We start from the raw sequence: 230,686 nt of genomic DNA, 5'->3' as shown, positions 1-230,686 counted from the left end.
ATATCAACCTGACCGAACCGCACACGGCGTATACATCCTAGAAAAGCCAGCCCCCATACAACCACCGTCATCACGATGCGCATCATCGCAACAAACATATGCTCAGAGTTTCCCTGAATATGAGAGGTCACGTTCGTTGAGACCGCACTACTGACCTGGCCCACGTTTCCTACAACCATTGACGAATGCCCGGACAAAAAGGTCTTCGTCATAAAGAAAATCCAGGCCCCGGCCATCACCGCCATGATGAGCGGTAACCAGCGTGGCGAACAACGATTGAAAAGTAACAAGATAAACATGCTCGTCAGCACAAAAAAAGGTGTTAATGGATGGCTACAGACCACAAACCCAAATACCAGCAATAGGATTACCACCAGAGCTCCTTTCTGGATAGGGCGCACCGGGCCAGAAGCGATCAATGGCGTTGTCAGCCAGCTATACGCCTTTTGCACAGGAGCACTAGATTGGTAGATCTTTTGGGCAAGAAAACCCGGTCTGAGTCTGGCAGGTGGCTGTAACCAGCGTAGTACAATCGCCATAATCACAAGATAGAGAAAAAAATTCAGCCCCTGCGGAGAAAAGTAATCCTGGCCAATCCAGTTGGTCAGAAAAAAGAGCCACATCGCAAGCCAGATCAGCCGCTTATCGACGCTCAACGTCCGCAAAATCATATAAAGTGGACCCATATAGATAAGGTTGTAGACCACTGGCGCCCAACCAGCATACCCTAAAATATCATGATATCCTGCCAACTGCGTCAACATCGCGCTGAACACAAAAAAGCCAGGCCAGCTAAAATAAGCATCCAGATCAGGATTGACCGAACCGTTACGCATAATATAATCGGTATACCCGGCATGGCGATAGACAACAGCAAAACGCGGGGCCTCCTCAACGATAGACTGAGTAGCAAACAGCATTAAGATTAACAAGATAAGATGAAAAAACAGCACTCGTTCAGAGATCCGAGGGCGAAGAAGCGTAAAACCAAAACTGAAGATGAGCACAGCTAGAGCCACAAAGATCAATGGCGGAAATGTGGAGACCATCCCCAGATCATTCATCTTACGTACATCTTCATGCTGTAGCGAGAGCGACCAGAGCAGAAAGGCTACGACGGGAAGCACCAGTGAAATAAGCTCAGGCCATTTGAACCCTTTCAGGCCGACCGATGACGCCGAATGGACAGACATCTCCCGATCTAAATGCACTGAAGAAAGCTGTTGCTGATAGTTCAAATCTTTCAACGGACCAATCCTCCATAAGAGAGACTTTTTTTACACAATCTTTTTTTCTGATGGCATCGGCTGAAAATGAATCTTCCCTAAACGTGGAGAGGTGACCTCTATCTCTTGAGGGCGTTTAGGAATGGCCGCAATCTTGACCGATGGACGGCTGCGTGGAATAATCGGTAATACTACTGTGTCAATAAGCCAGATTGACTCCTGACCGATATACACTTCATCATTGAGCGGTTGAAGAATAGCCGCAGACGGACGAATAACCTTATAAACCCCAGGAAACATAAACAGCGATTCTACAGCGATCGCAATCACCCAACCCAGACTTAAGCCTGTTAGACCACCGAGATACGCCCCGATGGCCGCTCCAGCCATCTCAATCACTCCACCAGGGATCATACCAACCATAGCTGAGATAATACGATCTTGAATCCGGCAGATCGAAATGTAATGGTTCTTGATAATAAGCGGAAAGGCTGCCAGCACCAGAATACGTAAACACCAGCTGGCTTGATTGGCATACATGCCCCCAAAGAGCCCTAAAATCTGCCTGGTTCCAAAAAACAAAACAAGGCCAGCCATTGCACTGCTTGCTGTAGCGAGAGCAATCGTCATGCGAGACTTATGCGAGAGCGTCGTCTGTTGGGCAGAGTTCGTTGCATGTAGGACCGTTGTCAATGCCGTAGGGATTAAGAAAACAAAATTGGCCAGCATCCACGAGACATAAAACCAGGCATTCATTTTAGCCGAGAGCAGGGCCGTCACAAGAATAGGCAGCAATAAGGTTGGAGCTTGCAAAGTAAGATTTAATAAATGATGTTGTATCGCTGCAAAACCCAGGCTCTGTACAAGCTTCCATTGAAAAAGGTGTTGTGGCCGAAAATGTTTCCTTTTCTGAAACAGAACGGGAAGAAACACGAGGAACGAGAGCGCATTTGACCATGTCCAGGATGCATAGATTGACATACCACTCGAATGAGCAAACCATAAACTGACAAAAAAAAGGACGAGAAGCTTTGCAGCAGCAAAAAGCGTATTCCTCCAGAGCTGCAATCCGCCTCGAAGAATACCGATACAAGCCTGATCCACAACAAGCGTCACTGTTGTGAGACTTACTCCAGCCGCAAAAGTGCAGACATTCGCAAGTGTTGCATGGAGCGGAGCGAACCCTGGCACCAGATAAGGTGCAATCACTGCAAACAGAAAACCTATGAGAAAACCTGCACCAGTTACTACGATACAGGCAGTACCAATTAATGGCAGTTCATTACCAGGTTGACGCGGCAGCTCTGTAATGAGAAGAGTGCCAAATCCCAACATACAGAAACTTCCCAGTAACATCATCGCAGAAATGGCTGCGGAAGCCACACCAACGTCTTCCGGCAGGAAATGACGTGCAGCTAGCCACCAGAATACAAAACCAAGGAGAGAGGTGACAGCTGTTGCTCCAATTAATGAACCTGCATTCAATAGAATTGTTGTATTATTTTTTATCCACTGAAAAAGCCAAGTTTTCACCTTTCACATGTTCCTCTCGTGATCAACGGCTTAAGAAATGAACAACTCTTGACACCATCACAGCTAGTATTTGCCAGTACATTACTTTTTAGCCTGTTGGAGACTTTTCACATATGCAAAAGGACCGGCAAGCAATCCTTTTAGTTCGATAGTTGTAAGTTCCTGAGGATACCCCTGACCCTGCTTGTGACGCTGAAAACGAGCGTTCTGCTTCAATTTTGCCAGCACCATGCACAGGAGACCATAAGGAATCCTGGGCAAAAGGTCCATTAAAAGCAGGGGATCATCTATAATACATTTCGTTAGATATCCACTTAAAGACATGCCATATCCACGAATTTGTTTACACAACGCTGCATAATCGGTGCGGTGAAGATGATACGCCATTGCAGCAGGCTCATAAACCAGTATATGGCCCTGCTTAATGACCTGAAAGAAAACTTCCATATCCTCCCCACTCCGAATGGCCCCATTTCCACCCAGAACGGTATCAAAGCCACCCTTACCCAACAGAAACTGTGCAGTGAAAGCCATACTTCCGCCGCCTGCGCCTAATGCTCCAGCATGGTAAGGATAGACAAAAGAAGGGTCACGGTGATCTTTGAGGTCGAAGAGTTTTCGTACAAAGCCTCGATTAAAGCCACCGTAAGCCTCAAACCAGAGCTGGGCTGGCGTATCCAACTTAAGCGGCAGCACCAGCCCACTTACACAGGCGACATCCTTAAACAGCGTAAATGGGCGTACCATCTCTACTAACCAGTACTGATCCACTACGACGTCATCGTCAACAAAAGCGAGAATGCTGCCACGAGCCATCCACATTCCACAATTCCGAGCCCAGGATACCCCTTGTTGTTCCTCTCTGACATAGCGTATGAGCGGATGGGATGCAAATTCTTGCTGGACCAGATCAGCGGTCGCGTTATCACTTGGAGCATTATCGACCACAATAATTTCAAAATGGGGATAGTGTAACCCCACCAGGGCACGTAAACAATTGGCCAGACGCGTTGGGCGATCATGCGTTGGCACAATCACACTCACAAAAGGGGTATCTGGATGATCCACAAAATGCTCACGCGCCTCGATGCAGGGGGCCGTACCTTCAATGGTTGGCCCACAGAGAGGAAGCGTTTCAATCATGGGGAAACCATCTTGCTGAAGATGGCTATTAATACGCTCCTTTAACGCTTGCCAGATAATCGGTAGATACTGAGATGGTTCCAGGCCCCCTGGGGGTAAGGCTACTTCAACTATCCCTACAGGATAGGTATGGAGTCGTACAACACAGAGCGCCTGTCGATAGTCGCGCTGACTCTGCTCATCAATGGCAGCGATAACTGGAAGATCGGTTTGAGCAAGCTCTATCTCTATGATACGAACGGGCGTAAATGATCCTGTTGGCAGTTTTCTTTCTGTTCTGTCCTGTAGTTGTATAGCCATTCCCACTCCACCTTTTCCCATCAACCCGGGGACACGCGTCAATCTCCATTGTTGTGTCCACAAACAAAGAATGTATAGTTTTTATGAAATTTTTTCTGGCTGTGAATGTTCCTGGGTGTTGCTCTTTGCCTTTTCGTACGCTCTTTGAACTTCATTCATCATACGCCGACTCTGGAAATAGGCGAGAGGACCATAGATAACGCCCTCCAGCTCAGTTTTTTTAAGCGCCTTTGGATAAGACGTCGAACGTTTTGTATTCTTTGGCGAGCTCCCACTCAAAAGAAAAAACAGTCCATAAGGAATTCTCATCAAGAAATCAATCAATAAGCGAGGATGATCCACAATATTTTTGGTAAGATACGCTGTCAGACCAATGCCATAATTATGCATCTGCTTGTATAAACCAGCATAATCGGTACGATGAAGATGATAGAGGAGCGACGCTGGCTCATACACCAGCTTATATCCATGGTGAATCACTTGAAAAAAGATCGCTAGATCTTCTCCTCCCCTTGCCGGTCCCGTCCCCCCCAATGCAGGATCAAATCCACCAACTTGCCGTAAAAACTGCGCTGTAAAAGCCATACTGGCCCCTGCACCAAAAGAGCCCGCGTTATACGGATACAGAGGATTTGCAGGCTTATACTCTCGTTGATCATAGACCTGACGAACAAAGCCCTTACAGAAACCGCCATACTCCTCAAACCACCGCTGCGCCGCTGTATCCAATTTCAATGGCAAAATAAGACTGGTCACACATGCCACATCCGGAAAGAGTGCAAAGCCTCGTGCCAACTCGGCTAGCCAGGAAGGGTCAACAATCACATCATCGTCAACAAATGCCAGAATACCACCTTTTGCTGCTTGCATGCCACAGTTACGAGCCCATGAAGGCCCTTGTCGATCCTCACGCAGATAGCGTATAGACGCGTTGAAGGCAAATTCTTTCTGCAAAAGTTCTGCCGTAGCATCGGTGCTGGGGGCATTATCTACGACCAGGATCTCAAAACGAGGATAATGAGTCGCTAAAATGGAGTGTAGACAGAGCGCCAGACGATCAGGACGATCATGCGTTGGAATAATAACGCTCACAAACGGAGCATCTGTAAGGAACTGCTTACGTGCTCTCTGACACTTTGGTTCACCGAAGCCTGGCACCCCTGAAGGGAGGAGCTCATCTACCGTTGGAAGCTCATCCTCTTTAAGATGCTGATTAATCTGTTGACCAAATCGCTCCCAAAACAAAGGGAGATATGTATGGAGCGAAAGCCCTTCTGAAGGTAGTGGCAAGGTCACCACCCCCAGTGGCAGCCCATGCAATCGTACCAGACAGAGTACCTGTTGATAGAAATCCGGCTCTCCTTCATAGGCAGCCGAGATCAACGAAAAAATTGGGTGCCCCAGTTCTATTTCGACTATACGAATAGGGCCTTCGCTCACCTCATACTTACTCTTACGAAACATCGACCGTTGCTGAATAACCATCCCACCTATCCCCTCAGCTCTTTTGCTCGTTTATTTTAATGAGTCACGCGTGATAACGGATCCAATTGGGTAGCTTCCACGCGTACCGGCCTGCGAACCACATCCTTGCTCTGCCGCAAGGTACCAACCACATAACCAGTTGTTGTCACTGCCAGACCAGCAATAATTGCTCCTGCCCGCAATATTCCGGACAGATCCCAACGCAGCAGCGTATCAGTGCAGCCATTCAGCACCCCTAGAGGCAACGTCTTTAATGTATAGGCCCGCTCAGAGGCCAGACTATCCTTTGAACCAACAACGTGCGCAATAGTCGCCTTAGAAAGCCCTTCCGAATAACAACGTGAGCAGAAATACGACCATTTTCCCCGTTTGGCAGGAATATGATGATGAATTCTGGCATGAGGATCATACAAAAAATGGCGCTGTGGCCAGTGCTGTTTCGCTCGAATGCATAGCTCTGTCTCTTCTCCTCCCATCGGACGAGCCCCCACGCGCCCAATGCCATCCGTAAACCCGCCTACTGTTTCAAATACTTCGCGTCTTATGCAGGTACATCCTCCATATGGATTGCGCACAGCAACGGGGAACCTGGGTGGCTTCTCATAGGTACAACCTACAACCCAGTAGAACTCCTTAGGAAACCATGCCGGGCGCTGCTCCAGCCAGAGTGGCTCTACAACGCCTCCTGCTCCCAACACCTGGGGATCTTCACAACACCGCTGTAAACGCTCTAACCAATCGGGCTCAGCGGTGGCATCGTCATCCAGAAAGGCGATTAACGCGCCATGTGAGACCGCAATGCCACTATTACGAGCACCAGATAAGCCTTTCCGCTCACTATTTTCAATCACGATAATCTCATGCGGAAGCTGAGATTGTGCGCAAGCAAGTAACTCTACGTTATGGTCAATGACCAGAATAATTTCACATGGTGGCACCGTCTGTTGCTGAACCGACCGAATAGCGGCAACTGTTTCTGTCCACCGCTCCTGCGTATAGGCGCAGATAATTACAGAAACCTCGAGTGTTCTATCTACCATCTTATGGCCTCCCTCCATGAAAAAACATGTGCGCGAGAGAAACAGTACTCCGACGAGCACACTGCCACAACGGTGTTCGTGTGCGAAGATACAACTTTTGCATGGCCATAGCCGCCGACAGATTACGATCAACAAGCAAGGCTGCAAATACATCGCTGTGGGATTGAGAATCAACTTTAAATCGTTCTAATGCAAAAAGATCGCTCTCCAATGTGCTCATTTTATGCTTCACTGCACAGGCCGATGTATATCCAGCCTCCTGTACTATCTGACGCGTTTCTGCCGTTTGATATCCAAATGGATATGCAAAGCTGACAACCTCTTTTCTCAGTTGTTGCTCAAGAATCTGCTTACTCTGAACTATCTCCTCCCGAGCACGTGCAGGAGAGATGACATCTAATTGTGGATGAGTATGAGTATGAGCTCCACACTCAATTCCCCAGGCACTCATTTCAATCAGTTGATCCCAGGTAACCATAAGACGATTGGCCTCTCCTTCGCTCCGGAGCCAGCGGCTCGTCCCATTCACATAAGCAGTCGTTACATACAGCGTTGCCACAAAAGCATATTTCTGTAAAATGGGAAAAGCATGGGTGTAAAAGTCTGCAAACCCATCGTCAAACGTAAGTACGACTGGCTTTGCGGGGAGCATCGATCCTCCTTGAGCCCGAGCCTGGATCATCTGAGTCACCGTCATTGGCGTATAATTCTGTTGCTTCAAGTACTCGAGCTGCTCTGTAAAAAGAGCAGGAGCGACAGCAAATGATTGAAATTTTTTACTCGCATGCTCTGAAATACTATGGTACATAAGAATAGGAATTTTTTTACTACTAATCATTACCATCCTCAAAAAGCGTGAGATACTCCCCGAACTTACTTCTCTCCAGTCCTGCAACTATACATTCATGAGCGAAGATAATGGATTTTTTCGTCGCAGCGTGGTTTTATCAAACGGGCGTTTCTTCGGTGCATTATTTCTACTCTGCGTCAAAAGACCAACACAATAGCCAGCGGTGGTTACCACCAGGCCCACCACAATGACCCCGGCACGTGCAAAACCCGTCAGATCTCGATGGAAGAGGGCATCTTTGATCCCCCTTATCACCCCTGCTGGCAAAATACGCGACATATATAAACGCTCTACCGCCAGACTATCTTTCACTCCCACAAAACGGGTCACCTGCGCCTTTGAAAGGCCCTCTGAATAACAGCGCGAGCAAAAATAAGCCCAGGTCGCTCGCTTCTTTGTAACACGATGAAATACAACAGCAGCAGGAAGATAAAGAAAACGCCCTTCAGGCCAATGTTGCTTGGCTCGAATACATAACTCGGTCTCTTCACAGCCAATGGGGCGAGAACCAATCCGACCAATATCACTACGGAAACTCCCCACAAAATCAAATATATCTCGCCGTAGAGACATATTTGCACCAATGGGATTACGAATGACCGTATCGGTCTGCGGCATTCCACGGTAGGTACAGCCTACAACCCAATAAAACTCTTCTGGGAACCACACTGGCTTATCTTCAGCCCATAGTGGGATAATAGTACCACCTGTTCCTAAGACATCCGCTTCGGTATAGCGCTGGCTCACCATCTTCAGCCAATCCGGGGTAGCCAGAGCATCATCATCCAGAAAGGCGATAACATTCCCCTGGGCTGCGGCAATACCACAATTACGCGCACCAGATAACCCACGCATCTCTGTATTCTCAATAACTGATACCCCTATCACATGCTCTTGCGCCCGCTTCAGCAACTGCTCATTATGGTCAATAACTACAATGATCTCTTTGGGTTGGAACGTCTGCTGCTTCACAGACGCGACTGCTTCAATGAGATTACTCCATCGTTCCTCTGAATGCGCACAAATGACTACGGAAATATCGCTTACCATATTACTTGCCCTACCCACTTCACTGAAAAGAGACAAAGTCAAAAGTGATTCCTTGTTGAATCAGCCATGTCACAGCAAAAATGCTCCTCTCACAGTCTTAATCTGGAGGCAATAGCGATGAGGACTTCAAATGGTATGTCGGGGATTTGGAAGAGAATAGTCCTTTTCTTCTCTCCTTCACGATCGTCTGCAAGACGCGCCAACCATCGCGAAAGGTGTTTAAATTACTTTCACCATGGATTCGAGGGTGCTCAAAACTAGGAATTTCGATGACTTTTAATTTGGCCTGGTACATTCGCAAATTCAACAGGGTCTCAACCTCGAAACCATCGCAGTCTACCTCTACCTGGTCAAGGCAACGCCGCCAAAAGGCATTATAACCATAACATAGGTCACTATAATTCGTCCAGAATAAGAGGTTTACACACTGACTTAAGGCGTAATTCCCTACACGGCGCAGGGCGGTAATGTCATAACTCCCTCCCCCATTCAGGAACCGTGAACCCTTCGCAAAATCATAGCCTTTCAGAAGCGCATCAACAAATAAAGGAATCTCTTGAGGATCGGCAGAACCATCCGCGTCAAGCATGACGATAATATCGCCCGTACACGCCGCAAATCCAGCCCGCAATGCATCCCCTTTCCCTTTTCCGCTCTGCTTGAGAATACGAATTGAAGGGAGCAGACGCTGGGCGACTGCTATGGTCTCATCTTGCGAATGCCCATCAACAAGAATAACTTCACTTACAATCGAGGGTATATAGGGTAAGACATGATAAAGATTCTGTGCCTCGTTACGTGCGGGAATGACAACACTGACCTGTGGATAACGCTGCCCTTCCACCACACTAACACGGCTACTCAAGTTCCACTTCTTCTCTTCCACAACAGTCTACCTTAAATTTATGAATTTGCACAAACACACTACACGTAAAAAAGAGACAGCTTCTATCTACCAATACATCATACATTCGCGCTCCCCTCCCCAACTTCTCTAAACACTCTCTCCTCCAGGGTCCTCTGAAAGAACTGGCCCATCTTCTGTTTGCCCTGCATCGCAAGGATTCGACTAGAGAAATAAGGCGATGCAGGTGCTCTACCGTGAGAATGCCAGAATTTGATCTTGCTCTGAGCTTTTACTCTTTGGAAGCGCACCCATAAAATACAAAATATTGTTTTAATTGTAAATACTCATTTTTGAGTAAAGGCCAGTACGTACTGGTCTGGCTTCGCTCCTCCTCCCAGCGTCATCGACGAGGCCAAGCAGCGATTTCAAGCTCGATTTTTATGAGATCATCCTCACTACTAACGCTTATCAGGATTCTCAACTCTGTCTCTGTATGGGTAGAATTATGAAAGAAACATCCTCTTCACAAAAATTTAATTCACTTTCCTTCTTCACATTCTTTTTACAGATTTTTTACAAGGGTGTTGTGATGTCGCTCATACTAGGTTATAATATCTTCACTATAATGAAGTAGCAAGATCCTCATCTCAGTTCTGATGAGCCGTTTCATTGAATGCTGTCACTTCACCTATAGAGGGCGGATAGGCTTAAGGATGAACAGTAAAGTTACCTATCGCCAGCAGTTTACACGCTGCGGAAAACAACGCTGTCGCAAATGCCAGGAAGGGTCGGGGCATGGGCCTTACTGGTATGCGTATTGGAGCGAAAAAGGGCGAACCGTTAGTAAATATATTGGAGCTCATCTTCCCCCAGAGATTGCTATCGAACGGCTTCAGAGCCCCGTTGATGAAGAGAAAGCCGCTGGTCCGCTCCAACCACAGCCTTCCCTTCCTCTCTTGCGCATCTATCTCCTTGGCCAGTTTCGGATCGAGCGTCTACAAGATGGAGATTGGCGCACTATCGATAGCCGTACCTGGCATCGACGACGCGCACGCGCTCTTTTAGGCTGCCTCCTCAGCAATTCTGGCCGACGACTGGGCCGCGAACAGGTTATGGAGCTTCTCTGGCCTGATCTCGATATCGATCTGGCCTCAAACCGCCTGAATGGGGCGGTCCATGAGTTACGCCAGATTCTTGAACCTGATATCGCTCGCCCCGCCGCTTCTCGCCTCCTCCGACTCGAACGCGATATTTTAGAACTCGCGAATAGCTCGCAGATCTGGGTCGATGCAGAGGAGTTTGAGAATCTTCTCAAAGAGGCCGATACTTCTAATGACTCAAAACAAATGACCACTCTCCTGGAAAAGGCGGGGAATCTCTATCGCGGCAATTATCTGCTAGAGGAGCTCTATTCTGAATGGGCTGCTCCACGCCGCGATGCTTTACAACGGGCATGGGTCGGACTGCTTCTCAAACTGGCAAATCTCTATATCGAGCAGGAAGCTTTCGCCAGCGCTCTGGAGACACTGGACCGTCTACGCACTGCTGATCCTACAAATGAGACGGCTTTACAACGGTTGATGATTCTTCTGACACAATTAGATCGTCGAGGCGAGGCTCTTCAAGTGTATCGACAACATGCTCAGATGCTCCAACGCGAATACGAAGGAGAGCCATTGCCTGAAACGGTTGAGCTGTATGAAACGCTCTGTAAAGGTCGGCTCCCGGAACATCTTCATGGCATTGCTCTGTTTCCTGCCAAAAAAGGTCCTTCAACTCCTCTTTCACAACCATCATTACAATCTACCGATCAACGACCGGGTACGCTAACGTTTGAACGCCCACTGTTCCAACCTGGTCGCCATAATCAAAGCCCTCTTATCGGGCGCGAACGAGAATTAGAGAGCTTTCGCCAGATTTTGCTCGCTCTGGATGGCTCTTCTTCCAGTGCTCAGTCCTCTCTCTCTCTGCAACGCGACAAAACTCTCCCTCCCATTCAGAGCTCTTCTTATTCACGGCCACTCCATACCCATTTTATTCTTTTAAAAGGTGATGCAGGGATCGGCAAAACACGTCTGGCTGAAGAGTTTAGTCTTGAGGCCTATGTCCGTGGGTGGACTGTGGCCTGGAGCCGCTCGTATGAGCAAGAAGGCACTATCCCTTATCGACCCTGGACTGAGCTGCTACGTACGCTGCTTCCTTCCCCAACGTTCTTTTCCGAACTTATCCAAATGGCCATGTTACCCGGACAGGTGAATTCCGATACCTCCTCTCCTCTTCGCTTAGATCGATTGATCGCTCTTCTTCCAGAACTCGCCCATTATATCCATACGCTTACGCCTTCTCTTAACCGATCACATACACCTCTGCCTCATGAACAGGAACGGTTACACCTCTGGGAGGCCGCTTTAGGGCTGCTTGGACTACTTGGCAAGATCCATCCACTTCTTCTGGTCCTCGATGATCTCCATTGGGCCGATGAGAGTAGTATGGAGCTCCTGACGTATCTGATTCATCATCTGCGCGGTCGCCGCGTTCTCCTGGTCGGCACTTGCCGTGAAGGCGAGCTCCCTCCCCATCATAAATTACGCACGCTGATTGCCGATCTCCAGCGCGAACAGGTGATCTCGGTGCTCTCTGTCCCTCCATTGACAAACGCTCAGATTGGCTCGCTCGTCTCGTATATGCCTAAAAGTATTGTGCAAAGCATCCAGACACAGGCGTCAGGAAATCCTTTTTTTGCTGAAGAGCTCGCTCGCTACGTGACTGCTCTCTATGGTGATGAATCATCTCTGGAGCCCGCTGAATCGCTTGAGTCGACGCAAAAACTTCGCTCGCCTCTTTCTGGAACGCTCAAAAAGGCTGAAACGGAGCTGGCCGAGCCCCATCATTCCCTCCCAGAAGCCATTGCCTCTGTGCTCGAACGCCGCTTAAGCCGCCTGAGCACTGGCTGCCAGCTTCTACTTGGAAAGGCGGCTGTATTGGGTGGATCGTTTGCGTTGAACCAGCTTCTTCCAATGGCAACGGAGCACGATGAAGATACTATTCTTGATCTATTAGAAGAGGCTCTCCACGCTGGTCTGCTTACCGAAGAAGGAAATGGTCTGGCTATTACGTACCACTTCTGGCATCCACTGATTATTGGCCATCTCTATGGTCGCCTCTCAGCTGCTCGCCGCGCACAGCTCCACCGCAGAGCGGCTGAAACAATCAAGGCTGCATCGCTCAATCAACCTGAAAAAGCTGCGGATGCCATTGTTTATCACCTGACACGGGGTGGTGGTGATCCTATCGAGGTCGCGTATTATGCTGAATTGACCGGCAATCAGGCCTACTCTCTGGCTGCCTATTCAGAGGCACTTCAATATTTTCTGCAGGCTATCAATGCCCTCGCTGACAATGAGCTTATCAGCGATTCTACCGATGTCCATGCTCAGATTCAGCGTATTACGACACAGGAGTTGGCTCATTTCCCCCTTGCCGATCCCGTTCGCGTAAGCCGCCTTCTCGAACATGTCGCCGCTTGTAGTACGGTCCTGGGTAATTATACGGAAGCTCGAACCCTTCTGGAGAGCATTCTTGATCTGCGCAGCAATGAACGCTTTCAACGTCAGGCCTATCCTGCTACATTCTCAGAAGCGGAAAAACAGCAGCAAGAGGCTCAGATCCAGGCGCTTCTCTGGCGCGATATCAGTAATATCTGGGCACAGATAGGCGAGTACAAACGGGCTTATGAGTGTAATCGACGTGGCATAGATGTCATGTCATTAGCAGGTGTGACCAGCGGGGCCGCCTGGGCCTGTCTCCATCTCCAACATGGGGCTATTCTCCGCTTCGAAGGAAGCTATCACGAAGCCCGCCGCTATTTGCAGGAAGCGCTCACTATGCTTGAACAGGTTATGCAACAGAAGTCTCTTGCAGAGGAGTCATCTCAGGTTGGGGCAAAAAGATCGTTACCACAAAACACTTCTCAATTAGATCAGGCTCATCCCTCTCCGATTAATCTACCAACACGCACCGAACGAGCTCTCCATGGCGATCCCTGGGAGATTGGCTATGCCCATGAACGTCTAGGGATCGTTGCCGCCAGCCAGGGGCAGATGAACGATGGGCTCTCGCACCTCCATATTGCGCTGGCTATCTATGAACAGAGCGAACGTGTCTCAGAAATGGCTCGTCTCTGTAGTAATCTGGGAGCAACCTATATCACGAAAGGGGAATATAAAGCCGCCCGTAGCTATATGCAACGCTCTTTAGCTCTGGCTGAACGCGCTGGCGATCTTCCCAATATGGCACTGGTGACGCTCAATCTTGGCGATGTTGCTCAACGGACGGGCGATCTTCTTGAGTCTGAACGCTGGATTAAACAGAGTATCTCTCTCTCTGAGCAGATTAATGATCGAGAAGGGGTAAGTTGGAGTTACTCGATACTTGCGATAGTGCAACAAGATCTCGGACAGGCTCAGGAGGCTGTGCAAAGTATTCTACAGGCCATTCATATCGGACGCGCTATCCAGAGTCCACGCTGCATACGACTGGCACAGGTAAAATTAGCTGAGCTGCGCCTGTCTCAAGCTCTCTCGCTTCAGCTCTCCTCTTCCTCACTCAGGCACTCCAGCACGACGACCAGGCGCTATAAACGTTTGCTCCTGCGTGCACAATCAACCCTACAACGTGCAATCAGGCCTGAAGGGAGCGAGACTGAGAATATTATTGATGGACGTGCACTGCTTGCTAAAGCCGCCTATCAGCTAGGACAGTTGGAGAGCGCTTTTGCGATTGCACAGCAGACACTTCTCGAGACACAAGAGTATGAAATGACCCGCACAAGTGCTCAACTCTACCACCTTCTTGGCCTGATTCATCTTAAACAGGTCCATTATGATGAGTCAACACATTATTTTCAGCAGGCGCTTCACATCTGTGTTGAGCGAGATCTAAAACTTGATTATGCTCGCGTTCTCCATAGCTATGGCTTGTTAGTTCTGCAAAGGCCCGTCTCTCCAGCCAGACCGACTGTGCCGAATCGACATTCTTCGCAGCCACTCACGTATGATAATCATAAAGAAGGGGTAAGTATACTCAAGGAGGCGCAGGATATCTTTAGTACCTGTCAGGCTACTCTGGATTTGAGGCTGATTGAAAATGACCTCAAATCGCTCTGATACTTCCACAACAGGATTAAGCTCCCGATAGTCCTAGTTTAGCCCAACCGACTAATTGCAGGTTCGTCTGGCTCGCTGGATGAAAAAGGGCTTGAACCTGTCTCGTCGCAAGATCAATAAACCAGACCGTATGGCTCCCATCCGCATACCCGGCTTCTATCACCAGGGACTCGCCACCAGGTGCAAGGGCTATACTGCTATCACAGATCGCATGCCCGGCTGCACCTGTTGACAGATCACAAAGCGTTCTAATTCCAGGTAAAAGTGTGCTGAGCGTTACTACTTCGCTGGATTGAGAGGGTGAGCTTACCTTAAAAAGGTGGAAGCTATTATCATGTCCCTGTCGCACGACCATCAAGGCATAATCTGACGCATAACCGATCGGGAATCCATCAGGAAAGAAAAATTGTGGATTCTCAATCGTTGAGCCATCGCTAGCGGTCTGATAGATGTCCCAAAATCCATTTTCAGTGACTTGATAATAGAGCGTATCGCCCGCAGGATTCAGCCAGAAGGTCCGGGATGCGGCTCTGGCAACGACCTTCTTCTCTTCGCCACTTGCAATCTCAACCCGATAAAATGCGTCATCGTTTGGACGCGTAAAGTAGAGGAAACCATTTCGATAAAATGACAACTTATCGGCTTTTAGACTATACACAAAGATCTTTTTCTCGTTGGTCGCAAGCTGATACTCAATCAATCCCTGGGCTGTATCAACAAAGAGCATCTGGTCATTTGTCGCCCAAACAGCATTACTTCCTTGACCATTGATGCGATAGGTCTTGCCACTCAAGAGACGGTATTCTGTCTGGGTCCCGTCAAAATGTTGCGTGACGATATCCTGACCAGTATGAGCAATACCATCCACGGCAGTCTGTAGCACACAACATGTTGAGAACAACGATGTCTGCTTCTTACTCGCTACATCATAGCTCTCAATCTGTATTCCCTTGCTCTGGTTATCGTAATGCTGCATAATAACCGAAGACCATGTAGAAGTTCTGGTCAGGGTTTCTGTTGTAGGAGTGGCTCCCCCCACTCCATGCAACCCGGAGTGCGTAGCTGTGGATGCTGCGGTGTTGGTATTATGCAGAAATGCTAATTGACGCGTAAAGATGCCAATTGTGGTCAGGATAAGGATTGCAGCAACCAGAAAAGAGAATTGCCAGCGGCGATCAGGGCGCTTTAGATGCGAGGCAGGCGCAACAGGCGTATTCTCTATGAAAGACGCTTGTTTCTGATACGTTTCAGGCAAAGGCGTCGAACGCGTCTCTTCTCTGAGAGCGGCGAGAATCTGATTGGTCGTTGACGGCACAATAGATGCGCCATCATCCATCCAGCGGCTCAATAAGATCCTCTGCTGCCGTTGGCGCATCTGCGAAGCCTCGTGAACCGCGACAGTACATATTGCGCAGCCCTTCATATGTCGGACCAATCGCTTCTGCTGGCGCTGATCTGCGCGGCTCAAGCCCTCTAAAGAAAGACTGTCAATCTCTTCTCCATCCAATACATCGATCATTTGCACACATTGTGCCGTCCAGGGACAGAATGACTGCATGGCTGGGAGCTCAGGGGGTATATTGTTCATCTTCTTCCTTCCTGATCAAGACTGACATAGATACGTTGGAAGGCCTGGCGAGCCCGCGACAGCCTGCTGCGAATAGCCGATAACGATTCTTGATGAATCTCTGCAATTTCCGTATACGAGAAGCCTTCAGCATCTAATAATAAGCAGGAGACCGATGCTTCGGGCAATTGTTCCAGCACCAACCGTAACAGATCACGTTGAGCTATACGCTCCTCAAACTCCTCTGTACCTATGAGCGTCTCTTCAGTAGATTCATCCGCCCCCAGATACGATGCGGTAAAAGGAACCAGCATCACGTGTTTTCGTTTCCGCCATTCGCTACGTACGAGATTAAGGGCAATGCGATAGAGCCAGGACGAAAAACGAAGCTCGATTCCATTCATCCTTGGTAAAGCTCGATACGCAGCCAGAAAGGTCTCTTGACAAAGGTCCTGCGTCAATTGAGGATCTTGCGTCATACCATAGAGAAGGCGCCTGATGCGTGGCTCATAATATATCATCAATGACTCAAATGCGGGTACTGAACCCTGACACGCATCAATCACGAGCTGCGTCTCATTTTCTACTGCATTCATCTAGACCTGGATTCTTTTTTGGTAGAGCTGAGATCTCTCTTATCATAGAAATGGAATTGCGATGAAGTTTGTCTCGTTAAAAAGGAGAAATAATATACTCTCATCTTATGATTATGACGAAATTAATTGAAAATGACAATGAACCAGGTCACAAATGAGAAACATCTCCTGCTACACTACGTGCTTCTCCTCATTTTACCCACTTAATGGGTATTCGAAACATTCTTTGAAACCATTGCGAATCAATGATATTGTTTGATTATCTTTGCGGTCTTTGCCAGAGTATCGTGGTGCCACGTTCCAGCAACACGCAATCCTTGGGACGAGCGTTCGCAGGCTCCCCCTTCTTACGGGAAAAGGCGAGATATCCCGTCGAATAAATCGAGTTGATCTGTTTGATCCATGTTCCTTTGACTCGGACGACATCCCCTTTGCGAAAGCCCTCCAGTTCCGTGTTGAGTTGATAGCGCACCCGCCCTTGCCCCTTGCGCGGCAAATCGTGGTACTGCCGTCGTGTTTGACGAGGGCGGAACCCAATGCGATAAAATCGCTCTCGTTGCCAGGGAACCAGTTCTCCGGTGTCGTAGGTCGCGATGCACAGGGCGTCACTGTCGTGTTCCTTCGGCAATTCCTGCTGCTTTCTCCAGGTGGCCGTTTGATACCCAAAGAGCGTTGAGAGCGGAAGCGCGCTTCCAAGTGTGGTATACAGATACGTTTTGCCTTGCATGGACCGTTGCGCGATGTGATCAAGATGGCCGCTCACACCTGAAACTTCGAGCGTGATTTTCCCCGCATGCACCCCATGATGACACGACTCGCACAGGGTCAACAGATTGCTCAGTGTGTCTTTTCCCCCATGCTGACGATACTGCACATGATGGGCTTCCAGACGCACCTCCCGTTTGCCGCAGTGTTGGCACTGGTAGCAATCTCGCAGCAAGCACGCGATGCGCAGGTTCTCATCCAGGCGTTTGGGATCTTGATAGCGACTGCCTTGTACCGTCGGATCATTGAGCCGGGCAATATCCACCTGGACATCCTCAATGACGATCCGAGTGATGGGCAAGGGCAGCCGTCGTACCACCCGGATCACCTCTTCCACGTTGGTCTTGATGGAAGGCGGCAGCCTGCCACTGCGCTTGCTGGATGCCCGGTTCAATATTCGACAGGGACGATACCAGCGGCGGTTCCGGCGACTGCGCCGATGCGCACGTCGTGCGTCGAGCTTTTCTTTGACATCCTTGCGATGCAGGATCTCTCCTGACAGCAGGATTTCTCCTCGGCCCACACAGGCAAAGCCCGTCGTTGAACTGCCCTTATCAATGCCAACCACCACGTCCTGGACCTGCTCTTCGCAGTCCCAGCGCAGTTGAATGGTAAAGGGCGCACGGTGCTTCACTTTGGCTCGACCATCCCGCAACAGCTTGCGTGCCTTTGATGGCTTGCAAGGCATCAAGGGGTGTCCATTTTGATTGATGACATACACCAACTGGGTCATGCTGTAAGCGCTCCTTTCGGAGTAAATGCTCCTCGCGGCGTTCAAGAGGGTTGTCACGTGCAGCACACGTCTGCTTTCGCTTCTCCTTAATGCAGCACCACAGAGCCTGGAGCTGGAACAAACACCCCAGGGTGTGATACACCTCTCGAACTCCTGTTCCACCGAAGTGAAGCCCGCTGGTAGCTCCATAACCGAACAAATCAAGGATTCGCTAGATTTTAGGAACTATCGTTTTTCTTCAAGAGAGAGGTTGCCAACGGTCAGGCACTGAAAACTCTTTTCGAGCCAGGAGAGCCTGAGAAACAAACAAAAGACACCCGACGATAGGGTGTCTTTTGCATTCTCTGCGAAACAAACATCCTTAGTGCGCAAAAATAAATTGCAGACCAAGGGCGAATGCAACGGAAAGGATTAGAGAGAGCAGCATATACAAACGATAACGAGCCAGAGACATACGTGGGTCAAGCGCGACCGCTTTGGCTCCACTGGTTTGACGAGAGCGTTGTTGTTGTTGCATTGCCCTTCCCCCATAGTGTATTGAGTAGGAGAGTGACCTACCTTTGCCGACAGTTAATCACAACATATTGCTTACCATATATACGCGTAGCTCAGAGAGTTAGTTGTACATAGAGAAAAGTGTACAAGATATATGCGTAAAAAGCTATAAAAATAGCCACAAAATTCCGCTCTTTTGGCTCACAAGAACACTTTTCTTTCGTTTTCCGAATCGGCAGCATCCCGACTAGAGAGGAGGCTCAATCACTTCGTTGTCGATAGGACGGCGCTGCTTTACCAGTTCATCCGCAGAGGGGAGGGGACGTGGCGCATGCAACGGCTTTAGTTCGCTAGAGGTATAGGTCCATTCATAGTTTATTTCTAGCAGACGCCGTACCTTCACAAACTCTTTTTCGACACAAACACGAAAAACCTGCTCACAGAGGGCAATTGCTTCAGCCGCAGATGCACGAGCCACGGCTGTAAAAGAGCCCAACATATCGTGTCGCCGCGCATTACGAAAGAGCACATGTACTTTTTCCAGGACTTCCGCAAATTCTGCCTGCACCAGTTCATTCCACTCTTTAGTCTCGGTCAATCCCATCGCCTTCGTGAGAAAGGTGGCACAGACTTTAATCACGCTATTATAATCTGCATTTCGATTATCTAATAACGCTTGCAGGATACGGATCTCATCGGCACAATCGAGAGCCACAACTGAAAAAATGCTCGCTTCTCCCCCCATCTCATGAATCTCATGCGCAAGTTCACGAAAATGCCTCTCTACTTCATCAGAATATGGCAAGAGATATACAGAGTTTTGCAGCGCATAAGCTCCTAAATTCTGCACACGACGCCAGACCCACACACGCTTCTGCGAGGGTTCACTGGGAACTTTATAGGTTAACTGTAACCAACGCATAGTACCACGCTCATGCATAGATGCTCCCCCCAAACTCAAAAAGTAACGGCTGTTACGCTGCGTGAGTATCGTACTCCAAAGCTCGAAACAAAGTCAAGCCAGCCTGACCGCCCTCTTTCGCTCTCTTTTCAGGCCCTTTTGCACAGACTCTTCCATTGTATTCTAAACGTTCTTTCGTTGTCTTTTGATGGACAATTTTGCCTGCACAATGGTTCTCAGATGGATAAATCATCTATAGTAAAAGGACCATCGATGGAGCATGCATAACTTGTCTATAGAACTTTGGCATTCGTATTTATAAGTTCCTACATTTTGCCATTGAAAACGAAAGGAACCTGTTCTACAATGAGATAATTCTACGGAAGATAATTCTACGGAGATAATTTTAGGATTGGTCCTTTATAGTAGCGTCAGTATAGTTCTTAGGTATTGAGGAGGATACTCCGCATGAGTGGCAATCTTTTCGAGGATACCGATTCGATTCTCTCAGAAGAGCGCATTTTTCCACCAACCAGTGAGATGGTGGCACAGGCCAATATCACCGCTTATATGGAGTCAAAGGGGTTCTCTGACTATGATTCTTTCTACAAATGGTCACTGGAGAACCGTTTTGAGTTCTGGGATGATATGGCAAAGAAGCTCCACTGGTTCGAGCCGTGGACCAATACGTTTGAATGGACAAATAAACCATTCTTCAAGTGGTTTACTGGTGGCAAACTCAACATTGTTTATAACTGCCTGGATCGTCACATTCAGACTCCAACGCGCCATAAGGTCGCTTTCCACTGGGAAGGCGATGATGGACAGACACGTTCCCTCACCTATGAGCAGCTCTATATCTTGACGAATCGCTTTGCCAGGGGCCTGCAGCAATTAGGGGTTAAGAAAGGTGATCGCGTCGCTATCTATATGCCAGCCATTCTCGAGCAGATTGTGGCGGTGCTGGCGGTCGCTCGTCTGGGTGCAGTCCATACGGTGGTCTTTGGTGGTTTCGCAGCGAACTCCTTACGCGATCGCATTATCGATGCCGAAGCGAAGGTGGTGATTACTGCTGATGGCAATTATCGCGGCGGCAAGCTCATTCAGTTGAAAAAAATCACTGACGAGGCGGTTCTTGAGACCCCAACCATCGAAAAAGTGCTGGTTGTGAAGCATCTCGGCCTCGATATTTCATTACAAGAGGGTCGCGACGTCTACTGGCATGATCTGGCTGCCGATATCCCCGAGGATACGTTTGTTCCCTGTGAGCCCATGGATAGCGAGGATCTTCTCTTTATCCTCTATACAAGTGGAAGTACAGGGAAACCCAAGGGTGTGGTCCATGTTCATGGCGGCTATGCCGTTGGGGCTGCCACGACGACAAACTTTGTCTTTGATCTAAAAGATGAGGATATCTACTGGTGTACGGCTGATGTGGGCTGGGTTACAGGCCATAGCTATATCATTTATGGTCCATTAATGAATGGCGCGACAAGCGTTCTCTTCGAGGGCGTGCCATCTTATCCCAATCCCGATCGCTGGTGGAGCGTCATTGAGAAATTTAAGGTCACGGTACTGTATACCTCACCGACTGGAATCCGCGGTCTGATGCGCTTTGGCGAGGAATGGCCTGCAAAACATGATCTCTCCAGTCTCCGCTTGCTCGGATCGGTCGGCGAACCTATCAATCCAGAGGCCTGGATCTGGTATCGTCACAATATTGGACGCGATGAGCTTCCTATTATGGATACCTGGTGGCAGACTGAGACGGGCTCGATTCTCATTAGCCCGACGATTATTCAGCCGCTTAAACCTGGGAGCGCGACCCGTCCTCTGCCTACCATTGAGGCTGATGTGGTCGATAAAAATGGCCAATCCGTTGGCCTTGGCAAAGGTGGTTTCTTGATTGTTCGCCACCCCTGGCCCAGCCAGATGCGCACGATCTATGGTGATCCCGCTCGCTATATTACCTATTGGGAGACGCTGCCCGATGTCTACTTTGCAGGCGATGCGGCAACAATCGATCAGGAAGGCTTTATACGCGTGCAGGGTCGCGTTGACGATGTGATTAAGGTGAGCGGCCATCGCCTGGGTTCAATGGAGATTGAGTCCAGTCTGGTTAGCCATCCAGCCGTAGCTGAAGTGGCTGCTATCGGCAAACCCGATCCTGTGAAGGGTGAACATGTGAAGGTCTTTGTCATCCTGAAAAATGGCTTTGAACCTTCTCCCGAACTTGAAAAAGAGCTCAAACTTCATGTTCGCACTTCGGTTGGTGCCCTGGCTGTTCCTGATGAACTGGAGTTTACGCCCAGTCTGCCAAAGACACGCTCCGGCAAGATTATGCGCCGAGTCATCCGCGCCAAAGAGTTGGGTGAACCAATTGGCGATACCAGTACCCTTGACGGCTAATATCTCAGCATAGACTTCGTCTGAGCAATCCGCTAGATGATTGCCCAGACGAATTTCTTTCTGATCCAGTTCAGCTCTGCTTATCTACTAAAGATGCGGTTGTGACCAGCGACACCTGATAGGGCTGCAATGTGACAAGATAGCCATTGATCGCGACATGCTGGATCTGCCCAAGTCGATTGACGAGCATCGTGGCTGTAGCTGAGGCCAGCACACTGATAGTGTGTGTGGAGACTGTGGCTGGATAGATCTGAGTCCCGGGCGCAAAATAGGTTTTAAAGGCCAGGGCTGTTCCAAAATAAGGCGTGGCCTGACCCCCACCCGATCTTCGTGTATCTGTCCACATTCCTTCCGGCGTACTCAGCCCCTGCATGTCTCCCTGCGGGTCCCAGAGGAAGAGCACGTTGACACCACTCTGTAGTGTATAGATTTCGTTGGATGCAGTCAGTGCGTTATAGTATGCAAGGGATTGTACTGTTGAGGAAGGATCGCCAGCATACCATTCAGCCCACCAGATCGGTAATGTTGCTCCACCAGAGCCTTGTTGGCGAATCCAGTTCGCTACGTCAATAAATTTTTGCCCTGCATCAAACTCATTGGATCGCCATACTTTATCTCTATTGGCGCTACTGCCATCAATGGCAATAAAATCTGCGCCGTGTTTATGCTCTAACCAGTACCGGATCACATCTAATGGTCGTTGATCAAGCGTTCCCCATGCATAATCTGGGCCAGGGTTACTCATCTGGCTCCGATTCCCATCACTATCCATGACCACATATGGCCCTCCTACCTGAGCATCTGGCCGCACGCTTTTAATCACATCATAGACAGCATTGTAGAGTGTGGTATATCGCTCATAATCCCAACGATTCTCATTAGCCAGGGCAGGATCTGATCCTGGCGATCCTGCATACATACCTTTCAATTCATTCCAGACCTGGAAATAATGAATGTCCGCATAACGCAAGACGACCTGCTTGACGAGCGCGACAAAATCCTGCAGATGGGAAGGATCAGGCGCTACTTCTAGATTTGACCAATCATTCTGATATCCTGCGGGTCTCATCCAACCTGGAGCACAACATAAAGTCAGAACTTTTGTCCCCTGAGTCTGCTGCATGAGTTGGACACGTTCATCCAGACTCCCCCAATTATATTTTCCTGGCGAGGGCTCCGGGTCGTCTGCTCCCCATCCCATGATGTGCTGATTCTGAATAGGAGCTGCACGTTGAATAAGCTGACGCGCCCTGGAGACCGCTGTACTATCGTTCCCGTTGTCCGCACTATACTGAGTATGGGTAATCCCGACGGTCAGGTCGCTCTGCAAGGATGGTGCAGCCGTGGAAATGGTAACGGTCGCGTCAATAGCTGGCAGAGAGGGCCCGACAGTCGCAGTCCCGTTCGATACGGCAGTAGCAGCAACTGAGGGGGGAATTTTTATGAGAGGCCGTTCTGGTAGAAGAATCCCTTCATTGGGCAATCCTCTTTCTGGTAACGACAGCCCCGAAGAGCCCTGCCAGGGAATTGGCTCAGAACTTATAAAACATCCTCCGCAGAGGAGAATGAGTCCACTATATATCAGCCATCGACACCAAGTGGGAAGGTTTCTGCCCACCATGCTTTTTCTGTTCCCTTCTTTGTGTTCCGTTTCTGTGTGTCTATTCTGTTCGCTCTACTCCAACCTTTTCTCACGTTCCCCGTCAAATAATAGCATATTTCTCTCTACTCATCTACAAACAGAAGATTATGTAGGAGCATTCTATGTAGCGGTATTATTCTTTCTCACAGGTTCATCATCCATTTCGACAAAGAGCCAGTGCTTGACCATCGTCACAAGCTACGTTATAGTAGTTGGCGATTCTATCTGGTTGAAGAGAGGGACTGATGTCAGTAACTAATGAGGCACATCATATGGCTGAAGCAACACCAAAGGATCTCTATGAGTATCTTACAGAGATCATTCATCAAGCGGTCGTGACCTATCTTGCACAAGAAGAGATAGCGTTTGACGTCGCTCAATTACCCATTGATCTACGCATCTCTGCACAAGCCAGCTTTGGGGATTATTCAATTCCCGTGATGGCCTGGTCCGGCAAGCTCAAACGCCCACCTTTAAAAATTGCCGAAAGCCTCCAGGCCATTCTCAGCAGTTTTCAACTGCCAACGATTCAAGAAATTACCGCCACAAAACCCGGCTTCTTGAATATCCGTCTGAACCGCGCTGGCCTCGGAAAACGTATTGTAGAACGGATTCTAGAGTCGGGACCAGACTTTGGACAAAACACCATTGGTATTGGTACCAAGGTGATTGTAGAACATACCAATATTAATAGTAACAAAGCGGCCCACGTCGGCCACTTGCGCAATTCGTGCCTGGGGGATACCATTGTCCGCATGCTTCGTGCACAGGGCTATCAGGTAGAGACCAACAATTATATCGACGACTCTGGCGTCCAGGTTGCCGATGTGGTGGCAGGCTTTACATTGCTCCAACAAGGCTTGCTCCAACTCCCTGACGGCAATGAGCAGCTTCCTGGCGAATCATTCGACTATTTCTGTTCACGTGTCTATGTAGGAGTCGCAAAACTAAAAGAAGAGAAAACGTCCGAAGCAGGACAGCTGGCTCAGACATTGAGTAACGAGGTGCTCCATGCCATCGAACACGGTGATGAATCAGCATCAGGTCCAGATTACGCTCTGCTGGCCTCGGATCTCTCACATCAGATTGTGCAGGCACACCTGAAGACGATGTCACGCCTTAATATCTTCTATGATCTTCTGCCCTGGGAGTCGGCTATGCTTCATGCTGGCCTCTGGAAAAAAACCTTTGAGCTGCTCAAAAGCCGGGGACTCCTTGAGCAACCAGAGAGTGGCCCCGCTGCTGGCTGTTGGATTCTCCCGTTTGGCGATGGGGAATCACAGACAAAAGACGGGGATCGAACCAGCGATAAGATCCTTGTCAAAAGTAATGGGGTGACAACCTATACGGCTAAAGATATCGCGTATCAGCTCTGGAAATTTGGTCTTTCCGATGATCTAGACGTCCAGCTCCAGTTTGTACCATGGGGCATTCAGCACGATGGACGCAAACTCTGGACCATGCGTACTCCGAAAGTCTCCGATACCGTGACAGAAGAGGCCCCCTCAAGTCGCTTTGGACATGCGAAACGCGTTATTAATGTGATCGATGTGCGCCAGTCCTATCTCCAACAGGTCGTCTATGAAAGCCTGCGCCGACTGGGCCATACTGAACAGGCCGATAACTCAAAGCATCTGTCCTATGAAGTTGTGACGCTCTCCGCTGCTACGGCAGCCCGTCTGGGGGTTGATACCTCCGATGGTCGAGAATACTATGCGATGTCTGGTCGCAAAGGGATTGAGATTAAAGCGGATGATCTGATCGATGCCGCCATTGAACGTATGCGCGAGGTTCGTCAACAGGATAACAAAGCTGCTCTCTCCGACGAATCGACCGCTGCGCTGGCTGCTTCTGCGATCCGCTACTTTATGATCCGTTTTAATCTCCAGCAGATTATTACATTGGATATGGACGAAGTTCTGCGCCCCAATGGTGATACAGGCGTCTATCTCCAGTATGCCTACGCACGCGCCAACAGTATTCTGCGCCGTCTCCAGGAAGCAGGCTATGAGGTCTCATCCAGATTGGATCAGTTGCCTACCGAACTGGAACAGAGTGAATGGGAGCTGCTACGCCATCTCGACGTCTATCCACGTCGCCTGGCCGAAGCAACTGAGCAGCTATCTCCTGCCTCGCTGGCAACCTATATCTACGATCTGGCTGCCCATTTCAGCGATTTCTATGAACACACAACGCCTATTCTCAAAGAGACAAATGAGCAGGTGAAGTCGTTCCGCGCGGCACTTGTTCAAGCTACCGCTCAAACGATGAACAATGCACTGCGCGTCCTCGGTTTTGAGCCACTCGAACGCATCTAGCACAGTACAACACGAGGCAAAAGCAGTAAGAAAGAGTTGAAAAGAAGAATTTTCAACTCTTTCTTACTGCTTTTATTCATATATAATTCCAAATGCATACTTTTCTATTTAATAGTACATTACACTATATCTGTGTATTCCATCTAAAGGTCTGGCTGATTGGTGAAATATACTTTTTTGAGCTGTGCCAGTCATGCCACAAATGGCAGGATGGTCTCTTATGAGGGTAAGTGTCGAAGTGGGAAGGAATAAAGTTATGCATTCAGAGTTTCTAAAGTTAAGGGCAGGACTGCTGCTGCTCGTGGTTTATGGTTTATTGGCCGGGCTATTACCAACTGCAACGGCTGCTTCTGAAGATGTGCCGTCAACAATTACGGTCTCAGGAACACAATGGGGACAGAGTACCTGTTATATTGGAGCGGTCGAGGGTTCAAGCCGCTTTACTATTGCTGATCTTAAGGATCTTGGTATCAATACTTTCCATATGTATGGAGGGATGACCCGCTGGGAGCCACAGGATGATAGTCCCGTGTATGGCTCTCCATCAATTAATCAGATTAAGGCCAATCCTAATGTGATTAATTGGGCTTATTGGGATAACATCATGACCAATCCACCTGCAGGTAGCGATTACTGGTGGACGGGGAACGGGCCACTATGGCAGGGAAATGCGCGTACAATCTTTCGCGAATTAAAGGCCGCTGGCATTCGCCCTGTGGTAACGCTTCGCAATCATAATACGGTCACTAATCCCGCATGGGCCCCCAATCCACCAACAACACAGGCCGATTGGAATGTCTGGTGGGAACATGTCTTTGCAACCGTCTACTGGCTCAATGTTCGTAATGACTACAATGTGAATGACTTTGAAATTCACAATGAACCCAATCTTCCAGATCACGGTTGGGGAGGAACGTTCCAACAGTATATTGCTTTTGCCCGTGCAACTCATGATGCCATTGACTATGTGTATAAAACATATCTCCCAGGCCGTACGTATCACCTGTTTGCCCCCTCAGCCAATACCAGTAGTAGCTGGACTGCCGCGCTACTCCAGCAAGCTCCAGATGCGTTCGATAATCTATCCATCCATGACTATGCTCAGAATAACTTTATTCACGTGGTCGAACAAGCGCATCAGGCTCAAAATCAACTGGGAAAGACGAACTATCCGCTCTGGGTCACCGAGTGGGGAAGCTACTCTATTACCGATAAATATAGCTCTATCAGCATGGGCATCAAGATGATACAGAACCTCATCCAGGGCTCACAGCCAGGAAACGATTACGTGTATGGAAGCCAGATCTTCGCTCTCTACGATTATGCCACACGCCCCCTCGGCTTGATTGCGTCAGATGGAACACGTCGAGTTGATTACTATGCCTTACGCATGGCAATCCGGGCACTCCAGGGCTGTCGCCCAACATTTCAAAGTATGACCACTAATCCTAATCTCCTGGCACTCACAACCCGCGATGCTCAAGGGCATCTCTATCTCCTCGTTACCAATCAGGACACAACACAAACTGCCAATGTCAGTGCTGATCTCTCGGCATTGACATCCGGTGGAAATGGCACCATCTGGCAGTTTGATTATTATCACTCTGATCAACAGACCAGCACATTCTCCTTTACTGGCGGTCATTTAGCCTTTTCGGTACCAGCAAATGGAGCCTTGTTGCTCAAAATTGCCTGAACTCGATTGGCAACAGAGAGATCATACCCGGCCCGCTCATCTTCACAGGAAACCAATGAGTGCAAAAATCTGATCAGTTGCACCGCCTATCCTGATTCTATGTTCGGCTATTTACATAAAAAATAACGGGATAATTTGCCGCAAAGCGATCAGGGCAGTCCACACAAGGAGAGAAAACACAACAATAAAGACGAGAACGGCCTTCCTTCGCAGTATCAAACATTGGAAGAGCAAGATCCCTTCTTTCTGCATATCTACAATCCCTTTGAGTAAATCTGTTGTGTAGACAAGGAAGAGAAAACCAGCACCCTGAAGGGCGAAGAACAGATAGAACCTTGCGGCACTTTGCCGAAAAGAGAGAAGATTAAACCAGCATGCTCCTACCGCAAGGCCGACGAGAAGAAAGTAATTGGCATAAACATCCAGTGAAAATGGAGCATGCTGGCCCTTCTGGACCCCTTTTGGTGTGATCATATAGGGCTTTTGAACACGCACTACTACCTGAACAAATGCACTTAACACAACTGGCCATCTTGCTATATGCAAGACGATCCCTCGCCAACTTAAATGAAGCTGCCTGGGAAAATGCCAGGGATAACTCCAGATCCAGAGCGCTGTCGCAATACCCCCTAGTGGAAGACTATGCAAGAGGAATTGCCAATAACTCATTCTGGTGATAACTTGATTCGTTAACAAGGAGATGATTGGCAGGGCAAACAGAATCAACATTGACAGGGACCAGAAGGTGTACCACGTCTGTACAAACAGAAATTGCACGCCCTGGCGCCAGCTATACTTCCGCAAACATTTAGGCGTGTAATGAAAGAGGACTTGAATCATTGAGAACGCCCAGGCAAACTGTTGTGCAAGGTATGTCTCAAAATTCTCAGGACCATCCCCAACCGCTATTACCTCTGGTAGATAGACCCCTTCATATCCCTGCGCTGCCAGAAGAACGGTATCTAGATGATCTTCCGCGCGTGTTGGCTGAAAACCACCTATCTGGCGAATAGCCTGCATATCATAGGTACAGTGGCTTCCAATAATAAAGGGGGTCCGACTAAACCCATAAAAACCCATCTGCAATGGCCCCTGCAAGACAAACTCTTGCTCAGCAGACCCTCTTGCAGTCCAATGATCAAAATTGCCATAGATACTGGGAGCTTGAACCCACTTCACATGAGGGTCAAGAAAAAAGCCAAGAACTTTGTCTAGATACTCACGACAAGGAATATGATCGATATCGAGCTGGGTAAAGTGACTATAGTGTTCTCCATATTCATCTAACCAGCTATTCACGTTTCCCGCTTTTGTTTTCGCTTTAAATGGCGGATGAGGAAGATTCCACTGCCTCACTTGCTCCTCGCCCCAGCGCTCAACCTGATGCCGCGAAAAATACTGGACTCCATATGCATGTGCCAGTGACTCAATCTCTGGCGAGTGCTCTTTATCTACTAAGATCCAACTATCATGCGGATAGTGAATCGAGGCCATCGCTTTCAATTGCCGCTTTACAATATCAAGACTTTCCGCTCCTGGAACAGTTAAGGTAATCACTGCAACCCTCTTTACTACGCCAGCATTATATGCCTGTTGAGCGGCTATTGGCTCTGGGCGGCGCATATATCCAAGAAAGAAGGTAAAGAAGGAAGGCATAAGAGTACTTGTGTAAAAAAAAGCGCACGACATCAGTATATACAGGCAAATATTCCCGCTGGTACCAAAATGAAACCACCAGAACCAGAAATTGAGATTAACGATGATCCACAACACTACCAGACAGAGATAGACTCCTTTTTGTTTGATAGTCATCACACTCAACTGCTTCACCCTGGAAGCAACGATGGTTCGCCCCTCAATGACCGGAGCAGGGACAACCTGCTCCGCCTGTTGAGCACAAGCGGGAACATTTACGGGAACCTTGTCCAACAGAGAGGCAGAATCAATCTGTGAAAATCCTGTATCTTTTGATCTTTTCCTGGGGAGGCTTCTCTTCTGTGATAAAATAGATAGATAGGGGCTTCTTGCAATCTTCTTCACACCACACCAACACTTTCCAATCTAGCACAGCACGCATCTGAATAATTATTTTATGGTAAAGCAAGAAATTGTACTTATCTTGCTGCTACATTACTAATATAGCACAAATAATGAATAGACATCTATTCATTATAAAAGATTGAAAAACAAAAATGGGGAAGAAATGCAGTGAAAATTCATGGCTATAGATGGCTACAACTATGCCTATGCCTCTTCCTCCTGTCTGCATGTGACTTTTCGAAGGTCTCAGATGCTCAGGCCCATGTGACGGTGGACGCTCGGCAATGGGGAAAAAGCACATGCATGATTGGGGCCGTTGAAGGGAGTAGCGGGTTCAAGCTTGCCGATCTACAAGATCTTGGTATTAACACCTATCGCATCTATGGGGGAATGTCTCGCTGGATGATCTTTGATCAGCACAGCTCCATCCCATCTATTGAACAAGTTCAGACCAATCCTGCTGTGATTGATTGGTCGAAATGGGATGCTGTGATGAGCTCTCCTCCCGAGGGAAGTGACTACTGGTGGGTCCCTGGCACGCATCGCTGGCAGGGCAATGCGCGAACGCTCTTCGGAAGTTTACAATCCGCTCGTATCCTCCCAGTTCTGGTCTTACGCAACCGGGATGATAATAATAATCCCTCATGGACGCCAGATCCACCCCAGACTGAGGCTGATTGGAAGCTCTGGTGGGACTATACCTTCTCACTCGTGTACTGGTTGAATGTACGAAATTCTTATAATGTCAATGATTTTGAGATTCACAACGAACCTGATAATCCTGCGCAAGGCTGGCATGGCACACACTCTGACTACCTGACCTTTGCCTGGTATACGGCCAATGCCATTGATTATGTGTATAAAACCTTTTTGCCTGGCCGCTCTTACCATCTCTATGGGCCAGTAACCGCATCTGGGAGCCAATGGCCCAGAGATCTTGCCACGCCCTCTCCTTTTGATCAGGTCGATATCCACGACTATACTATCTCTAGCAATCAGTATATTCGTCAAGTGCACCAATGGATGAACCTGAGCAGGTATGCAACGACTCCCCTCTGGCTGACGGAATGGGGAAGCTATACGACGCCTACGCCCTATTCGACCGTTCCCTTTGGCATTCTGCTTCTGAACAGACTTATCAGTGGCTCTCAACCTGGCGATGACTATATCTATGGAAGCCATCTCTTCTCTCTCTATGATTTCAATACACAGCCACTTGGCCTGATCGATTATATGGGAAAAAGGCGAGCCGACTATTATGCTTTACGGATGGGCATTCGGGCCTTACAGGGCTGCCGCCCAACGTATCAGAGTCATACTGATCGTCCCGATCTCCATGCGATAACGACAAAAGATACGCAGGGCCATATCTTTGTCCTGCTCACTAATCAGAGCCCCTCCCAATCCTATTCCGTCACGATTGATCTCTCTCAGCTCTGCACTCAGGCTCCAGGAACCCTCTGGCAATTTTCAGCTCATGCCCTGGATACTATTATCGGCCATCCTAAACTGCAAAATGGAATTGTTCATCTTCAGCTTCCAGCCCAATCCGCTTCACTGCTCAGAGTTGTATGATCATCAAAAGATCCGAGACCCTTCTTTATTTCCAGGCCAGACGCTTCCATATCGAGCGTTTGTCTAGGATTTTTAAAATTTTTGTATCTGGGCAGATTCCGGGCCGGTCCTCTGATGAAAGGATTGCCTCTTCTGCGAGAACTGGAATGCCCGGATATCCACCTCTCCCACCTTGCATCTCCCACTATCATGCGATAGACTGAAGCGTCGATCTTACCGTCGCGTTGTTTATGCTCCATGCTGGAAAGCGAGTAATCTGTCATGACAAAGCTCAGTTTTGGGATCAAAACAGCTCCTCAAAATACGACTTATGAAGCTATGCAAGAGATCTGGTTAGCAGCTGATGCCGAACCAACAATCGAACATGCCTGGCTGTTTGATCATTTCTATTCACTTACAGGCGACCCCTCCGGTCCCTGCCTGGAAGGTTGGACAGTCCTGGCTGCCCTGGCCGCTGTAACAAAGCGCATTCGTCTGGGCCTGATGGTCACTAGCAATACCTATCGCTTCCCTCCTGTACTGGCAAAGATTGGGGCCACGGTCGATGTGATCTCTAAAGGACGGCTCGATTTTGGCATTGGAGCAGGATGGCACGAACAGGAACATGCAGCATATGGGATTCCACTCTACAAAACTGGAGAACGCCTGCGCCGCCTGGAAGAGGCCTGTGAATTAATTACGCGGATGTGGACCGAACCATCCGCAACGTTTGAGGGCCGCTATTATCAGATTAAAGATGCCTATTGCGAGCCAAAACCAATCCAGAAACCCGTCCCTCCATTTGTCATCGGTGGCGGTGGCGAACAGCTTACGTTACGCATCGCGGCCCGCTATGCCTCCATCTGGAACCTTCCCGGAAGTCCCGTAGAGGTCTTTCAACATAAAAGTAAGGTCCTGGATGAACATTGTGCCGCCATTGGTCGCGATCCCTCAACAATTGTACGCTCAACTCAGCTGGTCGTTAATCCCGACAATCTGGCTGAAACCCGCTCAACTGTACAGGAGTTTATTGCCGTGGGAGCCACACACTTTATTCTCAATATTCGCACCCCTTATCCCACACAGATCATTAAACGCATCGTGGCTGAGATTATTGAGCCATTACTCTCACAATATGCAGTAGAAGAGTAACGCTTATTTTCAGAGCTTGAAAGCGCTATTTCTCAAGCCTCTCACAGTTCAAGACGAACTTCTGGCTCTCCCGTTTGACTTATTAGTTGAAAACCGCGATAATATCCCTAGAGGTGAGATGTAGAGCTATGAGCCAAACGGGACAGTCCTATACATTTGCTGGTCAACTTTTGACCTGTCCAATCTGTAAACAATCATCATTTGAGCAAGAGAGTACGCTCTTGCACCATGAGGAAGATGCACAGACGCCAACCGATACGTATCTCTGTACGATCTGTGGCTATATGCTCTGGTTCTCTCCCGCTGAGGTAGATGCTCCCGGTCAGGCCTATCTTCTGTTGAACCGCCCGCTTCAGTGTGCGATGTGCGCCCATACCCTCTTTCACTCCAGTGAGATTCTCCTTAATACCCGCACTGCTATATTCATGCAATTCAATTGGGCAACCCATCATGCCCTGAATTATATCTGTGCACATTGTGGCTTTATCAAATGGTTCTTCACTGAAGAGGTTGCCCGACCCGGTAAGACGTATCATGTCGCTCATCGCCAATTAACGTGTCAAAGCTGTACAAGAATAGCTTTTCGTGAACGCGAAACGCTCCTGAGTAGCAAAAGTCCAACGTTCCCAGAGGCAGATTGGACCGATCAGTCCACAAAAAATTATATCTGTACAACCTGTGGCTCGATTCACTGGTTTGTCTCCTGAGACAACAACATATTCTCTACCATCGAAGATGGATAATGCTCTGGCTCTTACATTGACAAACACCACTCTCTGCCCTACAGTGGGAAAAGATGGAAATGTTCGGCTCTAAATTGAGCGCTCATTGCGTTTTTTCCACACAGGAAACGTTTTGTATAGACAAGGGAGATGATCTTCCTTGAGAGGATGTACATGGCAATTAATTTACTCACGAAAAAACTTCAGATGAAAAGTGGACAACGTGTCCTTCTCCTGAATGCTCCATTAGGCTATCTCAAAAATCTTGAACCCCTCCCAGAAGGTGTCGACCCTGTCTCCACTCCAGATGGCGAATTCGATTTCGTGCAACTCTTTGTCAAAAATCTTGAGGAGCTTGCTGAGGCTCTCCCTATCGCTCTGCAAGCCATAAAATATGATGCTCTCTTCTGGATTGCCTATCCCAAAGGCGGCTCGAAAGCTGGAACCGATCTTCACCGCGATACACTTTCTCAGGCCGTTTCAGAACATAATTTTAGTAGCGTGACCCTTGTCTCTCTGGATGAAACCTGGTCCGCAATGCGCTTCCGCCCCACCGAACAGGTTGGCCAGTAACAGAATCTCTGGTGTGGGGAAGGTAACAGCGACACCACTCCACACCTGATCGATCAAGAAAAGATACCTCAGCGGTTCTTTATGCGTTTACTCTGGGACGGATTCGATAGGTATTGATCTCTACATTCAGTTCTTCAGTCGCTCTACGCGCAGCCTGCGCAAAATCTGCTCCGGTAGAGGCATAAAGAATGGCGCGTGAGGAGCTTAGCAGGATGCCCCAGCCACGACTGTCCTGGCCCGCCAGAACAACGGATCTCACATCACCTGCCTGAGCACCAATACCAGGGATAAGAATAGGCATATCACCAATCAAAGAACGCACCTGTCTTAACTCATCAGGATAGGTAGCACCTACGACAAGCGCACAATTTCCATTGGTATTCCATTCCTGAGCAACACTACGAGCCACGACTTGGTACAGAGGCATATCCCCAATTAACAGATCTTGAAATTCGCCTGCACCGGGATTGGAGGTCCTGGTCAGGACAATAATCCCTTTCTCTTTCCTGTTCAGAAAAGGTGTAAGGGCCTCTTTACCGAGATAGGGGTGAACGGTAACGGCGTCAGCTTCAATCAGATCAAAGGCAGAGGTCACATAACCACGATTGGTGTTCCCGATATCTGCCCGCTTGGCATCTAGAATAATCGGAACCTGAGGATACTGACGTTTGCTATACTGCACAACGCGCTTTAAAGCTTTCAAGCCAGCCTCTCCCTGAGCCTCAAAAAAGGCGCTATTGGGCTTATAGGCACAGACGAGGTCATGTGTGGCGTCAATGATCCCACGACAAAAGGTAAAGAAGGCCTCTTCAATGGAGACATTGCGCGTTACGCTCTCTGGCAAACGTTCATACTCGGGGTCCAGGCCCACACAGACGAAGTTCTCTCGCTGCCAACATGCTTCTACAAGCTCATTAAAGGTAACTGTAGACATCTTTATCTCCTCTTTTCTCTCCTGTGGACTGAGAGAGATCTTCCCCGACAGAAGCGACACATCTCTCTCTACAGGCACAATTATGGCTGAATCGCTGCCTTTTGACGAGCTAAAAAGGCTTTCCCTTTGCCCAGACGCGTATTAATCGGCACTCCTTGCGCACAGAAAGGGCACTCTTCTTCCGTATAGGTCTGAAGGGGCAGTTCAATAAGGGCATGAAGGGGAACATTCCCTACATCGGCAGGCTGAACATTGCCTCGATTGCAGAGCACTGTAAGCCCTACGACATTTCCACCTTGCTGGCGAACTGCCTCAATCGCTTGCTTGGCCGAGCCACCGGTCGTTAAGATATCTTCGACGATCAGGATATTCTTGCCTGGGAGATAGGCATCATACCCACGGGTAAAGATAAAATGTTTGTCAACTCCGTCGCTTCCCTTTTCAGCAAAGACGGCCAGGGTTTCGCCAGAGGTGCGGCGAGCATTGAGATGATGGGCTACCCACTGCGATAGAACAATGCCCCCCAACACAGGGCCAACCACCACATCGATCTGCTCGGCTTCGTATGGGCGAGCCATCTCCTGACAAAGAGCCGAAATAACGCCCGGGTGCACATACAAAGCATCCTTATTCACATAGACCGAGCTATGTCGACCAGAGGTATAGACAAAATGGCTCTCAGTCACAATGGCGTTCACATCGGCAAACTTTTGCATGATACGCGGATCATTCATAAGACACTCTATCCTCCTACTCTTGGATAGGAAAGAGCGTGCCGTCTCCTTCCTTCTGGCTCTTCTCGCTGAACTTCACCAGTAGGAAGGAGGCGGGCACTCTTTCTTATTTGTACTCGTCCCAGGATTTCACTGGAATAGTCTGGAGATCCTTCTGCGTGATGGCCTTTGCAAACAGACGAGCCTGCTTGATCTTTGTAAACAGGTGAACGTTATGGTCAACGGCATACCGGCGCATGGCGTAATCGTCGTCCAGTTCTTTCTTAATATGGCCCTCGACAATATTAATGGCAAGGTCAATCTTCCCATCAGCGAAGTAGGTTAAGACGTTGGGCGACTTTTCTTCATGGATCTTATAGAGCATCGTGGTCTCAATCCCATGCTCGCGCAAGAAGGCGCTGGTCTTCTCGGTGGCATAGAGAGGAACATTCAAGGTGCTTAGCAACTGAACGCTCTCCAGGAATCTGGCTTTCTTTTCATCACCACCCAGGCTGATAAAGATCCCTTTCTTCGGCACTGTCCCACCTGTTGCAATAATGGCCTTGAGGTAGGCTTCTTCAATATCGTCACCAAAGCAGGCAACCTCGCCAGTAGAGGCCATCTCAACGCGCAGGACTGGATCGGCTCCGGTCAGGCGCGAGAAGGAGAACTGCGGCGCTTTGATGGCGATAAAGTTGAGCTCTGGAATGCTGACGGCTGGAATATGCTCCTGGAAGAGGGCATCTACAAAGGTCTCAATGAAGTTGATGCCTGTAACTTTGGAGATGAAGGGGAAGGTGCGTGAGGCGCGGAGATTGACCTCGATCACATAGACCTGATTCTCTTTGGCCAGGAACTGCATATTGAAAGGGCCGGTGATATTGAGGGCCCTGGCAACAGCTCGCCCAACCGCTTCAATGCGCGCCTTCGTCTGGTCATTGAGTGTCTGGGGAGGCAGGACGATGGTCGCATCACCTGAGTGCACCCCTGCATTCTCAACATGCTCTGAGATGACAAAGACCTTCACTTCGCCTCGCTGCGCCACTGCATCCAGTTCAACTTCACGCACCTGACGCATAAATTTAGAGACTGTGACGGGATGTTCTGGTGAGACGGCTGCCGCCTCTTTCACATACTGCTCTAACTCTTCCTGGGTGTAGCAGATGTTCATTGCGCTTCCAGAGAGCACATAGGATGGCCGCACCAGGACCGGAAAGCCAACGCGATCCGCAAATTGCTTGAGCTCGGTAAGATCGATAAAGCTGTTCCATTCCGGTTGACGAATCTCCAATGAGTCCAGTAGGGCAGAGAACTTATTACGATCTTCAGCGCGATCAATATCGCTCGCATCTGTTCCCAATAGTCGGAACCCATATTTCTGTAGGGCTTTGGCGCGGTTATTGGGTGTCTGACCTCCAACTGAGACAATCACGCCCGTTGGTGACTCAAATTCACAGATATCCGCAATACGCTCAAAGGTGAGCTCGTCAAAATAGAGCCGGTCGGAGATATCGTAGTCGGTTGAGACGGTCTCTGGATTACAGTTAATCACAATCGAACGCTTCTGATATTTCTTCAAGGCCTCGACGGTATTGACGGAACACCAGTCAAATTCTACTGACGAGCCAATCCGGTAGGGGCCTGAGCCCAGGACGACGACGCTACTCTCGCCCATCGGCTTCACATCATGATGCTGACCATTGTAGGTTGTGTAGAGATAGTTGGTCTCGGAGGGGAATTCTGCTCCCAGGGTATCGATCTGGAAGACGAAAGGCGTAACGCCCAGCTGTTTACGGATGGCTCTGACTTCGAGGCCACTCTTGCCGATAAGTTCGCCTATGCGTTTGTCGGAGAGGCCCATCTGCTTTAATGTGCGCATACGGGATTCGGTTAACTCAGGATTGGTGCGCAGCGACTGCTCACTCTCCACAATATGCTTAATACGCTGTAAGAACCAGAGATCAATCCCGGTAATCTCGTGGATCTCTTCAATGCTATGACCATGACGCATTGCGAGAGGGAGTGCAAACATTCGCTTTGGCGTGGGAGTATACAGATATTTGGCAATATTATCAACGACACGCTCACCATTAGCAAAGACCTTCTCGGAGGTTGCACCCTCAAAGTCAAGGTCCAGCATCCGAATACCCTTTTGATACGCTTCCTCAAAGGTACGGCCAATCCCCATGATCTCGCCAACGGATTTCATGCCTGTACCAATGGTCTCATCAACACCTTTGAATTTGTCCAGATCCCACCGCGGAATCTTGACGACGACGTAGTCCAGGCTGGGCTCAAAACAGGCTTTTGTTACTCCTGTCACACGATTGGTAAGTTCGGTCAGTGCATACCCGAGAGCCAGTTTCGCGGCCACATAGGCGAGAGGATAGCCCGTGGCTTTACTGGCAAGCGCTGAGCTACGCGAGAGGCGAGCATTGACCTCGATCACATAGAACTGCGAGGTCCGCGGATCAAGCGCATATTGAACGTTGCATTCTCCGACGATGCCCAGACTGCGCACAATCTCAATGGCGGCACTTCTCAACATATGATATTCATGATTGGTGAGCGTCTGGCTGGGCGCGATGACTATCGACTCGCCTGTATGAATGCCCAGCGGGTCCATGTTCTCCATATTACAGACGGTAATGCAGTTATCAAACGCATCGCGCACCACTTCATATTCAACTTCTTTGAAGTGGTGAAGGTACTGTTCGATCAGCACCTGAGGCGCAAAGGCCAGGGCGCCATTGACAATATGCTCTAACTCCTGGACATCTTTGGCGATGCCCGATCCCTGACCACCCAGTGCAAAACCCGCGCGAACCATGACCGGGTAGCCAATCCCTTCAGCAATTTTGAGCGCATCCACCAGGGTCTCAGCACTGTGGCTCTTTGGAGTGGGAATCGAGATCTTTCCAAGATGCTCGGCAAATTCCTGCCGATCCTCAGTAAGGATGATCGCAGAGACAGGTGTCCCCAGAATGGTCACACCATATTTCTCCAGGATGCCATGTTTATGCAGCTCAAGACCACAATTAAGAGCCGTCTGCCCACCAAACGAGAGCAGAATCGCGTCTGGCCGCTCTTTGGCAATAACTTTTTCGACAAAGAAAGGCGTCACTGGCAAGAAATAGACTTTGTCTGCCAATGTCTTTGAGGTCTGGATGGTTGCAATGTTGGGATTAATCAGTACGCTTTGAATACCTTCTTCTTGAAGGGCTTTTAAAGCCTGTGAACCCGAATAGTCAAACTCGCCAGATTGGCCAATTTTGAGAGCGCCCGCACCTAAAACGAGGACTTTACCTGGTTTATTCATACTAGCCATTCACCTTTGCTACGTTGATCTGTTCAATAAAGTAATCAAAAATCCATTCAGTATCCATCGGACCAGGGGCGGCCTCAGGATGGAATTGAACCGAGAAGAAGGGCTGCGACAGATGGCGAATGCCTTCATTGCTCCCGTCGTTGGCGTTAATGAACCAGGACACGAAGTTCTCTGGTATGGTTCCTACGGCAAAACCGTGGTTCTGCGTGGTGATGTAACAGCGTTTGCTGCCTTCCAGCAGGGCCGGCTGATTCTGACTGCGATGACCAAACTTTAATTTATAGGTATCGCCACCTGCCGCCAGCGCCAGCAACTGATGCCCAAGGCAGATGCCCATTGTTGGAATGGTACGCTCCATTGCGGTCCGAATGGTCTCAATTGTCTTCTGGGCCATTTTAGGATTGCCAGGTCCGTTTGAGATCAATATACCATCAAACGAAAAGTCACAGGACTCGCTAAACAGCTCATAATCCCAGGGAACGGTGATCAGGCTCACGTCGCGTGTCAGAAGGCTCCGCTCAATGTTGCGCTTGGCCCCGCAGTCAATCAGGACAATGGTGGTCTGACCAGTACCTGCACGTTTCACCTCTGTGGTTGAGACCTGAGCAACCAGATTCTCCAGGTTGGGATCGCGAAAATCGATATCCTCTTCAAACACGATCTTGCCTAACATCGCGCCATGGGTACGAATATGCTGCGTTAAAAGCCGCGTATCTTTAATCTCTAAGGCTGGAATCTGCTCGCGCTGTAACCATTCACCCAGACTCATCGTACTCTGCGCATGCGAAGGCGTATCAATATATTGAGAAACAATCAGACCGGCTGCATGGATCTTATAATCTTCCCAGAGGGAAGGTTCAGGGACGCCATAATTCCCCACAATAGGATAGGTCATCACCAGCACCTGTCCCGAAAAAGAGGCATCGGTCAGGGCTTCTGGATATCCAACCATGCCAGTGCAGAAGACAACCTCACCCGAGGTTGGACCATGGTAGCCAAAGGAGATCCCTTCGAAGCGGCTCCCATCCTCTAATACCAGGGTCCCCATGAGAACTTGAGCTGGTTTCACCAGATCGTGTTGCGGAACAGAACGCTCATCGACCGGAACAGTTGTATCTATAAAAGTCATTGTTTTCTCCTCGTCTTATGTATCTTTTCAAGCATTCAGAGAGGCCTTTCCCTATCGAACCAGCGACATTCTGTGGGAAAGGCTACAGTCAGGTGCCAGAGTAATCCTATGCTCGACCCAGAACCAGGGCTAAGAGAGCCATACGTGTATACAGACCATTGCGAATCTGGGAGCGCAAGAAGACTGCGCGCTCATCGCTATCAACGGCCGGATCAACTGAATCGACACGTGGCAAGGGGTCCATTAAGATCATCTCACTTTTGGCATAGGTGCGCAGTAGCTCAGGGGTTACTACGACGGTCTCTTTCAATCCCTGCAGATACTCTTCTCGTGAAGCAAAACGCTCTTTCTGGACACGGGTCCAATACCAGAAATCAGCTTGCTGCGGAATCTCTTTCTCGCTCCGAATCTCAACAAGCTTGATTCCCCGAGCACTCAACGAGACCAGATCATCGCCTGCCAGACGCAGCTGCTGAGGGGAGAGCAGGTAAATAGTGTTATTAGGAAAGAGTGAGAGGCCACGAATCAACGAATGAATCGCACGACTATTTAAACAATCTCCAGCCAGCAGACCAGTCAGATTATCCAGACGACCAAACTTTTCGTAGAGTGTGTAGAGATCCAGCAAGGTCTGGGTTGGGTGCTCATTATTTCCATCGCCAGCATTGATCACTGGCGAAAATTCCGCCGCATCTGCCGCTTGCTGAGCCGAACCAACGATGCGATGACGGAGCACTATCGCGTTTGAGTAGGCCTCAAGGACGCGAATAGTATCCTCAAAGCTCTCACCTTTATTGACTGAAGAGACAATCTCAGGATTTTGCATCTCTAATGTCTGACCACCCAGGCGCTTGACGGCAGCCGCAAACGATGTAAAGGTACGGCTGGAAGGCTCAAAGAACAGTAAGGACACGAGCATGCCTTCTAACAGATGTGAGGTCTTATTATTCACCACTATCTGCTTCATATGCTGCGCCAGGTCAAAGAGGATATGGAGATCTTCAGCGGCAAACTGATCAAAAGAAATGATGTCTTTACCACGAAAATTTCCATTGATCATCCCAGACTGTTTATGTGATCGCAATGGTGTATGTTGCATTCTTTTCTTCCCTCCCGTAACCAGCATTAAACACAACCGGTTGACAGGTCATCCTTTTCCTCTGCCCCAGTGAGTAAACGCTTGACCGACTGTGAAAAAAGCTTACATTCCTATGCTCTGCTGGATGCAGAGGCCCCGCAGCTCAAAAAAAAACCCCACCCCCGAAAAATAATGGGGTGAGGAAGAACCATTCTTCCAAAACAAAGCACCTGGCCCGCATTGCGAATGCTTGAGATGAGGACCTTCTACTCTCTTCTTCATTCTCATTAAAATGTGTGCGAAAACCATGCGGATGCCATGCCTTTACTACTCGGATAGGTAATTCAAATTGTTAGGAGTATACACATGAACGAGACATTTGTCAAGGGCTATTTTTGGACGGTTTGGACGATCTGTACTGACCAACGCAATAACATTCTGGGGGCAAACTACGACCATTCTTTGGCCGTTCTGAGTGATCACATAGAGCATAGACCAGTTGGTGCTATCACCTTTTTTCCGTATCTATATGCCCTTCAGTAGGGTCCATCCCTACAGCTGCATCCGCAAAGACTGCCTCATCAGGTTGAGGATTGCGCTCTTTCAAAATTTGGTGAAGAATGATGGCGGCAAAGGTTGCCAGTCCGATACCATCGATAGCAATCGTGCCAAAATGGACAGCCAGCCCACCCGTCATGCCAGCGCCGATAATCAAGGCCACACCGGCTGGGATAAGATTGCTACTCTTTGAGAAGTCCACCTTATTCTCAATCCAGATACGCCCTCCTGTGACGGCGATAAGGCCAAAGAGCACAAGAGAAAGTCCTCCAAATACGCCAGCCGGAATAGTGCTCACAATAGCCCCAAACTTCGGACAAAAACTGAAGAGAATCGCTATACAGCTGGCGATCACAAAAATAAGCGTAGAATAGACGCGATTAACAGCCATGACGCCAATATTTTCAGCATACGTCGTAACACCGGTTCCCCCAAAAGAGCCCGCCAGGATCGTAGCGACAGAGTCACCCATGAAGGCACGTCCCAGGTATTTGTCTAGATTAGATCCAGTCATTGCGCCAACCGCTTTGATATGCCCAATATTTTCAGCTGCTAGAATGATAGCGACGGGAGTAATAATGCTCATCGCATTCGCTTGAAAGACGGGAGTCGTAAATTGCGGCACACCTATCCATGCCGCCTTATTCACCTGAGTAAAATCAATTTTTGAGCCAATCCCAGCCAATCCCAGGAGGCCATACACCACATACCCCACAATGCCACCTAGAAGAATAGGCAACCGGCGCAACAGGCCAGGAGCATAGACGGAAAACAGAGCAACCGCTATGATCGTAACTAGCGCCATCCAGGCATCAAAAGGAGTAGTTGCTACCTGCTTGATAGCAGACGTGGAGAGGTTCAGGCCGATGACCATGACAACCGTCCCTGTGACAATTCCAGGCATAAGATAATTTAACCAGCTATATCCGACAATTAATACAATGATAGAGATGATAGCATATGCCACACCTGCCCCAATAATACCACCCAGGGCCACTGCAATAGCAGGATTCGGCCCTGTCCCAAGTTGATGCCCCGTCGCAGTAGCAACCACTCCCAGGAAAGCAAAACTCGAGCCAAGATAGCTGGGCACACGCCCCCCAACGAAGAGAAAAAAGATGAGGGTGCCAATACCAGAAAAGAGGATCGCTGTATTGGGAGGAAAACCCATCAAGATAGGAGCAACGACGGTCGAGCCAAACATCGCCAGCACATGCTGAAAACCCAGCAATAAACTTGGCCACCATGGCAGGCGCTCATCAGGAGCAACCACTCCACCGCTTGTATTCACCTTCCATCGAAGGAAGTAGCCAGATTTATCACTCATGGTCATTCCTTTGATCTCCCCTTTGTCTCACTCATAGATGCCTCTTCCAGAACTGTTATCACATTGAAACGGTTTGAAATCGCTGGAAGTATACGAGCCACTCAGAATCTTGTCAAAGTCAGCAAACAGGTTACTAAAACTCATGCGCTGGCTCTTGCGCTCCCCATAGGTTTTCCATACCAAAAGAACCTCTACACTTCTTGACCACAAAAAGTGTAGAGGTTCTCTGAAGCATCTTTGAGAGCATGCTCGCTCTGTCCAGGCAGGGCGCAAGAGGCCGCCCTCTTATTTGTTAATCGCCACGACAGTGACATCAAAGATAAGCGTAGCATTGGGTGGAATTGGGCCCTGACCCTGTGCCCCATAGGCCAGACTGGCCGGGATAATTAAACGGCGCGTCCCACCAGATTTCATACCAATCAGCCCTTCGTTCCAACCTGGTATGATCTGTGCCTGACCAAGCGGCGAAACATTGAATGGCTTGCCACCATCATCATATGAGCTGTCGAATTTCTTCCCGGTGCTCTGGACCCAGCCTGTGTAGAGCACGTCAACTGAATCACCAGCCTTGGCTGCTGGACCGACTCCTACTTTGGTATCAATATACTCAAGTCCATCTGCTTGCTTAACTGGTGTTCCTGACACCTGTGGCGGGGTATCTGCCGGTGGGGTCGGGGCTCCCACAACAGGGGTAGGCGTGATTGAAGCATGTGCGGTCGCGGTTGCATGCACATAGCCAGCCGCAACCTGATCGCTACTATACCGCTGATATTGCAAAATTCCGAGAATGGCAACTGCTATTAGCAATAAAGCAGCTATGATGGAACCTGCAATCTGCCAGCGCCGCCGCCGCCGCGCCTGACGCTGTAAGCGCTCTTGCTGTCGCTGTCCCGGCCGATATTTTCTCGGAGTTGGGGGGGGATCTTTCATCGTTTGCGCCATGGGATCATTCTCTCCTCTGCATCTTTGGCATACTGTAAACAGGATGAGGTTACCACTCTTTTCCCTTTCTGGCAAGTAGCCATTCACCCATGCAGGAACAGCATTTTTCTTATCCTTGACACTCTGGATACAATAATTATAAGTAAAAGCATTACTCGTCTGAACAGGTGAAGTAGGGGTAGGGATGATGCAAACAGAGAGAATAGATAATCGGTTAGAGAAAACCAGAAAACATTTTCTGCATACGGTAAAGCGTATCTTACGAGCTTCTCCACTCCTCTCTCAGTGCTCAATGTCCCCCAAAGAGCATTCGCTGTTTTTGCATACCCTGCTTACGCGCCTCTTTGTGCTGTTTTTTTTAGAAGATTCTGGCTGGTTAACAGAACTGTGCGATTCAGCGCTTATGGTAAGGCAAATGAGCCAGAAGTACCAGGGTGATGGTTCTCTCTATCGAGCTATTTTTTTACCGCTCTGCCATTCTCTTCAATCTCATCTTTGCTCACGTATACCAGAAGCTCCTTTTCATTCGCTTCTGGTGCTCTTCCGGCCTAACTCAATTGAGGATCAGTGTATTGTGACGGATGCATTGCTTCTTCAGTTGCACCAACTCTGCACTGCCTATCGCTGGAAGCTGACTGTTGGCCACGATGTTCAGGTAGATGAATTAGATACGCAGATTCTGTCTGCCCTGTTTGAGCAGCAAAGCGATCAAAAGGCTCAGGGAACCTATTACACGCCCGATGACGTTAGCGGCTATCTGGTCCATAAGACGCTTCTTCCTCATCTACTTCAGCTTTTTTTGCAGTCAGCGTCACAGTTCCATATCCTCTGTGGCCGTCTGTTAACCCAACAGCCCGAGCGCTATATCCCGGCTGCCCTTCAATCACCTCAACGCTTGCCAGAAGAGAGTGAACATGAATATCAGGCCCGCCAACAACGGTGCCATCGCCTCATTACTCTGCTCCAGGCTCAAAAGCTCGCTCACATTGATGAGTTAGTCACCTGTAATCTCGATCTTCTTCAGATGACGCTGGATCTTTTGCAAAGGCTCACCGATCCAGCAGAGCTCCTCTGCTTTTATGCACTTCTTGAGCAATTAAGCATTCTTGATCCAACCTGTGGCTGTGGAGCTTTCTTGTTGAGCGCTTTAAACACGCTTGAAGTTCTCTATACAGCATGCCTTGAACGGTTGTTTTCGTTGCCCCAGCCCGAGGATCTGACGGTTCTCAACCACTATATGACGCTCTGTGCTCTGCTTGAACAGGCTCCTAATCAGACCTATTTTATTCGTTCACAGATCATCGCTCACAACCTCTATGGAGTCGATCTCGATTCCGAAGCTGTGCAGCTCTGCCGTTTGCGACTCTCTCTGCTCCTTTTGGCCGGTCTTCCCCCATGTACTACGATAACGCGCTCTGATGTATGTCTGGAACGGATTCTGGTGGGCAATATGCTTATGAGCAAGACTACTACGAACCCGCCATGGGAGCAGATCTTTGCACCTGTCATTGCACAGGGTGGCTTCTCTCTTATCGTCGGCAATCCACCCTACATCGAATGTCACAATGCCGGGCAGCCTGTTGAAGCGATGAACTATGGCAATCTCTATGCAGCTATCATTGAAAGAGCTGTGCAGTTCAGTCGAGCTGACAATGGCTATATAGGGTTTATTGTCCCGCTTAGTCTGTGTGGAAGTGGCCGCTTTGAAAAATTACGTACCCTGCTTCTGCAACAGGCTCAACAGCTCTGGCTGGCAAACTTTGAGATCTTCCCCAATCGCCTCTTTGAAGGGGCCTTTCAACGCATCTCAATCTGCTTACTTCACCGCAGTAGATCCGTGACCACCAGCCGTTTGACCGTCACCAAGGTTCATCACTGGTACAGTGCAGAGCGCCCCTTCCTCTTCTCTCTTCTCAACTATGTTCCTGTACAGGACTATAGTCCACCAGCAGCGTTTCCTAAATATGCATCCTCGATCCATCAGACCATTATCTCTAAGATCAGTAAGCTGAATACGCATCGCACTATCGCAAGCGCTCTGTATCCACACCGCACTCCTTACTTTGTGTATTATCAAGAAGCGACCAATTACTGGCTAAAGGCCATCTGCCATATCCCCTTCTATAAAAAGAATGGGCAGGAGATGATGCCGCCTCATGGACGCATACTCTTTTTTGAGTGTGCACAGCAGGCTCTGACGGTAATGGCATTGATGAATAGCTCGCTCTTCTATAGCTGGTTCGCCGCTTTTTCGGATGGCTTTCACCTTGCCCATCAGCTCGTGACCTCTTTCCCGTTCCCGCTTGCTCTCTTCTCCAGTGGCGAGCTGGCCCATCAGGCCTGCCAGTTGGAAGAACAGATTCAGCTGTACGCACAACGCAGTACACGCAATCCCCGCGTTCCGCGCACATCCACAACAATCGAACTCACGGAATATCATATGGCTCCCACCAAGCCTCTCCTCGATGAAATTGATTGCACGCTCGCTCGGTATTACCACTTTACACAGGAAGAGCTTCTTTTCCTTCTTTCCTATGAGCTCAAATATCGAATGGGCCGAGGCTCTCTTATACATCATTCTATCGGAAAATAATTAATATTACCACTTTACAAATGATGCGCCAGAATTTATGATAGACACATGAAATTCTCTTTTAGGTAGACAAAAAATAATGGTACATAATCTTATTCGGGTGTCTATTCTACTTTTAGGGACAAATATATCGTGCCTATTCATGCTAAAAATGTGCATTCTACCACAGAAAAGATTACAAAGCAGTTCTATAATTCATTTAAAGATGAACGAACGCGCTTTCTCTCCTTTATACATGATCATGCTCCTCTCTCGACATCTGAAACTATTGAGAGCTACGCTCAACTGCTCTTCAATCGTTTGATGTTTCTTTACTTTTTGCAGCGGAAGGGTTTTCTGAATGGTGAGAGGGACTATCTTTCGGCACGGCTGGCGCTTTCACAACGTCTTCTGGGGAAAGATGCATTCTATCGCTCGTTCCTGCTGCGTTTCTTCGCCGAAGGGTTACATACCTCTGAACGTTCAGATGAACTGTTGACGTTGTTTGGCAAGCTTCCCTCTCTCGACTGTCGCCTTTTTACTCTCCGTAGCTGGGAGCTCCAGGGAGAGCTACGCTTTTGCATTCCCGATCAGGCTTTCGAGCACTTATTTCGCTTTTTTGATGGCTATGAGTGGCGTCTGACGGAAAGCCCGCATCTCCATTCACACGAGCTTAACCCGGCTATTCTGGGGGCAATCTTTGAACAATTCGTCAATCAGCGCCATATGGGCGCTTATTATACACAGCGAGATATAACCACCTATATTGTTATGAATACGGTTATCCCTGCTCTCTTTGACCAGCTTGAGCAGAGCTGTCCTGTTCTGCTTTTACCAGCGTCTCCGTTCTGGCGTTGCTTACAAGTACAGCCTGAGAGATATCTCGCTTCTGTCCTTCATACACCCACCGCACTCGCAGATGAGTCTATTGAGGAAGGCTTCCAACGGCGTGCTCATTATGATGAACTGGTAAAAAAATTACAGGCTGGAGTGATTACCTCGATCGATCAGTGCGTTACTTATAATCTCGATCTCTGCCAGCTAGCACTTGATGGGATACTCCACATTAGCAATCCCCTTCACCTGATGGCTTTTTATCGCTGCCTCCAGAAACTTACGATTCTTGACCCGGCCTGCGGCTCTGGTGCGTTCCTTGTGGCAGCGCTGCACCTGCTGGCCCCTCTCTATCGGACATGCATCAATCGTCTACAAGAAGCTTTTACTACCCATGAGCTCGCTGGAGCAGATCAGCCATTACCAGGCTCTGACTATGAAATACACGTATGGATTCTCACCCATAATCTGTATGGGATCGATATTATGCCTGATGCAATCGAGCTCTGCCAGTTTCATCTCTATCTCCATTTACTGGCCTGTGTCCAATCTACCAACGATCTTACCGCTCTCCCTTCCCTTGATTCACAACTTCAGGTTGGTAATGTTTTGCAGACGCTCACACCCTCTTTGCCTCTGCCTTTATGGTATCGTTCGTTTCTCCCTCTTCTTGACGATGGAGGTTTCCAGGCAGTCATTGGAAACCCTCCCTATGTAGAATATACAGGACAGAATTTTCCCTATACACTCCAGGATTTTTCAACGCTTGCATGCTCCAATCTCTACCCATGTATGATTGAGCGGGGATATCGCTTATTTGCACCTAACGGTCGCCATGGGATGATCGTTCCATTGGCAGCTTTTGCAACACGCAATATGCAGCCTTTTCTCGAAGGTTTTAAGCAGTGGTTTCCTACAAGCTGGGTCTCGTTTTATCACTTTCGACCTGCAATGCTGTTCTCAGGACAAAAGGTCGCCAGTATTCCCACAGCGATCTTTCTCGCTAAAACACAGGGCGAAACACAGCGCTTTAGCACACAGCTCCATAAATGGTCCCATGAACATCGTCATCTGCTCTTCGCGCGCTTGCGCTACTGTCCAGTTACGGCTCCCACCGATCCGGCCAATCAACATTATTATCCAAAGATATCACATGCTCTAGAGAATACGTTGCTCCAAAAAGTATTTCAGCATGTCTGTGTCAAACACTATCTCTCGGCTGTCGCTAATGAGAATCGCATGTTTTATCGCACAGCTGGCGGTCTGTATTGGAAGGTTTTTCTTAACTTTCCGTGGCCGTACAGTACCACTTCAAACAAGGTCTGCTCGTTTCAAGAAGCATACGACCGCGATATCTTTGTCGCCCTTTTTAATAGCTCGCTGTTCTGGTGGTATTACACGGTAACATTTGATACGTTCAATCTCAAAGATTATATGTTGTTTGGTTTTCACTTTACCTATCCCGAAGCAGGTCCAATCCGCCAGAGGCTCAAGGACTTATGCTCACTCTTAATGAAAGATTTCGCACGTCATGCTCAGCATCGTACCCGTGGCTCTACTGGCAGTTATACGATCTATGCCAGAAAGTCCAAGCCAATCATCGATGCAATCGATAAAACGCTTGGACAATACTATGGCTTTTCCGAAGCGGAACAGGCATTTATTCTTCGGTATGATCTCAAATATCGGTTGGGAGGCTATGACCTTCCTTCGTTTAATGATGAGATTACACTCTGATCGCTTTCTGCTACCTGTCTAAACTGTCTACTTTCGATTGTGAGAAAGCTATCAAAAAGAAAGAGCCAGGTGCCTTGCAGCAGGATGCCCAGGCCCATCCCCTGGCGGTCCTTACGTTCCTGATAGCGTCGCACTAACCAGAGACCACTTCCCATGTACAGTAGATCAAGTATGGCATTGAGAAAGACAATCCTCAAGAAGCTCTGGCTGCTGCGCTGCTGTTGCAGGGCTGATATCTCTCCTGTCTGTACCTTCTGGGCATTCTGCTGTGCGCTACGGCTGCCGAATAACGCAATAGCCGCATCGATCGCGCCCCATAACAGAAACTGGAGACCGAACTGCTTCCAAAAGACGTTCTTCTTCGTGCTTAATAACAGGCCTCCACTCAGGATGCTGCCAATTCCCCAGGCCGCGAGCACTGTCATACGCCTGTGCTGGTAGTGGTAAAAGGTTGTCTTCATTTGACGTCCTTCTTTCGTTTTGGGTACTAGACAAATGCTTTCCAAAAATTTAGTATTACTATGGGTGAAAAAATTGTATGTCTTCTCATCAATACATGACTTGTTCCTCTCTTACACAAAATGTCATTGTCTATCAGATGCTCTTTTTTTAAAGCGGATCTGTTAAACACGAACTATGGTGTGTTTTTGTCCATCTCCTGAAGCGGTTTTACCACAAGGAAAGGCTGTTGAACATGCAAAAAAGCCATTCACCCTGGCTTTTCTCTCGCCGTATTCGCACGCTGGTGATAGGATGCTCGTTTATCGTCGCTTTTGGGCTGGCCTTAGCTGCTCTGTGTGGGCCCCTCTTATTCATTCATTCTATCCCTCGCCCAACAAAGACATCCCCTACTCTTCAGGTTCACATGGGCTTTAATTCCAGTTATCGCACAAATTATTGGACACCCATTCTTGTGACTTTAACGAATACGGGTCCAACGTTTGAAGGGACGCTCTCCGTAAAAACCTATTCAGGCAGTTCAGAGGCATCTCTGATCGATATGGTCTCGCCCTGGAATTTTACGCAAGTGGTCTCTTTGCCACAAAATTCAAATAAACGCTTGACCCTTAATGTGCCGCACGCGATGGGTTTCTCAATCGCACGTGGCTTTCTTGCCTCTCTTCTCGATAGACAGGGCCATGTCGTTGCGTCCCAGGTAAGTGAAGACGGAAGCGAAATTAAATCCGGCGATCTGTTTGTTGGTATTCTTGCTGATGCAAATGCTGACTTTTCTCCTCTAGAGGCTATAAGCCTGCCAAATCAGACTACTATGCCTGCTCGCACGCTGTTGAATGCGAATACGTTCCCATCACAAGAGAGTCTTCTTGAAAATTTTGACGTGCTGCTGCTCGATGATTTTCCTACGGCCACTCTCAATAATCGGCAGATTGACGCATTGCGCAGTTGGGTCAATCGTGGAGGACTGTTGATTGAGGTCGGTGGGATTAATTGGCGACAGACGCTTGAGCCACTGCCACCTGATCTGCTGCCAATGGCGATCAATGGCCTTGGTCTTCTTCCCGACAGGACGCATCTGCTGCCTCTGACGGGACCGCCAATGCTCAATACCTCAACGGCCCCAGATACGACGCCCGATTCGGTGATTGCCAGCACTGCGACGATCAAAACACAATCCACCTTCTCAATGACGGAAACACTCCTTACAGCTCAGACCACAGCTCAGACCACACCTTTGATTGTGCAGTCACACCAGGGCTCGGGAAGCATCTATTATCTGGCGTTTGATCCAGCTTTACCCCCTCTCGATACATGGCCTCACACAAAAGATCTCTGGCAGATACTTTTCACTCATGGTCTGGGCAATGCTTTGATTATCTCTAATACAGCAGAAAATTATCCGACGGGACCGGGTGAGATCTTACGCAATGGTGGCCTGCTTCGCTTAATTCAACCTGAGACCTCTTTTCTCCCCTGGACCCTCGGGCTACTACTTCTGGCCTACATTCTGATCCTTGGGCCAGGGCGCATCTTTTTACAGAGACGCTGGAAACTCCCAACCTGGAGCACATGGCGTATTCTTATCAGTGGCATTGTTCTCTTTACGCTTCTTTCGTATGGCCTCGCCTTCTATCAGAAGGAGGCTTCGATTACTGCTAACAGTATTTCTCTGTTCGAGTTGGATCAGAATGGCACTTCTGCCCATATTACTTCTTACCATGGGCTCTATCTGCCCGATCAGGGAGATTTTACGATCCAGGTTCCTGGCGTAAACCTTTCCCAACCGCTCTCAGCACCTTTCTTTACGAAGAATCCAGCAATTACATATAAGGATGATACGCCAACAACCATTGTCACAACCAGGAATCAGACGACTCTACAGCTTCATAGCTCAGGGGCCTGGTCGCTTCACCCACTGATCTCAGAGCAGGACCGCCAGTTCTCCGGCTCGCTCTCAACCCATCTCTCACTCGTCAATAATCGGTTAAAGGGGACGATCTCTAATACGCTCGGAACAGCGCTGAACGATCTCTATCTCCTGTTCCCTCATACATTTGTAGCGCTTGGTGATCTTCAGAGTAATGAGACGCGCACTGTAGATCTTCCACTTCATAGTGCCCTTCCCGATAGCGGAGAGACCATTGCAGATCAGATTGCCCATCAAAATCATGTTACGCCCTCATATCCCACCGATGTCTTGCATCCACAGACTCAGTCGCAGTTACAGCGTCACAGTACTCTTTTATCGGCTCTGAGTGGGGGTGGATACAATTACCCTGCCTGCAATGGCTCCTGCCTCACCCATTCAATTCCTCGTCGCGGCAGCCTCTACATTACTGGTGGACAGGTGCCTAATCCCAAATTACGGATGGACTATGATCCTCTCTTGATTGTAGGAGCTCCCGCAACGCTCATTGGCTGGGCCGATCAGGCACCCGGTGGATCGCTTGCAGTCTCTGTCAATGGCTCATATCCAATGGGCACACAGACAAATTTTCTCCGCATGCCGGTCAATCTCCAGCTCTCAGGGCTCCTGCAGACCCCACTCAATTTTTTTACCGGGCACATTGTCAATATCCAAAGTTATGATGCTGCTATGATCTTACCAGGCATCTATACGATGTCGATGGGCTCGATGACGTTTGAATTGCCTCTGCCCAATCTTACACAAACGTATATCAACCATATCACAGTAACAGTACCGGATCTCATCGTGAATCCTTCAGGGGTTCCATCGGATCAGTCTACACGTACAAGCGCAATCCGCACGCAATTCTATAATTGGCAGACCAATACCTGGGAGGATATCCATCTTTCACAGAGCGTTTTTACTACGGATAATCTGGCCGCCTATGCTGGCAGCCAGGGGCGCATTCTGCTCCAACTCTCCAGTCGTAGCACCACCCAGATATTTTTTAGCAAACCCAGTCTGACGCTTAGTGGGGTCTCAGATCGCTAAAACATCCCTATGTCATGAACCACATTGTCCTCTGTTCATGATTAGCGTTTCGACTACAAATTCATCGGCTCTTGTCCTGGCCAGCATGCTCAGGAGCTAACCCAAAGAAAAAAGAATCTGTCGCCCGCTGTTTTGATCGCGAATCCCTCCTGATTCATTCATCAAAATGAAAGCACAGGCACAGAAAAAGCCGGGGTGAATGGTTCTAAAAGGGCTCCCTATGGTCAAAAAGCTCCATTTGTAGTACAGTACCGAATAGCTCAGCATTTAGAACGAAACGAGCGCAAAGAAGAGCACAGCAACAACTCCGTTTCGCCCAAAAGCCGGAAGGATACACAGGCCCGATAAGCGCTTCGCTCGTGCGTTTATATCTAGAGAAAAATAGTTCTGCCGGGCAGAGAGGATTGAACTGTTATGCGCGTCTGTGAATTTTGTGGAGCATCTTTACCAAACCATGCTGCTTTCTGTCGAGATTGTGGGCGCCCTCCGCGTCGCACATCCCCTCACTCTACGCAAAAAGCTGGAACAGGCAAATTGCAAGCCCAGTCCTCAGTACACAGTTCCAGCAACGATGATCAGGCTACCAAACTCAGCAATGATGATGAATTACAAACAATTCTTCACCAGGAGACTGGTTCGCTCCATAATACTGTCCAGGAGGATTCATTAGAGGATGATATGGACGATCATCCTATTCACTATGAAACCGTTCTCGATCTTGATAATGATTATCTCGACCACCCTACTCTCCATGCACCTGATGACTATCTTGACCGGCCAACACAACAAACATTTCCATCTTCTAACACGGATGAGGATCAACCTACCCTTCTTACAGATCAGCCCACTCTTCTTACAGATCAGTCCACCCTTCTTATGGATCAGCCTACTCTTCTTACAGATCAACCCACCCTTCTTAAGGAGCGTGCAGCCTTTGATTCTCTCACTGATGAGGAAGATGAGGAGGAAGAGCGCAAAGGCTTGATCGGCATTCCATTGTTTGATGGCTCTGGTCCTGCTCAGCGTGGAGCTCCAGTTGTCTCTCGTGCACCACGCTTGCAGGGGGCTCCCACCGTAACGCCCTCGCCTCTTTATCCTCCAGCAGCACCGCCCATCTACCTACCAAGAGGGCTCTCCACGCAGGGAGGAACGCTGCCTGGCGCATCCACTCCACCGGCACCATACCAGCCGGGAACGGGTAGCGGCCCCAAAAAACCACCCAGGCCAGCCCCAGGTGGCTGCTCACTCTGGATGATCCTGGTCTTTATCCCTCTTTTGATTCTTGCGGGCCTGTTTGGAGTTGGCTTTACCATCCTTGCACCTGCCCTTTCCCTGAGTGGAGGAACCAGTGTCGCCCAGGGTGGAAAATTTCATCTTCATGGCACAAATTTTGTCCCTCATCTCAACATTACACTGACACGCGATGATGGGATCTCACTACAGGTCGTTCAAGCTCCCTCGCCAATCAGACGTGTGCATCAGGCTGCTGTACAGACCTCTATACTGGAAGAACAACTGGTCAACGCACAGACTGACACAGCCTCATTAACAGCGTCGGATCGTGGAACCTTCGATGCCACGATCATTGTTGGATCGGATTGGCGACCAGGGCTCCATCGGATTCAGGCTAATGAAGGTCTCACCCCGCGCAGCGCGTCACTCTCTATCACGGTTACCGGAGATGGCACTACCCCAACCCCAACGGCCACTCCAACGGTGACCCCAACTGCCAGTGCAACAGCAACCCCAACGCCAACGCCGCAGCCAACAAGCACGCCAACACCTATCCCAGATGCACTCAGTGGCGTTACACCTAATATTGTTAATCTGGGCCCCATTGGTGAAGGGAGTAGCCAGACTGTCTCCTCGCAGGTTACCCTCACAACAACGGGCACAAATCTCATTCAGTGGACCGCCTCCTGGGACCAACAGAAGTCTCCCTGGCTGCAACTCGATCAAACATCCGGGCAGATACAAGCTCCAAATTCACAACAGGTAACGGTAAGTGCCCAGGGCTCAACACTGGCAGCCGGCAAATATCAGACAGTGGTCACATTTACAAATACAGCCAATCAACAGAGTGTCACGCTCTCTATCTCGCTCACCGTCCAGCAGGGATGCATTGGCGTCTCCCCTAATATGCTGCAATTCACTGGAGTAGAGAACACGCGTGATGATAGCCCACAATCTCTGCTCATTACCAATTGTGGTCAACAAATGAATACCTGGAATGTTTCCAGCAGTGATGCAACGGTCAACTGGCTTGATGTCAATCCACGCTCAGGAACGCTCAATGCAGGCGCAACACAGAATGTGATCGTTACTGCAACCAATATCAAGGCAAAGTTAAAGGCTGGCTCTTATCAGGTGCAACTGACCTTTGCCAATGGCTCCAGTCAGGTGACGGTGACCGTGAAACTGACGGTACAGCCCGCCCCACAATTACAGGTCTCTCCCACTGCACTCTCAAATGGCAGCACCCAGTGCGCGATCGACCGCCAGCAAAATTGGATCTGTAGTGTGACACTGACAAATCTATCGCGAATAGCCAGTCTGCCCTGGACCGCCAGTAGCAATGGGATCGCAGGTATCAAGTTTACCGATACGGCAGGAAATACACTCTCAAATGGCACTATCCCTCCAGGAACATCTCTGGTCATTAAGATCTCCATTCCTTCGACGGTGAATTCTTGCCAGGTCGCAACAACGTTCATTTTCACCGGGCCAGCCAACACCGTCACGGTTCCCTGGACCTGCACCATTATTGGGTGACATAATAATCTATCAGGCAAAGGATGAGACAAGCAATTATGGCAGAGCTACAAGATCCATTGCTCGGAAAAAAATTAGGGCCCTATCGCATTGAGGGGAAACTCGGTCAGGGTGGCATGGCCAGCGTCTATAAAGGTTCTCATACACGGCTCCAGCGCGATGTGGCCATTAAGGTGATCTCTTCACAGATCGCCGATCAGGCGGACTTCCAGGCTCGTTTTGAGCTGGAGGCCCGCGTGATCGCGAAGCTGGATCATCCAAATATTGTCTCGGTCTATGATTTTGGAGAAGAGCAGCATATTACCTATCTGGCTATGCAGTATATCGGAGGAGGGACGCTTCGCGATCGCTTACATGGTCAGAACCTTTCCTATCAACAGGCTATTACCTATACCTTACAGATGGCTCGCGCCCTCCACCATGCCCATCAACATGGCATTGTTCATCGGGATGTCAAACCACAGAATATGCTGGTGGATGCGAATAATGCTGATCATCTTCTGCTCTCTGATTTTGGCATCGCCAAGCTGTTTGATACACCAACAGATACGTCTCATTGGAATCCACAAGTGCCTCGACAGACACCTGCTGCGCCAGAATTGACCAGCATCGATCAAATTGTGGGCACCGCAGAATACATGGCTCCTGAACAGGCGCTACGACAGACGGTTGATGCTCGTACAGATGTCTATGCGCTAGGAGTGGTCCTCTTCTTGATGCTCACGGGACGCCCTCCGTTTCGCGCCAATACGGCAGTTGGCATTATACTCCAGCATATCCAGACCCCTCCGCCAGCAGTCCAACAGCTCAATCCACTCGTTCCTTCTGCCCTGGCTCAGATTACAGCCAGGGCTCTGGCAAAAGATCCAGCTGCTCGCTTCCAATCAGCTGAAGAGATGGCTCAGGCCTTAGAAATGACACAATCTGCACTTTCTAGCAGCTCTCTTGCTCCTGTTCCTCAAGTTGATAAACCAGTCTTTCTTCCCCCTGGTTCGGCACAGTCACAACCATCGGCCCGCAACTCAATCGCCCCATTTTATGCTCATCCTTTTGTGTCCGATAAACAGGCCGGACCAACAACGCTAACGGCTCCTCCAGTCGCGGCAGTGCCAGGTCTACGGCGCATTCCAACGAAACAAAGATCCCGTCCATGGCAATCGCTCATACCCCTTGTGATCCTGATCGCGCTAGGGGTGGCCAGCTGGCAACTCTTCCCTCTGCTTCACCTCTCCTTCTCACTTCCTGGAGGGAGCAATCAGACCATAACCTCGGCAAACTTTACAGAAAATTTCCAGGATAATCGACGCAATTGGAGCATGACAAATAATGGTCTGGAGGCTCAGATCTCCAATCATACCTATGAGATCACCGTTGATGATGATCAGAGCCATTTCCCTTATCCCCAGGACCAAAACGATCTTCCTCCAATCTTTACACTGAGTTCACAACTAACGCTGAATCATGGCAACACAGCTGCTCTCTATGGCATAAGCTTTAACCTGAATATTGATGATCAGAATCATCTGACAAGCTATTACGCGTTTGTCCTTGGCGGCGACGGTAAGACCTATGGCCTGTTAAAGTACAATACAGATACACAACAATCGGAAGCTATCAGTACTGGGAGCTCAACAGCTATTCACAATGCGACCAAAAATACGCTTAAAGTGAGCGCCAATCATGGCCATTTTCAATTTTTTATTAATGATCAGCTTATCGCTATCAACGGTCAGACAACGACAACTGATACCTCATATTCAGGTGGCAAAGTAGGTTTATTTTTCGCAGGCAAAGATGCAAACTTTTCCGTTGGTACGACTCAATTGAGCATTCTCTCCAAATAACCTTCCTGATAACCTCTCTTCGCTAGAAACGATATATTCGGGCTCCAGAGGCCGCTATGATTGTGGATAGACAATCATAGCGGCCTCTGACGACCTTCTCTCAGTACAGACTCTTCAGAAAATGGCTCAGATGCTCGATATCTCATTGATAGTGCAGTGTTTTCAATCCACTGTCTATCTATAGACATTTGAACATCCAATGTCATCTCTAGCCTTTCGTTTTCCACTGAGAAAATGAAAGTGCGTCAAAGGAGAGAAGTGTGGTAAAGCTCAACGAGAGACGAACATGTGACGTCTCCATTATTGTTCCACTCTACAATGAAGAGGAAAATGTTCCCCTGCTCCATGAACGCCTTCATGCGGTGCTGGTCCAGCAAGCATTTTCTTATGAGATTCTCTATATTGATGATGGGAGCCGTGATACCACTTTTGCGCAGTTGCAACGTGTGGCTCAGGCAGATCCACATGTGCAGGTCCTCCGCTTCCGCCGCAATTTCGGTCAGACGGCTGCGATGGCTGCCGGGGTCGAACACAGCTCAGGCCAGATTCTCATCTTTATGGATGGCGATCTACAAAATGATCCCTGTGATATTCCACGCCTGCTCGCAAAACTTGCAGAAGGGTTTGATGTCGTAAGTGGCTGGCGCAAAGATCGGCAGGATGCAGAGATGAGCCGTAAACTGCCATCACGGATCGCCAATCGGCTCATCTCGAAGGTTACTCATGTCCAGCTTCATGACTATGGGTGCTCACTGAAAGCCTATCGCTATGAGGTGTTCAAGCATATCCGGCTCTATGGAGAGATGCATCGCTTTATTCCTGCTTATGCAGCACTGGTAGGAGCCTCTATTACCGAGATTGAGGTCACTCATCATGCCCGGCAATTTGGTACATCAAAATACGGCATCTCGCGCGTCTTTCGTGTGATTCTTGATCTTTGCACCGTCAAATTCCTGGGAAGCTTTGCGACTAAGCCTCTCTATGCCTTTGGCATGTTTGGATTAAGCTCGCTCTCATTAGGGCTCTGCTTCTCCATTTATGCACTGGGACGCACGCTCCTCCCCATTCGCCAGGGACACAGTCGCCCAACCATCTTCCCTCTCTCGCTCTTGCTCTCCGGCTTTGGAATTCTCACACTCCTCCAGGGCTTACTGGCAGAGCTCCTCATGCGCACCTATTATGAATCACAACAGAAATCCATCTATGTCTTAAAAGAGCATCTTCATGGCAGAGCCGTCTCAGAGCGTAAAGAGACTGATAATCAGGAGAAAACGCGACAGAATGGAAAAGAGAGTAGCTTGATCCATCCCTAATCTTTCTTCTTTCGCCTCCGATGATAGCTCATAGTAGAGCTATCATCGGCTCCTCTAACAATTGCCTTTTTCCTCTCAAAATACACAATGTGTTGGTAAGAACAATTCATGAAAGGAATTTTCGCGTGAAGATACTTATGTTAGCCCCACAGCCCTTCCTGGAAGAAAGGGGGGCTCCATTTGCTGTCTATCATCATATTAAGGCGCTGATAAGCATGGGCTTTGAGATTGATCTCGTGACCTATCATCTGGGAAAACCTGTCAATCTACCAGGCCTGCGAATTATTCGTATCCCTTCTCTGCCCGGGATCAAAAGTGTGAAGGTTGGCCCCTCTCTGGCAAAAATACCGCTGGATCTTTTGCTCTGCATTGTCGCTCTCTGGTGCTTATGTAGCAAACGATATTCGTACATTCATACCCATGAGGAGGCGGGTGTTTTAGGAATGATTCTGGGCTCGCTCTTTGGTTTGAAACATCTTTACTATATGCATTCCGATCTATCACAGCAGATTGTCAGTAGCGAATTTACGACTAACCCCCTGCTCATCCAATTGGTGAAGTTTGTTCAAAAACTGATGGTTCGCCATGCTGATGCCGTCATTGCCATCTGTCCTGATATAGAGACAAGTGCTCGCCAGATGTCGCCATCAACGCCCATCTACATGATCGAGAACTCTGCTGTCGACGAGAACTTGCCTGTTCCTCATCCACGTGAAGTGGCACAGTTACGCTATGAGCTAAATCTTGGCTCAGGGCCAGTGCTGCTCTATACGGGGACACTCGAAAGTTATCAAGGCATTGATATGCTTCTACACAGCATCCCAACGGTGCTTTCAACGCAGCCTGATGCACAGTATCTGCTGGTTGGTGGTCAACCAGAACAGGTTGAAAAATTTACAAGAATGGCTCAGGAGTTAGGGATCAGTCATGCTGTTACCTTTACGGGACAGCGACCACTTGCAGAGATGCCACTCTATATGGCGGTGGCGGATATTCTGCTCAGTCCACGCAGTAAGGGCACCAATACCCCTTTAAAACTCTATACCTACTTGCGTGCAGGGAAGCCCATTCTGGCGACCGCCATCTTTTCTCAGACGCAAGTATTGAGCCTCGAAACTGCTATGCTTGTTCCTCCCACTGCCGAGGGAATCGCTCAAGGAACGTTAAAGCTCTTACAGCACCCCCAATGGGCGGCAACACTGGGAGTACATGCCCAACACTTTGCCGAGTCTCATTATAGCTGGCCTGTTTTCCTGGAGAAGAGTACACAGGTGCAACGGGAGTTCGCTGCTGAAGCTTTAACGCGAGAGACGACTGAGGAACGTGCGAAAGATCTCTCCTGTGTCGCCTGACCTCTTTTTACTCTTCTGAAAATAAAGGTTTCATACAGGGTGGTGAAACCTTTTCATGAATGTCGACTCATTCGAACAGATCCTAAAGGAGGACTGTATGCGCTGTATCGTCACTGGTGTTGCTGGCTTTGTTGGTTCTCATCTTGCAGAACGCCTGCTCCATGAGGGGCATGAGGTCTGTGGCATTGATGCGTTTATCGACTACTATGATCGGAGTCTGAAAGAGCGTAATCTCGAGGGGCCACGCTCCTGGCGACGTTTCTCTTTTGTCGAAGGGAATCTTGTTGATCTGTTTCTACGCCCTCTGGTCGAGGGAGCAGATTGGATCTTTCATCAGGCGGCTCAGGCAGGGGTTCGCGCCAGTTGGGGTGCCGAATTTACACGGTACACTGAGTGCAATGTTCTGGCGACTCAGCGCCTGTTAGAGGCAGCTCACACTGTCGGTGGCGTCAAACGGATCGTCTATGCATCCTCCTCTTCCATTTATGGTGATACAACCACTATGCCAATTAGCGAGGATGCACCCCATCATCCCTACTCACCCTATGGGGTAACCAAGCTAGCAGCCGAGCATCTCTGTTCGCTTTATCATCATAACTTTGGTGTACCAACTGTCTCTCTACGCTACTTTACTGTCTATGGGCCACGTCAACGCCCCGATATGGCCTTTCATTGCTTCTGTAAGGCGATTCTGACCCGCGAGCCGCTCCATGTTTTCGATGACGGCCTCCAGACGCGAGATTTCACCTATGTCACGGACATCGTCGAGGCCAATCTGCTGGCCGCTACCCAGGAGGCCGCAATTGGTCAGGTTATGAATATCGCTGGTGGCTCACGCGTCTCTGTGCAAGATGTCTTACATCTACTCCGTGAGATCAGCGGCAGCCCCTTTCAGGTAGTTTTTGAGAATAAACAACATGGCGATGTACGCCACACCTTTGCCAGTACCGAACGAGCACAGACGCTCCTTGGCTATCAACCACAGGTCCCGCTTCGCAAAGGACTGGCGCACGAGTTTGAGTTTGCACGCTCACTGTATCAGTCATCACACAAACAATTGCAGATTGCGTGACGATTACTTGTCATCATAGGGTCGCTGTCCTGGCAGCTCTCTCAGGCTACTGGAGCAGCGCCCTTCATTTGCACGCTATAGATTATTAAAGGAGCTGTAAAAACTGATGGGTACACCATTTCTCACTCAGGAATCTCCACCTGACTATCAATCACCTCTACCGCTTCATGCGGCTGAACGATCACATATACGTCCACCAGCTACCCCTCCTCAACATCCCGAACGTAGCCGCTGGCTCAAATTTGCGCTCCGGCTGAGCTGTACTGTTCTCCTGTTTGTGTTTTTATTACGTTCCGTCTCCTGGACGGCGGTCGTACAAAATATCCTTCATCTAGATACTGGATTGCTCTTGATTGGATTGGTCCTGGGTATGTTCGGAGTGATCGTGAGCGCCTACCAATGGCAATCGCTATTGGATACTGAACAGATTCATTGGGATCTGCGCCGTTTAGTCAATCTCTACCTGGTTGGCCACGCATTCAACCATTTTCTCCCTACAGGCATGGGAGGAGATATCGTCAAGGCCTATTACGTGGGAAAAGAGAGCAAAAATGCTGCTGGTTCGGCAAGTGCGGTTCTACTCAGCCGTGGGACGGGTTTTATTGGGATGCTCGCCGTTTCTATCCCTTCTGTCATCATCTGGCATGGGATCTTCTCGCGCGAGATCATCTGGCTTTTTCTGCTCTCAAGCATCTTACTCTGTGCCATCCTGGGAGCAGCTTACGGAAGCGTCCTGCTCCTCCCTCGCTTTCTGAAGATCCACTGGCTGGAACATAAGATGATCTCATCATTACTTCGTGTGGGTCAGGCGATTCGTGGAAGTCTCTCGCATCCGCGTTCGATGGCTATCGCGGTGGGCTATGGGCTCATTTTCCATCTGATCTCAGCCCTCAATTATTATGCCTACGCAACTGCCTTGCACCTTCAGGTACCATTTGCCTTCTACCTCGTCGCTATACCCTTTGTGTCATTGATTGCATTCTTGCCCTTTGCCATCAATGGCTATGGGCTACGCGAAACTGCCTTCGTCTCCATTTTTGCGACTATGCATGTCCCAGTTACTACCGCATTGGTCCTGGTTCTGCTGGCTGATGCCCAGGGACTGCTCCTGGGAGCTTTAGGTGGATGCATTTACCTCTTGATGGGAGCCCGCAAAAAAGAGATTTCTGACTCTTCTTTAACTTTGACATCAAAAGAACTCACAGCCTGAACAATTTTGCCGATGGAGAGAAAGTGAGCAGGTTCTCCTACTCACGACACACCTTTCTACTACCGACAAGATATGAGCTGCACATTCTCTGTCCTGGCAGCTTATACCAACGGAGGGAGCACAACAACAATGAGCGATCGGAATACCCAAACATTCGATGATCCCATACAATCTGATGCAGAGACCTCACCCCAGTCGAATTTTGAGGAGACTGCTATCATCTCTGCTGTCACCCATAAACGCGCCAGACATGAACCGACAAGTCCGACAAGTCCGACCAATCCAGGATTGTCTCGCCGTAAACCGTCGAAAAAGTTGCTACTGACAGGGGCAGTCGTTGCTGCCTTGCTGATTATCGCTTCCCTGAGTCTAACTGTTGCTTATAAGTACTGGGCCATTCAGCGTGATGTCACCGCCTTCCGCATTAACAAACAGCAGTTGGCCACCCAGTTCATCGGTGGAGGCGGCGTGGTCTACCCTCTCCAACAGGTGAATATTACGTATCCTGTGGCCCAACGCGCTGTCTCTATCCTGGTAAAAGCTGGCGATCAGGTGAAGTCCGGACAGGCTCTGATCAAGTTAGATACCGTTCAATTGGATGCAGAGCTCAATCAAGCTTCAAGTAATGTCAGTGCCGCACAAAGCTACTTAAATTCTGTAGCAGGGGCCTTTCCTTACAATGCCGTAACAGTTGCCGCAGCGCAGCACGATCTCCAGGTAGCTCAGAACCACTATAATGCGTTGATAGCTCAGACTTCTGCCCGGGATGGCAATCTGATTGCCCCTATCCAGGGCACGATTACCGCGATTAATGTGAACTCTGGACAGGCCTTTGCCGCAAATACCATCCTTCTCACACTCATGGATCAATCAAGCGTGGTCGTACGTGCGAAGATCCCTCTGAACAACCTCAATTCTATCCATGTGGGGATGCCTGCTCAGGTGAGCCCATCAGCTCTCCCGGACCTCACGTTGACCGGAAAAGTAGCTCAGATTATTCCACAGGCTGATCCGCAGACCGATACTTTTGGTGTCTGGATTCAGGTACCTAATACACAACAGGCGCTTCTCGCAGGTATGAACGCCTTTGTCACCGTCCAGGGCCAGGTCAATGCCTTTGTTGTTCCTCGCCTGGCTGTGCTTAATCCTGATCATGAGTCATCGGTCTTCGTTATTCGCGATAATCATGCCTATATGCAGCCCGTTCATGTGGTGGGTCGATCCGACAATACCGTGTTTATTGATTCAGGATTGACGCCCAATGAGCTGATTGTGCTCCTTCCTTTAAATAAAATTCTTACCAATGCACAAGAGATCCATATTGTTGCAACAGAACAGTAAACACACGACTGGAAAGTGAGAGTCATGATGATCCCACAACACTCCTGGCGCTTGCTGATGCGCCAGGCTCCTTACCAGATTGTGATCCCTTCTCTGGCTGGCCTTGTGATGCTTACAGCAAGCTTCTTACCCTGGCTCGATGATCCTTTACATAGTTTAATGCTCGCCTGGCAAGTTCCTATCGACCTGGCATGGCCTATCCATCTGGGCAATTATGGCCTGCTCTGCCTCTGCTGTTCCCTCCTGGCCGGTTGGATCGTCTGGCGGCGCTGGCAACAGCCTCAGTTACACGGTCGTGAAGCTCGAATCTGTCAGGGAGCAGGACTGTTTAGCCTGCTTCCAGCTACCTTATTCGCGCTTCAGTACCTCTACAACGATATGGAGGGTGTGGCACTGTTGAATCGGAATGAGCGACAGGCGATGCTTATTCGTGGCCACTTTGGCTATGGCAGCTCGGCTCAGTTCTTTCCAATCCAGTTAAGCTCACTTGATCCATTGGATCTCTCCAGTCGGGTGCTGTTGTTTTGTAATCAGGTTGGACCAGGTTTTTTCACTTCTCTGGTTGGCGCTCTGCTATTCTTCATCGCTGCCAGACAGTTTCCACGCTCCACAATGCAGCAACGGCGCTCACGGTGGACGCCCTGGATTGTCAGTGGCATGGCGATGGGCTTTCTGCTTCTATTGGGACGGGGACCTGCCGCGCTCATATGCAATTATGAAGCTCAGCATCTGCTCTCCATTGGAAACTATGAGAACGCGCTTACCTGGCTGGACTATGCTCAAAATCTCAACCCATCCCTGGCCCAACTTCCATCCTATCAATTGGAACGTGGGCAGGCCTGGTACTATGTGTATCCCAATCAGCCTGTTCTGTCTAGCCGGGCTTACCTCGCCTCTTTCTATCGCCAACAAAACGATTTTCTCTCTGCTTATCAAGAGTTACGCGAAGGATTGATGGCAACACATAATCAGGTACCGGATTGGTTTACAGATGAAGTCGATCTTACGCTACAGAATCTGTCGGAACAACCACATCCACTCAATGGAGCCGCTAATCTGCGCGTTCCAGGAGAAGAGCCATCCATAACCTGGTTGAACGCTATGCTTCAGGCCGATCCCAACAACGTCTATGCCCATTATATGCTGGGAAGATTATATTATGATCTGCATGATTATACTACCTGCGATACACAGATGAATGTTGTGCTTGCCTTAAGTGCCAATAGCGATATCCAGTCCTCTGCCTATACGTACCTTGGATTAAGCAAAATAGGCGAAGGAAAATACGTTGAAGCTCATGATGATATGTTTAAAGCTCAGGATTTAGATCCTGAATTTCGCAATAACACGGCTCGTGAGGAGATCTCGGGGCTGCGCTAGGCATCTTTGCCTGGCCCAGTCCACCGATCTCCGCAGCGTATGCATTGGATTGAAAGGTGGCTGTGTGTGATTTCTTCTACATTACGTCCAGGTGAACAATCTCCACCCCATCCAGTTGTGCAACGACGCAAACCGAAACAACAGCGTCTCTTGTTTCAGCTCCTTAGCTGGTTCTGCCTCTTGTTAGCCTGCTGCGGAGCCAGTTGGTTTGCCTTTCAAACATTTCTCGTTCCACAACCCAAAACGTTTACTCCAGATTGGCAGAATGCTCGCTGGATTCAGACAAATGATCCTAAAGCAGTGGTAAGCTACTTCAGGACGACGATGGTTTTTGATGCTCCACCTGAGAATGCCTTTATTACGATCGCTGCAAGTCAGGTCTTTCGGCTCTATGTCAATGGGGTGTTCGTTGGCTCTAATACGCTCGACTTTGTTCAAGGCCAGACTCAGCAGACCTATATGTTTGATCTCAGCGCCAGTGTCACTGTTGGCAAAAATGTGATTGGGATACGCGTTGCTAACGTTGATAATGGCCATCCCCAGCTCCGCGCAACGATTGGGACAATGTGGGGAAACAAAACCAAATATTATCCCAGCGATAATACATGGCAGATGACGAGCGATTCAGCGCTGGCACAGCCAAGAGGAGCTGCCAGCATCTATTCCTGGTCTGTACCAGCCTTTGATGCCAGCCGCTGGCCCAATGCTCAATATGCGACGACTGCTCCTGCTCCTGCTCCACTTCTGATGAATCCTCTCGTCTATACTCAACCGATGCCTACGCATTGGATCAGCGATGGAGCCCGGCTGGAAAGCTTCTATGTCCGACAGTTCTCGGTGACAAATAGCTTTGATAACGCGCTCTTACGCATTGTTGCAACGGGTGAGGCGCAGGTGTTTATCAATGATCACCTGTATGCGCAGTGGAATGGGCTGGTCAATATTCCTCAGGTGAATGCTGTTACCTACCTGAGCACAAACGGGCAACCAGCTCCCTATCGCAACGGCCTGTTGATGGGGGTCTATGATGTCACTCCGTACATTCATACAGGTACGAATACGATAGCAATTCATGTGCTGGCTCCTGGCTCTGCGATTGCAAAAGTCGGCCTGGATTCGCTGCGTAGTGCGCTATCAGCCGATATGCTTGTTGGCTCAGGCACCAACTACACGAACTATACGAATCCTCTTGCCAATGACAATGGCTGGCATGCCTCTTCACACTCCGTAGCTGGCTGGACCAATGCCAGCAATGCCGTCTTTTCATGGCATATTCCCGCGACAATCGGTCGTCCAGGTTCTAGCCATGCTTTCTACTTGCCCGATAGCAATACCCCTCGCAATGTTCAGGTTATCCCGGCCTCTCAGATTGCTGAGGTCTGTGGGTGGAGTAGTCTGGGCGTCCTTGTTTTCTGGTTGGCATTCTCACTCCTGATGCTTCGGCGTTACTATCCAACCAGAAAAGCGGCACTTGCTGCCGGAAGCCTGATCTGGTTACCCGCTCTGGCATTAGAGATAACGCTCGTGGTGCTTGGACGCCAGAGCTCGCTCCCACAGCCCTTTCCCTATGACTGGCAATGGACAACTCTGCTTCTGGCGACGGTGGTGATAAGTGCCTCTGGCTTCTGGTATTCACTACGTCAACAATCACGCCAGCAACCTGTTACCTACCAGGCACCTCCACGTCGGGTACGAGCGCCACAGACGCGCAATCAGCAGGTCCGCTACTGGCTCCAGCACAATTGGGCAATCTTGCCTGTCTTCCTGCTGGGCCTGGTCATGGTCTGTTATCAACCCGATTACGAACCCTATTGGCAGGACGAGCTTTCGAGCTTCTATGCAGCCCGTTTCATTATGGCTCATGGGTATCCCGCCTTCATTTCGGGGTTTGTCTATGCCAAAGGAGAGCTCTTCTCCTACCTGTTAGCACTGTTTTTGAGCATTGGAGGGACGACAAATCCTATCGTTCCACGCCTGATTAGCATTCTCGCCTATATTGCAGGGCTTCCAATTCTGTATGTTACGGTCAGCCGTCTCTTCAATCGCAGAATAGCGTGGCTGGCGACGGCTATGTTGGCGTTCTCTCCCTATGCTATGACATGGGCGCGCCAGGTACGTATGTATGAGCTGGCTCAGTTGATGGTGATTATTGTCGTGGCGACGCTCTACTGGGCCTTGCAGTATCGAGAGAAGATTAAACCGGTCTTTATCGCGGTCGGGACGATGTTAATTGCTTACTTCAGCCATGAAGAGGTGTTTATCATTCTCCCTGCGATTATTCTCAGTGCTCTGGGTGCAAGCCGCGAGGGACGCTACGGCATGCCATCCATTATGCGCAAAAAACATTGGTGGCTGGCTCTCTTGCTCGGAGCGACGGTGATTATTATCCAGCTCTCAATTGTGTTTCTGAGTCATCCACCAAAATTTGGCTCGGATCAGAGTCAGCGCCCACAGATTGCGCCGACGCTCAATAATATATCCTACTACTATCATCTGCTCTTTGCACCATTCCCACCGAAGGATGGTCCCACTCCCTGGGTCGTCTCAACACCCTTCATTGCGATCAATGCTTACCTGGCTCTCTTAGGGTGTGTGGTGGCTTTTATACGCAAAGATCGTCGCCCACAATATGTTGCCACCTTTTTGATCGTTTCCAGTCTCACGCTGGCCTGCATCTTTACTATGGAGGCTGATCGCTACTATTATCCTTTGCTTCCACTGCTCTATACTATGGCGGCTTATGGTTTCTGGCAGGTCTTACAGTTTCTCTGGCATATCATGCGCCCTCTGCTCGCTCTGATGAACAGGCAACGGCAGCCAGGGTCGTCTCTTCCCTTGATGGTACGTATAGGGACTGGCATGACGGCTGGACTGCTCTGTGCCAGTGTGCTTTTGATTCCAATGTTACCGCTTAGCAACTCTAACCTCTTTCTGAATCGCATCATGGGGACACCTTATCACCATCATTTTGCTGACTATGATAATGCAACCCAATATATCAAAGATCATGAGCAGCCTGGAGATTTCGTGATTGCCGCCTCACCTGCGGTCATTGCGACCTATTACCTTGGACATGTTGATGCCTACTTCTCGGTGGATCGAGCCCTCTTCCTGTTTGAAAAAGGCGATGGCAAGATTATTGAGACCACAACTGGCTCTCATGCTCTTCTCAATCAAGCAGATTTCCAGACTGAGCTTGCCATGCATAAACGCATCTGGTTGATATCAGACAATGGGGGATATCAAGGGGGCGTTACCAAAAATGCGCGCTTCAATTTTCCTCCTCCTGACTTCCGGACGGTCTATGAAGGCTATGGCAGTGCCGTCTACTTCCGTAGCACTGGAAACTAATGTTTGGATCAGCTAGACCGATACCTTTCTATAGGCTCAGTTGCTTATGCTGAAAAGAAATGTAGGAGAAGGATGATGATAATAAAACCAGGAGCTCATGTGGCCATCTATGGCTTCTTTGCGCTCGTTCTACTGACGGTGGTCAGTTGTGGCGAGTCACCTCACGCGGTGAAGGTGGCTCCCAAACCACCACCTACAACCTCGCCACAACAGGCATCACTTCCTGGCACTCCCATTCCAACGCCACAGGTGAGCCAGCTCTCTCCTGTTATCGATCAGCTAACCCAACAAGTGCTCCTGAATATTCGGGAGCACGGTTGGAATGCCTCTGCGATGGATCATGGGCAAACAACTGGCGGCCTCTACATCAACTGGAAGATGGATGATCCATCCCAGACCAATGCCCTGAAAACTGGTTCCGATGGTGAGACCTCGGGGAGCCATGATCCACAGGTTGAGCTGTATTACTTAAATGCTCTGGCCGAATATAAGACGCTCCATCCTCAGGATCAAAGTTTCAATGGCGATATCCAGAAGGCTCTCCCCTATATTCGAGCAGATTTTGCAAATTATAATGTTCCCAAAGGGTGGATCTACTTTTACCTGTTGCGCGATGGATCGCTCTTACATGATGATCAATTGGTGAATGAAGCTCATCTCGCGGCAACCAATTTCTATACCCATTGGTATGATCCTAATGCTGGCCTGGTCTACAACCGCGCCCATAGTCCCGGCGTCTATAATACCGAACATGCTCTTAATTGCGCCGCCGCTCTGATCGATGCGGGCAAACGTTGGAATGAACCAACCTGGGTGACTGCCGGTGAGGAGGGGATCGATCATGTCATCTCGGTCGCTCTTGATCCTCAGACCCATCTCTTCTATAACAATGTCAATGTCCTGGCTGATGGATCTCAGCAGGTCCTCAATCATCAGGCCAAACCCAGTACACAGGGCAATGGGGTTGAGGCGCTGCTGACGGCATATAATCTCACGCACAATCAGCACTATCTGGATGTGGCAGGGCAGGTGCTCCAGAGTATGTTTTCCAGTCGGCTCTGGGATGATGTCAATGGTGGCCTCTTCTTCGCTCTTGATCTGGATACCAATGTGCTTGAACAAAGCTATAAAGAGACACGAGCGCAGACGCTCTCGCTGATTGCACTCCATCGCTACAATCTCTTGATGCATCAACTGGGTCAGCCACAGATCCAGATGGAGAAAGAGACAAAGCTGATTGATGTGCTCTCCCATAACTTTTATCAATCGACGTATCATGGCTTTTTTTATCGAATGACGCCCACCTTCCAGGTGTATCGCAGCCATGCTGGCACTGGTATCGGCTATGAAGATTACTTCACAACCGAGGCTATGGGGACGGCTCTCGATGCACTCCAACAGACGGAATTTGCCTCATTGAGCATTTAATTGCACGCTCAATGGAGAGAAAGTAGGCAGATCGATGCAACAACTCTCATCAAAACCTGATTATTCAGCCCCTTTGGAACCGGAGCAATCTGTCCTGTCAGATAGAAGACCTCCCCGTAGTCTGGTCTGGTCATATCGGCTCCTCTGGCTCACATTTTTCATCTTTTTTGCCTCGACCGGCGCAGGCAAACTCTGGGATCGCTATTGGCATGCCACTCATCGCTTTGACAACTTCTGGTCTCCACCCCATTTCTTTGTCTTTATTATGACGATGATTACTGGCCTGCTGGTAGCGACAATTGCCTTTACTCCACGCCTGAATGCGTGTTTTGGGCCCTCGATTCGGATGCCGGTCCTACGAATGAAAGTGGCGGGGCCGCTGGTCATTCTTGGTGGTGGGCTGGTCGCTCTAACTATTACGATTATGCTCGATAACTTCTGGCATTCGGCCTTTGGATTGGATGAGACGCAGTGGTCGGTGCCGCACGCAATGCTGGGCTGGTCCTGGTTTACGATTATCATGGGCTTTGTGGCGGCTCGTATCGCATTTCGTGCCTATCGGCCCATCAATTGGCTGACAACACTGATCATCTCGCTACTGTTTCTGGAGTTTGTCTGCCCCGCTATCCTGGGACCGTTCTACCTGAATTACTCGCCGCATCTGGTCCAGGCGCTCAAGAATATTCCGATTGTACGTACTGAGCCGTCGGCTCAACATATGTATCACATCTACCTGCAATTCTCGTTGACGCGCCAGACAAGTCCGCTCTATATTCCACAGGTTGCGTTCTTTGCGGGCCTTGCGATGGCCTTTCTACGTGCTTTAGAGAAGCGCGCTCGCATCTACTTGCTCGCTCCATTTCTCTGGTCGCTGCTGCTGATGGGGCGCGATCTCTATACACTGTACTTTTTACACTATCGTGGCATTGTCCATGTCAATCAGATTCTACCTGTAGCGCTTCAGGAGCCCTCGCTCTGGCTGCCGATTCCACTCTTTGCAGCCGTTCTGACCTTTACGCTGCTGCACCGTACCAGCTTTACGGAGACACGCTGCTATCTGCTCAGTGGCATCGTCTTTGGAGTGTGCACATTTGGCATCTGGCACGATACGCCCTGGAAGGTCCTGCTGGCCCTACCAGCTGCCCTGACGGTTCTAGGCGGGAGCTACGTTGGTAAATGGCTCTACAGATTGATGGAGAAGCCAACGCTGGAGGATCTGATGCGCTTCCTGTTGATTACCTGCGCCCAGATTCCTGCTCTGCTGGGCGTGGTCGATCTGTTTTTGCGACGCTCAACCCCTTTTCCCTAAAGGTGTATCAAGCGCCTGGCCTCTTTCATAAAAGTGCCTGAGATTGGCATTGAAGGTCTGTCTTCTTCAAGATACGTATAGCTTTCTTTGAAGAAGACAGACCTTCAATGCTATGAAAGGTTACAAGATACCTATGTATAATTATCATGCCAAGATATTGCTATCATTCACTGTATGAATTTCAGCTGAATCTCGTCACTTCGCTGGTCGCGGCGTCAGAGCATCCTGAGACACAAAGACATCGTACGTCTTCCCATCAGCCTTGAGGAACGTTCCACTGCCATAGGCGGCCTGCACAAAGGGATTGGTCCAGGATTGATTCTGCACCGTTGTAAAGAAATTATCATCCCCCCCATTCAGTTCGACCACCGTTCGCTCGGCACTCCGCTCCAGATTTGGATCATCGTAACGACCTTCCAGACGCGTAATTTTAAAGCCAGAGTGGACGCCAATGATATTCATCCAATCAGGGAACTTCACAATGTCACCCTGGAGCATCCACTCGTCGCCATAGACACCGTATGTCTTCGTGGTCGTCGTGCCATCGCTGTTATAGAGAGTCAGATCAAGGCTCATCTGATGCTTAAAATTCGCAATTGGCGTCGCACGAACGGTCGCGACCTTAATATTATTGGTCAGGCCAAGATAGGTCTGGACAGCAAATGTCAGCCAGAGCAAAGAGATCGCGAATAAAAGAGCAATAATGCCGCCAATGCTATGTTTCCAACGAAAACGCCTCCGGTGCTTCCATCGTCCGTAGATACGCCCCCGCTCATCCTCATACTCTTCCCACTGTTTGTGCAAAACAAACAGCCCCATGACCGACCAGATTAGCAGACCAATCCCTGCAATTGCAATCAATAATAAAACTACTTGCTGCCAACCCAGCTGTAGTGGTACGTTCATTCTGGTCCCTCAACCTTTCGAGATCGATTCCTCTCAAACATTACCCTCAAACATTACCAATGATAGCTCCCATATACTATACGCACAAAAAAGAAGTTTCAGCTCACGAATTCTTCCGCGAAAGATGTAAGACCGGGCGACAGGGTCAATTTCTAAACGTGCGGCACAGAGCTCTTCTCTTCCTAATTTTAAACAAAAGCTCATCAATTACTCTAGAGAAAACCTCCCTCTTCCCATCGATCATAAGATGAGTTTATGCTGGGGTTTGCCCGAATGTACCCCTATCCCCATTTCGTTCGTTCATACATTAGGGATCTTTTTTCTAGATCCTGCTCTATGCGAATCAATCTTTCATCTCAACATTTGGAGAGATTTAATTATGCAACAACCACAGGCTATTATCTTTGACCTGGATGGGGTTCTGACCGATACGTCCGAATATCATTATCAGGCATGGAAGCATCTCGCCGATGACGAGGGTATTCCATTCACCCATGAAGAGAATGATGCCCACCTTCGGGGAGTAGGACGTCGCGATTCTTTAATGTACCTGATTCGCGGTCGCCAGTACTCTGAAGAACAGATACAGGAAATGATGAACCGCAAAAATCAGTATTACAACGAGCTTATCAAAAAGATGTCACCTGGTGAGGTTGTCCCTGGTGGCCAGGCCCTGCTCGAAGAGATTCGGAAAGCTGGCATCAAAACCGCAATTGCATCTGCAAGCAAAAATGCAGATATTGTCCTTGATCGCTTAAAGATTACGTCTCTCTTCGATGGAATTGCCGATGGCTATAGCGTTGTCAATGGCAAGCCAGCCGCCGATATCTTTGTCTATGCAGCGGGTCTCGTACACGTACCAACGCATAACTGTCTTGGTGTAGAAGACGCAGATGCCGGGATCGAAGCCATTAAAAACGCTGGCATGCGAGCTCTGGCGATCGGGCCCAGCGAACGCTTCAAGCGCCCGGATAAGGTCATTCCAACACTCGCTAATGTTCGTTTACAAACGCTTCTTGAGGTCTAAAGATGCTCACCAGCAAAACAGAAAACATTCATACGTCTGAAGGAGAGACAGCACCTCTCTGGACGGTTTATGAGGATAGCTTTGATCCAACGCTCAAAAAACTTCATAGTCAGGAGACCGTCTATACGATTGGCAATGGCTATTTCTGCACACGTGGTACCTTTGAAGAAGGCTACCCACGCGCCGATACAGCCACTCTTCTCTATGGTGTCTTCGATCAGGTACCCATTGCCAAAGAAGAGCTTGCCAATATTCCCGATTGGACTGAGATCAAGCTCTTTGTTAACGATGAACGCTTCCGTCTGGATCGTGGCACGATTCTAGACTATCATCGCTCTCTAGATCTTACACAAGGGCTACTCAGTCGCTCAGTCTCATGGGAGAGCCCCAATGGTGTTCGGATCAGCATCAACTCCCAACGCTTTGCCAGCCTTGCCGATGAACATGTAGGGATCATCCGCTTCAGTATCACTGTTGACAGTACTCCTGATGATCAGCCGGCGGAAATCTTGATTCGTTCGTCCTTCAATACGGCTCAGGGCAATTATAACCTGATGCATGTGGAGACGGTCGATCAGGCTCATACAGATGATCTGCTCTGGCTCCATACGGAGACAAAGCGCTCGCTCGTGCAACTGGCTCAGACGATGAGCTTTACCTCCGATAGAACCGATTTCCGCAAGGAGATCCTGGATTCGGATATCTCGCCCAGCATTCGGCTCTATGGCAGTCTGAAGCCCGGAGAATCCCTGACCACCGAGAAAGTGGTAGTGATGTATACATCGCGCGATGGGACAGATGATGTTATTCGGACTGCGCTTGAACATCATCGAGCACTCCTGAGCGCTGACAATGTCTCTCAGTCGTACAATGGGCAGTTCTTGTTTGAGTCCTTACTCACCACACAGCGCGAGGCCTGGGCACACTTCTGGCAAGAGGCGGATATTCTGGTAGAAGGCGATGATAAGGCCCAGGTCGGGCTCCGCTATAGTCTCTACCAGCTGCGCATCAATACCTCCTCTCATGATACGCGCTATAGTATCGCTGCTAAAGGGCTGACGGGATTTGGCTATCGCGGCCACGTTTTCCACGATACAGAGATCTTTATGCTTCCTTTCTTTACCTATGTCCTCCCAGATATAGCGCGCAATCTCTTGCTTTATCGCTATCATCTCTTGCCAGCAGCACGCAAAAAGGCTGCCAGCAATGGCTATGAGGGCGCACAGTATCCCTGGGAGAGCACTCTGAGCGGAGATGAGACGACGCCTCCTTCCATCATCCATCCAGAAACGGGCGAACTGATTCCTGTTCTCAATGGCTTTATTGAACTGCACATCACCTCAAGCATCGCTCATGCCACCTGGGAGTACTGGCGCGTTAGCGGCGATGATGATTTTCTACAGGAGTATGGCGCTGAGGTTCTGCTCAGTACAGCTCAATATTGGGCCAGTCGCGTCGAGAAAAATCCTGAACGTACAGAGTATGAGATTACCAATGTGATCGGACCCGATGAGTGGCATGAGCATGTCAACAATAATGCCTATACCAACTATATGGCCCGTAACAATATTCAGTGCGCTTTACAAGCTCTGGATTGGCTAAAAACCAATTCCCCCACGAAGGCTCGCCAGCTCGTTCAGCAACTCAACTTGACCGACGAACGCCTGGCCTACTGGCAGGATATCATTGAACATATCCGCATCCCACAAAATCCAGAGACTGGTCTGTTCGAACAGTTTGAGGGCTTCTTTGATCTCCCAAAACTTGATCAGAGTAAGTTTGAAGGTCGTAAAGATTCCTATCAAGGTATTCTCGGTGTCGAGGTGGTCCAGCGCTATCAGATCGTGAAGCAGGCCGATGTGCTGATGCTCTTGACGGTGCTGGAGCGCGAGTTTGATCTTAAAACAAAAGAGGTCAACTGGGATTATTATTATCCCATTACCGATCATGCCTACGGGTCATCGCTCACACCAGCCCTCCATGTTATTCTGGCCTCTCAATTAGGGCGAACAGCAGATGTGGTAAAGCTGTTCTTAGCCGGTGCGCTGGTGGATCTGGAGAATCTCCGCGGTAATACGCCCGAGGGTGTTCATGCCGCCTGTGCTGGCGCCGTCTGGCAGGCTGCAATTCTAGGAATTGCAGGCTTACGCGTAGACGAGCATGGCTACACAACAAATCCGCACTGGCCTGATGGCTGGAAACGGCTCGCATTTAGCTTTAAGCATAAAGGGGAGGCCATTCACGTTGATCTCCATCGCTAATCCACAGTAGATCACTGAGACAGGAGAGGTCGAGTTCTTTAAGGACCCGACCTCTCTTTCCAATTGCAGAAAATTTCTCTACAACACCCCTTGACAAGATCGTCAGGTCGCGATATTATATACCCCGTGATGAGCCTACCGGAAATAACTGGGAAGCACACATCTCACAAGGCGCATTCGTCTAGCGGTTTAGGACATCGCCCTCTCAAGGCGGAGATCACGGGTTCGAATCCCGTATGCGCTATCTCACTTTTATGAGGCTTACCTCCTCTACCAAAAGTTCCAGCAATGGATTGAGAACACACCTATCTGGCGCATTCGTCTAGCGGTTCAGGACATCGCCCTCTCAAGGCGGAGATCACGGGTTCAAATCCCGTATGCGCTACCAATTGAAAGCAGTTCAGAGCATACATTGACGCTCTGGCCTGCTTTTTTCTTCTCTCATAACTGTCTCGCTCTTATCCCGATTAGAGAAAAGTACTCGCTCTCTTCTCTTTGCTATATTCGAGACATTTTGCTATAGTAGGACTAACCCATCTGGATGTTCTGCCTAGAGCTGGATCCGGGAGGGGAAGTAAAAGAACTCTAATACTAGGGAGGACTCCAAGACACACTTATGTATAAAAAGCTCTTATTCGGTCTGCTCACTCTTGCACTGGTCTCTGTTCTTTTTTCAGCCTGTCGAGTCATTGACACTTCCACAATCCCACAAAATCCTAAAGCGGAAATGGGTGCCACGACCTTTATCACATCAACGGTGACGATTAAAAAAGGTCAGTATCTGGATCTGGTGGATACCGTCGCAGCCCCCCACGTCATTGCCAATGGCACATGGGCGAATGGACAACAGCAAAAAACCAAAGAAACAGGTGCACCAGATGTCGCCGCCGATTTCAAAGGCAATGATGTTACTACCATCGGACCCTTTAATACGGCTGGAACCTTTAACATTCTTTGCACCATCCACCCCGGCATGAATTTAACCATTACGGTTACTCCATAGCTGTAAACCAGCATGTTTCAATGGTAAAGCATGAAGCCGAACATGCTTTACCATTTCTTCTTTCCAGTGATCCACTGCCATTCCACCTATAGCGTACAAAAACACTACCCAAATGATCTAATTTGATTCTCTATCGCCAAAAAGATGGTATACTCTGCTCTAGCGAGATTGATAATTCTGTGCAATACTCCTCGCACTATCTTTTCATAACAAAAGGATATGACTTCTATGCAACCACAAGAAGAAAAACAGATAAAAAAGGGCGTCTCTCTCTACGTTAAAAGCGGTGCTATCCTCCTTCTTTTTGTACTGAGCATTATCGTTGTGGCTTGTGGTGCAACAAACACGACCACTACTGCCAGCAATGGCCCTGTCCCTACTGTGACGATTCAGTTGGGCAAAAAACAGTCTCCAACTCCTCCGCCACCACCTTTTTCTTGCGCCGCCTGGGTCACGGAAACAACCCCCCGCGCTGGCGTCAGCACTATTGTGGTGAACGCCAAATATACTCGCATCACCAATGGTAATCCAGAGGGCATCAGTGGCGCCACAGCTCTGGCTACGGTCCATTGGGCCGATAAACGCGCCGATACGACGGTGAGTGCGACAACAACTCCTGATGGCCTGGCAACCTTTCCTATCTCCGTTCCCCAGGACACAAATCCTGCCCTCGTTAATCATGTGACCCTTATCGATGTGACATTTAACGGTGGAGGCAATACCTGCACAGCCAGTCAGGCCCGCGCCGCCTATTTTGTGCTTCTTCCTGCTACGGTCACGCCTACCCCTTCTCCCGATGCATCAGCAACCCCAACAGGTGCTCCAGGGGCAGATATGACGCCAACCCCTCCTGGAAAAAAGAAAAATTAGCCCTGTTCAATCAGATCTATTTATCTGGAGTGGCCAATCTCATCAGGCCGCTCCAGACCTTCTATCATTGACAACCTGACCTCGCGTGTGCTACCCTCTTTTTCGTAGAGATCTGTCCTCGCTTGTGTGAACGATTTCATCGGGTCTATCAGGTAACGGAGGCTGAGAAGTCCTTCTCGCTTTATCTCCCTCCATAGCAACCATGCAGGCCTTCACCTTTGTGTTTTCTATCACTCAACGCCCAATAGAAACAGCAAAACGTGATGAGGGCGTCAGGAACCCGGCGTCTCTACGTTTTGACAACAGACACATACGTCTCGCATCATCTGGGCGGGTTACATTTCTAAAAGATGGAGAACCATCATGAGTACAAAGCATGCAATTACTGTCACTGTCAATGGACAACGCCATCGTTCTGAAGTTGAGCCACGTCTCCTCTTAGTCCATTATCTCCGCGATGTGCTTGATCTCACTGGCACACATGTGGGCTGCAATACCTCTCAATGTGGTGCCTGTGTGGTCCTGCTCAATGGAGAGGCCGTCAAAGCGTGTACTCTTCTAGCCGTTCAGGCGGATGGCTGCGAGGTGACTACGATTGAAGGGCTCGCTCCTGAAGGAAGTCTGCACCCCATTCAAGAGGGCTTCTGGGAACAGCATGGTCTTCAATGCGGTTTCTGTACTCCAGGCATGATTATGGCTTCTTATCAGATCCTGAAGCACAATCCTCACCCAACTGAGGCCGAGATCCGCAAAGGGCTGGAAGGGAATATCTGTCGCTGCACTGGTTATCAGAATATTGTACGAGCCGTTCAGGCCGCCGCAGAGCAGATGCATGCCTCGACAGCAGCCCAACCCGTCGCCTCCAGCGACTGATTCGCTACGTTCCCTTCTCACGTCGTTGTCCCATAGTTCACCGCCTTTTATCTCAACCTGTGCGCGACAAACAAGAAAGCAGGGATGTTACGTTTTTCATACTTTGAGAAAGAACATGAGAAAGGGCATCCATCGTTATGGGCATTGCTGCTATGCTTGGGACGCCGATCAAACGGCGCGAAGATCCTCGTTTAATTACTGGTCAAGCAACGTATGTTGATGATTTAAAGCTGCTAGGACTCCTCCATATGGTGGTCCTCCGTAGCCCTTATGGACATGCTCGCATTCTTCATATTGATACGACTGAAGCTCGCCAATATCCTGGCGTGGTGGCGGTCTATACGGCCCAGGATCTACAAGGGAAGGTGGGCAATGTGGCCGTTGCAGTTCCACTTGGGTATATCAGTGAAGGGATGGGTTGTCGGGGCCCCCTGGCAAGCGGTAAGGTCCGCTTCTATGGCGATCCCGTCGCAGTCGTACTGGCGGAAGATCCTTATAGTGCTCGCGATGCGATCGATCTGATCGATATAGATTATGAGCCTCTCCCAGCAGCGGTCGATGTGGAACAAGCAATGCAAGATGATGCGCCCATTCTTTATGAGGAGTTTGGGACCAATATCGCCTATGGGATGCACCCTCCTTCCAAAGAGATTGATCGCATTTTTGCGGAAACTCAAGCCGCGGGAGGCGTTATCGTCAAAACACGCCTGATCAATCAGCGTGTAGCTCCTGTCTCTATGGAGACACGAGGGGTGGTGGCAGACTATCGCAAAGCAGATCAGAGTCTCACTATCTGGAGCTCGTCTCAGATTCCTCATCTGTTGCGCAATATCCTTGCAGTACAGATTGGATTGCCGCAGCATAAGGTGCGCGTGATTGTACCTGAGGTCGGGGGAGGGTTCGGCTCGAAACTGAATGTTTATCCCGAAGAGATGCTGGCAGCCTTTGCATCTATGCAGACAGGTCATCCCGTCAAATGGATTGAGGATCGTAGCGAGAATCTTGCGGTGACCGTTCATGGCCGAGATCAGATCGATTATGTTGAGGCAGCTGCGACCCCAGAAGGGAAGATTACCGGCTTAAAAGTGTATGGGATCTCTGATCTTGGTGCTTATTCGCAGCTCTTTACTGATGTCATCATGATTGCCTTTGGCTTCCCGGTCTCTTGTGGAGCTTATGATATCCCTGCGGTCCATCTGAGCGCGGATATTGTTTTTACCAATAAAGCCCCGACCGATGCTTATCGCGGTGCAGGCCGCCCAGAGGCCACGTATGCCATCGAGCGCGCTATTGATCTGGTTGCCCATCGTTTGGGAAAAGATCCTGCGGCTGTCCGTTTCCTCAATTTTATTCGGCCCGAACAGTTTCCCTACAAGTCTGCGGCTGGCGCCACATATGATACTGGTAATTATCACGCGGCACTCCAAAAGGCAATGGATCTGATTGATTACCCACAGCTACGCCTTCAACAGGCACAACAACGTGCTGAAGGACGCCTGGTTGGCCTGGGAATCTCTTCTTATATTGAGATCTGCGGATTCGGCCCCAAGGGTACGGCTCCGGTCGGACTCTATGAGAGCGCTCGCATCCGCGTCGAACAATCTGGAACGGTGATGGTCTATACGGGAGCTTCTCCCCATGGTCAGGGGGAAGAGACAACCTTCGCACAGATTGTCGCGGATGAGTTTAGTATTCCAGTGGAACAGGTGCTGATCTTACATGGCGATACGGATTCAACTCCCGAGGGACGGGGAACCTATGGGAGCCGCACGACGGCAGTTGGAGGCGCCGCTGTCTATAATGCTGTCCAGAAACTCAAAGAGAAGATGAAGCTGATCGCCTCGCATCTGCTGGAGGCCAGTCCTGAGGATATTCTTCTTGCTGACGGGAAGTTCTCAGTTGCTGGCTCACCACAGAAAGCTATTCCCTTTAGTGATGTCGCCACTACGGCGAATCTCTCCAATACCCTGGCGCCCGGGATTGAACCAGGTCTGGAGATAACGGTCTTCTTTGAACCTGATGCCTGTGTTTTCCCCTTTGGTACGCATATCTGTGCGGTGGAGATTGATAAGACCACTGGCGAGCCACATATCACGCGCTTCGTCGCAGTCGATGATTGTGGCCGACAGCTTAATCCCATGATTGTACAGGGCCAGATCCATGGAGGCATTGCTCAGGGGATTGGACAGGCAATGTACGAGGGCGTGGTCTATAATGAGGATGGTCAGTTGCTGACAGCCACGCTGATGGATTATGCGCTTCCCACAGCTCCCGAGCTCCCATTCTTTGAGCTTGCTCATACTGTTACTCCGACTCCGGTCAATCCTCTGGGAGTCAAAGGGATCGGCGAGGCTGGCACCATTGGCTCAACACCAGCTGTAGTAGCTGCAATTGCGGATGCCCTGGGCGTACCCCATATCGATATGCCTCTAACATCCGAAAAGTTATGGCGGCTGATTCAGCAACGATAATGTATCGTGGGGAGAGCCACAACACTCTCTCCACTGTACAACAAGCAACAAGCAGCGATAGAAAAACGATAAAATGAGGAGAATATAACCCATGTCTGTCCCAGCAGCATTCGATTATCATTCTGCGACATCGGTTGCAGAGGCCATTGCCCTTCTTCAGCAATATGGGGATGAAGCCAAAATCCTGGCTGGCGGTCATAGTCTGATCCCTGCAATGAAGCTGCGCCTCTCTCAGCCTGAACACTTGATTGATATCGGCAGAATTACCGAGCTCTCTTATATTCGGCAAGAGGGCCAGAGCATCCTGCTTGGTGCAATGACTACCTATGCACAGATTGAGCGGGCTGAACTGATCAAACAGCACTTTCCACTGCTTATCGATGGGGTATCAGTGATTGGAGATCAGCAGGTTCGCAATCGTGGCACCGTTGCCGGCAGTATCGCCCACTCTGATCCCGCTGCTGATATGCCTGGTATTATTCTGGCTCTGAAAGCTGAGATTATTCTTCAAGGTCCAGATGGCATCAGGACTGTGGCTGCGGACGATTTTTTCCTCGGTACCTTTACAACTGCTCTGGAGCCAGATGAGCTGATCACTGCAATCAAGCTTCCTCTCCTTCCTGCTCAGACAGGCTCTGCATATACGAAACTCGAGAATAAGGCCTCTCACTACGCTATTGCGGGCAGCGCTGCGATCGTTACGCTGGATAACACTCGGACGTGCACTGCTGCCAGTCTTACGATCACCGGTGCAGCACTTCAAACCAGCCGCGCAACTTCCGTTGAGGCCGCGCTCATTGGAAAAAAACTCGATCCAACACTCATCCAGCAGGCTGCAGAGAAAGCTCCTGACGGGCTTGAGTTTCTCTCGGATATTCATGGGTCTCAAGAGTATCGCCGCCAGATGACGATTGTGATGGTCCGAAGGGCCATTCAACAGGCCTATGAGCGAGCATAAGCTCAAGCTATTTCAATGGAAAGGCAGCGTCATAACCCACATGACGCTGCCTTTCCATTGGAGATGCTGACGTATAATAGAAAAGTTCCATTCAGCCATAGCTAATGGTCACCTTAACAAGAAGGATTTGTTGAACTATGCATGACATTCGTATTGAGCGCTGGGCTCATACTCTCGTACATTATTGTCTCTATCTCAAGACGGGCGATATTCTTGCAATTTATGGATCTCCTGTGGCGAGTCCGCTCATCGAGGCTGTCTGCCGCGAAGCTCTCCATGTAGGGGCACAGCCCGTTCCAATTCTCACCCTTGAAAATTATGAGGAGATTCTGCTTCGCGAGGGCAGCGAAGAACAGCTTATTCAGTCCTCGCCAATCGCACAAGTAATGGCTGAAAAAGCCACTGCCCGCCTCAGTATTCAATCTGCAAGCAATCCGAAAGCTCTTACCTCTATCGATCCCGCTCGCGTTGCCAGACGTCGGCAGTCTTCTCATGCGCTTTCTCAAGTGCTCCGCAGGCGTGAGCAGGCTGGCGAGTTCCGCTGGTGTGGCACGCTCTACCCCACAACCGGCTATGCTCAGGAAGCCAGTATGTCTCTCCACGAGTTTGAAGAATTTGTCTTTAATGTCTGTTTCCTGAATGATCCCGATCCGATTGCACGCTGGAAAGAGCTTGGTGCTCAACAGCAGAAATATGTTGACTGGCTCGTTGGACATGATGAGGTCCATGTCATCGGCGAGGGGACCGATCTCAGGCTCTCAATCAAAGACCGTATTTTTATCAATAGCGATGGCAAGCGCAATTTCCCTAGTGGCGAGTTCTTTACTGGCCCGGTTGAGAAAAGCGTGAATGGGGTCGTCGAGTTTGCAATCCCTGCCACGTACGATGGCCGCTCAGTCGAAGGGGTAAGGCTGGTCTTTCAGGATGGAAAGGTCGTTGAGGCAACTGCTCGCCAGGGCCAGGCCTTCCTGGAGCAGATGCTGAATCTCGATGAAGGGGCCCGGTATCTAGGTGAGTTTGCCTTTGGCACCAACATGAATATCACTCATGGCATTAAAAATATTCTGTTCGATGAGAAGATTGGCGGCACTATCCACATGGCGCTTGGCTCAAGCTATCCCGAGACTGGTGGCTTGAATCATTCTGCCCTCCATTGGGATATGATCTGCGATCTCCGTACCAATGGCGAGGTCTGGATCGATAATACCCTATTCCTTAAAGATGGCAAGATCTTAATCTAGCTTTCGCTAAAAATAGCGAGATCTTGATTGAGCTTTTACACACAAAGCCTGCCATAGCTGCCGCTTTATCAAGTCGCTCTTTTGAAATGACCATCGATGGGCGGAATGCAAGATTCCAATGTCTCTGGCCCCTTCTCCTCGCTCGAGTGAGGAGAAGGGGCTCTTCTCTCCATCTGTTCTACTATCTGGTTCTACAAAGCAGCCAAAAGAAGCATATACGCTTCTGCGCTAGAAAAAACTCTCTTATTGAGCAAATATTGACCTGGCTGCATAAATTACCTGCTGGTAATAAGACTGACTATGTGGGCAAAAATCGTCTCTCTTCAGGATCTCCTGCTGCCAGCATCGCTCCCCATCCACATGAAACTCATATCGATACCCGATAATGTGCTGACACTCCTGATCAATCAACCGTTCAAAATCTTGTATTTCAACTTTAATAATGCCAGCAACTTCCTCCTCTTGCAACACAAGATTCTCAATCGGGGACTGCAAATAATAGAGAAAAACATGACAGAACTCGCGATCATCTATGATGATGCGAGAACTCGCATCTCTGATAATGTTCATCCCTTTAATAATGCCGATTTCGGTAAGATCTTGAAAGCGCAGCTTGATACCCAACTCTTCTTCGAGCTCACGTACACCATCCGCTACTGTCTCGGTAGCCAGCAAATGACCAGCAGCGGTAATATCCAATTGATTGGGATACTCCTTCTTCTGTGCAGACCGGCGTTGAAAGAGAAGATAGAGCTTCCCATACTCTACTGATACGAACCAGCAGTGAAAGGTCTCATGCCAGTATCCCTTTGCATGTACCTCTGCACGTGTTCCCACGCCAATTCGTTGCCGCTGCTCATCAAAAATAGTTATTAGCTCGTTCTCCATCACCTATCTCGCCTTCACTCAACAGACTGCTCTTTGAGAGACTTGTTTGATTTACAATGTTCACACACAGATCATACAACGCTGAGCTCTTCGTCCTCCAGGACGCCTGAGCCTGGACTGAACCCATACGTACAGACAGAAGCAAGATAAGCTCAATTTTCCGCACAGTTTGGGAAGGTTGCAGATCGCCTTCATGATAGCTTAGAATAAAGCATAATCTCTTTCTCTGTAAGGATCACCACTAGTTCATGTCTGGAGGCTTCTATTGGAGCAGGATCTGTCAACCAAATTTTCTTCTATCGATGATATACAGCGTGCTATGTTTGCTCACTCATATATTGCTGATCGCAGTCTCGCTACTGCTATCTATCTGGCTCTCAAACAGCGAAAACCCCTCTTACTTGAGGGGGAGCCTGGAGTAGGCAAGACAGAGATCGCCAAAGTGCTCTCATCCTTGCTTAATACACGCCTGCTACGCCTCCAATGCTATGAAGGGATCGATATTAGCACAGCAGTCTACGAATGGAACTATACGCGACAGATGCTCCATATTCGCATGCTTGAAGGGCGTGGCCTGAACACACAGATGGAGACAAAAGAGATCTTTGGCCCTGATTTTCTTATGCAACGCCCTCTTCTGCAAGCCATTGATCCCTCCAATCTCACTCCACCTGTGCTCTTAATCGATGAGCTCGACCGCAGCGATGAGGAGTTTGAAGCCTACTTGCTTGAACTGCTCTCAGATTTCCAGATTACGATCCCCGAGATTGGAACGATTCAGGCCAAAGAGCCTCCCATTGTGATTATAACCTCCAATCGAACGCGTGAGATCCATGATGCTTTACGTCGCCGCTGCCTCTACTATTGGATCGACTTTCCCTCTCTTGAGAAGGAATATCAGATTGTCCTGGCACGCTTACCCGAGGCACCAGAGCAGCTGGCCAGACAGGTCTGTCAGTTTGTCCATACACTCCGCAGTATCGAGCTCTATAAAGCTCCTGGCGTCTCTGAGACACTTGACTGGTTGAGCTCTTTGCTGGCACTAAAACAGAGTGAATTGGTCGATGAGACGGTTCGCGATACATTGGGTTCCCTGCTCAAATATCAGGACGATATCCTTAAGGTTGGCGGAGTCGATCTGCATAAACTGCTGCAAAAAACACGAGGGATCTGAGTTATGGCAACCTATCCAGATCCATCTGAACCCTCCAATGATCCACAGCAAGCCTTCGAGCCATTGCAGCCCTTTGAGATTGAGCGTGGTGATCGGCTCCTCTATCGGTTGACTGAATTTGGACGCTTGCTCTGGGAGAGCGGTATCAACGTTGGACCTCATCAAGTGATTGATCTCGCTGCGACGCTCGACCATATTGATATGACCAATAAAGAAGACTTTTATGCGACGCTAAAATGCTGCCTGCTTACACGCCATGAGCAAGAGACCATCTTTAACCAGCTCTTCAACTATTTCTGGTTTATGCGCGAGGAGTTAAGCCACCAGACGGGGAAAGGGAATGCAAAGGGCGAAAAAAGCGAGAAACATCCACTCCGTCTCCCACCCTCTGAACGCAGACGAATGGCTGAACATATGACAATGAGCGAGCCCCATAAAGAGCTCAAAGGTGAGATGAAAAATAGCCCGGCACTTCAGCGAGAAGAACCCGGAACAGAGCGAGATGAAGATGAGGGGAGGCCCCAGGGATCGGCCTACAGCGCCTTAGAGCAGCTACGCCAGAAAGATTTTGAGAACTTTAGCTGGGAAGAGATACAGGAAGCGAAGAAGCTCATGGCTGCAATGCGCTGGCATTTAGGCATGCGGATGACTCATCGCAAAACATCTGCACGTCAGGGTCGTTATACAGATATGCGCCGCATGGTGCGCAAAAATCTAAAATATGGCTCAGAGATGATTGAATTGACCTGGCGCGAAATTAAGCAGAAGCCACGTCCACTGGTCATTGTCTGCGATATTAGTGGCTCAATGAGTCTATACTCGCGGCTATTGCTGCATTTTATTCATACCATCTCAAATGGTCTGTTCAATGTCGAGGCTTTTGTCTTTGGCACGCGCCTGACCAGAGTCACCCGTCAACTCAAAAAACGCGATGTGGATGATGCCGTACGCGATGTCTCAAAATCAGTACAGGATTGGTCTGGCGGCACACGGATTGGCGATGCGCTACACTACTTCAACTATACCTGGGCCAAACGGGTATTGGGACATGGTGCTGTTGTGCTCCTGATCAGCGATGGCTGGGATCGTGGTGACGCTGGCACACTACGCATTGAGATGGATCGCCTCCAGCATAGCTGCCATCGCCTGATCTGGCTTAACCCATTGCTGGGCTCGCCCGAATATCGCCCCTTAACGATTGGCATGAAGACCGCACTTCCTTTTGTAGATGATTTTCTACCTGCTCACAATCTCGATAGTCTCATAAGTCTGGGGAAGCTCCTCTCGACCATCGACGATAGCCGGCCCGACCGCAGCGCAGGTGCTCGTCGCAAGGCAGTTGCAGCCTGGAGTAAACGCAAACTTTAACGTCATCATAAGCCCACCCGGGCAGAAATGAGGAAGCCAACAATGAGAGAGATCCTATCAGAGATTGCACAATGGCAAGCTCGTGGCGAACAGGTCGCAATCGCCACCGTTATCAGTCTGTCTGGCTCCGCACCACGGCGTCCCGGTGCTCGTCTAGCGGTCAGTGAACATGGCGAGCTTGCGGGCTCAGTCAGCAACGGCTGCGTCGAACCAGCCGTCGTTGAAGCGGCTCTCCAGGTGATCAAGAAGGGACAGCCTCAATTGCTGGAGTTTGGCATCACAGAAGAACAGAACATTGAGCAGATCGGGCTGGCCTGCGGAGGTACCATCCAGGTCTTTGTCGAACGTTTAGACTGGTAATAATCGTAGCCCAACGTAACAATAAGAACAACAACACAACGAAGGATTAAAGATAACAGTCATGAGCGGACTATTTTCAGAGCTCCAAACACATCTTCTTCAGGAACAGGGTATTGCTCTGGCAACACTCGTCCGTGGACCTCACCACGTAGGAGCAAAACTGCTGCTATTTCCAGATGCTAGCTCTCGCGGGACCCTCGGAGATGCAACGCTCGATGCGCAAGTCAAGGCAGATGCACAACTGGCACTCTGGAGTGGTTCGGCTCAACTTCATCATTATCAACTGGCCAATGAGGCATTTGAGATTTTTATTGAGGGCTTTCCTCCACCACCTGAATTAATTATTGTAGGTGCTGGCCATATCGCTATCCCTTTAACGACTATCGCGAAAACCTTACACTATCGCGTGACCATCATCGATGCCCGCGCCGCCTTTGCAACCACAGAACGCTTTCCTCATGCCGATGAAGTCATCGTTGCCTGGCCTGATGAGGTGTTAGCCCAACGCAGACTCTCCCCCTCGACAGCCATCGCCGTCCTTACCCATGATCCTAAATTTGATGAGCCTACGCTCAAAGTTGTGTTAGAACGCCAGGTAGGCTATATTGGGGCCATCGGGAGCCGCAAAACTAGCCAGGAGCGCGCTAAACGTCTACAGAGTCAGGGCCTCACCCCAGAACAACTGGCACGCATTCATGGTCCCATTGGGCTTCCAATCGGAGCCGCTAACCCCGAAGAGATTGCACTTGCTATTATGGCTGAGATTATAGCTTTCCGCCATCAACAAGCACAATAACGCTATTTTCAGGGCTCATACAGAGAGTTATCTGACAGATCATACTGAAGAGGAGCACTATGAATAATTACGTCATCAGGTGCGCCGGAATGTGAATTTTTTCACAAAAGAGCGGCCCAATGAAACTTCCTGTATCTCCATTCGTCTTTATGATTAGACGAAACTGCTTAGCTCACACACATCATATCTCTTTGGATGTTCTCAAGTAGCAAAAAGTAGTATGGCTAACTTACTAATATGCAATTTTTCTTTTTTATAGAGCAAAGGATAGGACATGCCGAATTCTCGTTTTTCAGAGGATGAGCCAACACAGCCCGATTCATCTCACTCACATGGTCAACCACATCGCAAACAAGAAAAGTTGATCTTAGGGGGCTTTCAAGATGCACCTAAGCAGGAGCCACGTCGCCCCTACCAGTATCAGCCAGATGCCACACCTTCCAGTGGTCCTCAACCCTATCAGGCACCACGACAGAACCGGCAACACGCACAGAATGAGTCATATCAACCATATATGCCTGCCGGGCAAAATCAGCCCTCCTATCCACATACACCCGCTGCTCCACCACAACGTGGTCACCAAAGTACGCACCGCCCTCCTACTGAGGCACCAACCGTCTATCCACAACGTCCTAACCAGAACCCATCACAAGGGCAGATCGGAAACAAGCCATCGAGCTCACGGACAGCTCGCCCACGCAAAAAAAGAAATGCTGGCAAGATTGGTTGTCTTGCCACACTGGCCATTGTGGTCGTTCTCGTGATCGTTGCCTTTAATCTCTTGCAACATGTCCTGGCTTTTGGTTCCGCCATCTCAACGCAGTCTCCTTTAAGCTCACAGACCGGGTATATGGGCGGCAGCGAGCGCACCAATCTGCTGGTACTTGGCTACGGTGGAGGATCCCATGAAGGTGGAACTCTGACGGATTCTATCCTGAATGTAAGCGTTCTACCACAGAGCCACCATACCTCTCTGGTCTCGATTCCCCGCGACCTGTGGGTACAGGTTCCCTCTAACTCTGGCAATTATGGCAAAATGAATGCAGTGTTTGCATATTCGTATAATAAAGCGTATGACGAAGAATTGCAGAAGCAAAAAGCAAGTGGCAGCAACCAGGATGATGCCCAGAAAGCAGCTAATATCGCCGGACAGAAAGCCGGTGGAGATGCTGCGCTGGAAAAGATTAATTATATTACAGGGATGAACACAAAATACTGGATGACTATTGACTTCACCGGCTTCCGCGATCTGATCGATTCCATTGGCGGAGTCGATGTCTATGTTCCTGATTCATTTACCTCACTCTATCCAAAAAATGATGATCCTAATGTCGATGCCAGCTGGATCACGGTCAGTTTTACCAAGGGTCAGCAGCATATGAATGGAGAGCGAGCCATTGAGTATGCCCGCGCCCGCCACTCTGAAGATAATCCAGCTGAGGGAACAGACTTTGCACGTTCAGCTCGTCAGCAGATCATTGTGAAAGCAACCCTGGCTAAAGTGAAACAGTGGTCCACATGGCCAAGCCTCTTTAATGCCATGGATGCCTTACAGAAGACCATATATACCAATATGTCGCTGGCCGATCTGGCTGAGTTCTCCACAAAAATGGATCTCAATGATCCTCATACAGCCCATATTGGTCTGACCAATGATAATGTGCTCGTCGACTCCTATGCAGGCGGAGGACAGGCCATTCTCACGGCTAAAGATGGCAACTGGGATGCCATTAAAACCTACGTCCAGCAGAATCTCTACAACTAAACAGCCTGACTTTGTCATTGAGTGTCGCAGGTGTTGCCTGTACAGTATTTGCTAACAAATACTGTACAGGCAACACCTGCGACACTGTATTTCTTTCTGTATCTTCCCTATGTTCATTATTGCATGAACAGTTAAAGATGTATATACTGGAGAAACACATAGGCAGGTCAGGAAATGCCATTTTCAAAAATAGAGAGAATGCGACGAACGGTATCAGAGGCTTCTAGCACACATTGAGCAGCCTTCAATACCTGCACACAGGGGGATCGACATGTCAGCGCATGATGCTCGCCTTATTGGAGATGTCTATCGTATTGGACAGGTGCTCAAAACGATTGGCACTATCACCAACTATACAGCCTATAATCGCAATACTAATGATGTGGTCGGGCTAATCGTGATTGAGCTACCCCCCACTATCTCAACGTTTGCTGTACAACCATTTTTTCAGAGTCTGGAGCAACGACGATCCCTGGAATCTCCCCATGTTCTGCGCATCCATCAAGGAGGCATTGATGGTAACCGTATCTATATCGCGACTGATCCTCCACGCGGTACGACCCTCCAGCATGTCATTGATACCGAAGATATTACGGTTACACGAGCCATTCAGTTAGTACAACAGGTCGCTCGCGGTCTTCAGGTCTTCCATGCCCGAGGCTTAACTGGACTTGACCTCCGCCCCCACAACCTCACCATAGATACTATTGGCATCACTGATCGCATGCAGATTGATGATATTGGCCTGCGCCCTCTGTTGCTCTATCTCAGTTCGGCCAGTGGTCAGGAACCTCCTGCATCTATCGCTATCGATCTCCGCTATACTTCTCCAGAATATATGAAAGATGGCATCCCGAGAGCCAGCAGTGATATCTATCAACTTGGGCTGCTCCTCTTTTATCTGGTGACTGGACGACTTCCCTTTGTTGGTAGGACGGCGGCTGAGACGGGCATTCTTCAAAGTGCCAGTCCGATACCAGTCATGAACCAGTATACCTATAATACTCCTCCGCGCCTGCAAGAGATTGTCGAACGTTTGCTATCGAAAGACCCCGCACAGCGCTATAATGATCTCAAACTACTCAATACCGACCTGGAAATGGTTGCTCAGGCTCTGCATCAGCCCTCTCAGGCGCTTCCTCAAAGTAAAGAGCCTACACGTCCTACACAACCTGGTGCAAACCTGACAACCGAGATATCCGTTGCCGAGCTGGATATCGCGCTCCAGCAAACCATTCCCCCTGGATCTATCACAACGCTAACGGGCGCGCTCTCTTCTATCATTCCAACACCAGATGGTATCTATGCCTATCTCTCTTTCGAATCTGAGAATGCCCCGCCCCAAAAGTTTGCGATTACCCAGAAAAGCACGATCATTGGCCGGCTCGACCCCAAACGTGGAGTCAGCCCCGACCTTGATCTCAGCACACTGGATCCCACTATGACTATCTCTCGCCAGCACGCTCGCATTCGCTTTGAAGAGACTTTTTTCTATATCGAGGATCTCAAAAGTAGAAATAAGACGCGTCTGGGCCAGCTTGTGCTTCCCCCCCTGAAGGCTGAACTCCTTCACCATGGCGATCTCCTCTCGTTCGGCAGTGTCCGTCTGCGCTTCGAGATTCCTGGTCATTGAAGCGAACAGAAAATCTTTGACGTATTCTCCCTTGAAGAGCGTGCCGCCACAGGTTATCTTTCAATGAATACAAGAAAGGTTTTATGATACGATGGGATTTGATCAATATCACGAGCCCCCGACAGAGCTTAGCGCGGAAACACGTACATTTGCTCGCATGATTGCCTCACTACAAGAGGAGTGCGAAGCGATCAACTGGTATCAGCAGAGGATCTCAGTCGAGCAGGACCCGGAAGCGAAAAAGATTATGGAACACGCGCAAGAAGAAGAGTTCCTGCACTTCTCTATGGATTTAGAATTTCTGCTACGGCGCACTCCTAAGTGGCGTGTGGGGGCAAAAAATATCCTTTTCCAGGACGGCGATATTATCGCAAATGCCGAAAAAGGAGAGGAGGCTGAAGAGAAGCAATAACAGATCTCGTAAGTGACCGTTCTCTATTCAATGCATAAGGATTGTCATTTTTCAGAGAGCGGGACACAAGATCCCGCTCTCTCAATTAGCTTTCAACACTAGCTTTCAACACGCTGCGATCGAGCGATGGCAATCAGATCAGCCAGGAGACCCTGTCCGGTCTCCAATCGTCCGGCTCCAGGTCCAATGACCGTTACAGCAGGCAATGTATCTGTTTGAAAGGTGATAGCATTCATTGCACCGTCCACACCTGCCAACGCATCGCTGGCCGGCAAAGCCATGGGCCCAACACTGGCACGCAAAGGGCCCTGCTCGTTCTCGCGCTGCAAAGAGGCCACCAGTTTGATACGCTTCCCCTCAGCAGCAGCTTGAGCAATCTGAGCCTGTGTGACCCCGGTAATCCCCTGACGAGCCACATCAGAGGGCTTCAGTGTCTCCCCAAAGACCAGCGCCGCAAGAATCAGTGTCTTTGCTACTGCATCATATCCTTCAACATCGGCGGTAGGATCGGCCTCCGCGTAGCCCTGACTCTGTGCTTCAGCCAGCACCTCACGATACTCACGCCCGGCAGCCATCGCACTTAAAATATAATTTGTCGTCCCGTTGAGAATACCACGTAGCGCCTGGACCTGCGCGCCAGCCAGACCTTCCAGGACGGTACTCACTACTGGTGTGCCCGCCATCACAGTCGACTCCAGCCGCAACTGTACTCCCTGTTCTCGCGCCAGCTCCAACAGTTCAAGCCCCGCCAGAGCAGCAGGTCCTTTATTCGCACTAATCACATGCATACCCAGCGAGAGAGCGGCTCGGATATGGCTCATTCCTGGCTCAGCATCCTGCAAGTTGGTCCCCGTTGCCTCAGCCAATACATCTCCGCCAGTGGCCTCAAGACCATCAAGAGGTCTGGCCCAGTGGCGAATATCGGGATATTCCGTTAAAGCTTTCCGTTGAGCCGCCAGGCGCAATAGGAGCTCAGGATCTAAGCCTTCTTCGCGATAAATAAAACCATGTCGCCCATTGGCCACGCTCACTAATAGCACATCGAGATCATACTTTTGCTGTAATAACTCGCGCTTAGAGCGTAATAGCTCGACAAACCCCTGACCAACCACTCCAAACCCAAGCAATGAAAGACGAATCTGTTTCATACGACAACCCTAAATCCATGATAATTTGAGACGATCAAGAACACGCTTCAACGGCGCTACTTCTTCAAGACCCAGGAAGCGTGCGCTCCGCACGTAGACAAAAATGCCTACAAACAGTTCTAAGGCCAATTTTATCACGGCCATAATAGTACCACCCACACCCAACGTCTTATCATGGGTTGTGACAAGGATCAGATCCAATAGAAACCGTGTCACAAACAGTACCAGACCCATCGCCAGAGCCGCCAGGAACACACGAAGCGCAAACTGACCCAGCTCCCGTATGCGCAGGTCCCCAACACGCTGCTGCAACAACCAGAACATGACGCCTGCTTCCAACAGGCCCGCCAGCGCGGTCGAAAATGCCAGCGCCCCCATTCCCCACTGCGGACCCCAGACGGCCAGATTTACCAATAAGAGACTGAGTGCAATCTTAAACACAAATTGCCCAACGCTAATGATGACCGGCGTCTTACTATCACTCATGGCATAAAATGAGCGCGTTAAAATCTCTACTGCCGCCAGCCCTACCAGACCAAACGCAAAACACCCCAAGGGGACAGCAGTATTCTGAGCACTCTGCAACGTGTAGGAGCCATGCTGTAAAAGTACTTGAATAATTGGAAAGCCCAGGATTATTAAGCCAATACTCGAAGGAATAGACATAAAGAGGATATTGCGCAACGTCTCTAAAATGGTGCCTCGCACACGATCAAAACGGCTCTTTGCTACGTTTTCAGCCAGAGTCGGGAAAGCAGCCGTAGAGACAGCCATACCAAAAATGCCCAGCGGAAGTAAGACAAGCTGCAAGGCCTGATAATATTGTGTAATGAGTCCATTCACATTCCCAATACCAGGAATCCCCACCATCAACAAAATCAGGCCACGATCGACAAACGTCGAGACATAGAGCATAGCTGCATTGATGATACGAGGGACCATCTGCCGCCCAATCTGATGGACTCCTGGGTGACGCCAGTCAAATGATTTTGGTGTATACTGCATCCCGACTTGCAAGAGACCCGGAAGCTGAATACCGACCTGCAAAACCGCGCCAATGACAACGCCCCAGGTAGCAGCATACACTGCAAACTGGTAGTTGCGCTGACCATGAAATGCCAGATAGATTCCCGGCAAGAGACCAAGAATCAATCCTACATTGTACAGCACCGTCCCTGCGGCGGGCAGCTTAAAATCCTGCCTTGCATTGAGTACCGCAGTCACAATAACGCCGCCACCAAGCACAACAGATTGCAACAGCATGATGCGCGTCAAAGATGCGATAAGATCAAGCTGCCTGGGATCATGAATTCCAGGATTGTACAGTGGAACGAGCTGACGCGCAAAAAGGATAGCAATCAATGCAAGCCCGGCCATAATCGCTAACGCGAGATTCAAAGCCGAGCTAGCAATATGCCAGGCACTCTTCTCATCTTTCGCTCCAACCATATAATTCGTAAAGACGGGAATAAAAGCCGAGCTCAGCGCACCGCCAGCCACAATATTAAAGATAAGATCAGGAATGAGAAACGCTTGTAAATAAGCATCTGAGAAGCCGCTGGTTCCAAACACGAAGGCAAACATTGAGGTACGCAACAGACCCAGAACACGGCTGGCCACAAAGGCCATGGTAAGAGCCATGGTCGCACGCCTGATGCGCAAACGTTGCATCATTCCAGTATCTTGTCCAGCCGCACCAGCTGACGGCTGGGCTCCCCCTCTTGACTCATTACCGATGAGCGAATTAGCAGGTGGATTGGTAGAGACGCGCACAGCCTCTAATGGACGTGAAGGCAGAGAGAGATGCGGCGATAATTGCGGCGCGTTCGAGACAGTAGGCCGCGGTGAAGCAGGTGGGCTGGGCGGCCACGATGGAAGTTTGGGAGTGGGAGGAACTTCTGGTCGATCGTGCTGACGCTGTGGCTGCATCCATGGAAATAACGAGGTTGGGGCCCCGGCCCCAGGGCTCATTCGCAACTGCTGGCGACGCATACGCTCTTCACGTAACTGCTGTAAGCGCTCCTGCCGCAACTGAGCCATGGGCTGCGAGGGCTGGGGGACATCATAATATTGATACTCCATCCCCTGCCCATACCCCAGCGAGCTCCCCATATCAGTAATAGGCCCTTGCCGGATAGAGCGGCCGGGTGGCGGAGGTTCTACAGGCCCTGGAGCAGGCCGTTGAAATAATCGTGGTGGCACAGGAGAAGGCGAACGAGGCGCGATCTCTGTCTCATCTGGATCATATTGCCACTCATAATACTGTTGTGACCCCTGCTCTGGACGGGGGAATTGCTGTCCTTCGTTTCCCACAATGATCTCTTACTGCTGTGTCTCTTTTCAAGACAAAATGCTTTCAATCATCCAATGAAAAAGCATGAGCCGATCCATGGCTCTTACGTCTGTAGGTCGTGGTACTATTCTTTGCATCTCATCGCTGTACGATCTTCTACTGACCCTACTACAAACAATCGCCACAGCCCCGTCTGCTCAGCATATCATACCATCGCAATTCTGACTAGTAGTGCATCAGAAGGTCCTTTTTTTTCTTTCTTCATGCATAAAACAGGATATTGTTGCCTTTTTTTCCAGACAAAAAAATTCATGAAACAAAATCCACTGACTTCTGCTCTTACTTAGTACAATCGGAAATTTTGAAATGTAGTGACAATCTCTTTTCACAGATCGTCACCCTGGAGGTTAGATGAAACCCACGCCTTTGTATAAAGCCATCGTTCTTGTCGCCGTCGTTGGTCCATTGCTCGCTACTGTTTACGCAATCTACTCACTGTGGGGGCGTGCTATTCATGCAGTCGATCTTGCGCTGCTCCTAAGCATGTATACAATTACTGCTCTGGGTGTGACTGTGGGTTTCCATCGTATGTTAACTCATCGCAGCTTTAAGCCTAATCCCGTCATTAAGTTTCTTTTCCTGGTCATGGGCTCGATGTCGCTCGAAGGTATGGCCATTGAATGGGCCGCAACTCATACCAAACATCATGCCAAATCTGATCGCGAGGGTGATCCACATAGCCCGGTCGAGGGGTTCTTCCATTCACACGTCGGCTGGCTCTTTAAAGACAGTATGGCCGATCCAAAAGTCTACACTCCACATCTGTTAAAAGATCCCATTGTCATGTTTGTGAGCCGTACATTCTTTGTCTGGGTTCTGCTCTCCCTGGCCATTCCGTTTGCAATCGGCGGCTGGTGGGGCTTGCTCTGGGGCGGACTGGTCCGCATCTTCCTGGCTCATCATGTGACCTGGAGCGTCAATTCAATCTGCCATACCTTTGGCAAACGCGAATTTGAAACATCCGATCAGAGCCGCAACGAATGGGTTGTTGGCCTGCTGGCCTTTGGTGAGGGCTGGCATAATAACCACCATGCCTTCCCCCGCTCAGCCTTCCATGGCCTGCACTGGTGGCAGTTCGATCTCTCCGGCTATATTATCTGGACCATGGAGCGCCTCGGCCTCGTCAAAGACGTGTATCGCATCCCCGCCGAACTCCTGAAGAAACGCTACCAAAAAGATGCGGTGGCCACAGCCACTGGCAAGGTGCTTGTCTCTAGCAAGTAAACTTGCCCATCCCACCAAAAGTGCTCAGAAGACGATTCTTGACTGAGCACTTTTTCTTTGGGTTTTGTACAGTAAAAATAGGGCTAATCCTCCTGGATCCCCTCTCTGCGAGAAAACAGTATCTTTGTTCATACATTTGACAGTGCAGACAAACACTTATACAATTCAAGGTATGACATGGAGTGATGGGTCCTTTTCTGCTCCATGGACATTAAAGACGTACGATGCTGTTAGGAGCGTACTTTTTCATGAAACATCTCAACGCCGTGATTCTTGCCGGTGGTAGTGGCACGCGCTTGTGGCCCTTGAGCACACCCAGTTTCCCCAAACAATTCTTGCCCCTCCCAAGTGGGCATAGTATGATTCAGGAGACACTGGCTCGCGTCGCTGACCTGGCCTCTCCCGCCCAATCCTGGGTGGTAACCGGTCGCAGTATGGCTGATCTTGTGCAGGAACATCTGCCCAGCATCTCGGCGACCCATATCCTGCGGGAACCCATGGGACGCAATTCCGCCCCGGCTATCGCCTGGGCAGCTGCGACTGTGGCTCGACAGGATCCCGATGCCATTATGGCTATCTTTAGCGCTGATGCTGTGATTACAGAGGTCGATGCACTTCATCAAACGCTTAAGCTCGGGTATCAATTAGCGGAACAAGGAAAATTGGTAACGATTGGCATCAACCCTACCTCGCCTGAAACGGGCTATGGGTATATCCGCTATGCCCAGAAGATCAGTGAAGGCTTTGGCTATCAGGCCTATCAAGTCGAACGCTTTGTTGAAAAACCCAATCTCGCTACCGCACAAAGTTATTTAGATGATGGCCATTATGTCTGGAATGCCGGTATCTTTATCTGGAGCGTCAAAACCATTCTGGCTGAACTCAATGAACATCTGCCAGAGATGGCCCATACCCTGCATCAGATTGTCAATTCTAATGACCCTAATACGCTCGAAGCTCTCTGGCCTACCCTTCAGTCTATCTCTATCGACTATGGAATCCTCGAAAAATCTCATAATCTTACTGTAATACCTGCACATCTTGGGTGGAATGATGTTGGCAATTGGGAACAATATGGAGCACTCTTCCCTTCCGATGAACAAGGAATTCGCGCAGTTGGCGAACATACCGGCTTTGGTAGTCAGAATGTGATTATTTATAATAATACTTCTCGCCGCGTCTATACTGTCGGTCTCGAAGATGTCGTTGTCGTTGAAATGGAAGATATGACGGTAATCTGCCACAAAACACAGGTCCAACGTGTAAAAGAGTTATCTGAACATCACCATAAACAACCCAAACAAATATAAGTCTCTTTTTTCAATTGCTCACCAGATCAACGTAAAAATGTGTGTCGCCGCTGGCTCCACAACGATTGCACCTCCAGTGAAAAACTGCGGTGCTCTCTTTGTGAAAGCTCGCGGCGATCCATTTTTGGAAAAAAACTGTCCCACCAGACTCACCCCACACAAGTTATTGATTCTATGTTATACTACGCTACAACTATTGACTGCTTGCTATAAAGGCTAGCCATTTACCAGGTAGAACCAAAATTATCCGCTTTCACTGTGATAGTTCGCCTTAAAATGGACGTATATAAAGACATAAGTGAATCTTTTGTCTTATCCTTACAAAGGACTCTTCTGTCTCTTGCTTGAAGGTTTTTTAGCGAGGCTCTGCGACCAGTGCGGGTCTGCATGATAATAACGATGAAGTACTCTGACTATCTTTTGTCTCGCAAGGGTCATTCGGCGTCATTACCTTTTTTGGTAAGCAATACTCACTCTTATCTTATCACTATTTCTCTCGAGGAGGTTCCCGCTTTGATGCATACTTCCACCCGCACTGTTCGCCGCCTGCCTGCTCTCTATTTCCTGGTAGCCGCCCTTTTCTCTCTTATCCTGGCTGCCTGTGGCTCGGATAATAGCTCGACAGGCTCTACTCCTTCCACTGTTGCTACGATTGCTCCTCCCACAACGCTGTTACAATCTGGGCAATTATTGGTCGGTAGCGACACAACCTATACTCCGATGGAGTATCTGGATGCGAAAACCAATAATTTTGCTGGCTTTGATGTCGATCTGGCAGCAGCGCTCGCTCAACGTATGGGCATTAAATCGACGATTCAGAAGACAAGTTTTGATACGATCTTCGATGATCTTAATAATAAGCGCTTTGATATCGTGATGTCTTCCGTCACGGTGAATGATAAGCGTTCCAAGAAATTCGATTTTGTCCCCTATTTCAGCGCGGGCGAGTCTCTTCTGGTAAAGACAGGCAATCCAAAAAATTTGAAGTCGACCGCTGATCTCTGTGGACTCAATGTCGGGGTACAGACTGGTACCGTTGAGCAGCAAGATCTGGACGCCGCCAGTAAAGATTGTCAACAAAAAGGGAAAGGCGAGATCAAACAGACGATTCTGGATGATCAGACTGCGGTCATCGACCTGCTGGCAACTGGCCGCGTCGATGCCACTTATCAGGACTCCCCGGTGACCGATTACTACAATAAAATCAATCCTGGACGCTTTGTAGTCGGTGGCTCAGTGGTCAACTCGGCTCCTTATGGAATCACTATCCGCAAAGGTGATACAGCGATGCTCGATGCTGTGAAGGCGGCCTTCAAATCGTTGAAAGACGATGGAAGCTACGATAAGCTCTTCACAAAGTGGGGCTTTACGCCTTCACAAAAAATCTAATGCGCTAAATAGTGGCTCTCTGCCAGGAAATTGAAGAGTGGGCGAATGCGCTCGACACTGCTTCTACCCGCTCTTCAATTTCATTCGATCAGCTCTCATACGCTCGCTCCCTGCTCCTCTGGATAGAGACAGGGAATCTCTATTTCAAGGAGGAATATTGCGTTGTTTAATTGGAACATCGTATGGCAATATCTGTTTCAGGACCCCTTTCTCCTCTTCCCTAAGGCTGCCTGGACAACTCTCTGGATTGCAGTTGTAGCTCAGACGATTGGCGTTATCCTTGGGCTCTTTATTGCGCTAATGCAGATCTCTCGCATCCCCTGGCTGGTTGGACCGGCCCGTGTCTATCTCTGGTTCTTCCGTGGCAGCCCTTTACTGGTACAGGTCCTTCTGTTATGGAATGGCTTACCCCAGATTGTCCCCGGCCTCTTATTACCTGATTACGCCTGCATTCTTGTTGCGTTCTCGCTCAATGAGGCTGCCTATATGTCAGAGATCATTCGAGCCGCCATTGGCTCAGTTGATAGTGGTCAGATGGAGGCTGCCAGGGCTCTGGGCATGCGTTATCCGCTGGCGATGCGCCGGATTATTATTCCACAGGCCGCTCGTGTGGTCATCCCTCCTCTCGGCAACGAGTTCAATAATATGCTGAAGACCACTTCAATTGCTTCAGTGATTGGTCTCCTTGAATTGACAGGAACAGCTCGCGTTTATGGAGCACAAACCTTTATTGTCTTTGAGCTCCTGATCGTTGCCACCGTCTACTATCTCATTATGACCACAATCTGGGATGTGATTCAACGTTGGATTGAGAATCGTTTGAATCCCGACCGCGTGCGCAGCGCAGCCATAGATAAGGCAACTTCAAAAAGTCTGGTGCAGCGTGTAGCTGGCTTTGGCCGTTAGTGGAATCAGAGAGGAAAACGACGTACTTATGATAAACGAAGGTGCTCTTGTCGAAACTACTGACACCCCTATGGTAAATGCCCAGCAACTGGTCAAAAGCTTTGGCTCTCAGATCGTGCTCAATGGTGTAGATTTCTCTGTTGACCGTGGCCAGACAGTCGTGGTGATTGGCCCCAGTGGTTCCGGCAAAACGACGCTCTTACGCTGCCTCAATCATCTTGAGAAGATTGATAGTGGCCGCATTTATGTTGATGGGCAACTTATTGGGTATCGAGAGCGAAATGGCCGCCTGGTGGAAGATAGCGATGCCAATATTGCGCGCCAGCGGGCTCAGATCGGGTTTGTCTTTCAACGCTTTAATCTCTTCGCTCACATGACTGCGCTAGAGAATATCATCGAAGCCCCTATTCACGTGCTGCGTCAGCCAAAACATGAGGTCATTGAACGCGCTCAGATACTTCTGGAAAAGGTCGGGCTCTCTGCAAAAGCCAGCGCCTACCCCCATAAGCTCTCTGGAGGCCAACAGCAGCGTGTCGCCATTGCCCGCGCCCTGGCGATGCAGCCCAAGTTGATGCTCTTTGATGAGGCCACCTCTGCACTCGATCCCGAACTGGTAGGTGAAGTGCTGAAGGTGATGCGGGATCTGGCTGAGGAGGGGATGACGATGGTCGTAGTCACCCATGAGATGGGCTTTGCTCGCGATGTCGCTGATCATGTGGTCTTTATGGAAAAAGCTCAGATCGCTGAACAGGGTCCTCCAGAACAGATCTTTGGCGATTGCCTCAACGATCGCACCCGTGAATTTCTCGGCAAGGTTCTTTAATACCTTTCAAGCCCTTATTGAGACACGACTTCTGCCCTGCGTACTACCATAGGCAAGGGGATGCTACGTTCTCCTCAGTCAGGAAGAAGAGCGCTCCCTCATAGCGAGATCTCGCTATGAGGGAGCGCTCTTCTTCCTGACCAGCATAATGCACACATATAGAGACTGTTCGCAGCTCCAGATCACCTGGCTAGAATGATGGCAACGACTCTCTTCTATACAAACTGTGACTCGTGAAAGCAAGCAAGGTGTGCTATAATTGACCAACATTAATCACCGGTCAATTGCTATCCACCAGGTTTACATAATCCAATGGCCCTGATGGCAGAGGAAGATAGGTAATGAGGGGTTGCAGGGAGTGCCACATCTGTTCGTCGAACAGACAGATACCTCTAGTCGTTCCAGAAGGCAAGATGCTTCCTGATTCTCTGTGCAAGACACGATTAGCCTAGAGGAGGTCTTTATTCTGTGTTCTCAATTCGCTCCATCCCATACAAACAGCGGCCTGCGTTGCTCCTCCTGTTTGTCACAACGCTCTTACTGACCATCAGTGCCTGTGGTAGTACCTCGGGAGACAATACGCCCAAAGCAGTTGCAACGGTTGCTGCACCATCAAATCTGGTTACACCGGGAAAATTGACCGTTGGCCTGGAGCCATCGTATACTCCGATGGAGTTTCTTGACCCCAATACCAATGACTACAACGGGTTTGATGTCGACCTCGCCAGGTCCTTAGCACAGCATATGAATCTTCAGTTGGAGATTAAACGCACAAGCTTTGATACGATCTTCGATGATCTCAATAACAAACGCTTCGATGTGGTTATCTCAGGGGTAACGGTGAATGCTGAGCGCGAAGCCAAATTTGACTTTGTCCCCTACTTTAATGCTGGCGAATCGCTTCTGGTCCATAAAGGCAATCCTAAACATCTGAAATCTGTCGCGGATCTGTGTGGCCTCCAGGTTGGCGTCCAGATTGGGACCGTCGAACAGGCTGATCTAGAAGCAGCCAGTGCAGCCTGTAAGCAGCAGGGCAAAGCTGAGATTAAACAATCCGTCCTTTCCTCACAGACTGAAGTTATTCAGCTTCTGGTTGAGAATCGTGTGGATGCCACCTACCAGGACTCACCAGTAACTGACTATTACAATACCATTAATCCAGGGCAGTTTGAGATTGGCGGCCCGGTTGTCCATGCCCAACCTTACGGTATTGTCGTACGCAAGGGCGATAGTTCGATGCTGGATGCTGTAAAAAATTCGTTTAAGGCTCTCCAGAGCGATGGAAGCTATGAAGGCCTGTTTAAAAAATGGAACTTTACGGATAGTCAGAAGGTTGCTCTGTCCCCTGAACAGCCACGTCACGCATAAAGACTGTAAACAGCTTCGTGGTCTCTCTCTGCGATAAGCAGTAACGCATCACGAAGCGCCCGATGCCTTTAGACTTCTTTTTATCTTTGTACCTGCTAGAATTTCGATGATAGAAAGGAGGGCCATGGCTATGTTTCATTGGGACGTTGTCTGGCACTTTCTCTTTCAAGATCCACATCTCCTGTTTTTAAAGGCAGCCTGGACCACATTGTGGATATCTGTGGTAGCACAATTAATTGGCGTCATTTTGGGATTATTTCTGGCCTTGATGCAGATCTCTCGCTTCCCCTGGCTGGTCTGGCCCGCTCGTGCCTATCTCTGGTTCTTCCGTGGTAGTCCATTGCTGGTACAGGTGCTGCTGCTCTGGGTTGGACTTCCCCAGCTCGTTCCTGGCCTCTTGCTGCCCGATTACGCCTGTATCCTCATTGCGTTCTCGCTCAACGAGGGGGCCTACATGTCAGAGATCATTCGCGCCGCCATTGGCTCAGTTGAAGCTGGCCAGATGGAGGCTGCCAAAGCTCTGGGCATGCGCTATCCCCTGGCCATGCGCCGGATCATTATTCCACAGGCCGCTCGTGTGATTGTTCCGCCGCTCGGCAACGAGTTCAACAATATGTTGAAGACCACCTCGATCGCTTCGGTCATTGGACTGCTTGAGCTAACGGGAACAGCTCGCGTCTATGGAGCACAGACCTTTATTATCTTTGAACTCTTGATTGTTGCTACCGTCTATTATCTGGCCTTAACAACGATCTGGGAGATCATTCAACGCTGGATTGAAAATCGCTTAAATCCTGACCGCGCACGAAATGTTGCAATCGATCAGGCTACCGAAAAGAGTCTGGCGCAGCGTGTCGTGGGCTTTGGTGCTGGTTCTGGACAGGCCCATTAGCAGAACGAGGAGAGAGGATAGTATATGGTACAGGACATGGTTGGACAGAAGCGTCCCATGGTACAGACAGAGCAATTAATTAAACGCTTTGGACAGAATATGGTCCTCAATGGCGTAGATTTTCGCGTTGAACGCGGCCAGACAGTCGTGGTGATTGGCCCCAGTGGTTCCGGCAAAACGACGCTCTTACGCTGCCTCAATCATCTTGAGAAGATCGATGGTGGTCGCATCTATATCGATGGAGAGCTCATTGGCTATCGTGAACACAATGGCAGGTTGATCGAAGATAGTGATGCCAATATTGCTCGTCAGCGAGCACAGATTGGGTTTGTTTTTCAGCGCTTTAATCTCTTCGCTCATATGACTGCGCTGGAGAATATCATTGAAGCCCCTATTCATGTGCTTCGCCAGCCTAAAGATGAGGTCGTTGCTCGTGCAAGAAAGCTCTTAGCGAAGGTTGGGCTCTCGGAAAAAGAACATGCCTATCCCCATAAGCTCTCTGGGGGGCAGCAACAGCGTGTCGCCATTGCACGCGCCCTGGCGATGCAGCCCAAGTTAATGCTCTTTGATGAGGCCACCTCTGCACTCGATCCTGAACTGGTAGGTGAAGTGCTGAAGGTGATGCGGGACCTGGCTGAGGAAGGGATGACGATGGTCGTAGTTACCCATGAGATGGGCTTTGCTCGCGATGTCGCTGATCATGTGGTCTTTATGGAAAAAGCTCAGATCGCTGAACAGGGTCCTCCAGAACAGATCTTTGGCGATTGCCTCAATGATCGCACCCGTGAATTCTTAGGTAAGGTTCTCTAAAGCCATCCTGGATGATCTGAGAGCCACGTCCTGGTAGTACGGGACGTGGCTCTCAGATCATCCTCAGATCATCCAGGATATAAAAACACGCATCTTTCCATGCCCCTCTCACCTGTGCACCGCCAGTCAATATGTTATAATTGCATTGAATTGTCAGTGCCTTGATTAGAAGGGAGTCGCCTATTATGCTCTCTACATCTTCAGTGCTTGGCACATATCATGGTCGCCACAGCTTGTTACCTCATACTGTTTTCAGTGCTCCCATATTGCGCTGTCAGCTACAGGGCTACCAGCCACTGTCCTGGCACAACGTCTGTTTCTTTGCCGCTGGCAATCAATTACGCCTCTGAATAGAGGGCTTCTATTCAGAGGGTAGAAAGAAAGAAGATTTGCACCCGCAAATACATATACAATTACGTGTTGCTATGTTACACTTTGGGCTCATTGCTCAACGATAAGCATAGCTCATCACACACCACAACCACCTGATAGATCTTGCTAATGCCTCGTGTTCACGGCTGCTAACGATCGGCATACACCGAATACGTTTTTATGTACTGGCGATGGGGGGATAGTATGGACCAGGGACGAATAGAGATTACTCAGCGCACTTCTCAGTTGGCCATGTCCACGGTCAATGAGAACCACGTCATGGTTACTTATGCATAAAGTGGGTATTTGTGGTTAGATTTTAACGTAGCAGGAAGGATTTTAGAGTATGTCTACCCATCCATATCGTCATAGTAGTATTCCAGAGGAGATTCTCGCACTATCACATGAGCGAGATATTTTGCGCCGCCGTGGTCAGTATGATCGCGCAGACCTCTTAAAGCGACAGCTCGAAGAGGCTGGCTACCTCGTTAAAGATAATCCCCATGGGGCTCATCTCGTGATTCTTCCTAGCATCAATGTCGATGGGAAATTGTATCGCACTACACGCCAGCTCCCTTCTATGCTTGAAGAGCCTGATCTGAATACCTTTTCAGTGATCATTGTGGTACAGAATAACGCGATGGCCGCCCGCCGCTGCTGCGAGAGTATTCTGAAGTATGCAGGCGGCGCAAATCTGGAAGTGCTACTGGTCGATAATGCTTCGCAGGATGGCTTTGATCTCTGGGCTGAGACCCAACGCCATCGCGATTCACGCGTCCATCTCTTGCGCACTTCACGCACAATGCCTCTAGGCGAGGCCCGCAATGTGGGGCTCAAACAGAGTCACGGTCGTTATATCGTTTTGCTGGATGCCGCTGTCGAGCTCACGGGCGATATCTTTACCCCTCTGGCCGAGGCACTGGCCGATGAGACCATTGGTCTAACGGGCGCCTGCGGTCTGCACACCGATGATCTGCGCCACTTTGAGGAGAGCACCGAGTCCGAAGTAGAGGTCATTGATGGCACCTGTATGGCCTTCAAACGCTCGCTCTTACATGAGACCGGGCTCTTTGATGAACACTACCGCTTCCCATTGTATATGGATATCGATTTTAGCTTCTCCATCCGCGATGAAGAGCTTCAAACGATCCGTCTGGACAATCTCCCTCTGGTAAGACATCTGGAAGAACAGAGCTCTGCGCTCAGCGATTCTGAACGTACGCGTATCACGAAACGCAATTTCTATCACTTCTTAGAGAAGTGGGGCGATCGCGATGATCTGCTTCTGTACAGCGAGAGCGAGGAAGATGAGGAGTACGTGGATGAAGATGAGGACAGCGATGAGTAAAAACAGCTAGGGAAAGCCAGAAAGCGAGGATGGCCAGAGGTTGGATCATCCTCGCTTTCTGGCTTTCTTCTGGTCTTGAGGTCGCATCTTTTTAAGACCTCTGTCCCAACATTCTTTGAATAACGTCTCCAGCCAGGATACAAAACAGACTTTCTCTCGTACGATCACCATCTTTACAGACAGATATGATATTATGTGAGTACCATCCTAAAACGGCCACATATCACAAACCTTATTTTTGGAAAGGTAGTATCTGCATTGCAAACTTTTAAAAAACGCGAAGAAATTCCTGCTGAATTTACATGGGATCTTGCCAGTATTTTTGCTCAAGATGAGGATTGGGAACGCGATTTCCAGGCTCTCCAAAAGCGCTTGCCCGAACTCGAAGCCCTTAAGGGGACACTGGCTCAGAGCGGTGAGTCTCTCTTCGCCCTCCTCCAAAAACGTGACGAGATCTACGAGAGTCTAGAACGTCTCTATACCTATGCCTCTATGCGGAAAGATGAGGATACAACTCGTGGTGCCTCCCTTGCGATGGCCGACCGCGCGATGCAGCTGTATGTGCGCACTTCTACCGTCTCTTCATTTATTGAACCAGAGATCCTTGCGCTCCCTCAGGAGACCCTGCAACAATTTTTAGTGCAGACACCTGAGCTGACTCTCTATCGCCATCAGTTAGAGGATCTGAATCTCAAACGTCCCCATGTCCGCTCGGCTGAGGTCGAGGCTGTTCTGGCTGCCGCTGGCGAAGTCACAGAAGCCCCTGATGCGATCTTCTCGATGATCGATAACGCCGATCTCAAACTCCCAACTATCACAAACGAAGAGGGAGAAGAGGTTGAACTGACGCAAGGGAATTATCTCACCTTCATCCGCAGCAAAGATCGCTCTGTGCGCAAGACCGCTTTTGAGGCCCTCCATGGCACGTTCCTCAAGCAGCGCAATACCATTGCTGCTACCCTCTCGGCTCAGGTGAAAACAGATATTTTCTATACACGTCAGCGCAACTACGCTACAAGCCGCGAGCGGGCGCTCTCGCGCTATAACATTCCCGTCAGCGTCTATGACAATCTGATCGAGACCGTTGGTGAACATATTCCATTACTCAATCGCTATCTGGCTCTACGCAAACGCATCCTTAAGCTCGATGAGCTCCATATGTATGATCTCTATACTCCAATCGTCGAAGAGACGACCGATGGTGTCACGTATCTCCAGGCTCGCGATACGATCCTCGAAGCGCTCGCACCTCTCGGAGCTGAGTATGGACAGACGCTACGAGATGCCTTTACCCAGCGCTGGATCGATGTGTATGAGACGCCAGGCAAACGCGGCGGGGCCTATAGCGGCGGGGCCTATAGCACACGTCCCTTTATCCTTCTCAATTTCCAGAACAAACGCGAGAGCATGTATACCCTGGCCCACGAGCTTGGTCATTCGATGCATTCTCACTATACACGCACCCATCAACCCTATCAGTATGGCGACTATACCATTTTTGTTGCAGAGGTCGCTTCTACCCTCAATGAGGGCCTGCTGACCGAATACTTGCTCAAAACAACCTCTGATCCTGCCGTACGGATTGCTATTCTCAATCATTCGTTGGAAGACATTCGCGCTACTCTCTTCCGCCAGACGATGTTTGCAGAATTTGAGCATCAGATCCATAGCCAGGCGGAAGAGGGGACCTCACTCACCGCCGATAAACTGACGGAGCTCTATAGCGCTCTCAATCAGAAATATTATGGTGGCGAGACCGTCATCGATGACCTCATCGGCATCGAGTGGGCCCGCATCCCGCATTTCTACTATAATTTCTACGTCTATCAGTATGCTACGGGCATCTCGGCAGCCTCCGCTCTGGTTCACAAGATCCAGACCGAAGGACAGCCAGCCGTTGACCGTTATCTGAAGTTCTTAAGCTCTGGCTCTTCAGACTATAGCATTGAGCTGCTCAAAAAAGCTGGCGTGGATATGACTACCCCCCAACCGGTCCGCGAAGCTTTCCAGCTCTTTGAGTCTCATCTCAATCAATTGGAAGAGCTCCTGGGCAAATAAGCTGGAGACTTTCATGAAAGGGCTTCGCCACCCGGAATGAAAACTTCATTTGCAGAAGAGTACACAGAAAGCGGGTCATCCTTCATGGAGGATGATCCGCTTTCTGTGTACTCCAGCTTATTCTGTCTTCTTTTCTCTATTGCTGACGCTTTTTGTATCTTTTTGGGATCTCCAACAGTGTACTATGAGAGGGCCTACACCGAAAACAGGTCTGCCTGACGGAAAAGCCCGTCAACAGAAATATGCTACCATCGCCCTCTCCAGTAGTGTATTTCATATGAAACGACCAGATAATCAAAGGAGAACTATACCATGGGCGAAGAATATGAAAAGAAAGATCTCGGCACAAAGGGCGAAGAGAATACCTTAAAAGGAAAACTCAAACAAGCCGCCGGTAAGGTGCAGAACAAAATGGGTGAGATGACTGGAAATACTGAAGAGGAGATGAAAGGCAGAGCGAAAGAGGCTGAAGGGACTGGTCAGTCAACGATCGGCAATGTCGAAAAAAAGATCGATGACAAATTAGATCGATAGGCCGATCGATAGGCTGATCGGTAAGTCTCCTGTGTTTGCATTAGAATAGCCAAAAGAGCGGCTACACCCACGTATAGCTGGTGTAGCCGCTCTTTTTTGCTCTTTTCAACGCCTATCGCACTAGGGGTTATCCCAGTGACGACCATCTTCCTCAATCAAGGTATCAGCTTCCTGTGGTCCCCAGGAACCCGCCGCATAGGGACGCACTGTCTCGGGTGGCAGATCTGCCCAGACCTTTGTAATACTATCGATAATACTCCACGATGCCTCGATCTCATCGCGACGAATAAAGAGGGTTGAGTCGCCCAACATACAATCGGCAATCAGACGCTCATAGGCCTCAGGAGACTGAACTCCAAATGCGCTATTATATGAAAATCCCATGTCCACTGTCGCCAGTTGTTGCGCTGCACCTGGAACCTTTGCACCAATCTTCAGCGTAATCCCTTCATCTGGCTGAATACGGATTGTCAAGCGATTCGGCTCCAGACCTCTGGTCTCACCCACTTTATACAATTGGTGAGGCACACGCTTAAACTGGATTGTCACTTCAGTGCTGCGCTTAGGAAGATGTTTGCCTGTGCGCACATAAAAGGGAACATCGGCCCAGCGCCAGTTCTCAATGCTCAACTTCAGGGCCACATAGGTCTCAGTGGTGGATGTAGGGCTCACCCCCTGCTCCTCTTTGTAGCCAACCACAGGCTTACCATCTGCCGTTCCGGCGATATATTGACCACGCACAACATTCTCTTTCACCTGCTCAGTTGTAAAGATGGGAATGGCTCGAATCAGCTTTAGCTTCTCATCTCGAATAGCCTCAGCGTCAAAGGCGGCTGGAGGCTCCATGGCCACAAGGCTGAGGAGCTGCATCACATGGTTCTGTACAATATCACGAATAGCCCCCGCGTGCTCATAAAATTCGGCCCGCGACTCTACTCCAAGGCTCTCCGCGACGACAATCTGGACGTGATCAATATATTTCTGGTTCCACAGAGGCTCAAAGATCCCATTGGCAAAACGAAAGGCAATAATATTTTGTACCGTCTCTTTGCCCATATAGTGATCAATCCGAAAAATCTGGTTCTCTCGAAAGACGCGGCCAAGGTCGCGATTCAGCTTCTGAGCCGATGCCAGATCATGCCCAAATGGCTTCTCAATGATGATACGCGTCCAGGAAGTATCTCCATTCCCATTATCACGCGAGGGGCGAGCCAGGCCAGCACCGCCTAGATGATAGATGATCTCAGAGTCCGTATCTGGCGGGGTTGCCAGATAGAAGAGCCGGTTCCCACTGGTATTCTGCTCACTATCCAGCTTATCAAGCAGATCAGAGAGCTTCTGGTATCCTTCACGATCGTCAAAGTTTGATTGACAATAAAATAGACGGCTTGCAAAGGTCTTCTTTTCTGCATCATCTAGCTTATCGTCCTCAGGCATATATTTCTCAATGGAGGTTAACACCTGCGCTCGCCACTTCTCGTCATCAAAGGGGCGACGAGCAAATGCCACAATGCAGAACCCTTCAGGGGTGGGATGATTGAGCATAAGATGGGCAAGAGTAGGATAGATCTTACGCTGTGCAAGATCGCCAGTTGCACCAAAGATGACGACTGTGCATGGCTCTGGTAAGTGTCCATCCTGCCAGATGGTATGCTGCTTAAGATGTTCTGGAACTTGAACGTTCTGTGTCAAAGCAAACCTCTCTTTGTCAAAAGCAATGTAACATGGATGTCTGATATCTACACGTTGACCACGCGCCCTTTGGATTAGAGGAACGTGCTGCTGAGATATGTCTGAGATCTTTTCCACCACCACCACTATACCTCAAAAGAAAGCCATTCACAAAATCAGTGACCAGAACGTAAATGCTCCACGACACATACCCTTTGTGTATGTACCGTGGAACAGAGATTCAAATGAGGAGCACTTAAGAAGCTGTTCTATTTCTTTGTACGCACACCACTCGCTTCCATCAGGTGACGAAGCAGTTTCAATGGGCCGCTCTCAATGATGAGGAAGATCAGGGTACACAGGAGAAGAGGGGCAAGAATTGCCAGCGAGAGAGCTGCAACCATTCGTACATGAAAGAGAGCCAATGCAATAAATTGCAGGATAACCAGCAAGGCGAGCAGACCCAATGAGGTCAGGATCGACGCGAAGCGCCAGCGCAGACGCAGACGATCATGGAGGACCTGATAACGAAGCGTCGCCTGCTGGCGCAGATTGTACTGCCAGGCGAACAGCTGCTGGCGCTCTTCAGCGATCTGCTGACGCTCCTGCTCTAGCTGGTCAGCGATCTTTTGCAGCTCACGTTTAAAGTAGAGCGTCTCCGCCAGGTACTTATCTTCTTCTTGCCTCACCTGTAGTTCCACGGTTTTTACGACATCGTGCAATAGATAGGTGGTCTGCTCAGAATCGCTTAAGACCGCATTGGTGGCATCTTCAACAAATTGACGCGTTCGAGATTCCAATTGCTCTGCAAAGGCATCTGCCAGCTCATGATAATGCTGCTCTAATTCAAGATACTGGGTATGAATACGATTACGCTCTTCCATGATCTCTTGCAGGTGCGATTGATATTGAGCAATCTCTTGCCCATGCCCACTATGAATAACTGCAATCTCTTCCTGGAGCTCTGCTTTCAATGCGTCATATTCAACCTGAAGTTGCTGAAGCTCCTTCTGCTGATAGTCGAGTTCTGTACGCAGATGACGGTTCTCTTCGCGCAATTGGATGACCTGACGCCAGGCTAATCTGACACCAGGCGACTCCGGTGATACTGTGGGCAAGATATCTGTGTGCTTGTGCTGGAGAAGATTCTGCCTGCGTTCACTTGCGCTTACACGACGATCTAATGGACGCGATACTTTCTCTAAAGCTTCTGTCATCGACTCTAAAGCTTCTGTGGTCTGCGCAATCTCATCGGGAGAGAACATCCTGCCTCCTTGTCTGCTTCCCTCTTTACTCAGAAGCAGAAACGCTTCATAGCGTGGTCAATTATGCTATAGCATGCATGCAGTATTTCCGTTTGTTAAAAGCACAAGCATTGCTTACTACCAATTATGCAGAAAAGTATGCAAAGATGCAAGGCTTTTTATGATGAAGCGGCGAGAAAACCACGAGATCTTTAGCCTCGTTGATGAACGCCGCGCTTCACCCCTGGCTTTCAATGTACTGGCGAATGGTCTTCTGGCTTGCGTTGCCGATGGTACAACAGAAGTATGCATCGCCCCAGAATGCCCTCTCTTTCCAAAACTGTTTTCTCAATTCCCGTTCGTGTCTCTGCCAACGTTGCACTGTCGATTCCTGCTTTCACCTGCGTACAATTGCCAGTGGTGCTATCCCAGCCTCACTTTTCACAAGACAATGAATATGATCTTGATCCGCTTCCATTGTCTCAAAAGAGAAGTCTGATCTGATTGCAATGTCCTCAAAGCGGTGTTTCACTTCGTCTCCGTAAGGAATAAAGAACTTTTTCCAGTATTTGAAGACAACGATCAAATGGGAGAGTATGAGGACCTTCCCATGATTCTTTGTTGCATAATCCATGAGGATCGGGCGCTCACTCTCTTCATCTTCTCAAACTTTGGGATGGGCTTTAAATCGACCTTTTCCCCATCTATCCCCATTAAGATCACATATCCTGTGGACATACGCCCTTTGATAAAGTACTCCTGTTTCCTATGGCGCACCTTGTCAAACTTGCGGAACCCCTTGATTTTACCTGTGGGGATACGCCGCTCGCTTCTCACTCCTTTGGTTTGTTGGTAATCTCCATCAGAGACACATTTCTTGGCAAGCACCGTTTTAACCTGGAAAAGAGGCTGATTTCCACGTGTGGCAATCATGGCTGCATCGTTGGTGTGCGTTTTGGGTAAGCCTGCCAGGAAGCGGTGTTCTTTCGTCACAAAACCAAACGTTTCCTCGGCTCCCTCGACCTGTTGCAATAATTGCACACGGATACTATTCATCTGCGTGGCATGTGCGAGGTTCCCCTTCCTCTTGCCTGGCTTCTTGAGTATCACCGTCCCGGCATGGAGACCATCATGGCAGGTCTTACAAAGTGTCAAGAGATTGCGCTCCTCATCACTTCCGTTCTGGGACCGAAAAACGATGTGATGCACCTCCAGGTGCTGGTCTTTGCTTTCCCCCTGGCAGTGCTGGCACTGGTATCCATCGCGGGTGAGTACATAGGCTTTGGTGTTCGCAAACCCATAGTTGATGCCTCGTTGATAGAGCCACTTCTTTTGTAACACCTCCGGGTTTTTGAGCGCATGGAGGTCAAAGGTTCCCGTTTCTAGCACGATGGCGCTGATGGGCAAGAGTGCCTGCACAAAGCGAATTTCCCGTAGATGAGCCTCGATCTTACTTCTCATGGTTGGGGAGAAGCGACCAGTCTTGATCGAGTTTCTGCGATTGAGCCAGCGAGCCTTGCGGTAGCGCGTTTTCCTATTGCGTCGATTGCGCCGAGCTTTGGCACGTGCTTTCATCGTGGTAGCAATATCGTTGCGTATCTTGACTTCAGAAAGATAGGAGATATGGCCCTGTTCATTCGCGACCGCCGAACCAATCATCGTACTTCCGGTATCTACTCCGAGTGTTAAGGGTTGGGTGTAGCTCTTCTCTGGCATGGTAAAGAGCTTGAGTGTGAAAGGCGTGCGGCGGATCACTTTGGCCTTGCCCTCCTTGAGCAACAAACGGGCAACCACCGCAGAACAGGGCATGAGTGGCGTCCTATCTGGTGCCAGAATATACACGAGTGTCATCACCAGTATTCCTTTCGGAAAAAAGCTCCGGCATATGCCGGGTCATGCGTATCCCTGCACTGTGACCATGGAGGGAGTTCGACCTCATCTCGACAATGTTCAAGAGGCTTTTTGCACCTGGATCACCGGGCCTTTCCTCAACCCTCCTTAAACCCAGGCGACAGAGCAGCGGTCTGATGCGTCAACCGCAGGTGTCATGACCTCTCGAACGAAGCTCCCATTTCTGGGGCTGAGTCTGGTAAACTTGAGCTTCCGAAAAAGCGACCAAGCCTGAGACTCGACGACTTCCGAAGAAGCCGCTGAGTCTTTAGCTCAGTGGTAGTTCACCCACTTTGCCTGTAAAAAACGCGCAATTCTGATCTTTTTGGAGTCACTGCTGTTTCTCACTTGTGTTCTGGCTGTATTGCTCGCCTGCAAGCCGATGCTGATCAGGAAGAGCTTCACGAAGGTGACGGGCAAGAAACCCCTGAAGGACGCGCTGGTATGTATAGGGATCAGCGTCATATGCGCCACAATGGGTGCTCGATTCCACAAAGTATGTCTCGAGAGCAACCCCCTGAGCTCGCGCTTCAGCAGCAATCTGTCTGGCATGATGAATAGGGATCAGCGTGTCCCCATCCGAATGAATAAGCAGAATAGGGATCGACCAGCGCTGCATGGCATGCTTTGCTCTCATCTTCCAACGCCGAAAACTTGTATCGGGGCGAGCTACTACATCAAAACCAAAACGCAGACGAAAGACCACTGTGCTCAATGCGACAATCCACCAGGTTACTAGCGTCAGGAACGATGGAGGACAGACCAGATGCGGCACCAGTCGTCCCCATTCTTCTACCAACCGATATCGAACCAGCCGGCGCATGACATCATCCGAACGCGCATAGGGGCTATCAGCCACAATCGCAACGACCGATGGATGAGGAGGAATTAAGAGCGAGACGGCTGCCCCCATTGAGAAGCCATGCAGGATGATCTTCCCTGCCAGCGTCTCTGGCTGCTGGGAAGCCACAAAGAGCGCCGCCTCCAGATCGCGCACCTCTGCATTGCCTGCACTCGTCATCACGCTCTCGCTATCGCCATGACCACGAAAATCAAAACAGAAGATATTATACCCACAGGCATATTCTAAGGCAGCGGCAGATCGCATATGGGCACGGGTAATACGATAACCATGACAGAGGACAATCGTCGGGGCGGGCTGAGGCTGGGCCCAGAAATCACCACAGAGCAGTGTACCATCACTGGCCTTGAACAGAATGGTCCGCTGCTGTGCAACTGCTGGCTCTTCAAGTGTCGATTCTACATTCCAACTGAGCTCCATCCCTGGAACAATGATATGAGGACGAGAAAACTCTTGCACGAAAAGATGCGCTAAAAAAGTGAGGCCACTGGCAAGGGTCAGACTAAAAAGACCTGTACCAGTTGCAAGACCAATCGCCCAACGGTTTTGCACAGTCATATGTGCATCTCCTTCTTGCTACTGACCACTAGCTGTGGTCAGAAGGACAAAAAGTTGTGTCTGGAAGGGACGGAGGAACTATCTGCTCCTCTGAACGCCTATTCGCGCACAAATAACTGAGCAAACCGTTATGTTGTATTGATAACCTCTCCTTGACCTCTCTACCTACCAACTACTTACCAACTATCGATAGTTCCTGCTCTGCCTTTGCTGATCCCTCAGTTCCAATCATATCTGCTACTATTTTACCTGAACTCATGACTCCTGGCAATCCTGCGCCGGGATGTGTCCCCGCACCCGCAAAATACAGATTTGCAATATCCTCACTCACATTGTGCGGTCGAAACCAGGCCGATTGTGTGAGAATTGGCTCAACTGAGAAAGCACTTCCCAGATGGCTGTTCAATGTATCACGGAAATGGAGAGGGTTAATAGAATGCTCGGTAATAATATGTTTGGACAGATCAGGAAGATACCGCTCCTCTAGATAGTTGATGATTGCATCGCGATAGGGCCTGGCAGCGGTCGTCCAATCCACATCAGCACCCAGATGAGGAACAGGCGAAAGCACATACCAGGAGTCACAGCCCTCGGGGGCCAATGATGGATCTGTCGCCGTTGGACGATGCAAGTAGAGCGAAAAGTCTTTCGCGAGCACTTTCTTTTTGAAGATATCATCCAGCAGGCCTTTATAGCGCGGTCCCATGAGAATCTCATGATGAGCAACCTGCTCGTATTTTTTATCGGTCCCAAAGTAGATCACAAACAACGACATTGAGTAGTGCATACGCTCAATCTTCTTGTTGTTGTTCTTGGGACGAAAACGCTCGTCAATGAGATGAAGATAGGTAAAAGCCACATCCGCATTGCTCACGACGCTTTGCGCCGCAAAGAACTCGCCATCGACTGTTCTGACTCCCTCAGCCCGGTCGGTTAGCTCATTAATGACAATTTCGGAGACCTCTCGCTCAAGCTGAATGGTGCCACCAATATCCTGGAAGAGCTTCACCATGGCCTGAACCAGCGCCCCCGTACCGCCTACAGCATACCAGACGCCAAAACGCTGCTCCAATGTATGAATCAACGCATAGATCGAAGTGCTCTGAAAAGGGTTTCCACCGATGAGTAATGGATGGAAACTAAAGACCTGCCTCAGCCGCTCATCTTTAATATATTGATTGACAAAGCCCGCTACGGACTTCTGCGATTGCAATTTCACCAGGTCCGGTATGATCTTTACCATATCCGAGAATCTCGTAAATGGCTGGTCAATTAACTCAAACCCTTTAGTAAAGATCTGCTCGCCCGCTTTGGCAAATCGTAGATACCCTTCTTCATCAGCCGGGTTAAACTCGCGAATCTGGCGCAGAATATTCTCACGATCGGCATTATAGTGAAAGATAGAGCCATCTTCAAAGCGAATATTATAGAAAGGGTCGATAGGAATGATCTTGACATAGTCTTCCGTTCGTTTCCCGCATAGCTCAAACAGATCATGGATCAACCAGGGCGCTGTAATAATAGTTGGGCCTCCATCGAACGTAAAGCCATCCTGTTGATAGACATACGCTCGCCCTCCTGGCTTATCTCGCTTCTCCAGTATGGTGACCTGATGCCCCTGCGCCTGCAAGCGAATAGCCGCCGTCAGTCCACCAAAACCACTACCAATAACCAAAATATTCATTATATACTATACTCCTCTTACTGCTGTAATCCACCCATTGTCGAACGCAAGGCGAGAGAAGAGAAACAAATTTGACTTGCGCGACGATCGGAAAGAGCTCTGTAGAGAGATACTCTCAGCAATACTATCACTATTTGAGACGAAAGATCCCCAAAAAAAGGGTAGGTTCCGCTATTCATCAACAAGCTTTCTGAAAATCTTCTCGAAGGGTGGTCGAATGGATCGACTTATGGTACAATGTACACTAAGTCAACAATAGATATCGTATGAATGACACTAAGCTCTGTATACAGTGTACAAAGAGAGGGATATGTTATGCATCGTCGAACTCCTAGCTTTCATCCAGGATTGATGACCGATATGTATCACCCGGATTCAGCCTATGTGTCATGGCGCACAGGGCGAAATGGTCTGACGACCTTTGATCTCTATACCCGTAAAGCGCCGTTTGGCGGTGCCTATCTCTTAACAGCAGGCTTAGAGTCCGCTATCGAGTTTGCGCAATCCTTTCGCTATTCTTCTGAAGAGCTCAGGTTCCTGGCTCACATTCGTGATTATGACGCTGCTTTTCTGGATGAGCTCGCAACGCTCCGCTTTACCGGGGAGATTCTTGCTCTTCCGGAGGGCACTATTGCTTTCCCCAACGAACCTTTGATCCGGGTTACCGCTCCCTTCCGCGAGGCCATTCTCCTTGAGGCTGGTCTGCTTCAGGCTATGGCGCTCTCAACTCTCATTGCAACCAAGGCCTCTCGTATTGTGTATGCTGCGGAACAGGGGCGTGTGCGGCGGGTATCTGAGTTTGCCTTTCGTCGGGCGCAGGAACCGATGACTGTCGCTCGTGCGTCTTACATCGGTGGCTGCTCCAGTACCTCGCTGTTAAATGCGGCCTATGAATATCGTCTCCCTGCCACTGGTACCGTTCCACATGCACTCATTGAGCTTTTTGAAACGGAACAGGAGGCCTTTGAAGCAGTGGCCGAAGCCTACAATCGCTATACGTTATTGCTCGATACCTACGACGCTCGCCGCGCCATCCATACAGCTATTGAAGTAGCTCAGCGCTCTCAAGAGAGTATGGGACATACTTTGGCTGCGGTCAGATTGGATAGTGGAGATCTGGTCGCCGACAGTAAATATATTCGCGAACAGCTACGCAATGCTGAACTGGACTCCGTTCGTATCCTGGCCAGCGGCGATCTCGATGAGTGGAAGATCCAGGATCTCTTACAGCAAGGGGCAGAGATCGACTCCTTTGGAGTAGGCAGCGCTCTTGGACATGGTGCAGGCTCGGTTGAACGCTCAATTGAAGGTGGATCATTAGGGACGGTCTATAAAGAGGCATGGTATGTGGATGATGCAGGGACTGAGTTCCCTAAAATGAAAATTGCTGGTATGAAAAGCACATGGCCCGGGAAAAAAGAAGTGTATCGCCATCCGCACTGGGAGGAGGATGTCATCCAACTCTCTCACGAGCCACGACCCGATAATTATCTTCGTCTCCTTCGCCCCGTAATGCGGGGAGGTGTGGTCATTCCTGGAAGTCTACCACCGCTCTCAGAGATACGAGAGTTAGCCCAGCAAAATCTAGCACATCTCCCTGCCCGCTACCGCGAATTAACAGCCGAACAGCCTTATCCAGTCCGTTTTAGTAAGGGCTTACAGACGCTTCGCAAGCAAACAGCTCAGGCCCTGGGCACAGAGATTGTTTTCTAACGTTTAAGCACTCTTCCTATCTCCAGGACGCAGTTCTCTGTGACTGCGTCCTGAGGTAACAAAACAGCTTTCTCCAGGCTCAGAAAAGAGAAGCTCCCTGCTCTGTGCCCAATCTCCATCCTTCTTCGTTACAAACACAGAACTTATTCTTATAGAACTGGCGCGGGAAAACCCCTGCATTCATGCGGGGGATGAAAGCGCCGTTCCTTTTTTGGGGTTGACTTTTTACACGATATACGATACTCTGTAAAGTATGGAACAGAAGAAAGCATATAAGTACAGAGTCTATCCAACCAACGAGCAAAAACAGATACTTGCTCGTACGTTTGGGTGCGCACGTTTTGTCTCCAATTGGGCATTGCGATGCAAAACCGACGCCTTTTACCAGGAGCAGAAACGTCTGTACTACAAAGATTTGAGTGAGATGCTCACAGCCCTCAAAAAACAAGGTGAGTATGTGTGGCTCAATGACGTCTCTTCTGTTCCCCTGCAACAAGCTTTGCGCCATCTCGATAAAGCGTTTGTCAATTTCTTTGAGGGACGCGCCGCCTATCCTCGTTTCAAGCACAAACGTCAGAAACAAGCAGCCACCTATACCAGCAATGCTTTTACCTGGCGAGATGGGCAGCTGACGCTTGCCAAAATGAAAGAACCTCTCAGCATTGTGTGGTCCCGTCCGCTGCCCAAGGATGCCGTCCCTTCTAGCGTCACCGTCTCCAAGGATAGTACCGATCGCTATTTTGTGAGCATCCTGGTGGAGGAAAACATTGCCCAATTGCCTGTCACCCCCAAAACCGTGGGTGCGGATCTCGGATTGAAATCCTACGTGATCCTCTCCACAGGGGAAACCATCGGCAATCCCAGGTTCTTTCACACCGATGAAAAGAAGCTCGCTAAAGCCCAGAGACGACATGCGAAAAAGAAAAAGGGCTCCAAGAACAAAGAGAAAGCCCGTTTGAAGGTTGCCAAAATCCATGCCCGCATCGCTGATCGTCGCCGTGATTTCCAGCACAAGCTTTCGATCCGCCTGATCCGTGAAAACCAAACGATCTGTGTGGAGAGCCTGGCTGTGAAAAACATGGTCAAAAACCAGAGTCTCAGTAAAGCCATCAGCGATGTAGGGTGGTCGGAATTCGTGTCGCAGTTGGAATACAAGGCAACGTGGTATGGACGCACCCTCGTCAAAATTGACAAGTGGTACCCGTCCTCCAAACGCTGCTTTGACTGTGGACATATTCTCGACTCCTTAGCGTTAGAGGTACGGCACTGGACCTGTCCCAAATGTGGGGTCCATCACGATCGTGACCTCAACGCCTCAAAAAACATTCATGCCGCCGGACTGACGGTACGTGAAGCCTGTGGAGAGGCCGTAAGACCTGGTGCGGTGAAAACCAAGCCTGGCACGTCTCAGCGAAGCAGGAAGCCCCGATCGTGAGGTCGGGAATCCCCCGGATTTATTCGGGGGAGGATGTCAATTTTGACTCAAAGGAAACGCAGATATAATGCGACACAATCTCTCTCAGTCCAAACGGATTGGTACCGCAGAAACAACTAGCGAGACGCCTGAGGCTCCGTCATCATCTCAGATAGTGATCCGGACCCCTGCATTCATCGTTATCTTTGCCCTTCTCTTCACCGTGGGTCTGAGCTTAAATAGTATTCTATCTCAGGGGATGCTTAATGGATATTATACGCCCGATACCATCCATCTTCTCTTTACTGGCCTTGTTTTGCTCTGCTGGCTGATCATTGGCATACGGACTCATTCCTGGCTGGTGCGCACTGGCACAGGCTTTGGGATCATCTGGAGCATCCTCGCGCTGATCGGTTTCGAGATCTCAGCGAAGGGTTTTGATCTAACGTCATTTCCTTTGCTTTACCTCAACATAGCCAGTGCCTGCGCATTATTAGGAGCATCCATCTGTCTTTCAACTGCTCATACTGTGCCTGGCAGATGGGATCGCTGGTTCTTCTGGCTCCTTCCTATTGCAGGTATAAGCATCCTTGCCTTCACAATCTTCTCAGGCGGAGCGGAGAAAACCCTCTGGACCAACCTTATCACTGAGCTCTACCCACTCACTCTCTGTCTCGCCCTGGCCGTCTGGTGGCTCCGCCCTCTTTGCTGGCTCACGCAAGCGGCTCCAGCTATCTTTTTTGGCGCGGCTATTCTCACCTGCATGTTCCTACCAGCGCTCACCAATCGAGAGGCTCACTTCTTCTTTACCCAGATTGTCCTCTTGAGCCTCCTTCTGGCGCTCATTCGCGTGCTCCAATACGAACTCCATCATCAGGATTGATGATGTTGGGAGGAAGATGGCCATTTCTATCACAACACAGGGGCCTCTCTACTTCGGCGATGTTAGCGCTTATCGTCGAAGCAGAGAGGCCCCACCCATAAAATAACAGGTTATTGATGCAGTAAAATAAGAATAGAGACAGCGCTCAATCCGTTATTTAACATATGCAGAATAATGCCTGGCCAGACTGAGCGCGTACGCCAGCGCAGAAAGGCCAGCGCCAGACCAATCACAAACAACAACAGGAATGAACCCGGGTCCCCATGGATCACCGCAAAAAAGAGCGAGCTTACAAGGATCGCCCACCCCAGTGCCATATCGCGCAGTAACCCCATAAAGACAAAGCTACGAAAAAAAATCTCTTCACAGATCGGAGCGACAAAAACCGCCACCAGCAAGGTAGCATAGGTCGTGATGGGAGCAGTTCTACCTGCTTCTAAGACTGCCTGGCTATTCGTCTGGAGATGCAAATGAAGAGCTGTGTTCATGTAATCATATCCAATGCTCAGAACATAGATCCCAGCAAACCCAAAGAGAATAAGCAGAAGTGTGCTCCAGATCTTAAATGGTCGCACGCCCAACACCTGCCCAATGGAGCGCAAAGAGGCCGATTGGGCCAGTGTATGCCGGGCAAAGTAAATAGGCGCAATGAGAAAAGCACACTCCACAAAGACATCAAACAGAAAAACTACAATGGCATTTGTTATGTCTGCTTGCTGAGAATAGACCCTGGAGGGAGCAGGGGCCTTTGAGTTCAGCAATGATAGCACAAAGGTGAAAAGAATCCAGGGAACAATAGTGAAAAAAACGCCAATAAGCATCTGGCGCGTCGTCCAGGGAACTCGTTCATGTTTAGGGGGGGGGAATTGTTCAGACAATATCTTCTCCGCTTTCTCCTTGATCTATTATACCATTACTGGCACCTTCCTGTCTGTAGTGACGCCCCTATTACTACAAGAAAGTTATGGTATACTACTTTCAACATGACTTTCATATCCATAGCACGTCGCATCTAGTTAGGAAGGATACCTGGTTGGCAGGGACAATTCATACACACCCAGAAGAAAATTCAAACTGGCGTCGACACAAAAACGCATGTCCATTTTACCGGGAGCGCTGGTTTCCTTGCAATGATATCAATGCAGGCGAACCAATGTATCAGGTCTTCTGTCTAAAGGGCACACCACCCGCAACTACAGAGGAACAGGAAAAATGTTTCCGCAGTAAATCATGCTGCTGGCGTCTTAGTCAACGCAAAAATCAGGCTCAAACCAGGCAAGAACAGGCAAGAGAAGCTGAGGCGGATGCCCCACTTCACTCTCGCTAGCTGTCTCGTCCCTAAGCTCGTTGCGTTACCCAATCATTGCACAACCATTCATCATTACCCAATAGCAAGCCTCCTGCATCACTTCCCGTGTTCATGCTAAGACTTCTCACCGCAAAAGAGCCCGCTCGTTTTTTGTGTTGTCTTACAGAGCAACGGAGGCGCAGGTCCAAACGAAAAAGCCGAGACATCAGATAGCACTGATGCTCGGCTTTTTCGTTTTGAGACTAGCTGAAGTCTTGCCAACCAACCAGTAACAGTAGCTTAACCACGCTCGCCGGAATTATAGACATACTGCTCTTGAACATCTTTATATTCAAAGATCTCCTCGGGCTTGAAGAAGCGCTTCACTTCAACTTCAGCGCTCTCCAATGAATCAGAGCAGTGAATCAGGTTTGCCTGGGTGCTCATGGCGAACTCGCCACGGATGGTGCCAGGAGCTGCCTCTCGAGCTTTGGTAATACCAACCAGCTGGCGAACAGCAGCAACGCACTCGGTTCCCTCAACGCAGCATGCGATGACAGGGGTCAACTGCATAAATGACTTGACCTCGGGGAAGAAAGGGCGGCTCACCAGGTGGCTATAGTGTTCATTCAATAGCTCATCGGTCAACTGCATCATTTTCAAACCAACCAGTTTCAGACCTTTGCGCTCCAGGCGAGCAATGATCTCACCGACGAGGTCGCGCTGAACGGCATCAGGTTTGAGCAAAATTAATGTACGTTCCATAACGGATAAGTTCTCCTTTTAAATATGGACTGCATTCTCACTCGCTGTGAATGATGATGACAGGCCAACACAGCAACGAACAGAAGCTGTCAGTTGCATTGTGATCAACAGAAAGCACAGTGTCTACGCTGGAGCTGTTACGCATCCAGGCAACTGTGTGCTACCAGCCAGCAAAAAGGCGCATCTATAGCGCACCACAAGACAACTCTGGACCTCTTCCAAAAGAGTATCCAGAGGGCATCGTGCAATGTGGAAACCCATGCTTTCAGGCGTCGGGCTCCCAACCACACGTTTAATGTCTTCAGACAAGTTGTACAACTGGCACTTAGTAGTTTGCCTCAGCCAGATGTCGAACCAGTTGACGGCAAGCTTTTTTCATCTCCAGGCGAATACGCCCAGGATTGCTACTTCCACGGGTTGTCACAACAAGGATGAGCTCGCCAGCTTCTTCCATTTGAACGGTTCCTGTCTTTGTCTCAACAATCACGTGGAGAGCATCGCCATTACTCATCTGGGACGTAAAATTGTTGATGGAGCCAAACGCAGCGGCAGACATTGCACCGATCACTTCCTCATCCTCACTATGCAGTATACCAGAGACGATCAATCCATCTTTCCCAACCAGGATAGCATTGTGAATATCGTCCAGTTCGGTTAACCGTTGCAGAATCGTTTCCACTTGGAATTGCCTTCCTTTTTGTGTTCGTGTGTATTCAATCATGTTCAATAGGATCCAGATACACACGTTTGTATTCAAATATCTGCGCTTGCTGTCCCTAGTCAGCCAGCCATCGACCCGTGAACAGATAAACTTACATGAGCTTATCAACAGAAGAATGGCTTCAAGCTTCCTGTGCAGGTCAGAAATAAGCTCTACCGTTCAGGAAGCTTAATTTTTCTTCTTCGTCATCGTTAAGGCTTTATTATATGCTTCCATGGCCTGTAAGTATTCGCCCTGGCGCATATATGCATCTCCCAGGACACGATACCCCGCCGAATAATTCGGTGCCAGTTTCAGGAGAGCTCGTACATTGCTGACGACCTCACCTAAGAGCTCTGGTGCATTGCGAATAATAATTCGATACTCGGCCATCGCACCATCGTATTCACCAACCAGCTGGTTCTGATATCCTTTCAGCAACCGATCTCGATTATTACCAGTCCCCTCAGATGCTTTTACCGGCGTACGCTCGACTGAACGCTCGCGTGGACTTGCAGCTGCCAGATCTCTCTGTGAGAGCGAACGCTGCTGATGTATGGGCTGTAAACGAACTGCTGGACGCTTCATGGTCGTCTCTAGCTCGTTATCCAACAATGGGTTCACATGCGCAACCGGCACTTTTACGGTCTCATGAATTTCACTGATGGTCGGTGGAACAAAGGTTGTTGGCTCAAAGATCGGTGCCTCAGGGCGGACCTCATGAGCAGCGGGAAGATCGCTGCTCACTGGATTCTTTGGCTTGGGAAGGGTGGGTGGGACCACTGGCTGGTGATAAGCTGGCACTGCTTCCTCTCGCTGAGGGGCAACTGGTGTGGGGACCGAACGCAAAGCGGCCAGCCAGGAGGGTTCTGCGGTTGTCTCCTGTACTTCTTCTACCACGCTGCTTGCATTCTCAACAGGTGGGGTCTGGTTCGCAAATTGCCCCAACTCTGCCAGTGCTGAAGCCAGTGTTGGATGAGCCGATGGGACAGGTTCGGGCTGGGATGCCTCCTGAGCCAGTGCTTCTTCTTGTTGAGCAATGGCCGATAACGATTTGGGCTCCAGGTCGATAAACCCTTTTGAGCGCAAGCTCTTCTCCAGCTCTTCTAGAGTGGTCAAAAGGTTCTCTTCTGCCTGCTGCGCGGGTGGCTCAGGCTCTTGTGTGTAAGAGAGCCAGTTCTCGTACGGCGAGACACTCTCGGTCTGCGGTGCCGTCTGGAAGGGTTCATCCATTTCAGGAGATGATGAGGTAGCGCCAAGTTGAGCAAGCCAGGAAGCGCCTTCTGATTGAGCAGTGTGGCCGTTGGTACTCTGTCCTTCCCAGGCTGCATAGGGCGATTCTTCGGTCTCCTGTCCACCCAATTGAGAGAGCCAGGAGGGCTGGAGTGGTTGAGCAGATTGAGCACCTGTTGTCGCATCAACCCTATCTAACCAGGACGAGGCCGCTGTCTGCTCTTCCGCGCTCTCGGCTGGTGAAAGCTGCCATGAGGCATGGGCTTCACTCTGAGACGGCGTCTGTTCCAACTGTGCCAACCATGATGGCTGCTGCACTTCTGCTGATTGCTGCCATGCGTCATAACCGGTCGATGGTGGATTGAGTTGTGACAGCCAATCTGGCTGTACTGCGGGCTGAGTAGATACCTCTTCCTGTACTGGCTTCTCTTCGCTGGCAACGGGCTCATAGGTATCTGCCACTGGTTCATTTTGAACCAGTTCAACGACAGGCTCCTCCACCTCTTCATCACCCAGAGCACCCAGCGATTTTAGCCATTCGGGTCCAAAGAAAGAGTCCTCATCATCATTTTGGAGACTAACCGGTTCGGAGACAGGTGATATCACCTGCTCCTGACTCTTCACAGGAACTGCACTCTCGGAAATATGTGCTTTCTGTCCTTGCTGCTCAATCACAGATTCCGGCTGTTCAGGCAGGGGTGAAGAAGGAGCTAGAGACTGATACAGATCGCTGGCTGGTTCCTGCTGAGGCATCGGCGGCTGGACCTGTGCGGACAATGCGGGCTCAACCGGTTGTTTAGACAGAGAGATCGCAGGCATATTTCCCGTCATCTGCCGTCGGTCATCTTGAGTCAACATGCTCAGCCAGGCTGGTGGGGCCGAGAGAGAGGAGGATTGAAGTGGATCATTCCAGGATGAACCACTCTCTTGCTTTGGAGGTGCAAGATTCCAGAACGCACCCTGTGCGTCATCCACCTCATCAATCTCAGGAACCTCATCTTCAGCCGTCAGGCCATCCCATGAGGAATGCTCTTGCAGGGGCGCAATGCTGGCTGGAGCTTCTGGAGCAATCCCATGCAACGCATTTTCAAGCAATTGCTGCTCAGAAGTCCAGGATGGCTGCGCTTCATAGCCTTGCTCATCCAAAGCAGGCGTGCCAGCCTGTGCTAGAGTATCGCTGCTAAAAGAGAGACCAGCAGCCGATGTAGCCTGTTGAACCTTCTCTTGCGAAGAAGAGCGCGGCTTAATCCAGGTAGTATCAGTGGTACTTTGTTCACTTCCACCCCAACCGGAGAGTCCAGACGAGGATATACCAGTTGCTCTCGCCGCAGACGAGGTTGCCGCCTCACCTCGTGGTACACCTAGATAGACTGGCTCCCTCTGGAGCAACGCTAAAAATGGATCGCCAGGATGACTCGCGAGTTGATCTGCAAAGAGATCGTGAGCCATAAGCAGGTCTGGATCTGAGGCTTCGGCCTTTCGTAATATCTCTTGAGCCTGCGCCAGATCTTTCGAAGCTGTCACATAGGCCTGCAACAAGAGTGCCTTCACACAGCCTGGAACATCCCGCAGGATCTGAGCAGCCAGTTCAGCCACTTGCTCATAAAGCGCCTCGCGCCAGTAGGTCTCCAGGAGACCGGTCCGAGCATCTAAGCGTTCTGGGCTGGCGGCCAGCACAATCTCCCACTCTTGTAATGCTTGTGAGAGCAGGCCACCTCGTAGATAGAGGCGAGCCAGGCCAGCACGTGAAAACATAAAACCTGGCTGACCAGTTTTTTCACTGAGTTGATTAAACTGCTGGCGGATCTGGCTATTTCCACGGCTCAGTTCATACGCCTGCTGATAGCAATCCAGTGCTGTATCATAATCGCTTAAACGTTCGCTGACCAGAGCACGATTGCAGTAGGTAATGACATTTTCAGGATCATTGGTCAGAACCCAATCAAAAGCATGCTGTGCCTCTTCCAGTCGTCCCTGCGCTAAATAGATCTCGCCAAGCAGACGTTGAGCCTCAAGCGAGGCTGGAAAATAAGCAAGAATGTATTGACAGCTGGCAAGGGCCTCATCGAGGCGATCAGAAGCAATCGCATCCTCGGTCTCTTGCAAATAGTCACGAAGCGTTATTTGTGCCATAAAAACTGGTCTCCTCTTCCCGCTTTACACACCTGCGAGCACTGTTTTAAAATAGCCTGCTCGACGTGTATCATCAGGCCCAATCACAGCCAGCCGACGCCATTGAGGGGCAAAGCAGATCCGCGCAACACGTTGAATATCCTCGACCGTAACGGCAGAGACATTGGCAAGCACCTCATCAATGCTCCACATCCGATTATAGAGGCATTCCTGGCTCCCTAGCCAGGAGGCAACCTGCTGCGTTCCTTCTAGTCCCAACAGAATGCTCCCACGAATATATGCCTTAATCCGCTCTAATTCAGCCGTGGGAACTGGTTCATCGCACAGCCGTGTGAGTTCGGCCAGAATGGAGTGAACTGCCTCTTGTGTGTGCGAAGGATCTACACCTGCGCTCACTACCAGGCTTCCTGTCTCATAATAGCTATTGAAATAGCTACCAATGTCATACGCCAGGCCCTGCTCTTCTCGCAATGTCTGGAAGAGACGCGAGCTCATGCCATCCCCCAGAAGCCCATTAATGAGTAGTAAGGGATAATAATCAGGTGAGCCATACGCAGTCCCCAGGGTGGACAGGCAGATGTTTGTCTGTTCAGTCGCTTTTTTGATCATGCGAACAGGAGGAGTGTGCAGCGGTGGGAGGCAGGGGGTCCAGGAAGGAGTTGGGCGTGCTTCCCAATCATGAAAGAGCTTCTCCACTAACGCCAACACCTCTTGATGATCGATATTTCCTGCAACACTCACAACTAACGAATTCGGACGATAATAGGTATCGAGATACTCCAACATCTGTTGGCGCTGCAAACGTTTAACCGATTCAATGTTCCCTGCATCATCTCGCCCCAGAGGGAGATTGGGCCACATGGCCTCATCAATTAATAAATTCACCCATTCCTGTGGATCATCCTGCGTTGAGCTTAACTCCTCAATGATGACTCCACGCTCTTTCTCGATTTCAATTGGATCAAAGAGGGGATGGCGAATCATATCAGCCAGAACGTCCAGCACTACAGGAAGGTCTTCCCCAGGCACACGTGCTGTATAGCTGGTTATCTCTTTCCCTGTGCTTCCATTGAAATTCCCTCCCACTCCCTCGATGGCCTCAGAAATCTTTCGTGCACTCGGGTAGTGCTGTGACCCTTTAAAGAGCATATGCTCAATAAAATGGGAGACACCTGCAATCTCATCTGTTTCATACCGCGATCCAACCGCAAAAAAGAACGCAATGCTAGCAGAACGCATACCAGGCATATGGGTAGTAATTAAACGTAAACCGTTTTTTAGTGTAGTGCGCACGTAATTCATTCGATTTTTTGGCTCAGAGCCTCTTACATTGAGATGTGGAAAGAGCGCCCCTCTTCTCCTTATGGTTCCTGATCAAAAAGAACTGATACAGTTTTTAGCATCTCTATTGACTGTGGCAGATAAAAATCAGGGTATCTTGCAACATTATAGACGCTTTAACAGTCTATCGCAACTGAATCGAGGGGGAGTAGGAAGAAATGGAGTTCCGTCATCGTCACACAGGCAGATTCAGGGGGAAAGAAGTCGAGCTCCTCTTTCCCCCCTGGATCTGCCCGTATGAGGGATCTCACTAGATCAGACCAATATCGTCCGCCAGCTCTCCAAGCCCCCCTAAGAGTCCTTCGTTGCGATGATGACGATTGTGGTGACGTCCATAGCCCATATCACCCTCAACCCGATCTTCAATCGAGTTTTCAACTCCATGCAAAAGCATCTCGCCACCAATTACGGCTGCTGCTCCACCCAGAACTCCCATGGCGATCTTCCCATTATTCCCCTGCAACATCCCTCCAATTCCTCCCTGCTGACCCTGATTTGGGGTAAATGCCGGGGTTGGCACAACGCCAGTCAGGCTCGTACGACAGCTCACACAATTGGAGGTCCCTACGGGAGCCTGTGCCATACAGACCGGGCAGCGCACAATCATCTGCCCTTGCCCTATCATTGGCTGCTGTTGATAGCCCGCCTGCTGCGGATAGGGCTGCGGATACGATGTATAAGGCTGTGGGTAGGCTTGTGGCTGCTGATAGGGGCCCTGAGGGGGATACTGCCCTGACTGTCCATACCCTGTGCCAATACCTAGTTGACTTCCACATCCTCCACAAAAGCGCATTGTTGCTGCGTTTAACTGCCCACAGTTCGCACAATGAAGCTGCGCTGGCTGCGATGGAGCCGAGACTGGTATACGCCTATCGTGGCCGCACTGTGAACAAAACTGCGTGCCCACTGGGACCACGGCATGACAGGCTGGACATGAAGGCGGCGGCGGCGGCGGTGTACTCGAGGCGTCAGCACGCAACGTTCCTCCACAATGCATACAAAATGCTGCATGAGAAGCGACTGCCCCCTGGCAGCGTGGACAGATAGATGACGTCGCTGACGCTCCCTGGACAGTGGTAGCCTGGACTGCCGTCCCACAATCAGGACAGAATTTTTTACCCGAAACATCTCTTCCACAGGTTCGACAGGTGGTCATAACTCCATACCCTTCCCTTTAATAGTACCAACTCTCTTCCTATACAACTAAACGCAGTGTAGCATAGTTTCTACAATCCGTCGAGATAAACCTCTTATCGCTTCGATAACCGTTCACGGTCTGGATTACAGGGTCCAGGGAAAGAGCAGGCCCTGCACGAGAAGGGCTCTTTCTCATCTCTTCGTGCAGGGCCTGCTCTCTCTCTAGCTTTTTCTACGCTATGGCTCTATTCTGCCAGCAATGCAAGCATTCGAGCTTCAATTGTGGTCGCAGAGGGAAAGAAGCCCATCTCTTCTGGTCCATTATAAGGGGCTGCAGGGGCCGCTAAGGCGGAAATGAAAGCAGGGGTTACATCCAGGTCATAGAAACAGTGCTCTATAATCCAGGAATGGATATGGCGTCCAAAGCTGGTGTGGTCAGTCTCTTCTGTAACAACCAGCGCACGATTACTCTCTTTGACTGCTGAGACAATGGCTTCCTGATCAAAAGGCATGAGTGTACGCAAGTCAACTACGTCAAAAGCCTTGCCTGTCTTCTGGGCGATATTGGCTGCGGCTGTGCAGGACTCTAAGACCATTGTGCCCCAGGCAATAAGTGTTATCTGTGGTACGCCATTGCCAATCCGCAAACGCCGCGCTTTGCCTAGTGGAAGCGTATAATAGCCATCAGGGACCTGCCAGTAATCAACCATGACATCAAGGCTTCTGCCAGATGCATCTTTCGGTGGCTCTGAACGATACAGGCGACCTCTCTCCAGGAAGGTGACTGGAGATTGCGCGCGAGCAGCTTCTAATAAGAGCCCTTTTGCATCAAAAGGGGTGGCTGGACAGACAACAATCATCCCCGGAATCGTGGTAAACCATTGCTCACCCGCATTAGAATGACCATATGCGCCACCGCCAGCTCCACTATTGGAGATAGGGCCACCCCCACCACTTCCAGATTTGGTGCGGAGTATCAGAGGAGCATTCCAGTTTCCGTACGTCTGATACTCTGTCCTGGCTGCCAAACGAATCGATTGGGTCGCCGACTGATGATAATCAACAAACTGAATCTCTGCACATCGTGCTTTTCCATCCAGCATCCCGGCCCCAGCCGCAATTCCTACAATAATCTGCTCATTCAGAGGGCTGCTGATGGCACGATCTGGAAATTGATTGACTAGTAAGGCTGTAGCTCCAAAGACGCCTCCTTTGGGGCTCCCCACGTCCTGCCCAAAGACAAAAAAGTAGGGGTCGCGCTGGGCTAACTCCAATAACGCTTCATTGATAGCAGCCAACATTGTGAGCTGGCGCTTTGTGCCACGTGGAGTGTTCTCAACCCACTGAGGAACCGTTAAGACATGCTCCAGGGCCCGATCAGCGGTAGGCTCTGGCTCTTCTAATACATCCTGTTCAATACGATCTAGCTCAGTGCGAATAGTCTTACGCATGCGATCAAGATCTGCTTCTTGAAGATGACCATGCTCTACAAGCCAGCGGCCAAAGTTTTTAACCGGGTCTTTGGTGGCAGCAGTAAGAGCAATCTCGTCTTTCTTACGGTACGATTTAATATCGGTGCTGCTAGAATGAGGATCTAATAAACCTAAATGGAGATGAAGAAGGGCTGGCCCCCGACCAGCACGAATGTGCTGCACAAGACGACAGGCAGCCTCATAGGTTGCCATCACATCCGAGCCATCGACCTCTTCAGCATATATAGTGCTGGCCTGAGCCCATTCAACAAGCGAACCGGACCACTGTAAACCCTGATTGGCTGCGGTAATAGCCCACCCATTATCTTCAACGACGATCAAGGTAGGCAATTGATAAACTGAGCTTGCTCGACACAGTGCATGAAAATCATTTGTCGCAGCCCCACCATCACCCGTTGAAAACAGCACAACCTGATCGCTCTTATGCTGCTTCACAGAGAAAGCGGCCCCTGCGGCAAATGGAGCTAAACCAGCCACCTCACTGGAGGTCGGCAGAATGTTTAACCCTTTCCCTGTATAGTGAGCAGGCATATTCCGACCGGCCCCCGGGCTAGTAATACGAGCATAAGCGTCACGTAGCGGCGCATAGCGATCTCCCGTCCTCTGCAACCAGGCGGCAAGATCACGATAATAGAGCGCTAACCAATCATTCTCACGAAGAGCCGCTGTCACAGCAGCCATTGCCTCATGCCCGGCACAGCCAATATAAAATGGATAGCGTCCCTGCGTTTTACGAACTTTCAGCAAATCATTGATGACGCGTGCTGTAAGCATTGTGTGATAGAGTCCGATGACATCCAGCGACTCTGCTGAGGTGCCAGATTCTATAGATGGGGTATTTACCGTCATTCTGCTGTTGCCTCCATAAGTGTCTGCGGTGACTGTGTAGGCTTCGTCGATACTACGTACTACAATAATAAGGACAAACAAATAATAATTGCAAACAATCTCATTATAAAATTGCAGTCGAGGAAAAGCAATGAGAGAAAAAGATCGTTAGAGAGAAGATCCTTTGTATTGCTTCTCAACCAGGCTACAACGTATAATGGATTCTGCATGAAACCTCTGTTTTTCTGCATTGTACTAAACCTGCGATAGCATCGGCAAAGAAGAAACCTGAGACAGAACGAGACATATTGACATATGACAAGTACGCCGCTCTCGACAACGATCCTCTGCGATCTCTATGCACGTATGCTCTTTACAAGAGTGGTCGATAATGCAATCTCGCAACTATCCCAAAAAGGCTATCTTGACAGACAAGGCAAAGGGATAGCCAGTTGTCGTGGGCATGAGGCTGCCCAGGTTGGCAGTGCGGTCTGTATCAAGGTTGGGCAGGATTTTACACTCCCCTATTATCGCGATCTCGGAGTGATGCTCACTATCGGTATGACCCCTTATGAGATCTTCTGTACCTATCTACAAGCAGCGCGTGAGCCCGAGAGAAGTTCAGATATCCATCACTGGAGTTATCAAAAACACAATATCGTGACTGGACCGGCTCCAGTAGCGACCCAGTTGCTTCATGCGGCTGGCATTGCCTTTGCGAGTAAATTGCGCAAGGCTGCGGTGGCAACAATTGCTTATTGTGGAGATGGTATTGTTCAGGAACCAGATTTTCTTGAAGCGCTAAGCTTTGCTGCTCAGCAGCAGTTGCCAGTGATCTTTCTCTGTGAACACGATTGTCACGATCCTCTACAATCAGACATCCCGGATCTCTTGCCGCTATTCCCTGCGGGTCTGGCACATCATATCGTCAATGGGGTCGATGTTCAGCAAGTCTATCAAGCGACACAGGCTGCGATTCAACACGCCCGCGCCGGAAAGGGTCCAACCCTTTTACAATTGACCTTGAAGCGCGTTGAGCCAGATTGTGGATCGAATGGGCTTTCTCTTCTCGCACCACAATCTGACTTAGCAGCCTATGACCCCCTCATCCACTGCCAACGTTTGCTTCAGGAGCAAGGATGCTGGGATGATCAGTGGGCTCAGAATATACGCACTCGTGCCTCTAGCGAGGTGGAACGCGCCCTGCAGGATGCTCTTCTTCAGGAAGGATTCACGACGTAAACGAGCCAAACAGGTTATTCAACGACTCGGCCAGGGTCGGGTGAGCAAAGACACCATCGCGCAAAACCGTATAGGGAAGCTTTCCAAGCATTGCGATCTCCAACATCGACATGATTTCGCCCCCCTCAATGCCCAGGATAGATGCTCCCAGAATCAGATCACTCTCGGCATCGACGATTGCTTTCATGACCCCACGAGCTTCATCGATCTCCAGTGCGCGGGCGACATAGCTCATTGGCATTTTAGCAACCTTGATCTTCTTCCCTTGTCGGCGCGCTTCCTGCTCAGAAAGGCCAATACGCCCCAACTGCGGATCAATAAACACAGTGTAGACGGTCGCTCGATCTTTCATGCTCGCATGCCCCTGCTCGATGAGGTTTGTTCGCAAAATACGGAAATCATCATAGGAGATATGGGTGAAGGCAGGCCCACCTTTGGTATCGCCAAGGGCATAGATACCGGCTACATTTGTCTCCAGACGATCGTTCACCTGAATATATCCGTGCTTATCGAGCTGGACTCCAGCGGCGGTTATGTTAAGCCGATCGGTATTGGGCTGGCGACCTGCCGCACTTAGCAGATGTGAACCACTGATGATTCGCTCGCCATGCGCATCCCGAATAGTAACTTGAATCTGCTCTCCCTGCTTGGCAACCTTGACGGCAGAGGTTTTCAAAAGCACCTCAATGCCATCCTCCTGGAGAATCTTCTGAACTTCAACGGCAATATCCGGGTCCTCTTGCGATAACAGTTGTGCTCCACGTTGAATAATGGTCACCTGGCTTCCAAAGCGGCGGAACATCTGCCCAAATTCCAATCCCACATATCCCCCTCCTAAAACAATCAGATGCTCGGGTACTGTATCTAACTCCATAATAGTGGTAGAGTTGAGGGTAGGAACGGTCTCAATGCCTTCAACGGGTGCTAACGTTGGTCGATCACCTGTATTGATACAGATGGTTTCGGCTGTCAATGTCAGCGTCTCGCCACTATTCATATGCACCTCTACCGCATGAGGGCCTGTGAACTGTGCCTCGCCCATCAGCAGATCCAGATGTTCAGTGCTTCTTAGACGCCTCTCACTTCCACCACGAAAGCTCTCAACAATGGCACGTTTTCGCTGGCGCACTTCAGCCATGTTGATCGTTACAGGACCGCTATGGACGCCATAATCTGCCGCACGTCGAGTCAGATACGCAACGCGTGCGCTTGCCACCATGGTCTTTGTTGGAGTACACCCTTCATTAATACAGGTTCCCCCCACGTGCTCTCGCTCGATGAGTGCGGTCTTTTTGCCTGAACCAGCAAAGGCACCCGCTAGAGGACCACCAGCCTGCCCAGAACCAATAATAATGACATCATAATGAGTTGTCTTTGCCATAACGCTCCTTATACACTGTTTCAGAATAGCACACAAATTGAGCTCTCACTCCAGGATACGGCTATAGACAAAAAAAGAGACACAACGCAGATCTGGTCTGTCTCTTACCCCTTCTTATGATGGTTCAATAAGCCTCTGATCCTCAATCGAGGAAGTGCGTTGATCTCGCAATACCGCTCTCTCTTGCTTGAGAAGAGCATCCATAATTCGTTGACGATGCTTGGGCAGGAGCTTTACTGGCAATTCAGTCGGCACAAAATAGCGACACTCGCTAGATTCCTCTGTCGCATGCAGATCGCCGCCAATGACATGGCAGCGAAAACTGAGCACCACTTCCTGCTTTTGTGGCTTTGAATAGACTCCCACCAGTGAGTCTACCATCACAATCAGGCCTGTCTCCTCTAACACTTCACGGCAGACTGCCTCCTCTACCGTCTCACCAATCTCCATCCCTCCCCCTGGCAGATTCCACCAGTCGATATCTCGCCGTAAGGCCAATAAGATCTGATCTTCCTCAAAAATAAGGGCTGAGACACCAATGCGAAAATGGGCTAATGCCGGTTCAGTCATAGAGATCATCCTCTGCTCATCTCATTCATTTCTTGCAATATCTGAGCTATCAGGCTCCGTCCTCGCATAGCCCCAGCTCAGTGCATCTCCAGAATATTGACACTATCTGAACTGTACAACAATTGACGGACAGGAGCAATACGTAACGCCTGGCTTGCAAAAACAAGCAGCTCGGTTTTCGCTACCAATGGCAATGATTGCCTATGACCGGAATGGATCTAAAATCAAGCAGCTAAGACTCCTGCGTCTTTTGAGGCAGAGACACGGCTATCTCTGCCCCACAGAATACCATGTTTCATGTCAGGCCGCAATCCGACAGGGCTTGCTATCCCAGGCTGCTTCGACGAGACAGAGGGGTGTTAAGCACGACTAGCAACGGCCAGTCTGGGAGTAAGTTTTGTGCCAATCAGGCGCGCGCCTTTGAGAGAGGCTCCATCTAAGGTCACGCCTTCTAAGTTTACATTGACCAGGACAGCGCCATTCAGGTTGGCGCCCTGGAGATTGGCTCCGCTCAGATCAACCTCTTTTAAATAGGCCCCCGTCAAGCTCGCACCACTCAGGTCCGCTTCCACGAGATTGGTCTCACTTAAGTCTGCACCGCTCAGATCTGCGCCCCTTAGCTTCGCTTCGCTCAGGTCTGCACGACTCAAAAATGTCCAGATCAAGACGGCATTAGTAAGATCTGCCCCACTTAAATTGGCCTCGGCTAAATTGGCATCCTTGAGATCTGCCTCGCACAGGCTCGTCTCGCTAAAATCAATACCACTTAAATTGGATTCGCTTAAGTCTGCATGCCTTAAATTTAACCGCGTCTGCGGATGGTGTTTTCTCCAACGATTCCATGTGTCACACCCACGATGAAGCAGATTGAGATGATGCTGATTCGCCATTTTTTCTATACTTTCTACACTGAATCTCTTTTTATATGAAAAAGACTTTTCTTCTTTTTTAAGAAGAATTTGCACCTGTTCATTACTACAACATTTCTCTATGGCACATACATTCGCATATGCCATGTCGCTAAGAAAGGATAACAGAAAAAGATTAAATTTTCATTAATTTTGCTGAAAAATTCTATTAGAAAACCTCAACATTTGCGCCTTGAGGAAGCTATTGGGCACATTGGCCTCGTTTGGGTACCCCTTCTCAAGGTTGGCGCTGCTGGATACTATGATCGCCGAGCAAAAAAATGCTATACTTGAGACAACGACACTAGTTCAGACAGGGAGCGCTAAAAAATGCTTGTTGCCTATGGGCCAGAGGGGCAACCACTCATCGCTGAAGAGGTTCCGCTAGAACAGTTACAGCACTGGTCGCGTGAACGCTCGTTGCATTGCCCCAATTGTCGCGGCATCGTTCATGTTCGAGGTGGTCCAGAGAAACGGACACAGCTCCACTTTGCGCATCAGAAAGGTGAGTGTGCCTGGAGCACTGAATCCGAGTCTGTGCGCCATGCTCAGGGGAAACTGCTCCTCTCTCACTGGCTTCGTGATCAATTTCCTCAGGCTCGCATTACTCTGGAAGAACGCTTACCCGAACCTAATCGCATTGCCGATGTCTTTGTCCGCCATCCCGATGGACGGCAGTGGGCGGTAGAGTTTCAATGTGCCCCCCTCGATATTGAAGAATGGCGTCATCGTCATCTGGCTTATCGTACAGCAGGGATTATGGACACCTGGATCATTGGGAATAATCGCAAGGAGAAGCAGGAAGCCTTTCTTGAAGCAGTGCTTCAGTCAGCGCATGAGCTCCTGTTCCTTGATCCACTGGTAACTCCTCCTCGCATCTGGTTACGCTGGCCGATCTCGCGTCAACAGGCACACAACTGGCAGGATAGTGACAGACTCTCGTCAAGCCAGACTTCACTGGCAGGCTGGGTTGGCAGGCTGGGCTATGGAATGAGCCTGATGGGCCATCTGGCCGAAGTTTATCTCGATCCTCAAGGACATCTTCATCATCCACAACGAGAACAGATTACGGCCCGTACCTCACTCCTTCACCAAATGGAACAGGACGCGTTACCTACGGAGGAGCATCTTATAAGCTACCTGCAACAGAGTGTCGGGATGGAAGCGTTGCGCATAGTGCTTCTTCCACTCCTGAAAGCATATCTGCTCGATCCTGATCTCCTGCGCCGCTATAATTATGGACGCGGCCAGCAGGGTCAGCCTGTCAGCCCGGCTGATCATCAGCGGATTCAGAAGGCCTGCCGCTGGCTTACGACACTGGCCCTGCATGGCTTCCCTCCCTCACGCATTCAACTCTTGCTCAAAGAACTTCCTTTTGTAGGAGCTTACGCAGCACTGGCTGGCTATGGAGAGATGCTTCTCTCTTTGCTCTAACCTCTCTGTCATCCATGTTTAAACTGAGCTCCCTTTTTCTGCTGAAGCAGACTCAAAATTGAAACTAAAGGGGTATGCTGTGCGTAATCTAAGCAGTAAGATACAACAATAACAAAAGGTGTCCCATCACCTGATGAGCATAAGGAAGGATGTGCAGGATGAACAATTTCTTGAAAGGCGTGCTGTTCGGCGTTGGCATCGGTCTACTCGTTGCCCCTCTGCGTGGCGAAGAGACGCGTAAATTGATCGGTGAGCGCGTTGGCGAGTTGCGCGGCTATATCCCAGAGAATGAGCAGCTTGATGTCTATCGCCAGCAGATCACTGACCGCGTTTCCCAGACGGCTGGTTCTTTAAAAGACTATGCCCAACAGGCCGCGACTACAGTGAAAAGCTCTGCCAATAACCTGGGGGATATTGCACAGAACGCCGCCTCGACCGTTAAAAAATCGAGCTCCGATGTTGTTGATACCACCAAAAGTACGCTCAATTCCACCCCCTCTAATAACTAATAATCCATCCCATCTCGTCGCTGAGATGGGCTATCTTACTTGAGACAAAAAATAGCTAGCTACTACTTCTTTACAATGCTCTCTATTGATTATCTCTGCTCCAGTAAGAATCGTATGTTTGAAATGAAAGAGCAGGCCAGCAGAATTATTATCTGCTGGCCTACTTTTCTTTTGAAGCCGAGAAGAGGCGGCCAGATCTCAGATCTTATGCTTATTACAAGAACAACAATAGCTGGTACATTTTGATTTGAACCAGATCTCCCGGCTGGAAGCGCAAATAAAGAAAAAAAAGCGATCTCTCCTCTACCAGAATTCCATGCAAGTCCTTTTTTGGCCCCGCTAAACGCTGGAAAAACTCAAGCAAATACCCTATAATTTCATAGATTGGCTCATCAGCTTGCTCACAAGTTGGCTCATCAGTTGGCTCTGGAATGCGCTCTTTCGTTCGTTCAAAAGAGCTTGATCATTGTCGTGCCCTCTTTTCATCCTGAGAAGCTGTCACCTGTAGGAGTTTATTTTTATGCTGCACTACCCTTCCAGAGCGCTCTACATATTCAAAATATCCAAAAGATTCTATATTCATATCTATGCTTTTTGCAGATCCGTTGTTCAGTTCAGGCGAGTATCATGGTGCATGATACTCCTTATTCTCTGTATTTCATTTCTGACTGGATGCAATCAACCTTTATTGCCTTCACCAGTCTCGACGCCTACTGTGCAGGCAAACCATCCTGCCAGTTTGCAGGAGTTTCCCCTCTCCTCTGCTTTTACGCCTGGTGCAGTCGCGCTTGATGGCCAGGGAAATCTCTGGTTTGCTGAAAGTGATGGGAATCTCACGACAAAGATTGCTCAGATGACCAGCAACGGAGTGCTTCATGAATATCCTCTTCCGACGCCGCAAGCTCTGGTAAGCCATCTCACGCTGGGAGCGGATCATACTATCTGGTTCACCGAATATGTGCTTGACGAACCCAATAATAAGATTGGGAAGATCACGCCTGAAGGAGTTGTGAGTGAGTTTCTGATTCCAGATGGGCATATTCCCCAGGCAATTACGGCAACGGCTAATGGAGATCTCTGGTTTGCAGAACCAAATGCGATTGGCTGCCTCACTCTACAAGGAGATGTTCAGGAGTATCCTCTTCCGCCCCAAACAGGGAATCCACAGGCAATTGCCGCCGGAGCTGATGGCAACCTCTGGTTCACAGAGATCGGTCATATTGGTCAGATCACGCCCACTGGCACGTTGCATGAGTATCCCTTAGAGAATGATGAACTACCCACCTTTATTAATGCAAGCAGTGATGGAACGATCTGGTTTGCCGATATCCCCACTGCAAATCATCCTGCCTATATCGGATATATCGATAAAGAGAGAAAAGTCACCCAGATCTCACAGCAACATACCCAGATTAACGATATCACCAGCGGCCCTGATGGAAAACTCTGGTTTACTGAGGCTCCATTAGATATCTCTGCTTCGACCACTATTATTGGAAAGATCAGTCGCATGACTACTGATGGCACAACAAACACCATCACATTCGCCAATCGACTTCCTGAAAAAATTATACAGACCAGTACTGGAAAGATCTGGTTCACAGAACAGACATTCAACCCGCAAAAAGCGAAAAAAGGGGCGACACATAAGCTCTACAAAATTGGTCTGCTTGAGGATCTCACTATCGAGCACTATCAATAGAGGAAAGGAAGAAGGGCCTGGAATGTAGCCTATTCCAGGCCCAATTTTTTCGCCCATTTGCACGCACCAACGGCATTTAAGCTTAAAGTTCAGTTTCAAGTCACCGCGTTCTACCATTGAACTACCGCCTCACGAAACGAGGCAGGTTGGAGTTGAACCAACACTCGATGAGCATCGACTTTAAGCACTTGATCTGGCGCTCGGCGAGAATGCTAAGACTTGGAGTGAGAGTCTCAACATGGGGTGGCTGGACGCTGCCTCTACCTTATTTGGGCTAACCCGCCACGCACTGGCGGGTGCAGGAATCGAACCTGCGCTGAAACGTCCGACCGTTTAGTCTACGGTCTGAGTCTAAATTTGTACTCCAGCTATAGGATACTGGAAAACACGGCCAAATGCAAGTAAAAAAAGGCTTACAGGCTATTTAAAGAGATATTGAAAGACTTTGGCCCCTAATTTCTGCTCTTCAACTTCCAGATTGTTCGCCTCTTCACGTGCAAACTTCACGGCCTCTTGCAACTTTTCTACACGAGCCAGGAGCTCATTCACACGCTGAGCCGGTAATGCTCCTGAAAATTTCACCGTACGCCAGCTCCCTACCACAATATCTTCGTAGTAGACTTCTACCTGCGCCGGATGCTTCTCTGTAGCCTCGGCCTTCACATGGTTGCGTGGCACCTTCTTCGTCTTCAACGTCTGCACAGGTTCCGTCGCCCAGCAATCGGCTGAGGTGTCGAACGTCCAGCTCTCTGCTGCATCCAGAACAGGCAACTTCTTAATAAATGTATGTAGATCTACCAACTGTTTCTCCAGAAACAGGAGATAAGTTGCAGGGACTTGTGACAGCAGAACCGTCCCATCTACCACGACATCAGCTTTCGCCTTACAGTTGGCCCAATCTTTGGTCGCCACAATATCAAATAATTTGACCAGAGAATCAGTTGTCTGACGAATAATCTCCTCAGAACGCAGTTGGACACGCGTCGACTCTGGTGGCAGCTGCTCACCCTCTTCATCCTTTGGGCGGTAGGTTCGTGAGATACCAGAGAGAAGAGTGGGCTTTTGCAGAGAATGATGAGCATCTGTGAGTTCCTGCAATGAACGGCTTTTTGTCCCTTTTTCTATCGCAATTACTTGATTCAGCTTTGGCATACGATTATCCTCCAATAAAGAATATATATCAATAACTTATGTATTTTATCGCTACTGTCAAGTAAAGAGGATATCTGGCTCACCATCTTCTGATCTTAAAGCTTGATCTGTACACCTATAGCACACCTATAAAAAGGAGATTTTAGCCTGTATATGTAAAACTTTGGAGTACCTTCAGAAATATTGCAACATCTTCTTTCCTGGGCGGATCTCTCGTTTCTAAGTAGAATGAATACGCTTTTCCACCAATAGTGATAGGTCCCGCTGCAAAGTTTACCTCACCACAGTTTGGAGAGGTCCGCTGATAGAATGGTGTTTGAATATGATCGATCACGACAGGATCAGCTTCTGGAGTAAATCCAATCTTTGTATAGTCCGCTGAAGGGCCAGATAGGAGCACCGTGAATTGTATCGCTTCCGGATATCGAAGAGCTTCTTCAGCAGAGGCTGGATGAGGAAGGGATTTCGGAGTCAACCAGATTTGATAAAAGGTAGAAGATTGATCAGCACTTGACGTGGAAAAGGCTGTTTCATTCCATCCTATCGGAATTGTCAATGTGAACGGATAGGTCTTGTCGTTGTACACAATTCCCTCTTCAGGAGAAGGTTGAGGGAGACTTATGAGAGGGCAATGCGTTGTGATAGCTGTGGTTTGTGCCGTTGCTGTTAAAGCTTGAGATCCCGGTCCTTTAACGGAAGTACTTGTTGAAGTTGGTAATGAGGTACTATTAGTAGTACCACTAGTATTGCTACATCCTACAAGTATACAAAAAGATAAAGAAAGCAGACAGATAATACACAAAAGTGGCAATCGAAAGGGGCATTTTCTCACTAACTTAATATCCTCTCAAAAAATGAGAATCACAACATGAGAGAGAATTATAAGTCTATATATGCTCATTTGTCAACAGAATCTATTTCATGATTAAGAGGATATCTGGCATAAAGGAAGGCAAGAGATCTACCTCTTCTCACCTTCCTTTTAGTCATAAGAATAGAACTCTCTTAGATATACCTGCTGCGTTTTGCAAGCTATTGTGTATATTTCTTGAACGCTGTCCCAGGATCAGGCTGTTGTTTGTAACTCACATTATGCCGACTCCAGGGATCTCGTTTCCAGCGAATTTTTTCTAATGGCAGATCGTCCTCATCACGACGATTGGCATTTTTCATTTTGACAATAAAATGAATCATCAGAGCGGCATAAAGAAACAAGACGCCAAAACCCGCAAAGATACCACCTACCCACCAGTGATTATCGTAATAGCCATCGGGATGCTGACTATAGTCAGCAAAAGCATAGCTTGATGGCGCACTGCCCTGACTTTCCATCGTAAATTGAACCGCAGTATAAGCCGTTCCAACCAGGCTAGGAGCATTGGCTAATTCAATATTAATTGAATAATGCGCATCTGCCACATAGGTTAGCGACGTAACGGCCACTCCATTTGTGAGGATTTCACCTTCTGGATAGGGAGTAAAATTCGCGCTATCGACTGCATAATAGGTCTTTGTCTGGGCATTGAGGTCCTCAAAATAATCGTTCCCATCATCCAGAACATGAATCTTGAAGTTTCCTGTAATATGGCGATACACAATCTGATGCGAGGTAATTCCATAAATCATACCTCCAATAATCAAGAGCACACCTGTCGTAATACGGCCCGCCTGCGTTCCAAATATAAAAATGAATAGCCGAAAAATGGCACCCGGTAAATTACTGATTGATCTCATAACGCTCCCATTGCCCATATAAATAAACACATCAATACAATTGATTATAACACAACAATAGACTATTTTTATAGCCTTTCTTCCATTTTCTGCTGATGAGCATTGCATCAACAACATGAGTCTTGCTTTCTATGCAAGCGTTTTTTGTGTGTCCGTAAAACGGTATGGTAGATCAGCTTGAAAAGGAACAGTGTAACTATTTCTACATATTATGCGTGCCAGGATAGTAAGGAATGTATCTAAACCTGAAGCACCCCTCATTGTATTGTGTTCTGCACCATCGCAGAGGGGATGCCTGGGAATACGTATTGAAGAGGAGGGAGAGACACAAGCTCACCAGAGTCAGACTCGTCCAATGGTCTAGCACCTAAACGTTACAGAGGAGAAAACATATGGCAATGCGAGAATCCATCATTGTAGGAGTATTTAACGATCGCACGATGGCCGAACGAGCCATTGAAGCCCTCACAAATGCAGGATTTCCTGGTGATATGATTCGCCACTCTACGAGAGGAGAGGCTGGGAGCATTTTAGAGAGCATTAAAAGTCTCTTTACTGGACAGGAAGGTGGCTCTGATGCGGTGATGAATGATCTGCTGGGGATGGGGCTCTCTCACGATGAAGCTCAATATTATGCCCAGGAACATCATGCAGGTCGTACGATTGTCTCTGTCCAATCTCTCAACCGCTCAACTGAGGCTGCAACGATGTTGCGCAGTATGGGTGCCTTCGATTATCATCACCGAGCTTCTACAACTCGTCCACAAGAGACGCAGACTGGCTCCCAGCCAGGTGCTCCAACAATGGGGGCTGCTGCCAGCAATATACCTGGACAGACAAGAGAGAGCACACAACCTGGCTATACTGTTCCGCCTCAATCTACAACAGCTCCATTTGGAAGCAATGCACCAACCAATACGCCTACGCAGCAGACCGGTTCAGCTCCAGGTAGCTTCAAACCTCCCACTCCTGAAGCTCCAAAGATGCCTACGGCTCCATCCGGGTCCGGGTTCACTGGTTCAGCTCCAGGCACTCCCAGACCGCCCACTCCTGAAGCTCCGAAGATGCCACAACGCCCACCGGAAAACATGCCTCCAGGCGTTCCACGACCAGAGGCGGCGGCAAACCCGACGATGCCCACAAACCCACCTGCGCCACAACGTGGAACTGGTATACCGCCTAAGACACAAGGACAGACTCCACCGGTAACTCCGCCACGAAAAGAGCAGGATCGCCCTTATTCTGGTGAAGCTCAACGCTATCAATCGGGTCAGATCTCGCAAGAGGATCTCAATGCTCGTCCTACATTCGATAGAGAGCTCGTCAGTCGAGGAATGCCTTCCGATGAACGGGGACAGGTCGGCTCAGGTTCGGATCGGGTCGAGAATATTGATCAAAAAGGAGCTGATATTGAAGCGGCCAGACAGAGGCGCGAACGCGAGCAAGAGACCTCCTTTAGAACCAATCCTTCTGGCCCTCAAAGGGATCAGCCAATCGAGCGAAATCCACTGGCCGAACGTGGCTTTAATGAGCCTGCCAATAGAACGCCGTTAAACGCTCAACAGCAGCGATCTAACTGGGAACATGAGCGCGAAGCACTCTCTCATACCAATCCCAATCGGCCCTATGAGAAGGATGTTGATCGCTTCGGACAACGTGGTACGCCCAACCAGAACGATGAAAGCTTTGACCAGACGGGCCTGCATAGCTATACGGATAGACCCGATCGCTTGCAACAGCGCGATCAGTCGGACGTCAACCCAACAGTCAAACGCGACCTCGATCGCAATGCCCGTCGAGGTGAGGTCTCCGATACCAGGGATATCATCAACGATGAAATACGTGGAGATCGCGGCTTCTTCAATGAGAAAGACCCAGATTTCGATAATCGAGATCGCTAGTTCATAGCCGAAACACTATTCAGGGAGTGCCTCCAGTATTCATTAGAGGCACTCTCTTTTTCTTTCGTGCATTAATTTACGCTGGTAGATTTAATACTGAGGATCTCTTCCCCTATCTTCACAGAACAAACGTATCCTCCGAGGATTCAGGAAGGTAATATGTTAGTAAGGATTCAAAGGCCATCCAGACTTCTTGTGGATAACTGCCATACGTCGTTCCTCTTAAGAGTCGATCCTTTCCCTCCGGGTTATAGAGGACAAGCAATCCATACATAAAGAAACGATCCAGAGATGTATGAAGATTCTGAGGCCGTTTTCGCACCAGAAAGCCCAGACGCGGTGCACCACGACTGAGAAGCGTCACGCCATAGATAGCCTTAATCGGTTGCGGAAAATCTGCCTGCTGCGTCCAGAGAGCAAGAGCCTGAAGATTCTGCACCATAACACGCAGATAGGACCATGATTCAGCATGCGTAGAGATCTCTAAAAAAGCACGATTACGAAAATGCAGGTCGATAATAGGGTCACCTTTGACAATCTTTACACCAGAAGGCAGCTCTATGGGCCTCCCACGATAGCGCGTAAAACGCACCTGAATAAGATCGTAACGCGCCCCTGGAATTGATTGTACGTGCCAGAGACTTCTCGTAAGATGCTCCCAAAAAGGCCAGAAGCGCAGAAAACCACGTGCTTTCCCCGCGCGAGTCTGAAAAGCGAAGCTCCATCCTGGCGGCAGCGCTCTGTTCTGAGGTTTTTCCCTTGTGCTACTTTCACGCACCAGGAGGATAAAAATGGCAGCCAGTACCAGGAAGAAGGTCGCCATGGCAAACACTATCCGATATCCTAATGCTGTCGGCCCAAAATGATGAACGACAACAATAATTCCCCCTCCCAATACTGGAGCCAGAATGGCCGGTAAGGTGGATGAAGCATTCCAGAGTCCAAGGTCCTTCCCAGCAGTATCCAATGAGGGCAGAGCATCAACAGACAGGGCCCAGTCAACGCTCGTATAGGCTCCATAACCAAGCCCGAAGAGAATGCCCAGTAACCAGAGCGGAAAACTCTCTGAAGAGATCACAAACGCCAGCGATGCCAGTGCCATTAAGATCGTCGCAACACTTACAAGAGGAGCCCGGCTGACACGATCAGAGAATATCCCCAGACCAAACGCACTGACAACCGCTCCTGCTAAAGCCAGCACTGCAACGGCGGCGGTAGCAGCGACAAAGTTTGTCACATGAGCCACATCTGCAAAGTAATACTCAATATACGTCAAGAACAGAGTCAGACCCATCATAACCGCAAAACGTGTCAAAAACACGACCGTAAAATTATAGTCTCGCCAGGGCCGTACCCAATTCCGTATAAACCAGGCCCGCCACTGAAATTGAGGCCGCCTGGTCTCCTTGATGATGCTGACAACCGGCATTTCATGAATACCAAATGTTGTGATACATACTCCAATCACCAGTATGATACTGGTGATCACATAGAAGAGACGTGTCCCTTGTTGAATAAGAACGACATTCACCGCTTGCAGGCTCACATCTTTTAATAACCAGGCCGCCAGACCAAGACTCATGACATTTCCCAGAATGGCCATCAATCCCATATATCCAGAAGCCGCTCCACGCTGTTCTTTGGGCACCAGATCAGGAGTCAGGCTCTGATAGCCAGCCGTCAAGATATTTAAGCCAACCTGCAAGATGGCCAGACCGGCGATAAAGATCCAGATTCCATTCACCATGATGAGGAGAGGAAGGCTAAGAACGGTGCACAAAGCACCCAATAGAATATAGGGGCGGCGGCGGCCAAAGGCTCCAGTTGTCTGGTCCGAAAGCATTCCAATCAACGGTGGCACAAACAAGGAGACCAGCGCACCCAGGGTTGAGATCCAGCCCAGAAAGGTCGCCTGCTGCACATCACCCACTACCCCTGGCGTCACAAACAGTGCAATCTGTGTGGGAATAATAACTGGCAAGAGGCCTGCCGAAAGTGCATTGACAGAAAACCAGAGCAGACTGAGAAGTAACTGTTCACGAACCGACAGTCGTTTGAGGACAGCATGTACATCCATAGTTCCATCCTTAAAGCGGCACAAGATCTCTTCTCCAACACGTTTACAGAGATCTCTCTGGAATGAACCTACATGAATAGAAGCACTACTACTTTACCATGCACGATGCGGATGTTTACTGATACTCTCTATAAAACCTCTCTCTATTTAATCACATCTATATGATGGAAGGAAAGTTTTAACCGAAAAAAATTTAGTGAGCCCTTACCCTCCTTCTACCAACAATGGCGTCCTGATTGTGCACAACACAAGACGATAACTGTTGAATAAGGAAACGAGGGGAAGAAGAGGTATGCACTATTTGCAGACTTTGCAGACAGATTTTGCACAACGCGATGATCTTATCGCCTATCTCCTGGTCCATTTTGCCGATGCTGCTGCCCAACATCCAGCGATCAGTCCAATTCAGGGGGGCAGGCGTGCTGCTGAGACACGCCTGCAACAGGTTCAGCCAATAGCATATGCCCAGACGCGAAATCTGCTCAACGGGGCAGTAACGCACCTCTCTCCCTACCTGCGGCATGGAGTGCTCTCACTATCAGAGGTGCGTGAATGGATCATCACACGTTGGGGGGGTCATCAGGCAGATAAACTCCTCCAGGAATTGGCCTGGCGCGACTACTATCAACATGTCTATCAACGTCTAGGAACTGAGATCTGGCACGATATCGAGCCCTGGAAGACTGGCGTCAGCTCATATACCGAGCACTTGCCGGAAGATATTCAGAACGGTCAGACTGGTCTTGCCTGTCTGGATGCCTTTATCCAGACGCTCTATACCACGGGCTATCTTCATAATCATGCCCGTATGTGGACCGCAAGCTATCTTATTCATCATCGTCAGGTGCGCTGGCAGACTGGCGCCTACTGGTTCCTTCAACATCTTCTGGATGGCGATCCAGCAAGCAATAATCTTTCCTGGCAATGGGTCGCTTCAACGTTTGCGGAGAAACCCTATTACTTTAATCGCGAAAATCTCGCCCGCTATACACAGAACAGCTACTGCCCACAGTGTCCACTCCTCCACCATGGCTGCCCTTTTGCTGGAAGCTATGAAGATATTGCAGAACGCATCTTCCCTACGCCTGCGACTAGAGCTGAGCCATCGTTGTCCCCCCTCCAACAGCGGCTCACCACCGTCCACAACGAGACCAACGCTCACAAGGCATCTAACACTGCTGATGAGGCGCCTGCTGTTCAGCCGCTGGTCTGGATCAATGAAGAGAATCTCAATCCATTCAGTCCAGCTCTGAAAGCCCATCCAGATGCACAGAGGGTCTTTATCTTTGATATGGATGCCATCAAGAAAGCTGGCTGGACACTCAAGCGAATCGTTTTTCTCTATGAATGTCTACAAGAAATACCAGATGTGCAGATCTATCAAGGAGAACCTCAGCAGATTCTGCTCGAGCTTACACACCATGAGGAAAGAACCATTGTCACCACCGAGGTTGTTGATCCCCATCTACAGAGCCAGCTCCATGCGCTGCAAAAGCAACGTCACGTCAAAATCTATCCCTTTGATAGTCTTATTCCACACCATCAGGTTCGTGATCTTCGCCGTTTTTCTCGCTATTGGAGAGAGGTGGAGCAGTCTGTTCTGATTCAGTAAATCATCACCTACAGCAAAGATAGGGTCCAACTGGCCTCCAATCCTTGCTGTAGATAGTCTGAAGAGAGCAGATCATCAATGGCTCAGCAAGGCGCTTAACGAACGGCAAAGGTAATAGGGACGTGTTTTGCACCATAAATGAACGTGCTATTTACGGGCTCAAGATCTCGCTCATGGGTGATACGTATTCTGGTAAAACGCTCCAATAACATACCCAGTGCGATTTTCGCCTCCAGGCGAGCCAGTGGCGCTCCCAGGCAGAAATGAATACCATGTCCAAAGGAAAGATGTTGATTAGGGCTCCGCGTAATGTCAAAACACTCGGGATGGACGAAATGGTCAGGATCATGATTCGCGCTTCCTGACCAACCCAGGACAACCTGTCCACGACGAATCAATTGTTCCTTTAGAATAAAATCAGAGGCAGCAAAACGCGCCAGAATTGTTACAGGCGAACGATAGCGTAAAACCTCTTCAATGGCGGAAGGAAGGAGCTGAGGCCTCTGCTGCAATTGCACCATGGCTTCAGGATGCTCATCAAAGCAGAGAAGTGCATTGCCGATCAGATTCGTTGTTGTGATATTACCGGCAATCAGTAATAACGCACAGAAGCCCAGGAGCTCATCCTCTGTGAGCTCCTGACCATCCACTCGTGCAGCTAAGAGGGCACTGATAATATCCTCGCCTGGCTGCTGACGGCGTTGAGCAATAATCGAGCGAAAGTATTCATTTATCTCATCCATTGTCTTGCGCACACGCTGACGAACGCGCTCCAGCACAAGCTCACGATTCTCACCAGTCAGCTCATCATATTCGCCTGAAACGATCTCGTCCGACCAATGCTTAAACTGTGGTCGATCTTCAATTGGCACACCAAGCAGCTCTGCAATGACAATGATAGGCAGTGGATAGGAGAGATCATCAATAATATCCATCGCCCCCTTCTTCTCTACAGCATCCAACAGCTCCTGCGTAATCTCTGTAATACGAGGCGTAAGTTGTGCCAGTGCACGTGGGGTAAAAGCCTGGGACAAAAGGGAACGCAGTTGTCGATGGCGTGGTGGGTCCATATTCAAAATGCTCTTCAGCGCTGGAGCCTCCGAAGCTGGTGTAAATTTTGACTCATCAGATGAGAAGAGCTCATGATCGGTTACCAGAAGATGAACATCCTCGTAGGTGGAGACCTCCCAAAATTTCGCCTGCTCATTGTAGACAGGCTGCTCGTGTCGCAGAGCCCGAAAACACTCATGAGGATAGAGCAATTGATCACGGACAGAGTGTGGATTCATAACCTTCTACCGCCTTCCCTCAATCCAGTTAAGACCATCAGGGCCTCAACTTTTTTTGACAACTCTAACAGAAGAGATCCCAGAAAATTTTATAATCTGTATGAAAGAGATAATCAGATTGCAAAGCAGGTAACAAATAACTAACGTTACCGATCAATGACGCTATAGAGTTGGAGAGAACGCCCTGACATGCTATACTCAGGCAAAAGATAATCGCTTCCAAAAAGTCATCGGAAAGTTGGAGGGGCAAAGCATCCATTATGCACAGATATGAGACACAGATTTTAGCAGTACAGCCAGCAGAGCCTGAAGCAGCAAAGATCGCACAGGCCGCAACACTGATTCAAGCAGGAGAGCTGGTCGTCTTCCCAACAGAGACGGTCTATGGGCTAGGAGCCAATGCCCTCAACCCTCAGGCCGTCGAACAGATCTTTGTGGCTAAAGGGCGACCATTCAATGATCCCCTCATCGTTCATATTGCCGCCTTAGAAACACTGCAAACGCTTGTAAGCACCCTTCCTCCATTAGCGCTCCCTCTTGCTCAAGCCTTCTGGCCTGGTCCGCTGACCATGATTATGCCTGCCAGTTCACGTGTTCCTGGAATGGTAACCGCTGGCCTGGAGACGGTCGCTATCAGGATGCCGCGCCATCCCATTGCCCTCAGCCTGATCCGTAGCGCAGGTCTCCCCATTGCGGCTCCCAGCGCCAATCGTTTTATGCATGTCAGCCCCACCACCGCCCAGCATGTCCTGGCTGATCTCCAGGGCCGGGTCCCACTGATCCTCGATGGAGGAGCCTGTGAGGTTGGTGTCGAATCAACGGTGCTGGATCTCTGTTCGACAATCCCTACTATTCTCCGTCCTGGCGGTATCAGCCTGGAAGCATTACGCACAATCATACCAGAGGTTCAAGTAGCAGCCCCTCGCACAAAACACGATGAAGAGCAGCAAGCTCTGTACGCTCCAGGGCAGATGCTCGTTCACTATGCCCCCAGTGTTCCGGCCTATCTCTTTGAAGGATCAAAAGAAAGCCTGCGCCAGAGGATGCTCACAGAGATTCAACGCTATCACCAACAAGGTCAACAGGTTGGAGTCTTGCTTGCAGATGAGGACGAGGACTATTTTAACAAGAGCGGAGCAACCCTCTATCTCCTTGGCAAGACGCCTGAACAGGTTGCGACCCGGCTCTTTGCTGGATTACGTACGCTTGAAGATGCAGGCGTCCAGGTCATTCTTTGTCGCAGCTTTACAGAAGAAGGACTTGGAAGGGCAGTCAAAGATCGTCTACTCAAAGCAACTGGAGGCAATATTATCTTTACAGATGAAGCTTATCAATAACCTCCCGTAGCTCTTACCAGCCGTTTGATCAGCGCTGCTTTAAGTGGTGGATCTTGAGAGCAATCTGTAACGAGAGGCGCAGCTCGGGGTCCTCCAGAGAGCGACCAAGCAGAGCCTCAATACGATTAAGGCGATAGAGGAGAGAGTTGCGGTGAAAGTGCATCGTACGCGCCATCTCACTCAGGTTCCCATTACAGCGAAAGAACCCTTCGAGCGTATCCACATACGTACTATCGTGGCTGAGCAAAGGTCCTAACGTCTCCTGATAAAAATCATTGAGCTCATTATGCCCGTTAAGATGGAACAGCAAGCGATAGATCCCTAAACGCGCAAAAGAATGCAGATTGCCTTCTCCAAAGAGACGACGACCAATCTCTAAGGCCTGCTGTGCCTCACGAAAGGAGAGAGGGATGCCCGAGAGATTTTGCGCAATGCGGCCAATGCCACACGAATAGAGAGGCTGATTTGAACTTTTGCTTCGATTTACTGGTACACGGGAGAGCACACGCTCCATCCGTGTATAGAGGGTATTCTCATTCTCACGCTCCTCCTCAGCAGTTGATCCCAATTCAAGCAGAGGTAAGAGTGCCGTGACCCGGCGCGTCTCTGGGAGAATCCAACAATTGGGCCAGATACGCAACAACTCATCTCGTATCCATTTGCTCCATTGAGTCGATGGCGCTGACACAACATGTTCAGACTGAGCCACTTCAAATACAACGACCACCTGGGGAGTCGTCAGATCATAACCAAGCAGCCGGGCACGAGCCAACATCTCTTCAGGCTGCTGATAATGGCCCTGGAGAACATCAGTAAAAGCTTCAACCTGATAGCGGCTTTCAACCTCACTGCGTTCGCGCTCGCGTGCAAACTCAATTGCCAGAATGGGAGTGACCTTCCCGAGAATGATGCGCTCAAGGAAATCAAAATCACTCTCACGCCCAATGAGCGAGAGATAGCCAACGACTTCATGACGCATCAGGATAGGATCGACAACGCGGATAAAGCCCTGAGCACGCAAGAGTTCGTCAGTAAAAGGTTGGGGAAGAGTCAGAAGAGAGGTCATTGCCGGAGCTGATTGAAAACGAATGCTCTGATCGGCATCTTGCACCAGAACCCATTTCTGCCGACTATTGGCTAAAGCGTCACATAATCCTTGAATGCCCGCCCCCTGTACGCTCAGATCCATCAACTGGTGAGCGATATCGGTCGCCTTGCGCTCGATCTCGCCCTGGAAACTGGCAACAAAAGTGCTTACCTCGCGAGCAATCTGTTCAAGCGAGGCTGAGAGAGGCAATAAAATCAACGGCAAACGCAGTTGATTTGCCAGATCACGCGACTCTTCATCAATCTCCGCCTCGGTTCGAGCAGCCACAGCAATCACTGCCACGCCAGCTTGATGGAGGCTTTTCAGCAGATGTGGCAGCGTCTCATCGAGGCGCCGCAATTGCTGAAGCCGGAGAAGGGCTAACTCACCGCCCTGTACCGTATCAAATGCAGGAAGACGTGAACGCATACAACAGGCCCACGTCACACGGCGCTCTAACCCCTCCCCACCTGCAACTAATTGCGCATTACGTGAGGCGAGCAGAGTCAGAATGGTTCTCACCGATGCCGATGATTGTGATTGCGAAGGAGAAAGACTGCTCATCACTCACACAATACAACTAGCGACGAACCGTCGCAGTAGCAGGAGTGCTCCCGGACTTCTGAGCCTGGCGCTGCTTCTCTTTCAGTTTTCTCGCTTTTGCCAGATGCTTATGCCATGCAACACGTTTTGCTTTATTCATTCCTATAGGTTCCTTTCAAAGATAAAAAAAACAACAAACTATTCGTCGCTATCTGAACCGCTCTCGAAATCGACCTCGGTCATCTCATCTGCATCATCCCCGCCATCATAATATTCGTCATCGTTGCCCAGATCATCTTCGTCGTCGCGGTCGTAGCGCAACATAGAATCCTTAATATAGGCTCGTACAGTATCTTTCTCATTCGCTCCCTGCGAGGGGAAGCTCACTTGATTGAACATACTGGGATGCTGATACTCTTCACGAATACGAATAACACCCTGGAGAGGGATCAGGATAGCCGCCCCATAGCGGTTCCCTTTTGCAATAAAGCCAATCAGACGATTGGCCAGACGAGGCTCAACCTGCCCGATATAATCGCCTGCGGCATTTTTTACCAGTAAGCGATGTCCATCTGCATGCAGATTCACTTTATCACCTGCCCCAATTCTCACCAGCATCGATGAGGGAGCAAGGTTGATCAACTCGGTTACACCCGACTTACCGGTCTCTTCAATGAAGATCTGAAGGTCAACTCCAGTTGGCGCAACTCCAGTTGGCGCAACTCCAGTACGAACGGTATCAGGCATCAACGCGAGGCGATCCAGATTTTTTTTCGCAATAATATTATCAGGGCTGTACTTCAGCGTCTGTGAGTAGGCCTGTCGGGCCTCGGTGTACTGTCCTAGCTCGCTATGGGCCTTGCCCAAACGATTCAGGGCATCGGGCTCAGAAGGGAAGAGGTTGATAATGTTTTTGTTCACATTTACCGCCTCTGCCCACTGTCCCTCCTGGGCCAGCTTGACAGCCAACTCTGTCCACTGTTTTTTCATTCGAGCTTTTTCTTCAGCCGACAGTGCTTGCGTCATTAAAACATCCTCCATCTGCACAGGATCTATGAAAAGTGCACATATTTTTGCCAGTTGGCTTATTATAACTCAACCGCGCAACCCTGTAGCGACCAGGGGGTTACGTGTTCAATCCGAACGGAAACAAGATCGCCCGGCTGGTAGACCCGCTGGCTGGTAGACGCCTCTGGTTGGGGGAAGAAGACCAGCTTATTTGTGCGGTTTCGTCCTCGCCATTGCTGACGACCATGGGTAGTGTTAAGGTCTTCAATCATAACCTCCTCAATCTGGCCTAGTGAGGTCTGGTTACGTTCCAGGGCGATCCTGGCCTGCACCTCTTCAACTGCATGTAGCCGGCGCTTTTTCTCTTGCAACGGCACATCGTCTTCCCAGCGCGAGGCGACAGTACCAGGACGAACAGAGTAGGCCGCAACGTGTACGACATCAAACCGGATCTTCTCAATCAGATCCAGTGTATGCTGAAACTCTTCTTCAGTCTCTCCACAAAAGCCGACAATGATATCGGTTGATAGCGAGATACTGGGCCACAATTCACGGACACGATCAATTCGTTCACAATACTCTTCCAGGGTATATCCACGCTTCATTCGTTTGAGCATCTCATCATCGCCAGATTGAACCGGGATATTCAGGTGTTCACAGACCTTTGGCAGATGCGCCATCCGCTCTATCATACTATCGGTCATATACCGTGGATAAGAAGTCATAAACCGAATGCGTTGCAGTCCATCGATCTCGCTCAGTGAGGTCATCAGATCGGCCAGATCGGGCTGCTCAGGGAGATCTAAACCATAGGATTCGACAGTCTGCCCCAACAAGGTCAGCTCTCTGGCCCCTTTATCCACCAGCGTACGAGCCTCCAGCATCAGCTCATCCAGCGGACGGCTGCGCTCTCGACCACGCCGATAAGGCACAATACAATAGGTACAGACTTTATTACATCCCAGGACAATTGGCAACCAGGCTGTTGGGCTCACTCTGGCCGGCTCGATCTTTGTGGGATAATGGGCAATACGCTCACCTGGTTTGGGTGTAATTGCCATTGGAAGAACCGTCTGTTTCTTGCCTCGTGCAGTGGAGGTGGCAAAAGTTGGCAGCAGGTTCTCAATGGGTTCAAGCTCTTGCGGCTCATCGCTGGGGAGAAGTTCGACATCCAGACACCCTGCCCCCGAAATTGGGGTCCAGCGCTCTTCAAGAAAATGAGGTAAAATATCTGAATGCTCGACCTTCATAAAGAGATCGATGTGGGGATACCGCTTGCTCAAATCATCAATGGTCTTCTGATTGCCAATCATGCACCCCATTAAAGCTACAAGCAGATCGCTCCGCTGCTCTTTCGCACGCTTGAGATGTGCCAATTGGTTGTGCGCCTTCACCTCTGGCGCGCTACGTACGCTACACGTATTGAGCACCACGAGGTTCGCCTGCTCCATACTTGCCTCTTCCCATCCCAATTCATCAAGCATGGTCTGAATGCGTTGAGAGTCAGCCTGATTCATTTGACAGCCAACTGTCCAGATATGATACTTTCCGCGTGGAATGTGTGTCGTGGTCATGTTCAGTGCTTCTCCTAGAGCATCACTAGCCTGTGTCGTAGCGTATGGGCTGTCCGTATTTCATACTTATTGTGGACGGTATTATACACCACTGTGAGGTCCATGTCATTAGTCTTGACGGCGTCTTTTTCCCTGATCAGTATCATACACTGCATTGTTTTCATCCGCCTGCTACTATGATACTGATCAGGAAATAGGCGTCGAGGCGCTTGCTGCCTTATCTTTTACGACGATCCTCTACGCGTGCGCTGGCAGTCTTGGATTCGCCACCAGTCGCTCGTGGCAGGCTGTCAGCAGGCACTAATTGCACCTGTGGTGTATTCCCTGTAATTGACTTGACAGCCTCTGCCATCTGCTTCTGGACACGCTGGAGGGCCTCTGGTTGTGCGAAGATGGCGGCATCTTTTGTCTCAACTTTTAGATCGAACGTATCAAGATCGTTGCGGCGATCGACGATGATGCGGAAGTTTGCGCCCGTCTCCGGAAATTTAACCAGGGCTGCCTCAATCTGGCTGGGAAAGACGATTAAGCCGCGAATTGAGACGGCATCATCGGAACGGCCTTTGATCGCGCCGATTTTTGGATGGGTTCGACCACACGAACAGCGCTCTTCCCACCAGAGTCTGGAGAGATCACGGCTGCGATAACGGATCATCGCGGTTCCATCCCCTGTCAACCAGGTCCAGACCAGTTCTCCGTCCTGCCCTTCGTCCACTGGCTCGCCCGTCTCGGGGTCAATACATTCTACCAGGAACGCATCCGCCCAGGCGTGCATGCCATCACGAACTTCACATTCGCAGGTCATGCCTGGTCCCAGGAACTCTGTCATTCCAAACTCATCATACGCTGTGAAACCAAAGAGCTCCTCCAGTTTAAGGCGCGTCTCCCAGGGCCAGGGCTCGGCTCCAAACAGACCAATTTTAAGCCTGCTCTCTTTCAGGTTCACGCCAATCTCGGCCAGCTTATTACCAACGTATAGACCAACCGAAGGTGTCATACAGACTGCGGTGACGCCAAAATCGAGGATAAAATCGCGCATTCGCTCGTATTGACGAGCATCAGAGCCCAGTGGGATCGCCATGGCCCCCATCGCCATCGCCCCATAGTGAAAACCAAAACCACCCGTAGGGAGACCATACCCATAACAGTTCATCAATACGTCACCCGGACGCAGGCCCGTCATCCATAATTCACGCGCATTCAGATCGGCCCAGTAATCGATATCCTTCTTTGTTGCAAAGACAGGAACGCTACGTCCAGTCGTGCCACTCGTCGCATGAAGCTGGAGGATACCTCCCTCCCCTCCTACTGGCCGCAGTGCCATCCCATAAGGATAGGCCTCACGCACACTCTTCTTCTCTAAAAAAGGGAGCTTACGAATATCTTCCAGAGAGCGAATATCGGAAGGCCCGACACCGGCCTGATCATAAAGCGTACGATAAAATGAATTCTGAGTGTAGGCGCGTTCAACAATAGCTTGTAAGCGCTCTAACTGTAACGCTTTGAGCTGTCGTTTGGGTAGCGTCTCCATCTCTTCATTAAAAAATTTTTGATAAGTTACCACAAACTATCCTCCAAACATGATCGCATCCCAGACATGATCGCATCAATACAGACATTATTGCTCACATCGACCAGAGGTGAGCAGAGATGAAATCGATGGGTAATAATAAATAGATAAAAAACTCCGCACCCATTCTACCATGCACACCAGATAGCGTCTATGAAAGAAGGACCGCTCTTATCCATTGCCACTTGACATGAAAAACGATCTTCAGTATACTTCTCTTTGAAACTTAGACAGTTCCTAGTTTATTCTCCAGGAGATCCCGCCGTTGAAAATGAGCACACCAATCCTCTAGTTGCAGGAGATGCATCTTCACTTTCCGTTTGTCATGCCTCTGTGCAAAAACTCCTGAAAGTTTTAGGCACTACCTTCCTGCCTCTCTGTGCTCAGGTCTTCATGTATATATACTCTTCTATGCTCAGTCTTTAGACTATCTGCATGTCTACTGAGAATATGATCCATGCTTTTAGAGCACAGAACCCTCTCATCGCTCTGCTCTTTGCTGTCTGAACCGGCACAAGAGCCTTGTTTATCCCAGGAGGTACTATGCTCTTATCAGTTCATAACCTTACAAAAACCTATGGCACTGTCTCAGTGCTGGAAGCTCTCTCTTTTACACTCCAGAAAAATGATCGTGTGGGGCTCGTTGGACCAAACGGGGTTGGGAAATCGACACTTCTACGTATCTTAATGGGTCTGGAAGAGGCCGACACAGGTACGGTTCTCTATGCTCCCACCAGTGAAACTGGCTACCTTCCACAAAGTACACCAGACTTTGAAGGGCAAAATCTCGAAGAGCTTCTGCGTACATCCGTGGGAAATCTTACCCAATTAGAAGATGAGATGCACCACCTGGAGATGGAGATGGCCCAGGCCAGCTCTGAACAGTTAACAATGCTCTTAGAGCGCTATACCACGGTCTCAACACGTTTCCAGGATCATGGTGGCTATGATATAGATTATAAGATAGATCGGATTCTGGCAGGTCTGCGTATAGACTATCTTCCTCGTACGCAGTCTGTTGAAACCCTCTCGGGCGGCGAAAAGGCGCGCCTGCGACTGGCAACCCTATTATTGCAGACACCCGATCTCCTCTTCCTCGATGAACCAACCAATCATCTGGATGGAGGAACTATGCAGTGGTTAGAGCAGTATCTCACCGCCTATCCAGGAGCCATCCTGATGGTCTCACATGATCGCCAGTTTCTGAATCAAGCTGCTAAAACGATCTATGAGCTGGATGAACATACACAACATCTTAAGATCTATCCAGGCAATTATGATAGCTACATACAAGCAAAAGCCAGAGAACGGCAGAAGTGGGAGGAGGACTATGAACGTCAGCAAGAAGAGCTCGCTGGACTGCGCAAACGCATCAAAGTGACTGGTCGCCAGATCGGCCATACCAATCGGGCCATACGGGATAATGATAAATGTGCACGCTACTTTTTCAGCCAGAATGTGCAGAGTGCTGTTGCGAGCAATATCCGCTCGGCTCAAGCGCAGCTAGAACTGCTGGAGGCAGAGGCGCTTCCTAAACCACCTGAATTGCTGGCCGTGACAACCAGATTTCAGACGGAGCCTCTCCAGTCCGCTAGCGTTATCCAGCTCACACAACTGAGCAAAAGCTATGGAGAGCGTCAACTCTTTAACCAGTTCACTGTGACAGTCTCAGCCAGAGCGCGTATCATGATAACTGGCCCCAATGGTATTGGCAAAACCACGCTGCTACGGATCATTTGCGGCCTGGACCAGCCGGATTCAGGCACCGTTCAGATTGTTTCAGGTGCACGCATAGGCTACCTTGCTCAAGATCCAGAGCTACCCAACCTGGATACAACAGTCATTGAAACGTATCGAAGCCAGCAGATTGGCTATGAAGGAGAAATGATTGGCAAACTACTGGGCTATGGTTTCTTTCGTCTGGAAGATATGCAAAAAACTGTTCGTCACCTCAGTCTGGGGCAGCGCAGAAAGCTAGAACTTGCCTGCTTAATGGCACAGTCACCAAACATTCTTTTGCTGGATGAGCCAACAAACTATATTAGCCTGGATGTGTTAGAGGCATTTGAAAATGCCATCCTTACCTTTCCGGGACCTGTCATTGTTATCTCCCATGATCGCTGGTTCATTGATCGCTTTGGTGGTGAGAGATGGGAGCTGACTCACACTATAAGGTAAACGCTTATGTAAACAGTAGCCCGGGAAGCATGTATCAGGCATTGGGGAGCACAAAAGGAACAGACTCCCCAATGTCTCTATACATCTTCTATACTGTATACAAATCGGGCAACTGATTGCGGTACAAAGACGCTCAAGAAGAGCCATCAGGAAGTCTCTGATGGCTCTTCTTGAGCGTGATGAATTTCCTGGCAAACAAGAGGAATAGTCACGCCAAAAGTGCTTCCTTTGCCAGGCTGACTCTCGACATGAATACGCCCACCATGCCGCTGAACAATCTGCTGCGAGATATAGAGCCCTAAGCCGAACCCAACGCTGGAGCCTGTCTGAACCTCAACTCCGGGGACACGATAAAAACGCTCAAAGATATGCGGCAACAGTTCAGGGTCAATACCCACACCACTATCACGGATCGTTAACGTGAACGTCTCCTCATCATAGCGTAACGAGAAAAAGATGGGAGTACCAACCTTTGAATATTTCCGAGCATTCGAGAGCAGATTCATCACCACCTGTCCAAAGCGTTCAATATCGATCTCAGCCATTACTCCACTTTCAATACCATCAACATCTACAACTGGTGCTGGATTTGTGCCTGCAACATATTCATCCACAAGGCGGCGACAAAGATCACTGACATCGTACAACTGACAATGGAGCGTAAACATCCCCATTTCAATAAAAGAGATGCTCAGGAGATCATTGACAAGTACCTCCATCCGACGAATAGAATTCTCCATACTCACAAGGCTGCTTACTTCAGGAGATTTGGCACGAATGAGACGGCGATGAAGCAGCTGTGTCATCCCTTTCAGACTGGAGAGAGGAGTTCTAAGCTCGTGGGAGGCCATACTTAAAAATTCATCCTTGGCTGCATTGGCCTCAACCAGCTCGCGTGTGCGTTCCTGAACCACGCGTTCCAGCGATTGAGCGTGACGCTCTAAAGCGGCCTGTTGCTCTTGCACCTGTCGCCGCAATTGATGAGTCTGGATGGCCCGGCGCAATGCAGCCACAAAATAGTCACGATCGATAGGCTTTTGAATAAAATCATAGGCTCCCCCCCGAAGAGCCTGAATAGCCAGACCATGATCTCCATGACCAGTAATAAGCAACGTTGGCGTATCGGGGCAGAACTCCCGAATATGAGCCAGAAGAGCCAGCCCATCCATTCCTGGCATTTTTATATCGCTGACAATTGCATCATATTCACGTTCTTGCACCATTGCAAGAGCAGCCAGAGCCGAGTCGGAGATATCTACCCGCACACCCTTCAAGCGCAGAGAAACAGCCTGTGGCAAGGCTTGTAAAAGCGCTGTGTCATCATCAACAATGAGAATATGTGCTTCAGTCATTTGTCTTCATCGCCCATTCTAAGACTCATCGAGCCAGGTAGGAAGTTGAATCAAAAAGGTCGCCCCCTCTCCTGGATGATTCTCAACCATAATAGTACCTTGATGCTCTTTAATAATGCCATATGTAATCGAAAGTCCCAACCCGGTCCCAGCGCCCACCTCTTTTGTTGTAAAAAAAGGATCAAAGATACGCTGCTCCAGACCTTCAGGAATTCCCGGTCCAGTATCGCGCACACTAATATCCACCCACTTTGCACCCTGAGTACAGGTAATAGTAACGATTTTATGGGCGGTAGTACTCATAGCATCACGAGCATTGGTCAATAAATTAATAAAGACCTGCTCTAGCTGAATTGCATTCCCAATCACAACCATATCATCAGCAGGAAACTCCAGGCGCACCTCAATCTGCCTCAGCCGCAGTTGTTCCTGCATCAGCGAGATCGCCCGTTCGATCACCTGATTAATCACCATTGGCTCACGACTTACAGAAGCAGCCCGCCCAAAGGTGCGCAGATGAGAGATAATCTCCGTTGCCTTACGCACCTGTTGCATCGCATTGGCCAGCTCTTGCAGAATACGCTCAGGCTCGGTATCGGCCATTCCCAACTCGATCAGATCAATCGAATTTCCAATGAACAGACCAATATTATTTAAAGGATTGTTCAATTCATGGGCCACCCCGGTTGTCAGCTCTCCCAATGTTGCCAGCTTACCAGCCTGCACCAACTGCTCTTGCTTCTCGCGTAGCTCCAATTCGCGACGGCGAACCTCCTCTGATGTCTCTTTCAGATCGCTCATAATATGAATCATCGCTTTACGGCTATTCTCCAGCCGCAGATTGGACTGATGAGAATCTTGCAGAAGATGCATCAGAGCGCGGCGCGAATTATCTAAGCGCTCAGTCTGTTTCGCCAGCCGACTGCGATCATGTTCATAATCTGCAAGAATATGAATCATCGCCTTCCGCTGATCAGCAAGCTTCCGATTAAGCATATTCAGATCGCTTAAGATATGAATAAAGGCTCGTCTGCGCTCCTCACTCTGGAAGACACGCATCTGTAACGTCTGCTTTTCCTCTAGAAGCAGCTCATATGCCTGACGAAGGTGCGGAAGATCCATCTCGCGATACGCGATCTCTGCCCCTATTGTTTCAGACCCATCTACGACCATTTCGTTTGCCCTCGGCTAAGCTTCTCTAGCTCACGCTTCAGGTTCTCAATCTCTTTCTCCAGGGCAATCATCTTCAACTCGCGTCCAACCACCACTTCTTCAAACTTCTCCAGGTCAAGAATCTTCTCTTGTAGCTCAATTTTGGACTCCTGGAGATCACTCACCACTTTTTCGTATGCGCGCATATCACGCAGAATACCAATCGCCCCAATCACCTTCCCATCCGTATCCCGCAACGCGGAAGCATTGAGCGTGGTAGGAATCACCTCATTCGAAGCTGTGCGTGGATTCAGGCGAGCATTGCGCGTCACCCCACGCTCAATCACCTCGCGCAGGGCTGCCAGGAACTCACGGGTCTCTTCAGGACTAATAAAACGCGAAAGCGACTGTTCCAATACCTCATCAGGACGAAAACCCAATAATTCATAGACCGCATCATTGGCCTGAAGAATCTTGCCCTCCAGATCCGAGACAAACACCGGGTCAGGAGCATTCTTGATCAAGCTATCCGAATAGGCACGAGCCTTATCTAGTTCACGCATATCGCGTAGAATACCAATCGCCCCAATCACCTTCCCATCTGGATCACGCAAAGCCGATGCATTCAAGGTCGTAGGAATCACCTCATTCGAGGCACTACGTGGATTGAGCCGTGTATTACGGATAACGCCGCGCTCAATGACTTCACGTAATGCAGCAGTAAATTCACGGGTCTCCTCAGGGCTCACAAAACGCGAAAGCGACTGCTCTAACACTTCGTCGGTGCGAAAACCTAATAATTCGTAGACCGCATCGTTTGCCGAGAGAATCTTGCCCTCCAGATCCGAGACAAACACCGGGTCAGGAGCATTCTTAATGATAATATCCGCATCCAGAGAACCATGCGACTTACTCGTCTGCTCACGTTGAGAAACGGATGACTGTGAGACAATTTTCTCTACCATAGGAAACCTCCGCCTTGTTAGCAACTCATTGAGAACGAACTCTAGATACTCACCTATCAATACAGATCTAAAGCTATGCAGTACGCCTTTTTGTGCTAAATACCGCTGAAAAACATCATGAGAAAGTATAACAGAACAATTCAACGCGATGCAAGCTCAGCGAATCAGCATCGAAAGAGCCGCTTTCTTTAGTATATCCTCCTCTACGCACCAGGGTATATAAGGATGAATGCCCCACGGATGGACTCTACTATGTTGAGTGACACGATTGAACCAACGCAAAGCTATACAAACATAGGAAAAAGGGGCCATCCCTTCTTCTATGGCCTGATCTCACATACATCTATGGAACATATCGATAGATCCTGTGAGCCTGGCAGAGAAATCCTTTTTATGATATACTATGCATATATCAATCTTTCTGTGCATTCTAGTATGATGGGTAGTTGTGGAGGTGGAAGTGTGCATGGCCTGATTTTTGTGACATGGGAAAAGTTTTTAGCGGAGCGCTTTGGACCGTCAACGCTCTATGAGTATCGAGCAAGCATTGGTGAAACAGCAGCAACGGCTCCATTAGCCAATCGTATCTATAACGATGGTGTACTCCTGGCGGGTGTGCAGGCGGCCCACCGTATTACAGGCGTGGAAATAGACGCGCTCTTACGAGACTATGGCCGTTATTTCATTATGAACGGGCTCACCAGCCATCTTTGTGCTTATCTCCTGACGCGTGTGGGAAGCGCGTCTGAACTTCTGCTGACGATGCGCGATGCGCATGCGCAGATGCGTCGAACCCCGGATGGACTTACCCCACCCTTATTTCGTTATGATGCGATTTCAACGGATAAACAAAAGTTTTTTCTCCTTTATGATAGTCCTCGCCAACTCTGCTCTGTCCTTTTGGGAGCCATTGAGGGTGCGGCAGCACGGTATCATGAACAGGTTCGTATTGTTGAACGCACATGTATGAAACAAGGGGCTAACGCGTGTCGCATTGAGATCCATTTTCAACCTGGAGAGCACCATCCACGGCGAGCCATACCAGATTCTGAGCTCCAGGCACAGCAGCAAACAAAACAACAATTTGCAGAATTTGTCCTGAACGTTCTCCCATATCAACATGGAGTTACCTTATCTGAGCTACAAAACTATATTGAGAGGACCAGCCCTCAATTTGGCTCAATACGCCCACGGGTCTTATTAGAGGCGTTACGCTATCTTCAGTATGCAGGGCTGATCGCGAGCACCGCCAATCAACCCGGAGAAGATTTTGCCCGGAGGCGCTACTGGCGGGTTCCCACCCTGGCGCTCTTACGACGATAATACATAGTCTGACATATCCAAAACTATCTGGTCTACCCACTACGAAACTCTTCAATCGGTCTCCCCCCACCACAAAGAGAAGAGAGAAAAAAAGTGTGGGGAAAACTATTGACTTCTGCTTATAGATGCGATATTATAGCTGTGCGATCAATAAGCAAGCCGGTGTGGCGGAACGGTATACGCGTCTGTCTCAAAAACAGATCCCGCAAGGGTTGAGGGTTCGAATCTCTCCACCGGCATCACCCCTCTTCTGAAGCCTACTGACGTCTCTCCTAAGCTCAAATTGACTGCAACTTGTCTTTCAAAATCAACCTTTGTCTACCACTGTCAAACGACTCTGCTGTCAAAATTGCTGTCAAAATTTTGACGTTATATTGGCAAGAAAATCAGGCTGCCAACGACTTTTCTCGTTGGCAGCCTGATTTTCTTGCCAATGATCGGCTGCAACTTTAAAAAAAGATGAGAACGAACTTTGCCTGAAAAGGACATTTTGCGGCTTCACCTTTTCGCTCTATCGATGATTCATCAATTGAAATGTCGGCATGGTCTGGGCCTGAGCATAAAAGCCACCCAAAAGATCATTCTCGATCTCATGCCTCTGATAAGTGAGAATGCCTTCCTCCCATGCGACATATGAATATAGAGGCATTTGGCAACGCCAGTCTTTCTTGGCATGTGTGATAAGACGATCCCTCAAACACTGTGCTTCTCCAACATAAAGAAGTTGATTCATCTCACCATCAACAATTTTATACACTCCTGGTAAAATCGACATTTCTCGATATTTACCCGGTTCTAAAGGTTGGAGGGGACTCCACTTTAACCCCATCCAATAATCATCGACTGGCACACCTTGCGCTTGAAGCGGGGGAAAACTCGCGCCTCCGGCAACGTTATCTTCAACATCATCCGCTAAACGGGATCCTTGGACCAGTGCTTTTCTCGCAGACGACTTGGTATATCGAGGATGAAAATGCCCATGATTACATCGTGTTGATAAGCCAAACTCAAGACGATATTGCCACAGCAGATAAAATTCCAATCCTTCGCGTCGCTTTCTCGCTTCTTCTGGATGGTCAGTGAAAACAACAGGAGCTGCCGAGCATTCAAACTCATAGCCTTCGGCGTCGCGCCAGGCCCACAATGAAGGGGCTGCAGTATGTGGATCATTAAAAGGCATCTCCACATTGAGTGTGTTGCGACGGAGATCGCCTAAGCGCTCACGTACGTTACGCCCAGTCTCCCCAATATAAAATAGTTCCCCAAGTTCTCTAGCACGAATACGATAGAGCCCTGCTTTATCAGGAAGCTGGCGAAATGCAGGTGCATCAGCAAAAGCAAACCAGGGTGTCCATGACAAACCTCCCCAGTCCGAACTCAAAAATCTCATAGTGATATCCTTCTCGTATAGAATATTCAGAATAAAAAGTAATTTGATATCCCTAGAAAGTGTAAAAAAACGGCATGTTGAAATGAAAGGTAGCTATAATCTATTCTATATAATGTACGTTTTCATGGCAATTTTCTATGGAGCGTTTATACATGAAGAGAATAGCAGCCATCAGTTGCTCACGTTTTAAAACAGAAGCGCTGGCACACTTCCGGGCGCCTAGCGTTCTTATAGAGGTAAGTATCACAGCAACGAAAAAGCCAGAGGAGAGAGACTACTAATCATATGGAATAGCCATTGTTATTCTATCTGTGAAACATGAATGCATTTCTGAGGATATCCTCATTGAACTGTATGATCAAAAAATGAGCTAAGATCATCCAGGAGAATTACAGCAAGAAGTAAATGAGCCTCTTAATACTATTTTGAAGAAGAGCATTTATGATCAGAGCTGTTTCTTCCAGTGCTTGTTGTGCTCTTCGCCGAATTCAGCTATACTTGTACATGCATAAAAAGTATCGACTTCAATGAAAAGAGGAATATACTATCATGGAAGATCCCGTTGCTCAGAATACAGGAATAGTAACGAGAGAACTTCGACGTTTTTTTACTCCAAAAGGTCAACTGAAGGTGTGGCCACCTTCAAAAGAGAAAGATAAATTGCTTGTTCTCAACTATCTCGTTCACTTATTTGAAGTAGGGAAAATATATGATGCAAAGGAAGTCCTTGCCATCCTTCAGACCTCCCTCATGTCCGAGGATGCAAGCGCGATACGAGGCGCCCTCAATGAATATCATTTTCTGCGACGAGACCAGAACGGCTTACGGTATTGGCGTATAGAAGAGATATACTCTGATGAAGAGCGTATTCACAAACGGAAAGCAGGGAGTCGAGATTGGTAACAATGAGCACTCTTCGATACCTGAACCTACCCTGCTTTTGTGGAATGAGCTTGCCCCAGTTTTGGCACTGCTGGCAAACCCCTACGCTGCATTGTAGAGTCTTTCAAAAGCCGAAACGCGGGTAGGGGCAAACGGATTCCCATCAAGCCAGTCAACCAGACGAATGAGATTGATCGCGGTAGCGATGGCCAGATGGCGCACTGCCCCATGCTAATTACCCACTTAGGTTCAGACATTTGCTCCCATAGCAGGCGCAGCCGAGGAGCCATTTTCTGGCTAAGAGTCCCCGCAACAATCATTACATCCGCCTGACGCGGGCTGGCTCGGAATACCTCGGAGCCAAAGCGTGCCAGATCATATTGAGGAGAAGATGCCACCGCTATCATTTCAATCCCACAGCAGGCCAGCGCATACATAAAGGGCCACACTGAGCGGGAGCGGGACCAGTTTTGCGCCCATTGCAGCAAATCTTTGAAGGTGGTGAGCACCACAGGATCCTCCTGCTGACCTGGCATATACTCTGCCGGGCCACTGGCTAGAGCCAGCGGAACTGGCTTGCGATGTGGATGAAGCGATTGTTTCTCAGGCATGAAGTAACGTCCTTTCTGTACTGGTCTCAGTTGTCACATTCGTGGGGGTTCCTTTGTCATAAGAATGACAAACCAAAACGAGGAAATGTGACAAATGAGAGATACACAACTGGCTACCCAATTTGAGGCGGAGCGTCCGCGTCTGCGAGCGAAGGGCTACGCTGAAGAGACCGGAGAAACAGGGAGCGGACCAGCGGCATTGTGTTCAAGCGCCCAGAAAGGAAGGCGTCTTCCCTTCACCCTTAGATGCGCGGGAGCACCTCCTGGAGAGAAAGAGGCCGCATCAGGTGAACGAAAGACAACGTGGCAGGAGCGATCTGGGTGTGCTCTCTCCATTTTGAGTATAGTTCCAGGAGGACTTTGGGTGAACCTCCCAGTCTGCATGTGGAAGTTCCCTCGAATTTGCTTCCATTCTTCTTCTATTTTCAGAGCATAGACGAGCGGCCCTCGCTCAACGTAGAGACTTTCATGATAGTGACCTATCTTTTTCCATCTCTCACCAAAAACTAGAAAAACCCGTAATTCTGAGCCAATGGAGGTGCGATTCAAGGCCGGAACGACTGCTTTCATAGTGCCCACATTCCGCACCCTAGAAAATGACTTTTTGAATATTGATAAATGATGCTTCTGCATCTTTTGCAGAGTAATTAAGAGACAAGAGATAAGAACTTTTGACCTAAATTAGCTATTTCTGCTTTCTCTGCTATTTTGCAAAAAGATCAAAAAAGTAATACAAGTAAAAGTGCTTGGTTATTCTTGTTATTCAAAAAAAGTCACTCTCGACTGCGGAATGTGGGATAGTGAGAAAGAAATGACCATTTTTGCGTTTCAATGGCACATGATTTTCCCGGAGCACGCTTGAGAAGTGACCGTTGTTCGTCAATTCCAACGGTTTGCTGACGGGATCTGTAGAACTCTCCCGGGATTTGAGATCATTCATCCCCTCTCCCAGCCTGCAATGTTCGCCAGCAGACTGGGAGAGGGGATATCAAGCGGCCTGGTAAGGGAATAGCCACTTGACTCTAGAAATGCTGGAGAGGGATTAATAGGTTGCTGTGGTGGCTACCGTTCGATATGCTTCGTTGATATAATATTGGGCTTTAGCAGTGGCATAATACCCGCTACCATCGCCTAGCATTGCACTATAGCACGATGTCTGACCAACCATAACCTCTCCATTGCCGCCGTTCGAAATACAACTAATGGACTTCCCATCGCTCCTCGTTATCGTTGCGTTTCCGGAGTGACCTTGACCCGCTTTCGTAGAGTCTCTAGGGGTTGGAGCTGAGGAGACAATGAACCGTTTTTACGTAACGTTTCTTTTCTTATTCTACCATAGGGAATGTGAAAAGTCAAACGTAACGTAATGTTCAATTTCTCCTCATTTGTTCATACGTGATTGGGCTAGCATATCCGAGTGCGGAATGACGACGAACCCGATTGTAGTAGGTTTCTATATACGTAAAAAGGGCAGTACGTGCTTCGCCATGTGATGAGTATACAGTACTTCTCACACACTCATCCTTCAACGTTCCGAAAAAACTCTCCATAACAGCATTATCCCAACAATTTCCTTTTCGTGACATGCTGACTTTGATACCCGCCTGTTCTAAATAGTATTGATACACTTGTGAAGTATATTGGCTCCCTCGATCACTGTGATGCAACAGCCCCAGAGGGGGGGCGACGGCGAGCAAGAGCCTGATCAAGCGCTCGTTCTACGAGTTTCTCATCGCAATGGCCTGACATTGACCATCCTACGACCTGAAGATGACCCGGTTCGCGATAGTGACATTGAATCGTTTCTTCTTCTAACACCTGTCGCAAAAGATTCTGGTTCTCAAGCGTCACATGCAAAATAGCTTGAGCTGTGGTATACCCAAGCCGTGCGATAGCCTGCGTGTAAGCTTCATCAGGGCCAATAGCGACAAAGCCTCCGTTCCGTCCAGTTGCTCCATAGGCAGGAAAATGACGTTCCACTAAGGTCACTGAATGTCCCAGCTAACCAGTAACAGGCAGCAGCCCCAAGCCATCCACCGCCAATAACAAGGATATCTGAAGAAAAGGAAAAAGAGGATGCGAAAAGAGGATTTGGAGCGATTCTTTGCCAGTAAGAAAGAGGCTCCTGAACGGGGGGCGTTATTTCATCTCGCTGCATACTGCTGCTCTGTTTCTTTGTTGTATTCATCAAAAAGCTGTGTGCCAAAAAAACGTACAATACCTGCAGCGTGTTGTCAAGCTAAAAGGAGAGTACAAGCTAACAGCCAGAACAGATGATTATGCACACATGTTGTTATGCAATCGGCACCATCATTTCTCGAAGTTCTTTGATTTTCTGTTCATGAGGCCAGACTAACGTCATCATTTCGTAAATGTGACAGGCTTCTTCATATCGTCTTGTTTGTAAGACAAAACAGATCCACAGTATACTAACTCAAGACGAGGATTGCACTGACCTCTTGCAGGAAAAGGTGAAATCATCCAGATTCCTCGTCCTGGATGAAAGCACTGTCAGCTACCAACAGCGTAGAGAAATTCAGAGATCAATGTCAGAGTCTCCCCTCAATCAGAAAATCCCAAGACAGGACAGGGGTATCTTTTACGATGACGCGTTCTAAAATTAGCGTAAAGCAGGTCGATGCAGAGGCGAGCCACTAGGCTTCAGAAACCTGAATTAAGGCATGTAAATGATAGTTCTGGAAACTTTTCCTTTTCTCAGCCGCCATCTCGTCAAAGAGAATCCCAATGCCTGCAACGATACCGCCTGCTCTCTCAACAAGTCGAACAGCAGCTTGCCCTTGCTCTCCACGCTCAAACCAGTCGTCAATAATCAAGATACGGTCGCCTGGTTGAATCCCGTATGTGTGGGTTTCAATTTCAAGGATTTTATTTTGACCTGAATAATCAATGCAGGATTCTTGTAGTACCTGTTCAGAAGTATACAGCCCTTTATACAAATTGCCACCTTTGCGTGCTACGACGAAACCAGTGCGGAGGAAGTAGGCAACTGGAGCTCCCAAAATAAATCCTCTCGCTTCTAAGCCAAGCACTTTTCCGATGTTGGCATCTCGAAAGGGTTCTGCTAAGTTTTCTACTATCGTCTGAAACAACTCGGCGTCTGCCCAGGGTGCATAAAATGAAGTTGTATATCTCCGTTCGAGGATAAGTTGTTTCTCTTCCTTTGTCAACATTGGAGTATTCTATCTCTTCTTCCGTATTTCTGAGGCCGCAGTAGCAAGTTTGCGGGAATTCCGCTGGCTTCCAGTATACCACTTATGACAGCAAGCTTATGAGAGAGCCAGGATATACATCAAAGTCCCATCTACTCATTGGAAGCATGAAATACAAGATAAAGAGAAGGAATCCTGATGCCAGCACCGCTGGTATCGCCGGTGCCTATGTTTTTTCCATAGCGGACAGATCAAAGAGCGGCAATGAGATAATTCCCGTGTTCGATGGCAATCATAGGTATACTCGATGCGCTGACACATGTTTTTGAACATCATTCTTCTGGTGTCAAACAGGATCGACTAACTTTATTCTTACTATATTGGGTTTTGATCCTGCTTTCAAGATTTTTACCGGCAAAGGTTCAGTGCAAAAATAGGTACTCTCTATCTTGAGTCAGTATGATTCCCAGGCCCTCAAAAAAGAAGCTTCAAACCATCAATACAAAGAGCTTTCTCTCCATTCTCGATCTGTACTTGATAATACGACGGGGCTGCCTCTCCCAGAGAGAGGAACGCATCGTATGCATCTAAAAGACGCAGAAAAAGTGGTGATGTTCCATATATCTCCACAGACCAGAACATTTGATCAGGATGCTTTAGAAAACGGACAATAGCTGCCAGTTGAGCATCACTCACTGAGATCTGTGACATCATCTGATCCGTCTTCTGGTCGCGCCGCTTGAGAGATTGCACACGACTGCCCGGAAGATACCATTGAAAAAACCAGCGAAAATCGGTATTTGACAAGATACCAGGATAGGGATGGCTCTCTGGCAGCAAAAATGTGCCGCTTTGTGGTACGCTCTTCACACTCACTGGCTCAGGCACTGAAAGGGCCTCGCTCACCAGAGGCATAAAATACAGCGGTTCAGGGAGAAAGTGGCCGATTACCCCATCATAAGTCTTTTCAAGCACGAGAAATCCACTGGCCAGCGGTCCCTGAAGATCCATCACCAGCTTTCCACCCACCGCTAATTGGTCTACGAGCGAACACGGGATCGTTGGAATACTGGCCGTCACAATAATCCGATCATACGGAGCCCAGGCAGCCGCCCCATAAAACCCATCACCAGTGACGACTCTAATACCAGAACCGACGACTTCATGGAGGACTTGTGCTGCGTTTTCTGTCAGAGACGGGTCCATATCAATGGTGACGACGGCAGTAGGATCGGCGGTCAACACTGCTAAAAGTGCTGCATTATATCCTGTTCCGGTGCCAACCTCTAAAATACGTTGGCCCGGTCGCACGTCCAGCGCCTCCAACATCTTCGCCATCACTGAGGGTAAAGAACTGGAACTGCTGGGCATCTTTCGCTCATTGAGCTGGGTCACCAGCGCCTGATCCAGGTAGATCTGCTCCAGATAGTCTGCCTCGGACATCTGTGTTGCATCATACTGTGTCCAGAGTAATGAAGAGCCACTTGATTGCTCAAAAAACGAGGACACAAAGGCTTCACGAGGAACCGTCAGGAATGCCTGCTCAACGGCTGGCGATTGAATGACACCCTTTTCGCATAACGATTGAACTAGCTTTTTTCGTAACGTCTCAGATAGTCTTGTCATACTGTTCACAAACGATACTCCTCTGGGTACACCAGTAGGTCGGCCATTGCCTCTTTAAGAGGCAAACGACTGCCCAGACGATATTGGAGCCAGAGAAACTGGCCATTCGGATTGAGATCCAAAAACACATATTCATCCTGTGAGGTGATGAGGCAATCCATGGAGGCAAACTGCAAATCAAAGGAGCGGACTAACTCCAGCACCTTTTCCCGGATGACTTCTGGCAAAGTATGGACCTCATAGGTGAGATTTGCATACTGTTGCCGAAAATCAAGGCACGCTTGCCCTCCTTGTAGGGAGTGCATCCGGGCTGCAAATACCTGTCGCCCAATCACCACGATGCGCACGTCACACGTCTTCTCAATCCGCTCTTGAAACAGATGCGCTGTAACGCGGACCCCCTCAATATGCGCAAAATGAGCTCGCTCAACCTGGCTGGTATACAGGAAATGGGACATCTGTTGCTCCTCATTTTCAATGGCTCCTCTCGATACCGCTTTGAGGATGATATTTCCATGACACTGATGATAAAAGGCTTCGGCCTCTTGTGGGCTATTGGTCATCAGGGTTCGGGGAACCTGGAAACCAAGGTGCCGGGCCATCGCCAGTTGGAGCGCCTTGAGATCAGCACGTCGGACGGCATGTGTCTGACTGACCCAGAACGTTCCTTGCAGAGTCTGACTCTCCAGGACACCTAACAGTGCTCGCTCCGCCTCCTCAATGAACGCTTTGATCCCCGGCGCATAGGCATTGGAGGCAACATACCGTTTGGGCCTGCGTCGCCAGATACTGGTCAGTTCCTGTAACGGAATCGTCTGATCATCACTGATCAGTGAACCTATCCAACCACCAGCAGCCTGGCTCAGAATGCTGGTGAACGTGGCTTTTTCAGGAAAATCGGCAGTATGCAAGCAGTAGGCTCTGGCTCCTCGTGCTTTGATCTCTTCAAGCACTGGAGACACATGTCCATCCTGGGGTCTGCTGAGGATGAGTACCTGTCGCATAGAGACGCTTCCTCTCTTTTCAACAGTCAACCAGACAGAAGTTACTCAGTGTCAGCATCCTCTTCCATATCGGTTCTGACCGTCCCATCCCGACCTGTCTGAACCTCGGTCTCAGCTCCAACCGTTTCATTCTGATCATCCATGGAAACTGGGGGTTGGAGCGTGGCATACCATAGGCTGAAGGGAAGTTTGTACGTTTCCGAAGTCATGATCGATCCTTTCTGGCTCATTGCATCATTCTCCTCTTTTGGATTGCGCCTCACGGATATTTTCCTCTTCTACAAATACAACCTGTATGCAGTGTACCTGATCAGACTCCTACCAAACTCCTTTTTCCTGATATCCAGAAAGCTTTTTGCTCCTGCCCAGTTCTCAACAAACCTGCCTTTTGTAGGACTCAGGCCCTCTCATCGCTGTGCATTTCTGTTGAGATTGGCATGGTAGGATGATTCGCATCTGATCCTGGTTGGGCGAAAGGTTGTCCCCAGGAAATGCGGGTAGAAGTATCGATATCCAGCAGATGGAATGTATCATTGTAGGTGACGAGTTGCCACTGCTCTCCCGCCTGGATATCTCCTCTTTTTTTCCAGTGGGTAATCGATGTATTCTGTGTGGCAAAACGGGTTGGTGGAGGAGTCCACAAATTCATGCGAAAAAAAGAAACAAACGAGCCATCAATCACCCCGCCATGGCACACAACGACAATTGTTTTCCCTTCATGTTCCCGCAGTATTCGCTCTAGCGCTGTTGCCACCCGGAACATGAATTGACCCCAACTCTCTCCTTCTGGAGCAATGGGAAGAAAGGGCCTTTTGTCATAATTGGGGACTCCGTACCGGTCTCGAAAGGTCTGGATTGAGAGACCCTCTGCTCTGCCCGGACGCAACTCCTGAAGCTCATCGTCGAGGAGTGGCGTCAATCCAAGCGCAGGAGCGATAATCTCTGTGGTTTGCACAGCACGAGGAAACGTACTGGTAATCAACACATCGGCGGCAATCTCTTTTGTCGCAGCCAGCCGGTCATGCAGGCGCTGAGCCTGAACAATTCCCAGTGGCGATAAGCCGCCATCGCCTACAAAGCCCTGAAGCGCACTCATGGATTCTGCGTGACGGATGAGATACAACTGTGTCATGTGTTTGATCTTCCCTTTCTCTGTCCTGTCTGTCATCTGGAACAGGCTACTGGGTCGTCGTTGGCACTTTGAGCCCCTTTAATTCACCAATGATGGTATAGGTCTGGACTATTAGAAGCCAATAGGATGAGCTTAACAAATATGCAAACATACAAAGAAGATGGCTTCAGAGTACTATATCTCTCTAATTGCAGAAATTAACTCCCCAGTTGTGAAGAATAGAGGTCATCTCTACAGTTGACAAATACAAATTCATAGGTATATTAACACTAGTCCATCTAAGAAGTTTTGCTGTATAATTAACTTAGTTAAAATATGGCATTATATAATGGAGGCCAGACATGACGGATAAGTTGGTAGCTCCCGAAACAGACCACTTTAGTGATCAAGCAAAAATTCATCATCAGATACGAGATAAATTAAGAGAAGCTGTCAGTAGTTTTGATACTCATCATGACACTATAACGGGCCAACTAGAAAGCTCACAAACTGAACACTACTCAGATTGGTGGCGTCTGTTAAAAAACTACATGTTGGATCAGGCTGATTTGCATGAGCAACTGGGAAATAATCTGATCACTGCTGGGAATAATTACTATACTTCTGACCAGAATGTAGCAAATAAGATGCAAGAAACACCCATTCCTCCCCTCAGCTAAATGTATGAAATAGAAAGCCTTTTGACTGTTAAATAGCAGGAGATATTTGGATGGATCCTTTACAATTGCTGGATGATCTGGAAGGATTGCGTGATAAGATACCATCCGCATTCCAAAACGATTTCGAAGAATTAATTAATACCATTCGTCATATTTATACTATGAGCATAAAATTTGTTACTCCTCCACACCCTGTACAAGATGGGGAAAAGAATCTCTCTTCTCATCATACAACTATCAGCGATCTGCATAAACAATTAAATAACAGTCTATCATCCTTTCAACTTATATATGTAGGAGAGGCGAGTAATACCTATCACGCAACGGCGAATACCAGTGTTCAAAATCTCCAACTCATTGCTGATCATCTGTCCACAGCCTCTTCTCAACATAATACAATGGCCACAAATTTGGAACAGGCGACTGAGGCAAAAATTGCGCTTGCTGCACTACTTGTTGGGCTTGGGATTACTTTAGGTGTTCTCATTTTCAGTGCAGGAACTACCGCACCTGTTACGGTTCCAGCTGCTGCACTCGAAGCTGCTGGAGGTACCGTTTCGATTGGTCTGTTAACTGAAGCAGAAGCCGCAGCAGCTTTTGCATTATTGAGTCTGGCTGGGCCAACACTTACAGATGCACTTCTTCTCGGCAGTCTGGCTGCTCTGGGAACAGAGATCGCATTTCATACACCAACACCGACAATTACACTTCCCCATCCTATTACAAATTTTCCTCAAATCACTGTTCTGAACGCTCATTCCCATGTAGGTGATCTTCCTATATCAGGCAAAGCAACAGGTCCAAACGTCTATTATCCACCTAAAAATATGACCCCTGACCAGGCATGGGATAAGGTACAACAAGGCTATAAAGATGCTCAAGGGAGGGTTTGGAAGTGGGATACAAAACACAAAGATCATTGGGATGTGCAACTTAAAGATGGTTCACATATCAATGTTTTTCCAGATGGGGTAGAACGTGGGCAGCGAGAAAAAGGGAATGATGGGAAAGATAATAAAGGGAAGGACAGTGGTAAGAAGGGAAAAAAATAAGGAGGAACAGTTTGTATTATATAGCGTTGCTATGAGTAAAGGAAGATCTACCCATGAATAATCCAGAAGTACAAAAGTATATACAAGCGGCAAAATCGGAAGAATCATCCGCTCGCATCGAAGCAATTTATGCATTAAACGAGCTTGAATATTCTGAAATCATACCTCTTTTGCTGAAGCTTCTCTCAACAGATTCAGACAAAGAGGTGCGTGCAGAAGCTGCCTTTTTACTAAGATCTCTCGGAAATAAATCGTCTCTCCTGTCAACAGTTGGACCTGCACTTCTAGATGCCCTCACCGACTTAGACGAGAAAGTTCGAAATAATGCTGCTGAGACGCTAGGTTTCCTACAGTATGAAGCTGCTACCCATCCGCTACAAAACCTCCTTGAAGCAGATCCATTTTGGTTCGTACGGTCTTCCGCAGCTGAAGCGCTTGGACGTCTGGGCAATCCTGGTAGTATTCCAGTTCTTCTGCAAGCCATGTCTGATTCTGAACTGGAGGTTCAACGTTATGTAGTACAAGCCCTCGGTCAGTTTTTACATGCTCCCGAAATTGCACCATTTGTTGCTGCTGCTGTGCTTGATGAGGATAAAAACCCTCTGATCAAAGCTGAATTATTTGCTCTTAGCTACAGATTGGGTCATCAGTCCCATCTACATGCTCTGCTCACATTGTTTTCAGAAACAGATGATTATGAATTAATAAGCAATCTGCTTATGGTTCTTTCTGATTTGGTAGAAAAAAGCTCAGTATTTGATCTCAAAGCTGACCGAGATAAGATTCATTCAACATTACAAGACATTCTGCTTAAAGAACCTTCGCTACAGTCAGACATCGAACGCATCACACAAATGCTACCATGACATTTATTGATTGGCTAAACATTATGGCCTTTATTCACAAGCCTTAAAAGGGAAGCATTAGTATGCCAACAGACAAAGCATTTCTCCTTTGCCCTATCTGCACCTCATAACATGCTGGAGCTGGTTCGCCCAGTGAGACAAATGTATCATACGCATCTAAAAGACGCAGAAAAAGTGGTGACATTCCATACGTCTCCATAGACCAGAACGTTTGATCAGGATGCTTTAGAAAACGGATAATAGCCACACAGTATTCGCTCTAGCGCTGTTGCCACCTGGAGCATGAATTGACCCCAACTCTCTCCTTCTGGAGCAATGGGAAGAAAGGGCCTTTTGTCATAATTGGGGACTCCGTACCGGTCTCGAAAGGTCTGGATTGGGAGACCCTCTGCTCTGCCCGGACGCAACTCCTGAAGCTCATCGTCGAGGAGTGGCGTCAATCCAAGCGCAGGAGCGATAATCTCTGTGGTTTGCACAGCACGAGGAAACGTACTGGTAATCAACACATCGGCGGCAATCTCTTTTGTCGCAGCCAGCCGATCATGCAGGCGCTGAGCCTGAACAATTCCTAGTGGCGATAAGCCGCCATCACCTACAAAGCCCTGAAGCGCACTCATGGATTCTCCGTGACGGATGAGATACAACTGTGTCATGTGTTTGATCTTCCCTTTCTCTGTCCTGTCTGTCATCTAGAACAGGCTACTGGGTCGTCGTTGGCACTTTGAGCCCCTTTAATTCACCAATGATGGTATAGGTCTGGCAAGCCTCAACCAGCTTTTCTGAGACAACCAGTCCACCAAGCGCATGAACCTGACAGCCGCTCTGACGCAGTTGCCAGATACAGGAGGCAAAATCTCCATCCTGTGTGGCAAAAAACAGCTGCTTCACCTGGCATTGCGCAAACAGCAGCCAGGCATCCCACTGCATTGCTCGATCTGCTGCGTTTTTCCCGGGCTGATTTTCTCGTGTATCCAACAGATACTGTTCGATCGCTGGCTGCCATCGCCTCAGGGCTGACACGGCCCCATAGACGCAAGCAAATGTAATCCGCCCTTTACGAGACGCGGCGAAAAAAATCCAATCAATAAAACGCGGAGGAATATTTTCGCCATCAATAAGAAGGGCAATGGCGTTTTGTTTTTCCTGATGCATAGACAAAAAGCTTTCTCTGTGAAGACAGAGAAGCATCTTCTGCCTTCACAGCTCGATGGTTTGCTTCTTTCCTGCATCACCGCTCATCAGCCTGCTCCGACTTTACTCCTCTGACAAAAAGGTCTTCATCATCTCATGAACAGTCTCTGCATGCAAAGGCAGAAAGCAACGGTCAGAAAAACGTTTCGGCAATCGAGTGAAAGAAAGATACTTTGACATACCATTTGCGTTATAAAGTATCATGTACTTGTTTAAATTGCTATTATAAATATATTAAATACCAAAAGATGCGCAACTCTTTGGCAATAGCTATTTCATACGCACACGTGCTCTCTAGAACGCTCGAAACGCTGTAACCCGAAAAACAACCAATCAACAATCTTCTTCATCCGCACAATGTGCTCCCCCTTGACTTCGAGCACACTCTAGCTTCTATACTGCCAGTATGGAAAAAACATTTACTATTCAAGAAGTGATGACACGTACGGGCCTGAGCGTTCATGCACTCCGGTATTACGAACGTGCGGGACTGCTTCCGCCTGTTGATCGGGCAGCAAGTGGTCATCGTCGCTACACAGCGGATGACCTCAATTGGATTGACTTTTTACTGCGCTTGAGAGCGACCGGGATGTCTATTCGACAGATGCGAGCATATACCGACTTGCGGCGACAAGGAAGTATGACAGCTAGTGCTCACCTTGCCTTACTCGAAGTCCATCACCAGCAGGTTCGTAAACATCTGCTCGAACTGGAAAACCACCTCGCCGCGATTGAGAAAAAAATGCACTATCTCAGGAGTATGGAAGGCAATAAAAGGATGGAGGATGAGGAAAGAAAAACATCAGACCTTCACGCAGACACAACACAGAAGAAGGAGCATACCCATGGCTAAGTCCTATTACAGCACCGTCTTTGAACAAACAACCGACCAGGTTTGGGAGGCAATTCGCGATTTTGGCACCTATACCTGGGCGGGAAGCGTCAGCGAGAGCTTTCTTGAGGAGGGGAAATCAGGTATGGAGGTGGGAGCCATCCGCAACGCGCGCCTTGGTCGTACCAGTCTCTTCCACCGCCAACGTCTCCTCGCCCATTCCGACCTTGATCGATTCTACACCTATGAGTTCTGTGAGCCCTTTCCGTATCCGATTCGGGACTGCATTGTGACATTGTGTGTGACGCCAGTCGTTGATGGAAACAGGGCGTTTGTTGAATGGTCAGCAACCTTTGACTGCGAATCTGATGAGCACGACCATTGGACGACATACTTCGCGCATGAGGTCTGGGCAAAGGCGTTAGAGTCATTAAAACACCGTTTCTCGCAACCTGCCTGAAGTCTGGAAATACAGTCTTTGTTTCTCATATGTAAGAGCACTCTTTCGGGTAAAGAAACGTTCTTTGAGGTACCTCCTCTTTGACAAATCCTGAGTATTGTGCTAATTTGTTGCTTATAAGCAACAAATTAGCACAATACTCAGGAGAAAACATGCATCTTCAAAATCGTATCTATTTGACATTAAGCCCACGAGCCAGAAAAGCGTTGGATCTGTGTGCAGCTCTCGATGGTGGTCCAATGGCGACCTATGCCGCGACGCTGCTCTCCCAGGCTTTACAGGAAGAAATCGAAAAAAGCCCGGCCTTACAGGAGCGCTGGGTCAAGTTAGAACGCGAAGCACTCCAGCAAGGAACCTGGGATTTTCCCTCTTTGACAGGACGTGAAGCACCTGCTGCGGCCCCAAACGATCAACCCGTTGAGCGACGATTCTTTCTGGTCGGTTCACATCCTCACCACTATTTGCATGGAGTGACCCTGGAACAGAATGATCTGACGCAGAAAAGCGTCTTTTTGCGCTCAACCGAAGAGGCTGGTGCAGGCTTCAGCACGCTGATGCTCAAAGTGAGCGCCTATCCCTATCTGGGCAGGCGAGTACGATTGTCGGCACAGGTCCGCTCACAGGAGATTGAAGGGTGGGCAGGCCTGTGGATGCGCCTGGACGGACCGCAGGTTGATACACTGGATCACGATAACATGCAAAATCGTCCCATCCAGGGAACGACCGAATGGAAGCGATATGAGGTCGTGTTGGATGTCCCTGCTGAGTGCCTGGATATCGCGTTTGGCATCCTCCTCCAGGGGCAGGGCCAGGTCTGGATTCAACAGGCAGCGCTTGAGGAGGTTGACGAAACGATTGCGGTGACCTCACAAAAGGCCCTTTCTTCATAATTCTTCTGTTCCTATGAATGAAGAAAGAGCGAAGCAGGAGTCTGGCAGGAACTTGCGTTCAGACTGTTTCTCCTGAAAGGACTTGAGGAGGAGCAGCGTTTGCTCTGCTGAAACAAAGACAGAGAGAGAAGAGGGACATTCCCATGATGTATCAGGATGCAACCATGCCAGCGCACTCGCCAATCTTGCGGATACACCAGTGTGGACCACTGCACATGACCAGGCTCTATCCAGATACGAAGAAAGGTGTACTTCTGCATGAGCAAGCACACATGGGTCGCGATCGAACTGCAGCCCTCTTCCTTATATGAGTTCTACGGACTATATAGATACTGTTAATTGCAAAGTTATTTTCTCAAATCTTCATAATGTAAATCTATTTTATAATCAATTCAAACATAAAAATACGCAAAATAAATATATTATTATAAAGTGTTTTGGTTCCATTTAAAATTGGGTATACTAAAACTAGTGCTCAGGCAAGTGGATAAGATCGGCTTAAAAGAAAAGGAGTGCAAGAAATGGAGATTTATTCTTTTGCACCTGGAATCCCTCAACGATCTCAAACAGTTCATCTCTTCTTTGAGAAGCCATACAATGAGATGAGAAACACCGTGGATCAGACTCCCGAAGATCGGCTCGCTACTATCTCAATCTCAGCCTATAGTAGTTCATTAGTTTCACTATTTCGTGTAGAACCACTCACGATTTACTATGAACAGCTTTCTGTCAGTGATTATCACAAAGCATTGTCAAAGAATCACATCCGATATAATTCCTCCTCAAAATTGCATGTTATCGTTCTTCATCTCCCTTATTCTGGCAGTACAGGGATAGTCAAAGCTATTTCACTTCAACCAGGACAGAACCAACAAGGAGCAATACAAATTCAATTCACTGAACAAGAGCTACTATTAGAAATTGTAAATAGCAAGCAAGACCTGGATTGGGTGAGATCAGAAAAGCAGCGGATATTCGATATAGTCTCACTCATGGTTGCCTGGTGCAACCGTGAGATTGATGAGTATAATCAGAGCTTATTATCATTAAGTGAAAAGCTTGTAGCGTATCGTCAATCACAAGTACAAGAAAAAAATCGGATATGTCAAGAAAACAACGCATTTCTTGCGAAGCTTGCGGAACCCTACATTCCTGTTACCATCCTTCCGCAAAAAGAAGCTATTCCAGTTCCTGCAGCTTCGAATGATGATGATTGGTATGATGATTATGAATGAAAGATGCGAGATGCAAAATATTCAGAGGCCTCCTTCCTTAATGGTTGAGCTGCTTTCTATGAGATGTTCTCACGTTGCTTCTTCTGGGCCATTGGTAGCAATACTGATTGATGGTGATAATGTCCAATTGTCAGAGGCTAAGCTCGTTGAGATTTTACAAGCGGCTGAAATGAAAGGACAAGTTGTAGCACGACATGTGTATGGTAGTTGGGCCACTAGTATACAGAGTGGATGGACAGACTTACTGCTTAAATACGCCTTTACACCCAAATGCCACATTGCTACACCAAAAAAGAATGCAACAGATATAGCACTTGCTGTTGACGCGATAGACCTCTTTTATCAAGGAATTACTCATTTTTTCCTTGCAAGTAGCGATAGCGATTTTCTTCCGCTCATTCATCGGCTACGTATGAACAATTGCTATGTGATTAGTGTAAGTGATCCAGCAAAGAATGCCTCACTTAGCCTGGCGTGTAACGGCACCATTCCACTCACCCACATCAAACAGAAAGTGTTAGCACCATCGGCAGAACAGCCCTCAGCCAGGAGTAAGAAAAAAACAAACGTTGAGAAGAAAAGCGAACCTACCAAAAAAGCACCCACAAAGAAAGCAGCATCAGTAATACAAAAGAAACCAAAAAATCAGCCAGCAGTAGCCTCTACACCAAAAGTGTTGAAGCCTCTAGATGACCCAGGACTGACACAAGAAATCAAATCAGCTTTTCTGGCTGTTACAGCACACAAAATTCCCAAAACGGCTTTACTCGTCGATATTGTAAAAGAATTAAGAGCTCGCTCAACGACTTTACGGCCAAAGGACTATGGCGAAAATTCACTTCTCTTCCTAGTCAAAGCAAAATCTGATCTTTTTGCTTTCCAGCCAGTCGAAAAAGATGGCCGTATAATGGATGAAGTGAGCTTACATGAGAGCAATGCTGATGAAGTTACACAGTAGCTAGTCGATTACGCGCATACGAAATTGAATATTCACCTTCCCAATACTAAGGAAGTATACCAATGTCAGAAGCAGACCTTGCTGTGAAAGTATTCTGCGCTTCTGCTATTGCCTGGCAACTCGGTACATCACCTGAGTCACCAATATAGATTTGTCCATATGTACCTGCCTTATAACAATAGCTACCTTTGCAAAAAAGAAGGTCCAGTTCTCAGGCATACTAAGCAATGCGGCCTCTGTAGTAGGCTTACTAGCCTGTTTGGAAGCAAGTATTGAGATGCAAAGTGTCTCCAAACATACTCACATCAAGATGACATACAAAGACATCGATTTCTTCACAACCATTCCCATTTTTTGGCCTCTCCATCTGTTACACTTGCTTTATCACATAAAGGAGGTGAACCTTCTGAACAGGTTACTACCGGTTTCGATGCCTGAAGAGGTCTTCTCGACTGTAACCAGATCAGCCAGTCGAACAATCACTTTTGAGTTTCATCATCTTATCGCTCGTCAACCACAGCTCGATGCTCAGCAACAACGACGTCTCAAACGACTCTGCTGGACAGTCAGCGGCTTTCTCCTGTTGCTTGCATTGGTGATGAATGTCTGGCTCGTACCTCATTCTTCGCCTATCACTAATGCACCTGGTCGCAGTGGAAAAGGTGGCGTCTCGCAGACTTATGGAAACAGCATCTGCGGTCATGCTGATGACGTGTTTCACCGTCTTGGCTTTGCCTCTGCACAGGTTCCAACAACCCGGCAGTTGCAAGAGCTTCCTCGTCCTGGAAGGACATCGTCAACAGACGCTTCAACGTATGATCCAGCAACGGATGTGCTGTGTACATCGGGGTGGAACAGTCTCTACACACAATTCGTCCAAACTCATGCCAGTATGATGGGAGCAGCTCACGCACCAACCGATTCCGTGTATGGGTTGGATTGGGTTCAAGGCATTCTTGGTGGATTGCTCTCATCATGCATGAAGGGGTTAGGCGACTTTCTCAATCAGGTCATTGGTTGGTTTAATAGTCTGCTCTTCTTCATCAGTACTCCCCACGAGGATACCGATCAGATGCCCGTCGTCGCAGCGCTGCATGGCTGGATGGTGACCGTGGTTGGAAGCGCTCTGGGTCTGATCCTGGTCATCGGTGGCTACAACTATATGCTCCAGCCCAACAGCACCTTTCGTGAGATGGCTCCTCGACTGGCGTTCGCAGCGATCGCTGCCGCCTTAAGTATGACCTTTATCCATCAGTTCATCGATCTGAGTAATGAGCTCTGTCTGGGTGTCCAGTCGGCGCTGGTGACTGCTGGTATCGGCGATCTCAATCTCCCGCTGGGCATCATTAACTGGCCCACAGCCCCAGTCTACGAGATTCTTACTTATCTCATTGATCTGGTGATGTGTCTGCTGCTGGGCATTGAGATGCTCGTGCGCATTGCCACGCTGGATCTGCTGATTGTCCTGGCTCCCCTTGGTATGCTGTGCTTTGCGCTACCTCAAACGATCGCCTGGGAACGACTCTGGGTACAATCCTTTGTCGCGACGCTGATTGTGCAATTTCTGCAGGAGATCTGTATTGGCATGGGCAGTGCTCTTATTGGCAGCTTTGGACATGCATCAATGACCATTATGAGCCTTTTAATTGGTATTGCGGCGCTCTACGTCGCCTTCAAAGTACCGAATATGCTGCTCTCCAGCGTCGTGAAATCTACGATGGGTGAAGTGCATCGCGATTTTGGCAATACAATCCGCAGTGTTGCTGAGACGGCTCTGTTGATGGCTGCTTAGAAAGAGGCACTTCTATGCTTCGATTCATCGGTTTCCTTGTCGCTGCCAGCCTGATTCCAGTGGTTCTCATTGTTGTTCTGGTTGCCATTTTACTTTCAGCTCTCGGCTCTGGTCTCGAAAGCACAGGAACAGGCGGCTTGACGGGCACACCACTCCTGTTTACCGCATGTCCTACCGCCCGCTCAACTGCCTGTACGTCAAGTCAGAAGATGACCGCCGTCGCTCAGGCAGCAGCGCTTCTACAGGACCATACCTGGGGTATTCGAGCCAATATGTATGACCGCTTTGACCCGGTGGTAGCTCCAGTCTATCGCTTCTGGATCAATACCTGTGGGACTGGCCATCAGATCTGCGATGAGGCAGCCAGCGGCAACTTACAGTGCGTGGAGTTTGTCACTGGGGCCTTCTATCTGGCTGGCGATGATCTGCCTGCTGTTGGCAACGGCATTGATTTCTGGCCGCTCTATCAGCACCTGGATGGGTGGACCGAAATTCCAGTGGGGACCGGCTGGCCTCATCCTGGCGACATGATGGTCTGGAGTGGCGGTGATTTTGGGCATGTCGCCGTTGTTACCGAGACAGTCCTGCCAGTTGATGGCAAAACAGGATCGGTGACTGTGGCACAGGCCAATGCCCCAGGAACGCGCTGGGATGCTGCTCATGCCGATCAGCCGGGCAACTGGTACCGTATGTTGCTGCATGCCGATGGCTCCATCTCGACCTGGCCCGGCTATACAGTCCTGGGTTTTGTCCGTCAAACCACGTCTTCTTCTGTTTCCTGACCAGTGCAAGAAAGGATCTCTCTCGATGCTTCTCTCATTATGGTTTCGCTTGCTCCCGCTGGCTGATGTCAGCACGGCATTTAGCAATCTGGCTACTCTCGTCGGAGGATATTTACCGGGCATCCTCACCTTTATCTTTGTGATTGCTGGTTATATGTACGTCACCGCTATCGCCGATCCGCAAAATGCCATCCTGGCCAAACGAGGCATGGGGCATGCCGTGGTTGGAACCATTCTCATCGTGCTGGCTGGGACCATTGCCGTCGCATTCTATACCTCTATTACCAAATAAACACTCGATAAGCGCTCTCAGCGAACTATGCTGAGAGTGCTTCTAGAAAGAAAGGGCCTATTGCGTGTCATCATCGCGTCCGTCATCTCCACCGCAACGCTATCAGATTCCCACCCATCTCAACGTGCCCGATAAAATAGACCTTCCGCTCTTTGGCATTACCATTAGTGTCACGATTCGACAGGGCTTAATTGCAGTGATTGGAGGAGGGCAGGCCCTGCAGGTCTGGAACCAGTTGAACTTCCTGAGTTACTATGGCACCGCCGGACAGGTGCTTCATCTCTTCTTCCCTGGACTCATCGTTCTCGTCACGCTTCTCTTTGCCACGCTCAAAATCGCGGATCGCCACCCGGAAATCTGGTTGGCTCTACTGCTGTACTATATTCGACATCCCAGAATCTACATCTGGCAGAGTGTTCGCACCGAACGATTGCTCACGACCGCACGCACTCAGGAAAGCCCGATAGCGCAGACACCATCTTCGATCTGGTTAGATGAACAAGAAGAGGAATACCACTAGATGAAACTTCATATTCGCCCACACACTGTCTCAACAAACGCAAACCAGCACACCTTCACAGCAACACGCCCTGGCAGTGTCCAGCAGCAGTTTGTGGCTGCACGCGCTGTCTCCAACGAAATTCTCTGTTTGAGCACTGCTACGCTGGGACAATTCGATTATGTCAGTATTCTGCATATTGAAGGAATTTGCTACGATCTCAAAAGCGAGGAGGAACAGCGCCTGCTCAATGAGCTGTATCAGGCCTTTCTCTCTGCGCTCTCCTATCCTGTTCAGATTCTGTGGCGCGTCCTGCCTCTCAATCTCAGCGGGTATGTTGATCAGTTTGTAGAACAGAGTACTCACAACGAGAAGAGTCACACAGCAGATATCTGGGATCTCATGGCTACCTCTCATCGTCAATTTCTGGAACAACTGGGCTCACAACGGACCTTACTGGATCGCCAAATCTATCTGGTCATTCGCGTCTCGTCTGGGACATCAAGCGCCACGGCAACAACACGTTCCTTTCTGCCACACAAAAGGAGAGCGCAGCAACAGCTTCAGCAGCAAGAAGCACTGGAGCGTGCTCGTCAAGAATTGGATATTCGCATCGGCGAGATTATACGTTTGCTGAGCAATATGAATCTGGCTGTCCGTCAGTTGAAAGGGCCGCAGGAACTGATCCCGCTCTATTACTCTTGCCTCTCGCCAGGAAAAGCCATGCAGTATCCACTCTCCCCGCAGAGTATCGACGCCATCGATCGTCCTATTCAAGTGAAAAACGATCGCAAAAACGCTCCTGTATCACAATCATCTGATGGCGTGTCGCTCTTTGCTTCCACCATGCAATCGGTTGAGCACACCCCATCTCACGAGAGTTCATCCTTCCGACGCAAACATGGCCATCAACAGACAAATCCAATCGAGATGCAGCATGATTTTGAGCAACTCGCCGATTTAATTGCTCCTTCCGCAATTGTGATTTCACCTGATTGTCTGAAGGTGGAAGACAGCTATGTGCGCGTCCTTCGCGTTCACCATCTCCCACGCATGGTAGCTGCAGGCTGGCTGAAACCGTTAGCTGAACTGGATGAACCAATGGAGGTGAGCTTTCATCTCACTCCTCTCAATTCAGCGCTGATGGTCAATCAATTTCGCCGCCGTCAGATGGAGTATCTTTCCTCACGGATGATTGCCCAACGCAAAGGCAATGAGATGGACCCGCATCTCAAGGTGGCAGAGTTCGATGTGGATCGGCTCATTGATCGGTTAGCCAGCGGCGAAGAACGGATGCTGGATTTCACGATGCAGGTGGTCCTGAGAGGAGCTTCCCGCCGTGAGCTCAACGAACGCACCGAGCGTATGCATTCCGTTTTACACAATATGCTGCTCAACGCCCGCGTATCCCATTTTGAGCAGGAACGCGCCTTCCGCTCCAGCCTGCCTCACGCCCGCAGCCTGCTGGGAGCTGGCATTTTACTGGATAGTCAGAGTGCCTCAACCATGTTTCCCTTCCTTTCTAATGCGCTCTTTCATCCAGGTGGCGTTCTCGAAGGCATCACTCCACAGGGTGATCCGGTGATTCTCGATAGCTGGAGCACCGAGATGGCCAACGCGAACCGCATCATCTTAGGACCACCAGGATGGGGCAAATCCCATCAGGTAAAAGCTTCAATTATGCGTATGGCACTCAAGTATGCGAGTAAAACACCTACCAATCCTGCGAGCAGAGAGCTATCCTCATCTACCGCACCGTTTCAGGTTATTGTTATTGATCCGGAACGCGAGTATGGGCGTATGGCAGCAGCTATGAATGGACAGGTGATCCGGCTGGCTCCCGGCTCATCACATCATATCAATCCATTTGATCTCCCACATACTACTCGGGTGCAAACCAGCATGGAACATGGCGACCGCTTATCTGATCAAGCACAAAAGCTCCATACCCTGCTGGAATTAATGCTGGCTGATCGTACGCCAACGGGAGCTGGCACGTTAACCTCCAACGAGAAAGGCTTGCTAGATCGCGCCATCTTTGAGACCTATCGCAAGGTTGGTATCACCTCTGACATCAGTACCCATTCGCGTTCTGCTCCCTTGATGCGCGACCTCTACGACGTGCTGGAAAGCGGCATCTGTGGACCCGATACCAGTGGATTGACCCAACGCTTACGGCGCTATGTCCATGGGTCGCTAGCCGGGCTTTTTGCTGGTCCGACAGATATTGAGCTCGAAAACGTGATCATTGTCTTTGATATTCATGATATGGAAACCGAACTACGACCCATCGGACTCTTCCTCGTCTCCAACTTTGTCTGGACGCAGTCTTTCCAGTCGCGTATTCCGCGTCAATTGATCGTCGATGAGGCAGCCACTCTGTATCAATATGCCAGTGGAGCCCTCTTTCTAGAGGATCTGGTCCGACGCGCTCGTAAGCACTACTTAGGAGTAACCATCCTGTCACAGCATCCCATTATCTTTAAAGAAAGCGCCATTCCTGCCAACTGTGCCACCCACGTGCTTATGCGCCAGGATGCCACCTCTCTTGACCTGATTCAGCAGATGTTTAAGCTCTCCAGCCGCGAAGTCCAACTCCTGCGCCGCTTAGGAATTGGCGAGGCGTTATTGACGACCAGTGAGAAGCGTTTGCATGTACGCTTTGAAACCAGTGAACTGGAACATCTACTGGCAACAACTGATCCACGTGAGCTGGCGTCCCTGGCAGATGGTGAGGCATCCGAGGAGTTACGGCCATTGCTTGAACGAATTGGCACGTTTGATCGGTTGTTAGCGAATGAAACAGTCAAGCAGCCAGCACTCTCAGTGAAAGAGCAGGGCTCAGCAGTGGAACCTCGCACTCAACGCATCTCTCCTGAGCGGATGGAGAGCATTTCATGAAGCTGGCAGCATTGTCTTCACGCGCCAAACCAGACGCAACCACCATCGCAGCACCGCTGCTGGCGATGCGTGTGATCCCACCGCATCATATAGGACAAAATGATCAAGTCCGTCTGGTAACCGCCATGCATAGTCTGGTCGTAGACGAACGACACCCTATCGCTCTAGAGTTAATAGGAACAACTCAGCAACGGGGCTTCGTCATTCGGGCCACGACCACGGAATCGCTCCAACATGTCATACACCAGCTTCGGGCTCGCTATCCACAGGCCGTCTTCCTTCCATTGCCTGCCTCCGAGGACCCTTTTCGGCTGGAGACACACGAGGTGGTTTCAGCCCTGGAACTGCAGGCAGGAGAGGCATCCTACCTGCCCCTGCAGTCCTGGAATGATCAGACTGCTGAGCAAGAAGGAGCTGATCCCCTTCTTGGACTCCTGGCAGCCCTTGATGGAGTACCCGAGAATACACGCATCGTGGCACAACTCGCACTGGCTCCAGCGGCTGCCAACTGGTCGCACAAAGATCAACGGAAAGCGGTCGAGCATGCCCTTGAACCAGAACGCAATGCCCAACGGCAAGCCCTCTCACAACAGTACCTTACCGGAGGTGCTCCGAGCACGCCGCTCATCATCCTGGGCATGATCGTCATTGCACTACTCATAGGCTACACCCGCTTCAAATCCTGGCTTCCGGTCTGGGTAGATGAGGCCTTTACGACCCAGCTCCATGGCAAGTTACCACAGCTTACCCAGACACAAACGCTTCAGTATTATGGCGGCATGGGGCTGATTATTATCCTGATCCTCGCCTGTTTCTGGCTCTTTACCCACATTCATCGCTCCTGGGGGAAACGTCCCCTCTACAACATGCAACTGGTCCAGAACAAAACAATGCGCATGGCCTATCGCGTCCGTCTACGGATCTACGTGATAGAACCAGCGCTCAACCATCCGCTACCCAGAGGCACACGCGTACGGGAGTTGCTCCAGGCATGGAGACACGATTGGCATATGCTTACAACAACAGAACCGGGCGCACACCGCTCGCACCTGGGACGCGAAGGCCTCCAGACATTGATTGCAATGACCGTTCATAGCGGCCCGGCTCTTGCCAGGGCCTGTCAGAATCTCTGGCACTATATCACACAGGTTCGAGCCAGGAGCCAGCGCCGAACCATCCTGCTGGCCCAGATGCTTGCGGCCTATCGCCAATATCACCTCGCGGCAGGCAACTATTTTGTGCCCAGGCGTCTTGGTTCACGAGAAGCTCACCATGCCATACAAGCAGGAACGGGACTGGCCAGACTCTGGTCAGGCTGGTGGCAGGGAGTCAGAACATCATCCCATCTCATCGATGTCGAAACGCTGGCAGCCCTCTGGCACCTCCCGCCCGATCAGACACTGGGACAGCTTGCACAGATGGAACAACAGCAGATGAGAACCTTCCCCCTACCAGCAGCGCTCATCGGAGCAACAGAAGCACCTTTTTCCTTTGGCATCAGCGAACATGCGGGCCATCAGCAGCCCTTCGCCTTTCCAACCGAGTGCCTGCAACGACATCTCTTCATAGGCGGGAAGTCAGGCGAAGGCAAAAGCACCTGTATGGAGCACCTCGCACGCACCGCGATGCACCAGGGTGGACTGCTCGTCATTGACCCTCATGGCGATCTAGCCGAGCATATCCTTGCTCTGGTACCATCTCATCGCATCGATGATGTGCTCCTGATCGATCTTTCCGATCCTGACTACGCAGTGGGGCTGAACCCACTGGATGCTACACTGGGACGCGGGCGCGATAAGGCCATCGCCGATCTGCTGAAAACGCTGGCTCATATCTGGGCCTCCTCCTGGGGGCCACGCATGGAAAATGCCTTTGAATATGCGCTACGCACCCTCTTTGAGGTTAATAAAGCGCTGGTGCAACAGAATGAGCACCAGGGCCCGACCCGCCAATATACATTGCTCGATGTCATGCACCTGCTCACCGATGAAAGTTTCTGCCATTCCTTACTTGAACAGGTAAGTGACCCGTTCATTCTGCGCTGGTGGACGCTCTATTATGATCTACTCAATCCATCCATGCAACGCGAACGAACCGATCCCGTTCTGTCGAAAGTCGCCAAATTTGAAAGCGTGATTGCCCGCCGCATCCTGGGTCAGAGCCAATCCACACTCAACTTCTCTCAGGCGATCGCCCAGGAAAAAATCATCCTGGTCAAACTCGCCAAAGGCGTGGTGGGTGAAGATGTGACACGCCTGCTGGGCAGTACCCTCCTGGGTCTGATTCAAATTACCCTGGAGGAACAAGGAGCCCTGGCGATACAGGAACGCAAACGGCTCTGCATCATGGTAGACGAGTTTCAGACCTTTCGTGGAGTGGATTGGGCCGCGCTGGCGGAACTGCGTAAATATGGGGCAGCTTTCTATCTGGCGACACAATCGCCTGAGTATCTGGTCAGCGTTCATGATCAACTCTTGCCAATGGTGCTGGCCAACGTCAAGCAGTATATCCTCTTTCACGTCTCTGCTCGCGATGCTCAATTGCTCCATCAAGAAATCGGAGTCGAGGCAGAGGATCTGGCGACACTCGATAGCTACCGCTGCTATATCAAGCTGACCTACCAGAATCGGCGGCTTCCAGCCTTTTCCATCACCATGGACCCACCACCATCAGGCGATGAAGATCTGGCTCGACGCATTCGCCACGACAGTCAGCGACGTTATGGAGTCGCTGTTAACACCATAGATAGCCAGTTACAGGAGGCTTTGATTCGGGCCATCGCTTCACAACCCCACCAGGGTCTGGTTCAGTCAGGTTCTACAAAAGTGCATATGGCAACACGACAGGCGGATGCCAATGTTCAACCAACTGAACGCATAGCACTGCTCCCTGGCCCTGAGAACGAGACACCCAAAGCGCGTGAAAGTGGCTATCGTGGTCGGAAATCCCAGGAAACAGCACGCTCCAGTGGGGATGAAAAGAAGCATGCACAACCCATGTCCCAGGTCTGGACCGACAAAAATGCGCCCACAACACAGGTACAGGAACGGCAATGAGAAACGAAACACAGCGAAAACCGCCTGAGTACGTCAATGCTCAGGCTCTCCCCCATTCGGAACTGTCTTCACGACAGGTCGATATCTTACTCTGGCTCTTGCAACACCCTTATCAGCGTGGAGAGGATCTGGCGCTGGCGCTGGGCGTCCATACCACATCTCTGTATCGCCAGATGAAAATGCTCAAAAGCCAGGGCTATCTTGAATCGATCACCCCTTCGCTCGAACAAAAAAAAGCTGCTCACCTGTTTTATCTCACCAGTCGGGGCATACAAGCAGCCGCAGAACACATGCAGTATCCAGCCTCCGTCTTAGCGAAGCGCTGGCAGGCGGACGAAGCAGGGCTACGTGCGCTTTTACCGCGATTAGGAACGCTCTGCAGGCTTCAAGAGCTCATCAATGGGCTGGTAGCAGACCCACCAGCTACGCTTCTCGGTGAAAAGAAAGGACCAATCCAATGGCATTGGCGTCGACAGTATCGCCATAGCTTCCTCTCAAAAGGCAAACGCCACACTGTGGAAACAGACGCAGTGCTGGTTTTTCAGCGATCTGGCGCCACAAGAAACCAGAGTACCTATGGATGTGCCTTCTTGCTCATCGATCCCGGATATGTCGGACCACACGATCGACAGGTCATGCATGCCCATCTCGAAAACATGCTCCGTTTTCGCGAGAGTGCCGAACGCTGGTCTCAGTATCATGCCTTTCCCGCGCTTTTGATACTGACCACAACCCGACGACAGCAGCATCTCTGGCAACAGGCAGCTCAGGAAGCTGCTGAACATCTGCATCTGGTGCCACTTCACGGTGCCATTCTGGCACTGGAGACAGATCAGCACCCGCTTTCGTTCTGGACGCTTTCCTGGCAGCACCTCTCTCTAGCTGGCCCTATACAGATAACACAACTGTTCACACCGATCCAGAAAGAGGCGCTTCCTCCAGAAGTATTCGCGCCCAAGCGGGAGATCGCCCCTGGCACGCTGACACGACAGCCTCAGGAAAAAAATCTGGTCAGAGGCAGCTTTGACCAACGAGCTCAGCAGAGTCTGCAACGACTCTACGTCCCTGAAGGCCGAGAACAGGAACAGATTTCGCTACTCACCACCCGGTTGCAGTCACGCCACCGCAGCATCCTGCTCCTGCTCTATGCCCATCCTTTGCTCTCGCAGGAAGAGCTGGCCATCTTTCAAGATATAGAAGTGGAAAGTACGCGTCGCTATCTGTTACTCTTCAAACAGTGGTCCTGCCTGCACATTCATGAGACTGAGGATGGCCGTCGCTTCTCCCTGAGCAGCCGAGGCTTGCGAATGCTTGCCGCTATGCTCAACATTCCATTTACCACTGTGAGCGAGATAGGTCCGGCATGTGGGGAACTGGCAGGTGAAGACTATCGTGTTCAGCGTGGCATGCCAGCAGCCTTGAAGATTCTTCAACATACAACAGGCGTGTATCGTTTTTTCGCCAGCCTTCATCAGGCGGCACGGAATGAGGAATTACTGTGGTGGGAGACAGAAGCGCGTTGTGCTCGTCGCTATTACCATCAAGGAGCCTGGCATAACCTCTTACCCGACGGCGCGTTCGCGTACAGAGCAGATGAGCAAACAATCCATGCCTGGCTGGAGTGGGATGAGGGCACGATGAGTATGCGTCAGTTGGGTGCCAAGATGCGTGCGGATGCTCATTATGTCCGCTCTCGTCAGTGGCAAAAAGAAGAAGGTACCCTGCCGATGCTACTCATTGTGGTGCCGGGCAAGCGAGAAGAGCTAAGAATGGCGGATCTGATCGAACAATATCTGCATGAAACCGGACTGATTGTCCGTTCGACGACAGCAACGAGATTGGCAGATCATGGCCCATTGGGAACGATCTGGTTGCCACTGTTTCCTGCTGCTAGCAAAAAAGGAAGTGGTTTTATTCATATAATGCAAGGAAGATCATGAAAAGCCCAGGGAGATACATGCGTTCCTCGCAGTCACTTATGATGAATAATGATATATTATTTTAGCTTCATATCATTAGATAAAACATTCAATCACACATGAGAAAAAATGGGAAGTACAAAAGAGTATCCTTTGCTTCCTAGTTTGCCTTATGTGTGATTGAATGGAAGCATACTGTACCTCGACCTCACTCCTGGCCAAATTGGCCTTCCATATCAAAGTTTTTCTTTTAACACCATGCACTGGTTTCTTGGAATGCTGGATATGCTTAATGGAATAATCTTGAGGCATTGAGCCTCAGATGCTCCAAATCCTAGACAGTCTGCAATGCCATAAAATAGATAGAACATTCAGGTGTTTACACTGGCATGGTTCAATAGCACCTTAAATGATTAAATTTCAGGTAAAACCTGAAATTTGCTAAAGATTTTTCTATCTTCTGAAATTTTTTGCTAATTTTAACGTGAGTTCTGGATAAGCAGTCCCCTCAGCCACCAGGGCAAAAACCAGGAACGCTTTATGAGTGGCTTACGGAATTTCACTGAAACAGAACTCACGTTTGGAAAGTTATATCAGACGTGAACCAATTGCATAACCAATTTCTGGTAATTTGTTAGAACGAGTGGCAATTTCTCCGCTTTCAATGCCGGAAAAACCCGCTGCCTGGAGAAATCCGGGTTGGTCCTGTACTCCACTCTTCCAGGGACCGGTATGTTCTGGTTTCTCTGATGGCTGTGCAGATGACTCAGGACGCTTGAAATCAACGATGATGACCCGGCCTCCAGGCTTAAGGACGCGGACTATTTCGGCTAGCCCCTGTTGTTTCACATTATCGGGTAAAACGTGCATCATAAACGTACTGAGGACCACATCAAAGGACTGATCTGGATAGGGTAGGTGCTCAATAACCCCGACCTGGTAGGTGATGGAGAGTCCTGACTGGTTGGCTTTGGCTTGGGCGCGGGCAATTTGTTTAGGTCCGGGATCAAGGCCATAAATTGTGCCTGTGACTCCTACACATTGCCCGATCAACTGCGTCATACTGCCAGTGCCGCAGCCTACATCCAACACTGCTTCACCTGGCTGAAATTGGGCCAAATCCATTATTTTTCGCTGTACCTGCTTTAGTTCACCACGTGACTGGAGGTTCATAAACCACAGCAACAAATCGTAGCGCCATCCCATATTTAGGACATGCCCTTGTGTGGACGACAAGTCAGGCTTGGAGGATTGCGGATGGTGATGAGAATTTCCGTGCATACAATTGCTCCTTTTTGGGTGAGAGAGCTGATTTCCGATCTGGAATGAAAATCAACCAGTTTGATCGCCTTGTCACTGTTCAATACAGTCGATATAATGACCTTACCTGAAGATTCAGGCTCGCACAAGTACGCAATTTTTTTTGCCTATCGAATTTGTTGAAAGGATTGATCGTTATGCTGCCTAAAACACCGTCCATCAGATGTCCACTGGGGGTGATCAGTGTTGGCGGGAAAATAAAACTGAACATCGGGTGGTATTTGCTAAATGGTCCGAAACGTTTTGGGGACTTGCTCCGACTCATGCCAGAAACCAGCCGGCAGATGCTTACTCTGCAATTGAGAGATCTTGAACAACTGGGTATCATCGAGCGAAAAGTATTTCCCCAGATCCCAGCGCGAGTTGAGTATTCGCTCTCAGAGTATGGCAAAGGTCTGGAGCCAATGTTGCGGCAAATGCAGCAATGGGAAGAAGAATTTCCCTGGATCTTGCGATAAGCTAACATAAGTTCTGGATATGCAGACCCCTGTTTGATAGGTTAGAATAGGAGCAAATCAAGCGTACTTCTATTCACTATCGCAGAGATCTAGAAATAAGTTTACTTGAGTTGTTTTGCTCTGTCGATGATTTTATGCTGAACTTTGAGTCGCACTGGAAAGCCAGTCAATTGCAAGCAGCGAGAGGCTAAGACCACAGAAGTCGTTGAAGAGATGACTCGTGGATCATCAATGCATTCATTCATTGACAAAACAGCCTCAAAGCCCACAAGAAAAGAAGACAAAAACCGCTCCATTATTCTGAAGCGTGTTCATGAACATTGGATTTCTGGAGTATTACGCGCTGTATCAAGCACTCCTCTTCTGACATTGGACTTGCAGATACTACCTGATGCCGTTGTCAGACCCTGGGGAACACAGATACCTGCTGCTTATCCAGACTCTTGGGGAAAACTTTCTTCAGGCACAAAGATTACAGATATCTACTCAGACGCAGATGGAGCATTGCTCATCCTGGGCGAACCTGGAGCAGGAAAAACAACGCTCCTACTAGAATTAGCCAGCAATTGTATAGAACATGCACTCCAGGATGATACACAACCGTTTCCTTTTGTTTTTCTACTCTCATCCTGGTCCGAAAAGTATGCCTCTTTTTACGAATGGCTTATTCAGCAACTTATGATGACATACCTCGTTCCCTCACAACTGGCGCATAAGTTGATGTTAAATGACCAGATATTTCCGTTGCTTGATGGGTTAGATGAAGTAAACACGCAGTCACAAGCAGCCTGTATAAAGGCTATTAACGCGTATCGGCAGAAGCATGGTCTTATGCCTATGGTTGTTACCTGCCGTTCTGCAGATTATAATGCCCTTCCAAACAAGCTTTTGCTCACCAGTGCCGTCGTTGTAAAACCATTAAGTACGCAGCAGATTGATGAGTATGTTTTTCAAAAGGGGGCAAAAGCCTGGAAGCAGTTCAAGTTGCCCTTCAAACTGATCCAATACTACAACAGATGGTTTCAGTACCTTTGATGTTGAATACTTTAACCCAGGCCTATCAGGACATATCCATTGAGGAAATGTTAGCTCTTAACAACATGGAAGAACGACGTAACAAAGTTTTGAGCAGTATGTTCGCCGGGCCATTGAGCGAAAGCCGCAACAAGGCTACCCAATGGAAGAAACAATCAAACGATTAACATGGTTAGCTCAACAAATGCAGAAGCATAATCAGAGTGAATTCTACCTTGAGCATATGCAACCCACCTGGCTCGATAAGACTGCTCAGATACAGTATCAAAACACGGTCATTCGTCTCGTCTTTGGCATCAATTTCTTCATTGACGCTGGCCTGTTCGCCTGTTTCCGAGGGGACTCAGAGCCTAACTTGCCGGGGCTTTTTTACTGGCTCGGTGGAAGGGGCTATGGGAATACCATCCTGGGATGGATGGCAGATGGTCTGGGCGGGAGCCTGAAAGGTGGCGGAAGTCTGGGTAGCATGATCTTTCTTGCAGAAATAATCATTGTTCTGATTGCCGGGCAAGATCTTCTGAGCAGGAACATCGGTGAAGCCGTCCATCGATTGTTACAAGGATTTATTCGTGCGCTACCCATCGCGCTTATCTTTGGCCTGATTGTTACCATCATCGCAGGAGCACTACTTACGTCCTTGCATGGCCTCTCTGATGGGCTAGTTCGCGGAGGTGGGACTGGACTTTTCGAGGGAATGATTGTCTGGCTAATGGTTGCCTTAACCTACGGGTTAGGACCAGAACAAAAAAATGATGCAAAAGAAAAACGTCATCGCTCCTGGACACATAACTACTTCCAATTTCGATCGTTCATTGATCGATTGATCAATTTTGGGTTCTTTGCAGCCTGTGCAATGATAGGTATGACAAGCATCTACTCTTTACAGTCTCAAACCATACAACCCTCTTTTCTGCTCTTTGGAGCATTGATTGGCATTGGGATTGGTGCAGTCTTTGGTCTGGGCAATACCACTGAGTTCATGCTGGATCTTGGCATCACCATTAAACCAGCTGAAGTTGTGGAATGGTCATGGAAACACGTCCAAGATCATTTGAAAGACAACATCAAAGCGGGCCTTCTGCTTGGAGGAGCAATTGCGCTTCCAACAAGCCTCTCACTGAGCATCGCAACAAGTATCTTTCATGGCATCTCTTATGGATGGAACTATGGGCTTGTTTATGGTTCAATTGTGGGAATGGTAAATGGAGTTGCTGCTATCCTGACAGGTATTCTTAATAGTGGTTGGTCGTCAGATACGCTTCCAAACGATCAACATCAACACATGCAACCCGAGCAAGGAACACGCAATTCGCTCAAACACGCACTGTTTTCCGCGTCGAGGTTCGGCCCGGTTGGTGGGATCGTCGGAGGTCTCTGCTGTGGACTGGGTTTCTGGCTGGCGGGAGTGCCAGGATGGCCCGTCTTGATCCTGGGGTTTATACTTATCTATAGCGTCGTTTTTTCTGTGCGCTTCTGGACCGCCTATGGTGGTCGAGCATTCATCGAACATATGGTACTACGCTGGTATCTGGCAAGAGCTAATGTTCTGCCCTGGAAGGGTGTGTCATTCCTCGATTATGCTGCTGAATGTTCCCTATTACGTAAAGCTGGTGGTGGTTATATCTTCTTCCATCGTTTACTGCTTGAGTATTTTGCACAGCTATCTAAACATGAGACGAAAGAATAAAAGAAACAAAATGGCAACAGCATCAACACTATCAAAAAGAAATCATGCTATTGTTATTGGAGGTGGGATCGCTGGCTTACTCACCGCCCGAGTGCTCCTCAATTATTTTGCACAGGTTACACTCATTGAACGTGATCACTATCCAGAAGAACCCATCTTTCGGCCTGGAGTCCCTCAAGGACGACAGGGACACACCCTACTCTTGAAGGGACAGCACATCATAGAATCGCTTTTTCCAGGTATCCACGAAAAGCTGATCAAGCATGGAGCTATTGAGCATGATTATGGCAGCCAGTCATTCTTCTACTACGGTTGGGGGCGAGCACCACGCATTGAGTCCTCTCTGCAGGGATGGAACAGCTCACGGCTCCTGCTGGAATGGGAGATACGGCAGGCTCTTCTTCAATATGATCGCCTCCAATTTCTAGAAGGCCATGAAGTCATCCAGCTACTCTTTGACCAGAGTATCAACCAGGTGCAAGGGGTGCGTGTCCGAGAACGAAATCATAGCAACCCACTGGAAAACACGGGGAAGGACATCAAAGCTGATCTGGTGATAGATGCAAGTGGCTCAACCTCTCATGCACCTGAATGGCTCAAAGAGTTAGGATTTCAAGAACCTGCAGAGACGGAGATCAATACCTTTCTCGGCTACGCCACTCGTCTGTACGAGCCACCAGCTGACTTTCAGGCTGACTGGAATATTATTGCAATCCAGGGCATCCAGAATAGCAAACGTGGTGGCGTATTAATGACTATCGAGGGTGGAAAATGGATGGTCATTCTTGCTGGCACACAGAAAGATTATCCACCTACCCACAATGACGCAGATTTTCTAGAGTTTGCCCGTAGCTTACCCGACCCGATTATCTATGACAGCATAAAAAATGCAACACCAATCTCGTCTATTCATGGCTATCGTCGAACCGCGAACCGTATTCGCCATTTTGAGCGCCTGAAACATTTTCCCGATCGTTTCTTAGTGCTGGGGGATGCGGTCTGCAGCTTTAACCCAATCTATGGCCAGGGGATGACAGTGGCTGCCCTGGAGGCTCAGGTTCTTGATAAAAGCTTGAAGAAGGATCAACAGCAGAAAAAGGGCTTCTCAAAACATTTCCAGCGAAAGCTAGCTAGACTTCTTATCTCGCCCTGGCTTCTTGCCGCAGTTGCAGATGCTCCCTCTATGGAACACCCGCAACCCATACTGCGCATACCTCAATGGTATATGGACCGAGTCATTATGTTACTGCCACATGATGCCTATGCGTTCCTTACTTTTAGCGAGGTTCTGCATATGTTGCGCTCTCCAGTCGCACTTCTGCATCCTGCTATCCTGACGAAAGTTTTAACAAACTAGGTGAAGAAATGAGGCTTTACATAACAATTTAATCAAAAAGAAATTTGTGGTGATGGGTGATGCGGCCTGTAGCTTCAATCCCGTCTACGGCCAGGGGATGACGGTTGCAGCCCTGGAAGCTCATGCTCTGGATATCTGCCTGAAGAGGTCTGATCGAAAAGGGAACTTGAAAGGCTTTTCTCGCCTGTTCCAGTTCCAGAAAAAGGTTACGCGAACCCTTCGCTTGCCCTGGCTCTTTGTATCAGCTGGCGACGCTTCGAAAAAGAAGAAGCAGAGCCGTGCTGGTAAGTAATGGAGCGATTGATTGATCTACTATCGCAAGATCAACAGATTCTGAAAACGTTCTTGGAGAGACTGCACGTGTTGCGTTCGCCACTGGTGCCTATGCATCCAGAGATCCTTTTAAAATTTTTGAATCATCAGGACCAAAAGCTAATACTTGATGGATAAAGTTAGCTGCGCACCATAAACCAGAGAAAAACTCAAAACTTAAAACGTAGCCACTGTCTTGCTATTATTTACAAGGGCTAATTATGCCCACATAAAACAGGTAAAAATCAGTAGAAAATATCTGCTGAGAGACCACACCCAGTGAGTTTTTGATCAACGATCTGAGATGCAGCCATTGATCAAAACTCACTAAGTGTTGACTGTCATATTAGCTTATATATGGCTGACGACTGGCATAAATTTACTCAACAATAACGATATAAATACTTTGACATGGCCTTTCTTACCCACTATCCTCTCACAGTCAATTATTAAAAGTATGAGTAATCACTTGAAAGCTACATCCATAAATCGTTAAAATGACGATGAGCTCAAGCAATTTTTCAAAATAGGCAAATTTTAAGATCCGAGGTTCTTTGACAAAGATGAAGTTCATAAACAGTTATGTCTATATATAGATCGTGCACAGCCATCCATCGACTATTGTAAGACATGCCAAACGTAGATATATTTAAGTAAACACTTTTATTGCTTGTTTTATACTTTTCATAACCCATATTATCCATATGGTTATCTTTTTTGCCAGCCCTCCTTCTCTTTTTACCAATTCATGTGGCTCTACCGGTTGTGCACATAAGAATGTATTTAGTAGCCAAAGAGCCTGATAATCGAATATTGACAATTTCAGGGAAAATAAGTTAGAATAATTTAAGCTGATCTCACGATATTGTGTCTTATTATCCTTGTTTCAACCTGCCTTGATTGGTATCTTTGCGTATAAAAATATAAAAACCAAATATTTTTTTGTCAATTAACATTGTTCACTGCACATTAGAAATTTTAAAACGAAAAATTCTATTCAATAGAAACACCCATCGACATGCAAGAAGAAACTACACAATCTCTGTTGTACTACAAAAGCCAGACAGAATGGATGCCTCTTCCAAACTGGGCAAATTTTTATATAGTATTAGGAAAAATCCTAGCATCAAGGGGGAATGCTAGAAAACGCACTGTAATAGGCATTGCCCTTCCCACAATTTCATATGCAGCATCTCTCATTACCGTTGGTATTACAGCCAATCTTACGAGACAAGAGGATGAAATTTCTGATCGCTTCCAACAACTGAGCAGATTGGCTAAAGACACACAGCTTTTTTATCGTACAGGAGGCAAAAGAGTCAAGGTATTTTGGGAAAGCGTAGAAAGAGATTCAGAGGGAAATGTTATTAGGATCTGGCTCGATACAAAAATAGGCGGCGGAAGATACTCTATTACAAAACGTCAAGCCTTCCAAGTAGAGTTTCCATTAAAGGATTTCTCTTCACAACCCAAAAGGCCTGCTCATCGCGTCAAAAATCGTCAATCTCCATTCCTTTTAAATCTGCTCGATGCTGAAGCTGCTGAAAAAATTATTTCTCAATCATCTTTAGATACCTTAATAATTGGCACAATTACCCACACACAAGCAGAGCTTCAAGAAGACCTATTCGCAATACAAACCCTGCAAGGCTTTGTCCAAGGCACTCTTCAAGACATAGCAAGAGCACGTATATTAGCGAAAGGAACTGAAACGTATCGATCCGATATTTATCATGTAAATAGTAAAGAAAGTAATGATCCTTCTCATGAAATACCTTCGTTTGTAATATTTAATGGTGCTTCAAGCTTTTTAAAGTGTAGAGATGTCTGGCGCCAATCACATTGGGTGGTTTTACTCGACCAAACGGAAAGGGATTTTGACATAGCAATTCAAGCGTTTAATGACGAGTATGCCATGAGCCCAGTTGAAGAAAGGGATGTTCCCGAATTTCTAATAAATATACAAGTGCCTCATATACCTATCGCAATATATCAGGATGAACGCTTATGAAAAATTTCACAATTGTTGAAACAGATGAATTATATACACGTGCTAGTCAGCGTAAAATATACACTCATGAAGTTTATCAGGAGGCTTTGCATGTATTCTGCCAAAACATCCGAAGTCTAGAAAAAGAGTTGGGAGAACAAGTATATGATGAGTATTGGAAAGAGCTATTTCGTGAATTAAAAACATTTAGATTTACACTTTACGCAGCACCTACCCCTGTCAATTTCCAATCAACACTTCTGCTTCAGATACTTCAAAAAAAATTGAATGATTGTCAAAACCTATTTCCATCATTTTGGCAAAAGCTAAAAATAGTCATTGATAGTGTCTATACTCTCACTAACACTTCAGATAATCCTTTATTGACAAAAATATTGGAACTCATGCCACCTGAAAAAATGAGGAAGACTGTGTTGCTTTTAAAAGAGGATCGATTTGCATTAACAGTGGAAAAGATACTCCAAAACCATTCAGAATTGCAGCACCTCGAACTGATCAATAAATATCAGTTACGCGGCGCCTATTGCTATGATAGAATACTTGCTATTGGCCCTCATTATTGGTTCCCCGAATACGTTTTCAATGCACCAAGAGCTAATGAAATTCATTATATACGCTATAGCTGGGTATCGGATACATGGGAGGTTAAACCTTTATTTATTCAAGCCACCACATCTCCAACCGTTTTTGATCACAGTATGCAACCAGTAAAAAAAAGTATGAAAAACGTTATAAAAGGAATAGACGAAAAAGAACATTTAGAGCAAGAAGATATTCCAGAGATCAATTGGTCTAGCATCTCTACAAAGTTATTAAAGAACATATCAAATGACCGTTCTCTGGAAACAGTACCAGCCAAACTCGTCTTACTTGCCAATAATCATGCTGTTTTTTTAGAAGCAAGCGATAACACAAAAACATTAGCTCTTGATTTAGAAGATGAGAGAGATGAAAATGGGGAGACTCAACAAGTCAAGCGTATATTAGTTACAAAACTACAATCTGGAATGTTTCTTCTACAAAGAACCGGAGGTGGAGGAGATTATATTGTCCCGATTGCGAATGCTAAGTTAGGCAAAAATGCCAACAGATACCGAGAAAAACAGGCACATTGGAAAGAACTGCTTAGACAAAAAACAGAGGCAGCTGATCTCCTGACAGTGTGTGTTGAATTACTTGATGAAGGTGGTTCAGAGAACACCACTGAAATCAATTTACGCCATTGGCTATCAAGTAAAAACATTCGACCGAGAAATGATGAAGATTTCAAAGCTATTCTTAAATTGGTTGGCTTACAAGCTGAGGAAAAAATGTATCTAGAAGCAGCAAACAAAATTAAAGCAGCTCATAAAAGTGCAGGAATGTATCTTCGGGATCTATTGATAAAGCAGGTAGCAAAAACTGACTTGCATGAGATCCAAAAAAAAGGATATCTCGAAATTGATCTGCCAAAATTTAGTGAAGTGAGCATCAGCGCATTTAGAATTGAGCATATTGAACCTGATAGTACTGAAGTTCCCTATTCACATATTGGGCGTCTTACAATGATAAAGGATGAATAATGGCGAGGATGATTCCACCCACCTATCACATTAACACGAGCAGTAAAGGCGAAGTAGAAGTATTTCGCCGATTACGAGACGATCCAAAAACCCAAAATTGGATAGTGCTCCATTCACTAGACGTTGCAAACCATCAAAAGCAAATATCAGGGGAAATCGATTTTGTAGTAATTATACCCAATAGAGGAGTGCTATGTATAGAAGTAAAAGCTTGTCATAGGTTAAAACGCCATGAAGGCCAATGGTATTATGGGAACAATTCTACACCTGATACAAGAGGACCGTTCAAACAAGCGTCACAGGCAATGCATAGCACAAGACTGAAAATTTTCAGTCGCAACAAGGCTTTATCAGGTATTTTATTTTGGTCAGCAGTTATTTTTCCATATGTCACATTTTCAGCGCAGTCAGAGGAATGGCATTCTTGGCAAGTCATTGACCGCACACAATTCAACGCCCGCCCATTAGGAGTTCTCCTTGAACGTATCCTAGATGAAGCCCATCATTTCATAAAAACAAAAGAAAAATCAATCTGGCACCCCAGCCCTGATGAACCAACACAAGCGCAAAGCGAGCAAATTGCAGAGTTACTTCGTCCCAGCTTTGAGTTTTTTGAAAGTCCAAAGTCACGTCGACAACGGCAGAGCGAGGAACTTAAGTATTACACAACAGAACAATTTAGTGCTCTCGACTCTATGGAAATGAATCCTCGCATCATTTTTAGTGGCCCAGCAGGCACAGGCAAAACACTACTTGCAATTGAAGCGGCTCGAAGAAGTAATGAAACAGGAAAAAAAGTTCTTTTTCTCTGCTACAATAACTTACTAGGAAAATGGCTTGCCGAACAAACAACTGAATTGCAACCAAATGTAACTACGAAAACACTCCATAGCCACATGTTAGCTATTACTAAATATACAGGATCTCAATCCTCTCATACGTTCTGGCAGCAAGATCTTCCTTCTTTGGCCATTGATAAACTTTTAGAGGCTGAAGGCGAGGAGGGCGCATTCGATGAGATTATCGTAGATGAAGCACAAGATATTCTGCAAGAAAAATACCTAGATTTTTTGGATTTAAGTCTGCGTGGTGGCCTTGCTTCTGGCCATTGGAAACTGTTTGGCGACTTCGAAAAACAAGCAATCTATGATGTTGCTGATTTCTCATTGGATACATTTCTGCGAGAACGTACTCATGCTGCACCTACTTATAAACTCAATGCAAATTGTCGAAACACACCTAGAATTGTGCAATTTGTACATCTGCTAGGGAACCTTCACCCAGGCTACTCGAAAATTTTACGCTCTGATAATAAAATGGAGCCAGTCCTAAGATATTACACAAATTTAGCAGACCAACAGCATCTGCTAACACAAATACTTGAACAGTTATATGCAGAAGGGTTAACCGACAACGATATTGTCATTCTTTCACCTCGTTCAACAAATTCATGTCTAGCCGGATCCCTCGATAAATCACCTTGGAAGGATCGGTTGAGCCCTCTCAGTTTAGCGAATCGTGGCAAAATTGGTTACAGTTCAATACAAGGATTTAAAGGATTGGAATCTGAAGTAGTTATTGTCACAGATATAGAAATGATTGATAGCGATGCGTCGTCAGCCCTTTTCTATATTGCTGCAACAAGAGCACTTAATCGTCTTTTCATTTTAATGAATGAAGGTGTACAACAATCAATTAGAAAAAAATTACATTTTACTGCGTAAATTTATGATTAGGAGATTGTTATGCCAGATTACGCTAATGGTCGAGACAGAATGCTTCAACTTTTGCGAGAAGAATTAATTGGACCCTCTCCTCAGGGAAAAGAGATTGATTGTACAAAACCTATTTCATTTGATGTAGCACAGGAGTCTTATGGCCCCTGGCGTCAGCAAGGATCAGGAGAAGAAATTCTTCAAAGGGATCCACCCAGCAAACGGTATGGAGTGGGCGTTCTCTATCCATGGGGAGCATCCATTGAAGATAACCAAACCAATGACAATAGCACGAATATTGTGGCATTCTCAGACATTGTAGAGAATGAAAACGATAATAATGTCATGACATCCCAAGCCCAAAAATCTATCGAACTAATTGAAAACCGCTCAGGATCAGCTGAGGGAACGACAGACATACCTGATATAGAGATTCCAGCAGTTAAAGGGAACCGACCAAGTAGCATGGGCATCAGTTTCCTAGCCGATATACCAGATGATGCAATATTAACAGTTAACGCATCTGGTGGCCGTTACCACAAGCATACTATTTTCCTCCAAGGACAAGAGCGTATATGGTGGTTGCGATCACAGGTTACGATACGAGCGACATTTGAAGCAAGCCAACTTTGTACTCAACGTGAATCTAAACTAGAAGATCCCAACATACAGGCTGACAATGCTGATGATCTTGATATAGCAGTTGAATTATATTCACGCCCTTACAAGCATATGGCAGGAAGGCGCATTATAACAGTATGCTTGGTGAATCGTAGTAAAAAACAAAATTTTACAGATCAATATTGCCTATTTCAATCTTTTTTCAAAGTACATATTAACACATCAGAAACATCAAACCTCATTCATCCTTATCCAGACTCCACAGCTATAGACATAGACGTTGATAATATACTTCCATTGGACGATGAGGAAGAATCACTGGCGCTTCTTTATCGTAAAGCGAGAACATTTGCGGTAGGGCATAATTGTGCAGCAAATTGGGGGCCTGCAGATACGAAAAAGCAAGAACAGCTATTCGAAAAAAACTATCAGAAAAATGGGGAACAGACTGCTACTATAGAAACAGTAGCATGGGTAAGTGCAGAAACACTTCCAACGATTGAAATACCAAGCACAACTCCAAACGTAGAGCGGAAAGATGGCACCAAGGTTGAAGTCGAAATGAAAGCGTTGGCTGGTTTAATACCAGGAGATGATGGCATCCATGCATTAAAAGAAGTCCTTCAGCTTTATGAAGATTGGATAGAGCAACAATCTCGGGAGATCTCCACCCTTGATCTCAAATATCGGCAAGCTGCCCAAAAGCATGTAGATGAATGTAAAAAATGTGTTGATCGCATGAAACAGGGACTATACTATCTGCAGACCACACCAAAAGCGATGCGTGCATTTAAACTCGCCAACCATGCAATGCTCCTTCAACAAACACACGCAGGACGTGAACCACGGAAATACCAGACCGATCAAAAAGCGGTAACCGTAAGTTTTTCCCCTCCATATCATGAACTTGATCTCAACAAACTAGAACCGAACCAGGGAAAATGGCGAGCGTTTCAAGTAGCTTTCCTATTGATGACAGTCCAATCAACGGCAGATCCACAGTCTATGGATCGCAAACAGGTAGAGCTGATTTGGTTTCCTACTGGTGGAGGTAAAACTGAGGCATATTTAGGTTTGGCTGCATATGCGATGTTTATGCGCCGTCTAGAAAAATCTGCGAACAGAGGGGTCCAAGTTCTCATGCGATATACACTGCGTCTCTTGACAGCTCAACAATTTCAGAGAGCATCAACCCTCATTTGTGCTATGGAACACCTTAGGCGAAAAAACACAGAAGAATTAGGTACCAATGAATTTTCAATCGGGGTCTGGGTTGGAAATGCAACAACACCGAATAAACGAGATGAAGCCATTGCAATGTTAAACGGATTGGCGCGCAACGATAGGTCTGTAGAAAACAAATTCCTGGTGAATAAGTGTCCATGGTGCAGAGCACAAATGGGACCCATCAAACCAGCCAAGTCAGGGCGATCAGCTGGTACAATTCCCGTGTCTGGATATTCCCGCAAAGAAAAAACTGTTATTTTCCACTGTCCAGATCGCCAGTGTGAATTTTATCGCAACTTGCCTATTTACGTCATTGATGAGGATATCTACGAAAAGCGTCCAACTATGCTAATCGGGACCGTAGATAAGTTTGCTCTCATTGCATGGAAAAATGAAGTACGCAACATCTTTGGCATCAACCCTGAAGGAGTTAGGGAATACGCGCCTCCTAGTCTCATCATTCAAGACGAACTTCACTTAATTTCGGGTCCACTCGGGTCAATGGTTGGCCTATATGAGACTCTCATAGAAGAACTATGCACAGATCGGCGCTACGAAAGGCCTATTTCACCAAAAATTATAAGCTCGACAGCAACTATCCGTCGGTATAAAGAACAAGTTCAGAGGCTATTCGGACGAGACAATGTTTCTCTATTTCCCCCCCCTGGCTTGAGTGTCGACGATTCTTTTTTTGCTCGTTATGCTACCAATGCAGAGGGAAATTTAGAGCATGGACGTCTGCATGTAGGAGTGTATGCACCAGGTCTTGGCTCGCTGCAAACTGCGCAGGTACGATCGTTCACAGCACTTTTGCAATCGCCTTTGGCATTGAGTGAAGCTGAACGTGATCCCTGGTGGTCCTTACTACTCTTCTTCAACAGTCTACGAGAACTTGGAACGACTCTTTCTTTGTTTCAGTCAGACATCCCCGATTACTTTCGTGTCCTGATGAACCGAGAGGGGAAAAAATTTGATGAGCTGCGCAAGTTTTGGAACATTTTAGAATTGACTGGGCGGTTAAAAAATGAAGAGGTGCCAGAAGCTATTGCAAAACTGGAGATCGAGTACAAAAAAGATGGACAAAGGGATCGCCCTGTAGATGTGTGCCTTGCATCAAATATCATTGAAGTTGGGGTCGATATTGATCGCTTATCCCTCATGACCGTTGTAGGTCAACCTAAAACGACATCACAATATATTCAGGTTACAGGCCGTGTCGGAAGGCGCTGGTGGGAAAGACCAGGTTTAGTCATCACTTTATATGGGTTAACAAGGCCACGTGACCGCTCGCATTATGAGAAGTTTCGTAGCTACCACGAACGCTTATACGCTCAGGTGGAACCAACCAGTGTCACACCATTTTCTCCACCAGTTCTTGATCGTGCACTCCATGCAATCATGGCTGCATATGTTCGTCAGCTTGGAGATAAAGATAACGCACGAAGCCCATATCCATACCCAAGTCATCTCATTGAAAAGCTTCGGCAGATCCTCATACCTAGGATCGAAGCAATCGATCCCGGAGAACTTCCTAATTTCATACGTGTTTTTGACAATCGTATTAACCAATGGAAATCATGGCAGAGAAATGTTTGGGAAGACAATAGCGGTAATGAAATACCACTTTTGGTGCCAGCAGGGGCATACGTTACGAGTGAACAGAAACACCTCACTTGGCAGACAGCTAACTCGATGAGGAACGTAGACGCGGAATGCAACGCAGTGATTACTAGTCTATACGCAGAGGCCGAGGAAGGACAAAACAATGGCTAAAAATCCTATACGCCGAGCCCAATTGATTGCACCATTTGGAGTTGGCGCAATGATGGTTGTAAAAGATGGTACATCATTGATATCGGGAGGAATCGACCATTGGTATAAATCCGAAAAGGGATTTGATAAAAATGTTGATGAAACTGAGTTCAGAGTGGAAGAATGGCGCCTTCAACGTTTATTAAATGTTAATCACTTTCGACTACCCCCGGACTACAGAGATGTAAAAGAGAATATGTCAAACAAATATCTCCAGATTCCATTCCTTCGTTTTCCCCAATGGCACTTCTGCCCAAATTGTAAACGACTATATAAACTACCATTAACAGCGAGGGGCAGACAGAAATGTCAGGAGTGCGAAGAAAAGGAAATGATAAAATTTCTCGCGCAGGTTCCATTCGTTGCCATGTGTACAATGGGGCATATACAAGATTTTCCATGGAGAGAATGGGTACATTCCTCAGTAAACCCTACATGTACGGGGAAATTGCGAATAGTTGCAACAGGAGGTTCCTCACTCGGGGCGCAGATTGTCAAGTGTAGCTGTGGCGAAGAAAGATCTTTATCACAAATTACAACAGAAAATGTCTTAAGCACGAAGCTTGACAAAAACGATATTTCTTACATCTGCCAAGGCAATAGGCCCTGGCTTGGGACAGAAGAAGGAACATCTTGCGCAGGATTACTACGCGGATCACTGCGTAGCGCATCTAATCTCTATTATTCCGATGTGCGAAGCGCTATCTATCTGCCGCGAGGGAGCAAAAAGGCCCCAGCAAAACTGGTATCTTTATTAGAAGAACCACCAATTTCAACATATATCAACATCATATGTAGTTTACCAAATTATTCTGAAGAGATAGAACCCACTCATCTACGTAATGCTCCCAACATACCTCCACCTCTTTTAGCACCGTACAATGATGAACAAATTAAAGAAGCGCTTAAAATTGTTATATCAGCGGATAAAGAAAAAACGGAATTCGCAAATCAATATATAACTCAAGAGAAAAACCCAGAAATACTATTCCGTTGGGAAGAATTTACTGTTTTGCAAGAAGCAAGAGATGAAGATTCATTGGTCATTAAGAAAACTGATATTAATTGCTATGATCCCTCCTGCAGCACCTATTTCTCACGAATCAACTTAATCAGTAAGCTTAGAGAGACAAGAGCTTTAGCTGGATTCACTCGCATACTCCCAGAAAATAGCTTATCCCTTGAAGAGCGAAAAGCGCTATTGCGGCAGAGCTCACCTGTTAGCGATCAAGATAATTGGATACCAGCATACATTGTCTACGGCGAGGGAATTTTTTTAGAATTGAACGAAAAGCGATTGCGAGAATGGGAATCCCAAAAAGAAGTTATAAATCGGGTGGCTCCGCTTATACAAAGGCATCAGCAACTCGTTCAAAACAATAGAACAAAACAAAAGCCCATCTCTCCGCGCTTTATCCTTATTCATACCTTCGCACATTTACTCATCAATCGACTGACATTCGAATGTGGTTATGGGGCTGCGGCACTACGAGAAAGGTTATACATTTCAGAAGACCAGGATGCCCCAATGGCAGGATTGCTAATATATACAGCAGCTGGCGACTCTGAAGGAACAATGGGAGGACTTGTACGCATGGGACAAGCAGGTAAACTCGAACCGATCATTCAACATGCTTTATCAGATGCACAGTGGTGCTCTGCAGATCCTATTTGTATGGAAGCAGGACTATATAGTGGACAAACAGATTTCTACAACTTAGCAGCATGCCATAATTGTGCGCTAATCCCAGAGACAGCATGTGAAGAATTTAATCATTTCCTAGACCGGGCTCTAGTCATAGGGAAATTGGAAAACCGTAAGTTAGGCTATTTCAATTTAGGCTAATCAACCTTCCCATCGAGATAAAGAGCAGTTACAAAGTGAATCAAAAATAGTTTTATATAAGTGATGGCAGTTGAGGTTGCAAACAGCGTGTAAAAGCTTTTTTATAGGTTTATAGGTATATCACCTGGCGCAAATCTCTACAATCATGTATACTTTGTTATAAAACTAGAATTCATTTTCAAGTCCCTTAACTTACGTTTGCAATAGCTGTGTGAGGTAAGTGGGCAACAGAGGCTGTTAATTTTAAGATGGAGTGATACTGTATGGATGCTCACGTACCCAAGTTTATAGATGTATTTGCAGGTGCAGGGGGCTTGTCCTTAGGTTTAATGATGGCCGGTTGGAAAGGTTTATTTGCCGTTGAAAAATCACCAATGGCTTTTGAAACGCTAAAATACAATCTCATTGATCAAAAAGACAATTTCACTTTTGAATGGCCTGATTGGTTACCAAAAGAAGCAACTGACATTGAAATACTGCTTGATGAATACAAATCTCAATTAAAAAACTTGCCAGAAATACAATTGCTTGCAGGTGGGCCACCTTGCCAGGGTTTTTCAAACTCAGGTCGGCGAAAATATGATGATCAGCGAAACCGCCTTTTTGAAAAATACTTAGAACTCGTAAAATTACTACGTCCCCAGATGCTCTTGGTAGAAAATGTCCAGGGATTTGCCAAAACTTTCAAAAAAACGGAAAAGGGTAAAAACGGAAAAGATATCGAAGAGCAAAGGTTCAACGCGGATGAGGAACTGCAAGAAGCCCTATTAAAATTAGGATATACATCTTTTAGAGAAAAAAGCATTAAAGCCAAAGACTTTGGGGTTCCCCAAATCCGGCCTCGCTATATTCTCATTGCTATACGTAATGATATAATGCAGAATAACTTATTTCTCCAACCATTTGATACCCTATTTACTACACGAGCTACATTTCTACCACAACACAATCTTCCACTAGACCAAGAAATCACGTTGGAAGAAGCCATTTCCGATCTGGAGAAAGTTCATGGACATGTTCAATGTATTGAGCCACGTATGAAGAGATTTAAGCAAGGATTATATGGGCCAATACAACCAAACAATTTTTACCAAAAACTGATGCGGCAGCACCGAAACGGAACGCTCATACAAGAAGGATGCATTGCTGACAGTCACCGCTTTGCAAATCACAGTCAGGAAATAGAACACAGGTTCAACAGAATCATACACGAGTTTACTCCAGGTAAGCAACTAAAAGAGCAAGAGAGAAAACTACTAAACTTAAACAAACATCGCATCGCGCCCCTCTCAAGGAATGAAGCTTGCCATACTTTAACCAGCCTACCAGATGACCTCGTTCATTATGGAGAGCCTCGCATACCTACAGTCCGCGAGTATGCACGAATTCAGTCTTTCCCTGATTGGTTTGAGTTTAAAGCAAAGTATACAACAGGCGACACAAATCGGCGTACCCAAATACCACGTTATACTCAAGTAGCAAATGCAGTGCCCCCTTTACTGGCTGAAGCAATAGGAACAGCATTAAAGATAGTTTTAGCAAATGCTAAACAGAGGGTTACGGGCAATACTGATACTACAAGTGCTGTTGATAGTACCGTCAACGATTCAACAGATTGCAGTTTTAGGAAGGAAAAAAATTTGGTTTCGGGAAATGATATAAAACTGCAAAAAAGGCGGCTTGTAATATCATAACCTGATTATATTATGGATACACCGTATCCAATTGAAGCTATAGTCACGATCAATCAAAATAGCCACAGTTGCAAGCAAATACGCACTCAACGAAAATCTGCAACTGTGGTCTATGTAAAAATCGACATCAATAATTTCCAAATTTAGAAGTAATATAAGCATTTGACTGCGTCGGGCAACATTGAGACGGATACAGCTATAGCGCCGAACACTCCATAAACAAACTCTCGATCATACTCATCAATATAAATGCGTTATATGGACTGCCCTTGCCCTTTGGATATAGTAGCCAGAGGAATATCCGAATAATACTATTCTGACTGAGCAGCAAAGAGCGCATTCATATTGTAAACGAAACAAGACAGCACCAACAAAGGTTCTAGCAGAGGTTCCAACCATGTCTGCCTCTTGTAAAGCAGATCAGATTCAAGTAAGCAAGCTAGCGAAGCAAACTATCTTCTGGTAATATTAATATCCACAATAGTTTAGAAAACTAATCTAGCAACAAAAACTATCTTTTCATATGAATAGTAAAAGCTCAAAATTAATCCTATGTAAAACGCAAAGATTTCAACTAAACCTTATTAGTTGCAACGGCAGCACAGATACATCTCCAATCATAGCTATAACACGTATAAATTTGCCTCTTCCTATCATATGTTACATCCTCTGCTCATTTAGCCTCTTCAAAGCGCCTATACTAAGGGTTAGCAATCCTGGAGTATCCTATCCCCTCGCCGTACTAATGGCTTTTTATTATGAGCAAGGTAAATATGTCGAAGCAGAGCCACTTTATATACAAGCGCTTCACATCTGTGTATAGAACCTGGGAGTAAATCATCCTCAGATACCATATGCGCTCAATAGACTGGCCACACTTTATCAGGATCAAGATAAAGGTGCAGAAGTAAATACTTTTAAATAAAGAGCAATAGGCATCCTTTATATTCCGCCATTTCTTTGATGGGTTCCGCCATCGATCCGCCATCCGTGCTATAATGAGAGCTATATAGCGCATTTTAAAGCAAAAAATGTGAAAGGAGAACAGCATGGCAGATCAAAAAGAGGAGGCGATACGACAACTGATCCAATATGGCGAAACAACAACCATTGAAATTAAAGCGGCAGTTCCTCGCCATACAGAGATGGCGGAACGGATGTACGGCATGGCTAATGCTCAGGGTGGAGTTATCATCATCGGCGTTGAAGATGCTTCTCATTCCATTATTGGCGTGCCCGATGAACGCATGGCGATGACAATGGATACCATTTTGAGGGCTGGCCGTAACAATATCAAGCCTCCACTTGTTCTGGATCCTCCAGAACCTGAAGTCTATACGCTAGATGGGAAACGCGTTGTTGTGGTGACAGTCCCCCAAAGTATGGGGCCAGTCTACCAGGCTGGTGGCGTATTCTGGGTGCGATGTGAACACACACAGTTCCCCTCAACGTCATAGAGATGCTTGAAATGGCCAATGACCGAGGTCTTCAAGAGTGGGAAGCGCAACCAGCCCATGGCACTGATATGGATGACCTGGATCTCGAACGCATCAAGTCCTACTTGCAGCTCCGTTCAACAAGAGGCAATTAAGGCAAAGCGCCTTGAGCACCTTGAAAAAAACCTTCTGGGAATGCGCTGTGCCATTCAGACCGAGAATAGAAAACTCCTCTCAACCAATGCTGGACTCTTATTTTTTGGGCACGATCCGCAGATGAGCATTATCCAGGGCAAAATCGTCTGTGTGCTTTTCCGCGAGACGATTGGAACCAGTCGCTACGCCGACCGCAAGATCCTGACAGGCCCACTACAAGAGCTGATAGATGAGGCAGAGGCCTTTCTGAACCGTTATATTGCTGTTGGAGCTCGCATAGAAGGCTGGAAGCGGATTGATGTCCAGGAGTATTCCATTGAAATCCTGCGAGAGGCCATCGTCAACGCTGTCGTCCATCGCGATTATAGTAAGCGTGGAGAGAGCATCCGAGTCTTCTATTATCCAGACCGTATCGAAGTTCATAACCCCGGACTTCTGCTGCCAGGCATTACGGTAAAACTGATGGAACGAGGAGAGGTCCAATCCAAACTACGGAATCCGATTCTTGCCAATCTGCTCCGAGACATCCCTGGCTATATGGAGCGTATTGGCAGCGGCATCCGCTTTATGATTGATGAAAGCAAACGACTGGGGCTTCCCTCGCCTCATTTTCAAGAAACCAGCGAATTCGTGGTTACATTCCCCCGTGCGACTGAGTTTACTCCTGTTGCCGCCAGGCCAGTTCAGAAAGAATTGCAATGGGCAGAAACACCTGCATCGCTATCGCCCCAATCGCAGGAGGACCTACTGATGAAAGCGGTACAATATGTGCATGACCATGGCTCTATTACAAACCGCGAACATCGTACACTCACAGGTTATCTCTGATCGAACGGCAACACGTGACCTTGAGCTGCTCGTTGAACGCGGAAGACTACGAGGCATTGGAAAAAGGGGATATCGAAGATATGAGCTCCCTTAGCCCATTGATACAACAACCATAAAAAGGGCTTTCTCGGATTAGAGCTTACGACAATTCTTACGGCAACCACGCAAAACAGAGGTTATATGCAAACACCTTGGTAGACAGAATAGGGAAAGATTGAGCTCAAAATGGTCAATCTTAGACGCAAAAAGACACATCAACTCGAATTGGCTCACCTGTTGCACTGAGCAAGCAGGGAGCTCGAGTAATAATGTGTTGAGGGCTATAACCTCTTTTCTTGAAAAGCCGGAGATGTTGGCGGAAAGCTTCCCTATCATTTTACCACATTTTCCTGCACGGAAGATGGCGCAGAACCAAATTTCTGGGCCCATTATACCTGTCAATGGCGGGCTCGGTGATTCAGATAACGTCGAAGGCATCCTATCTCCAGCACATGCCATAATGCTCGACCGCTCGCCCCCTTTCCACTAGGTTGCCGGTGAGCGCTCACGCGCTGGCTGGGATGTCCCCACTTAGGTTCTTCTGCGAGCGATCAGCGCACGATACAACCAGACGCAGGGCATATGATGATGGTGGAGGATCATCAGCGAGCAGCGCTTTCTGTCCATCATTCGCCAATGCATTCACTGTGTAGAATTCGCGGCCTCTGAAAAAATGTTATTCAGCTTTCATCGCCTCAGAGAGTTGCTGAAAGGCTCGCAGAGGACGTAACTCCGTGAGATACCGATGAATGTGGAGAGCACACTCCTCTGGAGTAGAAAATGAGGTATCGACCTCGATATCGTACACTTTATTCACATGGACCCGGTCAAATTGATCTCGGGCAATGCCCAATAATCTATCACCACGCTCTTGTTCTCGTTGTTCGAGCAGGGGAAGAGAACAGCGAACGCCAATAAACAGCTTCGGATAGGGAGCCAGGCAAGTAAGACAATGCCTCCAATAGAGAGGATTGACCAGAATATGTTCAACCAAGACGTCCCATCCGTTTTCTGCAAAGGATGCAATTGCCTGATGAAAAGCCATATTCATTTCCATCCCTTCGGTAACTCTTTCATCGCCACAAGACTTGCTAGGCCTCATAGCGTTGAAATGATCGATTCCAACGGTGAAAGCCGGCCGTTCACGCAGAGCACGTAAGGCTGAAATAATACTCGTTTTTCCACTACTTGATGTGCCGTTTAACAGCAAAATAGTTCCATATGCCATGTTTGACCTCCATCAAATGTGCTTCTTTTCTGGTCTTTGGGGTTCACTCCATCTCTCTTTTTGCAGCACACATGCTCGTTTCCGAACGTAAGGGTCATCATGCTTGTAGTGTATCCTCTCTCCTGACTCTTGTCAAATTGTTTCCACTAGCCTCCCTATGACTTTGCCCCGATCAGACGTATGGAATCGTCAAGATGATTTGGAAAGCAGAACGATATGGTTTGCTGGAGAAGAGGGCTTCATCGGTCGGTAATGACCAGCTCGATGATGGCGATAGGCTTCTGGATCATAGAGCGTAGGTGGGGGAGGCGTTGCTCCAGGCTCCAGCGCTCTCAAGACCTCAGCATCCGTTTTCAGCAGCGTGTACATGGTTTCGATCATTTGCCCAGCTACTCGCCCAATGACGCGCATTTTGCCTTTTCTCTCTCCTGTAAGCGCATCTACAGGGCATTTTATTTGAAACAGCCGATGGTAGAACTTGCCCCATTCGTTGTTCTTATGGCTTACCGCGTCGGCCATAATCAGGAACATCGTCTGGCGCAAGGGGCGGCTACCGCCACGAGTTAAGCGGCTGCGATCGAAGGAGGTACCGGTCTGCTCCCGCATCAGTGCCCAGCCAAAATAGGCTTTGAGGGTGCTGGCAATGGGAAAGTTCTCAATCGAGCCAATGGCAGCGACAAGACGAGCAGCCTGAATCGGGCCCAGTCCCATCGAACAGAGGATCTGCCTTTGACGCGCTTGTTCGACGATTGCGCAGATCTCCTGTTCCAGTTGCTGGATGTGGTCACTCTGGAGAAGCAGTTCTGTGATCAATTGTAAGCTTGCCCCGTTTTTGACACTGCTGGCAAACTCCTCAGGCAGCCTTGTAGAGCCTCTCAAAAGCTGAAACGCGGGTAGGAGTGAGCGGGCTGCCATCTAGCCAGTCGATAAGGCGAACCAGATTGATTGCCGTCGCGATAGCAAGGTGTTGCAAATGCGTTTTCGGCAACCCCACATACCGAGAACGACGCAGGTCAAAGGCCCTCACCCCTTGTGAGATGGTTGCCTCAACCCCTGCCCGCAAAGCATATCTCTGCTGGAAGGTTTCAGTACGCTGCCGCTGTCGTGCAGCTTGCAGCGCGGCATGCTGCGCCTGTGGTCTGATGACCAGCGTTCGACGTGGGTATTTGCTCGTTGACTGAACACAGTCGGAAAGGCGCGGGCACGACCGACAATCCGTGGTAGAAAACGGGATCTTGATCAGGTCAGGATGGCTCTTCCTGTTGAGCCAGCTCCAACTGGTACTCGTTTTCTCCTGCGGACAGATCGCTTGTCGGTTCTCCCAATCAAGGACGAACTGACTCGCATCAATGCCAGATGGGGTATGGGCCTGCCACTGGGTATCAACAGAGACAGGGCCAACCACCTCGATCCCAAATCGCTCCTGACTCTTGACCAGGACCCGAGCGCTCACATACCCGGCGTCCACCAAATGGACTCTTGGCGGGACATTGGCTTGGTGCAACTCCTGCTCAATGCTCTGCATCATCGTGCATCTTCATGAGGGGATTTCCATGTGGATAGGCAGCATTGGCAACACGAACAGTTTCTTCGGGGATGGTGAACTCCGTTTGAGCATGCAAGGTCATAATCTGGCTCCCTTCTGGTGATCTGTTCCAACACGACAAGGTGTTTGTTCTTTCCCATCCTAGCAAACTCAAGCAAAACACGTCCCAGGAGTTTGCCAGCAGTATCCAAACCGGGGGAAGCTCACTATCAAACTGGGAGAAGCTCAGAGAATGGAATGTGGCCAGTAGGACAATGGGAAAAGGAAGGGTAAATAAATGCTTACCCGTGCTCGGCTTTCAGCTATGAATACCAGCTCAATGGAGGTCAAATCGTACGACAATTCTTACGGCAACGACCGTAGACATAGCACTCATACTAAAGGCCTTGATAGACAAATGTATGGAAATTTGAGCTCAGGATGGTCACACACAAACAAAGAAAGACAAAACTGGTCGGATCTCTCCACCGGCATCACCCCTCTTCTGAAGCCTACTGACGTCTCTCCTGAGATCAAATTGCTACAAATTGTCTACCAAAACAACCCTTTGTCTATCGTTGACAACCGTCTTTGCTGTCAAAATTGCTGTCAGGATTTTGAGATCAAATTTCCCCAAAAAGCAGTCCTCCAACAAAAAAGCGTTGGAGGCCTGCTTTTTTTAAAGATCTGTCTGCTTTCTTAATGATGACCGATCAGTTGAAAAGCGGGCATCGTATGAGCCTGAGCATAAAAACCTCCCAACAAATCATTTTCTATTTCACGTCGTTGATAAGATGGTATCCTTTCTGGCAATTGAACCCATGAAAACAATGGTGTTTGGCACTGCCAGTTTTTCCTTGCATGATCAGTCAGACGCTGTCTGAGATTAGAGGTTTCTCCAACATACAGCAGATCATTTGTCTGACCATCAAAAATCTTATAGACCCCCGGCAACATCGATAATTCTCGATGCAAACCCTTTCCCAAAGGCTCTGGGCGACTCCATATCAGACCCATCCAATCATCATCTGAAGGCACACCTCTCTCTTGAAGAGGTAGAAAACTTTCTCCTCCTACACCATTATCTACCAGATGATCAAGCTGGCGAGATCCACGAACATTCTTTTTTCGATCGGTCGATTTAGTGTAGCGTAAATGAAAACGCCCATGATTACATCGTGTTGATGAGCCAAACTCAAGACGATATTGCCATAGCAGATAAAATTCCAATCCTTCGCGTCGCTTTCTCGCTTCTTCTAAATGGTCAGTGAAAACAACAGGAGATGCCGAGCATTCAAACTCATAGCCTTCGGCGTCGTGCCATGCCCACAATGAAGGGGCTGCAGTATGTGGATCATTGAAAGGCATCTCCACACTGAGTGTGTTGCGACGAAGATCGCCTAAGCGCTCACGTACGTTACGTCCGGTCTCCCCAATATAAAATAGTTCTCCAAGTTCTCTAGCACGAATACGATAGAGCCCTGCTTTATCAGGAAGCTGGCGAAATGCAGGTGCATCAGCAAAAGCAAACCAGGGTGTCCAGGACAAACCTCCCCAGTCCGAACTCAAAAATTTCACAATGGTATCCTTCTCATATGGAATATTCAGAATAAAAAGTATTTTGATATCCCTTGAAAGTGTAAAAAAACTATATTTTAAACAGAAATGTGACACTATAATCTATTCTATATAATGTACGTTGTCATGGCAATTTTCTATGGAGCGTTTATGCATGAAACGATTACTCCTTATCAGTTGTTCAGGGGCTAAAAACAAGAGCACTGGCACACTTCCAGCTATCGAGCGTTATTCTGGTGGGGTGTATCAAGGCATCAAAAAAGCGAGGAGAGAAGGTTCCTGGCCTGATGAAACAGATATTGTAATTCTCTCCGCCAAGTATGGACTCATTTTTGAAAATACTCCGGTTGAACTGTATGATCAAAAAACGAACCAGGTTCGCGCAAAAGAATTACAGCAAAAAGTGAGTGAGGCTCTTGATGCCATTTTGAAAGAGAGCCGTTATGATCAAATTTTCATCAACATGGGGAAGGTATATATGCAAAGCATCACGCTCTCTCTAGAATTACAGCAAGCTTATCAGCAGGGGATCGTTCAAGAGGCGTTTGGAGGGATAGGTACAAAATTAAGTCAAACAAAGAAATGAATACAAGAACGATAAAAAATTGCTTTCCGCTCTATCATCTATTTTCATTAATGAGCGTTTGCTTCAAAATGTCATAACTTCTCTATAAACCCGCCTTCTCAGTTCATCAGACCACTGCATACTCTGATACTTTCAAGGAGCCAGAGCATGCAGAATAGTGAGAGCAGGAAAAAAAGGTCGCTCATCCTGGCTTATTGTAGCCAATCGAAATAGAGATTCTATTTTTTCTCACCTCATAAAACAGGACTATTAAAAGAAAGTGCAATCGTTATGACAACTCATATCTGCGCGAGCGTCGCTTGCCAAAACTGCGCAATCTTCCCCGCTCGACCAGAGCTTCCAGATCACGTGTAGCCGTTCGGTCTGAGACGCCTGTCAGGGTCCGATGCTGGCTATTGGTAATGGATCCATTCACGCTCACATACTCCATCACCTTGAGAAGCCTCTCCTTCTGTGAGGACGTCTCTTCTTGTTGTGTTGCGACAGGGGTTTCATCCACTGTCCACGATAGCTCTTTTTGCTCAGGCTGAGTCAGAACTGGAATACCATTATTGTCTTCTGAATGTGCGGTTACAGGCATCAGCTCTCGCGCTTTTGGGAAGGTCACGACGAACTCGCTGGTTTCACAAAACTGCGGCTTGGGAAGTCCTAAACGCTAGGTCTCATCAACCATGAAACGAATACCACTGCCAATGCGCTCCATGTAGCCTGGGATATCACGTAACAGGTTCGCCAGAACAGGATTGCGCAGCTTCGATTGGACTCGTCCCTGCTCCATTAAAGAGACCGTAATGCCTGGCAACAAGAACCCTGGGCTATGTATTTCGACACGATCGGGAAAATAAAACAAACGAATACATTCCCCACGTTTGCTATAATCGCGATGGACAACGGCATTGACAATCGCCTCACGTAACACTTCTATTGAGTACTCAGGAATGTCTACTCGCTTCCATCCTTCAATGCGTGCTCCAACGGCAATGTAGCGATTAAAAAAGGCTTCTGACTCATCAATTAAAACCTGTAATGGACCTCGTACAATCTTCCGGTCTGCATACCGGCTCGCTCCGACCGTTTCACGAAAGAGAACACAGACTACTTCACTTTGAATCAGCTCTGTCTGTGGCTCATACCCAAAAAAGAGCAGGCCAGCATTGGTTGGCAGAATATTTCCATTTGGAAGAGTGACGGCACACTTCATTCCAAGCAACGCGTTTTCAATGTTCTCAAAGCGTCCTTGCTGCTGGCCTTTGGGAGTGCGAAGCGCCAGATAACGACGGACCCGTTCCATATCCAGGTCCGCGAAAGTCGTACCGTGAGCTGGCTGGGATTCCCAATCTTGTAACCCTCGATCATTCGCCAACTCCAGCACTTCCATGACGCTAAGAGCCACCGTATGCGTGCCCCTTCTCACCCAACAGACACCGCCAGCCTGGTAAACTGGCCCCATGCTTGGCGGAACGGTGACAACTACCACCTTTTCCCATCAAGCACATAGACTTCTGGCTCTGCGGGATCGAGAGGAAGAGAGGGTTTGATATTCACGCGTGCAGCCCGCAAAATGGTATCCATGGTTGAAGCCAGGCGTTCATCTGGTACTCCAACGATGGTATGCGCGGCGTCTTCAACACCAATGATCACGATGCCGCCTTGCGCATTAGCCATCCCACAGAAACGTTCAGCCAGATCGAGATGTCGAGGCACAGCTACCTTCAATTCAACGGTTGAGGTCTCGCCAAATTGGATACGTTGTCGTAATTCGGCCTCCTGTAATTCCGCCATGCGTCCTCACCTTTTCATAAAAAACGGGAATCGTTCCTATCTTCTCTTTACTATACCACTTCATGGCGGATTTATTGGTACCTATGGCGGATTAATGGCGGATTGATTAGTAATTTTGGCGGATTTATGCAGGTAAACGTCAGAACTGCCAATACCCATGCGTATTTGTTAGCATTGATAACAAATCTTATTACAGAAAAAAAGTGGCCTCAGTGATATATTCTTACTGTTCGAAAGGATCTTTAGGGGGAAGATCTCGCCATCCTAAATCATTAAATATCTCTTGGTATGGTTCATCTCCAATATATTCTTTCCAATCTTCCGGCATCAAGTTACCTGTCAAGCGAATTTTTGCTTCTTTCTTTAAATCGCTCAACTTCCATTGCCAGATTCGCAGTACGAAATCATCACAAGCTGTCGCAAGATATTTCCCATCTTTACTAAACGCGACTGCTGTAACTCTGCCATCATGTGGCAGCTGCGCAATCTTCTCACCAGTGGCTGCATTCCATATACCTGCCGTCCAATCGGCACTTGCCGTAGCAACATATCTACTTTCACAATCAAACGTAGCAGCAAGAACATCTCCTTTATGGAGGAAATTGCGTGCCAATACACCTGTGGTTCTATCCCAGATCCTTGCACCAGGTTCGTCACTCAACGTCAAAAGGTCTTGTTGATCTGGTGACAAAGAGATAGTTGTAATAGTTTTTTCATGGTGAAGGGTGAGAACTGGTTCCTTGATGCCTGCCTTCCATTGCCATATATGGATTTCATTGTTGGAGTCAGCAAGAATGAAAATCTCATCGTCTTTGCTAAAGGCAAATGCTGTCGGATGTCCTTTATAAGAAAAAATAACCGGTACGCTACCTTTTTCATACCAGTTCCAGATCAGTACTTGATCCTCATTATTAGTAAATGCGAGAAACTTTCCGCTGGAGCTAAAAGTGCACAAACCTTTTTCTCCACCTGATTTGAGGATACTTATCGGAATAGCGCTACCAGTATGCATTACTTTTATGAAACCTTCGTTGGTAATAACAGCTCTATAGCAACCATCACTACTAAAGACGGATCCATTACCTTCTTCTACATCAGGATTTTTCTGATCTTCAACACGCCCAATATTCTTACTTTGCAGGTTTTCATCTTCATAAATAGTGTTTATGTGTGGTGCTTCAAGTGCAATGGTATGTATCTCTGCTCTATAAACGAGATCAAGAGTAAAACGAAGCAAATGTATATCCTTATCTTGATCGAAAAATAGACGAGCAATTTTCCCTGAATGACGAAAACGTTTGAGCACATTACCATCCTGAAGTTTCCAGGTCCAAACACATCCATCGCTATCTGCTGTCACTATATAGGGCTTCTGGGAGCTAAAAGCAAGCGAGGAAACAGAGACACTATGAGGGATGCAATATTTCAGCGTTCCGTCGACGATATTATATATTCTTACATTCCCATCGTCACAGGCAATTGCAAGCCAATCCGTTCTTTGATGATAACTAAGAGATGAAGCAGAACTCATGTTGAGTAGCTGTTGTACTTCCTCAAGGGTGTCTTCCACCTTCCATATCTTTACAAGCCCACTGGCAGAAAGAGTAATAAGCCGATTTCCGGAAGGGCCAAACGTCACAGACTGAATTCGTTCACGCAGAGGAATTCTTCTTACGCTCACATCCCGCTTTTGCCACCACTTTTGAGAAACCTGTTGCCATTGCCAAACAAAGGCTCTTCCATCTTCACCACAGATAGCAATAGAGGTATCATCAGAACTAAAAATCGCAGAGCGCACAGGACTTTGAAATTCCCAAGTCTTAAAAATCTCGCCTTGTTTCCTACTCCAGATGGAAACAGTTCCGTCCAGCCCTCCAGAGACAAAATAACAATCATCATGACTAAATGAAAGCGACGAAACTGCCTGGCTGTGCCTAAAAGTGGTAATAAGCTTTACATTTCTGGCCAGATCATTTTCAGTTAAATGTGCATCTGACTCATCTGCATTCACAAATTCATAGACCTCTATTTCTCCGGTATCATATCCAATAGCCGTAGCATAAGGTGGCCCCTGCGTTAAAGCAATGCAGCTCAGAGGTGCTCCTTTCCTGATCACTGCAACTCTCTTCTCTTGAACAATATTGATGAAGCAGATGATTCCAGTGGAGGCTCCGGCCAACAGATATTTCCCATCATAGCTGAGAGCAATGGCACGTGTCCTGTCAAGAAAAAAGCTTTCTGTCCTTTCTTCTGAAGAGCCAATGTTTGATATCCAGGAAAATCCGCGTACACTGGCTGTAGCTAGACGATCACCATTCCCGCTAAAAAGAACATGTTGACCAGTTGTAGGCAGGCGCATATGTCCTTGAAATTCTGGAAGCAGTGCTAATCCTTGACGTAATGCTTGATCGGCTTCTACACAGTGATGACGCCGAAGAGCCTCTACCGCAAGTAAGAGGCTTTTTCTGAGTAGGTGAGGCTCCTGTTCTTGAAGCAAAAGAGCTTTTGTTGCGATACGTCTGGCCTGCTCAATCTGTTGCCGTGTCTGCATCGCTTGCCGGGCTCTTTCCTCCTGTTCTTTCTGCGTCTGCCGAAAATCACTTGCATCGATAAACTCTCTGGCAGTATTGGAGAAACGATAAGGCTGTTCTGCTCGCCACTGCTGCGCTTCTACGAGCCGTTTTCCATGAAGCAAACAAGAAGAATCACGTTGATCAGCATTCTTACTACTGTTCAGCCATGCTTGCAGGTCACTATCAAATCTTTGGTACCAGATAAGAAACAGGCGATCCTCGTGTAGCCAGTGTCTGAGCAAAGACCATTCTCGCAGCAAAGACTCATGAATAAGAGCAACATCTACGTCCCCATGGTTATTTAATTGCGTTTCTAAAAGATGAGCTTTTGTTAGTTCATTTACCACTTCTTGGACCGTGTGTATTTCATCAGGATCATAAAAAAGCTGGTTCAGAGCTTTTTGCTTTCGATAATCGGGGCGCCCCTCGCTTTCATCCCCTATTGCAACCAGGTCGGTCAAGATTCTCCGTGCAAAAATTTTTTGTGTTTCACCAAGGTTATTAAAAGCGTCAGTAGCCATTTGCGTTAATGCTCCTGTCACCTCACCTACTTTTTCATAAGCTTCAAAAGAGATATAATTATCTTTCTTGTGCTCCCATAATTTTTCCATGCACACACTCACCAGTGGCAACACAGAGCTTTGTCTGCTTTTTCGGCGTTCTTTTGGCTCCTGAACAGATCGCATCGTATCATCAACAATTCTTTCAGCAAGATGATCTTCAAAATAGAGTTGACCTATTTGAGCAGGTTTTGTTACAACGTCCATGATCTCTTCTGATCGCAGGGGAAGAATATTGCTGATGTGTGGCTCTGCAAATTCTATGAAATGAGTATATTCTGCCAGGTCACTATAATATATATCACTCATTGCAATAATAAGGGTCGCCAAATCCTGAATAACTAGCTTCCAAAGCTGTGTCATAACATTTTTCTGTTCTTCACGAGAACAGAGCCTGAAAAGGTCTTCAAATTGGTCAATGATAATAACCAGACGCTCTCTCTTTGGATGTTGTCTTTTCCAGAGTGTAACTCCTTCGATGAGATCGTCGACATCCTGAACATTCATTCTGAAAAGAAGATGTGATATAGCGTTCTGAACAGGAACAAAAGTGACAATCTCCCAGTTGAGACTACGAGGTAAAAGCTTACTCCCTTTGCGGAGTCGAGGAATAAGGCCCGCCTGAATCGCTGATGTTTTCCCACTACTAGTAGGGCCTATAACAATAAGAAGTTGCTGATTGCACGATAATCGATACAATAAATCGTTGATATAGGTTTCTCTGCCGAAAAAAAGATGTGCATCTTCTTCGGAGTAAGGTTTAAACCCAAGATAAGGACATGGGACATTACTATATTTTTCGCCTGTAATATTAACATATATATTTTTTGAAATTTCATCCCAGCCAAGTATACTGTGAATAACCATTTTAATTTCATGTGCTAGATGAGCATAGCCTTCATCTTTATTTTTCCAAAGAGTGATAGCTTTACCATTCCTTGGTAGCATTTGCCATTCTTTAAGAGGTGTACCATCTATATTAACTGCTCTTATCAAAATGGGAATGACCTTTACGTCGTCTTTTCTATGACGTTCCATCGCATAATCTAGAAGTTCTGGGTACAGTTCAGAACTGATAAAGTCAGCACTGACAAGAAACAAAATAATTTGAGCCGTGTCGAAGTGCATTTCAAATAATTTTTTTCGCTCTTCGCCAGCTAAAGTGTTAGAGGGGCTCCAATCATCGATCAGCTTGTTTTTTCTTAAGATTGAAAGGTGTCGCTGTAATTGCTGCTGATACTTCTCATCCTCAACAGCATAAGCAAAGAAGACTTTGATTGGAAGTTCTGCCCGCATAGAATGCGCTCCTAATACTTATGGGAATCGCTGCTCACACAATTTCTCAGTATTTAATATCTAGTAAATTTCAACTTGTGTTCAGGAAGGATGGGCGTTATTCATAGCAGCTAGTAGTAGAATAACAGCATAAGGATGCTGATAACGATAATGCTGCTGGACATCATCACCAGGATCAGTAGTATATGTTAAATCTTCAATCAATGGTCATGCTTTTTCGAATTCACAGAGCTGGCTGGTAATTTCCTGTAATCTCTGTCTGATGGCCTTTACCTGAATAACAACACGTTCCTGAGCATTCATTGATCTATTATCTTCAGATGGGGGCACAAAGGTCTCTAATAGAGCACCCCTGAGCTTTTTCGCCGCTTGTTGATTATCCGGGGCTGCAAACCAGCGTTGATCACGATGTATAAATCCACAGCTGGACAAAATGGAGCGGATCGTTCTACGCGCTACTTGGTGATTCTGTCTCTCGCGGATGGCTCCAATAATCTCTTTGAAGGTCAGACCCTCCTGATGCTCGGTTAAAAGGGCTTGCAATGCTTGCCGGTAGCTTTCGCCCTTACCAGCCCGCAGCACTTTGAGCTCGTCAAGGTCGATGAGACGGCTCTCTTCTTGCTGTACCTCTTGATCCAGCCCGGCTTCGCGTAAAAGAATCCCATCCGCTTTCCATTCAATCTTGAGCCGTGTTCCCGGTTCCAACCAGCCGATCTTTTCAAGGAGGTCTGGACCATACAGACGATGCTGGCGACGATCCAGCCAGAGCCAGAGGCTTTCTCCATCCTGATACCAGAGTCCCTTGAAAAGGCTGATGCCCTCTTCTCCCTGCATAAGTGGTGGATACATCCAGCGAACAGCCTGCGGAAGCGGGATGAAGCCTTCAAGGAGATGGATGCTAAGCAGCGTGGCCGTCCAGCTTACCTGCGTTTGGGTAACGGTTCCTTTGTACGCGATGATCTCTCCAGCTGGATCTTTTCGTTCAAGATTGTGAGTTGAAGCAGGATCAACTGGTAACTTGTCTGCTCCTTCTTCGGTTTCCGTTACTGGCGATCTCATCACTGGCACGGAGAGCCGCACACGCTTGACTTCTGCTGGCAAAAGCGCGTCTACAATCCAATAGTCGGGCCCCACACGCCGAAATCGCTCAGTGGTCAAAAGCCAGGCCCGTACATAGCGGTCAACACTACTGATGCCTTCATGTCGCCAGCCCAGCTCCTCAAGAGCCTGCACAATCTGCCGCAAGATGAACGGGCGATTCAGCTCAGTCCAACGACACTGCAGAGTATCTTGATACCCATTCAGCTCTTCTAACACATTCAGGGGGAGGGTGATCTGGCGCTCTCCTCTGGCCTCCCAGCCACCACGATGGTTCTGAAATAAACGCGGATCATGCGGATAAAAGGTATAGTTGACACCATCTTCTTGCTCTAATTCGATGAGCTTCTGGTCCAGGTCCAGTCCATCCCAGCTACCAGTCTGCAGTTCGGTGAGGAGCCTGGCATTAGCTAGCTGCTGATCTACCAGGCGCCAATGGGGAGGCACAGGCTGTCCATGTGATACTTCCAGGCGCCCTTCAGCTTTGGTAAAACGGGAAGGATCAGCGCTCAGTTTAAGGTCATAACCTGCCTGTTTTGCTGAACGCAGCGCCTCACGATCACTCATGGTACGGCGCGTCGTTTTCAGCAGTTCAAAGGCTTCATCCAGATACCTGCGTTCCGCAGCCGATAGCTCACTCATCATTTCACCTCCACTTTTTTCTCTATGACAGGCAGACCGATGCCACCGGCCAGAGCATCCTTTCCTCGCTGTGTAATAGCAAGTGCCAGATAGGTTTTGTCCTCACTACGCCACTTTTTGGTGATGCTCTGAAGATAGCCACCTTCAATCAGTGCATCGACGATTAAGCGTAAATAATCCTGGCTGATCCCTTTGTCTTTGAGCTCCTCATAATGCTCGGATGCACGAGCCGCTGCTGATAAACTATCGTTACGATCGCCGAAGCGCATGAAGCCTTTTCCTAGCAGGATGCGCTCTATCTTGTTGCGCCCAAAGATGCCATTATGATCTCGCACAGCACTTAAGACACTGAGACGTGCATCAATTGATAACTGCTCACCAGCCAGCCTGCTGGCCGGGTCCCAGGGCAAGTCAGTATCGGTGGGACTACATAGATCACATTTTCCACAGGTTGGCGTGTCTTCCTGGCCCGTCAGGTAGTTGATTAGCTCGGCACTCCGACAACGATTCTGGTCTCTCTTTAGTTTGATATAAGCAACCATAGTATCGAGCCGCTCGCGAAACTGGGCGTAACGCTTGCCAAATCTATTCTCTATCGCCTGCAGCTCCCGCTCGCTCTGGATACGCTCACTAACCTGGAAGGTGATCCCTCGATTATAGGCTCGATACAGTAAAAGCTCTTGACTGGCAAGCTTGACGAGCAATGGGTCGATGAGACGTGGATCAATACCACTCTGTTCGTACATTTCGTTAACGCGATAGGTGACCTGACGCTCTGGCTCAGCTTTGATGGCAAGCAAAAATGTCTGGACGCGCGCTCTTTCAATCGGATCGGGGAGCTGAGCCAGCACCTGCTCGACTGGCTGGGTGAGCAAGATCGTGGCTTCAGTGGTGCAGTCACTACCACGCGTGAGCAGTCCTTCTTCCTCAAAAGCATACAGCAGGACACGCGCCTGGGTGAGATTAAGACCAGCCAGGCCCGCTAGAAGATCCGGATTACACAGCAGCGTGCCATCTGTCAGTTGGAGGATTGGCGATTCTTCTTCTGTATAGCTTAAAAGAGCGCTGCGATACTTTTTGATGGTTTTACGGTCCAGCAGACTCTGAGTGGCAATGAAATTGGCAGTTCTTTCGGATTGCCGATTGAAGATCATGATGGCATAGGCCTCCTTGCCATCGCGCCCCGCTCGTCCGGCTTCCTGAGCATATGCCTCCAGGCTGGCTGGATGGTCATAGTGCAAGACAAAACGGATCTCGGCCTTATCAACGCCCATCCCAAAAGCGGAGGTAGCAACAACAACATCCAGCTCACCTTGCATAAAGCGCTCCTGGATCTGGTGCCGCTCGGCGGTCTCTAATCCACCATGATAAGCCTGCGCTGCAATGTTCTGGTCACGCAGCAATCTGGCGAGCTGCATCGCACTTTTGCGCGTAGCAGTATAGACGATGCCAGCACCGCCCTTTTCGCGGTTATTGACCAGCTGATGCACGATATTGATGGCGAAGGTGTCTCGTTCGCTGGCTTTATCGACGGTATAGATGCGGAAGATCAGGTTGTCCCGCGCAAAGTCGCCAGTGTGGGTGACCAGCTCGTGTCCCGTGCTGCCCATCTGCAGACCTTCGATGATCTCGCTCTGTACCTGCTTTGTGGCGGTGGCTGTTAGCGCATGCACTGGATAACCGGTGGCACGTGGAGGTAGATGATTTATGATGCCCAGGAAGTCGGGACGGAAGTCATGACCCCAGGTGGAGATACAGTGGGCCTCGTCAACCACAAGCTCTACAAGGGGGATCTGCGGCAGGTAGGCTTGAAAACGTGGATCGCGCAAGCGCTCCGGTGAGACGTAAAGTAGCTTGATCTTACCTGCGACTGCAGCCTGCAGAACTTCTTCCTGGCTGGCGGCATCCATTCCAGAGACCAGTGAGGCCACGCAGGTCAGACCTGGCACCTCACGGAGCTTTTCAACCTGGTCGCGAATCAGGGCGATCAGCGGCGAGATCACCAGGGTCAGCCCTGGTCTGATGAGTGCTGGCAACTGATAAGTACGGCTCTTACCTGCACCTGTCGGAAGCAAAGTTAGAACGTCTTTACCAGCCAGTACATCGCGGATGATCTCTTCCTGTCCAGACCGAAAGTTATCTTGATTCCAGATGGCTTTCTGCACAGCCAGCAGGCGTGGTCTGGCTACCACTTCAAAATCTTCGAGGGCAATATATGGGCTTTCAAGAGCCTGCTCGCTGAGGATACGCTGCACATCCGGCACGCTGGGGGCTGGCAGGTCGGCTGGATCAATCTGCAGTTCCATCCAGTCGGCGATTTCCTGGAACAGCTCTATATCTGAGGCATAGCTCAGCGTGGGATCTGGCAACGACGCGAGCACTTCATGCCGGTAGAGAGAGTTGCGCAGACGCTTGTCTAGCAGGATGATGGCTCCACGATCGTCAGCAGAACGAATTAAACGACCAAATCCCTGCTTGAGAATAGTGATCATCTTTGGCAACAGATAATCAGTAAAAGAGCTTCCGCCCGCGTTCTCGACGGCGCTCATACGCGCAGCCTCGACGGGATCGCCCAGGCTCGGATAGGGGAGCTTCTCTAAAAACACATAGCTGAGCGATTTTCCTGGTACGTCCACACCCTCCCACAACGAACGCGTTCCCAATAGCGAGCTGCTCTCTTCACTGCGAAAGTCATCGATCAGGCGACGCAGGCTACCATGCCCCTGGCTATACAGCGCATATCCCTGCTCTGCCAGCTCGTCAACAATTCGTTCATAGACGAAGTCTCGGCGAGCATTAGCAGTGAAAAGGCCCAACGTTTTGCCCTGAAAGGTGGGGATAAAGCGCCGCAAGAGATCGGCAACAGCAGCCTGAAAGTTATATTTGAGCTCACTATCGCGTGGAGCTGGCAGATTGTTCGGCAGCAGTAAGAGGGCGTTGTTATGATAGTCAAAGGCGTGCGGCAACTGATGTGTTACAAGGGATTTTGCCAGACCCGACTCGCTGATTCGTTCAGGCTCCAGACCCACACGACGCAAGAAAAAGTCGAAGCCCTGACTGTAGACGGTGAGGGTTGCTGAGGTGCAGACGGCGGCGTCCAGGCGCGACCAGAGCTGCTCCCATAACAGAGGACCAACATTAATGGGGACCGCGCTCATGACTACCTGGGCACGCTTGCTCTTCTGCGTGGTTGCCGCTGCAGTACGCTCGTCTTCGTCATCCGGCGATTGCTTCTCCAGTTCGACGATAAAGACGTAATTGCTGCTCTGCTCAAAACGCCAGAACCATTGATAGTGCTCAAGGATGCCACGCAGGTCACGCTGGAGCGAGCGGGCCAGACGCAACATACGTCGATGCCGCTTCGCCTCCGACTGCCCACGCGGGGCTAGCTCTTCAGAGGAAGACACCTCTGTGATCTGCTCAATCAATTGCGCTAAAGCGATGCGCAGTTCGTAAAGGGCGTTGGCGGTGGCCTGTTCAGCTGTTTTCAGGGCTGGACCACCCGGCTGGCTCAAGGCACCACGATCAATGCGCACATGCACTCCATAGCGCTCACGCTCAGCGCGGGCAATGACGGTCTGGCTCATGACATAGGTGTTCAGACGCTCACCCAGGCTGTCCAGCGCTGCCTGCGCTTTGTCGACCTGCTGCACAATCTTCTGGAGTGTCTCATTCTCTGGAGCCATCTTGAGGCGGCGCAAGCAGTCATTGACCAGTCCACCCCGGCCCGGCTGATAGATAGCATGCAAGATGCGCCGCAGCACGCGCTCTTCTACCCGCTTCTCCAGGGCTTTTGTGGCTGCCTCTTCCAGTGTATGCGCTTCGTCACAGACGACCATGCTGGCAAAAGGGGGCTCCTCTTGATCAATCTCCTGAGCACTCAGGCTGTTCCTGAGCAACAGGGCATGGTTGACGACTACCAGATTGGCCCGATCGGCGTTCTCTCGCGCCCGACGATAAAAGTCTTGCTCAACCCCCTGACCCGGCTGATCATCCAGGCTGGCTCGCACGCTGGAAAGCGTCTGATAAACGGCTCCATCGCTCTGTAAGAAACTGTCCAGCGCCTGCGGAATAACACCCAGCTCCTCCAGGTTGCCATTGACGCTGGTGGCGGCAAAACGTACCAGAGTGGCGAGCATCCAGGCACGCTGGAATGGTAGTACACGCTCGCCCAGGGCGTCTTCAAGTTCTTCGGCCAGACGGCTCAAGGAGAGATAGTTGTTGCGTCCCTGCAACTGAGCAAAGGTGATCTGCGGCACGATCTGCTGAATAAAGGGCAGCTCTTTGCTGACCAGCTGCTCCTGCAAAATGCGCGTAAAGGTGGAGACGGCGACGGGCCTGCCGGTGGCGTGAGCCGAGAGGGCGGCGGGGAGCAGATAGCCCATGCTTTTTCCAGTACCCGTCCCGGCCTCCACGACTGCATAGCCGCCGCTGCGCATGGTCTCCGCTGCTAGCTGTGAGAGCTCGACCTGTGCAGGACGGCGCGATCGCCTCTTCCCCTCCACTTCGATCTCTTCCGAACGCTGATAGGCGGCCTCAACGGCTGCACTATCCAGCGAGCCGCCACTGCTAGAGGCTGGCTCGTCAAGCAGAGGGGTCATGCTGGCACCAAAGGTGGCTAGGATCTCGGCGACTGGAGCATCCTGCTCAGGTGGGTTCAGTAGCTGTGCCCAGGGATCTCCCGCCAGTTGAAGCAGTTGATACACGGCCTGTCCACTGCTCTCTGTTTGCATGATGCGCTGGAGATAGAGCACAATCTGACTGAGCATGGCGACATCGGCGTCGGCTTTATGGGCGTCGCTGGTGTCAAGACACAGCTTCTCGGCCAGGGTGCCGACACGATGAGCCTCCTCTGTGGGCAAGAGTGTACGGGCCAGAGGCAGGGTATCAAGCACGAGAAAACTGTCAGGCAGGGAGATCTGGAGCCGCTGGCAGGTAGCCTGCAACAGGGGACCATCATAGCTGGCCCCGTTATGGGCGATCAGCGGCAGCTCACCCACAAAGCTCAGAAAGCGTGGCAATACCTCTTCTATAGTTGGAGCAGTCTGGAGATCCTCCGGACTGATCTTTGTCAGTTGATGAATGCGCTCCTGCACCTCCTGGCGGGGTCGCACATAGCTCATCCACTTTTCCTGACAGGCCCCATCCTGCCAGCGCTCGGCGGCGATCTGAATGATCTCGTTATAGGGTGAGCTGGCATCCTGGCGCGTGGCCTCCAGGTCAAAAACGACATAGCTGTCGCGCTGGAGTGCTCGCTGTGGTCTCGGCGCAGGTTGCTCGCTCTCCTGGTCCGCAGTCCCGGCACCCAGAAGCGTCAACTGGGGAGTCCGCAGCTGCCAGCGTCCACTCCCATCCAGTGTAAAAAGTTGCGGCCTGCTGTGTAAAAGCTTCTCGAAAAGTTCGGAGCGATACGGGCGCTGCAGGCGCTTCTCAACCTCTTTGCGCAGCGCCTCACTCGTCTGTGGCTCCTGCTTCTCCTGCAATACCGCCTGCGCCGCCGCTATCGCCTGCTCCTGCTGATTGATCATCTTCCCTGATCCCTTCTCTTGCAGCAACTTGCCCATACCTCCTTCCCCTCACACCTCTCGCTATCCAGCCCTCACCCACCTGCGGGCAGCTACCGAACCGATATACCCACAAAGAAAACTATGCCTGCTCCAAACCCAACAACAGGCGCAGCGCCCCAAAAAACTCGTCGCTGGCCGCCGCTATCTCCTCACGCGCTGGCTTCTCTACCCCAGCCTCTTCGCCCTGCTCAGCAACATCCCCGCGCTCCAAAGC

At 48.7% G+C, this 230,686-nt stretch carries 169 protein-coding genes, 3 tRNA genes and 2 pseudogenes (2 of these 174 cut by a window edge); 95 read left to right on the top strand and 79 right to left on the bottom strand.

All coding sequences use genetic code 11. From position 1 onward, the window contains the following. The 8 genes from EL628_RS12425 to EL628_RS12390 form a co-directional block, all read right to left on the bottom strand. Nucleotides 1-1,247, bottom strand: the 5' portion of a protein-coding gene (locus tag EL628_RS12425) for a hypothetical protein (protein WP_126580259.1). 679 nt of this gene lie to the left of the window's left edge; 1,247 of the gene's 1,926 nt are visible here — the first part of the coding sequence; the start codon lies at nt 1,245-1,247; the stop codon falls past the left edge of the window. Nucleotides 1,248-1,277: 30 nt separating this feature from the next. Next, complete coding sequence (locus EL628_RS12420) at nt 1,278-2,759, bottom strand: lipopolysaccharide biosynthesis protein (RefSeq protein WP_126580258.1); 1,482 nt, start codon at nt 2,757-2,759, stop codon at nt 1,278-1,280. A gap of 81 nt (nt 2,760-2,840) precedes the next feature. After that, a complete protein-coding gene (locus EL628_RS12415; protein WP_161975462.1) occupies nt 2,841-4,202 on the bottom strand; it encodes a glycosyltransferase family 2 protein in 1,362 nt (453 codons plus the stop codon). 81 nt (nt 4,203-4,283) lie between these two features. After that, nucleotides 4,284-5,687 (bottom strand): glycosyltransferase family 2 protein, encoded by a 1,404-nt coding sequence (locus tag EL628_RS12410; RefSeq protein WP_126580256.1) that lies wholly within the window; start codon nt 5,685-5,687, stop codon nt 4,284-4,286. Between the two features lie 35 nt (nt 5,688-5,722). After that, complete coding sequence (locus tag EL628_RS12405) at nt 5,723-6,727, bottom strand: glycosyltransferase (RefSeq protein WP_126580255.1); 1,005 nt, start codon at nt 6,725-6,727, stop codon at nt 5,723-5,725. 1 nt (nt 6,728) lies between these two features. After that, complete coding sequence (locus EL628_RS12400) at nt 6,729-7,565, bottom strand: polysaccharide deacetylase family protein (protein ID WP_161975461.1); 837 nt, start codon at nt 7,563-7,565, stop codon at nt 6,729-6,731. 57 nt (nt 7,566-7,622) lie between these two features. Then, nucleotides 7,623-8,627, bottom strand: a complete 1,005-nt coding sequence (locus EL628_RS12395) for a glycosyltransferase family 2 protein (protein ID WP_126580253.1) — start codon at nt 8,625-8,627, stop codon at nt 7,623-7,625. A 97-nt stretch (nt 8,628-8,724) separates the two neighbouring features. After that, nucleotides 8,725-9,492 carry a glycosyltransferase family 2 protein gene (locus EL628_RS12390; protein WP_245994073.1) on the bottom strand — a complete coding sequence of 256 codons (768 nt, stop codon included), beginning with the start codon at nt 9,490-9,492 and terminating at the stop codon, nt 8,725-8,727. Nucleotides 9,493-10,187: 695 nt separating this feature from the next. Here EL628_RS12390 and EL628_RS12385 point away from each other — a divergent pair. Then, the gene (locus EL628_RS12385; RefSeq protein WP_161975460.1) at nt 10,188-14,639 is read left to right on the top strand and encodes a DUF6788 family protein; all 4,452 of its coding nucleotides are present in this window, start codon (nt 10,188-10,190) and stop codon (nt 14,637-14,639) included. Nucleotides 14,640-14,655: 16 nt separating this feature from the next. Here the strand turns inward: EL628_RS12385 and EL628_RS12380 are convergent, their stop codons facing one another. The 5 genes from EL628_RS12380 to EL628_RS12365 all read right to left on the bottom strand — a co-directional run bounded on the left by EL628_RS12380 (nt 14,656) and on the right by EL628_RS12365 (nt 19,735). Next, entirely contained in the window at nt 14,656-16,227 is a 1,572-nt protein-coding gene (locus tag EL628_RS12380) for a DUF5050 domain-containing protein (protein WP_126580251.1), read from the bottom strand. Continuing rightward, a complete protein-coding gene (locus EL628_RS12375) occupies nt 16,224-16,802 on the bottom strand; it encodes an RNA polymerase sigma factor (RefSeq protein WP_126580250.1) in 579 nt (192 codons plus the stop codon). The genes EL628_RS12380 and EL628_RS12375 overlap by 4 nt, the downstream gene beginning before the upstream one ends. 259 nt (nt 16,803-17,061) lie before the next feature. After that, nucleotides 17,062-18,300 carry an RNA-guided endonuclease IscB gene (iscB, locus tag EL628_RS12370; RefSeq protein WP_161975459.1) on the bottom strand — a complete coding sequence of 413 codons (1,239 nt, stop codon included), beginning with the start codon at nt 18,298-18,300 and terminating at the stop codon, nt 17,062-17,064. 361 nt (nt 18,301-18,661) lie between these two features. Next, nucleotides 18,662-18,817 (bottom strand): hypothetical protein, encoded by a 156-nt coding sequence (locus EL628_RS29825; protein WP_161975458.1) that lies wholly within the window; start codon nt 18,815-18,817, stop codon nt 18,662-18,664. A 225-nt stretch (nt 18,818-19,042) separates the two neighbouring features. After that, nucleotides 19,043-19,735, bottom strand: a complete 693-nt coding sequence (locus EL628_RS12365) for a Chromate resistance protein ChrB (protein ID WP_126580248.1) — start codon at nt 19,733-19,735, stop codon at nt 19,043-19,045. Between the two features lie 429 nt (nt 19,736-20,164). Between EL628_RS12365 and acs the strand changes: the two genes are divergently transcribed. Continuing rightward, entirely contained in the window at nt 20,165-22,105 is a 1,941-nt protein-coding gene (acs, locus tag EL628_RS12360; RefSeq protein WP_126580247.1) for an acetate--CoA ligase, read from the top strand. Between the two features lie 70 nt (nt 22,106-22,175). Here acs and EL628_RS12355 read toward each other — a convergent pair whose 3' ends face one another. After that, nucleotides 22,176-23,726 (bottom strand): xylan 1,4-beta-xylosidase, encoded by a 1,551-nt coding sequence (locus EL628_RS12355; protein ID WP_126580246.1) that lies wholly within the window; start codon nt 23,724-23,726, stop codon nt 22,176-22,178. A 266-nt stretch (nt 23,727-23,992) separates the two neighbouring features. Here EL628_RS12355 and EL628_RS12350 point away from each other — a divergent pair, with 266 nt between their 5' ends. Together EL628_RS12350 and EL628_RS12345 are read left to right on the top strand one after the other, a co-directional pair. Then, on the top strand, nt 23,993-26,065 hold the full coding sequence (locus tag EL628_RS12350; RefSeq protein ID WP_126580245.1) for an arginine--tRNA ligase: 2,073 nt from the start codon (nt 23,993-23,995) through the stop codon (nt 26,063-26,065). 256 nt (nt 26,066-26,321) lie between these two features. Further along, nucleotides 26,322-27,761: a glycoside hydrolase family protein gene (locus EL628_RS12345; protein ID WP_126580244.1), complete on the top strand. Its 1,440-nt coding sequence runs from the start codon at nt 26,322-26,324 to the stop codon at nt 27,759-27,761. Nucleotides 27,762-27,872: 111 nt separating this feature from the next. On the opposite strand, the gene EL628_RS12340 is transcribed toward EL628_RS12345, so the two are convergent. Then, nucleotides 27,873-29,690, bottom strand: coding sequence for a glycosyltransferase family 2 protein (locus EL628_RS12340; RefSeq protein ID WP_218028905.1), 1,818 nt, complete (start codon nt 29,688-29,690; stop codon nt 27,873-27,875). A gap of 414 nt (nt 29,691-30,104) precedes the next feature. Here EL628_RS12340 and EL628_RS12335 point away from each other — a divergent pair, with 414 nt between their 5' ends. The 4 genes from EL628_RS12335 to EL628_RS12320 all read left to right on the top strand — a co-directional run bounded on the left by EL628_RS12335 (nt 30,105) and on the right by EL628_RS12320 (nt 33,802). Further along, nucleotides 30,105-31,376 (top strand): hypothetical protein, encoded by a 1,272-nt coding sequence (locus tag EL628_RS12335; protein WP_126580243.1) that lies wholly within the window; start codon nt 30,105-30,107, stop codon nt 31,374-31,376. A gap of 261 nt (nt 31,377-31,637) precedes the next feature. Further along, nucleotides 31,638-32,507, top strand: coding sequence for an LLM class F420-dependent oxidoreductase (locus EL628_RS12330; RefSeq protein ID WP_126580242.1), 870 nt, complete (start codon nt 31,638-31,640; stop codon nt 32,505-32,507). Between the two features lie 128 nt (nt 32,508-32,635). Continuing rightward, nucleotides 32,636-33,214 (top strand): hypothetical protein, encoded by a 579-nt coding sequence (locus EL628_RS12325; RefSeq protein WP_126580241.1) that lies wholly within the window; start codon nt 32,636-32,638, stop codon nt 33,212-33,214. A gap of 189 nt (nt 33,215-33,403) precedes the next feature. Continuing rightward, nucleotides 33,404-33,802, top strand: coding sequence for a hypothetical protein (locus tag EL628_RS12320; RefSeq protein WP_126580240.1), 399 nt, complete (start codon nt 33,404-33,406; stop codon nt 33,800-33,802). Nucleotides 33,803-33,881: 79 nt separating this feature from the next. Here EL628_RS12320 and pyrF read toward each other — a convergent pair whose 3' ends face one another. From pyrF to EL628_RS12285, 7 genes are all read right to left on the bottom strand, one after another. Then, the gene (gene pyrF / locus EL628_RS12315; protein ID WP_126580239.1) at nt 33,882-34,736 is read right to left on the bottom strand and encodes an orotidine-5'-phosphate decarboxylase; all 855 of its coding nucleotides are present in this window, start codon (nt 34,734-34,736) and stop codon (nt 33,882-33,884) included. Between the two features lie 80 nt (nt 34,737-34,816). Next, complete coding sequence (locus tag EL628_RS12310; protein ID WP_126580238.1) at nt 34,817-35,470, bottom strand: phosphoribosyltransferase family protein; 654 nt, start codon at nt 35,468-35,470, stop codon at nt 34,817-34,819. 106 nt (nt 35,471-35,576) lie between these two features. Continuing rightward, nucleotides 35,577-38,768, bottom strand: coding sequence for a carbamoyl-phosphate synthase (glutamine-hydrolyzing) large subunit (gene carB / locus EL628_RS12305; protein WP_126580237.1), 3,192 nt, complete (start codon nt 38,766-38,768; stop codon nt 35,577-35,579). Between the two features lies 1 nt (nt 38,769). Continuing rightward, a complete protein-coding gene (gene carA / locus EL628_RS12300; protein WP_126580236.1) occupies nt 38,770-39,906 on the bottom strand; it encodes a glutamine-hydrolyzing carbamoyl-phosphate synthase small subunit in 1,137 nt (378 codons plus the stop codon). A gap of 106 nt (nt 39,907-40,012) precedes the next feature. Then, on the bottom strand, nt 40,013-41,005 hold the full coding sequence (pyrB, locus tag EL628_RS12295) for an aspartate carbamoyltransferase (protein ID WP_161975457.1): 993 nt from the start codon (nt 41,003-41,005) through the stop codon (nt 40,013-40,015). Nucleotides 41,006-41,492: 487 nt separating this feature from the next. Next, on the bottom strand, nt 41,493-42,875 hold the full coding sequence (locus EL628_RS12290; RefSeq protein ID WP_126580234.1) for a solute carrier family 23 protein: 1,383 nt from the start codon (nt 42,873-42,875) through the stop codon (nt 41,493-41,495). Between the two features lie 279 nt (nt 42,876-43,154). Beyond that, nucleotides 43,155-43,811, bottom strand: coding sequence for an FKBP-type peptidyl-prolyl cis-trans isomerase (locus tag EL628_RS12285; RefSeq protein ID WP_218028903.1), 657 nt, complete (start codon nt 43,809-43,811; stop codon nt 43,155-43,157). Nucleotides 43,812-43,995: 184 nt separating this feature from the next. Here EL628_RS12285 and EL628_RS12280 point away from each other — a divergent pair, with 184 nt between their 5' ends. Next, complete coding sequence (locus EL628_RS12280) at nt 43,996-46,404, top strand: Eco57I restriction-modification methylase domain-containing protein (RefSeq protein WP_126580233.1); 2,409 nt, start codon at nt 43,996-43,998, stop codon at nt 46,402-46,404. Between the two features lie 132 nt (nt 46,405-46,536). Further along, nucleotides 46,537-48,954, top strand: a complete 2,418-nt coding sequence (locus EL628_RS12275; protein ID WP_126580232.1) for an Eco57I restriction-modification methylase domain-containing protein — start codon at nt 46,537-46,539, stop codon at nt 48,952-48,954. Here EL628_RS12275 and EL628_RS12270 read toward each other — a convergent pair. Next, nucleotides 48,915-49,415 (bottom strand): DUF6992 family protein, encoded by a 501-nt coding sequence (locus EL628_RS12270; protein WP_126580231.1) that lies wholly within the window; start codon nt 49,413-49,415, stop codon nt 48,915-48,917. The genes EL628_RS12275 and EL628_RS12270 overlap by 40 nt on opposite strands. 233 nt (nt 49,416-49,648) lie before the next feature. On the opposite strand from EL628_RS12270, the gene EL628_RS12265 reads away from it, so the two are divergent. The 12 genes from EL628_RS12265 (at nt 49,649) to EL628_RS12210 (ending at nt 70,744) form a co-directional block, all read left to right on the top strand. After that, a complete protein-coding gene (locus EL628_RS12265; RefSeq protein ID WP_126580230.1) occupies nt 49,649-52,372 on the top strand; it encodes a DUF8815 domain-containing protein in 2,724 nt (907 codons plus the stop codon). A gap of 414 nt (nt 52,373-52,786) precedes the next feature. Continuing rightward, complete coding sequence (locus EL628_RS30130; RefSeq protein WP_126580229.1) at nt 52,787-55,144, top strand: BACON domain-containing protein; 2,358 nt, start codon at nt 52,787-52,789, stop codon at nt 55,142-55,144. A 38-nt stretch (nt 55,145-55,182) separates the two neighbouring features. Next, nucleotides 55,183-56,988 (top strand): serine/threonine protein kinase, encoded by a 1,806-nt coding sequence (locus tag EL628_RS12255; RefSeq protein WP_161975456.1) that lies wholly within the window; start codon nt 55,183-55,185, stop codon nt 56,986-56,988. Between the two features lie 260 nt (nt 56,989-57,248). Further along, nucleotides 57,249-58,301: a glycosyltransferase family 2 protein gene (locus tag EL628_RS12250; RefSeq protein ID WP_126580227.1), complete on the top strand. Its 1,053-nt coding sequence runs from the start codon at nt 57,249-57,251 to the stop codon at nt 58,299-58,301. A gap of 125 nt (nt 58,302-58,426) precedes the next feature. Next, the gene (locus tag EL628_RS12245; RefSeq protein ID WP_161975455.1) at nt 58,427-59,653 is read left to right on the top strand and encodes a glycosyltransferase family 4 protein; all 1,227 of its coding nucleotides are present in this window, start codon (nt 58,427-58,429) and stop codon (nt 59,651-59,653) included. Nucleotides 59,654-59,750: 97 nt separating this feature from the next. Then, a complete protein-coding gene (locus tag EL628_RS12240; protein ID WP_126580225.1) occupies nt 59,751-60,725 on the top strand; it encodes an NAD-dependent epimerase/dehydratase family protein in 975 nt (324 codons plus the stop codon). A 106-nt stretch (nt 60,726-60,831) separates the two neighbouring features. Further along, entirely contained in the window at nt 60,832-61,935 is a 1,104-nt protein-coding gene (locus EL628_RS12235; protein ID WP_126580224.1) for a lysylphosphatidylglycerol synthase transmembrane domain-containing protein, read from the top strand. 129 nt (nt 61,936-62,064) lie between these two features. Then, entirely contained in the window at nt 62,065-63,276 is a 1,212-nt protein-coding gene (locus EL628_RS12230; RefSeq protein ID WP_161975454.1) for an efflux RND transporter periplasmic adaptor subunit, read from the top strand. A gap of 24 nt (nt 63,277-63,300) precedes the next feature. After that, nucleotides 63,301-64,656 (top strand): tetratricopeptide repeat protein, encoded by a 1,356-nt coding sequence (locus tag EL628_RS12225; protein ID WP_126580222.1) that lies wholly within the window; start codon nt 63,301-63,303, stop codon nt 64,654-64,656. A 66-nt stretch (nt 64,657-64,722) separates the two neighbouring features. Next, nucleotides 64,723-68,007 (top strand): glycosyltransferase family 39 protein, encoded by a 3,285-nt coding sequence (locus EL628_RS12220; protein WP_161975453.1) that lies wholly within the window; start codon nt 64,723-64,725, stop codon nt 68,005-68,007. Between the two features lie 72 nt (nt 68,008-68,079). After that, the gene (locus tag EL628_RS12215) at nt 68,080-69,435 is read left to right on the top strand and encodes an AGE family epimerase/isomerase (RefSeq protein ID WP_126580220.1); all 1,356 of its coding nucleotides are present in this window, start codon (nt 68,080-68,082) and stop codon (nt 69,433-69,435) included. Nucleotides 69,436-69,469: 34 nt separating this feature from the next. Next, nucleotides 69,470-70,744 carry a hypothetical protein gene (locus EL628_RS12210; RefSeq protein WP_126580219.1) on the top strand — a complete coding sequence of 425 codons (1,275 nt, stop codon included), beginning with the start codon at nt 69,470-69,472 and terminating at the stop codon, nt 70,742-70,744. A gap of 195 nt (nt 70,745-70,939) precedes the next feature. Here the strand turns inward: EL628_RS12210 and EL628_RS12205 are convergent, their stop codons facing one another. Further along, a complete protein-coding gene (locus EL628_RS12205) occupies nt 70,940-71,650 on the bottom strand; it encodes a hypothetical protein (RefSeq protein WP_126580218.1) in 711 nt (236 codons plus the stop codon). Nucleotides 71,651-72,029: 379 nt separating this feature from the next. Between EL628_RS12205 and pgmB the strand changes: the two genes are divergently transcribed. The 10 genes from pgmB (at nt 72,030) to EL628_RS12155 (ending at nt 82,354) form a co-directional block, all read left to right on the top strand. Next, the gene (gene pgmB, locus EL628_RS12200; RefSeq protein WP_126580217.1) at nt 72,030-72,677 is read left to right on the top strand and encodes a beta-phosphoglucomutase; all 648 of its coding nucleotides are present in this window, start codon (nt 72,030-72,032) and stop codon (nt 72,675-72,677) included. 2 nt (nt 72,678-72,679) lie between these two features. Further along, on the top strand, nt 72,680-74,938 hold the full coding sequence (locus EL628_RS12195; protein ID WP_126580216.1) for a glycoside hydrolase family 65 protein: 2,259 nt from the start codon (nt 72,680-72,682) through the stop codon (nt 74,936-74,938). Between the two features lie 170 nt (nt 74,939-75,108). Continuing rightward, nucleotides 75,109-75,182 (top strand) — tRNA-Glu (locus tag EL628_RS12190). 67 nt (nt 75,183-75,249) lie between these two features. Next, nucleotides 75,250-75,326 (top strand) — tRNA-Glu (locus tag EL628_RS12185). A gap of 228 nt (nt 75,327-75,554) precedes the next feature. Then, nucleotides 75,555-75,941: a cupredoxin domain-containing protein gene (locus tag EL628_RS12180; protein ID WP_126580215.1), complete on the top strand. Its 387-nt coding sequence runs from the start codon at nt 75,555-75,557 to the stop codon at nt 75,939-75,941. Nucleotides 75,942-76,169: 228 nt separating this feature from the next. Then, on the top strand, nt 76,170-76,811 hold the full coding sequence (locus EL628_RS12175) for a hypothetical protein (RefSeq protein ID WP_126580214.1): 642 nt from the start codon (nt 76,170-76,172) through the stop codon (nt 76,809-76,811). A gap of 363 nt (nt 76,812-77,174) precedes the next feature. After that, the gene (locus tag EL628_RS12170; RefSeq protein WP_126580213.1) at nt 77,175-77,684 is read left to right on the top strand and encodes a (2Fe-2S)-binding protein; all 510 of its coding nucleotides are present in this window, start codon (nt 77,175-77,177) and stop codon (nt 77,682-77,684) included. A 137-nt stretch (nt 77,685-77,821) separates the two neighbouring features. Next, nucleotides 77,822-80,155, top strand: a complete 2,334-nt coding sequence (locus tag EL628_RS12165; protein WP_126580212.1) for a xanthine dehydrogenase family protein molybdopterin-binding subunit — start codon at nt 77,822-77,824, stop codon at nt 80,153-80,155. Between the two features lie 91 nt (nt 80,156-80,246). Continuing rightward, the gene (locus EL628_RS12160) at nt 80,247-81,113 is read left to right on the top strand and encodes an FAD binding domain-containing protein (protein ID WP_126580211.1); all 867 of its coding nucleotides are present in this window, start codon (nt 80,247-80,249) and stop codon (nt 81,111-81,113) included. 137 nt (nt 81,114-81,250) lie between these two features. Continuing rightward, nucleotides 81,251-82,354 carry an aminopeptidase gene (locus EL628_RS12155; protein WP_126580210.1) on the top strand — a complete coding sequence of 368 codons (1,104 nt, stop codon included), beginning with the start codon at nt 81,251-81,253 and terminating at the stop codon, nt 82,352-82,354. A 243-nt stretch (nt 82,355-82,597) separates the two neighbouring features. Here the strand turns inward: EL628_RS12155 and EL628_RS12150 are convergent, their stop codons facing one another. Then, entirely contained in the window at nt 82,598-83,242 is a 645-nt protein-coding gene (locus EL628_RS12150; protein WP_126580209.1) for an NUDIX hydrolase, read from the bottom strand. Between the two features lie 319 nt (nt 83,243-83,561). Between EL628_RS12150 and EL628_RS12145 the strand changes: the two genes are divergently transcribed. The 7 genes from EL628_RS12145 (at nt 83,562) to EL628_RS12115 (ending at nt 90,750) form a co-directional block, all read left to right on the top strand. Then, on the top strand, nt 83,562-84,416 hold the full coding sequence (locus tag EL628_RS12145) for an AAA family ATPase (RefSeq protein WP_126581934.1): 855 nt from the start codon (nt 83,562-83,564) through the stop codon (nt 84,414-84,416). A 3-nt stretch (nt 84,417-84,419) separates the two neighbouring features. Beyond that, nucleotides 84,420-85,784, top strand: coding sequence for a vWA domain-containing protein (locus tag EL628_RS12140; RefSeq protein ID WP_126580208.1), 1,365 nt, complete (start codon nt 84,420-84,422; stop codon nt 85,782-85,784). 42 nt (nt 85,785-85,826) lie between these two features. Beyond that, complete coding sequence (locus EL628_RS12135; RefSeq protein WP_126580207.1) at nt 85,827-86,144, top strand: XdhC family protein; 318 nt, start codon at nt 85,827-85,829, stop codon at nt 86,142-86,144. 61 nt (nt 86,145-86,205) lie between these two features. Further along, nucleotides 86,206-86,940: an XdhC family protein gene (locus EL628_RS12130; RefSeq protein ID WP_126580206.1), complete on the top strand. Its 735-nt coding sequence runs from the start codon at nt 86,206-86,208 to the stop codon at nt 86,938-86,940. Between the two features lie 274 nt (nt 86,941-87,214). After that, entirely contained in the window at nt 87,215-88,705 is a 1,491-nt protein-coding gene (locus EL628_RS12125) for an LCP family protein (RefSeq protein WP_126580205.1), read from the top strand. A 271-nt stretch (nt 88,706-88,976) separates the two neighbouring features. Next, nucleotides 88,977-90,338: an FHA domain-containing serine/threonine-protein kinase gene (locus tag EL628_RS12120; protein ID WP_126580204.1), complete on the top strand. Its 1,362-nt coding sequence runs from the start codon at nt 88,977-88,979 to the stop codon at nt 90,336-90,338. A 91-nt stretch (nt 90,339-90,429) separates the two neighbouring features. Beyond that, nucleotides 90,430-90,750 (top strand): ferritin family protein, encoded by a 321-nt coding sequence (locus tag EL628_RS12115; protein WP_126580203.1) that lies wholly within the window; start codon nt 90,430-90,432, stop codon nt 90,748-90,750. A 98-nt stretch (nt 90,751-90,848) separates the two neighbouring features. Here EL628_RS12115 and EL628_RS12110 read toward each other — a convergent pair whose 3' ends face one another. Both EL628_RS12110 and murJ read right to left on the bottom strand, forming a co-directional pair. Continuing rightward, the gene (locus tag EL628_RS12110) at nt 90,849-91,898 is read right to left on the bottom strand and encodes a homoserine dehydrogenase (protein WP_126580202.1); all 1,050 of its coding nucleotides are present in this window, start codon (nt 91,896-91,898) and stop codon (nt 90,849-90,851) included. Between the two features lie 9 nt (nt 91,899-91,907). Next, the gene (gene murJ, locus EL628_RS12105) at nt 91,908-94,211 is read right to left on the bottom strand and encodes a murein biosynthesis integral membrane protein MurJ (RefSeq protein ID WP_126580201.1); all 2,304 of its coding nucleotides are present in this window, start codon (nt 94,209-94,211) and stop codon (nt 91,908-91,910) included. 391 nt (nt 94,212-94,602) lie between these two features. Here murJ and EL628_RS12100 point away from each other — a divergent pair, with 391 nt between their 5' ends. The 12 genes from EL628_RS12100 to EL628_RS12050 all read left to right on the top strand — a co-directional run bounded on the left by EL628_RS12100 (nt 94,603) and on the right by EL628_RS12050 (nt 107,285). After that, nucleotides 94,603-95,475 carry an acyl-CoA desaturase gene (locus EL628_RS12100; RefSeq protein WP_126580200.1) on the top strand — a complete coding sequence of 291 codons (873 nt, stop codon included), beginning with the start codon at nt 94,603-94,605 and terminating at the stop codon, nt 95,473-95,475. A 248-nt stretch (nt 95,476-95,723) separates the two neighbouring features. Further along, a complete protein-coding gene (locus EL628_RS12095; RefSeq protein ID WP_161975452.1) occupies nt 95,724-96,785 on the top strand; it encodes a mannose-1-phosphate guanylyltransferase in 1,062 nt (353 codons plus the stop codon). A gap of 516 nt (nt 96,786-97,301) precedes the next feature. Then, a complete protein-coding gene (locus EL628_RS12090; RefSeq protein WP_161975451.1) occupies nt 97,302-98,174 on the top strand; it encodes an ABC transporter substrate-binding protein in 873 nt (290 codons plus the stop codon). A gap of 162 nt (nt 98,175-98,336) precedes the next feature. Next, nucleotides 98,337-99,080 (top strand): amino acid ABC transporter permease, encoded by a 744-nt coding sequence (locus EL628_RS12085; RefSeq protein WP_161975450.1) that lies wholly within the window; start codon nt 98,337-98,339, stop codon nt 99,078-99,080. Nucleotides 99,081-99,108: 28 nt separating this feature from the next. Further along, nucleotides 99,109-99,903, top strand: a complete 795-nt coding sequence (locus EL628_RS12080; RefSeq protein WP_126580196.1) for an amino acid ABC transporter ATP-binding protein — start codon at nt 99,109-99,111, stop codon at nt 99,901-99,903. Nucleotides 99,904-100,371: 468 nt separating this feature from the next. After that, nucleotides 100,372-101,271, top strand: a complete 900-nt coding sequence (locus EL628_RS12075) for an ABC transporter substrate-binding protein (RefSeq protein WP_126580195.1) — start codon at nt 100,372-100,374, stop codon at nt 101,269-101,271. Between the two features lie 124 nt (nt 101,272-101,395). Further along, nucleotides 101,396-102,163: an amino acid ABC transporter permease gene (locus EL628_RS12070; protein WP_161975449.1), complete on the top strand. Its 768-nt coding sequence runs from the start codon at nt 101,396-101,398 to the stop codon at nt 102,161-102,163. 24 nt (nt 102,164-102,187) lie between these two features. Continuing rightward, on the top strand, nt 102,188-102,973 hold the full coding sequence (locus EL628_RS12065; protein ID WP_307719290.1) for an amino acid ABC transporter ATP-binding protein: 786 nt from the start codon (nt 102,188-102,190) through the stop codon (nt 102,971-102,973). Nucleotides 102,974-103,158: 185 nt separating this feature from the next. Further along, nucleotides 103,159-103,323: a hypothetical protein gene (locus EL628_RS29820; RefSeq protein ID WP_161975448.1), complete on the top strand. Its 165-nt coding sequence runs from the start codon at nt 103,159-103,161 to the stop codon at nt 103,321-103,323. 368 nt (nt 103,324-103,691) lie between these two features. After that, nucleotides 103,692-104,693, top strand: coding sequence for a glycosyltransferase family 2 protein (locus EL628_RS12060; RefSeq protein WP_126580193.1), 1,002 nt, complete (start codon nt 103,692-103,694; stop codon nt 104,691-104,693). Nucleotides 104,694-104,951: 258 nt separating this feature from the next. Beyond that, the gene (gene pepF, locus EL628_RS12055) at nt 104,952-106,751 is read left to right on the top strand and encodes an oligoendopeptidase F (RefSeq protein WP_126580192.1); all 1,800 of its coding nucleotides are present in this window, start codon (nt 104,952-104,954) and stop codon (nt 106,749-106,751) included. Nucleotides 106,752-107,063: 312 nt separating this feature from the next. Then, on the top strand, nt 107,064-107,285 hold the full coding sequence (locus EL628_RS12050) for a CsbD family protein (RefSeq protein WP_126580191.1): 222 nt from the start codon (nt 107,064-107,066) through the stop codon (nt 107,283-107,285). 120 nt (nt 107,286-107,405) lie between these two features. On the opposite strand, the gene zwf is transcribed toward EL628_RS12050, so the two are convergent. From zwf to EL628_RS12015, 6 genes and pseudogenes are all read right to left on the bottom strand, one after another. Next, entirely contained in the window at nt 107,406-108,977 is a 1,572-nt protein-coding gene (zwf, locus tag EL628_RS12045) for a glucose-6-phosphate dehydrogenase (protein WP_126580190.1), read from the bottom strand. Between the two features lie 248 nt (nt 108,978-109,225). After that, the gene (locus EL628_RS12040; protein ID WP_126580189.1) at nt 109,226-110,221 is read right to left on the bottom strand and encodes a hypothetical protein; all 996 of its coding nucleotides are present in this window, start codon (nt 110,219-110,221) and stop codon (nt 109,226-109,228) included. Nucleotides 110,222-110,438: 217 nt separating this feature from the next. After that, a pseudogene (gene tnpA / locus EL628_RS30530) lies at nt 110,439-110,834 on the bottom strand (IS200/IS605 family transposase). Further along, nucleotides 110,783-112,051 carry an RNA-guided endonuclease IscB gene (gene iscB / locus EL628_RS12025; RefSeq protein ID WP_126580186.1) on the bottom strand — a complete coding sequence of 423 codons (1,269 nt, stop codon included), beginning with the start codon at nt 112,049-112,051 and terminating at the stop codon, nt 110,783-110,785. The pseudogene tnpA and the gene iscB (EL628_RS12025) overlap by 52 nt, the downstream one beginning before the upstream one ends. Nucleotides 112,052-112,421: 370 nt before the next feature. Next, nucleotides 112,422-113,510 (bottom strand): alpha/beta hydrolase, encoded by a 1,089-nt coding sequence (locus EL628_RS12020; RefSeq protein ID WP_126580185.1) that lies wholly within the window; start codon nt 113,508-113,510, stop codon nt 112,422-112,424. Nucleotides 113,511-113,682: 172 nt separating this feature from the next. Next, on the bottom strand, nt 113,683-115,194 hold the full coding sequence (locus tag EL628_RS12015; protein ID WP_126580184.1) for a phytoene desaturase: 1,512 nt from the start codon (nt 115,192-115,194) through the stop codon (nt 113,683-113,685). A gap of 315 nt (nt 115,195-115,509) precedes the next feature. On the opposite strand from EL628_RS12015, the gene EL628_RS12010 reads away from it, so the two are divergent. The 3 genes from EL628_RS12010 (at nt 115,510) to EL628_RS12000 (ending at nt 119,204) form a co-directional block, all read left to right on the top strand. Continuing rightward, nucleotides 115,510-116,907, top strand: coding sequence for a nicotinate phosphoribosyltransferase (locus EL628_RS12010; RefSeq protein WP_161975447.1), 1,398 nt, complete (start codon nt 115,510-115,512; stop codon nt 116,905-116,907). Between the two features lie 253 nt (nt 116,908-117,160). Continuing rightward, nucleotides 117,161-118,342, top strand: coding sequence for an RNA-guided endonuclease TnpB family protein (locus tag EL628_RS12005; RefSeq protein WP_126580182.1), 1,182 nt, complete (start codon nt 117,161-117,163; stop codon nt 118,340-118,342). Nucleotides 118,343-118,409: 67 nt separating this feature from the next. Next, nucleotides 118,410-119,204: a hypothetical protein gene (locus EL628_RS12000; protein WP_126580181.1), complete on the top strand. Its 795-nt coding sequence runs from the start codon at nt 118,410-118,412 to the stop codon at nt 119,202-119,204. Nucleotides 119,205-119,314: 110 nt separating this feature from the next. On the opposite strand, the gene EL628_RS11995 is transcribed toward EL628_RS12000, so the two are convergent. The 7 genes from EL628_RS11995 to EL628_RS11965 form a co-directional block, all read right to left on the bottom strand. Next, nucleotides 119,315-120,082, bottom strand: a complete 768-nt coding sequence (locus EL628_RS11995; RefSeq protein WP_126580180.1) for a CPBP family intramembrane glutamic endopeptidase — start codon at nt 120,080-120,082, stop codon at nt 119,315-119,317. 710 nt (nt 120,083-120,792) lie between these two features. Continuing rightward, nucleotides 120,793-121,257: a nucleoside-diphosphate kinase gene (gene ndk / locus EL628_RS11990; RefSeq protein WP_126580179.1), complete on the bottom strand. Its 465-nt coding sequence runs from the start codon at nt 121,255-121,257 to the stop codon at nt 120,793-120,795. Between the two features lie 325 nt (nt 121,258-121,582). Continuing rightward, nucleotides 121,583-121,936, bottom strand: coding sequence for a roadblock/LC7 domain-containing protein (locus EL628_RS11985; protein ID WP_161975446.1), 354 nt, complete (start codon nt 121,934-121,936; stop codon nt 121,583-121,585). Between the two features lie 210 nt (nt 121,937-122,146). After that, the gene (locus EL628_RS11980) at nt 122,147-125,323 is read right to left on the bottom strand and encodes a tetratricopeptide repeat protein (protein ID WP_126580177.1); all 3,177 of its coding nucleotides are present in this window, start codon (nt 125,321-125,323) and stop codon (nt 122,147-122,149) included. Nucleotides 125,324-125,347: 24 nt separating this feature from the next. Beyond that, on the bottom strand, nt 125,348-126,616 hold the full coding sequence (locus tag EL628_RS11975) for a M16 family metallopeptidase (protein WP_161975445.1): 1,269 nt from the start codon (nt 126,614-126,616) through the stop codon (nt 125,348-125,350). A gap of 298 nt (nt 126,617-126,914) precedes the next feature. Further along, the gene (locus EL628_RS11970; RefSeq protein WP_126580175.1) at nt 126,915-127,820 is read right to left on the bottom strand and encodes a zinc ribbon domain-containing protein; all 906 of its coding nucleotides are present in this window, start codon (nt 127,818-127,820) and stop codon (nt 126,915-126,917) included. Nucleotides 127,821-128,046: 226 nt separating this feature from the next. Beyond that, complete coding sequence (locus EL628_RS11965) at nt 128,047-130,143, bottom strand: alpha-ketoacid dehydrogenase subunit alpha/beta (protein ID WP_126580174.1); 2,097 nt, start codon at nt 130,141-130,143, stop codon at nt 128,047-128,049. 294 nt (nt 130,144-130,437) lie between these two features. On the opposite strand from EL628_RS11965, the gene EL628_RS11960 reads away from it, so the two are divergent. Beyond that, nucleotides 130,438-131,364, top strand: coding sequence for a thiamine pyrophosphate-dependent dehydrogenase E1 component subunit alpha (locus EL628_RS11960; protein ID WP_126580173.1), 927 nt, complete (start codon nt 130,438-130,440; stop codon nt 131,362-131,364). On the opposite strand, the gene EL628_RS11955 is transcribed toward EL628_RS11960, so the two are convergent. The 3 genes from EL628_RS11955 to EL628_RS11945 all read right to left on the bottom strand — a co-directional run bounded on the left by EL628_RS11955 (nt 131,354) and on the right by EL628_RS11945 (nt 134,205). Beyond that, a complete protein-coding gene (locus EL628_RS11955; RefSeq protein ID WP_126580172.1) occupies nt 131,354-132,745 on the bottom strand; it encodes a mercuric reductase in 1,392 nt (463 codons plus the stop codon). The two genes, EL628_RS11960 and EL628_RS11955, sit on opposite strands and share 11 nt — an antisense overlap. A 114-nt stretch (nt 132,746-132,859) precedes the next feature. Continuing rightward, a complete protein-coding gene (locus EL628_RS11950) occupies nt 132,860-133,315 on the bottom strand; it encodes an NUDIX domain-containing protein (protein ID WP_126580171.1) in 456 nt (151 codons plus the stop codon). A 359-nt stretch (nt 133,316-133,674) separates the two neighbouring features. After that, nucleotides 133,675-134,205 (bottom strand): pentapeptide repeat-containing protein, encoded by a 531-nt coding sequence (locus EL628_RS11945; RefSeq protein ID WP_161975444.1) that lies wholly within the window; start codon nt 134,203-134,205, stop codon nt 133,675-133,677. 348 nt (nt 134,206-134,553) lie between these two features. On the opposite strand from EL628_RS11945, the gene EL628_RS11940 reads away from it, so the two are divergent. The 3 genes from EL628_RS11940 to EL628_RS11930 all read left to right on the top strand — a co-directional run bounded on the left by EL628_RS11940 (nt 134,554) and on the right by EL628_RS11930 (nt 137,868). Next, a complete protein-coding gene (locus EL628_RS11940) occupies nt 134,554-135,657 on the top strand; it encodes a competence protein CoiA (protein ID WP_126580169.1) in 1,104 nt (367 codons plus the stop codon). Between the two features lie 158 nt (nt 135,658-135,815). Beyond that, nucleotides 135,816-136,166, top strand: coding sequence for a YtxH domain-containing protein (locus EL628_RS11935; RefSeq protein WP_126580168.1), 351 nt, complete (start codon nt 135,816-135,818; stop codon nt 136,164-136,166). Nucleotides 136,167-136,800: 634 nt separating this feature from the next. Next, nucleotides 136,801-137,868: a Vgb family protein gene (locus EL628_RS11930; protein ID WP_126580167.1), complete on the top strand. Its 1,068-nt coding sequence runs from the start codon at nt 136,801-136,803 to the stop codon at nt 137,866-137,868. Nucleotides 137,869-138,288: 420 nt separating this feature from the next. Here EL628_RS11930 and EL628_RS11925 read toward each other — a convergent pair whose 3' ends face one another. The 3 genes from EL628_RS11925 to EL628_RS11915 all read right to left on the bottom strand — a co-directional run bounded on the left by EL628_RS11925 (nt 138,289) and on the right by EL628_RS11915 (nt 140,754). After that, nucleotides 138,289-139,020 carry a DUF7873 family protein gene (locus tag EL628_RS11925; RefSeq protein WP_126580166.1) on the bottom strand — a complete coding sequence of 244 codons (732 nt, stop codon included), beginning with the start codon at nt 139,018-139,020 and terminating at the stop codon, nt 138,289-138,291. Nucleotides 139,021-139,162: 142 nt separating this feature from the next. Beyond that, entirely contained in the window at nt 139,163-139,606 is a 444-nt protein-coding gene (locus EL628_RS11920; RefSeq protein WP_126580165.1) for a hypothetical protein, read from the bottom strand. A 446-nt stretch (nt 139,607-140,052) separates the two neighbouring features. After that, on the bottom strand, nt 140,053-140,754 hold the full coding sequence (locus tag EL628_RS11915; protein ID WP_126580164.1) for a hypothetical protein: 702 nt from the start codon (nt 140,752-140,754) through the stop codon (nt 140,053-140,055). A 392-nt stretch (nt 140,755-141,146) separates the two neighbouring features. Here EL628_RS11915 and EL628_RS11910 point away from each other — a divergent pair, with 392 nt between their 5' ends. Beyond that, the gene (locus tag EL628_RS11910) at nt 141,147-142,655 is read left to right on the top strand and encodes a hypothetical protein (RefSeq protein ID WP_126580163.1); all 1,509 of its coding nucleotides are present in this window, start codon (nt 141,147-141,149) and stop codon (nt 142,653-142,655) included. A 118-nt stretch (nt 142,656-142,773) separates the two neighbouring features. Here EL628_RS11910 and EL628_RS11905 read toward each other — a convergent pair whose 3' ends face one another. Then, on the bottom strand, nt 142,774-144,732 hold the full coding sequence (locus EL628_RS11905) for an MFS transporter (protein WP_126580162.1): 1,959 nt from the start codon (nt 144,730-144,732) through the stop codon (nt 142,774-142,776). Between the two features lie 292 nt (nt 144,733-145,024). On the opposite strand from EL628_RS11905, the gene EL628_RS11900 reads away from it, so the two are divergent. Beyond that, a complete protein-coding gene (locus EL628_RS11900; RefSeq protein ID WP_218028901.1) occupies nt 145,025-146,344 on the top strand; it encodes an FAD-binding domain-containing protein in 1,320 nt (439 codons plus the stop codon). A gap of 95 nt (nt 146,345-146,439) precedes the next feature. Here EL628_RS11900 and EL628_RS11895 read toward each other — a convergent pair whose 3' ends face one another. Continuing rightward, nucleotides 146,440-147,633 carry a cytochrome P450 gene (locus EL628_RS11895; protein WP_126580161.1) on the bottom strand — a complete coding sequence of 398 codons (1,194 nt, stop codon included), beginning with the start codon at nt 147,631-147,633 and terminating at the stop codon, nt 146,440-146,442. A gap of 260 nt (nt 147,634-147,893) precedes the next feature. Between EL628_RS11895 and EL628_RS11890 the strand changes: the two genes are divergently transcribed. Next, the gene (locus tag EL628_RS11890) at nt 147,894-148,970 is read left to right on the top strand and encodes an L-threonylcarbamoyladenylate synthase (protein WP_126580160.1); all 1,077 of its coding nucleotides are present in this window, start codon (nt 147,894-147,896) and stop codon (nt 148,968-148,970) included. 28 nt (nt 148,971-148,998) lie between these two features. Here the strand turns inward: EL628_RS11890 and EL628_RS11885 are convergent, their stop codons facing one another. From EL628_RS11885 to EL628_RS11870, 5 genes are all read right to left on the bottom strand, one after another. Then, on the bottom strand, nt 148,999-150,621 hold the full coding sequence (locus EL628_RS11885; protein ID WP_126580159.1) for a PucR family transcriptional regulator: 1,623 nt from the start codon (nt 150,619-150,621) through the stop codon (nt 148,999-149,001). Between the two features lie 16 nt (nt 150,622-150,637). Further along, a complete protein-coding gene (locus tag EL628_RS30785) occupies nt 150,638-150,760 on the bottom strand; it encodes a hypothetical protein (protein ID WP_281276535.1) in 123 nt (40 codons plus the stop codon). Nucleotides 150,761-150,798: 38 nt separating this feature from the next. Then, entirely contained in the window at nt 150,799-151,626 is an 828-nt protein-coding gene (locus tag EL628_RS11880; protein ID WP_161975443.1) for a tetratricopeptide repeat protein, read from the bottom strand. A 62-nt stretch (nt 151,627-151,688) separates the two neighbouring features. After that, nucleotides 151,689-153,182 carry a MiaB/RimO family radical SAM methylthiotransferase gene (locus EL628_RS11875; protein ID WP_126580157.1) on the bottom strand — a complete coding sequence of 498 codons (1,494 nt, stop codon included), beginning with the start codon at nt 153,180-153,182 and terminating at the stop codon, nt 151,689-151,691. 217 nt (nt 153,183-153,399) lie between these two features. Next, nucleotides 153,400-154,746, bottom strand: coding sequence for a phenylacetate--CoA ligase family protein (locus EL628_RS11870; RefSeq protein ID WP_126580156.1), 1,347 nt, complete (start codon nt 154,744-154,746; stop codon nt 153,400-153,402). Nucleotides 154,747-155,295: 549 nt separating this feature from the next. Here EL628_RS11870 and abc-f point away from each other — a divergent pair. After that, nucleotides 155,296-156,930 (top strand): ribosomal protection-like ABC-F family protein, encoded by a 1,635-nt coding sequence (abc-f, locus tag EL628_RS11865; protein WP_126580155.1) that lies wholly within the window; start codon nt 155,296-155,298, stop codon nt 156,928-156,930. A gap of 146 nt (nt 156,931-157,076) precedes the next feature. Here the strand turns inward: abc-f and EL628_RS11860 are convergent, their stop codons facing one another. From EL628_RS11860 to EL628_RS11850, 3 genes are read right to left on the bottom strand one after another with little or no spacing between them, the layout of a single operon-like run. Continuing rightward, nucleotides 157,077-158,282, bottom strand: coding sequence for a hybrid sensor histidine kinase/response regulator (locus tag EL628_RS11860; protein WP_126580154.1), 1,206 nt, complete (start codon nt 158,280-158,282; stop codon nt 157,077-157,079). Between the two features lie 18 nt (nt 158,283-158,300). Then, nucleotides 158,301-159,455, bottom strand: a complete 1,155-nt coding sequence (locus EL628_RS11855) for a sensor histidine kinase (protein WP_126580153.1) — start codon at nt 159,453-159,455, stop codon at nt 158,301-158,303. Then, nucleotides 159,446-160,399 (bottom strand): PAS domain-containing protein, encoded by a 954-nt coding sequence (locus EL628_RS11850; RefSeq protein ID WP_245994069.1) that lies wholly within the window; start codon nt 160,397-160,399, stop codon nt 159,446-159,448. Before EL628_RS11850 ends, EL628_RS11855 begins: the two co-directional genes overlap by 10 nt. 462 nt (nt 160,400-160,861) lie before the next feature. Between EL628_RS11850 and EL628_RS11845 the strand changes: the two genes are divergently transcribed. Both EL628_RS11845 and EL628_RS11840 read left to right on the top strand, forming a co-directional pair. Next, the gene (locus EL628_RS11845; RefSeq protein WP_161975442.1) at nt 160,862-161,722 is read left to right on the top strand and encodes a heme NO-binding domain-containing protein; all 861 of its coding nucleotides are present in this window, start codon (nt 160,862-160,864) and stop codon (nt 161,720-161,722) included. A 158-nt stretch (nt 161,723-161,880) separates the two neighbouring features. Continuing rightward, nucleotides 161,881-161,961: transfer RNA gene (locus tag EL628_RS11840), tRNA-Leu, on the top strand. 272 nt (nt 161,962-162,233) lie between these two features. On the opposite strand, the gene EL628_RS11835 is transcribed toward EL628_RS11840, so the two are convergent. Further along, nucleotides 162,234-163,112 carry a GIY-YIG nuclease family protein gene (locus tag EL628_RS11835; protein ID WP_126580151.1) on the bottom strand — a complete coding sequence of 293 codons (879 nt, stop codon included), beginning with the start codon at nt 163,110-163,112 and terminating at the stop codon, nt 162,234-162,236. Nucleotides 163,113-163,661: 549 nt separating this feature from the next. Between EL628_RS11835 and EL628_RS11830 the strand changes: the two genes are divergently transcribed. Next, entirely contained in the window at nt 163,662-164,015 is a 354-nt protein-coding gene (locus EL628_RS11830) for a DUF2087 domain-containing protein (RefSeq protein ID WP_126580150.1), read from the top strand. Between the two features lie 26 nt (nt 164,016-164,041). Here the strand turns inward: EL628_RS11830 and EL628_RS11825 are convergent, their stop codons facing one another. From EL628_RS11825 to EL628_RS11785, 8 genes and pseudogenes are all read right to left on the bottom strand, one after another. Beyond that, nucleotides 164,042-164,605, bottom strand: coding sequence for an NADH-quinone oxidoreductase subunit B (locus tag EL628_RS11825; protein WP_371859643.1), 564 nt, complete (start codon nt 164,603-164,605; stop codon nt 164,042-164,044). 1,042 nt (nt 164,606-165,647) lie between these two features. After that, complete coding sequence (locus tag EL628_RS30780; protein ID WP_281276534.1) at nt 165,648-165,773, bottom strand: hypothetical protein; 126 nt, start codon at nt 165,771-165,773, stop codon at nt 165,648-165,650. 202 nt (nt 165,774-165,975) lie between these two features. Continuing rightward, nucleotides 165,976-166,585: pseudogene (locus EL628_RS31210) on the bottom strand (IS3 family transposase). Between the two features lie 674 nt (nt 166,586-167,259). Further along, nucleotides 167,260-167,796, bottom strand: a complete 537-nt coding sequence (locus EL628_RS11805; protein ID WP_126580146.1) for an adenine phosphoribosyltransferase — start codon at nt 167,794-167,796, stop codon at nt 167,260-167,262. Between the two features lie 453 nt (nt 167,797-168,249). Further along, nucleotides 168,250-169,401, bottom strand: coding sequence for a methyltransferase domain-containing protein (locus EL628_RS11800; protein ID WP_245994241.1), 1,152 nt, complete (start codon nt 169,399-169,401; stop codon nt 168,250-168,252). Nucleotides 169,402-169,406: 5 nt separating this feature from the next. Beyond that, complete coding sequence (locus tag EL628_RS11795; RefSeq protein ID WP_126580144.1) at nt 169,407-170,405, bottom strand: MvdC/MvdD family ATP grasp protein; 999 nt, start codon at nt 170,403-170,405, stop codon at nt 169,407-169,409. A gap of 41 nt (nt 170,406-170,446) precedes the next feature. Then, nucleotides 170,447-170,635 (bottom strand): hypothetical protein, encoded by a 189-nt coding sequence (locus EL628_RS11790; protein ID WP_126580143.1) that lies wholly within the window; start codon nt 170,633-170,635, stop codon nt 170,447-170,449. Between the two features lie 167 nt (nt 170,636-170,802). Further along, complete coding sequence (locus tag EL628_RS11785; protein WP_161975440.1) at nt 170,803-171,537, bottom strand: histidine phosphatase family protein; 735 nt, start codon at nt 171,535-171,537, stop codon at nt 170,803-170,805. 341 nt (nt 171,538-171,878) lie between these two features. Between EL628_RS11785 and EL628_RS11780 the strand changes: the two genes are divergently transcribed. The 3 genes from EL628_RS11780 to EL628_RS11770 are packed head-to-tail and all read left to right on the top strand — an operon-like array spanning nt 171,879 to nt 174,114. Beyond that, entirely contained in the window at nt 171,879-172,196 is a 318-nt protein-coding gene (locus EL628_RS11780) for a hypothetical protein (RefSeq protein WP_126580141.1), read from the top strand. A 50-nt stretch (nt 172,197-172,246) separates the two neighbouring features. Further along, entirely contained in the window at nt 172,247-173,248 is a 1,002-nt protein-coding gene (locus EL628_RS11775) for a polymorphic toxin type 37 domain-containing protein (RefSeq protein ID WP_126580140.1), read from the top strand. Nucleotides 173,249-173,301: 53 nt separating this feature from the next. Beyond that, nucleotides 173,302-174,114 carry a HEAT repeat domain-containing protein gene (locus tag EL628_RS11770; RefSeq protein WP_126580139.1) on the top strand — a complete coding sequence of 271 codons (813 nt, stop codon included), beginning with the start codon at nt 173,302-173,304 and terminating at the stop codon, nt 174,112-174,114. Nucleotides 174,115-174,329: 215 nt separating this feature from the next. Here the strand turns inward: EL628_RS11770 and EL628_RS11765 are convergent, their stop codons facing one another. Both EL628_RS11765 and EL628_RS11760 read right to left on the bottom strand, forming a co-directional pair. Next, nucleotides 174,330-174,767, bottom strand: coding sequence for a histidine phosphatase family protein (locus tag EL628_RS11765; protein ID WP_126580138.1), 438 nt, complete (start codon nt 174,765-174,767; stop codon nt 174,330-174,332). Between the two features lie 46 nt (nt 174,768-174,813). Next, on the bottom strand, nt 174,814-175,266 hold the full coding sequence (locus EL628_RS11760) for an NYN domain-containing protein (RefSeq protein WP_161975439.1): 453 nt from the start codon (nt 175,264-175,266) through the stop codon (nt 174,814-174,816). A 445-nt stretch (nt 175,267-175,711) separates the two neighbouring features. Here EL628_RS11760 and EL628_RS11755 point away from each other — a divergent pair, with 445 nt between their 5' ends. The 12 genes from EL628_RS11755 to EL628_RS11700 all read left to right on the top strand — a co-directional run bounded on the left by EL628_RS11755 (nt 175,712) and on the right by EL628_RS11700 (nt 190,942). Further along, nucleotides 175,712-176,158, top strand: coding sequence for a MerR family transcriptional regulator (locus EL628_RS11755; RefSeq protein ID WP_126580136.1), 447 nt, complete (start codon nt 175,712-175,714; stop codon nt 176,156-176,158). After that, nucleotides 176,151-176,597: an SRPBCC family protein gene (locus tag EL628_RS11750; protein ID WP_161975437.1), complete on the top strand. Its 447-nt coding sequence runs from the start codon at nt 176,151-176,153 to the stop codon at nt 176,595-176,597. The genes EL628_RS11755 and EL628_RS11750 overlap by 8 nt, the downstream gene beginning before the upstream one ends. 152 nt (nt 176,598-176,749) lie before the next feature. Continuing rightward, nucleotides 176,750-177,487 (top strand): hypothetical protein, encoded by a 738-nt coding sequence (locus EL628_RS30525; protein WP_245994067.1) that lies wholly within the window; start codon nt 176,750-176,752, stop codon nt 177,485-177,487. Nucleotides 177,488-178,008: 521 nt separating this feature from the next. Then, nucleotides 178,009-178,722, top strand: coding sequence for a hypothetical protein (locus EL628_RS11740; protein ID WP_126580134.1), 714 nt, complete (start codon nt 178,009-178,011; stop codon nt 178,720-178,722). 10 nt (nt 178,723-178,732) lie between these two features. Continuing rightward, nucleotides 178,733-179,680 (top strand): NYN domain-containing protein, encoded by a 948-nt coding sequence (locus EL628_RS11735; RefSeq protein ID WP_161975436.1) that lies wholly within the window; start codon nt 178,733-178,735, stop codon nt 179,678-179,680. Nucleotides 179,681-180,077: 397 nt separating this feature from the next. Beyond that, nucleotides 180,078-181,472 carry a conjugal transfer protein TrbL family protein gene (locus EL628_RS11730; protein WP_126580132.1) on the top strand — a complete coding sequence of 465 codons (1,395 nt, stop codon included), beginning with the start codon at nt 180,078-180,080 and terminating at the stop codon, nt 181,470-181,472. Between the two features lie 14 nt (nt 181,473-181,486). Further along, nucleotides 181,487-182,254 (top strand): CHAP domain-containing protein, encoded by a 768-nt coding sequence (locus tag EL628_RS11725; protein WP_126580131.1) that lies wholly within the window; start codon nt 181,487-181,489, stop codon nt 182,252-182,254. Between the two features lie 25 nt (nt 182,255-182,279). After that, nucleotides 182,280-182,546 carry a hypothetical protein gene (locus tag EL628_RS11720; RefSeq protein ID WP_126580130.1) on the top strand — a complete coding sequence of 89 codons (267 nt, stop codon included), beginning with the start codon at nt 182,280-182,282 and terminating at the stop codon, nt 182,544-182,546. Between the two features lie 64 nt (nt 182,547-182,610). Next, nucleotides 182,611-183,066, top strand: coding sequence for a hypothetical protein (locus EL628_RS11715; protein ID WP_126580129.1), 456 nt, complete (start codon nt 182,611-182,613; stop codon nt 183,064-183,066). Further along, the gene (locus tag EL628_RS11710) at nt 183,067-185,946 is read left to right on the top strand and encodes a VirB4 family type IV secretion system protein (protein ID WP_126580128.1); all 2,880 of its coding nucleotides are present in this window, start codon (nt 183,067-183,069) and stop codon (nt 185,944-185,946) included. It abuts the gene before it with no gap. Then, on the top strand, nt 185,943-189,002 hold the full coding sequence (locus tag EL628_RS11705; protein WP_126580127.1) for a type IV secretory system conjugative DNA transfer family protein: 3,060 nt from the start codon (nt 185,943-185,945) through the stop codon (nt 189,000-189,002). Before EL628_RS11710 ends, EL628_RS11705 begins: the two co-directional genes overlap by 4 nt. Beyond that, nucleotides 188,999-190,942 carry a replication-relaxation family protein gene (locus tag EL628_RS11700; RefSeq protein WP_126580126.1) on the top strand — a complete coding sequence of 648 codons (1,944 nt, stop codon included), beginning with the start codon at nt 188,999-189,001 and terminating at the stop codon, nt 190,940-190,942. Before EL628_RS11705 ends, EL628_RS11700 begins: the two co-directional genes overlap by 4 nt. A gap of 567 nt (nt 190,943-191,509) precedes the next feature. Here EL628_RS11700 and EL628_RS11695 read toward each other — a convergent pair. Then, the gene (locus EL628_RS11695) at nt 191,510-192,127 is read right to left on the bottom strand and encodes a class I SAM-dependent methyltransferase (RefSeq protein WP_281276556.1); all 618 of its coding nucleotides are present in this window, start codon (nt 192,125-192,127) and stop codon (nt 191,510-191,512) included. A gap of 251 nt (nt 192,128-192,378) precedes the next feature. Between EL628_RS11695 and EL628_RS11690 the strand changes: the two genes are divergently transcribed. From EL628_RS11690 to EL628_RS11630, 14 genes are all read left to right on the top strand, one after another. Further along, a complete protein-coding gene (locus tag EL628_RS11690) occupies nt 192,379-192,699 on the top strand; it encodes a winged helix-turn-helix transcriptional regulator (RefSeq protein WP_126580124.1) in 321 nt (106 codons plus the stop codon). Nucleotides 192,700-192,930: 231 nt separating this feature from the next. Next, nucleotides 192,931-193,734: an NACHT domain-containing protein gene (locus tag EL628_RS11685; protein ID WP_161975435.1), complete on the top strand. Its 804-nt coding sequence runs from the start codon at nt 192,931-192,933 to the stop codon at nt 193,732-193,734. Between the two features lie 142 nt (nt 193,735-193,876). Continuing rightward, nucleotides 193,877-195,421: a hypothetical protein gene (locus EL628_RS11680; RefSeq protein ID WP_126580122.1), complete on the top strand. Its 1,545-nt coding sequence runs from the start codon at nt 193,877-193,879 to the stop codon at nt 195,419-195,421. A gap of 10 nt (nt 195,422-195,431) precedes the next feature. Then, nucleotides 195,432-196,778, top strand: a complete 1,347-nt coding sequence (locus EL628_RS11675) for an NAD(P)/FAD-dependent oxidoreductase (protein ID WP_245994064.1) — start codon at nt 195,432-195,434, stop codon at nt 196,776-196,778. 52 nt (nt 196,779-196,830) lie between these two features. After that, the gene (locus EL628_RS11670) at nt 196,831-197,070 is read left to right on the top strand and encodes a hypothetical protein (protein ID WP_126580120.1); all 240 of its coding nucleotides are present in this window, start codon (nt 196,831-196,833) and stop codon (nt 197,068-197,070) included. A gap of 1,038 nt (nt 197,071-198,108) precedes the next feature. After that, nucleotides 198,109-199,101, top strand: coding sequence for a hypothetical protein (locus tag EL628_RS11665; protein ID WP_126580119.1), 993 nt, complete (start codon nt 198,109-198,111; stop codon nt 199,099-199,101). Next, on the top strand, nt 199,098-200,663 hold the full coding sequence (locus EL628_RS11660) for a DISARM anti-phage system protein DrmE domain-containing protein (RefSeq protein WP_126580118.1): 1,566 nt from the start codon (nt 199,098-199,100) through the stop codon (nt 200,661-200,663). Before EL628_RS11665 ends, EL628_RS11660 begins: the two co-directional genes overlap by 4 nt. Beyond that, nucleotides 200,663-202,387: a nuclease-related domain-containing DEAD/DEAH box helicase gene (locus EL628_RS11655; protein ID WP_126580117.1), complete on the top strand. Its 1,725-nt coding sequence runs from the start codon at nt 200,663-200,665 to the stop codon at nt 202,385-202,387. The genes EL628_RS11660 and EL628_RS11655 overlap by 1 nt, the downstream gene beginning before the upstream one ends. A gap of 21 nt (nt 202,388-202,408) precedes the next feature. Further along, on the top strand, nt 202,409-205,999 hold the full coding sequence (locus EL628_RS11650) for a helicase-related protein (RefSeq protein ID WP_126580116.1): 3,591 nt from the start codon (nt 202,409-202,411) through the stop codon (nt 205,997-205,999). Next, on the top strand, nt 205,992-207,884 hold the full coding sequence (gene drmB / locus EL628_RS11645) for an MrfA Zn-binding domain-containing protein (protein ID WP_126580115.1): 1,893 nt from the start codon (nt 205,992-205,994) through the stop codon (nt 207,882-207,884). The genes EL628_RS11650 and drmB overlap by 8 nt, the downstream gene beginning before the upstream one ends. Before the next feature lie 263 nt (nt 207,885-208,147). After that, nucleotides 208,148-209,578, top strand: a complete 1,431-nt coding sequence (locus tag EL628_RS11640; RefSeq protein ID WP_126580114.1) for a DNA cytosine methyltransferase — start codon at nt 208,148-208,150, stop codon at nt 209,576-209,578. Between the two features lie 1,049 nt (nt 209,579-210,627). Continuing rightward, nucleotides 210,628-211,035 carry an AlbA family DNA-binding domain-containing protein gene (locus EL628_RS11635; protein WP_126580113.1) on the top strand — a complete coding sequence of 136 codons (408 nt, stop codon included), beginning with the start codon at nt 210,628-210,630 and terminating at the stop codon, nt 211,033-211,035. A gap of 11 nt (nt 211,036-211,046) precedes the next feature. Then, nucleotides 211,047-211,169 (top strand): hypothetical protein, encoded by a 123-nt coding sequence (locus tag EL628_RS30775; protein ID WP_281276533.1) that lies wholly within the window; start codon nt 211,047-211,049, stop codon nt 211,167-211,169. A 40-nt stretch (nt 211,170-211,209) separates the two neighbouring features. Then, on the top strand, nt 211,210-211,998 hold the full coding sequence (locus EL628_RS11630; RefSeq protein WP_161975434.1) for an ATP-binding protein: 789 nt from the start codon (nt 211,210-211,212) through the stop codon (nt 211,996-211,998). Between the two features lie 715 nt (nt 211,999-212,713). On the opposite strand, the gene EL628_RS11625 is transcribed toward EL628_RS11630, so the two are convergent. The 4 genes from EL628_RS11625 to EL628_RS11610 all read right to left on the bottom strand — a co-directional run bounded on the left by EL628_RS11625 (nt 212,714) and on the right by EL628_RS11610 (nt 216,368). Continuing rightward, nucleotides 212,714-213,265 carry a chloramphenicol phosphotransferase CPT family protein gene (locus tag EL628_RS11625; protein WP_126580111.1) on the bottom strand — a complete coding sequence of 184 codons (552 nt, stop codon included), beginning with the start codon at nt 213,263-213,265 and terminating at the stop codon, nt 212,714-212,716. Nucleotides 213,266-213,454: 189 nt separating this feature from the next. Further along, complete coding sequence (locus EL628_RS11620; protein ID WP_161975433.1) at nt 213,455-214,078, bottom strand: transposase; 624 nt, start codon at nt 214,076-214,078, stop codon at nt 213,455-213,457. Nucleotides 214,079-214,118: 40 nt separating this feature from the next. Next, the gene (locus EL628_RS11615) at nt 214,119-214,793 is read right to left on the bottom strand and encodes a transposase (RefSeq protein ID WP_126580109.1); all 675 of its coding nucleotides are present in this window, start codon (nt 214,791-214,793) and stop codon (nt 214,119-214,121) included. 696 nt (nt 214,794-215,489) lie between these two features. Further along, nucleotides 215,490-216,368: a GIY-YIG nuclease family protein gene (locus tag EL628_RS11610; protein ID WP_126580108.1), complete on the bottom strand. Its 879-nt coding sequence runs from the start codon at nt 216,366-216,368 to the stop codon at nt 215,490-215,492. Between the two features lie 154 nt (nt 216,369-216,522). Between EL628_RS11610 and EL628_RS11605 the strand changes: the two genes are divergently transcribed. After that, nucleotides 216,523-216,954 (top strand): DUF6884 domain-containing protein, encoded by a 432-nt coding sequence (locus tag EL628_RS11605; RefSeq protein WP_126580107.1) that lies wholly within the window; start codon nt 216,523-216,525, stop codon nt 216,952-216,954. A 268-nt stretch (nt 216,955-217,222) separates the two neighbouring features. Here EL628_RS11605 and EL628_RS11600 read toward each other — a convergent pair whose 3' ends face one another. The 7 genes from EL628_RS11600 to EL628_RS11570 form a co-directional block, all read right to left on the bottom strand. Continuing rightward, nucleotides 217,223-217,534, bottom strand: coding sequence for a hypothetical protein (locus tag EL628_RS11600; protein ID WP_126580106.1), 312 nt, complete (start codon nt 217,532-217,534; stop codon nt 217,223-217,225). A 75-nt stretch (nt 217,535-217,609) separates the two neighbouring features. After that, nucleotides 217,610-218,347, bottom strand: a complete 738-nt coding sequence (locus tag EL628_RS11595) for an ATP-binding protein (RefSeq protein ID WP_161975432.1) — start codon at nt 218,345-218,347, stop codon at nt 217,610-217,612. A 77-nt stretch (nt 218,348-218,424) separates the two neighbouring features. Further along, the gene (locus EL628_RS11590) at nt 218,425-218,736 is read right to left on the bottom strand and encodes an AlbA family DNA-binding domain-containing protein (RefSeq protein WP_126580104.1); all 312 of its coding nucleotides are present in this window, start codon (nt 218,734-218,736) and stop codon (nt 218,425-218,427) included. Between the two features lie 223 nt (nt 218,737-218,959). Then, nucleotides 218,960-223,165, bottom strand: a complete 4,206-nt coding sequence (locus EL628_RS11585; RefSeq protein WP_126580103.1) for a WD40 repeat domain-containing protein — start codon at nt 223,163-223,165, stop codon at nt 218,960-218,962. Nucleotides 223,166-223,372: 207 nt separating this feature from the next. After that, on the bottom strand, nt 223,373-224,908 hold the full coding sequence (locus EL628_RS11580; RefSeq protein ID WP_126580102.1) for a hypothetical protein: 1,536 nt from the start codon (nt 224,906-224,908) through the stop codon (nt 223,373-223,375). Continuing rightward, nucleotides 224,905-230,469 (bottom strand): RecQ family ATP-dependent DNA helicase, encoded by a 5,565-nt coding sequence (locus EL628_RS11575; protein ID WP_126580101.1) that lies wholly within the window; start codon nt 230,467-230,469, stop codon nt 224,905-224,907. The genes EL628_RS11580 and EL628_RS11575 overlap by 4 nt, the downstream gene beginning before the upstream one ends. 82 nt (nt 230,470-230,551) lie before the next feature. Beyond that, nucleotides 230,552-230,686: the 3' portion of a hypothetical protein gene (locus EL628_RS11570; RefSeq protein WP_126580100.1), read on the bottom strand. 69 nt of this gene lie beyond the right edge of the window; 135 of the gene's 204 nt are visible here — the last part of the coding sequence; its start codon lies beyond the right edge, outside the window; the stop codon is at nt 230,552-230,554.

This window comes from Tengunoibacter tsumagoiensis (assembly GCF_003967535.1).
Classification (GTDB): Bacteria; Chloroflexota; Ktedonobacteria; order Ktedonobacterales; family Ktedonobacteraceae; genus Tengunoibacter; species Tengunoibacter tsumagoiensis.
Note: the sequence above shows the minus strand (reverse complement) of the source record. Positions and strands in the feature narration are given on the sequence as shown.

What these genes read in the sequence shown, in the direction of transcription:
- EL628_RS12415 (WP_161975462.1), bottom strand. Translation starts at nt 4,202, where the DNA reads ATGGCTATACAACTACAGGACAGAACAGAAAGAAAACTGCCAACAGGA.
- EL628_RS12410 (WP_126580256.1), bottom strand. Translation starts at nt 5,687, where the DNA reads ATGGTTATTCAGCAACGGTCGATGTTTCGTAAGAGTAAGTATGAGGTG.
- EL628_RS12405 (WP_126580255.1), bottom strand. Translation starts at nt 6,727, where the DNA reads ATGGTAGATAGAACACTCGAGGTTTCTGTAATTATCTGCGCCTATACG.
- EL628_RS12400 (WP_161975461.1), bottom strand. Translation starts at nt 7,565, where the DNA reads ATGATTAGTAGTAAAAAAATTCCTATTCTTATGTACCATAGTATTTCA.
- EL628_RS12395 (WP_126580253.1), bottom strand. Translation starts at nt 8,627, where the DNA reads ATGGTAAGCGATATTTCCGTAGTCATTTGTGCGCATTCAGAGGAACGA.
- EL628_RS12385 (WP_161975460.1), top strand. Translation starts at nt 10,188, where the DNA reads ATGAACAGTAAAGTTACCTATCGCCAGCAGTTTACACGCTGCGGAAAA.
- EL628_RS12380 (WP_126580251.1), bottom strand. Translation starts at nt 16,227, where the DNA reads ATGAACAATATACCCCCTGAGCTCCCAGCCATGCAGTCATTCTGTCCC.
- EL628_RS12375 (WP_126580250.1), bottom strand. Translation starts at nt 16,802, where the DNA reads ATGAATGCAGTAGAAAATGAGACGCAGCTCGTGATTGATGCGTGTCAG.
- iscB (WP_161975459.1), bottom strand. Translation starts at nt 18,300, where the DNA reads ATGACCCAGTTGGTGTATGTCATCAATCAAAATGGACACCCCTTGATG.
- EL628_RS29825 (WP_161975458.1), bottom strand. Translation starts at nt 18,817, where the DNA reads ATGCAACAACAACAACGCTCTCGTCAAACCAGTGGAGCCAAAGCGGTC.
- EL628_RS12365 (WP_126580248.1), bottom strand. Translation starts at nt 19,735, where the DNA reads ATGCATGAGCGTGGTACTATGCGTTGGTTACAGTTAACCTATAAAGTT.
- acs (WP_126580247.1), top strand. Translation starts at nt 20,165, where the DNA reads ATGAGTGGCAATCTTTTCGAGGATACCGATTCGATTCTCTCAGAAGAG.
- EL628_RS12355 (WP_126580246.1), bottom strand. Translation starts at nt 23,726, where the DNA reads ATGGTGGGCAGAAACCTTCCCACTTGGTGTCGATGGCTGATATATAGT.
- EL628_RS12350 (WP_126580245.1), top strand. Translation starts at nt 23,993, where the DNA reads ATGTCAGTAACTAATGAGGCACATCATATGGCTGAAGCAACACCAAAG.
- EL628_RS12345 (WP_126580244.1), top strand. Translation starts at nt 26,322, where the DNA reads ATGCATTCAGAGTTTCTAAAGTTAAGGGCAGGACTGCTGCTGCTCGTG.
- EL628_RS12335 (WP_126580243.1), top strand. Translation starts at nt 30,105, where the DNA reads ATGATTGGGGCCGTTGAAGGGAGTAGCGGGTTCAAGCTTGCCGATCTA.
- EL628_RS12330 (WP_126580242.1), top strand. Translation starts at nt 31,638, where the DNA reads ATGACAAAGCTCAGTTTTGGGATCAAAACAGCTCCTCAAAATACGACT.
- EL628_RS12325 (WP_126580241.1), top strand. Translation starts at nt 32,636, where the DNA reads ATGAGCCAAACGGGACAGTCCTATACATTTGCTGGTCAACTTTTGACC.
- EL628_RS12320 (WP_126580240.1), top strand. Translation starts at nt 33,404, where the DNA reads ATGGCAATTAATTTACTCACGAAAAAACTTCAGATGAAAAGTGGACAA.
- pyrF (WP_126580239.1), bottom strand. Translation starts at nt 34,736, where the DNA reads ATGTCTACAGTTACCTTTAATGAGCTTGTAGAAGCATGTTGGCAGCGA.
- EL628_RS12310 (WP_126580238.1), bottom strand. Translation starts at nt 35,470, where the DNA reads ATGAATGATCCGCGTATCATGCAAAAGTTTGCCGATGTGAACGCCATT.
- carB (WP_126580237.1), bottom strand. Translation starts at nt 38,768, where the DNA reads ATGAATAAACCAGGTAAAGTCCTCGTTTTAGGTGCGGGCGCTCTCAAA.
- carA (WP_126580236.1), bottom strand. Translation starts at nt 39,906, where the DNA reads ATGACTTTTATAGATACAACTGTTCCGGTCGATGAGCGTTCTGTTCCG.
- pyrB (WP_161975457.1), bottom strand. Translation starts at nt 41,005, where the DNA reads ATGCAACATACACCATTGCGATCACATAAACAGTCTGGGATGATCAAT.
- EL628_RS12290 (WP_126580234.1), bottom strand. Translation starts at nt 42,875, where the DNA reads ATGACCATGAGTGATAAATCTGGCTACTTCCTTCGATGGAAGGTGAAT.
- EL628_RS12285 (WP_218028903.1), bottom strand. Translation starts at nt 43,811, where the DNA reads ATGGCGCAAACGATGAAAGATCCCCCCCCAACTCCGAGAAAATATCGG.
- EL628_RS12280 (WP_126580233.1), top strand. Translation starts at nt 43,996, where the DNA reads ATGATGCAAACAGAGAGAATAGATAATCGGTTAGAGAAAACCAGAAAA.
- EL628_RS12270 (WP_126580231.1), bottom strand. Translation starts at nt 49,415, where the DNA reads ATGAAGACAACCTTTTACCACTACCAGCACAGGCGTATGACAGTGCTC.
- EL628_RS12265 (WP_126580230.1), top strand. Translation starts at nt 49,649, where the DNA reads ATGCAAAAAAGCCATTCACCCTGGCTTTTCTCTCGCCGTATTCGCACG.
- EL628_RS30130 (WP_126580229.1), top strand. Translation starts at nt 52,787, where the DNA reads ATGCGCGTCTGTGAATTTTGTGGAGCATCTTTACCAAACCATGCTGCT.
- EL628_RS12255 (WP_161975456.1), top strand. Translation starts at nt 55,183, where the DNA reads ATGGCAGAGCTACAAGATCCATTGCTCGGAAAAAAATTAGGGCCCTAT.
- EL628_RS12240 (WP_126580225.1), top strand. Translation starts at nt 59,751, where the DNA reads ATGCGCTGTATCGTCACTGGTGTTGCTGGCTTTGTTGGTTCTCATCTT.
- EL628_RS12235 (WP_126580224.1), top strand. Translation starts at nt 60,832, where the DNA reads ATGGGTACACCATTTCTCACTCAGGAATCTCCACCTGACTATCAATCA.
- EL628_RS12230 (WP_161975454.1), top strand. Translation starts at nt 62,065, where the DNA reads ATGAGCGATCGGAATACCCAAACATTCGATGATCCCATACAATCTGAT.
- EL628_RS12225 (WP_126580222.1), top strand. Translation starts at nt 63,301, where the DNA reads ATGATGATCCCACAACACTCCTGGCGCTTGCTGATGCGCCAGGCTCCT.
- EL628_RS12215 (WP_126580220.1), top strand. Translation starts at nt 68,080, where the DNA reads ATGATGATAATAAAACCAGGAGCTCATGTGGCCATCTATGGCTTCTTT.
- EL628_RS12210 (WP_126580219.1), top strand. Translation starts at nt 69,470, where the DNA reads ATGCAACAACTCTCATCAAAACCTGATTATTCAGCCCCTTTGGAACCG.
- EL628_RS12205 (WP_126580218.1), bottom strand. Translation starts at nt 71,650, where the DNA reads ATGAACGTACCACTACAGCTGGGTTGGCAGCAAGTAGTTTTATTATTG.
- pgmB (WP_126580217.1), top strand. Translation starts at nt 72,030, where the DNA reads ATGCAACAACCACAGGCTATTATCTTTGACCTGGATGGGGTTCTGACC.
- EL628_RS12195 (WP_126580216.1), top strand. Translation starts at nt 72,680, where the DNA reads ATGCTCACCAGCAAAACAGAAAACATTCATACGTCTGAAGGAGAGACA.
- EL628_RS12180 (WP_126580215.1), top strand. Translation starts at nt 75,555, where the DNA reads ATGTATAAAAAGCTCTTATTCGGTCTGCTCACTCTTGCACTGGTCTCT.
- EL628_RS12175 (WP_126580214.1), top strand. Translation starts at nt 76,170, where the DNA reads ATGCAACCACAAGAAGAAAAACAGATAAAAAAGGGCGTCTCTCTCTAC.
- EL628_RS12170 (WP_126580213.1), top strand. Translation starts at nt 77,175, where the DNA reads ATGAGTACAAAGCATGCAATTACTGTCACTGTCAATGGACAACGCCAT.
- EL628_RS12165 (WP_126580212.1), top strand. Translation starts at nt 77,822, where the DNA reads ATGGGCATTGCTGCTATGCTTGGGACGCCGATCAAACGGCGCGAAGAT.
- EL628_RS12160 (WP_126580211.1), top strand. Translation starts at nt 80,247, where the DNA reads ATGTCTGTCCCAGCAGCATTCGATTATCATTCTGCGACATCGGTTGCA.
- EL628_RS12155 (WP_126580210.1), top strand. Translation starts at nt 81,251, where the DNA reads ATGCATGACATTCGTATTGAGCGCTGGGCTCATACTCTCGTACATTAT.
- EL628_RS12150 (WP_126580209.1), bottom strand. Translation starts at nt 83,242, where the DNA reads ATGGAGAACGAGCTAATAACTATTTTTGATGAGCAGCGGCAACGAATT.
- EL628_RS12145 (WP_126581934.1), top strand. Translation starts at nt 83,562, where the DNA reads ATGTTTGCTCACTCATATATTGCTGATCGCAGTCTCGCTACTGCTATC.
- EL628_RS12140 (WP_126580208.1), top strand. Translation starts at nt 84,420, where the DNA reads ATGGCAACCTATCCAGATCCATCTGAACCCTCCAATGATCCACAGCAA.
- EL628_RS12135 (WP_126580207.1), top strand. Translation starts at nt 85,827, where the DNA reads ATGAGAGAGATCCTATCAGAGATTGCACAATGGCAAGCTCGTGGCGAA.
- EL628_RS12130 (WP_126580206.1), top strand. Translation starts at nt 86,206, where the DNA reads ATGAGCGGACTATTTTCAGAGCTCCAAACACATCTTCTTCAGGAACAG.
- EL628_RS12125 (WP_126580205.1), top strand. Translation starts at nt 87,215, where the DNA reads ATGCCGAATTCTCGTTTTTCAGAGGATGAGCCAACACAGCCCGATTCA.
- EL628_RS12120 (WP_126580204.1), top strand. Translation starts at nt 88,977, where the DNA reads ATGTCAGCGCATGATGCTCGCCTTATTGGAGATGTCTATCGTATTGGA.
- EL628_RS12115 (WP_126580203.1), top strand. Translation starts at nt 90,430, where the DNA reads ATGGGATTTGATCAATATCACGAGCCCCCGACAGAGCTTAGCGCGGAA.
- EL628_RS12110 (WP_126580202.1), bottom strand. Translation starts at nt 91,898, where the DNA reads ATGAAACAGATTCGTCTTTCATTGCTTGGGTTTGGAGTGGTTGGTCAG.
- EL628_RS12100 (WP_126580200.1), top strand. Translation starts at nt 94,603, where the DNA reads ATGAAACCCACGCCTTTGTATAAAGCCATCGTTCTTGTCGCCGTCGTT.
- EL628_RS12095 (WP_161975452.1), top strand. Translation starts at nt 95,724, where the DNA reads ATGAAACATCTCAACGCCGTGATTCTTGCCGGTGGTAGTGGCACGCGC.
- EL628_RS12090 (WP_161975451.1), top strand. Translation starts at nt 97,302, where the DNA reads ATGCATACTTCCACCCGCACTGTTCGCCGCCTGCCTGCTCTCTATTTC.
- EL628_RS12080 (WP_126580196.1), top strand. Translation starts at nt 99,109, where the DNA reads ATGATAAACGAAGGTGCTCTTGTCGAAACTACTGACACCCCTATGGTA.
- EL628_RS12070 (WP_161975449.1), top strand. Translation starts at nt 101,396, where the DNA reads ATGGCTATGTTTCATTGGGACGTTGTCTGGCACTTTCTCTTTCAAGAT.
- EL628_RS12065 (WP_307719290.1), top strand. Translation starts at nt 102,188, where the DNA reads ATGGTACAGGACATGGTTGGACAGAAGCGTCCCATGGTACAGACAGAG.
- EL628_RS29820 (WP_161975448.1), top strand. Translation starts at nt 103,159, where the DNA reads ATGCTCTCTACATCTTCAGTGCTTGGCACATATCATGGTCGCCACAGC.
- EL628_RS12060 (WP_126580193.1), top strand. Translation starts at nt 103,692, where the DNA reads ATGTCTACCCATCCATATCGTCATAGTAGTATTCCAGAGGAGATTCTC.
- EL628_RS12050 (WP_126580191.1), top strand. Translation starts at nt 107,064, where the DNA reads ATGGGCGAAGAATATGAAAAGAAAGATCTCGGCACAAAGGGCGAAGAG.
- EL628_RS12040 (WP_126580189.1), bottom strand. Translation starts at nt 110,221, where the DNA reads ATGTTCTCTCCCGATGAGATTGCGCAGACCACAGAAGCTTTAGAGTCG.
- iscB (WP_126580186.1), bottom strand. Translation starts at nt 112,051, where the DNA reads ATGACACTCGTGTATATTCTGGCACCAGATAGGACGCCACTCATGCCC.
- EL628_RS12020 (WP_126580185.1), bottom strand. Translation starts at nt 113,510, where the DNA reads ATGACTGTGCAAAACCGTTGGGCGATTGGTCTTGCAACTGGTACAGGT.
- EL628_RS12015 (WP_126580184.1), bottom strand. Translation starts at nt 115,194, where the DNA reads ATGAATATTTTGGTTATTGGTAGTGGTTTTGGTGGACTGACGGCGGCT.
- EL628_RS12010 (WP_161975447.1), top strand. Translation starts at nt 115,510, where the DNA reads ATGCATCGTCGAACTCCTAGCTTTCATCCAGGATTGATGACCGATATG.
- EL628_RS12005 (WP_126580182.1), top strand. Translation starts at nt 117,161, where the DNA reads ATGGAACAGAAGAAAGCATATAAGTACAGAGTCTATCCAACCAACGAG.
- EL628_RS12000 (WP_126580181.1), top strand. Translation starts at nt 118,410, where the DNA reads ATGCGACACAATCTCTCTCAGTCCAAACGGATTGGTACCGCAGAAACA.
- ndk (WP_126580179.1), bottom strand. Translation starts at nt 121,257, where the DNA reads ATGGAACGTACATTAATTTTGCTCAAACCTGATGCCGTTCAGCGCGAC.
- EL628_RS11980 (WP_126580177.1), bottom strand. Translation starts at nt 125,323, where the DNA reads ATGGCACAAATAACGCTTCGTGACTATTTGCAAGAGACCGAGGATGCG.
- EL628_RS11970 (WP_126580175.1), bottom strand. Translation starts at nt 127,820, where the DNA reads ATGACCACCTGTCGAACCTGTGGAAGAGATGTTTCGGGTAAAAAATTC.
- EL628_RS11965 (WP_126580174.1), bottom strand. Translation starts at nt 130,143, where the DNA reads ATGACGGTAAATACCCCATCTATAGAATCTGGCACCTCAGCAGAGTCG.
- EL628_RS11960 (WP_126580173.1), top strand. Translation starts at nt 130,438, where the DNA reads ATGACAAGTACGCCGCTCTCGACAACGATCCTCTGCGATCTCTATGCA.
- EL628_RS11955 (WP_126580172.1), bottom strand. Translation starts at nt 132,745, where the DNA reads ATGGCAAAGACAACTCATTATGATGTCATTATTATTGGTTCTGGGCAG.
- EL628_RS11950 (WP_126580171.1), bottom strand. Translation starts at nt 133,315, where the DNA reads ATGACTGAACCGGCATTAGCCCATTTTCGCATTGGTGTCTCAGCCCTT.
- EL628_RS11945 (WP_161975444.1), bottom strand. Translation starts at nt 134,205, where the DNA reads ATGGCGAATCAGCATCATCTCAATCTGCTTCATCGTGGGTGTGACACA.
- EL628_RS11940 (WP_126580169.1), top strand. Translation starts at nt 134,554, where the DNA reads ATGCTTGTTGCCTATGGGCCAGAGGGGCAACCACTCATCGCTGAAGAG.
- EL628_RS11935 (WP_126580168.1), top strand. Translation starts at nt 135,816, where the DNA reads ATGAACAATTTCTTGAAAGGCGTGCTGTTCGGCGTTGGCATCGGTCTA.
- EL628_RS11930 (WP_126580167.1), top strand. Translation starts at nt 136,801, where the DNA reads ATGATACTCCTTATTCTCTGTATTTCATTTCTGACTGGATGCAATCAA.
- EL628_RS11925 (WP_126580166.1), bottom strand. Translation starts at nt 139,020, where the DNA reads ATGCCAAAGCTGAATCAAGTAATTGCGATAGAAAAAGGGACAAAAAGC.
- EL628_RS11915 (WP_126580164.1), bottom strand. Translation starts at nt 140,754, where the DNA reads ATGAGATCAATCAGTAATTTACCGGGTGCCATTTTTCGGCTATTCATT.
- EL628_RS11910 (WP_126580163.1), top strand. Translation starts at nt 141,147, where the DNA reads ATGGCAATGCGAGAATCCATCATTGTAGGAGTATTTAACGATCGCACG.
- EL628_RS11905 (WP_126580162.1), bottom strand. Translation starts at nt 144,732, where the DNA reads ATGGATGTACATGCTGTCCTCAAACGACTGTCGGTTCGTGAACAGTTA.
- EL628_RS11900 (WP_218028901.1), top strand. Translation starts at nt 145,025, where the DNA reads ATGCACTATTTGCAGACTTTGCAGACAGATTTTGCACAACGCGATGAT.
- EL628_RS11895 (WP_126580161.1), bottom strand. Translation starts at nt 147,633, where the DNA reads ATGAATCCACACTCTGTCCGTGATCAATTGCTCTATCCTCATGAGTGT.
- EL628_RS11890 (WP_126580160.1), top strand. Translation starts at nt 147,894, where the DNA reads ATGCACAGATATGAGACACAGATTTTAGCAGTACAGCCAGCAGAGCCT.
- EL628_RS11885 (WP_126580159.1), bottom strand. Translation starts at nt 150,621, where the DNA reads ATGAGCAGTCTTTCTCCTTCGCAATCACAATCATCGGCATCGGTGAGA.
- EL628_RS30785 (WP_281276535.1), bottom strand. Translation starts at nt 150,760, where the DNA reads ATGAATAAAGCAAAACGTGTTGCATGGCATAAGCATCTGGCAAAAGCG.
- EL628_RS11880 (WP_161975443.1), bottom strand. Translation starts at nt 151,626, where the DNA reads ATGACGCAAGCACTGTCGGCTGAAGAAAAAGCTCGAATGAAAAAACAG.
- EL628_RS11875 (WP_126580157.1), bottom strand. Translation starts at nt 153,182, where the DNA reads ATGACCACGACACACATTCCACGCGGAAAGTATCATATCTGGACAGTT.
- abc-f (WP_126580155.1), top strand. Translation starts at nt 155,296, where the DNA reads ATGCTCTTATCAGTTCATAACCTTACAAAAACCTATGGCACTGTCTCA.
- EL628_RS11860 (WP_126580154.1), bottom strand. Translation starts at nt 158,282, where the DNA reads ATGACTGAAGCACATATTCTCATTGTTGATGATGACACAGCGCTTTTA.
- EL628_RS11855 (WP_126580153.1), bottom strand. Translation starts at nt 159,455, where the DNA reads ATGGTCGTAGATGGGTCTGAAACAATAGGGGCAGAGATCGCGTATCGC.
- EL628_RS11850 (WP_245994069.1), bottom strand. Translation starts at nt 160,399, where the DNA reads ATGGTAGAGAAAATTGTCTCACAGTCATCCGTTTCTCAACGTGAGCAG.
- EL628_RS11835 (WP_126580151.1), bottom strand. Translation starts at nt 163,112, where the DNA reads ATGAGATTTTTGAGTTCGGACTGGGGAGGTTTGTCATGGACACCCTGG.
- EL628_RS11830 (WP_126580150.1), top strand. Translation starts at nt 163,662, where the DNA reads ATGGAAGATCCCGTTGCTCAGAATACAGGAATAGTAACGAGAGAACTT.
- EL628_RS11825 (WP_371859643.1), bottom strand. Translation starts at nt 164,605, where the DNA reads ATGCCTGAGAAACAATCGCTTCATCCACATCGCAAGCCAGTTCCGCTG.
- EL628_RS30780 (WP_281276534.1), bottom strand. Translation starts at nt 165,773, where the DNA reads ATGGTTGGTCAGACATCGTGCTATAGTGCAATGCTAGGCGATGGTAGC.
- EL628_RS11805 (WP_126580146.1), bottom strand. Translation starts at nt 167,796, where the DNA reads ATGTTGACAAAGGAAGAGAAACAACTTATCCTCGAACGGAGATATACA.
- EL628_RS11800 (WP_245994241.1), bottom strand. Translation starts at nt 169,401, where the DNA reads ATGACAAGACTATCTGAGACGTTACGAAAAAAGCTAGTTCAATCGTTA.
- EL628_RS11795 (WP_126580144.1), bottom strand. Translation starts at nt 170,405, where the DNA reads ATGCGACAGGTACTCATCCTCAGCAGACCCCAGGATGGACATGTGTCT.
- EL628_RS11790 (WP_126580143.1), bottom strand. Translation starts at nt 170,635, where the DNA reads ATGAGCCAGAAAGGATCGATCATGACTTCGGAAACGTACAAACTTCCC.
- EL628_RS11785 (WP_161975440.1), bottom strand. Translation starts at nt 171,537, where the DNA reads ATGACACAGTTGTATCTCATCCGTCACGCAGAATCCATGAGTGCGCTT.
- EL628_RS11780 (WP_126580141.1), top strand. Translation starts at nt 171,879, where the DNA reads ATGACGGATAAGTTGGTAGCTCCCGAAACAGACCACTTTAGTGATCAA.
- EL628_RS11775 (WP_126580140.1), top strand. Translation starts at nt 172,247, where the DNA reads ATGGATCCTTTACAATTGCTGGATGATCTGGAAGGATTGCGTGATAAG.
- EL628_RS11770 (WP_126580139.1), top strand. Translation starts at nt 173,302, where the DNA reads ATGAATAATCCAGAAGTACAAAAGTATATACAAGCGGCAAAATCGGAA.
- EL628_RS11765 (WP_126580138.1), bottom strand. Translation starts at nt 174,767, where the DNA reads ATGACACAGTTGTATCTCATCCGTCACGGAGAATCCATGAGTGCGCTT.
- EL628_RS11760 (WP_161975439.1), bottom strand. Translation starts at nt 175,266, where the DNA reads ATGCATCAGGAAAAACAAAACGCCATTGCCCTTCTTATTGATGGCGAA.
- EL628_RS11755 (WP_126580136.1), top strand. Translation starts at nt 175,712, where the DNA reads ATGGAAAAAACATTTACTATTCAAGAAGTGATGACACGTACGGGCCTG.
- EL628_RS11750 (WP_161975437.1), top strand. Translation starts at nt 176,151, where the DNA reads ATGGCTAAGTCCTATTACAGCACCGTCTTTGAACAAACAACCGACCAG.
- EL628_RS30525 (WP_245994067.1), top strand. Translation starts at nt 176,750, where the DNA reads ATGCATCTTCAAAATCGTATCTATTTGACATTAAGCCCACGAGCCAGA.
- EL628_RS11740 (WP_126580134.1), top strand. Translation starts at nt 178,009, where the DNA reads ATGGAGATTTATTCTTTTGCACCTGGAATCCCTCAACGATCTCAAACA.
- EL628_RS11735 (WP_161975436.1), top strand. Translation starts at nt 178,733, where the DNA reads ATGCAAAATATTCAGAGGCCTCCTTCCTTAATGGTTGAGCTGCTTTCT.
- EL628_RS11725 (WP_126580131.1), top strand. Translation starts at nt 181,487, where the DNA reads ATGCTTCGATTCATCGGTTTCCTTGTCGCTGCCAGCCTGATTCCAGTG.
- EL628_RS11720 (WP_126580130.1), top strand. Translation starts at nt 182,280, where the DNA reads ATGCTTCTCTCATTATGGTTTCGCTTGCTCCCGCTGGCTGATGTCAGC.
- EL628_RS11710 (WP_126580128.1), top strand. Translation starts at nt 183,067, where the DNA reads ATGAAACTTCATATTCGCCCACACACTGTCTCAACAAACGCAAACCAG.
- EL628_RS11705 (WP_126580127.1), top strand. Translation starts at nt 185,943, where the DNA reads ATGAAGCTGGCAGCATTGTCTTCACGCGCCAAACCAGACGCAACCACC.
- EL628_RS11700 (WP_126580126.1), top strand. Translation starts at nt 188,999, where the DNA reads ATGAGAAACGAAACACAGCGAAAACCGCCTGAGTACGTCAATGCTCAG.
- EL628_RS11695 (WP_281276556.1), bottom strand. Translation starts at nt 192,127, where the DNA reads ATGGGATGGCGCTACGATTTGTTGCTGTGGTTTATGAACCTCCAGTCA.
- EL628_RS11690 (WP_126580124.1), top strand. Translation starts at nt 192,379, where the DNA reads ATGCTGCCTAAAACACCGTCCATCAGATGTCCACTGGGGGTGATCAGT.
- EL628_RS11685 (WP_161975435.1), top strand. Translation starts at nt 192,931, where the DNA reads ATGCATTCATTCATTGACAAAACAGCCTCAAAGCCCACAAGAAAAGAA.
- EL628_RS11680 (WP_126580122.1), top strand. Translation starts at nt 193,877, where the DNA reads ATGGAAGAAACAATCAAACGATTAACATGGTTAGCTCAACAAATGCAG.
- EL628_RS11675 (WP_245994064.1), top strand. Translation starts at nt 195,432, where the DNA reads ATGGCAACAGCATCAACACTATCAAAAAGAAATCATGCTATTGTTATT.
- EL628_RS11670 (WP_126580120.1), top strand. Translation starts at nt 196,831, where the DNA reads ATGGGTGATGCGGCCTGTAGCTTCAATCCCGTCTACGGCCAGGGGATG.
- EL628_RS11665 (WP_126580119.1), top strand. Translation starts at nt 198,109, where the DNA reads ATGCAAGAAGAAACTACACAATCTCTGTTGTACTACAAAAGCCAGACA.
- EL628_RS11660 (WP_126580118.1), top strand. Translation starts at nt 199,098, where the DNA reads ATGAAAAATTTCACAATTGTTGAAACAGATGAATTATATACACGTGCT.
- EL628_RS11655 (WP_126580117.1), top strand. Translation starts at nt 200,663, where the DNA reads ATGGCGAGGATGATTCCACCCACCTATCACATTAACACGAGCAGTAAA.
- EL628_RS11650 (WP_126580116.1), top strand. Translation starts at nt 202,409, where the DNA reads ATGCCAGATTACGCTAATGGTCGAGACAGAATGCTTCAACTTTTGCGA.
- drmB (WP_126580115.1), top strand. Translation starts at nt 205,992, where the DNA reads ATGGCTAAAAATCCTATACGCCGAGCCCAATTGATTGCACCATTTGGA.
- EL628_RS11640 (WP_126580114.1), top strand. Translation starts at nt 208,148, where the DNA reads ATGGATGCTCACGTACCCAAGTTTATAGATGTATTTGCAGGTGCAGGG.
- EL628_RS11635 (WP_126580113.1), top strand. Translation starts at nt 210,628, where the DNA reads ATGGCAGATCAAAAAGAGGAGGCGATACGACAACTGATCCAATATGGC.
- EL628_RS30775 (WP_281276533.1), top strand. Translation starts at nt 211,047, where the DNA reads ATGGCCAATGACCGAGGTCTTCAAGAGTGGGAAGCGCAACCAGCCCAT.
- EL628_RS11630 (WP_161975434.1), top strand. Translation starts at nt 211,210, where the DNA reads ATGCGCTGTGCCATTCAGACCGAGAATAGAAAACTCCTCTCAACCAAT.
- EL628_RS11625 (WP_126580111.1), bottom strand. Translation starts at nt 213,265, where the DNA reads ATGGCATATGGAACTATTTTGCTGTTAAACGGCACATCAAGTAGTGGA.
- EL628_RS11615 (WP_126580109.1), bottom strand. Translation starts at nt 214,793, where the DNA reads ATGATGCAGAGCATTGAGCAGGAGTTGCACCAAGCCAATGTCCCGCCA.
- EL628_RS11605 (WP_126580107.1), top strand. Translation starts at nt 216,523, where the DNA reads ATGAAACGATTACTCCTTATCAGTTGTTCAGGGGCTAAAAACAAGAGC.
- EL628_RS11600 (WP_126580106.1), bottom strand. Translation starts at nt 217,534, where the DNA reads ATGCCTGTAACCGCACATTCAGAAGACAATAATGGTATTCCAGTTCTG.
- EL628_RS11590 (WP_126580104.1), bottom strand. Translation starts at nt 218,736, where the DNA reads ATGGCGGAATTACAGGAGGCCGAATTACGACAACGTATCCAATTTGGC.
- EL628_RS11585 (WP_126580103.1), bottom strand. Translation starts at nt 223,165, where the DNA reads ATGCGGGCAGAACTTCCAATCAAAGTCTTCTTTGCTTATGCTGTTGAG.
- EL628_RS11580 (WP_126580102.1), bottom strand. Translation starts at nt 224,908, where the DNA reads ATGATGAGTGAGCTATCGGCTGCGGAACGCAGGTATCTGGATGAAGCC.
- EL628_RS11575 (WP_126580101.1), bottom strand. Translation starts at nt 230,469, where the DNA reads ATGGGCAAGTTGCTGCAAGAGAAGGGATCAGGGAAGATGATCAATCAG.